Origin of the sequence: Aquimarina sp. TRL1, from assembly GCF_013365535.1 — a bacterium.
GTDB classification, from domain to species: Bacteria; Bacteroidota; Bacteroidia; order Flavobacteriales; family Flavobacteriaceae; genus Aquimarina; species Aquimarina hainanensis.
The window spans coordinates 1,595,243-1,825,928 of the sequence record NZ_CP053590.1 but is presented as its reverse complement, the minus strand read 5'-3'; the positions used below and the strand labels follow the sequence as shown (position 1 = coordinate 1,825,928).

Genomic DNA, 230,686 nt, shown 5'->3' with positions numbered 1-230,686 from the left:
AAGCAAACTGACGAAATCACTAATGAAACTGCGGATGTACTTACTACCTTTTTCTTATCGGTCTCTTTTGTATAAAACCTAAAAAAAGCTGTTTCCATTCCATATGCCAATAAAACATTGAATAAAACAAAATAGGTAAATATAACAGATATTTCCCCGTAAGCCTCTGTTGGAAGAAGCCCTGTGTATAACGGAACCAATATAAAAGACAGCATTCTTGGTAATACCGTTGCTACACCATAAATAAAGGTCTGTTTAAAAAGTTTTTTTAGTATTGCCAATGAATATGAATTATACAGATTTTGCCCTTATTTGTTTTATTGTTTTGCGGATGGGTATGCTATAAAATCTTTTTCTTCCAGATTATTAATTTTAAAAAATCCTTCTTTATTTCCATCTTTATAACTTACTATACACTCATTATATTTTAGGGTAAAAGGACTTTTTTCTTCAATGACAGGGAGTTGATTCCCAAATTCTTTCTTCGGATCGTCACTCATTATCAAATCTTTTCTTGTTTCTGGATATGTATACCGCCCTACATAGATGGTTCCTTCTTTTTGAAGTGCTATTTTTCGCTCTTTAAAATAGGCTGTTTGAAGCACTATTTTTGTTTCTTCTTCTACAGGTATATAAACTGTAAATCCACTCCCTCCCTGGGCTACTCCGGAATACCATTTCTGGAAATACGGCTTCGCAATTTTAACCGGAGGTGTTTTTTCTATTTTAGGAGTACTGCCACATTGCCCAAATAGTATTGTAATAACTATAACCCCTAAATTATATAAATAAGATTTCATCTGTTTCTTTTTAATTAGTAACAATTATGGTATTTTATTTTTACACTGGTCAATACCACACCTTCTTCTTTGCACCAAGTAATCAAATTTAATACCTTTTTTACAACAGACCAGTACTCTTCATCAAATCCCCTGATTATTTATGAGAAAACAAATATAGTCATCGTTTCCATTATTACGGTTCAAAACTAGTTTGACAACATGAAAACTGTATCAGCAATATGTTAATATTATCTCATTCTGTGTTAAACATACACTTAAAAAAAACTTAAATCCATTTTTTTTACAATTTTTAATAGTAACTAGATACATAATGCGACACTCTATAAACTAACAAACTCTTAATTCTTTTACCAATGGAACATATAGTAAAAGGTATTTTCGGGCATCTGGTAACGTTATCTGATTCTGAATGGAAGGAAGTATCTAGTCATTTCAAATTAAAAAAATATCCGAACAAATCGTATCTCTTAAGAGAGGGACAGATCGCTAATGAAACATTTTTTATTATTAAAGGCTGTTGTCGTGCTTTTCATAATTTTGATGGGAAAGAAAAAAACATTTGTTTTAGCAGAGAAAACTGTTGGGAAACAGATGTGGATAGTTTTTTTAACAACAAACCTTCTGCTACCTATATCCAAGCAATAGAAGATATGACCGTATTGAGTCTAACATTAGATAACAAGCTACGTCTTTTTAAATACCATCAACGTTTTGAACGGTATTTCAGAATTCTTGCAGAGCAAATGATCACCTATCTTCTGGATGTACTGATAAAAAGAGATACCCTATGTGCCGAAAAACGATTCCTTGCTCTAAAAAAAAGACAAGCTTGGGTTTTTCAACGTATCCCTCAATACCACATTGCTTCTTTTTTGGGTATCTCTGCTACTTCCTTTAGCCTTATTCAAAAAGATTTATTGTTAAAAAATAGCGTATAAGCTTTTACCCGATATCACTGAACTGTTTCGAAGCTATCCTAAACGGTAAAAGACACACTTAAAATGGGTTTTCTCTTTGCCATTTCTCAGAATGTGGAATAAAAAGCCTTAATATATATAAAAATACTTCCATTGATTATTCGTGTTTATCAATTACAGGTTCATTATAAATTACACTCTTTCCAGATGAATATTTACGCAATTATCTCTGATTAAATCTATTCCTTTCCACTCTCCCCATACTCCTTCTTTTGGAGGGACAATACTTTTAGCTGTTTTGTCCAAAAACAGGGTTACATAGTCTCCTAGTTCATTAAAACTACTACTTGCTTTCATTCCTCTTCTGGGAAAATGCTCCCAAAAAACAACATAATTGTCTGCAACCATTAGAATCGCTCCATCTGATCTCTCGGAAGTGTATGCATCTGCCCATGTCTTTATAGAGGCTAAAAATGCTTCTTCGCTTTGCCCTTCATGTTTATATCCTACTTTATGATATACTGTTCCGTGCATCCAATCGGATTCCTCATCTACCAAATAATAGGGCTGATTAGCTTTTACTATTCCTTTATACTGTTTTACAGCTCGCATGCTGCTGTTTTTTTTACTGTATGTTTGATCGAATAGTAATGTGAACAACCGTTCTACTACTGTATTGGATTTTTCTTTAGAAATATTCTTAGATTCCCAAAAAAGTAATGCTGTCTGATCCGGTATTGCCTTGGGTTTATTTTCAGGATTCGGTAAAGAAGGAATGTATGCATTCAATCCTATTTTAGGTCTAAGGAAAGAGCATACAGGTACAATTATTGACCCTAGAAAATCTACAAATTCGTCGTATGTTTTTTCTTTCGTTTTAAAACCGCTCCACACGGAAACAGCATCCGGAGCTATTGGTTTATATTTTGGTCCACTACCCATTTTTATCTTTCTTTGATTAATAGCCACATACAACACCTCTTCGTTTTGTATGAATTATCGTTCAAAATTAGTGGCTGATAAAAAAATATGAAAGCGTAGTTTTACCTGTTTTTAAAAAATAAAAAAGTCCCGTGAAATGAATCACGGGACTTTGAAATAACTAGTTAACTAGTATTTATCTTTTAACCATTTAATGCTTCTGCACCACCAACAATTTCTAAAATTTCATTGGTAATGGCTGCTTGTCTTGCTTTGTTATAAGAAAGTTTCAGCGAGTCTCTTAGCTCTGTTGCATTATCGGTTGCTTTATGCATTGCTGTCATACGTGCTCCATGCTCAGAAGCAAAAGAATCACGTAGTGCTTTATACAACTGTGTCTTTAATGATTTTGGAATCAGCTCATTTACAATTTCCTCTTTAGAAGGTTCAAAAATATAATCTAAGCTTACATTTGATTCTTCGTTTTGTACCGGAACAATTGGTAAGAACTGCTCTGTAGTTACTATCTGAGAAGCTGCATTTTTGAACTTGTTATACACAATAACAATCTTATCATAAGATTTATTAGTAAACAATTCCATCAACTCTGATGCTATTTCTGCCACATTAGCAAAGGTAAGGTCATCATACACATTACTTTTATTAGCAATAACAGTATGTGTTTTAGAAACAATATCGTCTACTTTTTTTCCAATAGTAACAAAATCTACTTGCTTTCCTTCATATTGATTTTGATACAGATCTTTTACTGCTTTTAAAATACTAGAGTTAAAAGCACCTGCAAGACCACGGTTAGAAGCTATTGCTACTACCAATACTTTGTTTACTTCTCTTTGTTCAGAATAAACACTTGCGCTATCTCCTTCTAAGCTAGCACTAAGACTTTGTAATAGCTCTGTAAGTTTATCTGCATAAGGTCGCATAGCGGTAATGGCTTGCTGTGCCTTATTCAATTTTGCTGCAGATACCATTTTCATGGCACTAGTAATCTGCATAGTTGATGATACAGAGGTAATTCTATTACGTAATTCTTTTAAGTTTGCCATAAACTAAAGTCTTTTATAGTACCTTAGAACGGGTTCTAAGGTACTATAAATTAAAAATTATTTATATTTTGCCGAAATCTCTTTTGAAGCTGATACTAACACATCGATTACTTCGTCTGTTAATTTCCCAGCCTTCAATGTATCTAAACTATCTCTATGCTTTGCATTTAGATACTCCAAGTAATCTTTTTCAAATTCCTTTACTTTATTTACCGGAACTTCACTTAACAAGTTTTTAGAACCAGCATATACAATTGCAATTTGATCTTCTACTGTATATGGATCGTTTTGACCTTGTTTTAAGATCTCCACGTTTCTCTTTCCTTTTTCGATTACATTCAATGTAGCTGCATCTAAGTCAGATCCAAATTTCGCGAATGCTTCTAATTCACGGAATTGTGCCTGATCTAGTTTTAATGTTCCTGCTACTTTCTTCATTGATTTGATCTGTGCAGATCCTCCTACACGAGATACAGAGATTCCCACATTAATTGCCGGACGTACTCCTGAGTTGAACAAGTCAGATGTTAAGAAGATCTGTCCATCTGTAATAGAAATTACGTTTGTAGGAATATAAGCAGATACATCTCCTGCTTGTGTTTCAATAATAGGAAGTGCTGTTAGTGATCCTCCTCCTTTTACTTTATCTTTTAAAGACTCAGGAAGGTCGTTCATGTCTTTAGCAATGCTATCATCAGCAATTACTTTTGCAGCACGCTCTAGTAATCTTGAGTGAAGGTAGAAAACGTCTCCTGGATATGCCTCACGACCTGGTGGACGACGTAATAATAACGATACCTCACGGTATGCTACTGCCTGTTTAGATAGATCATCATATATAATTAATGCTGGTCTACCTGTATCACGGAAATATTCTCCGATTGCAGCTCCTGCAAATGGAGCATATACTTGCATTGGCGCTGGGTCAGATGCGTTAGCTGCTACAATTGTAGTATATGCTAATGCTCCTTTTTCTTCTAATACTTTAGCAATATTTGCTACTGTAGAAGCTTTCTGTCCGATAGCAACATAGATACAGTATACTGGTTCTCCAGCATCATAAAATTCTTTTTGGTTTAGGATCGTATCGATACAAACAGTTGTTTTTCCTGTTTGACGGTCACCAATAACAAGCTCACGCTGACCTCTTCCTACAGGTACCATCGCATCAATCGACTTAATTCCTGTTTGTAGCGGCTCATTTACTGGCTGACGGAATACTACCCCAGGAGCTTTACGCTCTAATGGCATTTCGAAAGTTTCACCTTCGATTGGGCCTTTACCATCTATAGGATTTCCAAGTGTGTCTACAACACGACCTACAATTCCTTCTCCTACTTTAATCGATGCAATACGCTGTGTACGTTTTACTACTGCACCTTCTTTAACCTCTGTAGAAGAACCTAAAAGTACTACCCCAACATTATCTTCTTCCAAGTTCAATACAATACCCTCTAAACCTGATTCGAACTGTACTAATTCTCCGTACTGAGCGTTAGACAATCCGTATACACGAGCGATACCATCTCCTACTTGTAATACTGTACCTACCTCTTCCAATGAAGCGGATGCTTCAAATCCAGATAATTGTTGTTTTAATATTGCTGATACTTCAGCAGGATTCACTTCTGCCATTTTATAGTATTTAAAGTCGAATAAGTAAAACTACTTATTCTCTATTATTAAAATTAAACGTTTTCTTTTTAAAAACGTATTTTGTTAATTACTCAATTCTCTTTTTAAACTAGTAAGTTTATGGGCAATACTAGCATTATATTGTAAATCTCCTACTCTCAGAATAAACCCTCCGATAATACTCTCATCGATAAGGTTCTCTATTGTAGCTTCATTACCTGTTAATTCTTTTACTTTGGCTAACACTTTAGTTCGCAATGCATCATCCAATGGTATTGCTGTGGTAACAGTCGCAACTTGTGTATTGTTTAACTGGTCAAACAATAAGCTGTACTGTCTGGCTACCTGATCTAACTGATCTACTCTTTTATTAGCCAGTAACACATCAAAAAGTTTATGCGTTAACGCTCCTGATCCTTTAAAAACTTCTTTTAATGAAGCGCGTTTTACTTCATTTTTAACCAAAGGACTATTCAAAAGCATTCTTAACTCAGGACTATTTTCTACTGTCTCAGAAATAGTCTTCATATCATTTTGCACATCTTGTGTCGCTTTTTGATCTTGAGCTATACTCAAAACTGCCTTTGCATAACGTATTGCTGCTCTACCCATCTTTACTGATTAGTTTAAAGTAACATCTTCTAACATAGACTCAACCAATTCTAATTGCTGACCCTTATCGTTTAATTGTTTTCTCACTACTTTTTCTGCAATCTGAACAGAAAATTCTGCTACCTGACTCTTAAGGTCTGCGATTGCAACTTTCTTTTCACTAGCAATAGTAGCTTGTGCTTGAGCTACAATTTTATCAGCTTCTTCTTGTGCTTCTGCTTTTGCATCTGCTATCATAGACTCTTTAAGCTCTCTAGCTTCTTTCAACATTGTATCTCTTTCAGCACGAGCTTCATTAAGAATTCTTTCGTTATCTGCTTGTAAATTTTGTAGTTCTTTTCTAGCATTCTCAGCAGAATCCAATGCATCCTTAATTCCCTCTTCTCTGCTGTTTAATGAATCTAAGATCGGTTTCCAAGCAAATTTTCTCATTAAAACAATTAAGATTAATAAGATAATCGCCTGCATAAAGAATAACCCGGGAGAAAAATCATTTAATAACTGATCCATGTTGTTTTATATTTTTTTGTTTAATTTTTTGTCTCGTTCTACCTGTTTAAAACATTTCCTGCAACCAACCGTTGCAGGAAATATCTTTTGTTCTAATTAACCTTTTCCTAAGATTAATGCACCGAATGCTAATCCTTCTAGAAGTGCTCCGATGATAATCATCGCAGTTTGGATTTTACCTGCAGCTTCTGGCTGACGAGCAATACCTTCCATTGCTTTTCCACCGATCTGACCTAATCCGATTCCTCCTCCGATTACGATTAATCCTGCTCCAATTAAATTGTACATACTAATTGATTTATATAATTAAACAAATTCTTATTCTACTTTTATTTTTTTAATGATGATCGTGCTCTTCAACCGCCATCCCGATAAACAATGATGATAACATTGTAAAGATAAATGCCTGCAAAAAGGCTACTAATATTTCTATTACAGAAATAAATAATGCCAATACTAGTGACATTCCTGTAGAGGCTACGGGACCAAATACAGTTTTCATGGTAATCATCAATGCAATCAAACTCATCACTACAAAATGTCCTGCTGTAATATTAGCGAAAAGACGAATTAATAATGAGAATGGTTTCGTCAACATTCCTAATATCTCTATGGGCATTAGGATTATTTTCATAGGTACTGGTACTCCCGGCATCCAGAAAATGTGTTTCCAGTAATCTTTATTTCCACTAAACTGCACAATAAAAAATGTAAATAATGCTAAACAGACTGTAACGGCAATATTTCCTGTTACATTAAATCCTAGTGGTGTCAAGCCTAAAAGGTTCAAGATCCAAATAAAGAAAAACACAGTTAATAAGAATCCCATGAATTTTCTATATTTTTTCTCACCAATATTAGGTTTTGCAATTTCATCTCTTACATAGATTACTAATGGTTCTAATACTCTGGCAAACCCTGTTGGGATTGGTCCTTTTTTATACCCTCTAGCCAAAGCAGAAAACCCTAAGAACATTAATAGTCCAGCTAATAACATCCCCACAACACTCTTAGTTATTGAAAAGTCTAAAGGTTTTGCATTTGTTGGGTGATGCGCTTCATCATAGTTGATAGTTCCGGCTGCATCTGTTTTATAAATTTTTCCGTGGTATAACTTATAATAATTCCCATCTACCTCTGCTACTGTTTCTCCATGATGAAACTTAGAAGACATAAATACTTTCAATCCACCATCCCATAAAATTACTGGCAATGGAAACCCGTAATGCGTCCCTGTTTGCCCGTCGGTATAAAAAATAAAATCGTGGGAATCCTGAAGGTGATGCTTGATATATGCATCGATCTCTTCTTTGGTATCTATTTGATTTCCTTCTGTTTTGTGATCCGTGTCACCAGATTTTGCAAAAGTAGTGATACTTGAAAAAGCAAGCAGAAGCACTACTGAATACTTGATGGTCTTTTGAAATACTTTCATTTCCTAAATTCTAGTCTTTTTTGTACGCTCTGAATTTGGGTGCAAAAGTACATTATTAATTTTCAATAAACATATAGAATTTCGCTTTTTTTATCTTTTTTTGATTTTCGTCATTGTATTTATTCTTTCGATCCGATATTCTTAATAATTTTTGATGACATCAAAACTAATACAAATGAATACATCAGATAAAAAACCAAAAACACTGCTCTCTTATGCATTGTCTCTGAATCATCTAACCAGCCTAACTTATACACAAACATACCTGCTAAAATCATTTTAGCCAGTAAAAGTCCCATCAAAACATAGGCTGCATGTATTGGAGATACTTTGTAAACCACAGCTACCATACCATAAACAAACAATACCAAAAGCGACAAAAACACATGTTGTTCTCGTATGAGCGAATTTGTTCCCAAATCAAGGAAACTTGTTAGCAAAAAAACATGAACTGCGTAAAAAGTAAGGCTACTAACTATTATATATATCATATATATCAATAATTGTTTTATATCTTTTTTTAGATCCATATGCTTATTTCTCAAACTTGTTTTCATGTTGATAAAACCTTTTTTAATCATTCTTAAATCAGCCAAATGATTTTACTATACATTTTATTGCAACATACTATTTTCAATGTTTTTTCAAATCGCAAACTTACTTATTAATATTCTTTGTACCGCAAAAACTTATCGAAAGAAATATTCCTTTTTTATACGATTGTACTTCCTTGAAGGAGGGGATCTTAATTTCTATAAAAACAAAACCTTGATTATACTGGTTATGTATAATCAAGGTTCTCTTTATTGGCACTGCCAGAGGGTATAATACCCAAGACCTGCCTTGAAATTAAAAATTATTTTCTGTTTGATTCTTTAATCACTTGCCACAACACAGATCCAATCGCTAAAAATACTGCAGCTAACCCAACCCATTTCTGATAAACAGGTTCCTGATTAGCAGCTCTCTCATCCAGATATCCTCCGAGGTAGTACCCTCCTATAATAATTGCTAACATTTGGATACCAATAGTGGTATATCTGGCAAAGCTTTTAAGCTGATTTCCCTTGTTGTTTTTGTCCATCTGATTTACTTAGGGATTTTACTCCTCCTTTCATAGAACAAGAAGCATTAAATGTAGCCCCTGGCTCTACCGCTAGTTTCCCGGTAGTTACTTCTCCATCTATAACAGCAGTAGGTTTTAGAGACAATGTCCCGGAAACTAACAGGTTTCCTGAAAATTTCCCTTCAAAATCTGCATCAGAGCACTCTAATGTCCCCTGAATAAACCCTGATTTACCTACTACGACCTTTCCGGTTGTTTTAAAAGTTCCTTCTATAGTTCCTTCTACTCTGAAGCCTCCTTCAGAGATGATATCTCCAACGATTTTAGTTCCTTCAGAAATTTTATTCTGATTTCTTGAAAAATCTGATGCTCCGCTGTCTTTTCCTTTTTTATTGTCTGAAAACATACTATTAGGGGGTTGTTTAATTATTATTTTCTTTTAATTGCAGATAAGCATCTACATTTTTATGTATTTGAATCACTCTATAATTAGGGGAAGCAACTACAAAAAACGGAGCTTCTACTTTTTTATGATATTTCTTTTTTCTCTTCGAATTTGTTTGATCTACCCCCCTGGTATCTTCTACTTTTCCTATACCTAATAGTTCTGCTAATCCCAAGGCGCCCATTTCATTTCTCTTTGTATGCACTACTACAAATTGCTTATCTTTTGTATATACATCAATAGTCACCTTCATTTTATCATATCTCAGCTCTTTTATAATATCGTCTAATACTTGTTTTAGCTCTTCTGCCTGGTGCATTCCATAAATAGAAAACGGAAAGATAAGCTTATGATTTTTATCTTCTTCTACTCCTTCTACAAACTCTTTACTAGCAATTTGAGGAATCGATGTCTGATATAGCAATTGTGCTTTTTTTCCTTCCGGACTCTGCGGATAGTTTAAAGATACGTAATTTAATGCTTCTTTGTACGGTTCAAATCCATGATAACGTCCAACAGCCTGTGCTTTTAACAACTCAAACTTAGCAACAAAATCTTCTCCGCCAAATTTAGTAATCATTTCATCACTTTCTTTAATTACCTCAGCATACTTTTGATCTTTAAACAATTTATACAAACGATTGTATATTGCCTCAGGACTATTCTTATCTCCTTCCAATGCCTCTTCCGGGTTTTGCAGAATTTTTGCATACCGGGAAGCTCCATGATTATTAATAATGTCTTGCTTTACTTCATTCGCCCGCAATGTCTCTTCTTTTGCAGTATATATTTTATAAAGGTTATACTTAGAGGGCACAATCAATCGTTCTTCTGGATTATTATCCAATACACCTCTAAATTTATCTATTGCCAACTCATATTCTCTGAACTTTTCTTTATAAATCACCCCTAGTTGATAATAGGCAAAATTACGTTCTGTATGCAAACTATCAATAATTGCAGGATCTTCTGGAACAGTAGCAATGTATGTCTGAGGGTCAAACACCGGGTCTGTATCAATTGAATATGGTTCCTCTTCTTCCTCTTCTTCTCCTGAAGACAGCTTTGATGGTTCTGATATACTAGACACTCTCCAATTGTCTTTTAACTCTCGATTACCAAATGCTTTTTTAAAGGCTGTTTTTCCATAAGCTACCACTGTCGGGTTATAAAAATAAAACACTCCTCCTGTATTAGGTCCTGAAGGAGCTGTACCACCAGGGGCTCCTGGCTGCACAAAACGTCTCTCTGCCGGCAACTCTGCTTTTATTCTCTCTATCTCAGCAGCTTCTTCTGCTGCTTTTGCTGCTGCCTTTATTTTTTCTGTGTATTCTGAGTAAAATGCAAGTCTTTCTTCCGGCGACATTTTTACCACTGATAGAATACTATCATTTTTTTTGGCGATTCCTTCGTAAAGGATGACATCATCCAGATTTTCTCTCTTTTTTTTCAGAACTCTGTATTTTTTCGAGTTCTCAACCATTCGTTCTAAAGTACTATCATAGTACGCTCCTGCATGCGCGTATTCTTTATGATCAAAACTTATATCTCCTAATGCTTTGTAATTAAATGATTGCAGTTTTCGATCTTCCTGTTTTGTTCTCAAAGATTTATTGTAATACGCTATAGCCAGGTCAATCGAGTCCAATGTTCTAAAATACACTGCTTTTTGATTATAAATACGATCTAAAAACGGGCGATTCTCCCTGTTTTCTTCCATATCTGTAAGCAGTTCGAGGAAAGCTAGTTTGTCTCCCTTTTCATAATCAAAATTTCTCGCCTTGGCCATATAAGCATTGATCATATATCGTCTAGGAGTTCGACGATTCAAGTCAATTACCTGATCATACGCATAATTAGCGCTGTCTTTATAACCTAATTCGTCTAATAATTGTCCTTTTATATACAGATACCGTCCTTTTTCTTCATTATCCTGGGTATGAATAGCCGCCTTATTGATATAAGTGATAGCAGAATCTTTCATTTTCAGGTTGACAAATGCCTGTGCCAACATAGCTGAGGCATCAGCATAGTCCTGAGGCTTCATGTATTCTTCGGCAATCATTTTGGTAAGATCTGCTATTGCTTTTTCATTATTATCCAAACGCATATTGGTCTTTGCTCTCCAGACCTTGGCATGGTTAATTGTATTACTGGTAGGATATTTATACAAGATATAATTAAACGCTTCCAATGCCGGAATGAATCGTTGTTCGAAATATCTTGATTTCCCTAACAAAAGAAAAGATTCGTCTATTTTGGGATTTCGTTCCTTCCCTCCGATCAGCATACTGTGTTTCTGAATCGCCTTTATCGCTTTTTCTTCTGCCTTGTCAAAATTTTGATTTAACACTTCTCCGGGAAGTCGAACGTCTTCACTTACAATCATACGTTCTATTGGCAAAAGCTCCCAAAAATCATCTTTATAGCCTTCGACAATATCCCCTCTTCCTTTGTCAAAAGCAAGCCTTCCATTGTATAGGGTATTGTTTTTTGTGGTGATATTATGCCATGTTCTATTGACAAATTTGTCTTTTTTACGCGAACAACTCACACTCATAAGAAGAGTGACACATATAACGATGATAATTTGCAGTGAATTTCTACTCAAACCTAAATCTTTTATACGCTTGATAACTTAAAATCTTAGTTTTTAGTGTATCAAGAGTTCATAAAAACAATCCGAATTTGGTAAAAATACATTACTTTCTATAAAAAACAGAATATCAAGTAGTTTTTCTCTGTTTATCTTTCTTTTTTACGCAATTCACATCTCTATTCATTTATAATACAACGAGATAGAAATCACACTTCTATTAATAAGTACAACAGAAAAAATTAGCTACCCGTCTCATAAAGCATTTTCTTATATTGATCATTCTCATTCCAAAGTGATTTACGATTTAACTTATCACTACTTATTTTGTACATGGAAAGTAGTTTCTTACTCTTGTGAAAAAATCCCAAAATGACATCCCTATAGCTGTGTTTGCCTCAAAAAAAAGATCTTCACTAACAGCAAGTTGGTCTCAGATTTTTTTCCTCGAGCCTTACTTATTAAATACACTTGGAAACAGGCAAAGATCTCATACTATTTATTAAAGTGTGCTTCTAATTCCTGCAATGTCTCCTCAGAGGTTTTAATATCTCTTACAACTGTCCCTTTATCTAACACCACAATTCGCTCACAAACTTCAGTTACATGCATCAGGTCATGACTGGAAACCAATACGGTTACCTCGGGATTATCTGCCAATTCCTTGATTATTTTTTTTAAACGAATCTGAGTAGTTGGATCTAAATTAGCAAATGGTTCATCTAGTATAATCACCTCTGGGTTTCCTATCAATGTAGCTACAATTCCTACTTTCTTTTGATTTCCTTTAGACAGATCTCTCAAGTATTTCTTTTTGCCCAAAATCTCTCCATGAAAGAAATCTTCATATGTAGCCAATAAAGTATCCACATCAGCTTTATTTCTTCCCCTTAATTCTCCTATAAAATAGAAATACTCTTCGGCGGTCAGGTATCCTATCAAAAAGCTTTCGTCTATAAATGCTGCTGTAAACGACTTCCATTCTTCGCTTTCATCTACCCGAACTTCATTATTAGTAATAAACCCACTAGTCGGTTTTATCAAATCTAATAAGGTACTAAACAGGGTTGTTTTTCCAGCTCCATTATTACCAACTAACCCAAAACTACTCCCTTTTTCTATAGTAAGTTCTTCAATAGAGAGAACTACAGAGTCTACATACTTTTTTGTAAGATTTTGTATTGTTATCATTCCTTTATTTTTTTTGTTTATACGCCCATAAAGTTTTGTACTTTTCTGTTCGGTATATTTTCTCTATAATATCAAACACTTTATTTCTAAAAGCAAACCCTATTATTCCTGTAACAGCCACCAATCCATACCCTGCAGATGGGCTATGTGCATAATGTCCTATAGCATAAAAAATCATTGGCAATGCCATTTTAGGTAATGCTAATAACATTGTCTTCATATTAAATGCTTGTTTATCTCCAAACGGATTTTTATTGCTCGTCAGATCTATCGGGGTTTTTACATAGGCTCCTGCCCACAAAACAACATGAGAATTCACCCCCATATTGTAGATTGCTCCAACTAAAATAGCTACATATGCCTCCCACCCAAAATAGATATACGGAACAGATAATACTGTAGCAATAAGTGTAGCACAAACCATTAGCCACCATTTAGATGATAAGTATTCTTTATATCTTATATTTTGACTCATCATTAGTGGATAATATGAACTATCCCAACTAGGGACAAATTGACCAAAGCTTAACAGAAATCCACCCGAGACAAAGATTCCTGCAAATATCTTCCATACAGGACCTTCATAAGCATCAACCGAGTCTGTAAAAAACAGCAATCCATAAAACAGAAATAATATACTGACAATAACCGTAGAACGTGCCCGCTTATTTCTCTTAATCAGTTTTATATCATTTTTCAAAAAAACGGCGGTTTTACCAAACCTATCTAACCAATCCAGATTTTCTGTTTTTGCCTGCTCTGATTTTTCGGATAGTCCTGCATCGAGATACAGGTTTTTTCTGTACATTATAAATGAGAAGTATATACTAATCAGCATTAAAATTACAGGGATTAACACCCAAAGAATATGAGTATACATTCCTTTAAAAAACGGGGATGAATACTGCGTAATATCAAAATACCCATAATATTGCAACCCTCCGAGAGTTGCCATAACTCCTCCAACAAGAACAACCAGCCAGTCTTTGTTATTGAGAAGAATATTGAGAAAATTATTATGATAGATCACCGCTATTAATCCGATATTCCACAAAAGAACTCCTAATGGATTATACCCATGTGATATCAACAATACGGAAAACGGAATAAAAAAGAAGGCATGAATGTAGTTAAAAAAAGAAAAACCGGTTTTTCCTAAGGCAAAAGAAGCAATTTTCTTTTTAGAAAAAGGCAATAGCAATAAAGGTTTAATATTTACTACTGGCATTTTCTGAAGTGCATATCTAAAAACCAAATCAATAACGACCCAATAGATCAAAAACTGATTTACAAGCTCAAAAGGATCCAACCCCATCTCTTCTTTTATATAGAAAAAGCCTCCAATACTTCCTGCTACCATCATAAACATTAAATAAAACGCCCAAAATCCCATAAATACTTTCATCCATAAACTCGAGGATAACGAAGCGGCTCTCCAGAACGATTTTCGCTGTAATGTCACAAAATGTTTTATCATAATGAGAAGTGTTTTTACACAACCATTAGTGTCCATTTTCATAAAATGTTACAAAAAGCTTACAACTACCACTAAAACAAGACATTATTTTTATCTTGAAATCCTCCTTATTATACTATCAAAAATGGAGCTTTGTATAATTTTCGGCGAAATACCAGCTGCTCTCTTATCCATTTCTTATTTTTGTCTCGATTAACATATGGCGCTTCTGATTTTTAGATCAGGAAAAGATTAGATTTTATTATAAAACATGTCAACATTTCATTCACTGTCGATTAAAGACATTACACGAGAAACCTCAAAAGCAGTTGCTATTACCTTTGATATTCCGACTTCTCTTAAAGAACAATATCAATTCATCCCTGGACAATATCTGACACTAAAAACGACGATCAACGGCAATGAAGTTCGAAGAGCCTATTCTATCTGTAGTGCTCCTGATGATCATTTCATATCTGTAGCTATTAAAGAGATTGAAAACGGTCTTTTTTCTACCTATGCTAATCAACAACTTACCTCTGATGATGTGATAGAAGTACATCCTCCTGAAGGAACCTTTACCCTTGCAACTAGTCCAACAGCCAACAAAACATATTGTGCTTTTGCTGCCGGAAGTGGTATTACCCCTATCATGAGTATGATATATGCTGTTCTTCAAAATGAACCCAATAGTCGTTTCGTATTAGTTTATGGAAATAAAACTCCTGAAGAAACTATTTTTCATACTGCTCTTACAACCCTTCAGGCTAAGTATCCTGACCGGTTCTTTATTGAATTTATATATAGCAGAAGTAACGAGGTAGGAACTCATTTTGGAAGAATTGAGCGTTCAACCATCAACTTTATTGTCAAAAACAAATACAAAGACTATTCTTTTGATAACTTTTTTCTTTGTGGTCCGGAAGTAATGATTTCCACTGCGAAAGAGGTATTACTAGAAAATGCTGTTGCTGAAGATCAAATACATTTTGAATTATTCACATCTAGTAGTTCTACTTCATCTGAGGGAGCAAACCAAGAAGGAAAAACAAATATTACCATTTTAGTTGATGATGAAGAGGTTACCTTTGTCATGGATCGCAAAAAAACAATATTAGAAGCTGCTATTGAAGAAGATATCGATGTTCCTTACTCTTGTCAGGGAGGTGTTTGCAGCTCTTGTATCTGCAAAATAACAGAAGGAACTGCTGTTATGAGTAAAAACGGTATTCTTACTGATAGTGAAATAGAAGAAGGACTTGTCCTTGCCTGCGTTTCTCATGCAACTACGGATACTGTCTTTGTCGATTTTGATGATGTATAAAAACGATCTCTCTCACTATTTAGCAACGTTTATAAGTACATAAGTAAGAAATCTAAAGACCCCCGTATCCTTAATTTCTTATTTATGTGTTTTTTTCTATGGTGTATATCTTTTGAAGAACCTGTTCGGCAGTAATTGAATACATTACTTTTTCATACCCTTCCGGAACTTTATTCCCATAGATGGATGTCGGAATCTGATCATATGTAACTAAGTCTGGGAGCACAGCATTTGACAAGGGTTGACCAAAAGGCAGAAATCCTGCATATGGATGTGTTACTCCCCAAATAGTAATAGTAGGTACCCCGAACATAGCTGCCAGGTGTGCATTCCCGCTATCCATAGAAACCATCATATCAAGGTTAGCGATCAATTTTAATTCTTCTGAGAAACGAAGTTTTCCTGCAATTGACACGGCATTTTTATATTTCTGCCCAAGGTTGTTCAAAATATCCTTTTCCTTCTTACCACCTCCAAAAAGCAATAGCTGAAACCGACTCTCCTTATCCAACGCTGCAATTACTTCCTCTATTCTTTCTAAAGGGTATATTTTGCCTTGATGCTGCGCAAAAGGAGCAATTCCAATCCACTTTTGCCCAGTTTCTGGAAGAATCTCAGATATCTGAGGAGTGAGTTTTATTCTTTCTCTCTTTACTGTTATAGAAAGATCAATTGGAAACCCTAAATATTTAAACACATCTGCATATCGCTGATGGGTAGTTTTTAAGGGTTTAAAATCTTTATTTTTTATTCTTGTCAAGGCTTTTTTCTCTGCTCTTCCCTTATCAATCTGAAAGACTTTAATTCCTGAAAAAGCAAAAAACCGCTTTAATATATTAGATCGCAATACATTATGAAGATCTGCTACTGCATCGATATTCAGTTTCTTTAATTCCAAGAATAAACGATACAAACCTACTACTCCTTTGTGTTTTCCTTTGACATCAGCTGCTACTACTGAGACATTTCTTAACTCAGAAAAAATTGGTGTAAAAAAAGCCCGTGTAAGTACTGTAATTCTAATTTCTGGATATGTTTCAATGAATCGTTCTAACACCGGTACTGTCATGGCTACGTCTCCCATTGCAGAGAGACGTATAACCAAAATATGTTTTATAGGGTGTTTCTGCATATAACAATCGACGGTAAAAAAGAGAAATTACTTTTGCCCTCTAAGAACAGGGTTTAATTCATCATCATTATACATCTTCATTTGTTTGTATACTTTCATATACTTATCTCCATTCTCTATATCTTGCAATAGTGTATCGATTGCCGTAGAAAGATCAACACGTTGCTCCAAAAGAACATTTAGTTTTTTCTGACATGCTTCTCTATGCGCATCTGTCGCATCAGCTCTATTTGCTTCTTCTTCCATATGATACACTTTTAGCGCAAGTATTGATAATCGATCAACTCCCCAAGCTGGGCTTTCTGTATTAATAGTGGCAGAGGGTTTTACTGCTACCGCTTTGTATTTTTCTAAAAAATAACTGTCGATATATTCTACCATATCCGTTCGATCCTGGTTAGAAGCATCAATTTGTCTTTTTAATTTTAGTGCTGCAACCGGATCTATTTGTGGATCCCTAATAATATCCTCATAATGCCATTGTACTGTATCAATCCAGCATTTTCTGTATAGTAAATGTTCTAATACCTCACTTTTGCTATCATATGGATTGGAGAACTCCTGATCAACCGTATTAATGATATGATATTTGTCTATTACTTCTCTGAAAATCTGATTTGCTTTTTCTGTAAACATGTACTCTTATTTAAAACACTACCAAGTAGTTTTCTTTACTAATTTTTAAGGAATATTTATTAATCCACGTATAAACACACAAATGTATTATATTTTCAACGAAGCCAAAACCTCTTTCAGGAGAAAACATGTTTTTTTGCTCGTTAATCAAGATTTAAATACTCCACGGAATATCCAATATCCATTCTTTTTATTCTTACTCCATTGCGGTTTACTGAACTTACAACAAGGATGTATATATCGATCAAGAAATATTTCCAAAAGTTAAAAAAAGAGAAAAACAAAAGGAAGAAGTAAAAAGACCCCAAGATTAATTTCTCTAACCAAGGGACTATATTCTAACTTCATATAAGTGGTCCCCATTACTGACATTGGTCCGATTAAGAATACTAATTCAGTGGTATTCTTTATAGGTGCTATAAAAACTACAAAAACAGCTATTAACACATAAAAGATAATTAATTTTGCTACGGGTCTGTGGTTTACAGGAATTTTTTGGATATTGACTAGAAAAATTCCCATAAAGAAAAGTAAACATATCCCAAAAGATGTCAAGGTAAATAGAAAAGAAACATTTTTATAAGCTTCAAAATTAATAGAAATCGGATCGATATAGGAGTCTAAATCCAAAAAATGATCATATCTAAAAAGCATGTAGCAAGAAACAAATATATAGACGATCCCCAGTCCTGTTAAGGAAATGATCCAGTTTTTATAGCTTTTTGCTGCAAAAAATAACATTCCTATAAAAAGTACTATCATAAAACTAATACTCCAAAAATACAATACTGAAGCCATCCCATAACATATAGATGCTTCTAAAATAGATGATTTTATCGCTTTTTCATTTCTTAGATTACATACTCTTTCTGTTCCTACCACCACAAAAAAACTAGAAATTAACAGTGGTATTGCATTCATAACCTCCGGTGCCATCCCAATTAAAAACACATAGAAAAACACTGAGTAAAGGTTTCGACTAGACAGATTATATTTTCTAACTAGAAAATGAAGTATCAAAATAGAGATCACACTGATAATATATCCGGCACAAAAAGTCATCGCTACAGATGTGGTTTTCTCTTCTAATTTATAGTACCTAAGAAGAAAAAGAGTCAACAGGTATACTTTAATTATTATAAAATTAATAGGTTTCGTTTTGGTAAAAATGCTTGATAACATCGATGGTTTTTTATATTTTTGCCACTCAAATTACATACTTTGTAATTTTTAATTATTAAAGAGATTAAAAATAACCCTTTTTTACATAAGGAAAATATATATAAGCATGAAAGAGTTTTTTGAAGGTATCCAATCTTTATTTGAAAATGTACTATTTCTACCGATGCATTATTTCAGATCTTTGGAATTAGAAAATTGGACCATGGCCAACATTATGAATTGGCTTTTTATGCTAATTGGTTTTGTCGCTTTTATTTACTGGATGAAACAATTGCAGAAATTCAATGACAATAATGAAGAAGATAGAGATCAGACATCTCATTCTTTCTTGGGATAATTAAGAATTTACTCGGCTAGTCGAGATGTAAAATGATCAGAGATTCATTTCTGAATCAAACATTATTTTCTCCTGTATTGATACCGAGGTAATTTAAGTAAAACAAAAAAGCCTGAATTTATAAATTCAGGCTTTTTTGTTGTTGGTATAGGGATTTATAGATCGAAGCCCAAATCCTTTCTATAATACATTTTTTCGAAGTTCAATTTTTCGATATTTGTATATGATTTTTTTAATGCTTCTTTAAAATCCTGATCAAAAGAGGTAACCGCCAGTACTCTTCCTCCGTTTGTAATCACTTTTCCTTCTTCTATTTTTGTTCCGGCATGAAACACTAAAGAATCAGAAATTAAATCAATTCCTTTAATCTCTTTTCCTTTTTCGTAAGCCTCGGGATATCCTCCTGATACTGTCATTACAGTAGTAGCATATCTGCTATCTACTTCTAAACTTACTTCATTTAGTGTTCCTTGAGCTACATGCTGAAATAAGCTTACTAAATCTGTTTGTAACCTCGGTAATACAACCTCGGTTTCCGGATCTCCCATTCTTACATTATACTCAATTACTTTAGGTTCTCCTCCTACCTTTATCAGTCCAATAAAAATAAATCCTTTGTAATCTATCTCTTCTTTAGCTAACCCTTCTACAGTAGGTCTTACTACCTGTTCATCAATTTTAGACATAAATACGCTGTCTGCAAAAGGAACTGGTGAAATAGCTCCCATTCCTCCTGTATTTAGACCAGTATCTCCTTCTCCAATTCTCTTATAGTCTTTTGCCGTAGGAAGTGTCACATAATTCTTTCCATCTGTCAAAACAAAAACACTTAGTTCAATCCCATCCAAAAACTCTTCTACAACGACCTTTCTACTTGCTTCCCCAAATTTTTCGTTTGTAAGCATGTCTTCCAGCTCTTCTTGCGCTCTTTTTAGATCTTCTAAGATCAAAACTCCTTTTCCTGCTGCTAATCCATCTGCTTTTAACACATAAGGAGCTTGTAGTGTTTCTAAAAAACGTTTTCCTTCTGCTACGGTTTCTTTTGTAAAACTCTGATAAGCTGCCGTTGGAATATTATGTCTGAACAAAAACTCTTTTGCATATTCTTTACTCCCTTCCAATTGAGCACCTTCCTTTGACGGACCGATAACTGCTACATCTTTTAATGCTTCATCTGCATCAAAAAAATCTTTAATCCCTCTTACCAAAGGGTCTTCGGGACCGACGACAACCATGGTAATATTTTTTTCTATTACCAAATTCTTAATTGCAGGAAAGTCTGTTACAGCGATTGCAACATTTGTTGCTATTTTTGAAGTTCCCGCATTTCCTGGTGCCACATATAATGTATCACATTGTGGGCTATTCGCTATTTTATAAGCAAAAGTATGTTCTCTTCCTCCAGAACCAAGTACTAAAATGTTCATGTCAGCTATTTTTCTTACAGGCAAAAATAATTTTTTAGCTGTTCTACAGCTAATTTATTTTGAGTTATTCCCTAAAATAGGTTCATTCCTTATAATTCGACTACTCAAAATACTTCTTTTTTTAAGTAATAAGGGGATAATAATAGAAAAAAAGACGATTCCATTGAAACGAACAAGCATGGATTCGAATAATAATGAAATCAACAAAATCAAAAATACAGCTAACTCATTAGGGCTTCTTCTCATTCGCCTACCTAAAATCACAAAAATAGCTGCTAAAACAATGAAACCTAACACACCTGTTTGTAACCAAGTCTGAAAAAATTGATTATGCGCATTATACTTTCTTTTTAAATTGTGCTCATACCCCAAGGTTGCATATTCCCTTAACAATATATCATTTGCATCTCCTGTTCCATATCCTAGAAAAGGAGATTCTCCTATCAGCTTGATACAAGCATCCCAAATCAAAAGTCTCGACTTTTCTGAGGACATCGCTTCATATGATTCGATATTCGTGAAATTACGTACTCTATTATAAAAAACTGACATCCTGGGATTATCTACAAAAACAAGTACGGCTAAGAAGAAAATTACAAACATGGTATATCTTCTATTTCTATCCCCAATATTGAAAATCAAAATCAAGGATATAATTGTCAATGCCAGATACGCCCATTTAGAAGCTAATAAAAATAAGTATGTAAATAGTATAAGTATGATTAACAACTGTAACCTGGAAGCTAACTTTCTTTTTAGATAAAAACTGAGCACCAGCAAAATATAAATTGATACATAATTGGAATTGACTAATCTCGAAAACTCTTCTCTAATAAAGAAATCCCAACCGGTAATTACAGTTTCAAGCAATTCTATAGAATCAATAGTTTCTATAATGATTCCTCTTTTTATTGCTTCTAATGTACTTTGAATCCCTAGTGCTAAATTAATAAAGAATGAAAACAATAAACCGACAAGTAAAAATTCAAAAAGTTTCCTAACAGCTGAAGCATCTTCTTTTACAAACAAAAAAATAATTGGAAATAGCAACAGAGACAATGATCTTTGCAATAACTTGATTCCATCATATATATTATCCGTATATAATAATCCTAATGTAAGAACAACAAAATATAAAGGAAACAGTAATAAAGCCTTATTATCTGTAATAAATTCCTTTTTAGATTTAAAGATATGAAGCACTCCCAACACAATCGCTAACACAAAAAACGGTGTTGGTAATTTAATCCCTAAAGGAAGTAGAAAAAATGCTATGTATAAGCTATTCCAAAATATAGTAAGAATCCAGTTTTTATCTTCATCTCGATAAAAAAAATTACTGATATTGGAAATTAGCTCTTTCATAAACACATTCTCATTTATTTTCTATTGAATGAAGAAAAGTCCTTGTGTTCGCTTTTATATAATTCCTCCTTAGATAAGCTTTTAAAATAATCTAGCGTTAGCAGCATCCCCTGTGCTCTATCTATTTTTGGTTCCCAACCTAAAATTTCTTTTGCTCTCCTTATATCAGGTTGTCTCTGCAATGGATCGTTTACAGGCAATGGTTTATAAATAACTTTTTGGGCAGTTCCTGTTAGCTTAATAATTTCTTCCGCAAAATCTTTAATTGTTATTTCATGTGGATTTCCAATATTAACCGGATGCACGTAATCACTATGTAATAATCGATAAATCCCCTCTACCTGGTCATCTACATAACAGAAGGATCTTGTCTGTAAACCATCTCCAAATACTGTGAGATCTTCTCCTCTTAACGCTTGTCCGATAAACGCAGGAATTACTCTACCATCATTTAATCTCATTCTCGGACCATAGGTATTAAAAATACGGACAATTCTTGTTTCTACTCCATGATACCTATGATAAGCCATCGTAATTGATTCTTGAAACCGTTTAGCTTCATCATATACCCCTCTTGGACCAATCGTATTTACATTTCCATAATAATCTTCTGTCTGTGGATGGACTAAAGGATCTCCATACACCTCACTGGTAGAAGCTATTAAAATTCTTGCGTTTTTCTCTCTTGCTAATCCTAATAAATTATGAGTTCCTAATGACCCGACTTTTAAAGTTTGGATTGGAATTTTTAAATAATCAATAGGACTTGCTGGTGATGCAAAATGTAAAATGTAATCTAAATTCCCAGGAACGTAAACAAATTTTGTAACATCATGGTGATAAAACTCGAAATTAGCGTGTTTAAACAGGTGCTCTATATTTTTTAAATCCCCAGTAATTAAGTTATCCATTCCTATAACATAATAACCATCAGCGATAAACCGATCACATAAATGAGATCCTAAAAAACCTGCTGCTCCAGTGATTAAAATCCTTTTCAATCTAAACAAATTTTAAACCTTACGAAATAAGTAATTATAAATATAATGTCATTTTAAAGAAGTATTAGACTCATCTCCCAATCCTATTTTGTAATATACAAAACCTATTCTTTCCATTTCTTTCTTATCTAAAATACCTCTTCCATCAAATAGAAAAGCTGGTTTATTCATCTGCTGATAAACTTTTTCCCAATCATACTCTTTAAACTCATCCCATTCTGTAAGAATTGCTATCCCATGAGTATTTTCCATCGCTTTATAAGGATCTTCAAAAACTTTCAAATATTTTTTGTTCTCAGAAATTGGTCTAGATTCAAGGTTTTCTATATCAAAGTATATTTGCTTTTCTTTTACTTTTGGATCATATATAGCTAGGTTTGCTTGTTCACTTAATAAATTGTCAGCTACTTTTATTGCTGCAGATTCTCTTGTATCGTTTGTGTTTTTCTTAAATGCCCAACCTAAAAAGGCAATTTTTTTACCTGAAACTGTATTATACAATGTACTCACTATGTTATCCGAAAAACGATTTTTTTGATGGTCATTCATTATAATAACTTGCTCCCAATAATCAGCGACTTCATTTAATCCATAACTTTTCGCAATATAAACCAAGTTCAAAATATCTTTTTGAAAGCAAGACCCTCCAAAACCTACCGAAGCATTCAAAAACTTAGAACCAATTCTCGAATCCATCCCAATAGCCCTAGAGACTTCATAAATATCCGCACCTGTTTTCTCACAGATTTCAGACATAGCATTAATTGATGATACTCTCTGCGCTAAAAAAGCGTTCGCTGTTAATTTAGAAAGCTCAGATGACCATACGTTTGTTGTCAGAATTTTTTCTTTAGGAACCCATTTTCCATATATTTCTACTAAAGCATTAATAGCTTCCTCTCCCTTCTTATTGGAAATATCTCCACCAATTAGTACTCTATCTGGGTTTAATAAATCTTGAATTGCAGTACCTTCGGCTAAAAATTCCGGATTTGATAAAATTTGAAACTGTACCCCATTACCTGTATTATCTAAAATATCTTTAATAGCTGATGCTGTTCTAACAGGTAATGTAGATTTTTCAACTACAATTTTATCCCTTTTGGCAACTTTAGCTATTTGACGAGCACATAATTCAATATATTTTAAATCCGCTGCCATCCCTTTCCCTTTACCGTATGTTTTTGTTGGAGTATTTACAGAAATAAAAATCATATCAGCTTCTTCAATTGCTTTATCAACTTTTGTAGAAAAGAATAAATTTTCACCTCTAACTTCAGCAACAATTTCAGCCAAACCTGGTTCAAAAACAGGAAGGCTATTATAATTTTTATCATTCCAAGCATCTATACGAGCTTCATTGATATCAACTACAGTAACTCGTACTTCCGGACATTTTTTTGCAATTACTGACATTGTCGGCCCACCTACATAACCTGCCCCAATACAACAAATAGATTTAATCTGCATATTCAATTTTGATTATATGTTAAAATAAAAGATACCTCAGTTAAAAATTCATTAAACTCCTCTTGAAAAAAGAATTGTTGTTATTGTTTTGAATAGAATCCTCATATCTAATGTAACGGATCTGTTCTTAATATAATATAAGTCGAACTCCAATTTTCTAATAGAATCATCTAAGTTTTCTCCATATTTATATTTTACTTGTGCCCAACCAGTAATTCCTGGTTTGATAACATGCCTAACCGAATAAAAAGGGTTCATCTTATCTAATTGATCAACAAACACTTTGCGCTCTGGTCTAGGTCCTATAAAACTCATATCTCCCTTAATAACAGAAATAATCTGAGGTAATTCATCAATCCTAAATTTTCGCAAGATCTTACCAAATGGAGTAATTCTACTATCATTATTTGTCGCCATTTTTGCTCCAGACTTCTCAGCATCTACAACCATAGAACGAAATTTATAAATTTTAAACTCTTTCCCTTTTTTCCCCACTCTTTTTTGAGTATAAAAAAGTGGTCCCTTATTTACAAATAAATTAACTATATAAACAAAAGGCAATACCAGAATAAAAACAAGCCCAACAATGATGCATAAAGCAATATCAATTAATAATGCAAAAAGTTTTTGAATATAATGTGAACGTTTATTTTTAAGGTGTAATACCTCATAAAAATTATTCCCTAATAAATTCAATGGCAATGCTTCATATGTAGATTCATAAAAGGATGTAAATGTAAAAACTTCTTTTCCAAAATACATAGCTTTAGTTAAAAATTGCTCAACCTCTTTTGGCATATTTTGATAATCTTTAATCCTAATAACTACAGTATCTATCTTATCAATTATCTTATCTAACCTTTTATTATTTTTAGTAAATACATCACTACAAACGGATAAAGATAATTTTACGTTATATCCGTTCGATTTTTTTATTCCTTGAATATTATTAATGTTATCTTGAGTTTCACTCTTAAACATTCTTTCATAAATATAAACTGTGTTTTTAAGAAATGGTTGAGAAATAAAAAAATTTGAACAAATTAACCTCCAAGCAGTGAGAGAAAATGGCATTAATGTAAGAAATACTAAAAGATATGGTCTACTTACAGTTGTATTTATTACTAAAACAGTAAGAAAAAATATTCCAAAAGAATATACAACTCCAGCTACTAAAGATAATCTAAATATCACAACTGGTCTTGATGCTCTTTCTAAGTTATAAGCATCTATAACATATGATATTATAGAGAAAATTAATACTCCAATTATATAAAGCATTATCCCGTGTCTTTCATAATCAAAAGTACCTTTTAGTGTTTTGTTTACCAACAGGTACAGATAAAACAAGACTATAGTAATATCTCCCAAAAAAAGAAATACCTTTCTTTCTAAAACGTTAAGAGTAAATATTTTTTTCAATGTAGAAAATTTAAGAGCAAAAGTAACATTTAAAATAAAGAGACTTCTAATCTATTTTAAGTAATTTATGTATTATTACTGATAAAAGATAAAAGATACTTTTCAAAAAACTCAGCTTTTCTATCTTTCGATATAATACCCAATGATATTTTATTAAATTAAATTTATTCGATGAAATAGAATCCTCTCTGACACGATATGAAGCCAGTACTTCATTCATTCCAAAGCCTTGAGTCTTTTTTAAAATATTAAGCCACAGTGCATAATCTTGTCTTTTTCTAATTAACGGCATAAATAATTTCCCTAAAGAATTCGTATCATATATTACTGTTAAGCAACCTATTGGATTATACAATAAAGCTTTTTTATAAGTTACTCTTCCTTTACACTTAATTACTTTATTTAAATCTTTTCCTTCTTCATTTATCAACTTATAAGAGGTAAAGCTAAAATCATAATTATTAGACAACATAAAACCTAATTGCTTGTCCAACTTATTAGGAGACCAAGTATCATCACTGTCCAAAAATGCTATAAACCTTCCAGAAGCTATCTCTATCCCCTTATTTCTAGCAACTCCTGCTCCTGAATTTTCCTCTAATTGTATTAGTTTAAACCTATTATCATTTCCAATATAGTTTTCAACTTTACTAAATGAGTCATCTTTCGAACAATCATCAACTAAAATATGTTCCCAATCTAAATACGTCTGTTTTTTAACAGAATCAATACATTGTTCTATATAATCTGAAGAATTATACAAAGGAGTAATAACGCTAACTAATACTTTCATAAACGAAGGATTAAAAAAAATAGATATTATAAATACTCTGAATATAAATTCTTCAATCTGATAATTGTCTCATCCATATTATAACTTGTTACAAGCTCTCTAAGGTTTTCTTCTTTACTTATTAATGATTTATATAATGCTTCTCCTAACTCTTCAGGAATAGGATTACAAGCAAAGCAGTTATTGGTTCTCAATGCAACTTTTTCCAAGTCACTTACCTTTGTACTTACAAATGGTATATTACATGCTAATACTTCTTTCACAACATTTGGCCAACCCTCGTGTGTAGATGTTAAAAGTAAAACATCTGTCCCGTTTATAAAATCACATACTTGAGAATGGGGAATGTTACTCATCGTAATTAATTCAGTATTAGGCATTTTTTTATTTAGATACTTAAAGCTGTCATTTGCTAATTCGAACCTTTTTATCGGATTATCAATATTAACCGAAGCAAACAATACCTTCTTTATTTTAGACTTATTCTTTTTTTCTAAAGGTCTAAATTTATTTAAGTCAATAGGGTCTACAATTACATCTATTTTTATGCCCTTATATTTTCTTTCAACTTGATCTTTCATAGCGTGAGACATAACGATAAGGTGATCAAATCTTTTTATAGAAAACTGACTTAAAAAGCTCCCCAATGAAATTCTTATTTTGTTTAAAGTAGAATTAGAGGGAGCCTTATACCAATCAGATCCTTTTAGAGATAAAATTCTTTTTGTTTTCATTAAGCTTGTTAAAAACCCAACTGCTGACCCATATTGAGCATGTACAATCTTATATTCTTTGGAAAGCTTTTGAAGCTTAAACATATGTTTAAGAAAACTCAAAGGGTTTCTTAAGTCATCTAAATAATAAATGTCTACTTCATCTTTCAAAAATTCGTACTGATTATACATCCAAACTCCACCTGCTCCTGGTAAATTTGGAAAATTATGTAACCATAAAATTCTTTTTTTACTATCTTTTTTATTTTGCACGCCGAAAAATTAAACTAATTATTACAACAAAATACTATTACAAATAATGCTTTATTTGTTTTTTTCAATTATTTCTTTAATATCATATATGTTTTCTTTAACAGAAAACAATTTAATAGATTGCTGATAACATCTCAAACATGTCTTATCAAAATTAGCATCATATATTATATCTTCTAAATACTTCTTCATTAAATCAAAGCTTCCATTACAATATTTTCCTAAATTATTTTCTTGAATTACATTGTTTGGATCAGAGTTTAAAGACAATACAGGTGTTCCGCACATCCAAGACTGAATAAAAGTATTAGAAAAGCCTTCTGAAACCGATGTATTAATCAATAAAGAAGATTTAAGTAAGAATTTATTAATAAAGACGTTATCTTTTAGTCCATGAAACACAACATTATTGCTTTTTTTTAATTGGTTTTTTAACTTATTTCCATACTCATCGTTTCCTATATTTCCAATAACATTAAAAACTATATCTTGGCTTTTAAAGCTTTCTGCCAAATCTAAATAAACCTCTAATTGTTTTACAGGTCTGGCATTACCTACCCAAACCACATTTTTTTTATTTAAAACATCTACTTTATCAACGATTAAAGGATGCATATTAGAAATAATAGATTCAGGAGTGTAATTAAACTCTTTAACTTTATCAAACTGATACTTTGTTTGACAAATTATTAATGGTTTATTTTTTAGTATTTTTTTAAAAAAATACTTTTTTAAAACACCTTTATAGTTATTTGAAAACTCAACTGAATAATTATCTGCAATATGTAAAATAAATGGAATTCTTCTCTTTTTTAGTACTTGAGATAACCTAATTGTAAAAGTGTTTAAAATCCTTTGATAAACAATATCAGGCTTTTCTTTGTTTAAAATTTTTTCCACTTTATCGGATAATTTTTTATAAATAAATAATTTCTCCGTAAAGCTAGCTACAACTTTTAAAGAATAAATTTTATAATTATCAAAAATTAAAACTTCTTCCTTTAATGGGCTTGTTGAGATGTATACTACTTCGTAATTTAATTTAACTAATTCGTTTGCAATAATTTTTGATTGATACTCAGCCCCACCTTTAACAAGGGGATAAAATGGAACAAAAAAACATATTTTTGTTTTTTTCATTTAATTTTCAATTTTTGAAATACGATAAATTTTCTTTGGAATAACTTTATATGTTAAAACTACAAAAGATACTTGAAAAAGATAAAGTATAACATTAAACAATATATATTGAGATGCGGATCTAGAAGATATCAAAACAATATTAAATGATAACAGATATATTATTTTTATAAAAATATTATTTTTCTTTTTATTACTTTCTAAATAAATTATAAAAAATACTGCTATAAAATACACTAAAAAAGCACCCAAATAACCAAAATTCATATATGCCTCTAATAAAGAAGAAAAACCTGTTCCTGCCGTACTACCTTGTTTTTTTCTTTCAGGAAAATAATCATCTCTAAATTCATATATTATACTTTTAGGTTTGTTAGGATAAATATATGTTGGAAAAAAAGCAAATAAAACTTCTGAATATGTTTTCCCTAATTTATACTTATAGTTTTCTGGTTTTCTATCAATAAATATTCTATAATTTAAAGCAGAAGCATAAAACTCAGTATTAGCAGGGTTCATCAACCTAAACAACCTTTCCTTATTCTCATTATAAAACGAAATAGCTCCATTATATTTAACCTCCTTCTCTCTTAACAATGTTAAAACGTTAAATAGTATATATAGTATTGAAACAAAAAATATGTATTTAGTTTTAATACTTTTTATTCTATGATTGATTGAAAACCCTAAAGCAAAAATCACAAATGAAACTAATAATGTTCCTCTTTCTCCTATTATGAGGTTAATAAAAAAAACAAAAAGGATTGATGGTAAATATCTAATTAAATATGTTAGTCTAAAATTCTTTTTTGTGGATGCTAAAAACATCGAAAAAAGAGAAATAGAAATGTAAAAAAAACCTTCATAAGGGATATTTAAAACTAAATCATTTACTGCTCCTTGATAAAAAGCTTTACCATTTGAAACTGTAGAAAACCCACCGGCTCTAATAAAATTTAACAACTCACTACAACTTGCTATATATCCAGAAACTAATGCAAACCTATAGTAGATAATCTTTTTTTCTAAACCATGTATTTGTATATCCATTGTTTTTCTATTAACAAAAAATATGTACAATACTATTATTGCTAATAATGCTAATTGATTAGAAATCAGATATGAAAACAATGTATCATCTACTTTATGCCATGTTTTTAATTTTGCAATTCGATGCCACCCTATGTCAGCTTCAAAAAAAACTGATATTGGCACAGAATAACCATAAAGACCAAATAGAACTATAAGTAAGAACAAAATAGAATTAATTCCCGTTACTCTTAATGTATAATAGCCTAATAACACATAACTCAGTAGAGAAAAGAACAGACCTATGTTAAACCACTTAAAGCACAGGCAAAAAACACTTAATAAACATAAAAGTAGTGCAGATAAAACCTTTAACATTTTCTATTTATAAATAAAAAATAATACTTCAAAACTATGCTTTTATTTATTAATAAAGCAAGTACTATAGCTAATAATAAATTAAGCAACAATAACTCTATCTTATTTGTAAGTGAAAATAATGAAATTAAAAAAGTTAATACAATATAAATGATAAACCTCTCAATTCTTATCTTTAATGTTATAAACTTATTCACATCTATATATCTATAAAACAATAAAACTAAATTACCAATCAAAAAAACTGATGAGGCTCCGTACAGTCCATATTTAGGAATAAAAACAAATCCCAAAACTAATATCACTGCTCCAGAAATCATAGATGTTTTAGACCCCCTAATATTTTTCTTCTCGCATTGATAAATAATTCCAATAACAGAAGCTAAAGACATAAATAATACACCTAAAGACAAAATTGGAATAAAATTCATTGCTGATAAAAACTTATCATCAATTACAATTGGAAGAAAGATTTTTTGCGAAGCAATTAAAAGTATTACTATAGAAAAAAGAATGGCAGAATACTTCCTAAATGTTTCAGAAAAATACCCTTCAAATTCCTTTTTTCCATAGATTTCAAACATTTTATCCTGTAAAGAAAGATAAAATATCCTATTAAGAATTTGAACAACATAAGCTATTTTAAAAGCAATAGCATAGATACCATTAGAACTTAAACTTAAATACAACAATATAATATATTTATTAGCCATTGTATTTGTCCATAAACTGAAAGTGTTAGGTACTAAAGGTATCGAATACGATAATAATTCTTTCATAGTAGATTTCTTAATTTCATAAATACTTAAATACTTATGAAACTTTATAAAAATAAGATAGACTAACAATGATAAGAAAGAATAGAAATAAGCTAATAAAATACCTTTCAACTTATATTCCTTAGCTAGAAAAACTGCAAAAACAAACACAATTACAGTAAAAATCACTTCAGTTATCACATAGTGAAAAGATGAATATACTGATCTTATAACCTGTTTTATAATTATATAAAAAAAGTTTGCTATTAGGTATAAATAAATAAATAAAAACAAATCATGTTTAATAAAAAAAGTAAGGATAAAATAGCATAAAGAAAAAAAACTAATTCCTAAAATAAAGATTAATGAGCTATTCGAAACTATGTGACCAATATTTTCTCTTTCTTTTTTTCCAATCAACCATCTTATTACTGCTGACTCTATATGACCGAAAAACAATGGAGAAATTAATGTTACAGAAGATGCTATTACGTCAAAAAAGCCTAATTCTTCTTGACTCAAAAAAAAAGTATACATTGGAACAAGGAAAAAATTAAGAACTAAAGTTCCTATATTTCCAATACTATATATAAACGAAGCTTTTACTAATCCTTTGCTTTTTGTTCCCATAACAGATTAATTGAGTAAAATAATGAGTTAAAAATCGTAAAGGGCAGTACTCCTAATATCCTTACTAATAAATTTTCTGTGAAAAGACAAATAGTAAAGCTTAAAAGAAAAAAGAAAAAAAATAAATTATTGCTTTTAAAGGCAATTAATAAATTATTAAGCAGTAAGTACACAAATAAAACTAAACATAAAAGACCCCCAGATAACATTAGATGTAAATAATAATTATGGGAATTAATTTGTTTTCCTTTTGATTCAAATTCGTCCACGATATAATTGTTATTGATATAACAGTTATTTAACTCTTTTTGAACATTACCTACTCCATAACCAAAAATAATATTTGATGTTATCAATTTCAAGGAACAATCGTAAATTAATACTCGCTTATCAGTTCCCTGTGAAAATTTTCCATACTTAACATAATCAATTAATTTAAATATAGACTCTGTATTTTTATTATCATAACTAGAAAAAAAGCCCTGTTTTTTTAAAAAGAAAAAAAAGAAAAAAAATGTAACCACATAAACTAACAAATATTTTTTGTTTTTAAAAACAAAAAATGATAAAAGAAATAATGATAACATTAAAGAAAACACTACACTAATAGACTGACTATAAACAATAAAAGAAGAAAAAAGAAAAAAAAGAAAAACTAAAAATATTTTGACAAAAAATTTTCTTGTATGATTAGAAATCAAATTAAAAATTAAAAATATTGCTACAAGAAAATTTAGAGACACATATGTTTTATGTGTTTCATAAAATAATGTCAAGTGTTTATGTGCTTTAGATAATGTAAACTCATAAGGATAACTCCAAAGAACTTGTATTTGATTAAAAAAACTACTTTCCATTAAGTTAGGAAAGCGATCAATTGATAAGCCCTTTAATAGCATATAAGTTATATATATCAATATGATTAAATTAGAAATCAAAAAACCATAAGAAAATTGCTTAATTGTTTTCTGTTCTATTCTTGGAAAGAAATAAATTAAAACAATGGGAAAAATAAGTATTAAAATAGATGATTGTAATCTACCTAATGAAAAGAAAAAGTCATCTGAGTATACCGAAGAAAAAATCAATACTAAGTAAAACCCAGTATTAATGATTAATGGTCTTATTCCATATTTACTATATCTATTCTTTAAATTATTCCAATAAACTACCATTACTAAAACACAAAAAGTTATTATAGTAATTGATGTAATTGCCTCTTTTAAAATTGGATAAAAAGACAATAACACTAATAGAGAAGAAAAAAAACTATATTTTGATATGTTTTTTAACAGATCTGTTATTTTATTCATTTTAAGTGTTGAAATTTAGACAAGCTTAAATCAGTTTTCATCAAAGTCTATCTGTAACTATACTTTTAGGTAAGAAGCTTTTAACGTCATATATTACAGCATTAGAGTTTCCATATGCTGAAATATCTATATTTTTAAACTCATTATGCCCAACTGTTAAGACAATAGTGTCATACTTGTCTTCAATCTTTTCCATTAATCTAATCCCATATTCATCTTTAACTTCCAAAGGACTCGCATAAGGATCAAAAACATCTACAGACATCCCAAATTCTTTAAGTTCATTAATTACATCTATAACTTTTGAATTTCTAATGTCTGGGCAATTTTCTTTAAAAGTAATTCCTAAAACCAATGCCTTGGCATTTTTAACACGATGCCCCTCTTTAACCATAAGTTTCACAACCTTATTTGCTATATGCACACCCATCTCATCATTTATTTTTCGACCTGATAAAATAACTTCTGGATGATATCCTAAACTCTCTGCCTTATGAGTTAGATAAAAAGGGTCTACTCCTATACAATGTCCTCCTACTAAACCAGGTCTAAAAGGCAAAAAGTTCCATTTAGTTCCTGCTGCTTCCAATACTTCTAACGTATCAATATTCATCTTATCAAAGATCAAAGCTAATTCATTAACAAAAGAAATATTTAAATCTCTTTGAGTATTTTCAATAATTTTTGCTGCTTCAGCCACTTTTATAGAAGAAGCTTTATGAGTTCCAGCAACTACAATCGTAGTGTAAAGTTTATCTATTAGCTCTGCAATTTCTTCATTACTTCCAGAAGTGACTTTTACAATATTATGAACTCTTCTTATTTTATCTCCTGGATTTATTCTTTCAGGAGAATACCCACAGAAAAAATCAATATTAAACGTCAAACCACTATTCTGTTCTAGAATTGGCACACACACTTCTTCGGTACACCCTGGGAAAACAGTAGACTCATAAATTACTATATTTCCATTTGATAAATATCTACCAACCAATTCACTTGCCCCTATTAAAGGACCTAAGTCTGGTTTTTTAAATTTATCAATTGGCGTAGGAACAGTAATAATAAAAATGTCTGCAAAACTTAATTCCTCTTCATTAAAAGTATAATGAATTGATTTAACTCTTTTAAGGTCATTTTCAGAGACCTCATTTGTAAAATCAACACCTTTTCTCAACCCTTCTATTCTTGAAGGATTGATGTCATATCCTATAACATTAAAGTTATGTTTTCCAAACTCAATTGCTAGGGGCAAGCCAACATAACCTAATCCAATTACTGCTATTTTATTTTCTTTTATGTTATGAGAAGTCATTTATTAAGCTTTTTAAACTATTTTTCCATTCAACCAAAATTATAGAATAAACATTCATAATCTTTCCTTTTCCTAAAACACTATATTTAGGTCTCTTAGCAAAAGTAGGGTAATTATCTGTTTTTATTAACACTATATTATCAAGTTTTCCTGAAACCTTTATTATTTCTTTTGCGAAATCATACCAGGATGCTTGTCCTTGATTACTATAATGATAAATCCCAAATTCTTTTCTATTTTCTTTTATAATAGCTAAGATGAAATTTGCCAAATCATTTGCATTTGTTGGAGTTCCAATCTCTCCAGTTGTTATAGTCAATTTTTTTTCCGTTTCTGATTTTTTTAATATCGTCTTAAAAAAATTGTGCCCAAATTGAGAGTATAACCAAGAGGTTCGAATGATAAAATACGTATCCATTAATTCTCGAATATATTCTTCTCCTTTTAATTTAGATTTTCCATATTCATTAATGGGATTCGGAATATCATTTTCTAAATATGGTCTTGTTCCTTTACCGCCAAATACATAATCAGTAGATATATGAATCAGTACAATCTTGTTTTTTTTACAGCTTTCAGCAATATTTCTTGTTCCTTCAGCATTTATCAAAAATGCTTTTTCCGGTTCTTTTTCTGCTTGTTCTACATTCGTATAAGCTGCACAGTTTATTACAAAATCAATAGGGTGTTCTTCAAAAAAGTTTACCACTTTTTCCTTATTCGTTATATCTAATTCTTTGGAATTTTTAAATAAAAAATTAAACTTGTATTTATCTGATATTAACCGAATACAATTCCCTAATTGACCTGATGCCCCTGTAACTAGTATTGTTTTGTTCTTCACAAAAACTTAATTTTGATATTGTTTAAGGTATCTATTTAATTCCATTAATAACAAGAAAATTAATATCAACCCTAAACAAGCTAATGGTAAAAGAACCTTCTTTTTTGTAAACCAATCATTAACTAGCACTCCTTTATTCGGAAAATCTGAAATTACATTTATAATATTATCAGTACTTGCTTTTTCATTATTTAGTTCTACCTTATCTTCCTGTAATTCTTCTACTTTTTTCAATAACGCTACTTCCGGTAATTCTCCAGTTTTTGATTGTGCTAAATTGATATTGGTACCTCCAATATCTTTACTTGCCTCTATCATTTTAACTTTTCTATAAAAGCGTTGTAAAGAATCTAATTCTAACAATTGTCTTTCAATAATAGAATCTGATAAAGTAATATTTTGTTCGTTTATTCTCTTTTGTAATCTAAAATACTCATTCTCTTCAATAGAGCGAACAATTTGTTTTCTACATTTTTTAGCTACTCTTGGGTTCGTTGATTTTATATGAATTCTATGAAACTTAGAGTTAATATTATTAAAGTTTTCCAAGTAATCTTCATAATCAACTAACTTTTGGGAAATAGAATCCAACCCTTGAATAAACTCACTAAACTGTGATATTTTCTGAGCCTGATCCGAAAAAGATTCTATTTTAACTTCTCGAATCGATTTTGCATACTTAACTTCAATTTTTAAAGCCCCTGCTAATGCTTCAAATTCTTCTTGCTTCGCTAATTCGTCATAAAACTCTATATTATTATATAATTGCTGCGCACTATTAAAGTTAGGTTCCACAATCATAGAAGATCGATACACTTTTTCAGACTTATAATCCCAATAACTTCCGGCAACAATTCCGATAATTACTGCTATTACAAATTTTAAAAAGTGAGCTCTTATAAATTGAAGAAATAAAATAATAAGATGAAAAGCTCCTTTAAAAATATTTCCTATAAATTGAAAAATCTTACGGAAACCATTTCCTATAAGAGTGAATAGTTGTCCTAAATCTATTTCTTCTGATGAATTTTCCTTAGTACTCATATTTGTATATTGAATAATAAATTGGTTCTGTCAATTTTGCCGCAAAGGTACCTTCTTTTAGAAAACTTTACATATAGTTTTCTGTAAAATCACCCAACAAAGGCAATACCTTATCTTTTTGAGATAATAAAACTTCTGAATCCTTTAATTTCCAGTCGATAGAAAGTTGAGGATCTTTGTACAAAACACCGCTTTCTGATTCCTGGTGATAAAAATTATCGCATTGATAACTAAAAATAGCCCTTTCACTCAAAGTAGAAAAACCATGAGCAAACCCTCTTGGTACAAAGAGCTGATAATTATTTGTTTCGTTTAAAACAATAGAAAAGTGTTCTCCAAATGTCTTGGAATCTCTCCGCAAGTCAACTGCAACATCTAACACCTCTCCAGAGATAACCCGAACCAGTTTTGCTTGTGCAAACTTTCCTTTTTGAAAATGTAATCCTCTCAATACTCCTCTACTCGAAATAGATTGATTATTCTGAACAAAACGTACCGTCTTTCCGGTCAATTTCTCAAACTTTTCTTGATTAAAACTCTCAAAAAAACTTCCCCTTTCATCCATAAAGACTCGAGGTTTTATAATAAAACATCCTTCTAATGGTGTTTTTTCAATTTCCATCCTTTCTGTCTTAGTCTAATTGCAACAAATATTCTCCATATCCACTCTTTATTAATTTATTAGCTATTTCATGGAGTTGTTTTTTGCTAATAAATCCTTTTTTATAGGCTTCTTCTTCTATCGCGCCAATTTTAAGTCCTTGTCGTTCTTCTATCACTTGAACAAACTGCGATGCCTGCATTAGAGAATTAAACGTCCCTGTATCTAACCAGGCTGTTCCCTTGTCTAAAATACTGACCTGTAACTTCCCTTTCTCCAAGTACACATTATTCACATCTGTTATTTCTAACTCTCCTCTATTACTCGGTTTTATAGACTTAGCTATTTGAACAACATCATTATCGTAAAAATAAATACCCGGAACTGCATAATTGGATTTGGGTTTTAACGGTTTCTCTTCAATGGAAATAGCTTTTCCATTCGTATCGAATTCCACCACTCCGTATCGTTCAGGGTCTTGGACATGATACGCATAAATAATACCTCCTTCCGGATCATTATTACTTTCTAACAACCTATCTAATCCTGATCCATAAAAAATGTTATCTCCTAGAATCAACGCTACTTTATCTTTTCCAATAAATTCCTCACCAATTATAAAGGCTTCTGCTAATCCATTTGGCTTTTCTTGTACTTCATACTCAAACCGACAACCATAGGTACTACCATCACCTAACAGTTTCTTAAATAATGGAACATCTTGTGGTGTAGAAATAATTAAAATTTCTCGTATTCCAGCTGATAACAATGTAGCAATAGGATAATAGATCATTGGTTTATCATAAACAGGCATTAACTGCTTACTAATTGCTAATGTTAGCGGATGCAACCTTGTTCCTGCCCCTCCAGCTAAAACTATTCCTTTCATTTTTTCATCTGTTTATATTTATTGTTTTTTTTAATGGTCAGACGGGATCGCCATATCATCATATCGTTAGGCACCCACATAATTGTCATGGCTTATTTCATATCTTTTTTAAACTTCTTATACCGGCTCATTTGGAATAGTATATTTATTTATATACCAATGAATTGTTTTCTCAATACCTGATTCAAAATTTTCTTCCGCATTCCACCCTAACTCTTGTTCAATTTTTGAAGCATCTATAGCATATCTAAAATCATGACCCGGTCTATCAGAAACATACGTAATCAAAGAGGTATATTTCTCTTTATTGATCCTTGGTCGTATCTCATCTAAAAGATCGCATATCTTAGTAGCGATGTAGATATTTTCTCGTTCATTTTTCCCTCCGATATTATATGTCTCTCCAAGTGTTCCTTTTTCTAAGGCTAATTCAATTCCTTTGCAATGATCCAATACATATAACCAGTCTCTAATATTTTTTCCATCTCCATAAATTGGAATTGGTTCCTCCGCCAGTGCTTTTCTGATAATTGTAGGAATGAGTTTTTCATCGTGCTGTCGCGGTCCATAATTATTAGAACAATTCGTTGTTACTACAGGGAGCCCATATGTATGAAAATAACTTCTCACTAACATATCTGAAGAGGCTTTTGAAGCACTATAAGGACTATTGGGCGCATAAGGAGTTGTTTCTGTAAACAGCCCTTCTTTTCCTAAGGTTCCATAAACCTCATCGGTAGAAACATGCAAAAAACGGGCAGTAGCAAATTCTGGTTTATACGTATTTGGTCCCTCCATCCAGTATTCATATGCTGCTTGTAACAAATTAAATGTTCCTACTATATTAGTATCGATAAAAGCTCCCGGGCTATGAATAGAATTATCTACATGAGACTCCGCGGCAAAATGTACTACTTTGTTAATCTTATATGTAGAAAACAACTTTTTGATCAACTCTAAATCACAGATGTCTCCTTCTATAAACACGTAATCTCCACCCTCTACTTCTATATTACGTGTATCAGCTGCGTATGTAAGTTTATCTAAATTAATTAATGTCGCTCCTTCTTTTTTTGCTTTGTAGTTCAAAAAATTGGAACCAATGAATCCTGCTCCTCCGGTAACTAATATTGTTTCTTTCAAAATGAAAAATTTGATGTCTTAGAATAGCTATTAACTATTCTTAAAAATTTGCTCTAAGATTTTCTCTGTAATTACATAGGTTGGTTTTACTCCTGTGGTTCCAAGACCTCCAGAAGCTAAAGTACTACCCGTCTCCAATGGATTATCTGAAGCATAATACGCATATCGAACCTTTACATCATCACGTATACTCCCCCTAAGTTTTGAGGCAGATTGAATTGCTTTTTGATAATGTGCTCCTTCCATTTCCAGACCTATAACACTCCAGGTTGATTCATAAAAAAACTTCAGAACATCTCTGTTTTGTAAAGAAGTTCCTAATACGGTTATCATAGCTCCATCAAATACTTCAATTCCATGCCCTTCCAGATCTTCTTTTTCTAATTCGTTTTTAAATGGATAATTATCTGCTGTTCCTTCAAAAACATGAGCAGAAGGGATCATAATATCTCCTTTACCTCCTTCCAGAATACCTGCTTTTCCCATAATAGAAACAGAATGAACATCTAAATACCCTTTTACTCTTTTACTGGTTATATATGGTTTTAGCAATTCGTCCATTGTTTCATATGCCTGTTCTCCAAAGGCGTAATCCATAACAATAATAACAGGTTTTTTCGCTCCTTCTACTTTTTCCAGTTCTTCATGATAACGACCATTTTTATGCTTTGCCGTATCAAAAATCTGAACATTAATATTCGTACCACTTTGATCTTTTATATAGATCATTCCATTTTGGAGGGCTTCTTTTTTAACCTTTTCTCTCGACTTTTCGTTCCTGTCATCACTTAACAGTTCGTACAATTCGAAAACTGTTTTGTCTTTTTCATTTTTCAGTGCTTTTGGAGCATATAAGGTATTCATTACACTATGCATATTAGCACTAATAACATGAATAGGGCGATCTAATAATCCTTTATCTTCTAATGTTCTTTTAATTGTATTTGCCCAAATTTCGCCATGAATATGATGTCCTAAACGTTCTCTAAGAACCGGACTAAATGTTACAATTCTTTTGTTATCATTTAGCGATTCTTCTATAGCAAGTTTTCCTAGCCAATAAATGATATGCAAGAATCTCGATTTGTTTTCTGGGCAAGAAAACTTATCATAAATAGACAATACTTCTTCAAACGTTCTCCCTAAAATATTAGCCGTATGTGTTAAGGCAATTTCTTTTTCTTGTTTGGTGAGTGTTTTTTTGTTTAATACAGCATTTTCCAGTTTCTTCCAATCACGAGTAAGGTTTCCTTGTTCGGTGATTACTACTCTTCTCATAATCTTATGAGATTCTATAAAAAGGAAGGTCAAATGGGTCAGAATATCATAAATTTCAGAACGCCCCCTGGTCACTTCAATATTCATTTGCTCCTCATCAATTCGATAACAGTTTCTTCTTCTTTTTAGCGGAACAATAACTTTGAAGTGGGATTTTTTATACCCTTCATCACTAGTCAGGTTAATATACTGACACTCTTCTATCCCGAAAGGCAATCTATCAATAACATACAACAACCCATTTAGTTCTACTTTCTCTTCTGCGATGGACCCATAAATCTCTGGGCGTAATGTAAGCAATCCTTCTCTCAGCGTATCTCCAGAAACTCCCATAGGCTTATAAAACCCTCTGTTAAACAGGTGGCGCATGGTGATATACATTCTTTCGATTGCACTCGAGCTTTCTTGTGCCCGGGTTCTTGGTTGTAATTTGCTATTCGTCATATGTTTTTCATAACAAATATAGGGTTTATTTATCTAGTATTGCAGTCAATGCATCTGCGATCTTTCGATCATTAGATAATCTCGGAAGCTTATTCTGTCCTCCTAATTTTCCTATAGATTTCATATACTTGGTAAAACCATCTTTAGGAACGGGTGTAATTTTTAATCTTCTCAGAATATTTCCTTCTATTAAGTCATTATAGTAGGTATTTTGTTTTCTAAGCGCATCATCAATTTTTTCTGCAAATACCTCCAGATCTGATGGTGTCTCATTAAATTCTATAAACCACTGATGATACGGGAGTTCTCCTGAGTCTGTATTCACCTGAGGAGCAACTGTAAATTCATTAATCCTTGCTCCAGTCATTTCTGCTCCTTCTTTCATTGCTTGCTCCACCTCTTTGCCAATTACATGTTCTCCAAATGCAGAAATAAAATGCTTGATTCTTCCTGAAACAATCACTCTGTATGGGGATGTATTTGTAAAAATAACAGTATCTCCTATGTTATAAGACCACAACCCTGCTGTAGTAGAAATCAACATTACATAATTAATACCCTTTTCTACCTCTGCAATTGTTATTCGTTTCGGGTTTTCTTCAAAAAATTCTTCTGCTTTTACAAATTCATAGAATATCCCGGAATCTAATTGCAACAGCATTCCTTTTTCATGTTGAGAATCCTGAAATGCAAAAAAACCTTCAGAGGCCGGATACAATTCTATACTTGGAACACTTCTTCCTATCAAATTTTCGAAAGTTGCCCGATAGGGTTCATAATTAACTCCTCCATAGATGAAGAGTTCAAAATTCTTAAAAAGCGTTCCTATTGATTGGTTCGTTTTTTGATGCAATTTTTCAAAATACATCTGAACCCAGGGGGGGATTCCGCTGATTACAGTCATATCTTCATTCACTGTTTCTTCTATAATAGCGTCTACTTTTTGTTCCCAATCTTCTATACAATTAGTCTCCCAGCTCGGCATTCTATTTTTCTGAAGGTACTTGGGTACATAATGAGCTACGATCCCTGATAAGCGTCCTAACTTTACTCCATTTTTATCCTGTAGCTCCGGACTTCCCTGTAGAAAAATCATTTTACCGTCGACAAAATCTGCTCGACCACTTTCTGCTATATAGCACAATATTGCATTTCTCGCTGCCCGAATATGAGTAGGCATAGATTCTTTGGTCAAAGGAATATATTTTGCGCCACTGGTCGTTCCTGATGTTTTAGCATAATACAATGGTTTTCCTGGCCAGAGTATATCTTTTTCTCCATCGACCATTCTATCTACATAACTTCGTAGCTGTTCATAATCTCTTATGGGAACCTGAAGACGAAAATCTTCATAGGACTTAATTGCATCAAAATTGTGATCTTTTCCAAATACTGTTTTCTTTCCTTTTTTGATCAGGTGATCAAATACTTTCTTCTGTGTTTCTACAGGATTGGAAGACCAGTTATTTATTTTTTTACGAATGCGTTTTGCAAAAACTTTTGCTCCTACAGCTTTTAATGATGCCATATTTATTCAAAGTCAATAAAATTGGATGGATCTGTTGGGAAACCATCCTTCCATAATTCAAAATGTAAGTGAGGTCCTGTACTCAATTCTCCGGTAGAACCCGCTATTGCAATAACTTCTCCTTCCTTTACTTTTTCTCCCTGCTCCTTTATTAAAGATGCATTATGCTTATAAACAGTCAATAAACCATTTCCGTGATCTAAAATTAAAACATGACCTGTTTCAGCAGTCCATTCGGAAAAAATAACTGTTCCAGAAGCTGCTGCTTTTACCGGAGTGTCTTTGGTAACGGCAATATCCACTGCATAATGTTTTTCATTTACATCATAGGCAGCTGTAATTGCTCCTTTTACCGGAGGAAATAATGAAAAATCTACAGTATTTTTATCCGTGTCAAAAACATTGTATTTATCCTCCCTGGAAACTTCTTCTCTCAATTGCATATCTGCTTCTGAAGGGCTTAAATCTACCTTTTCAGGATCCAATTTCTGAGTTAACCGTACTGAGTCTTTATCAAAATCCACCGTTTTAACATCTCCCATAAGCACTTTCTTTATGGAATTAAAGTATTGCTGATTTACATGGATTTCAGATTCTAATGAGTCTACCTTGGCAATAAGCCTAGTCGCTTTCAAGTCCAAAGAAGTTGAAGAATATCCAGGAATATATTCTCTCAATGGAGTGAATGCTATTAAAAAAGTAGTTCCAAAAATCAACAGAATCCCAGTTAGTGTAACCATTACAAAAACATTCAGTCGATTTAACTTAAATGAAATTCGCTCTTCGAATGTATCTTCATTGAGAATTACCAATCGATACTTATTTAAAAGCTTTTTGGTAAATTTCTTTTTTTCTTTAGTGTTTGTTGCCATAAATACTAATCGCAAATATACATATTCTATGTATAAATATTCTTTGTTATCTTCCTCGTAAAAAAGGGATATTTTGTGTTAGTTATACAACTAAATAACTCTTTTTTATCCTTAAAATTACAAAAACCACCTTCTTCTCTTACTGTCAACCCTCTTTTGGATATAAATCAATTGTATTTAACATCTATCTATCACATTAAATTTTTATTGTGTTCTTTTCTTAGTAACTTTGCTTTTTAATTGAATAGATCATGATGTCATTAAATATGTTTCTTGGAATGATTGGGCCATGGCAAATTGCCCTTATCGTTATTATTGTTCTTCTTTTGTTTGGTGGTAAGAAAATCCCTGAATTAATGAAAGGATTGGGAAGTGGGATAAAAGAATTTAAAGAAGCTTCTAAAGAAGATGAAGAAGCTTCTAAAATAGACGATAAGAAATAGTGCTACCTCAATACTAAGGAGTGTGATTTTAAGGTAAGTCTCGAAATCAAAAAAATGGTACAAATAACTACCTTGTTCTTTTTGCTCAGGGCAGTTTATTATAAACTTACAAAGCCTGACAGTTTTTTGTCAGGCTTTATTATTTATTCTTCCTTTCTCAGAAAAATAAACCAATTCTTACCCTCCTCTTTTTACTCAATAATCAGGTTTTAAATAAGCCTAAATCAAAATTCAATTCTTACTATTTTTAAAAACATAAGTTATTTGTTTTTCTAAAAGTAACGAGTTTTAATATGTTTTATATATACAAAACATATAAAATAAATACTACCTAACCATGTTAGTTGGTTTAAAGAGTATAGATAAAACACAGAAATCCCTTGTAAAACAATATTTTACAAGGGATTTATTATTTATAACTGTATGCGTTTCTATTCAATCTCCGCTTAATCAATCAATGACAATTGTATTCTTTTTCTTTCCATATCAATATCGATTACTGTTACTATTAATTGTTGATTTAGTTTCACAATACTATTTACATCACTGATATATTCATTAGCCAGTTTAGAAATATGAATCAATCCGCTTTCTTTAATTCCTATATCTACGAAACATCCAAAATTGGTAATATTATTAACGATCCCTGGGAGTTTCATTCCAATGCTTATATCGGATATTTCCTTGACATTAGGATCAAACTCAAAGACAGAAGCAGTCTTACGAGGATCTACTCCTGGTTTTTCAAGTTCTTTTATAATATCTGTCAATGTGGGCAAACCTACATCATCTGACATATAGTTTTTTAGTTTTATGTCAGCTATTGCCTGTTTATTTCCTATCAAGTCCTTTAGCGGTGTTCCTACATCTTTTGCCATTTTAGAGACCAAAGCATAGCGCTCTGGATGGACTGCAGAGTTATCTAATGGATGCTCCGGATTTGTTATTCTAAGAAAAGCTGCTGCCTGCTCAAAAGCTTTTCCCCCTAATCGGGGAACCTTTTTTAAATCATTTCTGGAAGTCAGCGCTCCATGTTCTGACCTGAAAGCAACAATGTTTTCTGCTAATTTCTCTCCAATACCAGAGACATAACTAAGTAAAGGAGCACTTGCTGTATTCACATTAATTCCTACTTTATTCACGCAACTCATGACAACACTATCCAACTCATTCTTGAGCTTTGTCTGATCCACATCGTGTTGATATTGCCCTACACCAATTGATTTTGGGTCAATCTTTACTAATTCTGCCAGCGGATCTGCCAATCGTCTACCTATAGATACAGAACCTCGTACTGTAACATCATAATCAGGAAATTCTGCTCTGGCTATTTTAGAAGCTGAATATACAGAAGCTCCACTTTCATTAACCATAAAGACTTGGATCGACTTATCAAAAGGAATTTTTTTGATAAAAAACTCCGTTTCTCTGGCAGCGGTACCATTACCTATAGCAATTGCTTCTGTTTTATAAGCATTTACTAAGGATTTTATTTTTTTGATAGCATTCGTAGTCTCTCTCTGGGGAGGATGTGGGTAGATATTCTCATTGTGTAATAAATCTCCATGCTTATCCAGGCAAACGACTTTGCATCCCGATTTAAATCCTGGGTCAATTGCTAAAATTCTTTTTTGGCCCAATGGAGATGCTAATAAAAGCTGTTTTAAATTTTCAGCAAATACACTAATCGCAGCATCATCTGCTCTTGTCTTTGCTTCATTTAAAGCTTCTGTAGCTAATGCAGGAGCTAATAATCTCTTGTAGGCATCTTCTGTAGCTAAAAATATTTGATCTGTACAGGCTTCTACATTTGTTTTTATAACGACATCATCAATACAATCTAAAGCCTCTTCTTCGGGAATTCCAATTTTTACTCGTACTACTTTTTCTTTTTCTGCTCTCAAAATTGCTAAAAGGCGATGAGAAGGGCATTTGTGCAATGGTTCTTCCCAATCAAAATATTGTTTGTATTTCTGAGCGTCTTCTTCCTCTTTTTTGGTTTTAATCACCTTGGCTGTAATGGCTGCTTTTCGCTTATAAATCTTTCTAAGCTTATTTCTGACTACTTCATTTTCATTCACCCATTCTGCAATAATATCTCTTGCTCCCTGTAGTGCTTCTTCTTCTGTAGCAACTTGCTCATTTATATACTTGGAAGCCACAAATACTATTTCTTCTTCTCGTTGCTCCATTAGTATTTTTGCCAATGGTTCTAACCCATTTTCTTTTGCAACAGTTGCTTTTGTTTTTCTTTTCTTTTTATAAGGAAGATATATATCTTCTATCTCTGTCAGAGAAAAAGAAGCACGAATTCTGGTCTCTAAATCAGGAGTTAAGGCTCCTTGTTCGCCGATAGCTCCAATAATACTCTCTTTCCTTTTTTCAATGGTTTCAAAGGACTCTTTTCGCTTTACAATTTCACCAATTGCTACCTCATCCAAATCACCTGTCATTTCTTTTCGGTATCTGGAGATAAAGGGAATCGTAGCCCCTTCTTCTAATAATTTTATGGTATTAGCAATTTGTTTTTCAGCTATTGGTAGCTGTTTAGCGATAAAAGAAACTATATGCATGTATATTACTTTTAATCGATAAAGATAAAAAGGTTTTTCTACATGCTATTCATCCCCTTTTATAAATTGGAGGAATAATATTCTTATGTCTTATCGAAACTTAATCGATTTTATGATCGCTTCTAGTTCAAACATATTATTTCTCTTATAGATAGAAGGAGCAAAGATAAACCCTTCTATTACTAATAAACGATTGTTTTTCTCGTCCTTAATACTATAATTCACAAAAGGACCTGACATGTATTTATTCTTAATTTCCCAGATTCCTTTTGTTTCGAAAGCAAATCTTTTATCCAATTCTGTTTCAAACAAGTAAGGAGCATATGCCATTTCTGTAATAAATTTCCCTCCTTCATCTGTTGGGATTTTACTGGCACCTATAGAGTCTCTCATCTTTATGATATGAGAGATTGTATTCGAATCTTTTTTGACTGTGCTTAACGGCATTTCGTAAATCATGATATTCGCACTTCCGTTTTGGATATCCTTTCGAATCCAGAAAAATTTATCTTCTTCTTTTGCGATTCTATAAGCAGTAGGTATGTCTAATGTAATTCCGAATTTTTCTTTTAAACTTGGTATTTTTTCGAGCGACTTTCGGATTCTTTTTTGTTTTTCTAACGTCTCAGTTTTTTTGAATATTTTAATCACCTCTTCTGCATGTATGCGTATTTGCTCGGCAATCTCATCATCTGTTTTACCAACAAAAACAGCTCCTCGTTGTGGAGTAGCAAACTTATTTTTAAACAAAACAAAATTTGCTTTTCCTCCTTTTTCGATCTTCAGGAATGTTCTGTTTTTAGTAGCAAAGCCTGAAAATGCCTGTGGTGGCATTTGTCGCATTGAGAATAGAGGTTCTTCTTGAGGAAGACCAGGAACTTCTGCTCCAAAATATTTTCTGATAGTATCTCCTAAATTCCCTTTCCAAAGTTCATTATCTATAACTACTGACAGGTTATTGATATTTCCTACAGAACTTGCCATAGCTCCCTGAGTTTCTTTATTTTTCTTCTTTTTTGGTTCTTCTGAACAGCTAAAAACGCAAAAAGAGCAAATAATTGCTACGACAATGTTTCTTATTGATAACGATGAGATCATGATTTAGAAATTTTAAGTTTCATACCTGGTTTAATAGCATTCCCACTAATACCATTCCATTTTTTGATATCGTCAATAGAAACTCCGTTAAATTTTTTAGAAATGCTCCATAAAGTATCTCCAGATTTTACTTCATACACTGAATAATTTTTTAATGCTACTGCTTTTTTAGGAGTCGTTTTAGTAGTTGTTTTTTTCTTAGTGGCAACATTTGTCACTGGTTTTCTGGGATAAATAGTCAATCGCTGCCCTACTCTAAGGTTATTACTCCTCAACCCATTCCATCGTTTAATTTGACTTACTCTCACTCCATACCTTCTGGCTATCTTTCCTAAATAATCTCCACTACGTACTCTATAGCGTATCTTATCATTAGCTTCAAAGAACTTCGGCAACGGTTTCTCTCTTTTATCGAGCTCCGCTTTTGCCAATGTATATATTTCTTTTTCATTTGCTACAAAAGTGCCTACTTTATCTAAAGGCAATCGCAAAACATAATCCTCATCTTTAATATGTGGTATTATATCTAGTTTATATGAAGGATTCAAAAACTGTAATTCTTCCATTTTCACATCGATATACTCTGACACCTGATCTAAAGTGATCATTTGTTTTACTTTTACTGTATCTGTTTCAAAGTATGCCAAGTTTGGTTTTTTAGGTCGAAATCCATGTTCTTCTGCATACTCAAAAATATACATAGTAGCCAAAAAAGCTGGCAGATAACCTGCAGTTTCTCTCGGCAGGTTATTTCTGATATTCCAATAATTGGTATAGCCACCGCTTCTTCTGATCGCTTTATTTACATTCCCTGGTCCCGAATTATAAGATGCCAGCGCCAAATCCCAATCGCCAAAAATTCTATACAGACTCGCTAAATACTTACATGCTGCCTTTGTCGCCATAATAGGATCCATTCGTTCATCTACATAAGAACTAACTTCTAATCCAAACATTTTTCCTGTTCCAAACATAAATTGCCATAAACCAGTAGCACCAACTCTGGATTTTGCCCTTGGTTTTAATGCAGACTCTACAATGGCTAAGTACTTTATCTCTAAAGGGATGTTTTGGTTATCTAATTCTTTTTCGAAAAGAGGAAAATAAAAGTGGCTTAATGACATAAGCCGCTCCAGGTGTTTTCTTCTGTGTTTCAGGTAGCTTTTTATTACACTTTCCAAGGAAGGGTTATACTCTACATTAAAAGGAGTTCGTGCATTTAATCGTTCCAACCTCGCTTTTAATGTATCTGTAGGTAATGCCGCATATTCTACCGGATCGTATTCTAATTCTCTAACGGATTTATAAATAGTATCGAACAAATGAGAATTGTATAATTCTTCTCTCCACATTGCATCTAACTTAGCAATTTCTGGATGATCCGTGGCATGATAAATAATCGTATCTTTTTCTTTTACGGAAGTTAAAGATGCTGTTTTTAGCTCTCCTATTGAATAGGTAACTTCAGTAGTATCGACAATTTTAATTTTCTCCTTTTGTATGGGGTCTTTTTCTTTTAATACGCCTATTTTAGTTTTGGTAGTGTCTTGTCCAGACATAAACGCGTTCCCAGTAAGAAAAAGAAATAATAGCAAGCGGCAGTTTTTCACACGACAAAGTTTAAGTTTATACCAATTTATAACATTATCAATACAATGTTGTTGTTCTTATGTATGGAAATGGCTGTTTTTCCTATTTGATTTTATTCATTTAGGAAATATTTCTACTATAAAAACATGATGGTTCTTGCGAAAATCGCATATTTTTTCTAAAAAGCAAAAAACAAGCCTTCAAAAGCTTTAAAAAAAGCCTTTAAGGCTTAAAAAAAGGAAATCACACGACCTTATGACTACATATACCTGTTTTTTTAGGAGGTATCTAATCATAAGGTCGTATGATTTTTTTAAACTATATTTTACTCGGGTGTCGAGATTGTACCTGTTTCGTCTGTTTTGATAAGGTAATTTACTATTCCTAATTTTCCATAGCCAGAATCCCTGGTAGTTTCTTCCCTTCCAGGCTTTCTAACATTGCTCCTCCTCCTGTAGACACATAGCTCACTTTATCTCCAAATCCGAACTGTTTTACTGCAGCTACTGAATCTCCTCCTCCTACGAGTGAAAAAGCTCCATTTTTAGTAGCTTCGGCAATAGAATTACCCAGGGATATCGTTCCATTTGCAAAGTTTTCCATTTCAAAAACTCCTAAAGGACCATTCCACAAAATAGTTTTAGAATCCATAATTACCTGATGAAACCCTTTTAATGTTTCCGGTCCTACATCCAGTCCCTGCCATCCTGATGGTATTGCATTTACTTCCATGGCTTTAGTGTTTGCCCCATTATCAAAAGCATCAGCTCCAATTACGTCTACTGGTAAATGAATCTGAACCCCTTTTTCCGCTGCTTTTTTTAAGATATCTAATGCCATTTCCTGCTTATCATCCTCACAGATTGAATTTCCTATCTCTCCTCCTTTAGCTTTGATAAATGTGTAGGTCATTCCTCCACCAATAATCAAATGGTCTACCTTATCCAGAATGTTTTCTATGATTGTAATTTTTGAAGATACTTTTGCTCCTCCTAAAACAGCTGTAATAGGTTTCTCTCCTGTTTTCAGCACCTTGTCAATATTTTCAATTTCTTTGGCCAAGAGACTTCCAAAACATTTATTCTCTTCAAAAAACTGAGCGATAATTGCGGTAGAAGCATGTGCTCTGTGTGCTGTTCCAAAAGCATCATTAACATATACATCTCCCATTTTAGACAATGCCTCTGCAAAAGCAGTATCTCCTTTGGTCTCTTCTCCATGAAATCTCAGGTTTTCTAATAAGACAACCTCTCCTGGATTTAACCCGGCAACAACTTCCTCTGCCTCTGCTCCAATACATGCAGGAACAAATTTAACCTGTACTCCAATCACTTCAGAAACAGCTGCTACAATATGCTTAAGAGAAAATTCTTCCTGTATTCCTTTTGGTCTTCCCAGATGAGACATTAATACTGCGCTTCCACCATCTTCCAAAACTTTAATGATTGTCGGCTTAGCAGCACGGATTCGTGTATCGTCCGTTACTTCGAACTGATCATTTAGCGGTACATTAAAATCTACACGAATTAACGCTTTCTTATCTTCAAAATTTATGTCATTAATGGTTTTCATCACAGTAGTATATTATTTTGATCTGTATTTAGATCCCAAAAATAACTAAAACTATGCATTAATGAGTTTCCTTTTCTTTAATAACTTTATTTTTATCAGGTTTATAAAATAAGCTCCGGTATCTCTTAGAACCTTTAAATAAATGGTTGATTTTCTACTTTTTATTGCAGGAACAACTTCTAAAGAGATACAAAAGGCTTTCTTTAAAAAGAAATGAATGTTAACTTGACGACAAGCTGTGGAACATTTACGCCTTAATTATCGACTAAAGACTAACAATTATAGATATTTCCGACACATAAAACGTTCTTCCCCAATACTACTTTTTAATCGCGTTAGTTTCATTTCCTTGTTTCACTAAAAATAGTATTAATACCTGGTTGTGCATATTAGCAAAAAGAAGATTGATCTTTATAAATACGGGGAGAATAAAGTATATTTGCTCATGCTTTTTTCAGAAATATTAGGGCTGGATCATATCAAAAGTTATCTGACCACCAGTGTAGATCGCGGGCGAATTCCTCATGCACAGCTTTTTGTAGGTTCCAACGGTAGTGGGACCTTACCAATGGCAATTGCCTATGCACAGTATATTCTATGCCAGAATCAAGAAGGAGAAAATACGGGAGGAAATGCTTCCTGTAATATAAAATTTGATCATTTGTCACATCCTGATTTACATTTTGCATATCCTGTTGCTACCAATGACAAAGTAAAAAAACACCCTACAGCAGATCATTTTGCCGAAGAATGGCGTGCTTTTATCAAAGAACAATCCTACGGTAGTATTTTTGACTGGTATCAGTCTTTGGGTATAGAAAACAAACAAGGTCAAATCGGAGTTGACGAGGCTCTTGATATTGTAAAAAAATTATCCTTAAAAAGTTATGAGGGTGGCTATAAAGTTATGCTTATCTGGATGGCAGATAAAATGAATATTGCCGCTTCTAATAAATTGCTAAAACTCATTGAAGAACCTCCTGAAAAAACAGTATTTCTTCTTATCACTGAAGAAGAAGAACAATTAATTCAGACCATTAGATCCCGATGTCAGGTGCTTCATTTTCCTCCATTAGGAGAAAAAGTTATTCAGGAAGCTTTGCTTCGTAAAGAAGGAATCACTGAAAAAGAAGCTTTAAAAATTGCTCACCAGGCGAATGGGAACTATAATAAAGCCCTGCATATTCATCATCAGGATGGAGGTGATGAAACCTTTGAAGATTGGTTCATACAGTGGGTACGAACAGCTTTTAGGGCTAAAGGAAACAAGGGTGCTGTAAATGAACTCATCAAATGGAGTGAAACCATTGCTGGAACTGGTAGGGAAACTCAAAAACGGTTTCTATCTTATTGTCTAGACTTCTTCCGACAGGCAATGTTATATAATTACGGGGCTAAAGACTTAGTCTTTTTAGAGCCAAAAACCGCAGGGTTTAAAATTGAAAAATTTGCACCATTTATTCATGGAAGCAATATCATGGATATCAGTACAGAGCTACAAGATGCTATCTATCATATAGAGCGCAATGGAAATGCAAAAATCATTCTGACTGACTTATCTATCAAACTGACAAGACTCTTACATAAGAAATCTGCATAAACTGATCGTACGAATGAATAATTTTATCGTCCATATTGTACCTATCACCATTTTGATTTTTATGCTGATTACTTTTTTTATTTCAGGTATGGAAAAGATTTTTGACTGGAAAGGAAACTGTACTTTTTTGAAAACACATTTCTCTGGTACATTTCTCAGTAAAATGATCCCTTTCTCTCTTATGTTACTTATTATATTAGATGTTGCGATTACAATCGGTTGTCTGATCTCCGGTTATCAGCTGATTCTCTATGGAGAAAAAGAAAGTACTGTCTATACTTTTTTTCTCTGTTGTATCACTTTATTACTCATGCTTATCGGACAGCGAGTTGCAAAGGATTATCCAGGAGCATTAACTATTAGCTGTTATTTTATGGTAGCTATATTTGGACTTTATATTTCCTCTATATAACCTGTATTCTTATTTGAAGAAAAACCAATATAACTTCTCTTATTTCCTCAGAACTATCTCTGAAAGCTGTCTTATAAAAATCAAATTCGAAAAGTGTAGACTTCTTTCGTTTCAGTGTTGTTTTATTGACATTGTGTATCTTTATATCCCTCTCATACCATTTTACACTTTATATCTACTGGAATAAAATGTTCTTTGCCCGTAAATTCAAACTACAAATGGTATCATTAAGAAAGCGTTTCCTAAAGCACCTTAAAAAATGAAAAAAAGCTTCACATATTACCTAACGATATGGGTATTACAATTAAAAGGGGTGAAAAAACTATTTAAGACATCTCCCATCAATTATAAAAAACTTCGAAAAGAAGATGTTTTGGTTCCCAAAACAACCCGATTAACATCACATAAAACGACCCAATTCAAAATTGAAAAAACAATACTTACAGAAATTGCTCCGGCTAAAGTTTCTGATGGTTTGTTATTATTTATACATGGAGGGGCTTTTGTCGCTGGTCCTTCAAAACATCATTGGGACAGTCTTCTTCGAATATGTAAACAAACAGATTTAACACTATGGATGTGTGCTTATCCTAAAGCACCAGAGCATACCATTACCGAGATCTCTCAGAATATTGACGCTGTTTATCAACATGCCATTTCAAAATATCCTTCTTCTTCTATAGTTCTTATGGGAGATTCTGCCGGAGGTACATTAGCTACTGCACTTACACAACGTCTTATTTCGGAAAAAATAGTATTACCAAAAACCTTGATTCTTATTTCCCCTGTTATGGACGCTTCTTTTTCTACCCCTAAAATTGCCGAAGTTGACCATGTCGACCCTATGTTATCCGTTTCCGGGGCATTAAGTGCTAAAAAAATGTGTGCAGAAAATGATGATTTAAAAAACCCAATGCTTTCTCCTGTTCACGGATCTTTTATTGGATTTCCCAGAACAATTCTATTTATAGCAGAACGAGATATCACTTATCCCGATCAATTAATTAGCTTGCAAAAAATAGTTGAAGCTGATGTAGACCATGAGGTAATTACCGGGAAAGACATGCCTCATATCTGGCCATTATTACCTGTAATGAAAGAAGCAAAACAAGCATTACAGCAAATAATCTGTTTTTTGAAATAATTATTTTTTGTAGAGCTGCTTAAATTAAGTCACCATAGCCTACAGTATAATAGCTATTTTAACCTGATAAAAGAGATTTTTCTACAATAAAAAGACAATAACAATCTTATAAAAAAAAGCTGCCTTAAAAGGCAGCTTTTTGCGTTGTTTTTTATTTTTTTAGTATGTACATCCACATTTACTTTGTCTACATCCGAAATCAATTCCTAACGTAATCATATGAGATCCGGCAGCAGAACTCGGCTGATATACCTCATTCACATTGACCTGATATCCATATGCTACATAAAAATTTGCTTTTTTAAGTCCTACCATGGGAGATACAGATAATGGTTTAAAGTCCTGATCAACTAATGACCGAACACTTATTCCTGCCCAATAGTAGTCTGCTCGCTTCATCTTTCTTACTTTAAAATTGAGATCTGCTGTAGAACGTCCATCTCCTGCAAAATTCTGATACAATACAGAAGGTTCTATTTCCAGATCGGCAAAACGATGTTCAAAAGTATATCCTGAATACACATAATAATTCTGAATTGTTGAAGGTTCTGTAGGATTAAAATCGTCTATTTGTTTTTGCAATAAGTTCACTGCATTAGCACTTAAAAAGAAACGTCCTAATCGATACAAAAAACCAATATCAAAATTCGAATTATTAACACTCACATTGGATAACGAAGGGTTAATCGGATTATCCGGATCTCCATTGTTAAACTCAGAAGTATCAATTCCGAATTGGGTAAACTTATAACTCAATCCAAAAGACAAGTACTGATTATTATACTCATTTAATGTCAAATGATGCGCAAAAGAAAGTTGTACCCCCTTCTGACTGGTAAAACCATTTTTGTCATTAAACAATACTGCTCCAATACCTGATCTATCAGAAATACGACCATCAATCGATAGTGATTGTGTCCCTGGTGAGTTCTCTATACTCACCCATTGTTCAAAACCAGTAGCACGGGCTTGCCAACAATCCCCAATACCGGCATAGGCAGAGGATATTAAATATGGGTTATCTGCTATGTACTGGTTCTGCACAGGAGGAAAAAACTCCTGCGCGGTTCCTAAATAACTTATAGTTAAGATCAATAATGGGGCTAAATATTTCTTCATACTAATTATCTATATAATGTAAAGTGACCTGTAAACTCTCTGTTGTCAATATCATTAAGAATAATGGTGAACCAATAGTCTCCTGACGGAAGTTCTTTTCCTTGATATAATCCATCCCATCCTTTTTGGTCTCCTAAAAATTGCTTCAATAATCGTCCGTATCGATCAAATACTTTTACTTCCATATTATCAAAGTAGAAAGGATCATCAGAATTTGGGGTTATCTGTCTTGGATACCAGAATCGTTCTTCCTCTGTAATATTAGGATCATCTGGTGTAAAATAGTTAGGAATACGGATGTTGATATAGGTAATAAACTGATATATCTCCACGCTACATCCTTTAGAATCTTCCACTCTTAGTTTATAATCTCCAGTTTTTCTAACCGTAAAGATATTATCCGTCAGCTCTTGTTCTTCATCTTCGAATGTTACATAGTACGTATATTCTTCTACTCCTCCTGTAACAATAATTTCATATTCGTTAGGATCTTGAGGGTTGTTTGTCATTTGTGCAACTGGGATCGAAAGCGGTGTATATTCTTCTACCTGAATAACTCCTATTACTTGCTGACACCCTGATACCTCATGAAGCATCGTTCCTTCATATTCTCCCGGAGCAACTACAAACTCTCCTGTATAATTATTATTAGGCATTGGATCTGCTGTTCCGTTAACACCTCTCAGACTAAATAATACAGCACGGTTTCCGAAAACATCGAAGAAATCATCTGCTACATTAAACTCTACTCGATATACTTCATCTTGTATTACCTGTGCAGTTTCTTCATCTCTTACTGGACAATCTAATTTATCTTCTAATACTGCACTAAGCTCTACTCCAGGTATAATATCAATATTCAATGCGATCTGACATCCACTGCTATTATTAGAATCTCTTAAAAATAATGTGGTAATTCCTCCCGGAAGATTTGTCAATTCAAGATTAGTAGGATCTGGTACAGGAACAAAACTAGCATCTTCTCCTGTTATACTCCAGAAATATCCAGGCACTCCTCCAGTAATTGACACATTCGCTGTTCCATTCATATCTCCTGCACACTGCTCTGGTGTTGTAGCAATAATATCCGCTGTAATTGCAGCTGGTTCTTCTATTATTAAATCACTTATAGAAAAAGGACATCCTCTAGCATCTGTTACCTCTGCAGTATATGTATCAGCAGGAAGGTCTTCAAAAACATGAATTCCTATCGTTTGATCTATTTCATCACTAACCAATCTATATACAGGTTCTCCGTTACTCGCATATAAGGTATACACATATCCAATTACTTCTCCTGAACCTGAAGAATCCGTCTGATTTCCACCTGTTGCTGTAATTTCAATTCTACCATCTGTTTCTCCATTACAGCTAATATCTTGTGGTACTGCAGTAACTACAAATTCTTCTGGTTGTGTTATGTTAAACGGCAATGTTACCGTTGGACAACCTGGATCTGTCATCACTGTATACGTATAGGTTCCTGCAAGTAACTCTCCAAAGAAACTTTCTGATTGGGGACCAATGTTAACTGTTGCTCCCAGATAATCCGTTCCTGTAATTTCATATTGATAGTCTCCCAGGCTTCCACTTACTTGCGAATCAATAGACCCTGTACGTTCACTAAAACATACAATTGCTGTATTATTTTCATCTAAATTAAGCTGTAAAGGATCTGGTAAGATTACTACTACCTCATTAGAAGGAGGAGCAGCCTCACAACCATTCGTATCTCTTACATAGAATTGATACGTTCCCGGAGCTAAATCTGCAAACGTATGGGTTGTTCCACTTCCTACAAAATTAGTTCCGTCCATACTAAAAGTATACGAACCTGTACCACCAATACCTGTCACAGTCACATCTGGTGCCATATCAGCACATGTAATCTCTGTTACTGCAATCTCTACTTCTACTTCTGCTGGTCCTATAACGGCTCTAGCTTCTGAACTTTCACAAGTAAGATCATCACTAACCAACACCGTATAATTTCCGGCAGGTAAATCAGTAAACACATGTGTATCTGTAGTACTAGTCACCGCATCTGAAATAACACCTCCTGGGAATTCTAATCTAAACAAGTAGGTTCCTGGTCCCTGACCTCCATTTGCTACTGCTGTAATTGTACCATCGGTACCTTCAAAACAGGTAACATCTGTAGAAGAAGTCGTTACACCCGTAGCTACCGGAGCTGGGATGTTAATTGTTTCAGAAGCTTCACATCCATTCCCATCACGTACAAGTACTGTATAATCATTCGCAGCATCCGGATCTAAATCTTCGAATATTCCCGTAGTATTTGTTCCATAAGGAACCAATATATTTCCTGCTGGTTTTTCTAATTGATACTGGAAAGAACCTGCTCCTCCACTAGCAACAGCCTGAATTTTTCCATCACTTCCCGGGTTACAAGTAACTCTGCTACTCTCTAAGGTAACACCTACTGCAGAGTCCGGACTGGTTATAGTAACCGTACTAAATGACTCATCACAGAAAGGATGATCTAATGCTTCTATATCTACTCTAAATACTCCTGAAGGAAGACTTCCTACCAATAAAGGATTAGTAGACGTGTTTCCTGATCCATTGGTAACTGGTGCTCCTGATACCGTATTTACAATAGTATAATTATATGCTCCTGTATAATCAGATACATTTATATTTATAGATCCCGTTGGATCTCCAAAACAACTTACAGGGTCTACCTGAGTCGCTGTTACTGTTATTGTATCAATTAAAGGTACATTATATTCTAGTGTTTCTGTACACCCTGTTCTATTATCTGTGATAATAATAGTATAATCTCCTGGTTCTGCCAAATCAAATTCAGCTACAAACACTAATGCGCCAGGGGTGGCTACATCACCAGTTTCCACAACTTCAAAACGGAAATCACCTGTTCCTAAACCATCATCTGCTACGGCTACTTGTATTCTTTCTGAATTAAAAATTCCAGGTGTATTACTACAAGAAATGTCTGTAAGCTTTGTTATTGTAGGGTTTGTAATAACAGGGAATGTTGGTATAATTTCTTGTAATGGTGTCAAAATACTACATCCATTACTGTCTTTTACTGTAATATCATAGGTTCCGCTAACAGTTGCCTCAAATGAATGAGAAGTTCCTCCTGTATCCGTCGCTTCAATATCAGAAACATTCAACCCTCCCGGTCCTGTATATGAAACATAATACGGAGGTGTTCCATTTGCAATTGTAATAGTAATTGTCGGATAATCCGGTATGTTATCCCCTCCACAAGCATAGTTTGTCTGTGCAGAAGAAGCTGTTACCTGAGAAGGTTCTAATATAGTAATTGGCTGTTCTACTACCTGACACCCTTTAGAAGATGTCACAACTACTCTATATTCTCTAGCTGTAATTGGTGTAGAAGGAGTTCCTGTTATTGCAAACAATGGATTGTCTATCTGGTCTACTCCTACCTGCGTATTAGTTGCTGTTTCGAACAACTGATACGTATACGGTCCTTCTGTTGCTGTTGCAGCATCTAAATTCACTAAAATGCTACCATCATTTCCTCCATTACAACTAACATTAGCAGTTGTTGCCGGAGATAAAGTTGGTTGTACAGGATCATCAATAGTAATTGTATCTGTCTCGGTACAACCGCCTGGCGCAGGTCCTATAACAGCATCAACAACTTCTGCTCTATAATCACCTGGTGGTACATTACTAAAGGTAACCTGAGTTGCTACATTAGGTCCAGGTGTTTGTGTCACTCCCACGGCCGCAGATCCAGTAGCAAGATCAATTAGCGTAAAAGTCCAATTCGCCATTGCAGATCCACCGCTTACCGTAGCTATAATCGTTCCATCTGCTGCGGTACATGTAGGAATAACACCAGGCACTGCATCAATCAATAATTCTGGATGAACTATGATTTGTCCTGTATCCGAACATCCATTCGGATCTCTTACAAAGTAATTATATGTTCCTGGTCCTGTAACGGTAAAAGTAAATGATCCATCATTTGGAGTATCTGTCACAAAAGATGGGGTATCTGTTGTCGCTGGATCTCCATCATCAATCCCATATTCCAGCTGACCTGTTCCAGTAGCCGTTACAGTAAACTCATAACTTCCATCAAAATTACAAGCATCATCTACATGAGTAGGTAATGGTAAATTAAATGCCGGATCAGCTGTGTATGTAATTGTCACATCTTGATGTGCAATGGTACAATTAGACGCGTCCGTCACATAAATATCCCAATCTAAGTCAGCTCCTGCATTTGGATCTAAAACCAATACGTTATCAGCTCCAAAATCAGCTGCAACCGGAGTTACTCCATCTAATACAGCAGCATATTGATATGGAGGTCTCCCCCCTTGTGCTGTCACTACAATTTGCGAATCCTGATTACAATTACCCACAGTCGGTGTTCCTAAACTAAATTGTAATAAAGGAGGTTCTTCTATAGTAAAATCTAACCTTGTACCACAGAATGGTTCTGTAGGGGTAAAAGTGATTACATAATAGTTTCCTTGAGGAATTCCCGTTATTGTATTTGTAAACGGTGCTCCTGCAGAAGAATTCGAACCACTTAATATAGGTACTAATATTCCAGGGTTTCTGTATACTTCCCACTCAATATCAGTTCCTGTGTAATTATTAACTGTATATTCAAACTCTCCATCAGTTAAACCATTACATGTAATATCTCTAGTAGCTACTTCTACTGAAGAAATTGCAGAAGGACCGTTGGTCGGTACTAATCGCTCTTGATATACACATCCTCCATTATCTCTAACTTCTATAATATAGGGAATCGAAAATGTCAGTCCTGTAAATTGGTGTACATTTCCTCCTGGAGTCGCATCTAACACAAATGGTGCAGGTGGTACCGGAGAACTTGGATCTACATTCCCGTTAGTAAGGCTAAACGTACTTAGAATAGGATCCGGGTGGTTTACTATTCGTATTTCATAATCTCTTGCTCCATTAGTAATGAACACATCATACACTGCTCCGTTTGTATTACAATCAGAAGCCACAGCAACTGCTACAAAATCTAAATCATCTGGTGGAGATGATATTTCTTCTAATGGAGATCTAAATTCACATCCATTTTCATCCACTATCTGAATATAATATGAACCAAAATCTAATCCTCCAAAAGTAACTGAAGTAGCTGTAGTTGTGATCGTATTTCCTGGAGTTAATGAAGGATCAGTAACCAAAGCTCCTGAACTATCATGAATCGTATATATATACCCTATTGTAGAAATAGTTCCTCCTGTTACCGCACTTGCAGTGATTGTACCTAATGTTGGTGGTGGTGTTGGATCACATTCCAATGGTGTACTGCTAATGGTGGCACCAATAGCCGCCGGTTCATTTACTGTAATACTAAATGTCTCACTACATCCTTTACCATCTGTTACTACATAATTATAAGGTCCTGCAGCTAATCCTCCATAAGAAGTATTATTACTATTTCCTAAACCATTAAAATTAATCTGATACGGAGGAGTTCCGACAGAAGTGTCAACTGTAATTTCAACTGATCCATTAGATAGTCCATTACAGGTTACGTGATTAGCTGTAGCTGTAGCTACTGGTAACGGATTATCAGTAACAGTTATAATATTAGAAACTGCTGTACATGATTCACTATCTGTTACCTGGAATTGATATGTTCCTGCTGTATCGATACTAAAAGGAGAGGTTCCCCAAGTACCTGGAATTGCCACAAAACCACCAGTTCCGTCAATCTCAACTGTAATCACATTCCCTCCATTTCCTCCTGTAGGAGTAACACTAATAGATGCATTATTATTACCTGGTGTACAGTCTAGGTTTTTATCCAAAGCAGCAGAAATTGCTATTTGTGGTTGAATCGTTTCGGTAATGGTATTTGAGGTACACCCATTAACATCCTTTACTATAATATTCTGAACTCCCGGTGAAAGGTTTGAGATCGTAAATGGGTTCGTCACTGCATTTTGATCACCTCCTCCATTTACTGTATAAGTATATGGAGCTACTCCATTTGTTATTGTAATTTCCAAACTAGCCGGATCAGCACTGGTATAACACCAATCTGCATCTGTCCTTGCTATTGTCGGAGGTGAAGATGTATCTACTGTAGCCTGTTGTGGAACTGCCAAACAAGCTGTTGTATCATTACCATCTCTAACATTAATTGTATAGGTAGCTGCTGCTAAAGGAGAAAATATATTCGACGTAGAAAAGTTTTCTATAACTGTCGTATTAGTAGCATCTCTTAATTCATATTGATACCCTCCTCTTCCTCCTGTAGCTGTCACAGTAATAATTCCATTCGAGGCTCCACAATCTGTATCATCGACATTAAAAGTAAATGTCAAAGGATCTGCCGGTTCATTAATTTCTACAGTTGCTGTCTGGCTACAACTAGTAGAATCATCTGTTACTGTGATAGTATATGTTCCTGCTCCACCTGTAATTGCAGTTGCCGGAGAAGCTGCTGAAGTATTATTTACAGATATTGGTGTAAATGTAGGGGGTCCTGTCACAGTATAACTATAGGTCGTTGCAAAATCGGTAGTCGTAAATGTAAATTCTCCATCAGTATCATCAACACAAGTAACATCCCTTAATTTATTAGCTGTTACGGCTATATTATCTACCGGGTTAATCGTAATCTGTTCTGATCGTATACAATTATCCGAAGTTGTTCTTGCTTCGAAAGTATATGTCCCAACAGGTAATGTATAAATTGTCGTAGCAGCAAAGGCAGTTGCATTTGCTAGCGGTAATGTAATTCTATATTCAAAATCAGCGGCTGTCACTCCATTTGTTCCAGTAGCAGATACCGTTATCGTTCCTTCTTGATTTGTTCCTGTGGTACAATTTATATTATCAATATCAAAATCTATATCTGTTACTTCCTGCAAAGGATCAATTGTCACTGTTGATAATAAAACCGGACAAGCGGTTGTATTTCCATCTCTTATATACACATTATAATCGCCACTCGCCAGCCCTGTAAAAGAACCCGTAGTATTAGTATAATCTGTACCATCTATGCTATAAAAATATGGAGGAGTACCATTAGCCGGGCTTGTAACCGTAATCGTACCCTGTGGCACATCACAAGAGATTTGAGTATGCGCTACTGTTGCTGTTATAGCTGTTGGTTCAGAAATTGTTACCTGATTAGAATCCACCGGACATCCAAAACGGTCTGACATTGTTACCAGATATGTTCCTGTAGCCACATTTACAAACGTATGTGTCGTATTACTGGTAGTTTCAGTTTGCAATACAGTAGTTAGATCTGTTATATTTTTTAATTCATATGTATAGGGAGCTTCGCCTGCTGTTACGGTAATCGCAATAGATCCGGTTTCTCCGGCACATACCGGATTTGTTCCTGCAATAGTTCCTGTTACGGGAACATACGGATTCACGGTAACTTCATTTGTGGTAGCCGTACATCCTGTATCATCATCATAAACAACATAGGTGTAATTTCCTGCAGTTGTCACAACAATAGGGTTTGCTCCGCTAATATTTGTAGGGTCTCCTTCTGGATAATACGTAAAATTTCCTGAGCCACCCGTTATTGTTATTGTAATTTCAGCGATAAACTCTCTATCATCAAAAGGCGGAGCCGTTGGATCATAATTAGGATCCGACGGGTCGTTTAGAGAGGCGTCTGGTTGATAATTCGGATTACATCTAAGGTCACTTGTTACAGCAGCAGTCGCAGTAAAATCAGGTGCTTCTAGTACAGTAATGCTTCTGGTTTCAATACAATCTCCATCATAAGATTCTACTTCTACCTGATAATCATCTGGATTAAGGTTATTAAATGTATGACTCGTATCTGTTACATTTCCAGTGGTGACTGTATAGGTTCCTGCTGTATTCGTAATCGTATATAAATAATTTGCCTGACTATTCGTTACTGTAATCACCACATTTCCCTGATCGGTAGGACAATCCGGACTGTTCACGGTAATTTCTACATCTGATTCTAATTCTTCCATCAATCTGGATGCCGTAAAAATACATGCATTGGCTCCTGTTTTTTGACGGACATTTAATTGGTATGTTCCTTCTTCTGTTAATCCGTTAAACGTAGCAGAATCTTGATACCCAATAGTCGTATTGGTTTCGGGAGTGATTAATTGATATTCATACTGATCTGAAGAATTCTGTACATTTAACGTTCCCGGATTTCCACAAATAATATCTTTTACAATAACTAAATTAGGTTCAAAGCTATTTTTAAATACATTAAAATAGAAGTCAATTTCACAAGTATTATCAAAAGTCACTTTAATTCTATATTCTCCTGCCTCTGTTGCCGTATATGCTTGAGTATTTCCTACATCAGTCCAAAATCCACTACATTCAGAATCTAAAGTAGGACAGTTTGGATCTCTATCTACAGTTGGACAACTAAGCGGATCTAAACGCTGCCACACAATACTGGTAGCTGCGGCAAACCCAGAATCTAAAACAATTTCATCATTGGCTCCACACAGGAACAACTCCGGCATTTCTCGTCCATCCGCTGCACATGTCCTGATATTTCCATTTACTGCAGGGTCATTAGCAATAGCAATTATTGGGTTTACTACATCCGTAAATGAATCTACTGTCCAAGTTTCGAACATATCATTACAATCCGGATTTCCAGTTTTATCAACTCTATATCGTCCTCCTGATGTGATAGTTAATGATTGCGTATTCCCGACAACCGCACCACTATCTAAATTAGTCCAAACATAGGTAGGGAAACCACCTCCGGCAGTTAATGTATGTGTTCCCTGACAAAAGAAGTCTTCAAAATCTCCATTACAATCTCCAGGATTAATCAGGAAATTAGACGCTCCTGCAATATCTGCCTGACAAGAATCTTGTCCAAGGACACTATCTTCCCCTGAATTAGTTGTTCCGGAAATTTCTCCTGTGTAGGTGGCTTTTGCTATATTTTGAATATCCTTGCTACAGGCGTCTCTTAAATCCTGACAAGTATTAACTACATTTACGCCAAATCGAATGGTAAATGAAGGATCAAAACGTTCAACAATGTTATCCGCAATATCAAAACGGATTGACCTATTAACATTATCAATAGTATAAGTTACTCCTGCCGGAACAGTTATAAGCATTTCATTTAAATCAATATTCGCGGGCAATTCATCGTTGATGAAGGCATTGATAATATCTTCATTTCCCTGGTTTTGAATTGTCAGCTCATAGTATAAACTTTGCCCTAATGTTACACCTCCTCCGGTAATATCATTTAAATTTTCATCTAATACTCGTTTAAATACCTTTAGTTCTGGCTCAATAATATCCACACTAAACATATTGAGGAAAATACGATATACATCTCTAGTTGTACTTGCTATAAATTCCACTTCTGTTTGGTTCCAACCAATAGATGAGGGTTCTCCTCCAGGTGCATTTCTAGGGTTTGGGATATCAAAAATATCTGCATCAAACCCCAGGGTATTCTCTGAAGCAGGATTTCTTGCTGTATTGTAATTTCCATCAACTGTAATCGAGCAATTAAAAAAGTTATTACTCACATTTGCAGGGTTAGAAAATAAATTCATAGAAGACCCCCCTAAAGGCTCTCGTAAAATCGATAATCTATCTCCTGGAATTCCATAATCTCCTTCTAGAGTAGCTACTCCAAATCTCGCTCTTACATCATTAGGAGGCGGTAGGGTTTGGAATCCATCATATACAAAACTTCTATTTGCATTGGATATCGCTAAAAACCCATGACGTGTACTAAAATATCGTCTGGGTAAAGTGGGGTCTTCATAAATAATCACCATTGTCCACCCATTAGAAATTCCCGGAGAATCACTATCACCAGTTGCTGATAGAACATTCGCTACAGTATAGGTTCCATTAATACTAGCGCCTGCAGCTTGTAAATTCTGAAATTCTTGTGTAAGATCCGCATAACAAACATAGGTTAAATCAAATTGCGCAGTATTACTTGGGTTTGTCGATGTATTTCTATATCCATCATATATTACCCCTTCATCACCTGCTTCTGCAGTTACATCTACATAGGTAGCAGCTCCTGGAGTTCGCAATTTTATGGTTCTAAAATCATCTCTTGGATCCGGTAACGGTAAATTTGTTGTTATCGGTCTTCCAACACCATTTTTCTGGATAAAATAAGTAGCTGCCCAATACAATCCTACATAAGCAATTTTAGCACATGTAGGGTTTCCACTATCAAAATCTGCACTACTAGAGCTAAAGGTATCATCAACCCCATCTCCATTCTCATCGATAAAGCCATCGATATCAATATAGTCTACATTCAATCGGTCATTCGCCCAATCTAAATGGAAATCATTGTTTGGATTATAGTTTACTCCATTATGAAAACCACTTAGTCCGGTAACCGCATTACCGATCATCTGCATATTTCCTTTAATCGTGATATCACTGGCGTCATTTAGCGGTTTTCTAAAAGCGACCTGCGCTGTAGTAAATTCCATCGTGAAAATGGACACTAGCAACAGTGTTACAGCTATCTTTACGTATATCTTTGTTCTCATAAGCTGTTAGTTTTGGGGTTGAATTTCATTTTTTGTGTGTTAGTTAAGCTACTATTGTACTTTTAAAATATATAGTTCACCGTCATATGTATTATCGACATTAGAGAATAAGCTTTGTTTAGCTTCGTCAAGAGAATCAAACCTCTTAAGATACACATAGATGTAATTATCTTTAGGGTTTCTAAAGTGCTGAGGCTCTAATCCCTGACTTCTTAACTTAGCCATTCCTTGTTCGAAATAATTTTCTCGTTTAAAAATGTTTGTTATTAAATAATATCCATTTTCTATATTATGACCTCCGATAAAGGATAAATTTTCTGTTAATACATTATCTTCTTTTACGGTAGCCTTTATAATTCTTGTTTCTTGTAATAATCGCTTAAATGATTCTACTCTATTTCTAGCAATATTCAGAATCCACATATCTCCTAAATACCTGTTATCAATACTGCTCATGTATTTTTCTATCGCTTCATCTTTACTTCGATATGATTCAATTGCTACATATTGGAAATCATTTTCTGGATTTACAATCACTTGTGTATTATTAAATCCTAAATCGTTTTGTAATGCTGACTTAAATCGTTCTGCATATTCTCCTCCTTTAAATACATTTCCGATCAGGTAGTATCCTTCTGGATATCCTGCAATGTATTTTGTAGCGATTCTCGCTTCCGGTCTGGAAGTTTCAGCAAATTTTACAAATCTATTTTTAGCAACTAATCGCTTAGAACTAATTGGATTTCTTTCTTTTCTTACTTCATCTGCATCCTGGTTCATATTAACAAGAGATTCCAGAAGTTTATTAAATTCACGTTTGTCTACATTTAATCCAGAAGTTAGTAATGAGTCTCTACTCGCAATTAACTTATCAGTAATACGACTACTGTTATCTAATTCTTTTTGGATATCCTGAATATTCTCAGGTTCTTTTTCTTCCTGTCTTTTTCGTTCTTCTTCCGCTAATCGAGCTGCTTCTGCTTCCTGACGTAATCGCTCCTCTTCTGCTTTTTGCTTCGCTTCTTCTTCTAATCTTCTTTGTTCGCGCATTTCCATCTCCAACTGTCGTTGTGCTCTTAAACGTTCTTCTTCTGCTGCTTTTTGTCTTGCTTCCTCTTCCAATCGCTGTTGCTCACGCATTTCCATTTCCAGTTGTCGTTGCGCTCTCAATCGCTCCTCTTCTGCTGCTTTTTCTTCCGCTTCCTGACGTAATCGCTCCTCTTCCGCTAATCGGGCTGCCTCTGCTTCCTGACGTAATCGCTCCTCTTCTGCTAATCGGGCTGCCTCTGCTTCCTGACGTAATCGCTCCTCTTCTGCTAATCGGGCTGCTTCTGCTTCCTGACGTAATCGCTCCTCTTCCGCTAATCGGGCTGCCTCTGCTTCCTGACGTAATCGCTCCTCTTCTGCTAATCGAGCTGCTTCTGCTTCCTGACGTAATCGCTCCTCTTGACGTAATCGAGCTGCTCCTCTTCTGACGTAATCGAGCTGCTAATCGAGCTGCTTCTGCTTCCTGACGTAATCGCTCCTCTTCTGCTAATCGAGCTGCTTCTGCTTCCTGACGTAATCGCTCCTCTTCTGCTAATCGAGCTGCCTCTGCTTCCTGACGTAATCGCTCCTCTTCTGCTAATCGAGCTGCTTCTGCTTCCTGACGTAATCGCTCCTCTTCTGCTAATCGAGCTGCTTCTGCTTCCTGACGTAATCGCTCCTCTTCTGCTAATCGAGCTGCCTCTGCTTCCTGACGTAATCGCTCCTCTTCTGCTAATCGAGCTGCTTCTGCTTCCTGACGTAATCGCTCCTCTTCTGCTAATCGAGCTGCTTCTGCTTCCTGACGTAATCGCTCCTCTTCTGCCGCCTTCTCTTCTTGAAGCTCTTGCTCTCGCATTTCCATCTCTAATTGACGTTTTGCTCTTAATCGTTCCTCTTCTGCTGCCTTTTCCTCCTGAAGCTCTTGCTCTCGCATTTCCATTTCTAGCTGACGCTTAGCTCTTAGACGTTCTTCTTCTTCTTTCTCTTCCTGAAGCTGCTGTTCCTGCATCTCCATTTCTAATTTACGCTGTGCTCTTAGGCGTTCTTCTTCCTCCGCAGCAGCTTTTGCAGCTTCTTCTTGCTTTTTAGTAGCTTCAGCCACACGAGCAGCTTCAGCTTTTGCTTCTTCTTCTTTTTTCTTAGTAGCCTCTGCTTCTTCTTTTTCTCTTTCTATTCTAGCATCTTCTTCCGCTTGTTGTTTTGCTGCAATTGCTTCTCTGGCAGCTTCTTCTTTTTCTATTTCTTTAATTACTTCTTTCTCTTCTTCTGATAAATTTTCTTCTTCTTCCTTAGCTTTTTGTTCAGCAATTTCAATTTCTGTCATTTCTGCTGTTAGCTTTCTACTTGCACGTAATCTTCTTTCCTCTTCTTCTCGTTCTTGCTCTGTCATTTCAGCAGTTAGCTTTCGACTCGCTCTCAATCGCTCTTCTTCTTCAGCAATTTCCTGCTCTGTCATTTCTGCTGTTAGTTTTCTTCTTGCTCTTAATCGCTCCTCTTCCGCTGCTCGCTCCTCAGCTGTCATATCAACAGATAATCGACTTCTGGATCGTAAACGTTCTTCTTCTGCACGTTGCTGTTCGGTCATTTCTCTCTCCAGTTGTGACCTTCTATTGAGCAATTCTACTTCTTCTTTTCTTTGCTCTGCCAATTCTTTTGCTCGTCTTGCTTCTTCCTCTTTGGCTTCCTGAATAGATCTTTCTAACCTACTCATAGCTCTACGCGCTTCGGATAAAGAGTCTCCATTCTTTTCTCTTAATTCCTGAATTAGCTTATTTTGCTGTAATATTTCTTTCTTTAATCTTCTTATTTCTGAATCTCTAGCTTCATATGCTTTTTGAGAGGATGATTTTCTACTTCTTCCTTTTCTATCATCTACATTAAAGTTATATGCTAACCCCACTTCATGAGTTGCACCAAAATTGCTAGTGTCCCCAAAGCCTGTTTCATAGGTATATCCAATAGAAACTTTTGGCGAAATATTAGCTCCTACTCCCAGCGAAGCTCCATAAAAACTATTATATCCTAATTGAGCCCACCCTAATTTTGGTAATTCGACAATTCCATTCGCTCCATATCTCAAATCTCCTTCTGATGGCATACTGGCATATACCATTGCTCTAACTGTTTTATCTGATCTTCTCTCAAGACTAGTCGTATACATCGCATGCCCTGAAATAGTCATATTATCTGTGGCTAATTCACTAGAAGTTAAATTATACGCAACAAGGTTGCTTACCGCAACCCCTACATCAAATTGATCGTAATTAAAATTAATTCCCGGTGATAACAAGAAAACCGAACTCTTCTCATAATTAATAATGAGCGGATCGTTTACTTGTAATCCATTATTAAGAGTAAAGCCATCATCGATGGTTGCCGCATCTATATTTGATTTTATCCCACTTTGAGAAAACCCTAGGTTCATACCAAAAGTAAGATTCATGTCTCTGTCTATTTCTACTCGATATGCATAATTAGCAACCCCTCCAAAATACCGGTAAATTCCTTCGTTTTGTTGGTGCAGACCAATACTTACTCCCATTCTTTCATCAAAATTAGAAGTATAGTTTATCAAAAAAGTCTGCGGATTATCATTGAAAGAAGCCCATTGAACTTTATTGTAAACGTTAATAGATTTCTTATTTTCTCTGACTAAAGAAAAGGTAGGGTTAAAGTAAAAACGATTGTACTTTACCAAATTATGGGTAGGTATATCCGAAGGAAGTACACCAAAATTTGTACTCTCTTCCTGTGCTTTCGTTATATTGAAAACTGTGCAAAACATACCAAACAAAAATAGTTTTCTGATCATAGATTATCTCATTACCGTAATTGAACCTTTTCGTATTACGGAATTGTTTTTTGTTATCACAAAGTAATATATTCCATCTTTAGCAGATGATCCAGAATTTTCTGGCCAATCTCCATTCTGAAAATTGGTTTTCTGTAGATCTACTTTCCCTCTTGAATCATATATCGTTATCTCTACCTCTTGACTGTTCGTTAATTCATCTGGTAAATTCCAAGAATCATTAACCCCATTTCCATCGATCGTTACCACGTTTGGGATAAAACTTGATAACGCTATTTCATTTCTTATTTCTTTTATAGGAGTATCGTATACACATTCTCCAGAAGTTATTCTTACAAAATAATCTCCTGCTTCCTGTACTACTAACTGATTTGTTGTTTCTCCTTCAATACTTGTATTTTCTCCATCCACTACTCTAAACCATTCATAAATATAATTGGCATTTTGTGGTACAGAAAGGGTAACACTTCCATTAAAAGGGATTGTTTCCGGATCAGCTGTTATTTCGATTGAATCTTCTAGAATTTCTATAGTGAGTTCATTAGATACATCCGGTTGAAATCCACCTGATTTTACACTTACTTCTAGTGTATAGACGTCATTTTCATCTATTCCATTTACAGCATAAGTAGTTCCTGTTTCTCCTGTAGTCTGACCTGATTTAAACCATTCAAAAGAGAAGAAATCATATTGCTCAGGTGTTAACGGAACCTCTACATTTCCCGGTGTTATTCCGAATAAGTTTTCTAAGGCAATTGTAGCAACACTGGCATCACAATCAATAACTGATGCAATAACAGGTTTAAAGTCTGTAGGAATAAAAATTTCAGTTTCTGACTGTAATACACTATTACAAACATCATTAGTAGTAACATCTACTCTATATACACCAGGACTTGAGGTCGTTATAGAAAGACCAGTTGCACCTGTGATCGGATTTCCATTTTCAAACCATTGAATGGTACTTCCGTCAGGTGCATTTGTAGTAATAGCGAGTGTTATTATTTCTGTCGGCATCAGGATCATCTCCGGAGGTGGTCTCGTCAAAATATCAGAACCTAAATTAATAACCTCTACAGGGTTTGATATTTCAGTACAAAGATCTGAAGCATCCACTTGTACGGTATAGTTCCCTGCGAAATTGCTGTCTGGCAAGAGATAAATAAAACTATTTGCGCCTTCTATTGCAACACCGTCTAAGAACCATTGATACGTATAGGCATCATCTTTAATATTACAACTCAATAGTTTATCAACCTGTTGCGGACAAAATTCCAAAGGAGGAGTTATTCCTCCGGTATCAATAAAAGCAGTGGTTTTATTTAAATAAAAAACATCTGTACTTGCGGAATCAAAATCATAAAACGGATTACAAGACCCAAAATTAATCTGAACTGAATAATTTCCTTCTTGTGTAACATTTTCTAATGTAGATCCAGTTTCACCTGCTAATATATTTCCATTAAATCTCCATACATATTCAGCAAACCCTTCTGGACGCGCAGTCAATGTAACAGACTCTCCCTGACATATCGCAACATTGTTAGCATCTGGATTAGGCCCTGATAGAGTTACTCCTACACTAGTATCGAAATAATAAATAGGTATGTTTGTATTGATATCACCTATAAATTCAGAACTGTCTGTTTTTACCGCTCTAACACGTAAACTAAAATTTTCACCTCTTAATTCAATTGGAATTGTAAAAGGACCAAAGTCTAATTTGAATGCTGGTGTAATAGGAAATTCAGCCGTAAAGCTTGCTAATTCTGTGGTAGTCGTATCAGAAAAAACACCATCTGCATCAGATAACTCCAGCATAAAACTGGTTCCAATACCAAAAAAACCTGAAGGACCATTGTATTCTGCAACGGCAGATCGATTGGGTGTATTTTGATTAACACAGGCAATTTCTGCTGTGTTTGAAATATCATTAATATAAAACTGAGGTTTAGATATAGTCTGAGCTACCATTTTATATGATAACATACAAAATAGTAGCACGAATGCTAGGGACGACAGGTTAAGTTTTTTTTTCATAACATCACACTTATTAAAAAGGTGAAGGGAATATTACTTCAGCGATTTGGGGCGCTTGTTGATAATATTGTTAATATAATTTTAGTAAAGTCCTAAATTTATAAATTAATTATTTATATCAAACTTTATTTTAATTTTTTTTTGTAATAATATTCCTACTCTATTTATTTATACTAATTTCTTTATACAACTAATTACTTTTAAAGCTTTATAATATACATAAAAAAAAGTAAATCAGTATGTTATAGATAAAAAAAAGAAAAATTATCCTATAATATCGACTATGAATTATAATAATTTTCTTTAAAGAACGTCTAGATGTGCTATAAAAATAGTGCTTTTATCTACACAAATTTTCAATTTCAAATAGCTAAAAACGACAAATTTATACGACAAACTGAAAAAAAATAACGATATAGTAATCTCTTTTTTTTCATTTAAGTGTATAAAAATTATTTTTTTTCTACCTAAAAGTCATTTATTTATCATAAAAAAAAGCCTCATTAATTTTATTTAATGAGGCTGTCAAGTTTTAATCAATTTTATTCTTTAGAATCAGATGTTTTCTCTTCTCCATTAAGTTCTTTCAGGATATCGTCTGTAATATCTAATGCTTCTTTGGCATATAAAATATTAGCCCCTTCTGTATCACCATAAATGTAGGTGTATTGATTCTTCTTTCCATACTCCTTGATAAAACCTTTTACCTTGGTGATAATAGAATCAATTTCTGCCTGACTTCCTTTTTGAATTTCCTGCATCTTCAATTGTTGTTCTTGCTGAAGTTGTTGCTGTTTTGTCATCAGCTCCTGCTCTTTCTTTTGTCTATTCGCAGCAGACATAGACTTCATTATGTTTTGATAACCTTGAACTTCTGTTTGAAATTGCTTTGCTTTAGCTTCTAGCTCAGCTCTTACTTCATCATTCTTTTTTGTCCACTTATCCTGAGCTTCTTTCATTTCTTTGTAATCAGAAACTACTTTTGTGTTATTTACATATCCTGTTTTCTCAGCTGGCTGATTACATGATGCTAACGTAAGAAAAGCAGCTGCAATCCATATACACTTTTTCATTTTAATAAAGATTAATTTCAGCACAAAAATATCAAAGTTAATGTGATGTAATAGCGATTGTCTATCAAATTATTATAATATAATAAAAAACAATAATTAATACTATTTGTATAAATATTAATTATAGATTATTTGTTCTAAAATCATACAACACTAACATTGCATAGATTGTTATTTACTTTTTAGAAAACACATATATATGGGAAGAAAACTCCTGAGAACGTCTTCCTTTTATATTCGAAAGAAAACCAATCCAAAAAGCTCTAAAAAAATTCATTTTTTGATTCTTATATTTCTCTGATAAAAGGGAAACATAATATGCATCAAATTTCATAGGTAAGATTTGTTCCAAAACAAAATCCTGTTCCTCAAAAATATTTTTTATTCCATTTTTTGAAAAATGCCATAAATGTCTTGGAACATCATATGCTGCCCAAAACTCTTTATAAAATTGTGCATCATATGATTTAAAATTCGGTACTGCGATTACTAATTTACCTGTATGAGTAAGCAATCGTTTTAATTCTTTTATTTGTTTTTCTATATCCGGTACATGTTCCAAAACATGCCACATTGTTATTACATCAAAACTATGATCATTATATATACTTGTATTAGTATCTAGATCTATGTTTTTTGATGCTGCTAATTTTCGTGCATTATCATTAGGCTCTACTCCACTTATCTTCCAAGAGTTTTTCTTTGCATGGAATAAAAAATCCCCTGTTCCTGCTCCTATATCCAAAAGGTTTCCAGTTCCCTTATGTAAACTAGTAATAAGGGATACTTTCTTATTAATAGCATATTTCTTTACTACCTGATATATTTTTTCAAAAACAGATCGTTTTGAATCGGTATGAGAAATATAATCTTCACTTTCATAATATTTATCCAATTCCTCTATACAAGATTTGGGTTTGGTTTCTAATATTTCATATTTTTTATAAAAATGTAATTCAAATTCCTCTTTTGTTATGGTATGATCTATACAACGGATATGAAAACTATTTTTATCTATATTACTCATCATTATGTAAAAAATTACTGTATATATTGATATATACAACGAATAAAAAATACTTTTTTGAACAAAAAACTCCTTTTTAAATGCTAAAAACACAAAAAACTATTAAAAATGATAGTTTTTTGTGTTTTTAGTATCAAGTTCCACGTGGAACATCTTTTATTACCTTCCCATATATACTAATAATACCGAAATATCATTAGGAGAGACTCCACTAATTCTCGATGCTTGAGATACCGTTCTAGGTTTAATTTTCGACATTTTTTCTCTCGCTTCAAAAGATAATGACTTCAACTTAGAATAATCAAAATTTTCTGGAATACGAACATCTTCTAAACGATTCAATTTATCTGCATTATTTTTTTCTTTTTCAATATATCCCGCATATTTTACCTGAATCTCTGCTTGTTCTAAAATTTCTTGTTCTAGATTATTTTCATTTATATACTCTTTCACTTTCTCAAAAGTAATCACATCCTCTAAAGTAATTTGTGGTCTGGCAAACAATTTAAAAAGTTTACCACTTTGACTCATCGGAGAAGATCCTTTTTTCTCTAATACAGGATTTGCTTCTTTTGGAGAAATACTTGTTTCTTTAAAAAAGGAAACAAGATTAGAAGATTCTTTTTCTTTTTTCTCCATTCTTTTTAATCGCTGCTCTGTAGCTAATCCTATATCATAAGATTTTGGTGTTAATCTAAAATCAGCATTATCTTGTCGTAGTAATGTTCTATATTCTGCTCTAGAGGTAAACATTCTATAAGGTTCTTCTGTTCCTTTTGTAATTAGATCATCTATCAGTACACCAATATAAGCTTCGCTTCTTTTTAAAATAAAAGGTTCCTTTTCTTTAACTTGTAATGCGGCATTAACTCCAGCTATTAATCCTTGAGAAGCAGCTTCTTCATATCCTGTAGTACCATTAATTTGTCCTGCAAAATATAATCCGTCTATAATTTTAGTCTCAAGTGTATGTTTTAACTGTGTGGGTGGAAAATAATCGTATTCTATTGCATATCCAGGGCGAAAGAATTTTACTTTTTCAAAACCTTCTACAGAACGTAGTGCTTTAAACTGAACATCTTCTGGTAAAGAAGTAGAAAATCCATTAATATACATTTCTACTGTATTCCATCCCTCCGGTTCCACAAAAATCTGATGACGATCTTTATCCGCGAATCTATTAATTTTATCTTCTATCGACGGACAGTATCTTGGTCCTATACTTTTTATTCTTCCATTAAACATAGGAGACCTGTCGAACCCTTCTCTTAATAAGTCATGAACTAAAGGAGATGTATACGTCATATGACAAGACCTTTGTTTTTTCAAAGGGGATGTCATATTCGAATAACTAAATTTTTCGGGTTGTTCATCTCCGGGTTGTTCTATCATTTTAGAAAAGTCCAAAGAACGTCCATCTACACGAGGTGGTGTTCCTGTTTTCATTCTTCCAGATTCAAAACCAAGAGCCACCAATTCTTCTGTTATTCCTGTAGCTGCTTTTTCACCTGCTCTTCCTCCTCCAAATTGTTTTTCTCCAATATGTATTAAACCATTTAAAAAAGTTCCATTAGTCAAAACAACAGACTTACTTTTAATCTCAACACCCAATGATGTTTTCACTCCCTTAATTTTATTTCCTTCTATCACCAATCCTCCTACCATTTCTTGATAAAAATCAAGATTTTCTGTTTGTTCCAAAAGATTTCTCCATTCTTCGGCAAACCTCATACGATCGCTTTGAACTCTTGGACTCCACATTGCAGGTCCTTTTGATTTATTCAACATTTTGAATTGAATAGCCGTTCGGTCACTCACAATTCCACTATATCCACCCAAAGCATCAATCTCTCTTACTATTTGTCCTTTTGCAATTCCACCCATTGCTGGATTACAACTCATCTGAGCAATGTTCTGCAAATTCATTGTGATCAACAATGTTTTGCATCCCATATTCGCAGCAGCTGCCGCAGCTTCACTACCTGCATGCCCTCCTCCTACTACAATAACATCATATTCTCTTTCAAACATAACTTTATATAATCTGTTCCACGTGGAACATCTGTTTTTTTATTCGTTACATGTTCCACGTGGAACACTTAATTTTGATTTATTTTATTTGTTCCACGTGGAACATACTGTATGTTTTACTCAACGTTCCACGTGGAACATTTTAAGTTTTTCGTCTTCTTTCTTTCTCATTAGTTCTTCTTCTTTTGTCGTTTTATCTTTGTATCCACAGAAATGTAACACTCCATGAATCAATACCCGACGCATCTCTTCTTCATTAGATACTTTAAATAATTTAGCATTTTCTTCTACCCTTTCTGTAGATATAAAAATATCTCCACTTAGTTGATTTCCTAAAGAGTTATCAAAACTAATAATATCCGTATACGTATCATGTTCTAAAAAACGTTGATTAATATCTAATAGATATTCATCATTACATAAAATATAAGATATTTCACCAATACTTTTTTCTTCTGATATTATCACATCTTTAATCCATTCTTTCAAACGTTCTTCATTCTCTAGATTATATCTAGTTTCGTAATAAAAATTAATCATTCTTCTCTTTAAAATATTGCTGAACTTTTCCTTTGTATTTTTGCCGCAAAGGTAATACTTGTCTGTTTAAAATTTCAGTAGTATTAAAATATTGTTTTGCATCGTTTAATATACTCGGATTATCTTGATCGAATTCTTTTTTGTTTGTTTCACTTTGTCTTTTAGAATCTTCTCCTTGCTGAAAACTTGCTTCTTTTAATTTAAACAGTTCATGTTTTAAGTTTACCATTCTCTTTAATGTCTCTTTATCGAAACCTTTGTCTAAAAGATCCCTTTCTACTTGTTTCATTCTATTAAGCAAATTTTTAGACTTCTTATTTCCTAAGCCGATCTCTTCAATCTTATCCTGTAATTTATTTCTTAACTCTAATTGTTGTTTATAAATTTCAAACAATTCTCCATCTAATTCTTCTCTTTGCAATTGTTCGTTTCTTTGTTCATCTCCATTTCCTCCTTCATTATTATTACCATCTTTCTTTCCTTTCCCTTTCTTTTTTCCGTTATCATTCTCTCCTTCCTTCTCACCTTCTTTACTTGTATTTTTCTTTTCACCATTTTCTTTTTCTCCTTTACTTCCTTTTCCTTGGCTTTCCCCTTTTTTCATTCCTTCTTCCATCTTTTGATTCAGCTCTCCTTGTTTCTTTATAATATCTGGTAATTGAAATTCATTCTTTCCGCTTTTACCACTTCCACTAGAAGGTGTAGCATTTTGCATTTGTCCTAAAATTCTACTTAATTGATATGCTAAATCATTAGCTCCTTTTACCGTGTATTGCTGATTAGAAGTTGCAGGAAATAATTGATTATCGGATAATTTCTTTAAGGCATTTTCTATATTATATTCTATCTCTGTCAATTTATCGGTTATATCTTCTGTAATTTTAGGTGTTCTCAAAGCTAAGGCATAAATACTATCATCTATATGTAAAAAGTTTTCTCTCAAAACACTTTGATATTTAAGATTACTTGAATATATAGGATTATCAATTTTAATATTTTTAAAATCGTTCATCAGATCTTCTTGCTCTATTGAAAAATCAACGAGGTTATCAAGAATCTGACGCAACATTTCTTCATCTTCCATCATCTCTATTTCTCCATTTGCACTCATCTGCATCTTCATTTTATCACTCATTTCTTTCATCTTTTGAGCAGCAGATTTTTGATTTTTCTTTGCATCAGAAGTTTTCTCTTTTTCTAAATTGTCAGAAGCTTGCTTTTGTTGTTCTTTTATATCTTGCTTATCCTTTTCATTTGCTCCCACATCCATTGGTTTTTTCAAATCTTCATTTTGTTCTTTAAGATCTTTTAGCTCTTTTTCTATTTCATTAAATTCTTTATTTATTTCTTCCTGTTTCTCTTTAGTGTTTTCATCTTCATTTTTAGTAGCCAATTTTTCTTGTTTCTCTGCTAACTTCTGTAGGTCATCTGCTATCTTTTCCTGTTTTTCTTTTACGTAAAACCGTTTTGTAAGCTCTAATAATTGTTCTAAATTTCTTTTTATATTCTTATTTTCCTTAGCAAGATCCTCTAACTTTTCGGTTAGTTTTTCTTTATCTATTTTATCTGATAACTCATTAATCTTTTTTATAAGCTCTTCATTCTTCTTTAACCGTTGTTCATTTCTTTCCAAGCGTTCTTTTAAAGCATCTTTAAAAGGTTCTTCTTTTTTTGATGTATGTTTTTCTAAACTTTCTTTTAATTTTTTAGAAAAATTCATCATCATTTCTTCCTCTTTCTTTTGTCTTTCTAAAAAATTCTCTAATTTTTTCTGATCGTTAAAGTCTAATTTCTTCTTCTCTTTTTGTAATTTACTAAGCTCTTTTAATTCATTCTCCTGGTTTTTGAATTCCTTTAAAGATTTATTTAATCCTGAAATCGCTTTGTTCTGCTCTTGCAATACTTTATTTTTCCTTTCGTCTTCTGTCAATGCACGATAATTAAATACTTTACTCTTTGTTTTCTTATATCCATGCAATACATCATTATCGGAAACCTCAAAGAAAAACTCATAATCTATTCCATCCGTAAGTTCGATATTATAAGGAAATACATAAATGAATTCCTCGTATACATTTTTAGAAATAGGGATCCGTATACGATTTTTACTGTCTGGTTTCTTTGTGTTATAATACACTAAATTTAATTGATGCAATCCATAATCATCATTAAGTGTTCCTTTAAAAAACATTTTCTCAGAACCCAATGAATCTCTTTTTGCTTGTAATTTAATCTCCGGATATTGATCTTTTATTACTTTCAATAAAAAAGATAAATTATCATAATCACTCACATTAGCATTAGAGGTAGAAAGTAAATAGTCAAGATTATTAAACACTCTTGATGTGTATTCAAATTGTTCTCTATTTTGCTTAAAAGATATTACAGTATCTATTGTTTTTAAGTTTACCTTTTCTACATTTCTTGTATTAATCTTCCAAGTTACATTCGTCCCTTCTGGGATCACTGCACTACCTGAACTCTTAATAATCTCGTCTTTCTTTTTTGTGTATGAAGGGTAATCTAATACCATATCAAAACTCAATAACACAGGAACAGGAACTACTTGTAGTTTATATTTTTTAGAATGAATACCATTTGCTTCTATACTAAAAGTGATATCGTTCTTAGGTTTTGTAAACTTATATTCAAAAGAACCTGCGCTTATACTTTTCAAAAAATAACTTTCATCATTAAATTGTATACTAGCATTTTCTGGAATAACATCTCCTACAGTTTTTACTTTTAATACATAATCATGATTTTCTAAAGCATTCAATTCCTCATTAACTACAAAAAATTCGAAAGGTGCCGGAGGTACATAAGCAGTTTGATAATTAACAACTCTAGTATAGCTATCCGAAAACCAATGAATTCCTCCAAAAAAAGATACTAGTAAAAAAAGAGCAAGTGGAATCAATAAATACTTAGCATAAGACACATTTTTCTTAAGATCAACTGCTACTTTAAAAGGAATTGGTTTTAACTCTAAAGATTTTTGTTCTATACTCGCTGCTAATAAATCTGATTTATTACCATCATCATTTAATTGTAATAAATTAATTAGTTTATCATTTACTTCCGGAAAATGATTCCCTATCATCTTTGAAGCATTCAAAAAATTCAGTCCTTTGGTAAGTCTAAATAATCTGAATAATGGTATGATTATAAACTTAACCAGCAATCCTATAGCTACAAGAATAAATAACCAAAACAATAGACTTCTACCAATAGAAGGCAACCACAAAAAATATTCAATCAACAATGTAACGATCAGATATAATACACCAATCGAAACGAATAAAATACTTCCTTTTATTAATTCATTGACATAAAATTTTCTAATAAAAGCTTCTAATTTATTCTTTATAATTTCAAAATTACTCATGTCTACTAGCTATCTATACACTTTAACCTTTAAAACTACCATTTTTATTTTTAATAGAATCCTTATATTTCCTAAAATACACTTCCACAAATTATATAACGATGAAAAAATTTCAATACCTCGCGACCTTTATCGTCCCTGCTACCTTACTTATTGGAATACATAAACTCTCTTATTTTGTATACATAACACCTATATTTAGTTTCATTCTTATACCAGTTCTTGAATTATTTACACATTCCGAAGAACAATCTTCTATGAAAAAAGGATCTATTGATTACAGCAAAGATTCTTTTTTTGATATCTTATTATGGATTAATATCCCACTGATCATATACATTCTATTCTCTGTATTGGAAGCATCGAAAAATAATCTATCCCTTTCAGAAAGTATCGGACTAACCATTTCATTAGGAATTGTATTAAGTTCTAATGCCATTAATGTAGGTCATGAATTAGGTCATAGAAAAGGAACAGAAAAATATTTAGGAAAACTTCTGCTCCTTCCTACCCTATATATGCATTTTTTTATCGAACACAATTACGGGCATCACAACAGGGTCGCTACCAAAGAAGATCCAGTCACTGCACAATACAATCAACCTATCTATCAATTTTGGTTTTCCTCTATTTATGGTCAATACATCAGTGCCTGGCAAATACAAAAAAAACTTCTTCGACAAAAAGGAAAAAAATTTATATCCATACACAATGATATGTTGTGTTATCTATTACTTCAATCTTTATATCTCTTCTTCATTTACTATCGCTATACTATCTCTGGAATACTTGTGGTATTTATTGCAGCAATTATTTCTATTCTACTCTTAGAGACTATCAATTATGTAGAACATTATGCTCTTGTACGTATCAAAAAGAAAAATGGTAGATATGAACGAATACTACCAATTCATTCATGGAATTCGAATCACTTACTAGGTCGTATTATGCTTTATGAAATCACCCGGCATAGTGATCACCATCATCGCACTTCTAAAAAATATCAAGTATTGGAACACCACGATAGTAGTCCACAACTCCCTTATGGATATCCAACCAGTATGCTTATTGCACTAATTCCTCCTTTATGGTTTCATATAATGAACAAACATGTACCGAATTCTATGAAACCTATAGATAAAAAAAACATGGAATAATTAAGAAACCATTTTATTACAATAATTACATTGTATCTTTGATCCTATTTTAATTGTTATAAAAGGCAAAACTAATTACCATGACAAAAAATATTAGGGTTCGATTTGCTCCTAGTCCTACAGGTCCATTACACATTGGTGGTGTACGAACTGCTTTATTTAATTATTTATTCGCTAAACAAAATAATGGAACTTTTATTCTTCGTATAGAAGATACAGATCAAAAAAGATATGTTCCCGGAGCGGAAGATTATATTACAGAATCATTAAACTGGTGTAATATTCCATTTGATGAAGGTCCTGGTAAAGAAGGAAAATATGGTCCATACAGACAAAGTGAAAGAAAACACTTATATAAACAATATGCTGATCAATTGATCAATGAAGGAAAAGCTTATTATGCTTTTGATACAGCTGAGGATCTTGATACATTGAGAAAACAATATGAATCTGAGAAAAAAACTTTTATTTACAATTGGTCAAATAGAGAACAACTTCAAAATTCGCTTTCGTTAACACAAGATCAAATAGATAAAAAACTAGCTTCTGGAGAACCTTATGTTATCAGATTCAAAACTCCTGCAGATGAAATACTATCACTACAGGATGAAATAAGAGGAAGTATCACTATACAAACCAAAACACTAGATGATAAAATTTTGTTCAAAAGTGATGGAATGCCTACTTATCATTTAGCCAATATTGTTGATGATCATCTTATGGAAATAACACATGTAATTCGCGGAGAAGAATGGTTGCCTTCGCTTGCTTTGCATGTATTGCTATATCAATCATTGGGATGGGAAGCTCCAACCTTTGCTCATCTTCCTCTTATCCTAAAACCAATAGGAAAAGGAAAACTCAGCAAACGAGATGGAGATAAATTAGGTTTTCCTGTTTTTCCTTTAGAATGGATTGATCCAAAAAATAGTGAAACTTCTTCTGGATACAAACAAGATGGTTATTTACCAGAAGCCGTTGTAAACATGCTTGCTTTTCTTGGATGGAATCCTGGTACTGAACAAGAAATTTTCTCATTAGAAGAATTAATTCAGCAATTTGATTTAAAGAAAGTAAATAAAGCAGGTGCAAAATTTGATCCTGAAAAAACCAAATGGTTTCAACAACAGCATTTACAAAATCTGAGCCTTCAAGTTTTAACTTCTAATTTCAAAAATCAATTAGAAGATCATGAAATCACTACAAATTTAGATCTTTCACGAATTGTACAAAGTGTAAAAGAAAGAGCTACTTTTAGTACAGATCTTTGGAATCTTTCTGAATTTTACTTCCAGGCTCCTAAAAACTATGATCCTAAAGCGTCTAAAAAAGCATGGAAAGAAGATACTAATAGTCTCATGAGTTCTCTGATTAATGAAATAAATAATATCAAACAATTTGATACAGAAACGGTAACTACCAGTATAAAGCAATGGATTACTTCTTCTGAAATAGGATTTGGAAAAATCATGATGCCACTTCGATTATCCCTGGTTGGATCTCTACAAGGACCCGATGTTTTCGAGATTATTTCTATTTTGGGTAAAGAAGAAACAGTACGACGAATACAACAATTACAAACCGTATTATCTTAATAAAGAAGCCATCAATACTGATGGCTTTCTTTTTATTGTAACAATTCTATATTTATATATACCAATATATAGCCCTCCCCTACTAATTTATATATCAAACTGACAAGTGTCTAATTAAAAATTTGTAAATTTTAATCTAATAATTAAACAAAACTATGGGATCAATCTTATTTTACTTTTTAATATTTTTAGGAGTCATTATACTCTTCACAGGAATATTCACCGTCAAGCAACAAACCGCTATAATCATAGAAAGATTTGGAAAATATTTAAGCACCAGAAATTCTGGTTTACATTTCAAAATTCCATTAATTGATCGAATAGCAGGAAAGATAACTTTAAAGATTCAACAATTAGATGTAATCGTCGAAACCAAAACCAAAGATGATGTTTTTGTACGTTTAAAAATTTCAGTACAATTTCAAGTAATTAAAAATAAAGTATATGATGCATTCTATCGATTAGAGAATCCTCATGATCAGATTACATCTTATGTATTTGATGTCGTTCGTGCAGAAGTACCTAAAATGAAATTAGATGATGTTTTCGAAAGAAAAGATGATATTGCTATCGCTGTAAAAAGTGAATTAAACGAAGCAATGCTTAATTATGGATATGATATAATTAAAACCTTGGTAACTGATATCGATCCTGACCTACAAGTAAAAGAGGCTATGAATAGAATTAATGCAGCAGAAAGAGAAAAAATAGCTGCTGAATACGAAGCAGAAGCAGAAAGGATTAAAATTGTAGCCAAAGCAAGAGCAGAAGCAGAAAGTAAAAGATTACAAGGACAAGGTATTGCTGATCAAAGAAGAGAAATTGCCAGAGGTCTGGAAGAAAGTGTTGATGTATTAAACAATGTCGGAATCAATTCTCAAGAAGCCTCTGCCCTTATAGTAGTAACTCAACATTACGATACATTGCAATCTATCGGAGAAGAAACAAATAGTAATTTAATTTTATTACCTAATTCTCCACAAGCCGGTAGTGATATGCTTAATAATATGATTGCATCTTTTACTGCTTCAAATCAAATTGGAGAGGAAATAAAAAAACAAAATGCTAAAAAAGGAATCATCAACAAAAAAAAGAATGGTGATTCTTCTAATGAATAATAAAATTGTTCCACGTGTATACAAAATCCTGTTTTCTTATGAAACAGGATTTTTTTTACGCCTACTTAATAAAAATCATCAGAAACATATTGTATTTGTATTTAAATTCTATTTACATATAAATACCTTACTTAAAAAAAATAAACGTTTATATCTTATTAAAATAGGTTATAATTAATAAGTAAAATCTATTATAAAACACAAAGTAATAATTAACAATAATAAATACTTAAAATTATTACGTATACTAAAAATAAAGACCTATAATAGCATAAAAAAAATATCAGATATAAATACAAGTATTAAAAATAAAAGCTCCTTAAAATGTTTTAAATTAATTCGATATCAATATATAAAATAAATAAAAAACTTAAATACCATAATTAATATATATTATTATAAAATATTATTAATAAAACTATATCAAAAGTTTTTATTTATTATAACAAAAATTAATTTTAAATAAAACTTAAATAAACAACAGATATAATAATAAAAAACAATTAACTAAAAATAATAATCGATATACTCTATTTTATCTTTTAATAAAATTAAAAAAATAAAAATAAAGACGTTTACAGGATGATGAGCTAGTTAGGCATATAATCATACTATTAAAAAAAATAAATTCCTTAAAACATCTTATTTAGCGCTATTTTTAATAATTTATATAAATAAAAATAAAAAAATAATAGATTTTATATATAATAATTAAAAACAATCAAAAAAAAACATCTATAAATTATATAGATGTTTTTTAGTCTACCTTCTAAAATTAACGAAGTATTAATTATAAAAGTAAAAATTCATTTCGATCCACGAATATATTACTATTTAAAATCTAGAAGCTAATAAAGTTGCTTCCTCTCTTAATAAATCATTTTTATCTTCTTTTGCCTTATTTATAAAATCCCAGGCCAATGCATCTGGTTGTTGATTCGTGTCAAACAAAATCTCACCTAATGCAACCATGACAGCAATTCTTGTACCTGCTTTCTTTACTGCCGTATTATATAGGGGAACCAATTCTTCTATTGGTACTTTTTTAGCAAATTCTTTAATTTTTATTTTAAGCGCTTCTCTCTTCTCTTCAGGTAAATTTGTATACTTCTTACCAGCTCTCTTTATTTCTTCTAAAGGAAGTATCTCTTTTTGCGTTTTAGGGATATTATTAGTTACTGTATTTGAATTTTTAGGCTGTGTTTTAGCCCAAGTATCTTTTAATCCAACTGTTTTATTAAAAACCAATGTATCTTCCGTACTATCTGTGTCGACATTAAAATATCCTAATCGCTGAAATTGAAACTGCTCTAATGCCTTTGCATTTTGCACAGCGGGTTCTATATAACCTGTAAGAACTTTTAAAGAATCAGGATTGATGTAATCCATAAAACTTTTATCCTTATTTCCATCAGGAGCTTCGTGATTGAATAATCTATCATACACGCGTACTTCACATGCAATGGCATGTTTAATCGATACCCAATGTAATGTTCCTTTTACATTCCTTTTAGATGCTTCAGTACCACTACCCGACTTACTTTTTGGATCATAAGTACAGTGTATTTCAATAATATCTCCAGCATCATTTTTGACAACACTTTCTCCTTTAATGATATAAGCATTTTTAAGACGAACTTCTTTTCCTAATGTCAATCTAAAAAACTTTCTACCTGCTTCTTCTTTAAAATCTTCTCTTTCTATATACAATTCTCTAGAGAAAGGAACTTGTCTGCTTCCTGCATTTACATCTTCTGGATTATTCTCTGCTTCTAACCATTCTTCTTCTCCTTCAGGATAATTAGTAATTACCAATTTTACAGGATTTAAAACTCCCATAATACGGTGTGCTGTTTTATTAAGATCTTCCCGAACACAAAACTCCAATAGAGAAACATCAATTACATTTTCCCTCTTAGCAACTCCTACTGTATCCACAAACTTTCTGATAGAATTAGGAGTATATCCTCTTCTTCTCAAACCTGAAATAGTAGGCATTCTTGGATCATCCCACCCAGAAACAATACCTTCATTGACTAATTGTAGCAACTTACGTTTACTCATGATAGTATAACTTAGGTTTAATCTGGCAAATTCCCTTTGTTTAGGTCTTAATAAACTACTATCATAGATTTGATCCAAAAACCAATCATATAATTTTCTATGTGGTTTAAACTCTAATGAGCACAATGAATGTGATATATTTTCTATATAATCACTTTCTCCATGTGTCCAGTCATACATAGGATAAATACACCAATCATTTCCAGTACGATGATGTTCTTTCTTTAGAATTCTATACATCAAAGGGTCTCTCATTAGCATATTGGGGTCTGCCATATCAATTTTAGCTCTCACCACATGTGTTCCTTCTTCATATTTCCCTGCCTTCATATCTTCAAAAAGTTTTAGATTCTCCTCTACAGATCTATCTCTGTAAGGACTATTTGTACCAGGTTCCGTAGTAGTTCCTTTTTGAGCAGCAATCTCTTCAGAAGTTTGAGAATCAACATAAGCTTTTCCTTCCTTTATTAGTGCTACTGTCCAATCATATAATTGCTGAAAATAATCAGACGAGTAACATTCTTTATCCCATTCATAGCCTAACCAAGCAATATCTCTTTTAATAGCATCAACATATTCTTGTTCCTCTTTTGCCGGATTGGTATCATCAAAACGCAGATTAACCGGAGCATCATATTGCAACCCTAATCCAAAGCTGATTCCTATAGCTTTTGTATGTCCAATATGTAAATATCCATTGGGTTCCGGAGGAAATCTAAAGCGCAAATCATCCTTGCTCAAACCATTGGCAAGATCTTCTTCTACAATATGTTCTATAAAATTGAGTGACTTTTTATCTTCTATCATCAGTACGTTTAATAAACTACAAAATTACTAAATTTCTATACGAACTATCCTGCTTTACTATCATTAATACTGTAAGTTTTATCAATGAAATACGATTACTTATAAAAACAAATAATTATGAAAAACAATACAATACATAACAGTCATATTGGTAAAACGTATAAAGCACCAAAATATATAAAAAAGGAAGATTTTTGTCCTAATTGTTGGGGAAATCAAGAATATGAACATACTAGTTTATCTATGACATCTGTACAATGTCATAAAAACAATGTTCAGAAACCACATTTTATTCAACGTTTCGTACAAACGTATATTGATGGTAACAGTAAACTATCTCAGTGTAAACACACAGTAAATAAATGTTAACTCGAGATAATCCGATAGAGATTATTTTTGTGTAGTATGAAGGAAACATTTATTTCAGGAATGTTCTACCTTTGCGTAAAAACAAATCACATTGGGTATAATTACATTACAAAATATCAAGGTCTACGCATACCACGGATGTTTAGTAGAAGAAAAAAAAATAGGATCTGATTACAGAGTAGATCTCAGAATAAAAGCTGATCTCACTAAATCAGCAAAAAGTGATCATCTTGCTGATACTGTAGATTATGTTCACCTCAATCATATTGTCAAAGAAGAAATGGCAATCCGATCAAAATTATTAGAACATGCTGCAGAACGAATTTTAAATCGTATCTTAGAGGAAATACCTCTGGTTAAAAAAGTTACTGTTGATCTTTCTAAAATAAACCCTCCTATTGGGGGAAATGTAGAAATGGTAACAATTACAAGAAGTAAAAAAAGATAATTTTATTTACGAATCGTTCTACAAAAACGTATAATTTTTTTTACATTTGCCAGCGAAACGATCAGGGTGTCGTGGCCGAGTGGCTAGGCAGTGGTCTGCAACACCATCTACAGCGGTTCGAATCCGCTCGACACCTCAAAAAAACCTTTATCAAATGATAAAGGTTTTTTTATTTAATACGCTCTGTATTAATCTTTTCGATTCCTTTTTGGATATCTAATTTATCTTTTGGCAAGAACCCTTTTACGGTCATTATTATTCCACAGAGTATCAATATGAAGCCCAATAATTTCTTTATTTTAAAAATCCTTCTGGGTGTTAATTTTCTCTTTAATTGCTTTGCTAATATTATTTTTAGTAAATCTGTAGCAAAATAAACCCCAATTGTTACTCCAAAAAACAAAAACAACCTATTGGGATCATTATCCAGAGTAGGTCCTACAATAATAATTAAACCCAGCCAAAATACTAAAACACCAATATTTATAAAATTGAGTAAAAATCCTTTAACAAAAAGACTCAGGTAGTTATTCTTTTTTACTTTTAATCGATTAGGATCCAATGCTTCTCTACTCGGTTTTTTCAGATAGGTAATAAGTCCATAAACAACCAGGATCATCCCTCCAAAAACATATAATCCAGGTTGATTACTTAGGTTTTCTAATAACTGAAAACTAGTCAGGTACGCAATTGCAATAAAAACTATATCAGCAAGAATCACTCCGAGATCAAAAGATATTGCTGCCTTTACTCCCTTAATAGCAGCAGTTTCGAGTAAAACGAAAAATACTGGACCTATTAAAAAGGCTAAAAAAAATCCTAATGGAATTGCTGCCTGAATATCTTGAAGCATAGTGCGTACTAAGTTTACTGCAAATTTAGAAAATACGATTTAGTTAACCTCTATTATTTTTCCTCCTAAAACTCTTTTTCCATCAATTTCTCTTGGATTACCATAGATCCGTATGGTTCCACCCGCAGTAGTTTTGGCAATCACAAAATCTGTAGCATAAATACTGGCATTTCCTCCAGCACTAATTCTGACATTGGTTACCTCTGATTGTAAATTTTTGGCTTCAAAACTCCCTCCAGAATTAATCATAATTTCCTGATCTGTGGCAATCCCCTTTAATTTTAAATGACCTCCAGAAATCGCTTTCACTAATAAATCATCTGTACGAATTGCTCCTTTGATAGAAGCTCCTTCCTGTGTTTTTAAAATCAACTTTTTATTGACTAATGTATCTCCTAAAAAAACTCTGGCTCCTTCATTCGCATCTATGATATCTATGTCTGTGTAATATACGGTTACTTTTGTTGTTTTATCACTACTCCAGAGATTATCGAGAGACATTCTTATTTTTAAAGTTCTGTTTTTTTCTACAATCTTAATTTGATCTTTTTGAATTCCTTCGATATCTACCCGATTCCATTGGCTTTTTTTTAGGGTAACAGGAATTTTATCAAATACTTTTAATTCATCGAAACTGTTAATTTCTCTTGTGATCATTCGCTGGGAATAAGAATACATTCCCATCAATAAACAAAGAGTCAACATTGCTTTTTTCATCTATATTTTTTACTAATTCTTACTCGATTATCGAAATATATGTTTCATCTACTAAAGTAGATCACTTGTATCATATGATAGAAAACGAGATTAGAAATGTATTCTTATTCTTCAATTTCTTCTCTGCTTCCCTCTATGGTGAAATCCAAATGCATTTTTACGATATCAGCATTTTTAACTTTTACATATACTTCATCACCTAATTGATATGTTTTTTTAGTTTTTCTTCCCACTACTGCGTATTGTTCCTGATCAAAATCATATTCATCATCTCTCATATCCTTAATTCGCACCATTCCTTCGCATTTATTATCTATAATTTCTACATATATTCCCCATTCGGTAACGCCTGATATTACTCCTAGAAAACGCTCTGTTTCATGATCCTTCATAAACTTAATTTGCATAAATTTAATAGAGTCACGTTCTGCACTAGCTGCGAGATTTTCCATATCACTACTATGATTACATTTTTCATTGTATTCTTCTTCTGATACAGATTTACCGCCATCCAGATAATGTTGTAACAATCTATGTGCCATAACATCTGGGTATCGTCTTATTGGAGATGTAAAATGAGAATAGTAATCAAAGGCCAATCCATAATGCCCAATATTATGGGTTGTATATTCGGCTTTACTCATACTTCGTATTGCAAGGGTATCTACAAGATTCTGTTCTTTCTTTCCTTGTACATCCTTTAATAAAGTATTTAAAGAGCTCGTCGTAGACTTTCTGTCTCTTAGATCAAGCTTATACCCAAATCGTCCTATAATCGTCTGTAAAGAGGCTAATTTTTCATCATTTGGTTCATCGTGTACCCTATATACAAATGTTTTCTTGGGTGATTGTTTCCCTATGAATTCAGAAACTTTTCTATTAGCTAAAAGCATAAACTCTTCGATCAGTTTATTAGCATCTTTGGATGTTTTAAAAAATACACCAGTAGGTTCATTCTTATCATTGAGATGAAACTTAACTTCTACTTTATCAAAAGATATGGCCCCATCCCCCATTCTTTTTCGTCTCATAATCTTAGCCAATTCATCTAATTTCAGAATAGCATCAGCAACAGATTGATCTGCTGAATAGGTTTCTCCTGTCAGAGAAATTGTTGCAGGAATTTCATTTCCTTTAGTTTCTATAATATGCTGTGCCTCTTCATAAGCAAATCTGGCATCTGAATAAGTAACGGTTCTCCCAAACCACGATTGGATAATCTGTGCTTTTTCATTCATTTCAAAAACAGCAGAAAATGTATATTTTTCTTCATGAGGTCTTAAGGAACATGCGTTATTAGATAAAATCTCTGGTAACATCGGTACTACTCTATCTACCAGATAAACAGAAGTAGCTCTTTCATAAGCTTCATCATCCAGGATTGTTCCTGGTTTTACATAATGAGAAACATCAGCAATATGAATTCCTACCTCATAATTTCCATTTTCTAATACCTGAAAAGATAATGCATCATCAAAATCCTTAGCATCTTTAGGGTCTATAGTAAAAGTAAGCGTATCTCTCATATCTCTACGCTTTTTTATTTCTTCTTCTTTGATCGTAGTATCAATAGCATTAGCATATGCTTCTACTTCTTCCGGAAATTCATAAGGCAACCCATATTGAGCGAGAATAGCATGTATTTCGGTATCGTGATCTCCTGGTTTACCCAATGTTTTTAAAACTGTTCCAAATGGAGATTCTGCATTATCCGGCCAATCGTCTAACCGTACTAATACCTTATCCCCATGTTCCGCTTTATGAATCTTATTCTTCGGTATAAAAATATCCGTGTACATTCTTGTATCAGGGATGGATACAAAAGCATAGTTCTTTTGGATTTCTATTACACCGACAAACTCATTTTTCTTTCGTTTAATGATTTTTGCAATCTCTCCTTCTATTTTTCCTTTTCTTCTTCTCTTATATACATAGACTTCTACTTCATCACCATGAAGGGCTTTATTCATTCCATTGGCAGGAATAAAAATATCATTTTCTAACTCCTCTACAATTACATACCCAGTTCCTTTAGAGGTAACATCCAAAATACCTGTATACATATGCACAGAACGAACAACTTTAAATTTTCCACGTTCCACTTCTTCTATTTCTTGCTTTGCAGCTAATTGGCTAAGTTTCTTTATAATTTGATTCCTACTACTTGGGTCATCTACACCAAACTTAGCTGCAAGTTGCTTATAGTTAAATGTTTTATTAGGTTCTGATTTTAATATTTTGAATATTTTACTGCTAAGATTTTCTATTTTGGGTGATTTCTTTCTTCCTCTTCTATTCTTTCTTTTCATTAATATCGTTTATGTTATATTTTATAAATGTAGTGCTTATACGTTAACATTCGCAATTTTAAGTTTAACTTTTACACTCCTTTTGATTATTATTTAATAGTAGCACATTTGGTTTTCTTTTCTCATTCTCCATATGACATTCTATTTCTTCTCAGGAAAAGCGATTTACTTACGATTATTCATAAAAATTTGTTTAATTTTAACATACCAAATTTACTTCTAAACCGTTATTTAATTATCCCTCATGCTCAAAATCAAAAAAATACATAAAATCATCGTATTCTTTATCTTAATTTTTTTATTAGGAGTATATACACTTTCCTTATACATAGAAAATACCATTGATCAAAAGAGTGAAATAAATACACAAAAAGAAATAGATCAAAAGGGAAATACAGATAGAGAAGCAACTAAAGTTAACTAACTATTAGTCTTTTATTTGTATATTTAGAAAATTCATATTCCTAATTAAATTAAATGAACCAACCCTACAGACAGAGCTATTATTACTTCGTTTACAGGTTAGTACATCTGAGCTAAAAACACAATCAAAATAACGGATGAAGGATTACGTAATTATAGCCACCTTTACTTTTCAGCACGAATATACGGTTTTAAAACTTCTTTTAGACAGAGAAGGCATCGATTATTTCTTTGAAAACGAAATTACTAACAGCGTTCTCCCTTTTCACACCAATTTAATCGCCGGAATCAATCTCAAAGTTCACCGGCGAGATCAGGAAAAAGCAGAACAAATAATCAGAGACTTCAATACCAATTCTCATCTACGAATCGTATAACTATTCAATACCATTCTTGTTATTAACATATATTACTATATACTTCTTTTTTTTTCTTTTTTTTAAAATTAAAATGATACTTATTATAGGCTGTTAATAGCGGTATAACTTTTTTAATTTTTTTTTGCTTTTTAAGTTGATTCATTTAGTAAAACAGATATGAACAGGATATACAACTTCTAATCTATTGATAATCTTGAAATAGATATAGGTTATCAACAGCTGTTAATAGCAAATCTATACTTTAAAAATTTAATATTTTGAATAAAAAATGAGCGTTAATAATGTACTTTTTCTACCTGAAAACTTCTCCAAAAAAAAAGGACTTATAATTTTGATTTAATAAAGTGATTGCTGTATTGAAATTTTGAAAAAGTTTTCCAAATAAACTTTATGAATTTTAGTAACTATTTATTCACATTAGCTATTAACAGAAATGATGTTTTATTAACAGGAGAAATGGTGTTTGCTGATTTTATAACAAAATTTTCTCTTTTATAGTATAGAATTAAAAATAAAACATTAATTATTAAATAGTTACGAGGTTATTAACAGGGTGTTGATTTTCTGGGGATCTATGTATTGAGACTTATCTGTTTAATATTACCAGGAACCATTTCTATGTGAATTGTGTAATTTATATTTTTTTACAGGCTAATTTTTAAGCTTTGAAGTATCTTTGCTCCTAATAAACTATATATAGGTATTGTAAATTACATTCCGGGTGTTAATAACCTCAAAAAGGTATAATTATTTGGGTGATTATATGATACTTAACTAATTAATTATTTTAAACAAAATGAAAATAGCGATAGGAAATGACCACGCAGGTACTGCATATAAATTTGCAATTGTTGCTTATTTGGAATCACAGGGTATCGAAGTTGTAAATTATGGTACTGATGAGGAAAGCAGTGTAGATTATCCCGATTTTGTACACCCTGTTGCAAAGGATGTAGATACCAAAGCAGTAGCGCTGGGTATATTAATTTGCGGGAGTGGTAATGGAGTTTCCATGACAGCTAACAAGTATAAAAACGTGCGTGCGGGATTATGCTGGACAAAAGAAATTACCGAGTTAACCAGGTTGCACAATGATGCCAATATTATTAGTATTCCGGCACGATTTACCTCTTTACCTCAAGCTTTAGAGATGGTAAAAACATTTTTAGCTACTGAATTTGAAGGAGGTAGACATCTGAATAGGGTGAATAAAATATCTAATTGTTAATATCTATGAGTGGAATTCATTTCGAAGTAAGAAATTTTGATCAATTATCTACGACTGTACTTTATGATATATTAAGGCTTAGAGCTGAGGTATTTGTAGTAGAGCAGGATTGTGTATATCAAGATTTGGATGGAAAAGATAGAAATGCATTACATGTTATTGGATATAAGGACGAAAAAATTGTTGCTTATACGAGATTATTTGATAGTGGTGCTTATTTTGATGAAGCTACTAGCTTAGGTCGTGTTGTAGTAGCAGAAAACGAACGAAAGCACAAATATGGTCATGATCTTATTATAGCTAGTATCAAAGCTATTGAAGAACATTATCACACGTCTAAAATTAAGATTTCTGCACAGAAATATTTAATTAATTTCTATAAAAAACACGGTTTTAGTGTAGTAGGGGATGAGTATTTAGAAGATGGAATCCCTCATGTGGCAATGATAAGAGATTAAATGCATAATTTCAAAATATAAAAAGCTCGTTATTTACCGAGCTTTTTATATTTTATATCTTTTCTATTATCTACTTAGATAATTTAGATTTAAATGTTTCTTGAGGCTTATAAAAATGGGGAAATCATTTAATTTTTAGAATTTTTTTATAATCAGAAAGGTTGCTAAGAATTTCTTTTCCTTTAGCAATTTCAGGATTGTGATTTACATAGTAAGAATACAATCCTTTTCTATAGAAATAACGTTTTATAATTTCATCTGTTAGTAGGGTAACTATTTCACTTTTATAGGTATCGAGTCCTTTTTCTTTAGATTTCTCAATAGCAGATAGTAAGGAAGTGTATTCCTGAGAGATAGTATTGTATATTTTTTCTTTTTTAGCAACTTCCAATGTTTTCTTCAGGGTACGTTCTGTTTCTGTTTCGAATGTAAATTCGCTTTCTTTTACAAACTTTTTAAAATCTTCGTAATCCTGATTCGTAAATGAAAAATTCTCACTGTTATCTAATTGATGACTATAGTAGTATTTAGTACCATAATCAAAAATGGCATTAGATCTTAATAATGCATTTGTAATATCACTGTATTTAGAGGTTGCTAATTCGATATCTGGCTGAATTCCTCCTCCATCATATACTTTACGACCATTACGGGTAGTAAAGGCTTTAAAATCTTTTTCATTGATGCGTACTGCATTGTTGTTTTTATCTCTGTTCCAGTAATCCAATGCTTGAATACATCTACCACTTGGCGTGTAATATCTGGAGATAGTAATTTTTATTTGGGTTCCGTATGTCAACTTTTTAGGACGTTGTACCAATCCTTTTCCAAAACTTCTAGCACCGATAACAACACCTCTATCTAAGTCCTGAATACTACCGGCAACAATTTCACTGGCAGAAGCACTTCTACCATTAACTAATACTACTAATGGAATTTCTGTATCAACTGCTTTTTTCTTGGTATGATAAACTTTATTATACTTTTTTACAGTGGATTTAGTAGTTGTAATTAATTCTCCTTTAGGGACAAAAATATTAGTAACATTAACAGCTTCACTCAATAAACCTCCTGGATTTCCTCTCAGATCCAGAATGACTTTATTTGCTCCTTGAGCTTTTAGATCTTTTAGCGCTGCTATTGTTTCACTAGAAGCTTTACTATTAAATTTGGATAAGATAATATAAGCGGTATTATCGTCTAATAGTGTATAAAAAGGAACCGCATCTACTTCAATTTCTGATCGGGTAAGAGTCGTTGTTTTCGTTTCTCCCTGACGTTTATATGTGATCTCTACTTTTGTTCCACTTGCTCCTTTAAGCAGTTCTCCTGCATCTTCATTAAAATCAGCTATATTGATATCTCCGATTTTTATAATTTCATCTCCGGCTTTTAATCCAGCTTTATCGGCAGGATAACCTTCATAAGGTTCTACAATTACAATTTTTTTACTAAAAGTTCGTACCGAGGCTCCAATACCAGTATATTCTCCTGCATTTCTTATTTTAGAAGCTTCTACATCTTGTTCATTCCAATATTTAGTATAAGGATCCAGATCACTAAGCATTGCTTTTATGGCTGTATCCATTAATTCTGCAGGATTAGTTTCATCCACATAATTCATGTTTATTTCTTTAAACATAGTGGTGAAAATTTCAATTTGTTTTGCGATTTCAAAAAAATCAGATTTGAAACTGAAACTTGCCGTAAAAAGCAATATAAAAGCAGCGAGTATTGGATATATAATTTTCTTTTTCATAGTAAGGGCGTAATTTTTAATCAAAAAGTCAGAATGATTCTTAATTTTTTCAATGAGACATTTCTTGTTCCACAAACTTGAGTAACACTTTTTTCATTTTGGATTCCAGAAACGCATAATCAGGTATTTCTTTACCAGTGTATAAGAATAAAAAAGAAAAATAATCTGTATTCTTTTCTGTTACAAGATACTTATTTTTTCGGTAAGATTCCCGTAACAAGCGTTTTATATGGTTTCTGTCTACGGCTCTTTTAAAATTTCTTTTTCCGACAGAGACTCCTGCTTTTATAAGGGGAAGATCTTTTTGAGATTTTTTAGAATAAATAAGCCGAATAGGGTAAGCACTTACTGATTTCCCTTCAGAAAATAACAAGGTTATCTCCTTTTTACTTTTTAATTTCTCTTTTTTACCAAACGTTACTGACATATGAGACGAATGTACTAATTAGAATGTTTTTTGAAAAAAAAAAGCTTTTTAATCTACATTTTGAGACGAAATTCTCTTTAAACGATATACTTTATACTTTACTCGATTATAAAGAGGTGTTATATTCTAAGTTTTTTATGAAAAATATCATATCTAATGTGTTACTCTAAGACATTAAAAAAGCCTTTTCTATTATTCAGAAAAGGCTTTTTTAATGTTAATATTTATATAAGATTGACCAATTTTATTGTTTGAAACTATTATTTCCACTATTACTATCTGCCATTTTATTAGAAACATCGATAGTGATAGATTTTATAGTTGATTTTGGTTTTTCTATATCAAAAGAATACGTTGGATGTGCCCAAGTCCAATCGGGTTTTACAGTTCTTTTTAAAGAAGGAAAAGGATTCTCTTTTTCACCTCTCATAATACGCAATGGAATATAAAAAGATTCTTTAGTACCATCTGTATATTCTACATAAATATCCATTGGCATAGGAATTAATCCGATTCTTTCCAGAGTTACTTCCGTTTTGTTATCCTTTTCAGTAACTTCTTTTATTGCATAATCAATTTTACCCGTTGTCTGAGTCCAATCCACCAAATACCAATCTAATTGTATTCCGGATACTTTTTCTGCTATACGCTTAAAATCATTTGGAGTTGGATGTTTGAACTTCCATTCATCGAAGTATCTCTTTAGGGTTTTTGCTAGGTTTTCTTCTCCGATGATATATCCTAACTGTGATAAGAAAACACTTCCTTTGGAATATGCAGAGGCACCATAGGCTACATTTCTGTCATAATGATCTGCATAAGTACTTTGTGGTTGTTCTATTCCTGAATTGGCTAAACTGTAGTATCCTTTATAGATATTTTGTAGCGGATCTGATTTGGTACTGTTAAGAACTTTACTGGTAGCCAGCGTAGAAATATAAGTAGTAAAACCTTCGTCCATCCACTCGTGTTTTGTTTCGTTAGTTGCCAGAATATGCTGAAACCATGCATGTGCTAATTCATGAGCTGTAACACCGACAAGGCTGTTTAATGTACGATTTCCTGTTATTAGTGTACACATAGCATATTCCATTCCACCGTCTCCTCCCTGAATTACCGAATATTGATCATATGGATAGGTACCTATATGTTCATTGAAGTATTTCATTAGTTCTACCGTTTTAGGCTGTAAAACCTTCCAGTTTTCCAGAATTTTTTCATCATTCTTATATAAGAAATGTAGGGTAGGTCCTTCAGGCATGGTTACTACATCATGAATGTATTCCGGATCAGCAGCCCAGGTAAAATCATGTACCTTAGGAGCGATAAAATGCCAGGAAAGTTTTTTTCCTTTTCTCTTAACCTTGGTTCCTTCTTTTTCATACCCATATCCGATTTCCTGAGGGTTTTGAAGGTATCCAGAGGCTCCCAGAATATAATTCTTGTCGATTGTTATTGTTACATCAAAATTACCCCATACGCCGTGAAATTCTCTAGCGATATAAGGATCTGCATGCCAGCCTTCAAAATCGTACTCCGCCATTTTTGGGTACCATTGTGTCATGGATAGTGCAACTCCTTCTTTATTATTACGACCAGAACGACGAATTTGAACAGGAACTTGTCCATCAAACTCCATTGAGAAGGTTGTTTTTTCTCCTGGGAGTATAGGTTCTTTTAAGGTTACTTCCAGTACCGTTCCTTCTGTAGTATGAGAAACTTCTTTTCCATTTTTCTTTAAGGAACTAACTTTCAGATATCCAATTTCTTCTGGAGTAAGTTTACTGATTCTATCCATTACTCTTGGATCCGGATCTGCTATGTTAAGTGATCTGACATCCATTTCACTTCCGGGTTGAAAGGCATTGAAATAAAGATGATAAAACACCTGATATAACGTATCAGGTGAGTTATTGGTGTATGTTAATTCCTGAGTTCCCTTAAACTTATAGGTTTCTACATCCATGTCCACTGCTATTTTATAATCGACATGCTGTTGCCAGTATGTTGTATTATTCTGAGCGAACAGGGTAATAAATCCTAGTAAAAAACCTAAGAATGTTATTCTTTTTGATGTATTCATTACGTATTTTATCTGTTACTTCGACATTTTATCTGCCAGAATCAATGCATTATAAAGATTGACCATTTTCCCTGACTTTGATAATTCTGTAAATTTCCCAGTATTTGCAGGTTCCCCTCCAATTACTACTGTAGCATTTGTACTTAATCCACTATTCATAAGTACTTGTTTTACTTGATTAGCGCTTAATTTTGGGTAATAAGATCTTATTAAAGCAGCTACTCCGGCAACGGCAGGTGCCGCCATAGATGTTCCTTGTAAAAACTCATATGAATTATTAGGAGTGGTTGCCCATATTTTTACTCCTGGAGCAAAGGCATCTACATTGTTTTTTCCATAATTAGAAAAATTAGCAACAAGGCTAGATCCGTACTCATAATTTAATGCTCCAATGGTAATAAAGTTATTTGCTATTTCCGTTGTATTGTCTGTTTGATCATTAGGATATACTCGTTTTTGATCCAAATCTTCTGCTTCGTTACCAGCAGCATTAACAATTAATACATCTTTATCAGCAGCATATTTTATAGCATCCCACACCCATTCAGGATGAGTTGAATAGTATTTTCCAAAGCTGGTATTAATTACTTTTGCTCCATTATCTGCAGCATATCGAATGGCTAATGCAATGTCTTTATCGTATTCATCTCCGTCTGGTACTGCTCGAATGGCCATAATTTCTACATTTTTCGCAATCCCGTTTACTCCTTTACCGTTGTTTCTTTCAGCAGCAATAATTCCTGCTACATGTGTTCCGTGTTTGATATTATCTTTTGTAGGATCAGGTCCCATCACATTATTATTACCATAGGTAACATTAGTGATATCATCTACATTATCGCCAACGGTACTTCTTCCATCGTAATCAAGGTTTAGATTATAATTAAGACTGTTGGTAAAATGTTCGATTCCTTCTTTTAGATTTTTAGAAAAATTAACGATGTTTTCTCCTTTGTCTAAAAACTGAAACATTTGTGATAGAAAACCAACATATTGTTGCATTTCCGGGGTGTCAGCTTTTACAGAAAGTAACTCTTTTTGCGTATAATCTTCTTTTTTTAATATGGCAGAAACGGCTTTATGAGAGGCATTAGTTTGTTGTAAAATTTGCTCGTATCTCTCTTTATTAGAAAGTGCTTCCTGGTATTTTTTTTCATATTCAGCTTTTGCTTCAATATAATTTTGATATTCTTTTTTATCAGAAGAAGCTACCGAAGCCAGGTTTTTTCCCTGGTATTTTGGTTTTAATTTTTTTATAATTCGAACAAACTCCAGGTTTTCATCTTTGGAATCTCCTAAAAAATTCCACCCGTGAATATCATCGATGTATCCATTATTATCATCGTCTTTATTGTTTCCTTTAATTTCTTTGGTGTTAGTCCAAATAACACCATCTAAATCTTCGTGCTCTATATCAACACCGCTGTCAATTACAGCAACAATAACTTTTTTACCGGGTTTGTTTTTGATGATTTCGGTATAGGCTTTATTGACACTCATTCCAGGAATTGTATCTGACACTAAATCAAAAGAATTCCAGTTTTTATATTGTGTTTCTGTTAATGGTGCGTTTTTTAAAGGTATAGAATCTATATTTTCTATTGGAGTGGATACGAGTGTTGGTGCTCCACAACTTACTAATGCAAGTGATGATGAGATTGCAATTAGTTGCTTTTTAGAGATTAGGGTCATAATTGTTATTTGAATATGTCGTTACAGGTAAAAGTTTCTTTTAATCGTACTCCTTTTTCGGTGTGTTGTACTGTTATTATTTCATTATGTGCATCATGACCAAGCATTAGATACCAGTCATTATCAGCTGCATTTTCTAAAAATTGTTTTTTTTCTGGTAGTGTTAACAGAGGTCTGGTATCATATCCCATTACGTAGGGTAATGGAAGGTGACCAGCTGTAGGTAATAAATCAGCCATGTATACAATCGTTTTTCCTTTATAAGATACATGAGGGATCATTTGTTTTTCTGTATGTCCGTCAACAAATAGTATTCCAAAACCTAATTCAGATTCTTGCTGAAAAGGTGTTCCGGATCTTGATACGAAATGTAAATGTCCACTTTCTTGGATAGGAAGGATGTTTTCCTGAAGAAAAGAAGCTTTTTCTCTGGCATTTGGTTCGGTTGCCCATTGCCAATGATTCTCATTACTCCATACTTTTGCATTTTTGAAGGTCATTTCATACCCTGTTTTATCCTGGTTCCATTGAACTACACCTCCGCAATGATCAAAATGTAAGTGAGTAACAAAGACATCTGTGATATCATCTGGATGAAACCCTTTTGCTTTTAAGGATTTTTCCAAAGAGTGATCTCCCCAGAGTGAATAATAGCCAAAAAATTTATCAGATTGTTTATTTCCCATTCCCGTATCAACTAGAATGAGTCGGTTCCCTTCTTCAATTAAAAGGCATCTGGCAGCAATGTCAATCATGTTGTTTTCATCTGCCGGATTTGTTCTGGTCCAAAGTTTTTTAGGGACTACACCAAACATAGCTCCCCCGTCCAGTTTAAAGTTTCCTGCCTCTATAGCATGTAAATTCATTCTATATCGATTTATCGTATTTTAAACTTATCATACCTATCAATTTTGATAGGATATGTAGTGTCTATTCATAAAAAAAGTAAAAAATCTTTGCAAAATAGAAAAAAAGGCAAGGATCATCAGGTTTTTTGTAGACTTTTTAACAATATTTCATCATACGGATAATTTTAATACTTCATTTTATTCAATAGAATTACATTATCTACATAAAGTTTTATACACATATGTAGTTTATTGTGAAATTTATATTGTCAATTTTAGTTATTATAAATTTCTAATAAATAGACAGATAGGGAGTTTACGTGTTTAAGAAGGACTTTTTATAAGTATGAAGAAGAATGTTCTTTTTTATAGGATGTTATAAAGAAAAGAATCAGCTAATTAATTTATAGTATTTTAGCCCGATTGTAATTTATGTAGATACAAAAGTGCTTTAGCATTTTAGAAAAAAGAGATATTTGAGGAAGAAAAAGCACACTATTTTGACGATTTATAAAAAATTACGTTCTTTAAATTATTAAAACCGAATATACAGGAAAGAACATGTTAGAATTATCAGGGATTATTATTTTGGGGATTTTAGCACAATGGGTTGCTTGGAAATTTAAAATCCCGGCTATTTTACCATTGATATTGATAGGCCTTTTAGTAGGACCAATAGCTACATTATATACAGATGATCACACTAAATTAATTCAACCTATCTGGAATGGGAAAGAAGGACTTTTTCCGGGAGAAAGTCTTTTCTATTTTGTGTCATTGGCAATCAGCGTTATTCTCTTTGAAGGAGGGCTTACATTAAGAAGGAATGAAATACTTAATGTTGGTCCTGTAATTTTGAAGTTAATAACAATTGCGGTAGTAGTTACTTTTTTTGGAGCAGGATTAGCCGCTCATTTTATTTTTGATTTAAGTTGGCCAATTTCTTTTCTGTTTTCTTCGTTGATTATTGTTACGGGACCTACGGTAATTACACCTATATTACGAAATATACCTTTAAAAAAAGATATTTCTACAGTTTTGAAGTGGGAGGGAATTTTGATAGACCCGGTAGGAGCATTGATAGCTGTTTTGGTCTTCGAGTTTATTAGTGTAGGGGAGAGCAGAGCTTATACTGTAACTGCGCTCATTGAGTTTGCTAAAATTGTACTTTTCGGACTGACCTTTGGTTTTACATTTGCTCATGGACTCGCTTTTGCTATTAAGAAAAATATTATTCCACATTATTTATTAAATGTTTTTACGCTGGCAGCTGTATTGGGTGTTTTTGTGTTATCTGATGCATTTGCACATGAGTCGGGCTTATTATCTGTAGTGATAATGGGAATGGTTTTGGGAAATATGAATTTACCAAATTTAGAAGAGTTATTGTATTTTAAAGAATCGATGAGTGTTCTACTCATTTCTATTCTTTTTATTCTTCTTGCGGCAAATATTAATATAGAAGATCTGGAGTTGGTTTATAACTGGAAAGCCCTTTTGCTTTTTGCAGTAGTAGTATTTATTGTACGACCATTAGGTGTTTTTTTGAGTTCGATGGGATCCGGATTAAAGACCAATGAAAAACTTTTTATTAGCTGGGTAGGCCCTAGAGGGATCGTAGCTGCTGGTATTGCTTCATTATTTGGTTTAAAGCTTGATAAAATTGGAGAAATCGGTGCTGAATATATAACTCCTTTAGTCTTTATGATTGTATTAGGGACGGTTCTACTGAATGCTACAACAGCTCGAATTTTTGCTAAACTTGTAGGAGTATTTCTTAAAAAATCCGAAGGAACTCTTATTATTGGAGCCTCTAAAATCTCACGACTTATAGCGGTATATTTAAAAAACAATAACCGACATGTCGTTCTGATAGATAGTAATCGTGAAAATGTCAAAAAAGCCAAAAACCTTGGATTAGAAGCTATAGAGGGAAATATTTATAGTGATCAGCTAAAAGATAATATAGAATTAAATGATATAGGTTATTTAATGGCCTTGACAGGGAATAGTGACATTAATAAATATGCAATTGATAAATTCAAAAATCAATTTGGGGAGCATGGTTCGTACAGATTAGTAACTTCAGAAGAAATGAATGATCCTGAAAATAATCCTGAAGCAGGATTGTTTTCCCATACAGATGATTATTACAGATTGATGGAATTGACAGAAAAATATCCTGGAATTTTAGAAATAAAAATAAAGGACAGAACTCATTATGAGACTTTAATCAATATGACCAAAGAAGATGAAAATATCATTCCCCTTTTTATTAGAGATAATGCCAATAAAATACAAATAATACCTTCATATAGCGATGAAGTTAAGAATATAGCAGAAGGAAGTTATTTGGCTTATTTAGGGAAGCCAATTGATATAGAAGTAGTTGATTAACAGCTGTGTATAAAGATGTATAAACGAATAGAATATTAATTTTTTGTTAAAATAATAAATATTCTATTATATTCGTATCCAGATAATTTCGATTTAATTACCCCCACATTATGAAAAAAACACTAATTATTATTGGCTGTTTGGCACTGGGATTTTCTTCTTGCGGAGAAGATGATGTCAAAACAAATCCATGTGAAGCGATTGATTCCGGATTGAGATTACCTGTAGAAGAAGCATTAAATGCATATACAGATGCAACCCCTAAAACAGAAACACTTTGTAAGCTGGTACAAGACGCTATACAAGCGTATAGAGATACTGAATGTGGTGCCGATGATGCTTATGAAACAGAATTAGGAGATGTACTCAAAGAATGCGCTACTATAGGACAATGAGAATTTTACTAAATTAAGCAATAAATAACCCAAATCTAACCTAATTAATCATTGTATGAAAAAAAATGTATTCGCCTTAGCAAGTATGGCAGTGTTACTGCTATCATCCTGTGGGAATGATGATGATGGATCCAACAGTTGTAGAAGTTGTGATGTTTCTTTAATTGGAATATCAACTAAGGTTACTGTATGTGATATTGGCAATAACCAAGTAACAGTAGAAGCCTCTGTAGGAGGAGTAGTTTCTGATAAGCAAACTGTATCCCTACCAGAAGGAAGCTCTTTTGATTCCTACGCCACAGGTGCGTGTAATGGGACTATTGACCCTTTTAACTAATAAACAACGTGTTAATTTATCAATGACCGCTATATGCGGTCATTTTTTATTTGTATGAGTTCAAAGATTTTTTTCTTTTAACAATTATATATTACTTAGTATAATATCCAAATTCACTGAATTTTTTAGTTCGCAAAGTATTTTTAGAAAAATAATCGATTAATTTAGAAATAGCAGGGTTTTTAAGACTCTTTCTGGGATAAGATAATCCAACTTCTCTAAAATAGCGAGGACCATTATAAGGCTTTACCTGGAAACCGTACCATCCATCTATAAAATGTTCAGGTAAAAATGTGACACCTAATCCAGCCATTAAAAATGTAAGGGTTTCTGTTTTAGTGGCACAATTAGCAATAGTTACAGATTTTTTACTGGTATTGCTCAGAATAGACAGACATTGTTTATGTGCCTCACAAGGAGGACAATGAATAAATGATTCATGTTGTAGATCTTCGAGTTCTATAACATCTTTGGATAATAAATGATGACCATCTGGGATGCATAAGACATAATTCTCTTTCCATAGAGGAAGGAAAAGATCTTCTTCGTATTTCCATTCACGTACTAGCAAATTAATTTCACAATCTCTACCAATAGGGCGAACATCCCATTGCAAAGAATCTGATAAATGTGTAGCGGTTCTAAAGAATTGTTGTTTGTGCTCCTGAGGCAAGCTTTCTGCAACGCCAATAGTAATTTTATCTGTAAACTCTCGCTCTTTAAAAATATCAGATAAGGACGTAATTTCTCCTAATAGACGCTTCGCAATAGGGTAGAGATAATGTGCTTCAGTATTGATAATCACCCCTCTTTTATGTCGTATAAAAAGTTGTTTTCCTATTTCTTCTTCTAATTGTTTGATCCCGTTGGAAATATTAGGTTGGGATACAAAACATTGCTCTGCTGCACGGGTTAGGTTTTTTTGTTCATAGACTGCTATAAAGAAACGAAGTAAACGAGTATCCATAATTATTATTTATGATGATGATGCAAAATAGGTATTTTGAACCTGTTTTTATGTGATATACTTTTGTAAAAGTAAATAAAAGCAATCATTAAACATAGTAATCTAATATTATTATTATTTATAGTTATGATAAAAATAAATCTTAAAACAACAATTTGCTGTCTTATTTTAGGGATATCTGCAGTGATGACAGCGCAATCTTTAACCCATACAACTATGAAAACATCTGTAACCACATTTGGAACAATCTTTCATAAAAATTTACAAACAGGAAAAAACAAGGTGAATTTTACCAGTGAAGGAACTCGAATAGCCGGACATCTTTTTATCCCAGAAGGATATTCATCAGAAAAACAACAATCAGCAATTGTTGTCATTACACCAGCTAGTGGAATTAAAGAGCAAACCGCTGGAATTTATGCTGAGAAATTGGCTAAAAAAGGATTTATTACGCTCGCATTCGACCATAGAACTTATGGAGAAAGTGGGGGAGTTCCCAGAGCGATGGAAAATGCTCCAATGAAAGTAGAAGACATTAAAAATGCAGTTAGCTTTATAGGGACAATACCAGGAGTCGCCAAAGATAAAATAGGTGTTCTGGGTATTTGTTCAGGAGCAGGTTATAGTCTTCAATCTGCTTTTTTTGATCAGCGGATTCGATCGGTAGCAACTGTAAGTGGCTTTGTCGATTTTATAGATTATGGAATGGGAGGTGCTACTCAGTATATGAAAGAATTGTCAGGAGATAAAGTTGCTCAATTACAACAGCAGATTTCATGGGGTAATCAAGCAAGACAGCGGTATTATGAGACTGGAGAGGTTGTATTAGTAGAGGGGATCCCTCCGGCGAATAGTGGTCTTGGAAAATTCTGGGATCGGGCAGCTGATTATTATAGAAACCCCAAACGAGGAGGGCAATACCCTACATATAGTCCACTAAGAGCAGCAATGTCATTAGATACACGGTATTTCTTTAACCCTACAGAACACCTAGAATTAATGGCAGACAGACCCTTCTTAGCCATTATAGGAGAAAAAGCTCTATCAGCTTATTTTAGTGAGGTAGCTGTAGAAAGGGCCAAAGGAGATAAAGCGTTAGTAAAGATCAAAGAGGCGAATCATTTTGATCTGTATGACCAGGAACCTTATGTAAATCAGGCCGTAGAAAAATTAGTTCTTTTTTACCAACGAACGTTATAAAACCTCAATAAAAACCAACTTATATTGCACAAAAGAACATCCCTAAAAGGATGTTCTTTTGTATGATAAAATCTCATCTTACATATTGTAGATTATATGAATTAAGGATGAGCGGTATTTTTATGAATATCCCATGTCTGTTTATGAATTGTATACCAGTTGTGAGGAATTCCATCTAAATCAAATGTTTCTATAAGAGACAACCCTGTTTTTATCAATACTTTATTAGACCCTATGTTTGCAATATCAGCTGCTGCAAAAATTTCTTGTACACCAAGTTGTTCGAAACCATACTTAACAGCTTCTTTAGCAGTTTCTGATGCAATTCCTTTTCCCCAATATTTTTTTCGTAATCTGTACCCCAGATCGTAATAGCTTATTCCTTTTCGTAATGTTTGCTCATATTTTATACCTGCCCAGCCTATAAAATCACGTGTTGATTTATCAATGATTGCCCAGCGTCCTATACCATTTTCTTTGTATTGATTTCTGATAAATAAGATTGTTTCTTCTGCTTCTTTTATTGTTTGTATAGGTTTTTTCCCTAAGTACTCATGAACATCAGGATCAGAATCAAGATCAAAAATACCAGGAGCATCGGTCATTTCCAGATCTCGGAGAATAAAACGAGTAGTTTCAATATGAATTTTCATCAGGTCACTTATTTTCTTCTATATACTTAATATTTCCATTAATTGGTGCGATTTTGACAATATCACTTCCTTTAGAAAGATAAAAAATATAAGAACTGTTTTTTCCTACTATTTTTACAGTCTCTTTAGTATCATTTATAAAGGTTAGAGTGTCTTCATAAATGATCTTTTTTTCTTCTATTTTTTTAGAAACTCTAGATCCTGCTCCAACCCCTGTACCAACATAAAAACCAAGTAATCCGATCGAAAGCATAAACAAAGCGGTTTGTAGCAATTGTCTTTTTATTTCTGAAACAGAAGGGTTTTTAGGTTCAAATGTAAAAATTTTTTTAAACCATTGTTTGTCTTTCTTTTTTGCCAGATATAAAGGAATTCTAAAAACAGTGAAAACGACAATAAGGAATATGATGATACGTACCATACTGGAGGTTAGCCTTGCAATCGGGCTAATGAGAATATCCATAATAGAAGCATATTTTAGAATATCTACGCCTATCTGATTATAATAAAAAGTTTCATTTAATATTCCCAGTAATATCAAATAGACATATCCGGCAGATAAATAGCCTTGAGATTCTTTAAAAAAAGAAGTGTTTTTCATTTTTTAATTCCCTTAATTAAAATTATTACTCGATAATCGAGAGGTATATGTTTTGAGTTTTGTTTCGAAATTAACATTTATTTCCTAAATAACACCTTGAATACTGATCTCGAGGTAGTTTACGAACTAAATAAAGATACAGTTTTATAAACTCGTTATCAGTTGTACTTCCAGTTCCATAACTGGCATAAATCGACCTTTGATTGCTGTTTCGATGCGATCAATGATGATAAAACCGAGGTGTTGATAAAAGTTTACAGCATTCGGATCGGAATCTAAATGTATTTTCTGATATCCAGCTTGCTTGATACGACTTATAAAATCCTGCATCAGGAGCGTACCATACCCTTTTCGAATATAGATAGAGTCTATAAAAACATTATCCAATTTTACTATTCTTTTACTTATTGCTAAATATGAATAATACCCAATTAGTTCCTGAGCTATATAGAGCATATAAACTGGATTTTTGAGAATGTATTCCGGAGAAACAGTCAGGTCTTTTCTCCATTTTTTAATTTGTGCAGGTGTATAGTTCCAATAAGATTTAGATCGGATTGTCAAAGTCGTTAATTTTTGATGATATTCATATGTAATTATATATGAGAGATATATAAAAGAGTATAAATATAAAGAAAAGGATCTTTGATACATGGGGTAAGTTTTCTAACAAAAATCTACAGTTGCAGTAAGCTTAATATATTCTTTTGTAGGTTTGTCATGAGCTGATGATAAAGAGGAGAATATTGCACATTAAATAATAGAAATAAGGTATGTTTTTCCTAAAGAAGCTTTTCTAAGATTGTCTCTTCTTTTCTTAGATTTGGAATGAAGAGACAATCTTAGAAAAAGCAGAAATCAATTGTTTTGGCGTTCTCGACGTTTGAATTGTGCTATAATTTCATTTACATGTGCTTCTTTGATCTCTTCTTTAGTATATCCCTGTAGGTTTTTTAGATATCCTGTAAATAAGTGACTTATATATAGGGGAGAGCGATTATTATTATTTCCTGAAGTATTGTGACACGAAAAACAATTCACGAGATTATCTACTGTTTGAGAATGAATAGACGTAGGGGAGAAGCCTACCTGTACATAGGTCTCCATCGTTATATTATACGCAGATACAGAACCTCTTGTAAGGTCTCCTTTTCTGGATTGTGAAAGGTTTCCTCCTAAAGAATCCAGAAGAGCTGTTTGCTGTTCTGTAGTTTCAAACCCTTCTGTATTTATCCAGATAGATCCGTTATAGAAATAGTTTTTCCATATATCTGTTAGTTGATTTTTTACATGCTCATTAATTGAATGAATGTTAGTAAAGTTCTCTGAGCCTTTTTGACTGGTTTCCATATATACCTGAACATTAAAAGATCCTTTCATTTCTTTTTTTACAGGAACCCCAAATTTATAAACAGAAAACACATTTTCATATATTCCATTACCAGAGGTAATATTTTTGACTGTTGCAGTACTGTCTTTATTGAAAAATAGATAATTAGAGGTACTTGTCACAGGAGCATCACTGGTAGGCGTCGCTTTATCCCAATCATATTTTGGTGCTAGTTTATCGTGTTCGAATGTAGCCCAAATAAATTCCGGGTGATTTTCTACAATACCAACAACATGCATCCCTAAAAGAGCGATTTTGGTTTTTTCCCCATTGATAATACCATCTGTAATGTAGTAGGTACTTGTATCTGCCAAAGCAGCGGCAGCTACCCAAGAAATTTTTAATTCTAATGCTCCTACAGGAAAAGAAATACCATTTACTTTTAAAGGATCTTCTTTTGCAATTGGCGCATAAGTTTTCATTGTTTCAAACAGTAACTTATTCACATGAATGGAATAATAAACGGTATCCGTTTTTTTATTAGCATTAACCATCTTATTGGTTTTTAGAATATCCGTTTTAGAACTCGCCTGAGCAATGTCTGTCAGTATAATTCCTTGACGTTGATCTAAAATCTCTCCATGAGAAGTGATCTGAAGAAGATGATCCTGAAAAAAAGGAACTCCATTTGTTTCATTGGTTAACCAAAGAAATTTTTGCCAGGACCATTGATGGAAATCGCAATTAGTAACAGTACTATTATCAGCAAATACGCTAGTCGGTCCTTCATTTGGTGGAGGTGTCTTTCTAATTCCTCCGGTTGTTTGAAACCAGGTACTATCAGCAATACAAGTATTGTCAATTTGTTCTTTATAGGTTGTTTTTTCTGCAGTTATCGTTTCATTATTTATTGTGTTTTTGTCCTTTTTATGATCGTTTTTACACGCCAGTAAAAAGGAGAACATCAAAAGCAGAAGTAGTTTTTTATAGTGCATAATAAATGGATTAGGGTATACCATTTATGCATCAAAATCATATATATAGGCTACTTTATTTTCCTTTAGACTTCAAACTAAAATGGTATAGCTTTTAGTAGACTATAAATTTCTAATCTTGAGGAAACTTAAAAAAGAGTATAAATACCTGAAAATGAGAATTTTTTAATTAATTTTTATTTATTTTAAATAAAAATTAATTAAACTGTTAAAAAATAAACAAATACTTAATAGAATAGATGATATCAATATGTAATTCTAAGCTAAAAAGCATACTTAAACCCTATTCCGGATAATTGTCTGATCTGGAAAGCGGAAGTAGCATTGTCATCATATATTGCCTGAAATGTAGAGTTGGCAGTAAATCGTTTGCTTATCAGCAAATCTAATTTGAATGTATAATCCAAATCGATATTAAAAGGATCTTCTATATAATTAGAATAGAGGTTTAGGGTATTTTCTATTTTTAAATTCTTCGAAATGTTAGTTTTAAAATTAGCAGCAACAGACCCTCCGAATTCGAAGCGAGAACTTTTGTATTTATCAACCCCAAAATAATCTCCATCGGTATAATCTTCTGCACTGGTAAACATATCGTTGACAATGGTAATTCGAGAGGTTAGGGGAGCGATATTGACAGTATATTTTTCTTTCTTTTTCCATAAGATACCAGGTCCGGATTGAAAACTAGCAGGAGAAAAAATACGAGTTTCCTCCGTTCTAATCGTTTCTTCTGTTCCTTCCTCTTTGCTATATGCATATCCTTTGATAAACTGTGTTTTGAAATTAGCGAAAAAAGAATAGTTCCAGGTACTTTCTTTAATTTGCTCACTTAATCGGGTATTGATCTCAATTCGATCATTGGTTTTTCTCAAAAAATTTTCCCCTTTTAAAAACGTCAGTCCAAAATCTCCATCAACTTTATTTTCCCAAATCAGCCCTTTTTTTCTATAAATAAGCTGATACAGGAAAGTGGTATTAGTTGCTACATTAGAGGTTCCTCCGCTCTGCCAATCTGCGTTAAAAGCCGTTTGATTAAACAATAAAGTAAAAGCACCTTTATTTTCCCATCCGATTTTTACCGTTTCTGTCTTCTTAGGGGTTACTTCTTCCAGAAGTTCTTTTAGGATTTTTGAAGACATCTCATCTGATGTTCCTTTTAATACGTTTTTTAGTGATTTCTTTAGTTTTGTTTTTACCGTGTCTTTTGGAGTTTCTTTTTTTTGATCCTGGCTTATTATTTTTTGGAAAGAAACTAACAGTAAGGTCAGTAACAGTACTCTTCTCATGACACTTATATTTGCATTAGGGGTGAAGGCAAATATAACAGAAGTCTGTAAGTTATTCAAAAGACATATTTATAATAAAAAAAGCCCGTTTTTCTTAAAAAACGGGCTTCTGTATAGCTAGATACTTTTTTACAATCCGTAGTTAATTCCAAGACCAAATACTTCTCTGATTTGGAAAGCGCTAACTGCATTATCATCATATATTGCCTGGAAGGTAATATTAGCAGATAAGTACTTATTGATAGTCATTACCAGGTTTGCTGTATAGTCAATATCTACATTCTGAGGATCCTCTAGATAATTAGAATATAGATTAAGGATGTTCTCCATAGATACATTTTCCATTAATTGGAATTTAGCGTATGCATTTACTGCAGCACCAAACTCAAAACGAGTTGTTTCATTCGCTTCTACTCCAAAATAAGGAACGTATGCGTCAAGAGCAGCCTGATCTGTTTCATCTACTTTGGTGAAATCTCCGTCTACAAAAATTAATCTTGCAGTAGCAGGAGCAATATTTACTTTCAGATTATCGCTTTTCTTCCATAACATACCTGGTCCGAATTGTAGATATGCAGGAGAAAAAATATGTGTTGTTTCTGTTCTGATTTCGTTTCCTTGGTCATCCTTTCCATATTCAAATCCTTTATCGAATTGTGTTCTGAAATTAATAAAGAAAGAATAGTACCAATTTGTTTCTTTGATTTGCTTACCTAGTAAAGAGTTAAATTCAAAACGGTCATTTGTCTTTCTGGTAAATTCCTGATCTTTTAATTTTGTAAGACCGTAATCTGCTAAGATTTTGTTATCCCAAGTAAGTTTTCCTTTTCTATAGTTAAAGTCATATGATAATCCCAGGTTTCCTGCAATGTTAGAAGTTCCCCCTCCGGTCCAATCATTGTTGAAAGCTGTTTGGTTAAATAAGAAACTGATGTTTCCTCCTCTTGTCCACCCATCTTTTGGTGGTTCATTTTTTGCATCGTCTTGTGCTAGTAAAATACTTGTACTAACTAAAAATGCCAATGTTAGAAATGTTTTTTTCATCGTTATAAAAAAATAGTTTTAAGTAGTTTTTCTTTGTTACTAATTCACTTTTTTTGTGCTGGCAAAGATACTTGAAGTTAAAACTTTCGATAGAAGAAGGCTACTTATGACGTAGTGTTTTCGACGAAAGAACAATTAATACGACAAAATACGCTTATTTTTTTTTAAACAAAGGAACAGCAGAACAAGCTTCTCCGTACATGATGCTTTTTGCTACAGGTTGTAATTTTTGAAGAATAGCGATATATGCTTCTTCTGGAACAGGTTTATTAGAACATCCTTTTATAATAATCATTTTGTCTTTGTAGGGAGTAGGGTCTATATGCTGTATAATCTCAGTATATAGAATTGTTTCAATGGATTGCAGGGTACCTACAACTACTTTTTTAGCATAGGGTGCCAGTGCACTGGTTACTAAAAGATAAGCCCATCCAGGTATAATTGCTTCTGAGGAACAATGTAATGCTACGTAGGTATCCTGATACGCACTCCAGTCATGAGAAGCGACCTGATCTCTAAAATCGTTCTCTTTTAGAATCAACCCTTCGTACAACCAATCTTTTATATCGAATTGCTGCCGTTTTCCAGTCGGGTAATATTCTTCTAAATCAAAAGTGATTAGTTTTTTATTATTTGCTACTCTATTTATGATTTCGTCTGCCATTTGAAATACCTTATGTGGTGTAATAAAACAATTTTATAACATTCCCAGTTCTAACTTTGCTTCTTCACTCATTAGATCCTGAGACCAGGGTGGGTCAAAAGTCAGTTCTACTTCTACATCTGTGACAGAATCAATTGATTTTGTTTTTTCTCTAACTTCTTCCGGGAGAGATTCGGCAACAGGGCAGTTGGGAGAGGTTAATGTCATCAGAATTTTTACTTCATAATCTTCATTGACAAAAACATCATATATAAGACCCAGTTCATATATATCTACAGGAATTTCTGGGTCATATATTGTTTTTAGAACTCCAACAATTTGTTCTCCCAGTGCATTTGTATCTATAGTATCACTCATTTTTTCTTTTTTTATATAATATTTCAATACTTGTCTCGAGGTTTTTTACTCGATAATCAAGATTTAAAACAGCTTATAGTTAAAACCTGAACTAAAATCACTTAATCCAATTGCGTTTGATAAGCTACTGCATAAAGTTTTAGTTGTTTTAGCATACTTGTCAACCCATTAGCTCTTGTAGGAGAAAGGTGTTCTTTTAATCCGATTTCATCAATAAAATCAGTATTAGCATCAATAATATCTTGTGGGTGCTGTCCAGAAAAAACACGAATTAAAATGGCTATAATACCTTTGGTAATAATAGCATCACTATCTGCTGTAAATTCTATTTTATTATCATTCATCTCAGCATGTACCCAAACTTTACTTTGACAACCTTTAATGATGTTATTTTCTGTTTTATATTTTTCTTCAATCAGCGGAAGTGATTTTCCTAATTCAATCATATATTCATATCGTTGCATCCAATCATCAAACATCCCAAACTCATCGATAATCTCTTCTTGAATTTCTTGTATTGACATATCCCTTTTTTTGACAAAAATACAACAAGTATTATTGCTTTTCAACAGTTTCTCCCAATGACAATATATAGGATACTAATGGAGCTATTTCTTCTGGGGGAGCACCATGATCAAATCCTGAGGAAATATATTCTTTTTCTTTACTAGAAATATAAAGCTGCGCATGGGCAGCCCCATCAAATAATCGGTTTTCTGTAGGAGCTTTTAGTTCTTGTAACTTGTCCAATTGGATCTTTTGGGTTAATAGGATGATGTTGTTCCAGTCTTCTGTTTTACAGGGCTGCTGTTTGCGTTGTTCATGATTTCTGTCAGTAGACACCAATAATACATTTTTATCCAGTTCTATTTGTAGATAAAATCCTCTGGATAATGCTTGATATCTAATTTTTACAATATTGTTTTGATGTTTTTGATCAGTATTGATTGTGGGGTTTGATGCAATATGTATTGTTTTGGTTTCTCTACAAGAAGAGGAGAGTAGTATAAATATTGTAAGATAGAAAATAGATAGCTTCATTTGTTGTTTGTGTGGTGTTAGAAATGCTAAAAGATACCAAAAAAGACGCCTTAATCAGACCTTTTATATAAATTTATGATTGCGTATTTGACTTACATAACAAAAGAACTTCTAAATCCTTCGTATTCGAATAGCACTCTCATTCTTCTCTTTTGACCTTTCGTAAACATATACATGCAGCTATCATTTATATAATCCATATGGTTCATTATCATATCTACACTGTACTGTCGGGTATCTAGCACATCCATGATTACGATCATTAGAGACTGGTGTATCAGCTACTCTGTCATCATAAGGACATCCTCCGTCACCCCAGATATGTTGTAAGTTTAACCAATGAGCTACTTCATGAGTGGTGGTTCTTCCCTTATTAAATGGAGCGCGTACAATTTCTGTTGTTCCAAAAAATGTAGGTCTAACTACTACACCATTCGTAGCATCAGGACCCATTCCAGGAAATTGAGCGTATCCTAATATGTCTCTTGATAAGTTACAAACCCAGATGTTTAAATATTTTTTTGGATTTGCAATATCAATCCCTCCTCTGTTGGAGAGCTTCATATTGTCATAGTCTGGATTCCATGATCTTTTGTTTGTTCTCTTTTTGTTTATTTTTTCTAAACGAAATCGAAAGCCAGCATTTGCAACCAGATCTCTAAACTCTCTTGGTACTAGTGATACGTCACTATTGGTTTTGGAAAATCGTCATTTAATACATTGATTTGTGATTGAACCTGAGCATTACTAATGTTTTATTTATTAGTATTATAGAGAATATGAACAATTACAGGAATTTCAACAACCTCATTAGAAGCTTTTAGTTTTTTTAGAAAAACGTTTAATCTGTTCCTTAATGGTGGTCATTTTTTGGGTCAAATCAGGGTTTTGGGATAATTGTTTTTTCAGTATTTCTGCAGAATGGCATTTTCTTTTGATTACTGCATTTTGTTCTGAATTTTCTGATGCGGCATCAGGAGTTAATGAATTAGCCTCTTTTTCGTAGGAGGTAAACAGAAGACTTAGCGCAAATGCACTGATGATTAGTCTTTTCATAATTAGATATGGTTTTAAGTTTATGTAGTGGCATAAACTTCTTCCTCATCTTAATAGTATCCTGTTTGAGCTGATTAACTAATGATTAACTCCAAAAATTGAGTGTGATAAATTTATGTAAAAACATTATAAATCAAATGATTATGCTTTTTATTCTGCATTTAGTAGAAATATAAACTAGGATAACATCATTTTTGCCTTTTTTACGGCAGCGACTAGTGCATCTATTTCTTCTTTGGTATTATAAAAAGAAAAGGAAGCTCTCACGGTCCCTGGGATTTTATAAAAATCCATAATGGGTTGTGCACAATGATGTCCGGTTCTAACAGCAATTCCTAATTTATCGACAATACTTCCTATATCATATGGATGGATAGTATCAATATTAAAAGAAATTACAGATGTTTTGTTTTTAGACGTTCCATAAATCTTTAATCCTTCTATTTCTGATAGTTTGGCTGTTCCATACGCTAATAGTTCTTGTTCATAGGCTGCGATGGCATCAAAACCAATTTTATTCATATAATCCAATGCTACCCCAAAAGCTATTCCTCCACAGATATTAGGCGTTCCTGCTTCGAATTTATGTGGTAAGCCAGCGTAGGTAGTTTTTTCGAAAGTAACCTGATCAATCATTTCTCCTCCTCCTTGATAGGGGGGGAGTTTGTTCAGCCATGTTTCTTTTCCATATAAGAGACCAACTCCTGTAGGACCGCATAGCTTATGCGCAGAGGCTACATAAAAATCTACGTCGAGTTCTTGTACATCTGGTTTTATATGAGGACAGGATTGTGCTCCATCGACCAATACAGCTGCACCTACTGCATGTGCTTTATCTATGATTTCTTTTATAGGATTTATAGTTCCTAATGCATTTGATATATGGTTGACAAATACCAATTTCGTCTTAGGGGATAAAAGCTGATCATAGATTTGCATAACAAGCTCTCCTTCTTCATTCATTGGGATTACTTTTAATACCGCTCCTGTACGCTCACAAAGCATTTGCCATGGTACAATGTTAGAATGGTGTTCCAGAGCAGAAACAATGATTTCATCTCCTTTAGTCAATAAGCTGGTAAATCCTGTTGCTACAATATTAATACTATGAGTCGTTCCTGCTGTCAGTATTATTTCATGAGCTTTTGCTGCATTGAAATGAGCCTGTACTTTTTTTCTGGCTATTTCATAGGCATCTGTTGCTTCCTGAGATAGGGTATGTACGCCTCTATGAATATTCGCATTATACTCGCTGTAATAAGATACGATTGCATCGATAACCACCTGTGGTGTTTGCGAGGTTGCTGCATTATCGAAATAGACTAAGGGTTTTCCATTTACTTCTCTATTTAGTATTGGGAAATCTTTTCTTATGGCTTGTACATCAAACATATTTTCTTTCTTTTTCAGCGGGACAAAGTTACGGTTTTACTAACAAAAGAAGCCAAATCTATAATGGATTTGGCTTCTTTTTGTATTGTTTTTTTGTAATCACTTAATTTATAAGTCAAAGCCTATATTAACACCTATTTTATTGGCGATAAGCTTATTGATTCTACTCTTTAGCTGAGGTATTTTTACACTTTCTAATACATTGTTGGCAAAAGCATACATCAACAGAGCTCTGGCTTCTCTTTCTCCTATTCCTCTTGACCTCATATAGAAAAGAGCATTTTCATCTAATTGACCAATGGTACAACCATGAGAACATTTTACATCATCAGCAAAAATTTCTAACTGAGGTTTGGAGTTAATAGATGCTTTATCACTTAATAAAATATTGTTATTTGATTGAAACGCATTTGTCTTCTGTGCTTCTTTATTAACAATGACTTGACCATTAAAGACCCCGGTTGATTTTTCATCAAAGATTCCCTTGTAATCCTGATGACTTTCACAATTAGGTTCTATGTGATGTACTAATGTATTGTGATCTACGTGCTGTTTTCCTTCTAGAATAGTGACTCCATTAAGAATAGAATCAATTCCTTCTCCTTTTTGGAAAAAGTTCAGATTGTTTCTGGTAATATTTCCTCCAAAAGAAAAGGTGTGTACAGAAGCAACACTCTGCGCTTGTTGTTCTATAAAAGTGCTGTCTATCAACGAGGCATTTTGATTATCATTTTGTATTTTATAATAATCTACAATGGCTCTTTTATCTGCAAAAATTTCCGTTACAGAATTGGTGAAAACAGGATTATCAGTCAAACTCTGATGTCTCTCTACAATTTGTACATGAGAATTTTCTTCTACTACAATCAAGTTTCTGGGTTGTAGCATTTGTTCTTCTTCTCTTCCTGTAGCAAAGTGTATGATCTGAATAGGTTTATCTGCCAAAACATTTTTTGGAATATAGATATAAGCTCCTTCTTCAGAAAAAGCAGTATTTAGAGATGTTATTCCGTCTTTTTTGGCTATTTTATCAAAATAATTATCGATAACAGGTCTATACTTAGAATTCGTTAGTGCTGATGACATCAGGCAGACATCCATCTTATCATGAGTAGTTTCTGATAAGTGAGAAGAATACTTTCCATCTACAAAAACGATTTTATAAGAATCCAAATCGTTTAAAAAGTACTTCTTAACATCTTTAAACGCTATAGTGTTTTCTTCTTTAGGAAAAATACTGTAGTCACGCTTTAAAATAGAGTTTAAGGACGTATACTTCCATGCTTCCTCCTTTTTTGAAGGAAATCCTTTTTGTTCAAAAACTTTAATGGCTTTGCTTCGAATGTCGTGTATAGGTGATTCTATATCGACATTGTTTTCGAAAACCAGAAAAGAAGATACCAATTTATCTTTCAACTCCATTATGCTTCCTTTATTTCTTCTTTAATCCAGTCATATCCTTTTTCTTCTAGTTCTAAGGCTAGTTCCTTCGTTCCGGATTTTACAATTTTACCGTCATGTAGTACATGTACAAAGTCAGGAACAATATAATCCAACAGACGTTGATAGTGAGTAATGACAATAATTGCATTGTCTTTACTTTTTAATTTATTGACACCATTTGCTACAATACGCAAGGCATCGATATCAAGTCCAGAATCAGTTTCATCAAGTATTGCCAGTTTTGGCTCTAGCATTGCCATTTGAAAAATTTCGTTTCTTTTTTTCTCTCCTCCGGAGAATCCTTCATTAAGGGATCTAGATAGAAATTTTCTATCGATTTCTAATAATTCGGATTTTTCGCGAATCTTTTTCAACATATCTTTTGCTGACATCTCTTCCAGACCTTGTGCTTTTCTGGTTTCATTGATGGCAGTTTTCATAAAGTTAGTTACTGTTACTCCCGGGATTTCTACTGGATACTGAAATGATAGAAAAACACCTTTATGTGAACGTTCTTCCGGTGCAAGTTCTTCTATATCTTCTCCTTCTAAAAAAATATTCCCTTTTGTTATTTCATACTCTTCTTTTCCTGCAATAACACTAGCTAAGGTACTTTTTCCTGCACCATTAGGTCCCATGATTGCATGTACTTCTCCTGCATTAACATTAAGGTTAAGACTCTTTAGAATTTTCTTACCATTAATACTTGCATGTAAATCCTTTATTTCTAACATTTTATACAACTATCTTTAGTCTCCCCACGGAGATAATTATTCTTGTTTATTATTCGTGATTATGGTTTTGATGAGGATCTTCTGAGGATTTTATTTTTGTTGATAATTCAGAAGTTGGCTCACTAACACCAATAATTTCTTTTATTTCTACAATTTTCTCCCATCCTTCATTAGGATTAGGCTTTACTATTCCCTGTACTACAACAGGAACCATATCGTACTCTTCTCTTTGTAATGGTGTTGTCTTTTTGGACAATTCATATGCCATATCATTAATCTCCACTCCATAGACAGAATCCTGTACTTTTATCACTCCTACATCATCTATAAGAATAAACTCTCCTCGTATCAGAGTTGTTTCTCCACTATTGTTATTAGTATTTCCTTGTTTGCAAGAGAATATTACAAGGCTGATCAGAATTAATAAGAATGACTTTTTCATGAATGGTAGATTTGTTAGTTAGACATTTACCCTACAGAACCTTCCAGAGATATCTCCAGAAGCTTTTGAGCTTCTACCGCAAATTCCATGGGGAGTTTGTTCAGTACCTCCTTACTAAAACCATTGACAATAAGTGCTATTGCTTTTTCGGTATCAATACCGCGCTGGTTACAGTAGAATATCTGATCTTCTCCTATCTTGCTGGTAGTTGCTTCATGTTCTATTTGAGCGGTTTTATTTTTAGCTTCTATATAGGGAAACGTATGAGCTCCACATTCATTGCCCATTAATAGCGAATCACACTGAGAAAAATTTCTGGCGTTACTTGCTCTGCTATTAATTTGGACTAATCCTCGGTAACTATTTTGAGATTTTCCGGCTGAAATTCCTTTGGAGATGATTGTACTTTTTGTGTTTTTTCCAAGATGAATCATTTTGGTTCCGGTATCTGCCTGCTGGAAATTATTTGTTACAGCAATAGAATAAAATTCTCCTACAGAATTATCTCCTTTTAGTACACATGAAGGGTATTTCCAGGTTACAGCTGATCCTGTTTCTACTTGGGTCCATGAAATTTTAGCGTTTGTTTCGCAGATTCCTCTTTTGGTTACAAAGTTATAAACCCCTCCTTTTCCTTCAGCGTTTCCAGGATACCAGTTTTGCACGGTAGAGTATTTAATCTCAGCATCGTCTAGGGCTATTAGCTCTACTACTGCAGCATGCAATTGATTTTCATCTCTGGAGGGAGCAGTACAACCTTCCAGGTAACTCACATAGCTTCCTTCATCCGCTACTAACAGTGTACGTTCGAACTGACCTGTTCCTGCCTGATTAATCCTAAAATAAGTCGATAATTCCATTGGACATCGGACACCTTTAGGTATATAACAAAAAGATCCATCACTAAATACAGCAGAATTTAAAGCTGCATAAAAGTTATCTTTTTTAGGAACAACTGTACCGATATATTTTTTTACCAGTTCCGGATGATCCTGAATAGCTTCAGATATTGAACAAAAAATAATTCCTTTTTCTGCTAGCGTCTCTTTAAATGTCGTTGCTACCGATACGGAATCCATAACGATATCTACGGCTACTCCTGCTAGCTTTTTTTGCTCATCCAGTGATATTCCCAGTTTATTAAATGTCTCTAACAACTCTGGATCTACCTCGTCAAGGCTGTTATATTTTGGTTTTTTATTAGGGGCAGAGTAATACGATATATTTTGAAAATCAGGTTTTTCATAGTTTACATTTGCCCAATCTGGTTCTTCCATTTCTTTCCAGATTCGAAATGCATCTAATCGCCACTCTGTCATCCATTCCGGTTCTTCTTTTTTCTTAGATATTGCTCGTACAATATCTTCATTAAGTCCTACCGGAAAAGTTTCAGATTCTATATCCGTATAAAATCCGTATTCGTATTCTTTGTTCTCTAACTCTTTCTTTAAATCGTCTTCTGTATATGCCATCTTTCCCTTCCTGATATGTATTCAGGTTTCTTCTTTAAAATATTATAACGAAAAACTTTCTCCACATCCGCACGTTCTATTGGCGTTTGGATTGTTAAAAACGAAGCCTTTACCATTAAGACCTCCCGAGTATTCTAGTGTTGTTCCTACAAGATATAGGATACTTTTTTTGTCAACTATAATTTTTATACCGTTATCTTCAAAAAGCTTGTCTTCGGCTTCTTGATTTTTATCAAATTTCAAATCATATGACAATCCAGAACACCCCCCGCTTTTTACTCCAACTCGCACATAGTCCGTCGTAGCATCAAATCCGTCGTCATCCATGAGCTGAACTACTTTTTTTCTTGCTGTGTCAGATACTTTGATCATTTTTTAAATAGATTAGTTCTAAAATAGTATGCAAATATACTACATAAGTAGCTTTTATGCACAAAACCTAACATTAATCTATTATATAACTACATAGGGATTCGTTATAATGTGGTGTTTTAGAACTCAGAAAACCTGTCATCAGTGATAAAATCATCATCAGTAAGGGTTTTGAGAAAGGCGATAATTTGTTGTTTTTCCAAAGGGGTCATAGGTATGCCAAGGGTACCGTTTTCCTTTTTAAAAATGGGATCAAGTGTTTCAGAATCTTTTATGCCATCACTGTAATGGTCTAATACGTTTTCTAATGTTTTGAACCGTCCATCATGCATATAAGGAAAGGTTAATTCTATATTCCTTAAGGTAGGAACTTTGAACTTTAGTCGATCTTCATCTAATCCTGTTACCCGAATTCTGCCCTTATCATTATAGATAGTATCTAATGGTAATCCATTATTTCTGTATGATTGATCTGTAAACAATGTTCCCTGATGACAAGAAGCACATTTGTTTTTAAATAAATCAAAACCTAGGGCTTCTTCCTCTGTAAAAACAGAGCCCTCATTTCTTTCTATTTTATCGTATTTGGAATTGGATGAAATCATCATCACAACAAATTGTGACAATGCCTTTAGAATGTTATCGGTATTTATTTTTTGATCTTTAAAAGCTTCTGAAAACAACTGGACATAAGTAGGTTCTTTTTCTAGTTTTTTGATAATATTAGAAAATGTTTCGTTCATTTCTACTTCTGCAGTAATGGGCACAATTGGTTGTAAATCGAGATGTGCTACCGCTCCGTCCCAGGTAAACTCTTTCATAAAAGCCAGATTGTGCAAAGGTTGCGCATTTCTTGTCCCTAATGCTCCATCTACTCCATGACTGACAATATGAGTATGATGTGTAAAAGCAAAATCCTGAATATGGCAGAATCCACATGAAACAACTCCATCTGAAGCGAGTTTTCCATCAAAAAATAGTTTTTTTCCTAATTCAAACCCTTTTTCTGTTGGAGGGTTTTTTGAAATATCGTAGGTAGGTTTAGGGAAATTGGAAGGAATATCAAAAGTTAATTTTGGATTCTCTGGGATAGGTGTATATTGATCTTTATCGGAACTGCATGCAGTTCCGATAAAGATCATACCTATATATAAAAATACTTTCAATTTAATTTTTTTACTCGATAACAGAGGTGTGAATGTTCCGAGATTGCATCCGGAACAAAATGTATTTTAATCAGATACCCGAAGGGTTATTTTGATTCAGCAGTAAACATTTTGCTTACATTTTCTGCTATTTTTGGTGCATTTTCAGGGTCTATCTGTATATCACTTTTTACAGTAAGTGAATGGGTGTTTGTACCATCAAATATTTTGGAAATATCTGCATTTAGTGTTATTGCAGGTGTTGTTCCTTTGTTTATAGTTAATTGTTGCGTCAGGTTCACTGTTACTTCTTTATAATTGTCCAGTGTTGTTCCGTGACTTCCTACATGAATAACAAATTCTTTTTCCGGTCCGTCATTCTCATTATATGTTCCTTCGAATTTAAGGAATTTATATCCTGCAGACCATGACCAAAGCATATTGTTTTCTTCTGCTGTAGGGATAAAGTTATTAACTCCATTTAATGGATAATTTGATTGATCGACTCCAAACCCAAACGAGATTTTGGTATACACGCCGCCTTCAATATCAGACAATGCTATTTTTTTTGATGCGTCAACTTCTTCATTAATTAAAAAATAACTTTTTTCTACGGGATATGCTACTTTGTCGCCATTTTCTTTAATAAGCACGATATTACTTATAATATACTTTAGCTCTGCTATTTTATAGGTTTCATTACTCTTATTTGTATAAGAAGTATTGTTTAGTTCAATGTTTTTTCCATCAATAACATTACTTACATTAATAGTCAGTGCTCCCGGTTCGAGATCGGTTGTACTATCATCATCACTTTTACAGGAGACAATACCTACTGCCAGTAATGCTATTAAAAAAAAGTTTTTCATGAGTTTGTTTTTTTTAGTTTTAAAAAAATAAAATGTGTGTTTGAGTAAAGAAAATAAATTTTGATTTCAGTTATCGTATCAAAATTTATTTTCTATATAAAGCCTCGCTTACTCATGACGAGGTAGTTTATTGGCACCGCCAAAGGGGATATTATTCCCATGACTTGCCTTGCAATTTATTTTTCAATAAATACCTTATGGGCTTACTCCGACGAGGTAATTTATTCTTATTTGTATTTTATAACGACGACATCTTTAACTCCTTTATTTGTAGTGATGTCGAAATCGCTACTTTCTGAATTTCCGACAATAATTATTTTTTTGTCTTTTGTTTCAATACAGCCATTACCGTACTCTGCTTCGGTTCCTCCTACGGTTTGACTCCATTTTACATTTCCATCGGGTCCTATGATCAAATTCCATATATCACTTTGCCCATTGTTTTTTGTCAGATCAACATCTCCACTTCTGGAGTTTCCTGTAATAATGAAATTTCCTTCTTTGGTTTTGTAAATACCTCTTCCTGTATCAAAAGCGGTTCCTCCGATGGATTTTTTCCATTGTATACTTCCTTTATCATCAATCTGTATGATCCATAGATCAGCATTTCCTTTAGGGTTTGAAATATCCCCATCTTCACTTCTAGAGTCCCCTATGATCAGGTATTTTCCATTGCCTGCTGCAGCGATTGCATAGCTAATATCAATCTGAGATCCACCGTATGATTTTTCCCATACTTTCGTTCCTTTGGCATCTACTTTTACAGCCCAAAAATCATAACTTCCTTTGCTGTTAGAGATGTCAAAATCTTCACTTTCTGAGGATCCTATCATGATAAATCCTTGATCTTCTGTTTCTATAACGTCATAACTACGGTCATTATTGGATCCTCCAAAATATCTTCTCCATTGTTTTTCTCCATTGGCATCCAGTTTGATACCCCAGAATTCTCCTACTCCGTGTTTTTCATTTTTGTTTTTGTCATCATTCCCTCCGCCATCACTGGCGGTAACGTCTAAAAATCCGGTAATAAAAAAACCACCATCTTTGGTTTGCAAAGCAGAAAAAGCACGGTCGATTCCGGGAAATCCAAAACTTTTTTCCCATTCTAATGTTCCTGAGCTATCTGTTTTTAACACCCAATAGTCTTGTAATCCGGCATTAACAGACACATCACCATCCGTACTTCTACTATATCCTACCATTACAAAACCACCATCGTTGGTTTGGATTATTTTTTCTGCTCTTTCATCACCGGTTCCGCCATATGTTTTATTCCAGAGAATTTCTCCTGATGGACTTAGTTTTAATAGCCAGAAGTCACTATCGGTGGCTGTTTTTCCTGTTATATCTCCATCAATACTTTGGGTATATCCGGCAACAGCATAACCCCCATCAGTAGTTTCTACTACTGACAGGGCATTATCTTCATTGCTACCTCCATATGTTTTTACCCATTCTATATCCCGTTCAATCTTTTCGTCGACTTTTGGGGGAGTACCTTCATCATCATTACTACATGAGCTTATTGCTGTTAGTGTAATAACAAAGGCAATAGTATAGATAGAAATCTTTGAAGTATTCATTATTTTTCTGTTTTAACAAACTATTTTTTTACAAATCGTTTGGTTACTACTTGATCTTTTGTTTCGAGTTTTAAGAAGTAGTTTCCGGTTCTTAAGTTAGAAATATCGATGCTATTTTTTAAAGCGCCACTTTTTATTTTTTGTCCAATGACATTTCTTATTTCAAAAGTGAAATCTTCATCGCTTCCTGTTACAACGTTTAAGATATTTCCTGTTGCCGGATTTGGATAAATAAATAATGAACCGATTTCTTCTACATCAAATTGTTTTGAAGCAGATCTTCCTGTTCTAATAGAAATATTATCAATAGCAATGTCTGCTTGCCAGGTTCCTCCTGTGGTTCTGTTAAATCTCAGTTTCACTCCTTGTCCCGCATATGAAGACAAATTAACGCTTTGTGTATTCCAGGAATTTCCTTGGTTTCCAGTTTTACTCCAGAGTTCTGACCAGGTTGCCCCATCATCAGTACTGGCTTCTAACTTAATATCTCCCATATCGGAAGAACCGTACATGTGATAAGAGAAAGAGAATGTTGCGGCAGAAACATTGGATAAATCAAAGCAAGGAGAGGTTAAAATTGCTTGTTTATTAGGGAAGCCTGTTCCTTGAAAAGAAGCCTCTACAAAGATATAATAACTACCTTGTGCTGCAGATGATGGCCCGGTATTTCTAGAAGGTGTACCATTTTGATCTACAGTCCAATCCAGATTATCATTTGTTGACTGTGTCCAGGCACCAATACTATTTTCAAAGCTTTCGGAGTATGGAAATGAAGAAATTCCCGTTGTACATCCTGGTTCTCCACCACCACCATTTCCTTTGGTAAGGATAACGGTGTAATCTTCTACTTCTCCATATTGGAAAGATTCACAGGAAGTAGGAATTCCATTATACTTCATAGAAACCCGCATTCTGGTAGCTCCTTCTGCTGCATTAGAAGGAATGGTAAAGCTTCCTGTAACAGGGCTGTTTTTTGTGGCACTTTGTGTCCACACTTGCTCTCCCTGATCAGTAAAGTCTCCATCCTGATTTAGATCAATCCACACGCTATATGCTTCATTGTATACAGTTCCTGTCCAGGTAGGTGTTATCGAAATAGTATGAGTATCTCCTTTTTTTAATTCTGTGGATACCGAAGTGTGATCTCCATAACCTCCTGAAGAAGCTGCTGTCGTATTATTGATATCTCTAAGATTAACATTACTGATGTATTCATCAGAAGTAGTTTTTCCATTAGAGGCACAATAGGTGATCTGTACCTGTTTTGTAGTAAATCGTACTGAACTACTATAGTTTGATGTTTGATTAGAAGAACATTTACTTCGTACTTGTGCTTCATACTCCGTATTTTCGGTAAGACCTGATAAGGTAGTAGAAGTAGCAGAAACAGCATTGGTTGTCCAGGAAGATGTTCCTGTTTTTCTATATCTGATATCATATGTAGCACCAGATACAGCTCCCCAGCTCAGGGATGCAGATGTAGCATTGACATTGGTAGTTGCTAAAGATGTTGGAGTTGTTGCCTGACAAGAAGAGCCACTGCTTTTTTTGACTAAGAAGAAACCTCCCTGAATATCACTAATTACGATATTTCCACTACTGAAATAAGGATACACATTCCATACCCCATCCATTGTAACACTATTGCTAGAAGGATAGGAGTCGAAATAACCAACTTCTGTCATGTTTTTAGACCCGATATTGCTGATATCAATGACCCGTAATCCGGCGCGATAATTCGCTAAGTAGAAGAGATTTCCTTTTACATATCCATTATGATCTGTGGATGCAGTAGGACCAAAATAGTTGAAATGGAATTTAGGGTTGTCTAAATCTTGAAAATCAAAAATGATAGTTTTAGTGTTAAACCCTACACCTTGCTCATCTAATTCATCTCCTAGAATAAAATATCTCATATCATCTGTGAACCATCCTTGATGAGTATATTTTACATCAGAATACTTGATAGTAGAAATTGTTTTAGGGTTTGATTTGTTTGTGATATCTGCAATAACGATTTCTATCTCATTACTTCCGATAAGAATTTCTTTTCCTACATAGTCCTGATCTGGACCATTATACGTTACTACTTGTGCATCATGAGTATAGGCTCTTTGTCCGCCTGATAAAAACCCACCTGCATTTTTAGGATTTTTAGGATCTTGAATATTAATAAAAAGGGGCCCTCCTTTATAAGGTCCCGAATTTCTTTGTGCTCCTACAACATAGGTAAATCCAGTATCTTCGTTAATAACGATATTGTGCGCATTTCCGAATTCTGTATATCTGGTATCTGCGGTAAAGGTACGTGGAGGGTTTGACACGTTTCTTAAACGGGTCAGATCAAAAACCTGCATTCCATGTCCTGATGCTTCACTAACGATAAATGCGTGATCTTTGTATACTTTGATATCTCTCCAAGTACTATTACTGGTAGCGGTTGGTAATTTTCCTAAATAAACAGGGTTAGTTGGGTTGGAAGCATCTATAAATGCAGTTCCGTTATTTAATCCTATAATAGCGTATTCTTTTCCTGTTTGCGGATCTGTCCATCCCCAGCTATCATTACCCATAGAGGCGTTCATTGTTGATAAGGGAATATGTGACATCAGGTCGTAACCTTTACAGGGGTAGTTCCCTGCTTTTCCATTGACACATGGAGTTTGTGCATAGCCAAGAAAGACTGTACACATTAATAATAATGTAGTCTTAAAAGTTTTCATTGAGTTTGTGATTGTGTGTTAGATTTTAAAAATGATTATTTGTGTTTATTTCATAGGCAGGAATTTGTTTTAATTAGTATTCTTTTTAAGTATATTTTATATGTTAATGAAAAATACGTTTTGCAGATTATAGAACGTTTTTACGAATTAAAAAATAAAGGGGTGGAAAAGGAAGGTTTGATTTCATACATTTGGTTTTAAGGGGTATATAATAATTACAAATATATAACTTTTTAATAATCAATGCTTCATATATTAAATTTTTATCATTTTTTGCGTACTAGTATAAAACCTGAATTGATATCACTAATCACAATATTGCCACTTTTGAAAAAGGGATATACATTCCATGCTCCTTTAAAATCAGCAGCATTACTAGTAGGAAAAGTATCAAAAAAGCCGATTTCGGCAATGTTTTTATTTGCGAGATCAGAAATATCAATAACCCGCATTCCTGCCTGATAATTAGCTAGATAAAACAAGTTTCCTTTTACATATCCATTGTGATCAATCGCGGAGGTTGTCCCTGTAAACATCATATGTTCCTGCGGAACATCCAGGTCTTCCATATTAAAAATAATAGTTCTGGTATTAAATCCTTCTCTTGTCTCATCCAGTTCATCTCCAAGTAGAAAATACTTCATATCTTCGGTAAACCACCCTTGGTGTGTATACCCAACCTGAGCGTAACTAATAGTAGATATTGCTATTGGGTTAGATTTATCTGTTATATCTACAATAGCCAATTCGTTTTCATTACTTCCGATTAATATTTCTTTGCCTATATAATCCGGATCAGGTCCGTTATAAGTGATTACCTGCGCATCATGGCTATATGCTTTTTCTGCATATCCTCCTTCATTTTTGGGAACTAGCGGATTTTGTATATTTATAAAAAGAGGTCCTCCATTGTACAAAGCTTGCGAACCATTGAGGTTTTTTGCTCCTACCACATAAGCATATCCCGATAGTGGATTAATAACAATATTATGAGCACTACCAAAATCGGTATAATGTACATCTGCAGTAAAGGTTGTTGCTTCTCCGGCATTTCGCAATTTAGTTAAATCAAATACCTGCATACCATGTCCTTTTGCCTCACTCACTATAAATGCAGTATTATTATATACTTTGACATCTCTCCAGGAACTGGATACGGTAGCGGTTGGTAATTTGCCAATATATCGTGGGCTTTCTGGTATGGATATATCTATAAATGCAGTTCCATTATCGAGACCAATTAGTGCATATTCTTTATTGGTTACAGGATCAGTCCATCCCCAGCTATCATTTCCGGTTTCGGCATTAATTTGTTCCAGTGTAATATGGGAAACAAAATCGTATTCTTTGCAAGGATACTTACCAGCTGCGATTCCATTTTCACAGGGAATTACTCCCTGATTAGTCATTTCTATAATTTGTTCATTACCAGAAGTATCATCTCTACTACAATTACAGAATAATATACAGATGATACTTAGAAGGGGAGATAGTAGGTTTTTTTTCATAAGGTTTGGGACTAAAAAAGAAAGATTCTCACCAGAATATGCAAACAAAAATGTTTTTTTAATTCTTGAAATTATGGTAATAACGTACTTTTATGGTTGTTAAAAATACAAAATATTTGATTATCAATTAAATACGTTTTTTTGTTTTAAATCATTTTTTTATTCAATAATCAAATTTTAAATGCTTTGAGAATGATTCTGAAATTAACATTTGTCTCCTGTATATGGTTTTATATACTTATATCTAGACAGTTTACTCAGAAAAATAAGAAGTGTATTTTTTTGTATTTTCTTTAGTTAAATTTGCTTTCTTGGCTACCTTTGCAGCATGATTGAAGACAAGAACACCCCCCGTACACAATTATCAGAATTAGGAGAGTTTGGATTGATAGAACATTTAACCCAAAACTTTACAATTTCTCAGCCATCTACCTTATATGGTATAGGTGATGATGCTGCTGTTTTGGACTTTAATCAAAAAAAATGTGTGCTTTCTACAGATTTATTAGTAGAAGGAGTTCATTTTGACCTGGCGTATGTACCTTTAAAACATTTAGGGTATAAAGCTGTTATGGTCAATCTTTCTGATATTTACGCCATGAATGCTACGGCGTCTCAAATTACGGTTTCTATTGCTGTTTCTAATCGGTTTACTTTAGAGGCTTTAGAAGAATTATATGAGGGAATATACGCAGCGGCTAAATTATATAACGTGGATGTTATAGGAGGAGATACGACATCGTCTACTTCGGGATTAATTATAAGTATTACCGCGACTGGTTTCGCCGAAGAAGATGCTATCGTGTATAGAAATGGAGCGAAAGACGGAGATTTATTAGTGGTAACAGGAGATCTTGGTGCTGCATATCTGGGATTGCAGGTTTTGGAAAGAGAGAAACAGGTTTTTAAGGTAAACCCAAATGTACAACCAGATTTAGATCAGTATTCTTATTTAATAGAAAGACAATTAAAACCTGAAGCAAGAAAAGACATGCCTGGTTTATTAAAAGCACTAGAGGTACAGCCAACCAGTATGATTGATATTAGTGATGGTCTTTCTTCAGAAGTAATACATCTTTGTACCCGTTCTAAAGTAGGGGTTAATTTATACGAGGATAAAATTCCATTGGATCCTGCAGTTATTTCTACATCAGAAGAGTTTAATCTAAATAGTACAACAGTTGCTTTGAACGGTGGTGAAGATTACGAATTACTATTTACCATTGACCAAAATGATTATCCAAAAATTAAGGCAAACCCTAATCTTACCGTTATAGGTCATATAGTGGATGAGAAAAGTGGTATTGGTTTAGTAACCAGAGCGAATGAGAAAATAGAGCTCAAAGCGCAAGGATGGAATCCTATTAAAGAATAATTAATTAAAAAAAGAAAGCTTATCCTTCTGCACGTTTCAGTTTTTTAGCGTGTACATAAGCGATAGCTTCATTTATTTCTTTTAGTTTTGGTGTCATAATTTCCAGTTTTCCTTTGCTGTTTGTGGTTACTTGCTCTCCACAATGGGCACAGGTATATTCTTTAATATGATGTGTCACTTTTTTGGATAATTTATAACTATGACCAAAAAGGGAACAGTAGATTTTAGAGACGGTAAATGACGAATTTGGGGTTGGGGATTTCATCTATTATTTTGTTAAAAGTTCATTATCAGTACAATAATACTATTTTTTTTTGATTAATGTAGGATTTATGTAGGAAATTTTAAAAAATAAGTCTTTTTTATGTCTTTTTAACGTGAAAACAATGCTTTTTATCCACACAGTTATTAACTATTATACTAAAAATTGCCTTATAGTGATACTTTCACATTTTTAAAAATTGTTGCATGCTCTCCAAAAATTTGGATTGATTTTCCAGATAGGTCATATGTCCTCCTGAGAAACCAATCAGATCTACTTTACACCTGTTGCTTTCTTCTATAGCCTGTTCAAAGGATAAAACAGGATCTTTTTTTCCTGCGAGCATTATTTTTTCTCCTTCGAAAGAAGATAAGATATGTGTTCTGTCTTTTCGTATTTTCATACCTTCGAGAGCAGATATAATTCCTTGTAATGGAGTTTGGGAAGCTGCTTCCTTAATTTTTATAATCTCCTGATAAAGTCGCGCTCTGTTTTCTTTAGCAAATAAATTAGCAATAGCCATGCTTGTATATGCCTGAGGATTATTTTTTACAATTTGTATAGCACGTTCTCTGTTTATTTTTCGTTCTTTACTGTCAGGAAAGGAAGTAGAATTAAGAAGTACAATTCGATCTGTATATAATGGGAATTCTTCTATAAATGCCAAGGCTACATACCCCCCCATAGAGTGACCAATTAATGTTACCTTCTCAACATTAATGATGTCTAATACTGCTTTTAGTGACTTTGCCATTTCTTCCATCGTATGTATATACCCTATACATCCGGATGCTCCATGTCCTAAAAGATCGATAGTAATACATTGGTATTTATTTATAAAGTGTGGAGTAATTTGATTCCACATACTGCTGTTTTCCAAAAAACCATGAAGAAATACAATAGCTTCACCTTCTCCCCTGGTATCATAATTAATTTTTACTCCTTTATAGGTCAAATCCATTTGTATCTTTTATATTTAAGTGCTAAACCTAATTAAATGCAGTTAAATAAAGAAACTTTTGTTACCGGATTTGCACTATTTTCTATGTTCTTTGGAGCAGGAAACTTGATTCTTCCTCCAAACCTTGGTATAAAATCCGGAGACCTATGGTTATGGGTATCTATTGGGTTTATTATTTCGGCAGTTATAATTCCTATTTTAGGAATTATAGCCCATGCGAGACTACAGGGAACTTTATTTGATTTTGGAAAAAAAGTATCTCCGTTATTTAGCTATATATACTGTATTATAATTTATTGTATTTCCATTGTATTACCCTCCCCGCGTACAGCTTCTGTTACACATGAAATGGCAATTGCTCCTTTTCTGGGAACACCTTCCTGGTTAACCAGTAGTATTTATTTTGCGCTTGTTTTGTTTTTTGTTCTCAATAGAAATAAAATAGTAAATGTATTGGGGAAATTTTTAACTCCGATCATTTTCTTAGTCATTCTTTCTATTATTTTTATTGGTATTTTTTCTACTCATACTCCTATGAATCCATCTATATTTGATACACCTTTGGTTAATGGGATTCTGGAAGGCTACCAAACTTTTGATGCTATTGGAGCCGTAGTTGTCGGAGGAGTAATTATTATTTCTGTAAAGACAAAATATGATACAGACTATAACGCTAATAAAAAACTGATTAGATCGGCAGGAATGATTGCCGGTATCGGACTGTTAGTTATTTATACTGGGATGATCTATACCGGAGCACTATATAATTCTTTTTTTGATACTCAGATTAGCAGAACCGAATTACTACAGGGATTAAGCTTTGAGACATTGGGAGCGATCGGGAGAGTAGGGTTAAGTGTTTTAGTCGCTCTGGCTTGTTTTACAACAGCAGTGGGGATTGTTACCGGAACATCTGATTTTATGAAATCTTTTTTTGGAAACTCTCAAAGAGCATATGTTATTACAGCTATAATAGGTTGTTTATTAGGAGTAATCGTGGGTCAATTTGATGTTCATCATATTATTGTAATAGCAATTCCTGCTTTGATGTTTTTATATCCTGTAACAATTGTACTCATTATACTGAATATCTTACCAGAAAGGCTTTCAGCCCCTGTTGTTTTTAGATCTGTCGTATTTATAACCATTCTATTTAGTGCATTGGATTTCTTTGTAGCAATAGGATATGAAGGGTTTGTACAGCCAATTTTGGAAATTCTTCCCTTAGGTTCTTATAATTTTGCTTGGATTTTCCCCGTAATTATTACATTTGCAGTAACTAACATTTTCTTTAAGGGGAAAAATAAATAAAAGTATAAGGGAAAAAACTACTATCTATTTAAGAAAAATACTTATTAAATGACACAATTCATTGTGGTCATAATCATACATTAATGGTGATTGTGATCCAATAGGGCTTAGTGACATAAAATTCGTTTTTAGGAAGTTTATTTTCTAAAAGGAACAATCTTTTGCATTAATTTTTCTGTTGATATAGGCTTATCAAAAATTCCCATTTTTTTTATTACACCAGTTAAAGGCTATCGTTAGTACGATACATGCTCTCATTGTTTTATAAAATTTATTAATCGAAGAGAAAGTGCATGTTGTCGATATCAATCAGTTGATAATCTGATATATACAAGAATAATGAAATCTTGTGTATACCTTTTTAAAACATTATTTATTAGAAAAAATTACTTTGTAAATGAAAAAATGTACCTATTTGATGATGCTTATGGCATTGTTAGTATCTTGTAATGATGATGATTATGATCCGCTGGGTCCTAGTATTGTGGACGATCAGCTGTTAGAAATTCTACAATCGGTTTCTAATAATGAAGGAGTATCCTATTTTATACTTCCTGATAGTGAGGATTTCTCAAAAATACCTCAAGATCCCTTAAACCCACTTACCAAAGAGAAAGTAGAATTAGGTAAATTATTAATTCATGAAACCGCAACAGGAGGGAGTCCCAAATTTTCTAAAATGAAAGGAACCTACTCTTGTGTTTCTTGTCACCATGCTGCTGCAGGTTTTGCTGCAGGGATTAGACAAGGAAAAGGAGAAGGAGGTTCAGGCTTTGGTATACGTGGAGAAGGAAGAGTCATAGCAGAAGGGATGCCTATAGATATGCTCGATATTCAGCCAATAAAATCTCCAACAATATTAAATGTTGCATATCAGGATATTATGTTGTGGAATGGACAATTTGGAGGAACCGGAACCAATGCAGGAACGGAGATTGGCTGGACCAATATCCCTGAGAATAATTTAGGACATCAAGGAGTAGAGGTACAAGCAATCAAAGGACAGGGAGTTCACAGAATAAAAGTAGATGAAGAATTTGTAAACACCTTTGGATATAAAAATTTGTTTGATGCTGCTTTTCCATCAGTAGAAGAAGAAGACAGATATTCTACACACAATGCTGCATTGGCAATTGCAGCATATGAGCGAACTTTACTAGCAAATCAAGCTCCCTGGCAAGAATGGCTAAAAGGGAATTACAAAGCGATGAATGATGCGGAGAAGAGAGGAGCTATTGCCTTTTTTAGTAAAGGAAAGTGTTATGAATGTCATTCCGGACCGGCACTAAATGATGTTGCGTTTTATGCTTTCGGGATGGGAGATTTCGATAATGCTTCAGATGCGATTGTTACAGATATGGAAGGATTTGATAGAGTGAAAAAAGGTAGAGGAGGCTTTACCAAAAATGCAAATGATAATTATAAGTTTAAAACACCCACACTGTATAATATAGCGGATCATGGATTCTATGGTCATGGAGGAACATTTACTTCTGTCAAAGATGTGGTTACTTACAAAAATAAGGGAGTACCTCAGAACAATGAAGTTCCCAAAGAAAGCCTGGCTCCCCAGTTTGGAAATATAGAATTATCCGAAAAAGATATTATAGATATTACTGCTTTTATCGAGTCTGGGCTTAAAGACCCTAATCTTACCAGATATGTTCCGGAAAAAACAGGATCGGGAAATTGTTTCCCTAATAATGATGAGCAGTCAAAAATAGATACAGGATGCGATTAATGTATACTGTTTTTATTGCAAAGTAGTCAGCCACCAGGTGTTGCCGAAAGGATCTAATAATCCGGCAACTCTGGTGTCATCATTTTCTTCCATAGGTGCCATTACTGAAGTTGCTCCCATTTCAATACCCCTATAGTATACCTGATCAGAATCATTGACGTAAATATACATGGAGATTTGCTCTGCGGGATAATTTTTATTCGCTTCAGTAATAATTAATGTACTGGTGCCTATCAGTACCTCTGAGTGTAGTATTTTATGATTTTTATCTACCCTGCGTATCATTTCCTGTGCATTAAACAATCGCTTTATAAATTCTACAAACTCATCTGCTTTTTCTATAACTAAATACGGCATGACTTGTTGATGTCCAGCCATTAGCTTCATACGATTCATAACCCTTTTTTTTATAGATGCAAACGCCTGTTTTTAATAAATATTCTGATATACATCAAAGAAATAAGAGTAGTGATTATAAACAATATTCTGAATAAGATATTTATCTGATTATCGAGCTGATTTACCCGTGAACAAATTGACTAAGTAACTCTCTTAAAAAAAGAAGCATTCGTTGGAAACAAATTTTCGATTTTAAAGCTCGTCTTGGGGTAGCACACCCTTTGGTGTGGTCAATAAAAAAGGGACTGTTTACAGTCCCTTTTTATTTTATATTCGTTCAATAATTTATGAATTCATAAGTTCTTCTATTTCCTCTGCCTCTATAGGAATATTTTCCATCAGATTGAAGGGGGCTCCTGTTTCTTGTATAACAACATCATCTTCTATTCGAACTCCAAATCCTTCTTCGGGTAAATAAATTCCAGGTTCTACTGTAAATACCATATTCGCTTTCATCGGTTCAGTTAAGATCCCATAATCATGCGTATCCAATCCAATATGATGCGAAGTTCCATGCATAAAATATTTTTTATAGGCCGGCCAATCAGGGTTTTCATTTTGTACATCAGCCTTATCCAGTAATCCAAGTCCTAAAAGTTCTGATGTCATTAATTTTCCTACTTCTACATGGTATTCTGCCCACATTGTTCCTGGTACTAATAATTTAGTAGCTTCTTTTTTAACTCGTAATACTGCATCGTATACGGCACGTTGTCTTTCTGTATATTGTCCAGACACAGGAATAGTTCTGCTGAGGTCACTTTTATAATTTGCATATTCTGCAGCAATATCCAGTAAGATGAGATCTCCGGCTTTACACTCTTGATTATTCTCTATATAGTGTAGTACATTGGCATTATTTCCACTAGCAATAATAGGTGTATATGCAAACCCTTTAGATCGGTTGTTTACGAATTCATGTAGCAGCTCTGCTTCCAGATTATATTCCCATACTCCGGGTTTTACATAACCTAATAATCGTCTGAATCCTTTTTCTGTAATATTACAAGCGGTCTGCATCAGATCCAATTCTATCGGATCTTTTACAGATCGTAACCTTTGTAAGATAGGATTACTTTTTGCTACAGAATGAGCAGGATATTTTGCTTTCCACCATTTTGTAAAACGATCTTCTCTGGTTTCAGTTTCTACATTCGAGCGGTAATGTTCATTCGTATTTACATATACTGTATCACACTGTGTCATGATCTCAAAAAATATTTTTTCCAGATCTTGTAACCAATAAACAGTTTTAATACCCGAAGTCTCAAATGCGCGTTCTTTGGTCAGTTTTTCTCCCTCCCAAACAGCAATATGCTCATTTGTTTCTTTTAGAAATAAGATTTCTCTGTGTTTTTCATGCGGAGCATCCGGAAACAAAACCAAAATACTCTCTTCCTGATCCACACCACTTAGGTAAAAAATATCCCTGTGTTGTTCAAATGGCATGGTACTATCAGCACTAATTGGATAAATATCATTACTGTTAAAAACAGCAAGACTATTTGGTTTCATCTGAGACATGAAATTCTTTCTGTTTTTTATAAAAAGATTTCTGTCTATCGGGTGATACTTCATATGTCTGTATTTTTTGTTTACTAATGTCAGATGCACCTATCAGTATACTTCGCCGAAGAAAAACGCAGGATTCTGATAGATTGATGCTTCTTATTGAATTTTTTCAAAAATACTAAAGCTATATCTATGAATTGTTAAACAATATGTAAAAATTTTGACACAATAGTAACAATCCATATTTTCAGGCGATTAATCTTGATTATAAGCTTATTAGCCTATGATCACATCAATTTTAACGAGTTATTTCTTTATTGAAAAAACAATTTTATGAAGTCATTTATACCCTATTTTATGATCGCTTGTTCTGTAAGTGCCACTTTTGCCCAGCAAAAGCCGACTTCTGCAGAAACAATACAACAGTCGCTGATTCAAAAAAAACAGCTTGAAGAACAATCATTGGTTAAAAACATTCCATTTGAAAACATTGGTCCCTCTGTTATGAGTGGAAGAGTAGTGGATTTGGATGTCAATCCCAAAAACCCTTCAGAATTTTATGTAGCCTATGCATCCGGAGGATTGTGGTATACTGCCAATAACGGAACTACTTTTGATCCGGTAATGGATACTGCAGAAACCATAAATATAGGTGATATTGCTGTAGATTGGAAAAAACACACCTTGTGGGTAGGTACAGGAGAGAATAATTCCTCCAGATCTTCTTATGCAGGAACCGGGGTTCTTACTTCTGATGATAAAGGAAAAACCTGGAAAAATGTAGGTCTTACAGACTCTCATCACATAGGAAGAATCCTATTAAATCCAACAAATCCTGATGAGATTGTTATAGGGGTTGCGGGGCATTTATATTCTCCGAATGAAGAAAGAGGGATTTATAAAACCACTGATGGAGGAAAAACCTGGAAAAAAACACTCTTTATAGATAAACACACAGGAATCATTGATGTAGCGTATGCTCCGAATAATTTTAATGTTATGTATGCGGCAGCCTGGCAAAGGGATCGTAAGGCTTGGAATTTTACAGGGAATGGTATTGGATCTGGTATTTATAAAAGTACAGACGGTGGAAATAGTTGGAAGAAAATAACAACTCCTCAAAGTGGTTTTGTTACCGGAGAAGGAGTAGGAAGAATAGGACTCGCTGTTTTTGATGAGGAAACAGTATATGCAATTCACGATAATCAGTTTAGAAGAAAAAAAGAAAAAGAAGCAAAAAAAACAGCAGATCTGACCAAAGATGATTTTAAAACAATGAGTACTGCTGATTTCTTGAAATTAGAAGACAAAAAATTAAATGCATACCTAAAAACATATGGTTTTCAGGAAAAATACAGAGCCAAAAATGTTAAGCAGTTAGTGAAAAATGGTACGGTAAAACCTATCGATTTGGCAAAGTACTTAGAAAATGCAAATTCCTTATTGTTTGACACTCCGGTTGTCGGAGCAGAGGTATACAGAAGTAACGATGGAGGAAATAGCTGGAAAAAAACACATTTAGATTATCTGGATGATATCTATTACAGTTACGGATACTATTTTGGTCAGATACAAGTGAATCCAGCAAACAAAGAACATATTTATATTTCCGGGGTTCCTATTCTAAAATCAAAAGACGGGGGAAAAACATTTACGAGTATTAGCAGAGAGAATGTCCATGCAGATCACCACGCATTGTGGATTAACCCTGTAAATCCAAATCATCTGATCAACGGAAATGATGGAGGAGTGAATATTACTTATGATGATGGAAAAAATTGGATAAAATCCAATCAACCAAGTGTCGGTCAGTTCTATGCAATTAATGTAGACTATGAAAAACCATATAATATTTATGGAGGATTACAGGACAATGGAGTATGGGTAGGTTCTAGTACAGCAAGAGAGAATATGTCCTGGCATCAGAGTGGTCATTATCCATGGGAAAGCTTATTAGGAGGAGATGGAATGCAGGTACAAATAGACAATAGAAATTCAGATATAGTATATACCGGATTTCAATTCGGAAACTATTTTAGAATTGATAGAAGTACAAAAAAGAGAACGTATATACAACCAAAACACGAATTAGGAGAAGCACCTTATCGATTCAATTGGCAGACACCTATTCTGTTATCAGCTCACAACCAGGATATTTTATACCTCGGAGGGAATAAATTAATGCGCTCAATGAACCAGGGAGATGATTGGACAGCTATTTCCAAAGATCTGACCGCTGGAGGAAAGAAAGGAAATGTTGCCTATGGAACATTGACAACCATTGCGGAATCTCCATTTCAGTTTGGGCTTTTATACACGGGTAGTGACGATGGAAAAGTATATGTTTCTAAAAATTCCGGAGGAAGTTGGACAGATATCTCTGGGACATTACCTTCTGATTTATGGGTGAGCAGAGTGGTGGCTTCCAGACATAAGAAAGAACGTGTATACCTAAGCCTAAACGGGTACCGTTTTGATGATTTCACCACCTATTTATATGTTAGTGAAGACTATGGATCCAGCTGGAAAAGTATTGCGTCGAATCTTCCTTCAGCTCCTGTAAATGTAATACAAGAAGATCCCAAAAATGAACATATTCTCTATGTCGGAACGGATAATGGTGCTTATGTATCTTTGGATAGGGGAATATCATGGCAGCTTTTTTCCAATGGAGTTCCCAGTGTAGCAGTGCATGATATTGTAGTGCAATCAGAAGCAAATGATTTATTGTTGGGTACGCATGGAAGAAGTATTTATAAAACAAATATAGCCCCATTACAATCCCTCGAAACATCAAAACTAACGACTCCTCTTAGCGTTTTTGCAACTACTCCGGTACAATGGTCATCCCGATGGGGAACTACCTGGAGTAAGTGGTTCGAACCTTATGAACCGGAAACGATCTTTAAATTTTATACAGCAGCAGCAGCAAAAGCAAATATAAAAATCAAAACAGCTTCTGGAGCAGTAATTCATACAATTACACATACTGCAGATAAAGGGTTTAACTATGTTTCTTATGATTTATCAGTTACTGAAAAAGGGAAGAAAGCTATCGAAAAAGAATTTCCAGATGATAGAGTAGAAAAGAAGAAAAACGAAAAGTATTATTTACCTACCGGAACCTATACCATAGAGGTGACTGCCGGCGGGGTATCCAAGAGTACACCATTTGAAATTAAATAAAGGGAATACTATTAAAAAAGTCAAAAAAACATAATTAATGTAAGAAAAGAAGGGGCATTTACCCCTTCTTTTTTTTAACGATTTCTTTCTGCTTAAATAATAGGTAATAAATTCTTATCTTGTTTGATGATATACTCTTAACCTATTTTTTAATGACGCAAAATGACATTTTTAATGACGCGATTCATAGCTTTAATACTAGTTACTGGGAGCTATGCACACAATCTTACGAAGAAGTTTGGTCCGAGAATTTTTATAAAACACTCGGTTATATAAAGGAAGAACTTCATTTTTCTATAGATTATTTTTTAGATCATTTAATACATGAAGAAGACGCCGATATTTTCAAAGATAACTTCTTTAATTATTGTAAAAATGATGTAGATTTCAAACAACACCTCCAAATTCTTAATAAAAACGGACAATATCAATTATTCAAATGTGTAACGAATAATGAGCTACCCCCAGAGCTCACACCGGAACGACATTATATTTTCTTTTTTGAAATCCTTTTAGACCCGGGACAAGCCATTACCCAGGATAATTTTTATTTTAAAGAAACAGCTCAAATGACTGCTACCGGTAGCTGGTATGTCGATTTTGTAAAAAAACAAAGCTATTGGGATTTCGAAACAAAAAAAATACTGGAATATCCGGATGATTATATCCCTTCATTACGAAACTCTGCTCAGTATTATCCAGAAGATTGTAGAGAACAGGCTGCCAGCCTTTTTTTTAGATGTGCGATGAACGGAACTCCCTTTAATACCGAAATCAAAATGATTACGGCCAACGAAAGGGTTTTTTGGGCAAGAGCCATTGGAAAACCTATTTATAATAAGAAAAAAGAAATTGTAGGAATACGGGGAGTGTTTCAAGACATTGATGAGGTTAAGAGAAAGGAGTTACAATTAAAAAAATCTCTAAATACCATTACCTCTCAGAATTCCAGATTATTGAATTTTGCCCACATTGTATCTCATAACCTGCGATCACATACCAGTAACCTGTCTTTATTAGTTCAGTTAATAGAAGATATAAAAGATCCCGAAGAGAAAAACAGTTTGATACACGAGATTCGAAATATTTCAGAAAGCCTCAATACGACCATTGCTCACCTTAATGAGATTGTAGCGATTCAAAATAATAAACATCAGGAAAAAAAGAAGGTGAACTTTATAGATACCTATGATGTAGTGATGAATGGTATTAAACATTTAATAGCGGAACACAATGCGGAAATCTATACGGATTTTAGCCAATTAGATGGAGTTTCTTTTCTCCCTGCGTATTTAGAAAGTGTTTTTTTGAATTTGATTACAAATGCAATTAAGTACAGACACCCCGATAGGAATCCGGTGATAAAAATCAAAAGTTTTCTCGATGAAGGGAATATGTCATTAGAGTTTACAGATAACGGTAGTGGAATAGACCTGCATAAAGCAGGAGATAAACTTTTCGGGATGTATAAGACCTTTCATGACCATAAAGATGCAGTGGGCATAGGGTTGTTTCTAACCAAAAATCAAATAGAAGCGATGGATGGAAGAATTAATGTAGAAAGTATTGTAGGTAAGGGGACTACATTTATCATAGAATTTTAGTATTATTGAATATGGATAAACAAATAGAATTAGCTTGTATCATTGATGATGATAAAATCTATGTCAATCTGGTAAAACGAATCATAGAAACCAGGCATCTATGTAATAACCTATTGATTTTTAAAGATGGGAAGGATGCGCTAACTTATTTTGAAACCCTACTCAACCATATGGATCAGGATAGTATTCCTGAAATTATTTTTCTGGATCTTAATATGCCTATCATGGATGGATGGGAGTTTTTAGAAGGTTTTACTAAAATTAAAAACAAATTTGGAAAAGTCATAACCCTGTACATTGTAAGTTCTTCTATAGACCCGAATGATATAGAACGTGCCCGGGGGATTCAATCTGTCAAGGATTATCTGGTCAAGCCTGTGACGATAAAAGAATTAGAATCCATCTTTCATGACACGATAAAACAATAGTTATACATTCTATAAAAAGAGTCCTTCCGAATTGAACTCTTTTTTATGAAATATGGACTGCTCTATTGCTTCTCGAAAAACAGATCAGGTCCATCTAAAAAAGAAATACCAATTGTCATGACACTATTTGTAGTATCAAATGACCAGTCAGAATCGTTTATCTTTATATAACAGATATCATTCGTCTCCGTTTTATTGATACAAGAAATACTAATAAAATAAGTATGATCCCCAGCATCGTGCCAGTTACTTTTCTTTTCTAATCGAAGAATACCTTCTTCCATAAAGTGGTAGATGATGTTTTCTTTAGAAAAATCAGTTTCTACGATTTTGCCATCTCCACTGTAATCAAACTGCTTTGATTTCATCAATTTCCATTCTCCTAGAATACCGGTATCAGGAGTGCCGGAGTCATCATCACCTGAGCAGGCAAATAAAACAAAAAGGGATGCGATTAAAAGGATGCTTTTTTTCATCATGGGTTTATGGGATTTTTGCTGTTATACCTATGAGATGAGCAAGCCGGTAAAAGGTTGTTTTATTCAAGTGTTAAAAACACCTTAATACAGCTGTAATATTAACGGATAAAAATGTAATTTATTGTTTTTCAAAGGTTTTGTATAAAGGTGTAATGCCTCAAGACTTGCCCTAAAACTGAAAATTTGTTTCCAAGGAAAACCTTATGGATCTGTCTGAGGTAGTTTACTTGTTTATAGATTTTGTTATAGTGAGGTTATCCAATCTATAGGTAGTCGTCATACCTGAAGCATCCCCTCCAATATATCGAAATCCGATAACGATGTCTCCTTCTATACAGCCAATGGGAATTACTCCACTCGATTGATATGCTCCATATGCAGCATAAGGACCTATGGGAATATTGATATTTTGTAGTTTTTTCCAGGCAGTGGTCAGTGGATCCCCAGAATATTGATGGGTAATGAACACCTCTAGTAGCTGTCCTCTGTCATAACCAGCTGCAATATCAAAAAGCAATTGCGCCTTTTCGATTTCTCTAACAGCTATTTTGGGACTAATTAACCAACTGATGATAGGAGTTTCTCCACTTTTAAACCCGGAAATATCAACCCCTCTTGTTCCTTCTTTTCCATATCGGGAGCTTTTAAACAAAGTAGCACCTCCCAGAATGTTTTTTAATTGATACCCGGCATTCTCCAGATCTTCTTGTTTTTTATAAGTATCAAAATCATCCCGGAACAATACCTCCGTTTCATCCGATACCAAATCGCATATAAATGGTTCTGGGTCACAGCGATTTTCTTCTGTGAATAACATAGCAGTAGGGTCATTAATGATCAGATTAAACCGTTCTCCGTAAAAATCTTTACTTATAACACCATCAATAGCACCTCTTTGTAAAGGAAGGGATACCCCATTAAAATCTGCATATACACTGGTACTTAAAATAGCCAGCAGACCGGTTCTACAACTCTCTATGATGCGCTCTCCATTATAGACATCATAAGGTTCTGCAGCAAATGTTTTCCCTTTTTCTTGTTCATGAAACTGTAATTGAGAAATTCGTACATATCTAAGCAAGGTTTCTTGTCCAAATTTTTCTAAAGGGATCTCAAGAGGAGTAATTTCTTCCTTTTTGTTTATTCGTATCAATACTTCATCTTTTAAAAAAGAAGAAATTTTATCTATTTTGTTTTCGGATAGTTGTCCTAAAGTAGGCACCCCATTTTCTATTCCTATGACTAATCCATCTAATCGAACCAGTATTTTTCTGCCTATTTCATAACTGGTATATAAAGGATTCACATCAATAGAAATGACTATTCCTGCAGTGGGGGCTATTGTCTTATCTTGCAAAACAAGTTTTTTAAAAAAATTACCAGATTTATCGGTAGAAATGACATACCCTTCCATATAATTGTTTGTATCTGTAAAGAGAAGGGTAGCTGTTTCTCCTTGGAGAGATTGCTGTTGTGCAAGCATTCCCAGGACTGCTTTAATAGAAATTATATGTCCATCTATCACTGGTGTCGGTATGCTTGTTTCATCAGGGAGCTGGTATGAATTATCGGTAATACATCCCATCAATAGGATAAAGAACAAATTCCAGAAAAATGGAGGGTTTTTATAGCGTGTCATGCTGATTTGTTTTTTTTAAAAGCGTACATATAGGTTGATATAATAAGAAGTGCCATATCCGTAGTAGTATCGATTTCCGTATACAGGGGTAGTTGTTTCTGACGCTTCCAATAGTTGTCTGTAATTTCCTTTTCTAACTTGTTCGAATCCTCCTGTTTTATATAATGTGTTTAGCACATTGTTTATACTGGCAAAGCAACCTAACGTATATTTTCTTTGCCACTTCCATGATTTTCCTCCTATGATATTAACCAGAAAATAACTGCCTAATGTTTCTTGTTGCAACAGTTCTCTGGCGATAAGCGGGTCGTACTCATTAAAGGGCTGTCCATCGGTGTCCTGAATAAAATTAAGTGTCCTGGTAAAGGGACTGCTATTAATTCTTGCATTTGCAAAATAATTGGCAGAAATCCCAGTCCACCAGAATTGAGGATCCCGATAGGAGATTCCCAATTGTGCTGCAATTTCAGGACCTGTAGGGATATGATACCCTTTTAGGAATGATTTTCCCAATGATAGTGTTCCTCCCTGTTTTCTCAAAAAATCCCCAGTTCCGGTAATCATAAGGTTGGGGTTGTTTGTATAAAGAGCACTTCCTATAGAAGCGGCAGTTTTTAGTTCTAAACCAGAAAGGATCTGGCAAGAGGCTCCTATCTCTACTCCCATACTTTTTTGATCAGCATCTACCAGAACTTCGCGAATAAATTCTTGTGCCGTTCCTGCTAATGCTGTTGTATAAAAAGAAGATACGTTTGATGTATGTTGCAGCGTTGAATAAAAAGCAGTCAATTTTGTAGTAATACGATTTCCTCGGTATAAGTATTCTAGCTCAGTCGATAGTATTTGTTCACTTTTGAGAGGTTTTGAAGTAACTTCTTTTACTTGAATATTACTTTCTCTTGGAGAAATAAAAACCTGTCTCCATCCAGGGGCTTCTGTTCCGTACATTCCTGCTAGCCGAAACGAATGTTTCCCATAGATGTGAAAAGAAATTCCCCCTTTGATACCATAATTGACAAAATGTGCTTTATCGCTTTTACCCAGAGAAGCAACACCTTTAAATTTTCCATTTTCATAGGAACCTTCTCGTTGATGTGCAGTAGTGGAAAGCTGTCCTCCCAGATAAATATCTATTGTCTTGGAATTCCAGGAACACTGAGAAAACCCATTGATCGTTTCTGAAAACATAGTATAGTCGTATTTATAAGTATCTCCTTCTGTGACAAGCCTATTAGGTGTTTTTAGGTTGTTCTGGGCATAATGGATTTTTTCTTCATTAGAAAGTTCACTGTTGCTAACAAAAGCATCTACATCTAAAAATTGAGTTCCTCCCAATAGATCTCCGATTATTGCATAATAACGATTGTGTTCTTTTTTATAATTGACAGCCCCATTAAACTTCAGGTTATCTGTTGGTTTTATACGCCATTGACTCGCTCCATTCCATTGTGTTGCTTTTTCAATATCTTCCCGAATAGCATACGTAGCATTTTTTCCTTCTTGCCGCGTGATACTATTCGCTCGAATCAAATTATCCCAGTTAAGTTGTCCGTTTTCCTGAAATCTTTGAGTAGCTAAAAAGGCATTTTTGTAATTATGTCCTTTAGTTGTTTGTAAGTAATAACTTGGTAAATTTGCGGGATGCATGGGATTAGACCATCTGCTATTACCTCCACCACTTATAAATTGTATATTATCGGATATCTGTATGATATCAGTTCCTCCAATATCGATACTACTGTTTGTAGTTTTACCTGTTTGGAACGCAATATTAGTAAACAGTTGTACCTTATCAGATATTTTCCAATCGTGGGAGATGAATGCAATTGGCTTTTCAGTTTTTCTGACAGCAGCATTTCTAAATATTCCGTTTTGATATCCCCAATACGGATTGTAATATCTTCCTTTTAACCGAAAAACTTCTTCTGTAATAGCTGTATATTTTCCTCTTTTTAGAGGTGTATAGATTCCTGCTAATTGCAAGCTGTGTTTTTTCCATTTTTTTTCAGCTGCCAGAAAAAAAGAAATTCCATTATAATAGGTTCCTTCTATTAAACCTTCTTCCGTTTTTCTTTTGCTTAATGAAATGGTATAAGCTGTGTTTTTTGGAGATAGCCCTGTACTATAAGTCGCCATTAACCTGTTGCCAAATGTTCTGTTGGAATTGGCAAATGATATCTTTCCTCCTTTAGGGAGTGAAGAAGCACTCATGTTTATATTGGTTACTCCTCCCAAACTTCCAAACACGTATTCATTCGCAGTAATTCCGGTAGTAAATTCCTGATGCTTTGTAATATCATTTAACCCACCCCAACTACTCCATTGCGGACGATATGTAGCTAGTGAATGCAGGGATAAACCGTTGAGCAACACCTGTGTTTTTTGACTTCCAACGCGGCGATATCGATGAAATGTAGTACTAAAATCATAAGCTAGTGCACTTAGAAAAGCATCTTTTGTAGCATGTAAAACATCAGGAGCGTCTAAAATATCATAAACAGGAGCTCCTATTTCTTCATCAGAGATGGTGATAGTTCCTATTTCATCATTGTAAAAGACCGCATCATATTCGATAAAAACAATTCCTAATGCAAGTATTTCCTTTGGATGAATAGTAATGGGGTATTTTTTCTTTTTGTACCCTTTTTTATAAAAAATGATGTAATGTTCCCCGATTGGAATCCGGATATTCTTAAGAGAAAAAGCACCCTGATTGTCAGATATGGTTCTGGAGGAAATCCCTTCTATGCTTACTATAACATCTTTTACAGCTTGATGCGTATGTTCATCTCGAACCTGCCCAGAGATACTGGTTACTTGTTGGGCAAATAGCTGTAAGTACATTCCGTATAGCAGCAAAAAAGAAAGTAGCCTTCTTCTAAGCTCAATACAATTCATACTGATATGGTTTTGCTTGAAAAGAAGTCCTTTTCAAGGTTTTAAGAGTCGCTGTTAAAAAGAAATATTCTGGGGAGGTGTACGTTGATATTCGCTATATTTAACTAAAAATCAAGTAAATATAAAAAAATTATGAAAAAACCATATGTTTTTTGCTCTCTTTTTATCATTCCATACTTCTTACTCTGGGGGCAACCCAAAAAAACATATCATATTCATACTCTGGGGTTTTATAATCTCGAGAATTTATTCGATACTATTAATAATCCCAATACGTTTGATGACGATCGTACACCCGATGGAGCAGACCACTGGACCAAGAAACGATATCAAAATAAACTAAAAAATCTATCTAAGGTTATTGCGGATATAGGTATAGACCAGGCTAAAAACACTCCGGTACTTCTGGGAGTAGCTGAAGTTGAAAACCTGTCAGTACTGGAGGAACTTATTGCACAACCTGCTTTGGCAGAAAAAACATACCGCATTATTCATTACGACTCCCCTGATAAAAGGGGAATTGATGTGGGATTATTGTATCAATCACATCATTTCAAACCTACTCATTCGCTTTCTTATGAATTGCTATTATATGAACATACGGACCCTTCGAAACGGGTATATACCAGAGACCAATTAGTAGTAAGTGGGTATCTCGACGGCTCACTTATTTATTTAATAGTCAATCATTGGCCTTCACGAAGAGGAGGTAAAGAAAAAAGTAGTTATAAACGAAAACAGGCAGCATTATTGAATAAACGAATTACTGATTCCATCTATGGAATTGATCCTTATGCCAAAATTATTACAATGGGTGATTTTAATGATGATCCCGATGACGATAGTATAAAGAAGGTATTGGGAGCAGTATCCTCTCCTGATAAAGCTCCTCCCAAGACCTTTTATAACCCTATGGAACAACTTGCTGCCAAAGGAATCGGTTCTCTTGCTTATAGAGATCATTGGAATCTATTTGACCAAATACTTGTTTCTCCATCTTTGAGCAGACCATCTGATGAGGGATTGTTTTTATATAAAGCAGCGGTTTTTATAAAACCTTATTTATTGGTACAAGAAGGGGCTTATAAAGGATACCCTTATAGAACTTATTCCGGAGGGGTGTATACAGGAGGATATAGTGATCATTACCCTGTTTATATTCACCTGCTATATCCTGTAAAAGAATGAGGTATCAGAGTATTATATATTCGATGGTTTATCAAATAAGTTAAAATCAGGTATTTATGCGTAGTGTAGGGTTAGGAGGGTCATTGTATCTTATAGTTGCTACTGACCATAGGAAGTGTTTAGAAAAACAATTCTTATGAGATCTACAGTCAGTATAATAAACACGAACTAAATGATACAACTATGAATGAACATGGAATAAGTACCTATGAAGAAACAGAAACAATTTCTAGAGCAGTAGAACAGGTATCCCAAAAGCGATATAAGTATTTTAATATCAATGTCGGGTGGCTCCCGGAGAGAGGTAGTCCTAGCCTGCAAAAATACCTAAACAAGGTATTGACCAAAAAAAGAACGACATTGGCACCCTGTATCCAGGCATTGGACGATTTTATAGAATCTAATCCGGTAATTAAGTATTTGGTAGACAATGCCTGTAAGGAAAATGCTAATATTCTGGCATCCGGATTACCAGAGGTTACATCAGATAAGGTTCCGAGAATCCGGGATAAGGATGATTTACTCCATACATTTAATGCAATTCTTACAGAAGCACCACAATTTATTGATTACGATCTGGTAGGGCTTCCTTTTTCTGCATATGTGGTGGGGATTGATCCGACTCTGAGTGGAAGCACTTTATTTCGATTACCAATGTTCAATCAATATATGGTCAATATTCTCAATGAATGGAATACGTTTCTTGATTCTCCTGCGTCTAATGTAGGATTCAGGCATGAGAATGAGCAATGGCTTTCTACTACAGCAAAGGAGCAGTATGATTTTCCTATCTGGAAAAAAGACTCAGAAACACTTCCGTATTGGAAGTCCTGGAACTCCTTTTTTACCAGAGAGTTCAAGGACAGAAATAAAGAACGTCCGATTAGTGATCCGATGTCTAATCGTACACTGATATGTCCTAATGATGGATCTATGTACCGCTGGAGAGCTAACATTAAGAAGAAGGATGTATTCTGGTTTAAGGATATGCAATATTCCTTATCTGATATTCTTAGTTCTTCTGTTCCGGAACAGCAAGAGCTGATTGATCAACATGATTTGATCAATATTTTTAGTGGCGGGTACATATTCCAGACCTACCTGAATCCATATAATTTTCACCGATGGTGGTGTCCGGCAAACGCAACGGTTTTGTTTACTCCTTTTGTAGTTCCCGGATGCTTCTTTAATAAACTGGTGCTTCCGGATTTTGGAGGGGCTACCACCGCATCACTACCCTATCTGGCAGAGGTTAATGCCCGGGGGATTATCGTTTTCAAAACCAAAGAATATGGACATATTTGCTGTATACCATTAGGAATGAGTGAAGTTTCAACCATCTCATTTGATTCGAATTTAGTAGCAGGAGCTACAGTAACCAAGGGACAGGAAATGGGAATGTTTAATTATGGAGGATCTTCTTTTGCTGTTATTTATGAACGATTACCGGGTAAAAAATTGATTTTTGAAAACAGCGATGGGGTTCCTTATGATCAGGATCCGGTAGTAGCTAGCGGCAGTTCTGGTACAGGAGGAGAAGTCACTCTAATAGGGGCTAAAATAGGTATGTGGAAAACAGTCATTCTCAACCAATCTCTGGATCTTAGTGTTGCTGCCCCAATTCCTACATCACAGCTTTCTATCGCAGGATATACACATGCACAATATAATGAGACCTACGCTACCTGGGCATTGCTGCATAAGGGAGTCATCGATTTCCAATTGTATGTCGATGAACCGGTCTATTTTAACCTAAAAATGTCGGTCTGTGCAGCATTAGTAGATGGGGTTGCCAATGCCCCTGCGACCGTTCGGGTAAATGGAGTTGTAGTATGTAGGATAGCTCCCAAGGATGGAAACTTTAGCACTGCCACTCAGTTAGTAGCGGATTATTTACTGACAACCGGGCAGAATATTATTGCTATTAGTCTGGATGATCAGGCTACGGGACAGTTGTTTATCAATAACATAACCATAGGTGCATAAATCATATGCCTGACACTTGATCGGTGAACATACCTGGTTCTCAATGATCAGCCTTAGATAGGCAGAAATTATAACAATGGCTTTGATTTCTATAAAGAAGTCAAAGCCTGTTTGGACTATGGTTCGTTATACTCTGTTTTGTAGCTACCGGAGAAACCTTAAAACCAATTACAGAGACAATCATAAAAAAATATGTTTATAAAACGCCCTAATTAGAAAGCAAACCACTTTGGGACTGGTCTGCGAGGCATTCGTGGGAAACAAATTTTCAATTTCAAGGCAAGTCTCGGGGTATTGGTCTTTGACAGTGCCGTTGGAACACAAAAAAATACGGCTTTATTCTTAGTGCTACAGAATAAAGCCGTTTTTACTCCTCCATAGCATATTGCTATAAGAAAAATAAATTTGAAAATAATACCCAATCAACGTAGAACCTATGCAGTTACGTCGAATGCAAATATAACCGCTCTTATCATTCGCCGGATACTGCATAACAACAGGATTTTTATGGGTATTGATCTGAGCGTAGTTTTTACTAATATAAAGAGGCTCACTACCCGGATTTTATACGGTATATTTTTTAATTTTCAGATAAGAAATTCAGTGATAAAAAGTAAAATACCTCGGAGTATAATACCCCAAGGTAGTGTTGATAAAACAGCCCTCAATACCCGAGAGCTGTTTTTTATTCGATAATCAATATTTTCCCGTGGAGGTTATTTATTCTTCTTCTTCGACAAATTCTGGATATAGAAAATTGTTATAAGGAAATCGTGTGACATGAATTTCCCGAACTTCTTTATAGACTCTTTTTCTAAAAGTTTCCATGTTCTGTTTATTAATTGCCGAGATAAACAAGGCATTATCCCCGATACGACTCATCCAGGTTTGTTTCCATTCCTCTAAGGTATAATGAGCAGGAGTTCTTTCTGTGGTCAGATCATCTTCATCAATGGTTTCATGCTGATAGGCATCGATCTTATTAAATACCATAATTGTCGGTTTTCCCATACTCTCGATTTCTTTTAGAATACCATTTACCGACTCGATATGATCTTCGAACTGAGGGTGAGAAATATCTACCACATGAAGAAGGAGGTCCGCCTCTCGTACTTCATCCAGGGTACTTTTAAAACTTTCTACTAATTGGGTAGGCAATTTTCTGATAAACCCTACGGTATCACTAAGTAAAAAAGGAAGATTCCCGATCACCACTTTTCTTACGGTGGTATCCAGGGTAGCAAAGAGTTTATTCTCTGCAAATACCTTACTCTTAGCGATGACATTCATCAGGGTGGATTTCCCTACATTGGTATATCCCACCAGTGCAACACGAACGAGTTTCCCCCGGTTTCCGCGCTGAGTTGCCATTTGTTTATCAATAGTGAGTAATTTCTTTTTTAGCAAAGAGATACGATCCCGAACGATACGACGGTCCGTCTCGATTTCTGTTTCTCCAGGACCACGCATTCCAATTCCTCCACGCTGTCTTTCCAAGTGAGTCCACAGCCCGGTTAATCGGGGTAACAAGTATTGATATTGTGCAAGTTCTACCTGAGTTCTGGCATAACTGGTTTGTGCCCGTTGGGCAAAAATATCCAAAATCAAATTCGTACGATCGATAATTTTCGCTTTGAGAATACGTTCGATATTGCGCTGCTGAGCAGGACTGAGTTCATCATCAAAAACCACTGTACCAATATCGTGTTGCTCTACATATGCTTTTACATCTTCCATTTTCCCCGTACCGATAAATGTCTTGGAATTCGGAACATCCATCTTTTGGGTAAATCGCTTAACAACTTCTCCTCCGGCAGTATAGGTTAGAAACGCCAACTCATCCAAAAACTCATTTAGCTTTTCCTCATCTTGATTCTTTGTTATGATACCTATTAAAATTGCTTTTTCATAGGCAATATCCTTCTTTTCTAACATTGATTAACTTTTGTGCTTTCGATACTACGACAGTATATTTATACTACTTAATGTGCAAATGTACAATATTGTCTGCTCATGAATTTGTACTTTCAGTATTTGCATGTAATTTTACTGCTATGGCAACTAAATATTTTAAGAAGAAAGCAACCAATCTCCACACAGTGGCATTTTATAATCTGGAAAACCTGTTTGATACCATTGATGATACTAAAACTCTGGATGATGATTTTCTACCAGATGCAGAAAAAAGATGGAGCATAAAACGATATGAGAAGAAAATTACCAAATTAGGAACCGCTATTTCGAATATCGGATTTGCTTGTTCTGGAAAAGCACCGGTAATTGTTGGAGTAGCAGAAATTGAAAACAGGAAAGTACTGGAGGATCTTGTGGCGTCAAAACACTTAATGAATAAACACTACGGAATTGTACATTATAATTCTCCGGATGAACGAGGGATTGATGTAGGATTACTCTACCAGAAAGAACATTTCGAGCTGTTGCATTCCGAGAGTATAACTGTACTGGTATATAACGATAATGGTGAACGGGATTATACCCGGGATATCTTATGGGTTACCGGACGACTCCATGGCGAAGAAATACATATTTTGGTCAATCATTGGCCTTCCAGAAGAGACGGAGCAGCATCGACGGCTGATAAAAGGATTGTAGCAGCAGAAAAAAATAGAGAAGTAATTGATCGAATTAGAGAAGGTGATCCGGAAGCAAAAATTATCATCATGGGAGATTTTAATGATGACCCTTCCTGTGAGAGTGTAAAAGAACATCTGGTACAAGAAGATCTCTTTAATCCAATGGAGCAATTACTAACTAAGTACAGTGGAAGCCTTAATTATAGAAATCAATGGAACCTTTTTGATCAGATTATTTTTACACATAATTTTCATCGATACGAAAAAGGAAAACACAGTTTTTCCAAAGCAGCAATTTTTGATGATGATTTTCTAAAAATTTATAAAGGAAGGCATAAAGGAAGACCCTTTAGAACCTACTCAGGAAAACGGTATAAAGGGGGATATAGCGACCATTTTCCAGTCTATTTACAGCTAAAGCTTAATTAATTGCAAAAAAAAGAGAAAAAACTACTATAAAGTAAGATAAATTCAACCCGAAAGAGCAATAAACCTTTGTCTCATTCGGGTTTTTGTTTATATAATAACAAGGGGATCAGGTAATACTAGTATGGCATAGAAGTACAATTAATATTTTTTTTACAAAATATTAACATTTTCTTTCCTTAAAAGGCATACTTTCCACGCCTTAACAATGACACCTGGTATGACCTGAAATTACAAAACAACAAACACAATTTTATCAAATTATAAAAACGATAAAGAAGGAGTTTTTATCAGATTATGGCATGAAATTACTGAGAAAGGGCGGTTTCATACAGGGATTTTAATGCCTGATGATTTGTAGTGATAATTTCTATTCATACGAGGTATAACAAACACAAATCAGATATGATGAAATTAAAATTACTCGTGATGTCTTTGTTTATTTCTCTGTTAATGAGCAATTACAAAGCATACACGCAAGAGGTATTTATTAATGAAATACACTATGACAATGCCAGTACAGATGTACAGGAAGCTATTGAGATTGCCGGACCGGCAGGAACGGATCTGTCAGGATGGAAAATATTGCTATATAACGGGTCTAATGGGACCGTATATAATACAATTACACTGACAGAAACTATAACAGATCAGCAAAACGGCTATGGTACACAGGTACAGATAGTACCAACCAACGGGTTACAAAATGGAGCCCCGGATGGAATAGCGTTAGTAGATAATACGGATCAGGTAATACAGTTTCTTAGTTATGAAGGTGTAATGACAGCCACTGACGGAGCAGCGTCCGGGATGAGTAGTACAGATATAGGAGTATCTGAATCGAGTAGTACTCAGGTCGGTTTCTCTTTGCAATTATCAGGGACAGGTGCTGTGGCAACTGATTTTTCATGGCAGCAAGCCCAGGAACACACCTATGGAGCAATCAATATAGCACAGCAATTTATAGCTCCGATTACGACTCCAAGAATTAACGAGTTTGTCTGCAATCATACAGGCTCAGATACCGATGAGTTTGTAGAGGTTTTGGGATTACCAGCTACAGATCTAAGCAATTACTGGCTATTAGAAATTGAAGGGGATAGTAATGCAGCAGGTACTATTGATGAAGTAATTCAATTAGGAATGACAGATGTGCAGGGGTATTATACAACAGCATTTGGGAGCAATACTTTCGAAAATGGAACATTGACCTTATTGCTGGTTAAAAATTTTACCGGAGCTATGGGTACAGATCTGGATACCAATGACGATGGGGTATTAGATATTACTCCCTGGGAAGCAATTGTCGATGATATAGGAGTGAATGATGGAGGAACAACGGATATCAACTACGCTAGTGTTAGTTTACTAAAATCATATGATGGTATTTCATTTACCGTAGGAGGGGCTTCGAGAATTCCTAATGGGATAGATACCAATACAGTTGCAGATTGGGTGCGAAATGATTTTGATGGAGAAGGACTGCCGAGCTTTCCTACAGCAGAAGCAACCACTGGTGAAGCTTTAAATACTCCGGGGAAAGAAAATAAAGTAGTGACCGGAAGCGATGAGGCACTGGTGTTCATCAATGAGGTAGATGCAGATACAGAAGGAACAGATACACGGGAATTTATAGAGTTATTCGATGGAGGAGTAGGAAACACATCGCTAGATGGGTATGTAATGGTATTGTATAATGGGTCGAATGACGAAAGTTATCAGGTGTATAATCTACAGGGATATACAACTTCTGCTACTGGATATTTTGTTATAGGTAATGCTGCAGTTCCCGGAGTAGGATTGGAAATTCCTAATAATACATTACAGAACGGAGCAGATGCTGTAGCTCTCTATAAGACAACAACTCCGGTTTCTAATGGAGCTGCTATTACAACAGAAGATTTGGTAGATGCAGTTGTATATGATACCAACGATGCAGACGATATTGTCTTGTTGGTATTATTAAACGAAGGACAACCACAGTTAAATGAAGATGACAAAGGAAATAAAAATCAACATTCCGTACAGCGTTTTCCTAATGGAACAGGAGGAACCAGAAATACAAATACCTATACTCAGGCAATTGCCACTCCGGGAACAGCGAATACCAATGCTACTGAAGTGATTAGCCTTGTAATCAATGAATTGGATGCAGATACAGAAGGGACTGATACAAAGGAATTTGTAGAATTATACGATGGAGGAGCAGGAAATACCCCGCTGGATGGGTTTGTTTTGGTGGCGTATAACGGGAATACAGATCTTAGTTATCAGGCATTTGATTTAGATGGTTATAGTACTGATGCCGCTGGATATTTTGTCATTGGCAATGAAGGGGTCTCCAATGTAGATGTAATTATACCATCGAATTCTTTGCAGAACGGAGCAGATGCAATTGCCCTGTACAGGGGAGAGGCCACAGGCTTTCCTACAGGTTCTGAAATAACAACCAATCAGCTGATAGATGCAGTTGTTTATGATACAGATGATAGTGATGATACGGCTTTGTTACTATTGTTAAATGAAGGGCAGCCACAACTAAACGAGAATGAAAATGGTAAAAAGGATCAGGAGTCATTACAGCGAATACCCAATGGGGCTGGCGGCGCTAGAAATACAATAGCATTTGTACTTCAAACACCTACTCCAGGAGTTGACAATGATGCAATTGTACTTCCGGGAGAGTTGATTTCTATTGCAGAAGCAAGAGCTGCTACAGTTGGGAGTGTGGTAAAAATTACAGGAATATTAACTGCCACAGATCAATTTAGAGGTCCCGCTTTTATTCAGGATACAACCGGAGGAATTGCTGTTTTTGACGAGCAATTATATGCTAGTGAAACATTGAAAATAGGAGACTCTATTACAGTAACTGCGACAAGAGCTGTGTTTAATGATCAGATTCAATTAGGAACTGTGACAGAAGTAATATCTCATGGGAGAGCTCAGGAGGAAATTACACCCAAAGAAATCACTTTAGCCACTTTAGAGGCACATGCCGGACAATTAGTAAAAATTGTAAATCCGACATTTCCTAATCCAGGAGATCTCCTGTTTGGGAATGCGAATTACACATTGACAGATACGAGTGGTACCGGAGCCCTGCGAATTGATAATGATGTAGCAACCATTGTAGGTTTGGCACAGCCAAGTTTCTGCACGGAGGTCATTGGAGTAGTCGGTCGCTTTAGAGAATTTTATCAATTGTTACCGAGACAAAAAACAGATATACCTTGTGCAGAAACATATATTCCTCCAGGGGATACTATTGGAATTCCCAAAGAGAGTACTTTTGATGTAGTCACCTGGAATATCGAATGGTTTGGAGATGAAAATAACTCCCCGGTAGGAACCAATCCATTATCAGATCAGATTCAGCGAGATAGTACTGCTTTGGTTTTTAGAAAACTACAGGCAGATGTATATGCTGTACAGGAAATTGCAGATGAGGTTTTACTGGGAGAATTGGTAAGTCAATTACCAGGATATGATTATGTCTTGTCAGATGCAGTATCGTATCCATCTTCTCCTGATGTAAAACAAAAAGTAGGTTTTGTATACAATACAGAAACGGTATCAGTAGTCGAGACCAAAGCGTTATTAAGAACGATACACCCATTATATAATGGAGGGGATTCTTCTGCAATTAGCGATTATCCCGGTGACCCTACCCGCTTTTATGCTAGTGGAAGGCTGCCATTTCTAATGACAGCAGATGTGACAGTAGATGGAGTAACTGAGCGGATTGATTTGATTGCACTTCACGCCCGGGCAAACAGAAGTACTGATGCCCAGAATCGATATGATATGAGAAAGTATGATGTAGAGATACTAAAAGATACACTAGATACGTATTATGCCGATAGAAATGTATTGTTGTTAGGTGATTATAATGATGATGTAGATGAAACAGTGGCAGATATTTCGTCTCCGCTTTCTAGTTTTGATGCCTATGTAAAAGACACTACTAACTATACAATCGTTTCTGCAGCATTGAGTGAAGCAGGACTTCGCTCATATGTTTTTAGAGAAAATATGATTGATCATATTATGATGACTAATGAGTTGGTCGATGCATATGTGGATACCTCCGTATCTGTACATTATGAAGTGTATGATAACGATTATGCCAGAAATACTTCGGACCACCTGCCGGTATCTGCAAGGTTCTTACTAGAACCTGCTATTGTAGATAATAATTGTTTAGGAGGAAACATTGCTGCCTTTAAACAAGGAAGAAGAAAAGATGGACGTCGTGTTCCCCGATATAGAAGTAACCCCAAAAAAGCTTTGGGAAAACCAAGGGAGAACAGATACTTTAATTTTGTGAGTCTCGGATTTGGAGGAGAAATCACTATAGAGTTGACCAATGAAATTTATGATAATAAAGATGCTAATGAATTTGCGGTATATGAATCGACAGGCTTTTTTGGTAATGTACCGTGTCAATATTTTCCAGAAAAAGCAGAGGTATTTGCTTCTGTAGACGGAGATCATTTCGTATCTCTTGGAACAACCTGTCAGGATGGAGAGTTTGATCTGGCAGCAGGAAAACTGCGATCTGCTAAGTTTATCAAAGTAGTTGATATAAGTGACAAGTCCTTGTTTCCATGGTTTGCAGATGGGTATGATCTGGATGCAATTGCATGCCTGGATACTGTACCGGCAAAAAGTAAAGCTGCTCCAATGACACAAACAAAGTCGGAATCATTATTTGCCAGTGAATTGCTGACAGAAGAAATCGCCTTAGAAGAAACGAATGTCACAATCGCTCCGAACCCTGTACAGCATCAGTTGACTCTTTCTTTTAAAACGATAACACAAGCAACAGTAATGGTAGTGATTTCTGACCTTACTGGCAAAGTAATCTACAGCAAAGAAGAGGTGTTGACAAAAGGAACAACAAAGGTGCAGCTTGATACACAAGCGTATGCAACAGGTACCTACATTGTTTCTGTAGTTGATGATAAAAACATATTCTCATATAAAGAGAAATTAATCAAGCGTTAATTTAATTCACGCGATAAAGAGAAAAGGAGAAGCGATATTCGCTTCTCCTTTTTTTTGTAAATTATAAAAATAAGTATAGAACTTCTTTCTTATATCAAAGAAACTCGCAGGGTGTTTACCATCCCTTTTTCCGAGATAGGCATGGCTACTAAATTAATAAGCATATCTCCTTTTTGTACAAACCCTTTTTCTTTAGCCAGATTATTTACGTCTTCTACAGTTTCATCTGTAGTTACATATTTATCATAATAGAAAACCTTTACTCCCCATAACAAGCTGAGCTGAGAAAGGATTCTCTTATTACTGGTAAAAACGAGAATCTCTGCATCGGGTCTCCAGGCAGAAATCTGAAAAGCAGTATATCCACTATTGGTCAATGTAGAAATAGCTTTAGCTTCGATATCATTCGCCATATGAGCTGCATGATAGCAGATCGATTTGGTAATAAAACGATTGGTTCTGATATGTGGTGGATTTTGAGGCACCTGAATAAGAGAAGAATTCTCTACACTTCGGATAACCTTAGACATTGTTTCTATTACCTGTACAGGATATTTTCCTACAGAGGTTTCTCCGGATAACATGACAGCATCCGCCCCGTCCATAACAGAGTTAGCGACATCGTTTACCTCGGCTCTGGTAGGCGTTAGGCTATCGATCATCGTTTCCATCATCTGAGTAGCAATTATTACAGGAATTCGGGCTGTTTTTGCTTTAAGAACCAATTTCTTTTGGATTAATGGAACCTCTTCGGCAGGAATTTCTACTCCCAGATCTCCTCGGGCAACCATTAAGCCATCACAGTATGCTACAATTTTATCTATGTTTTCTACTCCCTCAGGTTTCTCGATTTTAGCAATAATCGGAATTTTATAATCTGATTCTTTAGCAATAAGATCCTGAAGTTCCATCAGATCTTGTGCATGTCTTACAAATGATAAAGCGATCCAGTCAACTTCCTGCTTACAAGCAAAAGTGGCATCTTTTACATCTTTTTCGGTTAGTGCTGGCAATGATATATTCGTATTGGGGAGATTAACTCCTTTTTTGGAACGAAGCGGTCCTCCTTGTAATACTTTTGCGGTAACAGTATCTTTTTTATTGGTAGATACAACTTCAAAGATTAGTTTTCCGTCATCCAAGAGAATACGTTCCCCTGTTTTGACATCTTTAGGAAAACTCTCATAATTCATATAGACCTTATCTGCGGTTCCTTCAAAAGGAGTACCGGTTACAAAATCTATAACATCTCCGTTATTGACAATAATATCCCCTTTCATAACACCGACCCGTAGTTTCGGACCTTGTAAATCTCCTAGAATAGCTGCATTGTACCCAAATTTTTCATTGAGTTCACGGATCATTTTTATGCGTTCTTTGATGTCATCATAATTAGCATGAGAAAAGTTTATCCTGAATACATTTACCCCGGCATCCAACATCTGTTTTAAGATCTTCTTACTGCTGGTAGCAGGACCTAGGGTAGCAACTATTTTGGTTCTTTTATGTTTTGACATTATTCGAATATTAAATTGTTCTTTGATTTTAGTTGGGAGTAATCTACTGTATAAGCTGTGATTACCTGTGGTATTTGTATGAGAGATGCAATGATGGATTTTGTAGAAAAACTCAAATCCTCAGTCTCTATTTTTAAGAAAAAATCTACCTTCTTTAATTCGGGAATTAATCGTTTTGTGACATAGGTTTCTTCAGTAGTAACAAATAATCCTTCTTGTATCGGAGGTTGTGATATTGTTTTTGTCTTATAGGTGTTACCTAATAAACTATAGGTGCTGTATTGAAAGTGATCTTCGTATTGATACCAGGGAAAACTGGCGGTAATTTTTTCGTATTCGAAGATGATGTCTTCTTTTTTTCTATGCAGCCTGATATTCAGTGTTTTGTTGAGTAAAAAGGCTAAGCGATAAGGAGCAATAGAAGAGTGAATGGCGATTAATTCATAATCCTCATCCTCTATTGTATCTAAAACTAATCGCTGAACAGCCACGTGTCACTTGTTTTCTGAATTAATCCGAAATATACAAAATAAATCTCGCTGCTAACTTTAAATAAATATAAAGTCTTACACGAAAACGATTGAGTTAATATCTTTACTTTTTCGATTATTTATTGAAGAAGAACCGCTTTTTTCAGGAGGATAAAATGCAAGTTATTTTTGAGAGTTAATTTTGGATTGAAGGGCAAAGTATGCTCTTTTAGAGGCTTTTTCTTCTGCTTTCTTTTTAGAGGTTGCCCTTGCTTTGGCAACTACTTTTTCATCAATCCACAGTTTAACTGCAAAATGTCGGATTTCGTCTTTTCCGGTATCTTCGTAAATTTCGTAATTAAAATTATTTTTTTCTTTCTGACACCATTCGATAAGTAAGCTTTTATAGCTGATAATTTGCCCTTCCAGACTTTCGATATCTACATACGGATTAATTACGGATTCTTGTATAAATCGCTCACAATACACAAATCCTCTATCCAGATAGATTGCACCGATTAAAGCTTCGAATAAGTTCCCGTGTATGTTAATTCCAAATTGTGATTTGGGGATATTGGTACGGACAAGCTCGATGAGTTTTAGATCCTTTCCTAATTCATTGAGGTGTTTTCTACTAACTACTTTTGCCCGCATTTTTGTGAGGTACCCTTCGTTTCCTTCGGGAACTTCCTTGAACAGATGTGCAGCGATAACGCTACTGAGCATTGCGTCTCCTAAAAATTCAAGCCGTTCATAATTTATAGCATTTCCCTTTTTGTCTTTTAGATTCAGAGAACGATGTGTAAATGCTTTTTCGTAATTCGCAATGTTTTTAGGCTTGAATCCCAGTATTTTTTGAATTCTGATAAAAAAATTCCCGTTCTTTTCAGAGCGGGAATTTAATATGTTTCGAATAATATTCATGTATTACTCGTCTAGTTTCTTTAATAATACACAAGCATTATGACCACCAAAGCCAAAAGTATTACTCATAGCATACTTAATTTCGCGGTTTTGTGCTTTGTTTAAGGTCAGGTTTAACGAAGAATCTATGTTCTCATCTGCAGTAGTGTGATTGATGGTTGGCGGTACAACCCCGTGTTCCATCGCCAGAATAGAAGCAATTGCTTCAATAGCTCCGGCAGCACCAAGCAGGTGACCTGTCATAGATTTCGTAGAATTGATATTGATGTTCGGAGCGTGATCTCCAAAAACTTTAGTAATTGCTTTTAACTCGGCAACATCTCCTAAAGGAGTTGAAGTTCCGTGAGTGTTAATAGCATCTACTTGTTCTGGGGATACTCCGGCATCTCTTAAACAGTTAAGCATTACGCGTTCAACTCCGATACCTTCGGGATGAGGGGCTGTCATATGATGAGCATCACTAGACATACCACCACCGACCACTTCGGCATAGATTTTAGCGCCACGTGCTTTAGCGTGTTCGTATTCTTCAAGAATAAGTGCTCCACTACCTTCTCCTAGTACAAAACCATCTCTGGTAGCGTCAAAAGGTCTGGAGGCAGTTTCTGGACTGTCATTTCTTGTGGATAGAGCATGCATAGCATTAAACCCTCCCATACCAGCAATGGTTACAGCTGCTTCACTTCCTCCGGTAACAATGATATCACAATGTCCTAAACGAATGTAGTTTAAGGCATCGATTAATGCATTAGCCGAAGAAGCACAAGCTGAAACAGTAGTATAGTTAGGTCCCATAAAACCATTTCTGATAGAAATATGTCCTGGTGCAATATCGGCGATCATCTTAGGGATGAAGAAAGGATTAAAACGCGGTGTTCCATCTCCTTTTGCGTAACCAAGAACTTCTTCCTGAAAAGTTTCTAATCCTCCGATTCCAGCTCCCCAGATCACACCTACTCTAAATTTGTCAACTTTATCCAAGTCGATTGCAGCATCCTGTATTGCTTCTTGAGAAGAAACAATAGCATATTGTGCAAATCTATCTAGTTTACGTGCTTCTTTTCTGTCAAAATAATCTGTTGGGATATAATTTTTGACTTCGCAAGCAAATTTAGTCTTGAATTTTTCGGTATCAAAATAAGTGATAGGAGCGCACCCGCTCTTACCTTCTTTTAAAGCATTCCAATACTCATTAATATTGTTACCGATAGGTGTTAATGCACCTAGTCCTGTGACTACAACTCGCTTAAGATTCATATTCTGTTGTGAGGTTATTATTTTTTTGCGTCTTCAATATAAGATATTGCTTGACCAACTGTTGCAATATTTTCAGCTTGATCGTCTGGAATCTGGATATCAAATTCTTTTTCGAATTCCATAATCAGTTCTACAGTGTCTAATGAATCAGCGCCTAAATCGTTTGTGAAGCTAGCCTCGTTCACTACTTCGTTTTCGTCTACTCCTAGTTTGTCAACGATTATCGCTTTTACTCTTGATGCAATGTCTGACATAATGTTTGATTTTAATTTTTTAATTTGAGTGGCAAAAATAAAAAACTTTATTTTAAAACCCCACAATCGTATAAAAATGTGTTGTATTTTATCAAATATAGGAAAGTATTGCGTTTTTGCTAGTGATTGAATGAATAATAATTATTTTTTTTGTATTTTTTAAATCAATATCATCAACTACTATATGAAGCGTATTATCATTTTTGCTTCCGGATCGGGTTCTAATGCCGAGAATATCATCAAATACTTTGCAAAGAAGAAAAACGCAGAGGTTACTCATGTGTTTTCTAATAACCAACGAGCCAAAGTACTTCAAAGAGCGCACAGGCTTGGCGTAAAAGCCCTGCACTTTGATAGAGATTCATTTTATAACTCCAATGAAGTACTGCGAATCCTGAATGATGCTAAACCTGATATGATTGTTTTAGCCGGGTTTTTATGGATTTTTCCTAAGAATATTATTGATGCTTTTACTAATAAAGTGATTAATATTCATCCTGCGCTCTTGCCTAAATATGGAGGAAAAGGAATGTATGGAAGTCATGTACATAAAGCTGTAGTAGATAATAAGGAGCAGGAAACTGGAATTACCATTCATTATGTCAATGAGTTTTATGACGAAGGAGCAATTATATTTCAGGCAACAACCCCGGTACAAGAGGGGGACACTCCAGAAGATGTAGCGATGTCAGTACATCAATTAGAATACAAACATTTTCCCGAAGTGATAGAGAATCTTCTTTTCTCAGTAGAAGCATAAAACAAAATGGCTAAAAAAAAAGAAAAGTTTTATGTGGTCTGGGAAGGGCACCGTCCAGGTATTTATATGACATGGGATGATTGCAAAGCCATGATCAATGGATATGCAAATGCCAAGTATAAATCGTTTGAGTCTTTTGATTTGGCAAAAGAAGCTTATAAAGGTGTTTATGAGGATTATAAAGGAACCAAGACTAAAAAGGTGCTTTCTCAGGATCTTATAGACCGTATAGGAGAACCTGATTTATATTCTATTGCTGTGGATGCAGCGTCTAGTGGCAATCCGGGTAAGATGGAATATAGAGGAGTGGATACACAAACAAAAGAACAGCTTTTTCATCAGGGACCTTTTAATGAGGGGACTAATAATATAGGAGAGTTTCTTGCATTGGTACATGGGCTGGCGTATCTGAAAAAGAAAGGAAGTGATCGTATCTTATATACAGATTCTAAAATAGCAATGGGCTGGGTACGAAAAAAACAATGCAAAACAAGCCTGAAAAGAACATCGAGAAACCAAGAGATGTTTACTTTGGTGGATAGAGCAATTCAATGGTTAAAGACGAATACCTATACAACTACGATTGTAAAATGGGAAACAAAAGTCTGGGGAGAAATTCCGGCAGATTTTGGACGAAAATAACTAGTTGATTTCTGACGTACAATAAAGATAGAAATAAAAAGCTCCGGTGATATGCCGGAGCTTTTTTTATGAATAATAAGATTTTTTAATCTGGCGTATTAAAATAATCCAGATACATGAATGCTTTTTATTAGCTACCACATGCACCAAGGTTATTCCATCCACTAACTGTTCTTTGGTATAGTGTTCCTCTATAGGTTACTTTATCACCTACATTGTATGATCTGTTTCCGTTATACTCTTCTACACCTGCACAAGGATCATTACTCACAGTTCCACATTGACCAAGATTATTCCATCCGCTACTTGTTCTTTGATATAGTGTTCCTCTATAGGTTACTTTATCACCTACATTGTAAGATCTGTTTCCGTTATACTCTTCTACACCATCGCAAATATCTCCTCCAGTATCAGGAAATGGGTATATGCTACCGATAAATGCTTTGTCTGTTTGTGATAGACGAGTATTAGAACCTACGGCTACTCTGTCCAAAGTGTGTTCAGCAGGAATAGGGTAATGCATAATAGATAAAGGATCGTACTGACTATAGTTACTAATATTTGCTTCATAACGTCTGAAAAGGTTATGATCAACTTGTGCTCTTGACCAGTTGTTTGGTGGTCCCGCATAGTAAGCATATACAGCTTCTTTATCCCAGTTGATTCCTGCAACAGGGTTTTGGTGTTCGTGGATTAATCCAAGTGCATGTCCAAATTCATGAATAGTAGTTCGTCTAAATTCTGTATCAGAAGTAGAGTCATTAAACCATCCAAAATGCATACTGTGCGCATGATCATTAGAGTCAGTTCCTAAATAAGACCAAGAACCGGTTTCGTTAGCAAATTGCCCTTCTCTAAAACCAATTTTAATGTTCGCACTACTATTAGAAGAAACCCATTGAAACTTTAGGTTGGCATATTTCTCCCATTCTACGGCATATTGTCGTACTTTGGACTGAACATAATTGCTTCCATTTAAGAACTTTACACGAATAGTTTGACCAGGTTGCCATTGTTTTGCTTTTACACTGGCTGCTTTCCCGTTTCCAGGAGCATCCCATTTAGCAATACAAACATGAGCATTTTTAGAGCTGTCAATAGAATTATCTTCAAATACAGCTTCTGTATCCTTTTCACAGTTAAAGAATAAAATAGACAGGGAAGTAACTAAAGCTAGTTTAGTTAATTTTAATTTTTTCATAATTATTGAAAGTTTGTGTTCCTACAAATAACGTAAAAATTTTATGAAAAATTTAAGAAAAAAGCATTTTTTTCGTTCAAAAATTAACATTTATGCTTGTTTTTGTCTGATTCTTGTAAGAATTAAATAAGGTAAAACCCTTATAAAACAATGCTTTTAGGGTAAAAAGAAGTTTTAAATTATTTTTTGACTCAAAAAATATATAAAGCGGGAATTTTTGACAAAAAAACTACTTTCGATGCAAGTGTCGAAGAAATTTCAGGTTGATTATTGAGTAGAAAAACTATTCGAAAAGAAAAGAATAATGTCTTTTTTAAAGTAGAATGATTAAAAATAATATAGCATCAGACATCTGAATAGTACACTAAAATGCTAGAGTTGATATTGGTTGATTTTCAAGGGAGGTAAGCTTGTAAGCAAATCGCTTTCCTACTGAAAAGTAAAACGTATATTTGCAAAAAAAATAACGGCTGTTTTTATGAGTAAATTACTTATCGTAGGAAGTGTAGCTTTTGACGCTATCGAAACACCTTTTGGTAAAACCGATAAAATTTTAGGAGGAGCAGGGACTTATATAGGATTGTCTGCCTCTTATTTTAATACTTCTTCTGCAATTGTATCTGTAGTAGGAGAAGACTTTCCAAGTGAATATATAGAGATGTTTCAGAAAAAAGATATTGACACCTCTGCTATTGAAGTAGTAAAAGGGGGAAAAACTTTTTTCTGGAGAGGAAAATATCATAATGATTTAAATTCCAGAGATACGCTGGAAACCCAATTGAATGTATTAGCAGATTTTAATCCGGTTGTTCCTGATACATATAAAGATTCGGAAATTGTCATGTTAGGTAATCTACACCCGTTGGTTCAGTTAAGTGTTTTAGATCAGCTTACTGCAAAGCCAAAGTTAGCGATACTGGACACAATGAATTTTTGGATGGATAATGCATTGGAAGACTTAAAAAAAGTAATTGCCCGAGTTGATGTAATTACAATCAATGATGAAGAAGCGAGACAGTTGAGTGGAGAATATTCTTTAGTAAGAGCAGCAAGAGTAATTGCAGAAATGGGTCCTAAGTATATCGTAATTAAAAAAGGAGAGCATGGAGCATTATTATTCCATAAGGAACAGGTGTTCTTCGCACCGGCATTACCATTAGAAGAAGTGTTTGATCCAACAGGAGCAGGAGATACATTTGCAGGAGGGTTCTCAGGATATTTAGCCAAAACAGAAGATGTTTCTTTTGATAATATGAAAAAAGCAGTGATACACGGATCAAATTTAGCTTCGTTTTGTGTAGAGAAATTCGGAACAGAAAGAATTCAAAACCTCGATAAGGTAGAAGTTTATCAAAGATTGCAGCAATTTAGAGAATTGACGCAGTTCGAAATAGAATTAGCATAATCCCTTATAGAAAGTAAGGAGCAATATAACAAACACAACAACTAGAAATAGGAATACAATGAGTGATGCTTTAAAACACGAATGCGGAATTGCATTAGTTAGACTTCTAAAGCCGTTAGAATACTACAAAGAAAAGTATGGTAGTGCATTTTATGGAGTAAATAAAATGTACCTGATGATGGAAAAACAACATAACCGTGGTCAGGATGGAGCCGGTTTAGCGAGTATCAAATTGGATATGTCCCCGGGAGAGCGCTATATAAGCAGAGTTCGTTCTTGTCAATCAATGCCTATACAGGATATTTTTTCTCAGGTTAATGAACGAATAAACAAAGAGCTTACAGCAAATCCCGAATATACAAATGATGTAGCGCTGCAAAAAAAGAACATTCCATATATAGGAGAAGTGTTTCTTGGACATGTACGATATGGAACTTTTGGGAAAAATAGTGTAGAAAGTGTACACCCGTTTCTGAGGCAGAATAACTGGATGCATAGAAACCTTATTGTAGCCGGGAATTTTAATATGACGAATAATCATGAGCTGTTTAAGAACCTGGTTCGATTAGGTCAGCATCCCAAAGATCATGTGGATACTGTAACGGTGATGGAGAAAATAGGACACTTCCTGGATTCTGAAGTTGCAAAACTATATAAGAAATTAAAGAAAGAAGGATTTAGCAAAGTAGATGCTTCCCCACAGATAGTAGAGCGTCTTAATGTAGCAAAGATTCTGAAGAAATCTTCCAAAGACTGGGATGGTGGATATGCAATGGCCGGTATGCTTGGGCATGGAGATGCTTTTGTACTAAGAGATCCTTCTGGAATTAGACCAGCATACTATTATAAGGATGATGAAGTGGTAGTAGTCGCTTCAGAACGCCCTGTAATACAGACTGTTTTTAATGTGCCGTTTGAAAAAGTAATAGAGCTGGATCCGGGAAAAGCAATTATTATAAAGAAAAGCGGAGAAACTTCTATAAAGAAGATTATAGAGCCTAGAGAACGAAAAGCCTGTTCCTTTGAGCGAATTTATTTTTCGAGAGGAAGTGATGCCGAAATATATGAAGAGCGTAAAAAACTAGGGAAATTATTGATGCCTCAGGTGTTAAAAGAGATAAATCACGATACGCTTAATACCGTGTTCTCTTTTATCCCTAATACAGCAGAAACTTCTTTTTACGGATTAGTAGAAGCAGCGCAGGATGAATTGAATAAGCAAAAGAACGAGACGATCCTTAAAGAAAAAGAAGGGTTGACGAATGAACGACTCAAAGAAATTCTATCTCATCGACTGAGAACAGAAAAAATAGCAATAAAAGACGCGAAACTCAGAACATTTATTACAGAAGACAGCAGCAGAGATGATCTGGTAGCTCATGTATACGATGTTACCTATGGAGTAGTAAAGTCAGAAGATAATCTGGTAGTTATCGATGATAGTATTGTTAGAGGGACTACACTAAAGAAGAGTATTATTAAGATGCTCGACAGGCTAAATCCAAAAAAAATAATTATTGTTTCTTCTGCTCCACAAATTCGTTATCCGGATTGCTATGGAATTGATATGGCAAGAATGGAAGGGCTGATAGCTTTTAAGGCAGCTATCGAATTATTAAAAGAAAACGGAAACTACGATTTAGTTGAGCAGGTATATGAACAATGTAAAGAGCAGGAGAACTTACCAGATGAAGAAGTGAAGAATCACGTGACTAAGATTTACAATTCATTTTCGGATCAGGAAATAAGTGATAAAATCGCTGAAATGTTAAGTGATAGTACGGTAAAAGCCGAAGTAAAGATAATTTTTCAGACGGTAGAGAAGCTTCACGAGGCATGTCCTAAGAATTTAGGAGACTGGTATTTTACCGGAGATTATCCAACCCCAGGAGGAAATAGAGTTGTAAATAAGGCTTTTATAAACTTTTATGAAGGTAAAAATGAAAGAGCTTATTAAAAAAATATAAGTTGATTTGCGCTTAAATTACATAAAATTGTGTAGTTCAACAAGTATTTTAGCCGTTTGTCTAAAATATTTTTTAAGTAGGAAATAACGCTCTATATTAGCAGAGCCATAGCATAAGTAGGTTAAGTTCATGGTAGATTTGGGGCAAAAAAAGGTGGTTCATCCACCTTTTTTTATTTTACAGCGATTTCAAAAAAATAGATATAAAAAAAGAGGAGTATTGCACTCCTCTTTTTTGCTTTATAATATTCAGATATTACTTGTTCTGAGCAAATCTTTTTGATACTTCATTCCAGTCAATTACATTAAAAAATGCAGCGATATAATCTGGTCTTTTATTTTGGTAGTTAAGGTAGTATGCATGTTCCCAAACATCAAGGCCTAAAATAGGAGTTCCGCTGCACCCAACATTAGGCATTAATGGATTGTCCTGATTAGGAGTTCCGCAAACTTCTAATTCTCCACCTTCTCTGACACATAACCAAGCCCATCCAGAACCAAATTGTCCTGCAGCAGCTGAAGAGAAAGCATCTTTAAAAGCTTCAAATGAACCAAAAGACTTGTTGATAGCTTCTTCTAACTCACCACTTGGTTTTCCTCCTCCGTTTGGAGACATAATTTTCCAGAATAAACTATGATTGTAATATCCTCCTCCGTTATTTCTTACGGCTCCATTAGACAGGTCTAAATTGATAAGAATGTTTTCAATAGTTTTTCCCTCTAGGTCTGTTCCAGATATAGCAGCGTTTAATTTATTAGTATACCCTGCGTGATGTTTATCATGGTGAATTTCCATCGTACGTGCATCTATATGAGGTTCTAACGCATCAAAAGCGTAGTCTAATTTTGGTAATTCGAATGACATAGTCTATCTTTTTTAGTTAATAAAATGAAAAATGATCCCAAATTTAGGAATTAGCAAGGTTAATAAAAACAAATTGGCGTTATAAATTAATTAAAAGTACTAGATATATATAAATAAGTTTTATTTATAGCTAAAACACTAGATTTGGTGGCGAAACTTTTTTTGTTATACGTTTTAAAAACACAGATACGTGAATAACCGATATCCTTTTGTAATATATAATGCTGCTGCCGGTGCCGGAAAGACATATACATTGGTAAAAGCGTACTTAATGACATTACTTACCGGAGCATTCAATGATGGTTACAGAAATATTTTAGCGATTACTTTTACGAATAAGGCGGTTGCAGAAATGAAAACCAGAGTATTGGAAAGTTTAATAGGAATTAGTGAACCTACTCCTTCTTCTGATTATCAGTTGCTTTTGGAAGATATAGCAAAAGAAATAAGCAGTTCCCCTAATACCTTGAAGAAAAAAGCACGAAAAATACTAGAGAGTATTCTTCATAATTATGCAGCTTTTGATATTGTAACCATAGATACATTTACACATAGAGTTATCAGAACCTTCTCTCATGATTTGGGAATTCCTATGAATTTTGAAATAGAAATGGATACAGAGGTGTTGATAGAAGAAGCTGTTGATGCTGTAGTTGCTAAAGTAGGGGAAGATAAAGAGTTGACAAAAGTAATAGTAGAGTTTGCTTTTGGGAAAATGGAGGAAGATAAAAGCTGGGATGTAACACTGGAACTAAACAAAATAGCAAGACTGTTATTTTCAGAAAATGATAGAAAACATCTGCAAAAACTATCTCAAAAGAGTGCTTCGGATTTTGATACGTATAAAAAGGAATTACAAAAAAAATACCTGGAATATAAAGAAGTAATTATTTCGCAGGCAAAAAAAATAAATACCCGTATACAAGACATCGGTTTAGATCAGAAAGATTTTTTAAGAGGATCGGTACCTAAATATTTTGAAAAACTTGCCGCAGGGGATATCTCGCCGGATTTTAATGCTTCCTGGAAACAAACGATAGACACAACTCCTTTTTATGGGGCAAAATTAGATGCGGTAAAAAAAGACTTGATCGATGAGATAAGACCAGAGATAGAACAGTGCTTTTTAGAGACTAAGAATATGATTATTAAAGCAAGTTTGTTTGATAAAATCATAAAAAACCTAACCCCATTATCCGTGTTGAATGCAATTCATAAGGAACTGCAGGAAATAAAAAAAGAAAGACGAATCCTTCTTATTTCAGAATTTAATACTATCATTAGTGAAGCAATTCAGGATCAGCCGGCACCATTTATATATGAACGCCTGGGAGAGCGATATCGGGACTATTTTATAGATGAGTTTCAGGATACTTCAGAAATGCAATGGAACAATCTGATTCCCTTAATCGATAATGCGCTATCTTCAGAAACCCTAGATGGTAAAAGAGGAAGTCTTACAGTGGTAGGGGATGCAAAACAAGCTATATATAGATGGAGAGGAGGGAAAGCAGAACAGTTTATAGAGCTATCTTTGGAGAAGAACCCTTTTTCTATAGAAGAAAAGGAGGTGATGAACCTTCCCAGGAACTACAGAAGTCATAAAGAGGTCATTCTGTTTAATAATAACTTGTTTACCTTCTTGTCAAATGATTTTAGCAACCTGAAGCATAAAGAATTGTATCTAACAGGAAATCAACAAGAAGTAAACACAAAAAAAGGAGGGTATGTTAATGTTTCTTTTGTCGAAGCAAAAAATATAGAAGAAGAACATATTGCCTATGCAGAAAGAACATATGCTATCGTAAGTGAACTTGTAGAAAAGGGGTATTCATTAAATGATATTTGTATTTTGACCAGAAGGCAAAAAGAAGGAGTGTCTATAGCAGATTACCTGACCGAAAAAGATATTCCTATCATTTCTTCAGAAACCCTTCTTATTAATAAAGCTACCGAAGTACAGTTTATTGTAAACTTGTTAATATGGTATGTATATCCAAAGGATTTTATAACCAAAACAAAGATCCTTCACTTTATCATATCAGCATATGGGGTATCAAATACACATGCATTTTTAGAAAAACATGTTTTTTCTGATCGTATAAGCTTTAGTAAGGAGCTACAGGGTTTGGGAATTTATTTTGATTTTGAATATATAGGAATAAAACCCCTGTATGAAGCTGTTGAATATATAATAAGGTGTTTCTCGCTAGGAAATAATGCACCGGCATATGTTCAGTTTTTTCTGGATATAGTCTTTAGTTTTACTCAAAAAAATACAGAAGGATTGCTTGGTTTTTTAACCTATTGGGAAGTAAAAAAAGATACAATTAGTATCATAGCTCCAGAGGGAGAAGAAGCTGTAACAATTATGACGATTCATAAATCCAAAGGATTGGAGTTTCCCTGTGTTATCTACCCGTTTGCAAATACAGATTTTTATAGAGAAATAGAGCCTAAAACATGGTTCCCGGTAGAAAAAGAACAAACAGGAGATTTTGATGAGGTGTTGATTAACTATAATAAGGATATTGAAATATATGGAACCACAGGAAAAGAAATAGTGGAAGAAAGAAAATCTCAGCTAGAACTGGATGCATTTAATGTCTTTTATGTAGCGATGACAAGAGCTGAGCAACAATTATATGTCGTTTCCAAACTAGAGCTAAACACAAAAGGAATGCACAATCCCAATAAAATTTCGGGAAAGTTAATTGCCTATTTACAGCATATTGGAGAATGGAATGAAGCACGATTAGAATATGGATTTGGTGTTTTTGAGAAAACAGCATCCAAAGAAGAAGAAAAAACCGATACAGAAAAAGTGACGCTACACGGTTTTGACCCTGTTTTTAAAAAGCATGAAATCTCTATAGTTACCAATGCAGGAAAATTATGGGATACCAGCCAGAAAGAAGCCCAGGAAAAAGGAACGTTATTACATGAATTGATGTCCAGAATACAAACCAAAGAAGATGTAGAAGACGTCATAACGAAAGCATATTTACATGGAGAGATCGGAGAAAAGGAAAAATCAATTATACAGGATGAATTGATAAGGATAATAATGCATCCCGGAGTCTTACCTTATTTCCAAAAAGGAAATACAGTATTAAACGAACGGAGTATTATGTCTGGAGGAAGAGAGTATCGACCCGATAGAGTAGTAATTGATGCGAACAACCGAGCGACAATTATCGATTATAAAACCGGAGGGTTTTATAGTACGCACGCAGAACAAGTATATGAATATGGACAGCTTATAGAAGAATTAGGATACTTTTTATATGAAAGAGTATTGATATATGTTAATGAGTCAATCACCCTAAAATATGTATAAACAACGATTATTTGGGTAATTCCTGGTAGAAAATTAGGTGTAAAAGAGAATTTTGTCTTATAATTGTAGGATTATTAACAAGGATAATAACGATTGGTTTTATCTCTTGGAGCTAAAATTATCAAGTTTACAGGGGTTTAAAAAAACAAATTACCGATATAAAAAAACCTGTAAGCATTGATGAATACTGATATGTTAGGAAAAAATTATTAGTTTTGTCTTTGACAATAGTTTTTAACATATTACATTTGCTCTAATTAACACGTAAAAATTAAATTATTGAATATGAAACATCTTAGCAGATTTTTAGTGGCTTCGTTGTTAGTACTTGGCTTAAGTACAACGAATGCACAAGATCAAAACAACCCTTGGGCAGTATCGATTGGCGTTAATGCTGTCGACATCTTTCCTACAGGAGGAGATTTACCTGTACAAGGTGAAATCTTTGACGAATATTTTAATGCTAATGACCACTGGAATATTCTTCCATCAGTGTCTAAATTATCCGTAGGAAGATACATAGGAAGTGGTTTTAGTTTTACTGCTGAAGGATCAGTTAATAAAATTAGCAACTGGGGAGAACTTAATGGAGAAGATCAAAGTGTAGATGATTTATCTTACTATGCATTAGATGGTAGATTCTCTTATAGCTTCAAAGATGCTTTAAAAGCTAAGTGGTTCGATCCTTACTTAGGTGTAGGTGGTGGATACACTTGGATAGATGAAATAGGAGTAGGAACTGTAAACGGATCTTTAGGGATCAACTTCTGGTTAACAGAAAATTTAGCATTAAACGTACAGTCTACTTATAAGCACGTATTAGAAGACTATGAGGTAAGCAACTATCCTCCTACACACTTCCAGCACTCTGCAGGTCTTACTTTCGCATTCGGAGGTAAAGATACTGATGGTGACGGAGTATATGACAAAGATGATGAGTGTCCAGAAGTTCCTGGTTTAGCTGAGTTCAACGGATGTCCTGATACTGACGGTGACGGAATCGTTGATGGAAAAGATGACTGTCCAGATGTTGCTGGTACAGCTGAGTTCAACGGATGTCCTGATACTGACGGTGACGGAGTTCCAGATCCTAAAGATGACTGTCCTACAGTTTCTGGTTTAGCTAGCCTTAACGGATGTCCTGATGCTGACGGTGATGGAATCACTGATGGTAAAGATGGTTGTCCAAACGAAGCAGGTCCTGCTGCAAACAACGGATGTCCTTACCAAGATAAAGATAATGACGGAGTATTAGATAAAGATGATAACTGTCCTGATGTTCCTGGAACTGTTGCAAACAACGGATGTCCAGAAGTAACTGAAGAAGTACAGGCTACTCTTAACGAATACGCTAAGACTATCTTATTCGATACTGGAAAATCAAGTATCAAGTCTGAGTCTTTCAATGTTCTTCAAGATATCATCAAGATCCTTAAAGAATACCCAAGTGCAAACTTCTCTATCGAAGGACACACTGATTCTCAAGGTAGAGCTACTACAAACCAAAGATTATCTGAGTCTAGAGCAAATTCTGTAAAAGATTTCTTAGTAAACAACGGAATCGATCAGTCTAGATTATCAGCTAAAGGGTATGGAGAAGAAAAGCCAATCGCTACTAACGCGACAAGAGCTGGTAGAAAACAAAACAGACGTGTTGAAATCAACTTAGTAAAATAAGGAGATTCAATAACTGAAAATTATAAGCGAAAACGCTCCGATCTAATCGGAGCGTTTTTTATTTTTATAAAGTGAAAAGTTTTTTAGAAGAAGTATTACTGGATATAAAGGATACAGAAAAAGATATAAGCGAAGTGTCTTTTATTGTACCAAGTAAGCGAGCGGGATTGTTCTTGAAAAAAGAACTTTTAGCATTGTATAAAGACAAAACAGTATTTGCGCCTGAGATTATTAGTATAGAAGAATTTATAGAGGAATTATCAGGATTGAGACAAATCGACAATACAGAAACACTCTTCGAATTCTATGATGCATATTTGCATACACATACTACGTTAGAAAAAGAAAACCTGGATACTTTTTGTGGTTGGGCACAAACATTAATCTATGATTTTAATGAGATTGATAGATACTGTGTAGATTATGTTAGCTTTTTTTCTTACCTGTCGGGAATACAGGATATTAATCATTGGTATTTACAAGAAGAAAAAACACAGTTAATAAAAAACTACATCAGTTTTTGGGAGTGTTTATTAGACTATTATATAGCATTTAGAGATGCGTTAATTCGCAAAGGAGTAGGGTATCAGGGATTATTGTATAGAAGAGCTTCTGAAAATATTCAAACCTATAAAAGCACAACAGAAAGGAACCATGTTTTTGTAGGGTTTAATGCATTAAATAATGCAGAGCAAACAATTATTCAAGAACTTTTAGAAAGTGAGAAAGCACGAGTATTCTGGGATGCAGACTGTTTCTTTATGGAAAATAAATATCATGAAGCATCTTTGTTCTTACGTGGATATCAGAAAAATTGGAGTTTTTATAAAGAAGCACCTTTTGAATGGATTACTGATAAATTTTCGAAGGAAAAAAACATAAAAATAATTGGTGCTCCCAAAAATGTAGGGCAGGCAAAATACGTAGGAGAACTACTGACGACAATTCCAGTAGAGGAGATGGAGAATACCGCGGTTGTTTTAGCGGATGAAAGTTTGCTGTTACCGGTTCTTAATGCATTGCCGGAAACAATTAACTCTTTGAATATTACAATGGGGATGCCTCTAAAAGAAACTCCTATTGCTTCTTTTTTCGAATTGTTGTTTGCAATTCATAAAGTATCCAACCCACAAGGAGTTTATTATAAATCCTTATTAGAACTCCTGAATAATCCCGCTTCCTATTGGTTGTTGGGAGATACAGCCAGCAAGGTTATAGAAGTGGTTTCTAAAGAGAATATGGTATTTGTTGCCTATGATCAAATAGAGGATAAAATAGAGCAAGAAAAAAAAACAGCTTTAAAACTATTGTATTCCGGTTGGAAAGATACTCGATCGGCTTTGTTGATTTGTCAACAATTAATAAAACAGTTAAAACAAAATTTAGACAGAGAGCGAAATGCATTAGAGCTCGAATACATTTATCATTTCTATACAATCTTTAATAAGTTAACTATTCTGAATGATTCATATACATATCTAAATACCATACAGTCTCTTCATCAGTTTTATAAAGATATACTGACGACAGATACGCTGGATTTTAGAGGAGAACCTTTTAGAGGATTGCAGTTAATGGGGATGTTGGAGTCCAGATGCCTGGATTTTGAAACAGTGATTATTACATCTGTAAATGAAGGGGTGCTACCGGCAGGTAAAAGTACTAATTCATTTATACCTTATGATTTAAAAAAAGCATTTGATTTACCTACCTATAAAGAAAAGGATGCTATTTATACGTATCATTTTTATCGGTTAATACAAAGAGCTAAAAATATTTATCTGTTATATAATACAGAAAATGATGGTGTTGGCGGAGGAGAAAAAAGTAGGTTTTTAAGACAGCTTGATAAAGACAGAAGACCAGCACATCATATAAAAAAGCAACTGATTTCTTCAGAAGTTCCAAAGATACAAACAGCATTACTAACGGTAGAAAAAACAGAAACAGTGATAGGCAGATTACAAAAACTTGCCTCGTATGGATTATCTCCATCTGCTCTGACATCCTACATTCGAAATCCAATAGATTTTTATTACAAATATGTTTTAGGAATTAAAGAAAAGGAAGAAGTAGAAGAGACAATTGCAGCTAATACCCTAGGAACAGTCATTCATAATACATTAGAGAATTTTTACAAACCCTTTGAAGGAAAATTTCTTACAGTTACTGATGTCAAAAAAATGATGGATATAATCGATCAGGAAGTTACTTCTGAGTTTAAAAAAGTATATTCCAGTCTGGATATAAAAAGAGGAAAGAACTTTTTAATCTATCAGGTAGCTAAGCGGTATGTATATAATTTCCTGCAATCAGAGAAGAAAATGCTGGAACAAGGAAGAAAGCTTAAAATTTGTCATATCGAGAGTAACTTAAAAGCAAAAGTCGAAATAGATGAACTGGATTTTCCTGTGTTTATCAAGGGAAAGGTGGATCGAATTGATGAGTTGGATGGGATGTTGCGTATTATTGATTACAAGACAGGTAAAGTTGTCAAGAATGACGTTGTTTTATTAGATTGGGAGGTCTTGACGGAAGACTTTAAGAATAGTAAAATAATTCAGGTACTAGCTTATGCGTATATGTATTTTAAAGAAATGGGGAGTGTAGAAACAATGCAGGGAGGAATTATTTCTTTTAAAAACCTGAAAGAAGGCTTTTTGTCATTTGGAAAAAAAGAAACACCAAGAGGAAAAGCAAATATAGAGATCACAGAGGATACGTTTCTCGCATATTTGACTCAATTAAAAAAATTAATCGTAGAAATTTTTGATACGAAACGACCTTTTATAGAAAAAGAAGTATGATACACCAGAATAAAAATATAGTACTGCCTGGAAAACATGGAAGACCCATTGTGGCAGATGTCTGTTTTTCTACATCCGAAATTCAAAAACCAGTAGTAATATTTTGCCATGGCTACAAAGGATTTAAGGATTGGGGGGCATGGAATTTAGTAGGAGAAGCTTTTGCTAATCGAGGTTTTTTCTTTATAAAATTTAATTTCTCATTCAATGGAGGTACTATTGATCAGCCTGTCGATTTTCCTGATTTAAAGGCTTTTGGGGATAATAATTATACCAAGGAAATGGATGATTTGGATCAGGTGCTAAATTGGGTTGTTTCTAAGGAGTTTGAATATAAGGAACATGTAATGACGGATAATATTACGGTTATAGGTCATTCGAGAGGAGGAGGAATTGCAGCGTTGACAGCAGCTGTAGACAGAAGAGTTTCAAGGTTGGTTACCTGGGCTGGGGTTTCGGATTATGAAAAACGATTTCCAATAGGAGCTCAGCTTTCTGATTGGGAGAAAGAAGGAGTTATGTATATAGAAAATGGTCGAACCAGGCAAAAAATGCCACATTTTTATCAGTTTTATACAAATTTTGTAGAAAACAAAGAGCGGTTAGACATCGCAAAAGCAGTTAAAAAACTCGAAGTGCCTTATTTGATCATCCACGGAGACTCGGATACGACTGTTGCAGTTCAGGAAGCAGCGTTCTTACATTCATTAAATTCGAAAAGTAATTTATACATATTAGAAGGTGCTAATCATGTTTTTGGAGCACAGCACCCCTGGACGGATCGGGAGTTGCCAAAAGACATGAAAACAGTAGTACAAAAAACTATTGATTTTTGCAATTAACCGAGGAGTAATTATTATAAATAGTTAAAAAACTAATATTTTTTTTGTTTATTTGCCACCATGAATGTACATAAACATATCATAACCTCCCTATTGTTATTGCTGTTCGGAGCGATGCAACTTGGGGAATTACACGTCTTGGATCATGCGAGTGATGATTCGGATTGTATGGTATGTGAATATGTTTCCGGGCAAAATCATAATGATTTTTTTGTTTTAGTAGAAGAAGTATCTGTACCAGAAACAATAGATATTCCTGCAGAGTCAGCAGTATATATATCGTTAAATACTACTGTTAAAACAATTACATTCAGTAAACTACACAATAAAGCGCCGCCTGTAGCGTAATCATTTAGAGCATTTATTTTTCTTGGTGTTTTTTATAAAACACACTGATACTTATTATTTTATAATGAAAAGATACACTTGGATACTTGTGTTTCTTTTAGGGATTGGGCAATTAATAGCTCAGGATTGTAATAAATCAATTACCGGATATGTAATTGACTTTCACGATGGGGAAGCCTTAAAAGGAGCAATAATACGATTTAATGATCGCTCAATTCAAACGGATGAAACGGGGCAGTATACGATAGAAGGACTATGCGAAGTTTCTTATGCTTTTACTGTATCTCATGAAAAATGTGAAACAAAGGTGGTGACACTGGATGTTTCGGAAATAGCTTCACATACTTTTTATTTGGAGCACCACCTTAATGAATTAGATGAAGTAGAAATAACAGGAGAAAAAAAGAAAACAAATTCGTCACAGGAGGAAACGCTTGGTTCTTCAGTTCTCGAAGAAAATAGTAGTGGAGCTTTAGGAGACGCCTTGCGAAAGATTACAGGGGTTTCTTCTTTAAATACAGGATCTACAATTGTTAAGCCCGTAATACAAGGACTTAATGGAAGTAGAGTATTGCTGATGAATAACGGCGTGCGAATGCAGGATATGGAATGGGGAGATGAACATGCTCCCAATGTGGATGTTAATACAGCAGGTAAAATAACAGTGGTAAAAGGAGCTTCTGCACTTCAATATGGAGGAGATGCAATAGGAGGTGTCATTATCGTAGAACCGGAAAAAGTAGCTTCAAAAGATACATTGTATGGAAAAACAATTGCTACCGGTGCAACTAATGGAAGAGGAGGTTCGTTATCTACTAAGATGATAAAAGGTTATGAAAGTGGATTTTTTATTAAGGCGCAGGGAACCCTAAAAAGATTTGGAGATGTCGAAGCTCCAGACTATATACTATCAAATACAGGCGTTTTTGAAAAAGGAGGCTCTCTGTCGATAGGAATGAATAAATTTTCTTATGGATGGGATGCTTTTTATTCATTTTATAATAATGAAATTGGGGTGCTGGCCAGTTCACATATTGGAAATGTAGACGATCTTATTGATGCGATTAATAGCAGGGAACCATCTATAATAAGAGATTTTACCTATGATATAAAAAACCCAAAACAAGATGTAACACATCATTTGGGGAGGTTGCGATTTTTTAAACGGTACGAAGAATTAGGAAAGTGGACCATGCAATATGATTTTCAAAAAAATCATCGTATGGAATTTGATATTCGACGCTCTGACGATCTTGATGAAATACCGAGTATTGATCTGGAATTGACAACTCATACAATTACTTCTGATTTTAAATACGATGCAAAATATGATTACTCATGGAATGCAGGGGTATTATTGAGGTATCAGGAAAACTTTGCAGACCCTTCTACACAGGTAAGAAGGTTAATCCCGGACTATGAAAAATACGATGCAGGAATATTTTTTACAGGAGAATACGATATTAGTAGTGAAGCGATCATTGATGCCGGGGTTCGATATGATTTTAATAGGATAGATGCCAAGAAGTTTTATTTAAAAAGCAGATGGGAAGAACGTGGATATGATCGTGATTTCTCAGATATTGTTTTAGAAGACTTTGGAACACAGATTCTAACAAATCCGGTTTTTGATTATCATAGTATTTCTGCAACAGTTGGGGTGCAATACACCTATAAAGATGCATATGAGTTACGATTTAATTATGCGTTAGGGCAACGAGCTCCTAACCCATCAGAGTTGTTTAGTGATGGATTACATCACTCGGCAGCAAGAATAGAATTGGGAGATTTGAGAATGGATCAGGAAATGGCACATAAATTTTCTTTGTCGATAGAAAGAGATTATAAAAATTGGGGATGGGAAATTGCTCCTTATGCGAACTATATTAATAATTATATACTACTGGAGCCAGAAGGAGTAGAGCTTACGATTAGGGGAGCTTTCCCGGTATGGGGGTATAGACAGGCAGACGCCAGGCTATTAGGGGTAGATGCTAAGATATATGCCAATTGGCATCAGAACTGGCAGACAACACATAATTTTTCTTTAGTAAAAGGAAAAGAAACAAAAAATGATGTTCCTCTGATTAATATGCCGGCACCAAATATTAATAATGCAATTATTTATCAAAATAAAAAGTGGAAAGGGTTTAAAGCTTCTTTAGAAAGTCAATATTTTTTCGAACAGAATGAATATCCGGCAAATATTGAGGTCTATTCTTTGAGGCAAAATGAAAATGTCGAATTAGAAATTAACACCCCTCCTCCTGCGTATCACCTATTACAGGCCGATATGGAAATGGAATTTCCTCTAGGGGAACACAATTTATTAAAAATGGGACTTACAGTTAATAATGTCCTTAATACGAATTATAGAAATTACATGAATCGGCAACGGTACTTTTCGGACGATTTAGGACGAAATTTCCTGTTGCGCCTTATTATCAATTATTAAATATTTATCAAAATGAACACACGTAAATTTTTATCAGCAATGGCAATTGGATCAATTTTACTAACATCTTGCTCTAATGATGATGACAATCCAGCGCCAATTAATGAAGAAGAAGTAATTACTACCATGACAATAACATTGCAAAATGGTCCAGAGACTGTTACTCTGCAAGTAAAAGATGAAGATGGAGGAGACGGACCTAAGGAGCCGGTAATAACAGTATCTGGAGATCTTAAAGCAAATACAGAATATGCTGGTACAGTAGTTCTGCTAAATGAGACAGAAACTCCTGCAGAAAATATTAATGAAGAAATCGAAGAAGAAGCAGATGCACATCAATTCTTTTACGAGGTTGAGGACAAGTTAGGAATAACGGTAACTTATAATGATAAAGAATCAGATTATATTACTAACGGAGGAGAAGACCCTGTAGGATTAAAATTTGTAGTTAAGACAACTGCAGCCGCAGAAGGAACATTTACGGCTACATTAAAACATGAGCCAAAAAAGCCTAACAATGGGACAGTTACAGACGCAGGTGGAGAAACTGATATAGCGCAAGCTTTTAGTATCAAAGTAGTAGAATAATACAAAAAAGATAGTCTTTTATTACTGACTATTGTCATAAGAATTTAAAAAGTCGTGCTATATATTTGTGTGAAATTAAAAAACACGAATATTGGCACGATTTTTGTTTGTTAGTATTTTCAAATATAGGTTATACAATGCATTAAGGGAGGGGCGTTATATATATGAGTTATAACCGTATTATAAGAACAAAAAGGCAATATTTAGTCTTTTTTAAGAGCTTTAAAGGATTGTTCTTTAGTATTTTATATTTTTTTTGTTTATTTAATGTTATAGTGGTGTTAAATGTTAAAATTTCTATAGGAGATAGATAGATAATAGAATAATAGCTCTTATATTTGGGGCATATTTAGAAAAAAGGAAAAACAAAGATATAGCAAAGTTGAAACGTTCATAATTATATATAAGTTGAGTTTGTGTTAAATATAATTAAGTTTCAATTCAGACCCTCAGGAGTAGTTAACCTGAGGGTTGTTTTTTTATATACCTACAAAATAGGAATCTCCGTTTCGATAATTAAAATTATATGTTCTTCTTTTTTGACCTCTTTTTATCTTATAAGTATTTAAAGTCTTTTTTATTCAATCTATAATTGAAAGGTGTGAATTGGAAAATTCTATAGTTGCAGTAAAAAAGGTTATTATTGAGCTTTTCTAAAGTACTTAAATAGTAATTTCGTTCAAAACAAAATTACTTTTATGAAATTCTATTTAAAACGAAAAGCGCCTAAAATGTTTAGGAATGTTGATCTTGAAAAAGAAATGTATTCACCTATTATAGATGATATTTCATGTTTTTTGAAAGAAGAGTTAAGTATTGATGAATTTCCAGAGAATCTACTATTTAAAACCATCCCGAATATTAGTAAAGAGTGGATAGCTTTAGGAGATTTTACATTTTATAATGGTTTGTTTTTGGATGAGTTTTATACTAGGTGATTTATGAAAAAAAGTATTTTCCTTGTAGCTTCCTTTTTTTGTTTTTTTCAGATTTATAGTCAGTCGTTTATAGGGAAATGGGTGCTCATTGTAGATGATGATACATACACAATACCCGTGTGTTCAATGATTCATCTTACAGAAAAGAAATTGAAAACGTATAGTTTTGATAGCTTATATAGTGAACATACAATAAGAGTGGATACGGTTAATCGGATGATTAAACAAGGAATAGGAAAAAAGGAAATACGTTATAATTACCTTGTGAAGGATAGTTTAACACTGGAGTTTTATTACACAGTTTTTGATGAAGAAAAATCAGAAAATAAAATGGTAACGTGGAGGTATAAAAAACTAATACCAACACAAATTAATTATTCTGTGGCGAAATTCAGAAAAAAGCGATTTCATCATTTTTATTCTTCCTCATTTACTAGACCATCTAATGAAATAAAGTTAAGTGGGTTAATGTGTTCGAGTGAAGTTGAAAAAATTAGAGGAAAAGAAAGCTGTAAACGCTACAGGTTAGAAAAAATAGACAAAACTTATTTTGTTGTTTATTATTGGAAAGAAAATAACAAACAATGGATGTTTCCAGTTGCAGAAATAAACGAAGATCATATGTTAATTTATGGGGTTCCAGAAAAAAAAGAATTTGTTAGATTAAATGAAATAAAATAAAGGACAAACAGGTAGTTAATTTTTTCCTTGTTATAAAAGGATGCTATATAGCTAGTAAAATGCCAAATAAACAACCCTCTTCTATATCCTAAATAGAAGAGGGTTGTTAAGTGGAGCATATCGGAGTCGAACCGATGACCTCTACGCTGCCAGCGTAGCGCTCTAGCCAGCTGAGCTAATGCCCCAGAATAAGCATCAAAAATACTATTTTTTTAATTTAGAAAAAAGAAAGAGCCCGAATAGGATTCGTCCCAATGTATTTTTTACTTCTTCCATAATATAAAGAAAGTCTATCAAAACTGTTTGTAAGGAAAGAAAATAAAGTTGTTATTTTGTGCTGCTATATACAATACAAAGAAAAAACATTAATACCCTTACATATTTAAGTGTTTGCTCGTGAATACAGAAATTAGTTTCCGGAAAATAAATCAATTAGCAATTCCTGCTATTATAGCTGGTATTGCAGAACCTTTATTATCAATAACAGATACGGCAATTGTAGGGAATATTCCGGTTCATGGAAAAGAGTCTTTGGCTGCAGTTGGTATTGTGGGATCTTTTTTATCAGCTTTGATTTGGGTTTTAGGGCAAACAAGAAGTGCCATATCTGCAATTATTTCTCAGTATTTGGGAGCTGGAAAAATTAAAGAAGTAGAAACCCTTCCTGCTCAGGCGATCTTTTTTAATGTGAGTTTGAGCTTGATCGTATTGCTATCTACTGTGTTTTTTGTAGAAGAGATTTTCGAGCTATATAATGCTACTGGTTTAGTGTTGGAATACAGTGTAACGTATTATAATATTCGGGTGTGGGGGTTTCCTTTAACCCTTTTTACATTTGCTATTTTTGGAATCTTCAGAGGACTTCAAAATACCTTTTGGCCTATGGTAATTGCTATTACTGGAGCAGTCACTAATATTGTGCTGGATTTTATTCTTGTATATGGAATAGATGGTATTCTTGAGCCAATGTTATTAAGAGGAGCAGCATGGGCAAGTCTTATATCTCAGATTCTGATGGCTGTTATGGCATTCTTTTTTCTGTTGTTTAAAACAGATGTGAGTCTGCGATTGCGTTTCCCATTAAACAAAGAATTGAAACGACTGATTTCTATGAGTTTGAATCTTTTTGTGAGATCCATAGCATTAAATACAGCAATTTATTTTGCAAATGCCAGAGCTACTAGCTACGGAGATGAATATATAGCCGCGTTTACAATTTCTATGAATATCTGGTTGTTTACAGCATTTTTTATTGATGGGTATGGAGCTGCAGGGAATATTTTGAGTGGAAAACTTTTAGGAGCAAAACAATATGCTTCTTTAGTAGCCTTAAGTAAGAAAGTTACACTATACGGGGTAGGAGTAAGTATTTTTCTCGCGATTTTAGGAGGGCTTTTCTATAGTAAAATAGGGGAATTATTTATTAGTGAAGAAGATGTTTTGTTGATTTTCAACAGTATCTTTTTTATTGTATTAATTACACAACCAATTGGAGGGATCGCTTTTGTTTTTGATGGTATGTTCAAAGGACTTGGTGAAATGAAATATCTGAGAAATGTATTATTTGGAGCTACTTTTTTTGCTTTTTTGCCAACATTATATATATGTGATCGTTTAGATTTTAAGCTTTATGGTGTTTGGATCGCATTTATTGTTTGGGTGTTATTCAGAGCAATAGCCTTAGTTATTAAATTCCGGAAGAAGTTTCTTCCTCTTGCATAAAAAGAGTACTTTTAACAAAACCTAATAGATTATGACAACCAACAGAAAAGACGGTAGTTTATATACAAAAATAGAAGGAAAGATCGCGCATATAGAATTTGGCCACCCAAGCAGTAATTCTTTTCCTTCAGTTTTATTAGATCGATTAGAGCGTGCGATAAACGAACTGTCAGTAAACGAAGAAGTCTCTGTAATTGTACTGAAATCCGAAGGAGAAAAAGCATTTTGTGCCGGGGCGTCATTTGATGAGTTATTAGCCATAAAAAATATAGAAGAAGGAACTGTTTTTTTCTCAGGCTTCGCTAAGGTGTTAAATGCTATGAGAAAATGCTCTAAGCTCATTATAGGAAGAGTACAAGGAAAAGTTGTAGGAGGAGGAGTAGGACTTGTGGCTGCATGTGATTATTCATTGGCAACAGAAGCAGCATCTATTAAACTGAGTGAACTGGCGATTGGTATTGGTCCTTTTGTAATTGAACCGGCAGTTTCCAGAAAAATTGGAACAACAGCATTTGGAGAATTAGCGTTGGACCCTACTCAGTGGAAAAATGCGTACTGGGCAAAAGAACAAGGGTTGTATGCAAGAGTTTTTGAAAATATAAGCGAATTAGATAAGGAGTTAGAATTGTTTACAGAAAAAATGGCAAATTATAACCCGGCGAGTATAAAAGAAATAAAAAAAATCCTTTGGAAAGGAACAGAGGAATGGGATGATTTATTAGTAGAAAGAGCAGCAATTTCAGGAGAATTGGTATTGTCAGCATTCACTAAAAATGCATTGCAAAAATTTAAAAAGAATTGATGGAAATATTGAATTTTTTAGGAGGTAACGGACTGTTTTTAATCTTAGGAATTGCACTAGTTGTGATTTACATAGTAAATCGTAAAAAGAGAAGATAATCTTCATTAACTTTGCAAAAAAGTAGTTAGGAATAATATATGAGTAAGATTCGAATTACCAAACAATTTTCTTTTGAGACAGGTCATGCACTGTATGGGTATGACGGAAAATGTAAAAATGTACATGGACACAGTTATAAATTAAGTGTTACTGTGATTGGGAGCCCAATTACAGATAAAACACATACAAAACTGGGAATGGTAATTGACTTTGGAGATTTAAAGAAAATAGTAAAGGAAGAAATTGAAGATGTTTTTGATCATGCGACTGTTTTTAATAAAAATACGCCGCATTTAGAATTGGCAAATGAACTAAAAACTCGTGGTCATAATGTAATTTTAGTAGATTATCAACCTACCAGTGAAAATATGGTAATTGATTTTGCAAAAAAAATAAAGACCAGATTGCCAAAAGGAATTTCATTACATTCATTGAAACTTAAAGAAACAGAAACCTCTTATGCAGAGTGGTTTGCCAGTGATAATGTATAGATTCTCTATATAGTTGCTAAAGAAATGTTATAGTGATAGGTATAAAGATGACTTTTTAATGTTAAAAAAGTGTGGTTTTTGTACTGTTTTCGGGCTTTTATGTTATTTTTTTATAAAAAAAAGATAAAATAAAACTAATTAAAATGATTCTAAGCAACTGATAAGTAGTGGTTTATGTGTTGTAATCCATTACTATGACGTTTGATAATATGAATACCCCCTAAAAAAATGATAATGATTTCTTATCCTCTCATATAAAAATAGTGTTAGTACGGTTTTGTATCTTTTCTTTTACAGCTTAGATTTGTTTTGTAGCGACTTATGTATAACACAAATCACTAACCATGGAAAATTACGATGAGAAATTAACATTGCTAAATGAAGAATTGTATTCTTATGAAGAAACAGTAGTTAAGCTTTTTTCTGCACAAGGAATAAAAGTAAACAAGAACTACGACTCATTTTCTTTTAAAGAAGAATAACCAAAAAAGTACAGACCACTTGTAGTACTTACATTTTATTACACACGACGAGAAACATCTCTTTTTTCTAATTAAGCAAAATATTCATGTCGAACAAATACATACTTGTATTTGGATTTTTGTTTAGTTCAAAAAGAGATGTTTTGTTTTTTTCTGAAAACACTTTTATGAAGAAGGGAATATACTGCCAATAGTGAGATTAACCTTAGAATTATTTATATCTTTACCCCAATAAATAGGTACTATGAATCTTCCTGAAGGGAAAAAAGTTTATTTCGCTAGTGATAACCACTTAGGGGCTCCGACCAATAAGAAAAGTTTTCCAAGAGAACAGAAATTTGTCAGATGGTTAGACCAGGTAAAGGAAGATGCTGCAGCTATTTTTTTACTGGGAGACTTATTCGATTTTTGGTTTGAATATAAAACGGTAGTACCTAAGGGATTCACAAGAACTTTAGGGAAATTAGCCGAAATAACAGACGCAGGAATTCCTGTGTACTTCTTTGTAGGAAATCACGACCTTTGGATGGACGATTATTTCGAACAAGAATTAAACATTCCAGTATATCATTCTCCTAAGGAATTCACGTTTAACAATAGTACATTTTTAGTAGGACATGGAGATGGTCTAGGCCCAGGAGATCTCGGGTATAAAAGAATGAAAAAAGTTTTTACAAATTCGTTTTCCAAATGGCTTTTTAGATGGCTTCATCCGGATATTGGAGTTCGTTTGGGACAATATTTATCTGTAAAAAATAAATTGATATCAGGAGATGAAGATGTCGTATTTTTGGGAGAAGAAAACGAGTGGTTAGTACAGTATTGCAAACGAAAGCTAGAAACAAAACACAGGGATCATTTTGTATTTGGTCACCGGCATTTGCCTATGGAAATAGCACTGAACGAAACTTCAAAATATACAAATCTAGGGGATTGGATCCATTATTATACCTATGGAGTTTTTGATGGGAAAGAAATGATCTTAAAGACCTTCGAAAAAGAATAACCCCCTCTTACCATATCTCTATATAAAAGGGGGAGTGAGTTGTGTTAAAAAAATTATATGGGATATTATATGCTTCTGTAATATTTATCTCTTTTCATAAATTTTCTGGTCTCTTCAGGAGAGACTTCTCTTCCCTGTGCAGGAAATAGTTTTATCGTTATTTCATCATCGTATCTTTTGTGGTTTTTTAATACTCTGGTTCTTTTTTTATAGTATTTCATTTTGTGTATATTAAATAAGTGATTAATACTCTTTTTAGGAAGTAAGTTTATTTAGGAGTATACACGTATTCTAATGTTTCCTAATGCATTATTAGATAAACATTATATAAAATAGTAACTTGTTATGGGGTATAAGTTCTTTTAATTAAGTGAAAAAGAAGTACATATAAGTAGCGCTGTTTTTTTGGCAAAGGAAGCGCTGACGAATATAGATAAGAAACTTTCACTATATGTGTAATTGAGTTTTGTTTTCTTTTTATGAAATTCAAAACATAGAATATTACAAATAATAGAAAGAATGGTTTTAAGAGTTACTTTCATTATTACGTGATTTTAATTTAGAGAGTCGTATAAATAATTTTAATTTTTTTCTGTTTTTTTCAGAATTGGAAAGTAAAATTCTTAATAAATAGTCAGAAAAATCTTTAACTAGTTAAAGAAATATATAAAAGTATTGTATTAATTAATATTACGGGAATACAACAGTGCAAGAGATTGTCGAGGGAATACACTTTTGAATTGTTTTAAAAAAGAAATGAGGAGTTTAAGTAGCTGCTCTGGATAAAAGAAGATCCTCAGGGATTGTAATGTATATTTTTTCTCCAGGAGGAAGAAAGGTATGGTGCTCTATAAATAAAATAGAAGTGCCATTTAATACAGATTCTATAAGGAAGTGATTGCCTTTGAAATAAGATTTTCTCACCAGAACACTAATAGAGGATTTAGAAACTATTGTTATTTCGTGGGGGTATACTAATGCAGATGAATGATCAGCTGAAGTGATAAGGTCAGAAATTACAATGTTGTTAATCTCTCCAAAAAGTGATGCTATGTATAGATTTTTTGGATGTCGGTATAGTTCAATTGTGTTTTTATGAGCGATGACCTCTCCTTTTTGTATTACAATAGTCTCATCTGTAAAAGAAAGAATATCTGTTTTATCATGGGTGGCTGTAATACTGGTAATTTTATTTCTTTTCAGATAATTAAATAGGTTTCTGCGCAGAGAGCTTCTTCTGAAATTGTCGATATTCCCAAAAGGCTCATCCAGTAATAATAATTCAGGTTTTTTAGCTAAGGCTCTAGCCAATGCGACACGTTGTTTTTGTCCTCCGCTTAAGTTTTCTACTTTTGTTGCTGCAAATTCCTCTAATTCTACAATTTCTAATAATTCTTTAACACGTCCTTTTTTTAATTCAGGTTCAAAATTTGAGAGGTATTGTCCGATGTTTTCTGATACTGTCCGATATGCAGTTAGTTCAAATCCCTGTGAGAGATATTTCATATATTCCTCTCCCGGAACCAGATGATAGTTAGGGCCTAAAATTTCATTATCGTCCCAGTATAACCTCCCCTCAGTAACCTGAAGAAGGCCATAAATAATTTTGAGTAGAGTACTCTTCCCACATCCACTTGCCCCAACCAAAGCAATATGTTGTCCTTTGTTGATGGTAAAACTAACATTCTTGATAACAGGAGCCGTTTGATACGCGAAAGAAATATTCTGGACTTTTAGCATATTCAAAGATATTGAACTTGTCTTTTTTTTTGAAAAATAAGGGTAAAAAAAATCCGCTTTTTTAATAAGCGGATTTTTTATGATAAAGTTAAGGTGTTTACCCTTTTACTTCTTTAGTAACTTTTTCTGGAAGTACATTATACCCCATGTTGTATAGTGTAAAACCAAAGATATCGGCATATTGCTCGATAGTTTTAGAAACCGGAGTTCCTGCTCCGTGCCCTGCATTGGTTTCGATTCTGATCAAGGTTGGGTTGCTTCCCGTTTGCTTGTCTTGTAGTTCTGCAGCAAACTTAAAAGAGTGTGCAGGAACAACTCTGTCATCATGATCCCCTGTCGTAACCAGTGTAGCAGGATATTCTACTCCTTCTTTTACATTATGCACTGGAGAATATTTTTTTAAGTATTCAAACATTTCCTTGTTGTCCTCAGCAGTACCATAATCATATGCCCATCCTGCTCCGGCAGTGAATGTGTGATAACGCAACATATCTAGAACTCCTACGGCAGGAAGTGCTACTTTCATTAGATCCGGGCGCTGTGTCATAGTCGCCCCTACTAATAATCCTCCATTAGAACCTCCTCGGATTGCTAAGTAATCACTTGAGGTGTATTTATTGTTAATCAGGTATTCAGCAGCAGCAATGAAATCATCAAATACATTTTGTTTTTGCTTCTTAGTCCCTGCATCATGCCATTTTTTTCCGTACTCTCCTCCTCCTCTGAGGTTTGGTACAGCGTATATACCTCCTTGCTCCATCCATACTGCATTAGCAATATTAAAAGAAGGAGTCAGACTGACGTTAAATCCACCATACCCATATAATATTGTCGGGTTTTTACCATTTAGCTCTAGTCCTTTTTTATGGGTGATAATCATCGGAACCTTTGTCCCGTCTTTAGAAGTATAAAAAACCTGCTTACTTTCGTAGTTATCAGAAGCGAAATCTATCTTAGGTTTTTTATAAAGTTCAGAAGTCCCATCTTCAATAGTGTATTTATAGATGCTTCCTGGGGTTACATAGTTAGTAAAAGAATAGTACAATTCTTTTTCTTCTTTTTTAGCTCCAAAACCACCGGCACTTCCTATTCCAGGAAGTTTGATCTCCCGAACTAACTTTCCGTTGTAGTCGTATTGTTGTACTTTGGAGACAGCATCAACCATATATTCAGCAAAGAAGTATCCTCCACCAGTACTTGAGGATAATACATTTTCTGTTTCAGGAATAAAATCTTTCCAGGTATCAGGAGTAGGCTTGCTGGCATCAGTAGTGACGATTTTTTTGTTAGGAGCGTCAAGGTTAGTAACGATAAATAATTTTGATTTATCATTTTCAATAACAAAACTGTCACTGTCAGTATGATCTAAGATCGTAATTAACTTGCTGTCTTTTTTAGATAGATCTTTTAAGAATAGTTTGTTTCCAGAAGTAGAAACTTTAGCGTAAATAATTAGATAGCGATCATCATCTGTTACATTTCCACCTACATATCGATGTTTTTCTTCTGGAGTTCCTCCGTAAATTAACTCGTCATCTTTTTGAGCAGTCCCCAATTTATGGTAGTAAAGTTTATGCTGATCGGTCTTGGCAGAAAGCTCACTTCCTTTAGGTTTGTCATAACTGGAATAGTAAAATCCTTCATTTCCTTTCCATGAAAGCCCTGAAAACTTAATATCGATAAGAGTGTCTTCTATTATTTCTTTGGTTTCTACATTTTTGATAATTACTTTTCTCCAGTCACTTCCTCCTTCAGAGATAGAATAGGCTAATATTTTTCCATTTTTAGAAAAACTAAGCCCCCCGAGAGAAGTAGTTCCATCTTCACTAAATTTATTAGGATCTAAGAAGACTTCCGGTTCATCCCCTTCTTTTTTGAAACGGTATAAAACACTTTGATTTTGTAAGCCGTCATTTTTATAGAAATACGTGTATTCTCCTTCTTTGAAAGGTGCACTTACTTTTTCATAATTCCATAAAGAAGACAAACGATCTTTTAATTCGTTTTTAAAAGGGATACTGTCTAAATAAGAGAAGGTTACCTTGTTTTGTGACTTTACCCAGTCTTCTGTTTCTTTGCTTCGATCATCTTCTAGCCATCTGTAGGGGTCTTTTACCGCTACACCGAAGTATGTGTCTACTGTATCTGCTTTTTTAGTTTCGGGATAGTTCAATGTACGTTGAATTTTAGCAGTTTCTTGTTTTGTTTCATTTTTGCATCCTATCATGAGAGTAACGATAGATAATGCGAAAACAGCTTTTTTCATAAGAAAATTTGTTTTTCGTTTGACACAAATCTATTAAAAGTAGGAAGATGATTTCATAAAATAATTATAAAAAAAGAAAGCTCTCTTTAATGAATTAATAAGAAAATGAGCTTCTTATCATGTTACTTTGGGGTTTAGTAACCGTTATTTTCATCAAATGAGAGCTATCAGGTTTTTATGAGGATTGTATTAGAACAACCCTTTGTAATGGTCCCATTTTCTGTAAATTAAATAAGCATTAAGAGCAAACACAACAATAGCTGGTGCAATATTAGCAGGGTCTAGTGTGATATGAAATAAAACAATATTAATAGAGATAGGAACTATAAGAAGTAGCGCAAAAGGAACAGATTTATTGATCAGTAATAAAATTCCAGCGATGATCTCTGTTAGTGCTACTGTTTTTAGTACATAACTATTGGCTAATGCTCCAAAAAAAACTCCTGCTTCTGGGTTAGCAAATTCAAAATTGGGAAGAAACCCAATGAATTTATTACTACCGAATACAAGGAGTAATATTCCTAATAAAATTCTTAAACCTAAAGTTATTTTGATATTCATTACATTGTGATTTTATGATTAATATACTGTATTAGAGTGTATAAACATAAAAACCTTACAAGGAAGAGTGTTCGTAAAAAAAGAAAACCTCTTCCTGTTTTCAAATAGGAAGAGGTCAATATAATAGTAAATTATTTTTTCTAAAAAAGGATAAGGAATTATCCGATTAGTTTTTCCTGTACCAGATATTCTCCGATCTGTACAGCATTTGTAGCAGCTCCTTTTCTTAGGTTGTCAGCTACAATCCACATGTTTAATGCATTCTCTCTGGAATGATCTCTTCGTATTCTTCCTACAAAAACGTCATTCTTCCCTTCTGCATAAATAGGCATAGGGTAGGTATTGGTATCCGGGTTGTCTTGAACCGTTACCCCCGAGGTGTCACTTAGAATTTTTCTAACATCTGTTTCTGTGTATTCTTTTTCGAATTCTAGGTTAACACTTTCACTATGACCTCCAACTACAGGAATTCTAATAGCAGTAGCAGTAACGGCAATAGTTCGATCATCAAGGATTTTCTGCGTTTCATTAACCAATTTCATTTCTTCTTTGGTATATCCGTTTGCTTCAAAAACATCGCAATGTGGAATGGCATTTCTATGGATAGGATATGGATATGCCATTTCTCCTTTTTCTCCAACATATTCGTTTTCTAATTGTTGAACCGCTTTTACTCCAGTTCCTGTAATAGATTGATATGTAGAAACAATAACACGCTTGATTTTATATTGCTCGTGTAGTGGACCAAGTGCGAGAACCATCTGAATTGTTGAGCAATTTGGGTTGGCGATAATTTTGTCTTCTTTTGTTAGGGAAGTAGCATTGATCTCCGGAACTACAAGTTTTTTAGTAGGATCCATTCTCCATGCAGAAGAATTATCTACAACTGTTGTTCCTGCTTCTGCGAATTTTGGAGCCCATTCTAAAGAAGTACTTCCTCCGGCAGAAAATAACGCTAAGTCCGGTTTCATTTCTACTGCTGTTTCAAGACCTACAACACTATACTCTGTCCCTTTGTAAGAAAGTTTTTTTCCTACTGATCTCTCTGAAGCGACAGGAATCAATTCTGTTATAGGAAAGTTTCTCTCTGCTAGGACTTCTAGCATTACTGTTCCGACTAAGCCAGTGGCTCCTACTACAGCTACTCTCATAATATATTATTTTATAAATTTCAAAGGAATTCATTGTTGGTTTCTGAATCCCTAAAGGTTATTGTCATTGATTTCCATACAAATGTCTGGAATATTTCTAATTATCCAAGTGATTCTTCGTAAAATATCAAAATTTATATAATCTGTTATATATATAACAAGTTGTAAAAAAGAACCGCTCTGATAAAAGAGCGGTTTAATGGTTAGAATATATAGTATAGCGGTAGCTATAATGTATTTCTTGTTACAAAAAGAACTTATTATTTTTTAAGCAAATCTCTGATTTCTGTCAATAATTCTTCTTGTGTAGGTCCTGCAGGAGCAGCTGGTGCTTCCTCTTCTTTCTTTTTAGATTTTTCATATGCTTTTAAGACAAGAAAAATAAAAAGACCTACAATAATAAAGTTAATAATTGCCTGGATCAGATTTCCATAAGTGATAATTGCAGCGCCAGCTTCTTTAGCGGCAGCCAGATTTTCATAATCATTACCATCCAGTGCTATGAATTTTTGTGTAAAGTCCGTTCCTCCGGAAAGAACTCCTACAATTGGCATGATCACATCTGCTACAGCTGAACCTACAATTTTATTAAAGGCTCCTCCAATAACTACAGCAGTGGCAAGATTTACGATATCACCTTTCAATAAGAAAGATTTAAAATCTTTAAAAAATCCCATTTTTTTTAATTTTAGAAGTTAGTGAAGCTCTAATATACAGAAAAAAGATGGGCTTAAAATCATTAAAAATTAAAAAAAGGGGTTTTCAAATCGATGAAAATCAAATTTCATCGATGACTTTACGTTTTACCCGTGGTGCAATTGCGGTAAGTAGCTCGTAAGAAATAGTGCCAGCATGCTCAGCCATATTATTGGCTCCGGTATGTGCATCAAAAAAAATCACCTCATCTCCTTCTTTACAGGGGATGTCGGTAATATCAATCATTAGCATATCCATACACACATTTCCGGTAATATAGGCACGTTTTCCATGCACCAGAACAAATCCTTTTCTCATACCATATTGTCTGCTGATACCATCTGCATGCCCAATAGGAATGGTTGCAGTAATTGTTTTTTTTGTCGCTTTAAAAGCTCTGTTATAACCAAGTGTTTCTCCGGGAGCTAATTCATGTATTTGAGAGATAACCGATTTGAGTGTGGCTACAGGTTTGAGATTGACGTCATAAGTGGTATCATTTCCGTATCCATATAAACCAATTCCTGATCTGACCATTGAGAAATGAGCATCAGGATAATTTAGAATACCAGATGTATTGCATTGGTGTACGATAGGAGTATACCCAAGTGTAGCAGAAAAGGTAGCAGTTATTTTTTTGAATAGCTCAATTTGTTGTCGCGTGAAATCCCGTTCTTTATGATCTTCACTAGCTGCTAAATGAGATAAAATAGATTGTACAGAAAGAACCTTATGAGTGTTCAGTTGTTGTACGATATACGCTATGTCATCAGCAATAAATCCAAGGCGATTAAGCCCGGTGTTGAATTTTATATGAATTGGATATTCCTGTACATTATGTGAGTGCGCAGCTTCGGTAAAGCACTCAAGGATTCTTTTGCTATAGATATTGGGTTCTAATCGGTATTCTATACAGGCAGCAAAATTTACAGGTTGCGGGTGTAATACCAAGATAGGAGTGGTTATCCCTGCATTTCTCAGGACAATTCCTTCTGATACATATGCTACAGCAAAATAATCCGTACCGAGTTTCTCCAGGTGTTTAGCCAATGGAACAACATCACTACCATATCCAGAAGCTTTCACTACAGAAAGGAATTTGACTTCGGGGTGTAATTTACTTTTTAAATACTTAAAATTATGAGAAAGATGAGCTAGATTAATTTCTAGTACGGTCTCTTTGAAGTTACTCATCAGTTTTATCTTCTTTTTTGGATACTATTTTGGGGTCGTTAACGGGCATTTCATGCACCTTGTCTTTAAGCATCGCTTTGTAATAAGCGGCCCTGCTCAAAGGTTCATATTCTTCGGTTTCTCCAAGGACGACTAAATCATCTTTTTTAGATTTTCGATAGCTATATTGAGCAAGATTTCCGGTACGGGTACATACAGCATGTACTTTTGTTACATATTCTGCAGTAGCCATTAATGCAGGCATAGGACCAAAGGGATTGCCTTTAAAATCCATATCTAGACCTGCAACAATTACCCGAATTCCTTTATTAGCCAGGTCATTACATACGGAGATGATTTCATCGTCAAAGAATTGTGCCTCATCAATACCGATAACATCGCAAGTATCAGCCAGAATACGAATATTGGCAGCAGCAGGTACAGGAGTAGAACGAATTTCATTAGCATCATGAGAAACTACCATTTCATCATCATATCTGCGATCTACAGATGGTTTGAAAATTTCTACTTTTTGTTTTGCAAACTGGGCACGTTTTAGCCTGCGGATAAGTTCTTCTGTCTTACCAGAGAACATTGAACCACAGATAACTTCAATCCACCCAAATTGCTCTTTATGATTTACTGTATTTTCAAGAAACATTTTGTATTTTTCAGCGTCAATTAGAGAAATCCCTTTCTTTGTTTTAAAGACGAGGTAAATTTATTAAAAATCAACTAGGATTAGCAGTATTCTATAGAAAGTTATGAAACACTTCCAAATTATACAAGAGAGGAGTGTGAGAATACAATCAATAAAAATAGGGGCGTTAAAAATGAATAGTCAAGGATGAAAAAGAAATTGGAAGCAGAATTAATAAGTATCGCACATCGGGTATTGCAATTAAAAGGAAAGTCGGATTTGATTCAGCTTCAGGAAGAAGCAAGACAATTGTACGAGAAATTGACCATATTGTCCTTTGCAGAGCATCATTTTTCCGGTCCACAACCAACCATAGGACAGATACGGGAGGTACTGGCTGAAAAAAGCATTGAACAGACAATAACAGAAGAAAAAATTGTAGAAGAGAAACCTCCGCTACAGACACCAATCCTGACTATCGAAGAAGAAGAAGAAAAAGAAGAGGAGAAGGCAGAAACATTATTCGAATTGGAAGATGTATCTCCTATTGAAAAGCCTGATCTCCCTCAAAAAGAGGAAGAAATCGTTAATGAGGTAAAAGACGAGAGACCAGAGATTGTAATTGAGAAAATAAATGCCAGAGTTACAGAAGATCTTTTTGTTCCCGTTTCAGATAAGCAGGAAGAAGTTATTTCTTTGGAAGAAAAAGAGGATGACTATAAAAAAAATGACAAGGCATTTACAACTCCTGATCTGGAATCAGTAGCAGCTGTAGCTCCCGATGAAGACAAACAACCCTCATTAAACGATCAATTAAAAAGGGGAATTCATATAGGGTTAAATGATCGACTGGCTTTTATAAAGCATCTTTTTGAAGGAAGTTCTACAGATTATAACAGAGTACTATCTCAATTAAATACACTACATACAAAAAACGGTGCAAGACAATTTATCGATAATATGGTGAAACCCGATTATAATAATTGGGAAGGGAAAGAAGAATATGAACAGCGATTTATGGAGATAGTTACCAGTAGGTACGAATATTAAACAATGGCATGCATAAAAACAGTACATATCTAAAAATCATTTACTGGATTGCGACACTGCTTCTGAGTGGTATTATGTTATTTTCTGCTCAGATGTATTTTAGAAAGACAGAGATGGTAGAAGGTTTTTTTAGAAGCTTTCACTACCCGGATTATTTGGTAATCCCTCTGGCGATTTTAAAAATTACAGGTGTTGCAGTGATTCTAATCAATAAAATAAAGTGGTTAAAAGAATGGGCGTATGCAGGAATCTTCTTGGATTTAGTACTGGCAAGTGTAGCACATCACAAAGCAGCGCATCCTATAGGATTGTCAGTATACGCACTTGTTATTTTTGTAGTTTCCTATGTGACAGGAAAAAAAGTTAGACCGTAAATTATGTCAAAATTATATCTTGTGCCGACTCCGATAGGAAATCTGGAGGATATGACCTTTCGGGCAATTCGCATATTAAAAGAAGTAGACTTAATTCTGGCAGAAGACACCAGAACGAGTGGGAAATTATTAAAACATTTCGAAATTGTGACTCCGATGCAGAGTCACCATATGCATAATGAACATAAAACAGTAGATGCAATTATAAACAAGCTTCAGAAGGGAGAGACGATAGCGTTAATTAGCGATGCGGGAACTCCTGCAATTAGTGATCCTGGTTTTTTATTGAGCAGAGCCTGTATTAATCATGATATACCAGTAGAATGTTTACCTGGAGCTACGGCCTTTGTGCCGGCATTAGTTAATAGCGGACTCCCTAATGATAAGTTTGTCTTTGAAGGCTTCCTGCCTGTAAAAAAAGGAAGGCAAACTCGTTTAAAATTATTGGCAGAAGAAACCAGAACTATGATTTTCTACGAATCCCCACATAAACTAGTTAAGACATTATCACATTTTCAGGAGTACTTTGGAGAAGATCGTCGTGTATCAGTTTCCCGGGAGTTGACAAAGATGTATGAAGAAACGATTCGGGGAACTGTAGAAGAGGTTGTTAAGCATTATGAAAATAAGCCGCCAAAGGGAGAGATTGTTATTATTGTAGAAGGAAAAAAATAAACATAAAAAAGAAACGATGGAGTTAACATCATTTATAGAAAAACTAAAAACCTCACCTGAGAAAATTACTTTTCAGGAAACGATGGATGTAGTAGAAGCTTATTATACATTTGAACCGACTGCTTTTACCAATGGAAGTGTACACAATGAACAAGGACAAAATTCTGGATCGTGTAAATTGTTCGCATTTGCAAAAGAGAATGAGTTTTCAGAAGAAGAAACACTTTCTTGTTTTGGAGCTTATTATAGAGATGATGTATTACAACATCCGGAAGGGGATGATCATCAGAATATTCGGAATTTTATTAAAACAGGCTGGGAAGGTGTGAAATTTGAGCAACAAGCCCTTCAAAAAAAATAATTCATAAAAAACACTTCTAATTATATAATTTTACTGACGGCCGTTATTGCTTATGCATTATGGCAGCTTCCGTACTTTGGTTGGATACAGTACCCGTTTCTGTTATTAGGAACCTGGTTTCACGAAATGGGACACGGATTGACTGCGGTATTAATTGGTGGGGATTTTCAGTATTTAGAGATTTTTGAAAGTGGAGGAGGTGTTGCTTATTTCAGTCTGGAAGACAGCTACCTGCCATATAAAACAGGATTGGCATTAACTGCTGCCGGGGGATTGTTAGGTCCCGCAATATCGGGAGCCGTACTGATTGCTTCGGCAAAAAAACAACGAAGTGCAGCAATTATGCTGAGAATATTAATCGGCATGATGATCTTGTCAGTATTCATTTGGATTCGTTCTTTTTGGGGATTGGTGGTGATGACTGCTTTTATTGTTTTTTTATTAGTTATTGTCTGGCTTAAAAACAGAAAACTAGAAGTAATTACTACTTTGTTCTTAGGAATACAGTGTGTCCTTAGTACATATCTACAATTAGACTATTTGTTTACCAAAGAATTCGAACGAGACCGGGATCTACAGATATCAGACACCGAAATGATTGCTCAAAATACTTTTGGAACTTATTGGTTTTGGGCTATTCTGATTATAATTATTACTGTATTTCTTTTCTATAAAAGCTATAGGTATTATATAAAAAAATAGATAAAAAGAATAAAAACGAATAGATATGCCACATTTTGTTATCGATTGTTCAAAAAATATATTGAAGAGTCAGGAAGAAGAAACTGTTTTGAAAGAAGTATATCAGGTGACAAAGGATTCTGGTTTATTTGATGCGAATGATATCAAAGTAAGAATGCGACCTTTTGATACCTTTTCCGTTGGAGGAACCAATACAGATTTTATCCATGTTTTTGCGGATATTATGGAAGGAAGATCAACGGAACAAAAAGCAGCGCTTTCTAAAGCCGTGGTCAAAAAACTAAAACAATTGTTTCCTGAAGTTTCTTTTATTGCAATGAATATAAGGGATTTTGAAAAAGCAACCTATTGCAATTTGGGGATGATTTAATAAAAAAACGGTTTGGAAAAAAATAGCCCAAACCGTTTTTTATCTTTTAGATGTGTTTTCCTTTTTCCCATCCGTGTTTTCCCAGATATTTTTCTCCGGACTCTACAGCACCATCTTCAATGCTTGTTCCCATTGAATCATTCCATCGGTTTAGATAACCAAATAAAGAAATTACTCCCAGCATCTCTACAATTTCTCCTTCATCCCAATATTTGTGAAGTTCTTCTTTTATTTTTTGATCAACAGCGTTAGGAACAATAGAAGCAGCTAAAGAGAAATCCAGTGCTGCTCTTTCAGCATCGCTAAATGCAGGATGTGTTTTGTAATCCCAGATATTATCCAGTTGCTCCTGCTCTGCTCCGTAGCGTTCAGCTGCTCGGATAGCATGTGCCTGACAATATCGGCATCCAGTCGCATTACTACTTACCCAAGCAATCATTCGCTTTAAGGCAGAAGTAACCCTCCCTTCATTCGCCATAACTGCTTTGTTGAGGTTGATAAAAGCTTTGGATATAGCAGGTCTTCTTTGCATTGTCAATACAGAATTTGGACAGAACCCCAAGGTTTCGTTAAAAAATTCGGCAAGTTCTTTTGTTTCTATATCATGATCTGGTGATAATGGTGTTACTAATGGCATTTTGGTTATATTTTAATAAAGAGTTTTATAAATTTTTTAAAAGTACCTAATTTATAAAAGTCTGCCGATATAGACGGTATAAGAGATGATTTTTTGTACTTTGTGTCTCTGTAATAGCTCGAATTCACGCAATACATGAGATGGACAATCGCTCCGGCACCTGATAGAGAAAAAGTTACCGAACTGGCACATGCTTTGAATGTTAGTTCAGTTATAGCATCCTTACTGGTGCAACGAGGAATTGATTCCTTTGAAAAAGCAAAACAATTTTTCAGACCTTCTTTAGAAGACCTTCATGATCCTTTTTTAATGAAGGATATGGAATTAGCTGTTCACAGAATAGAAAAAGCAATTGAGGAAGGAGAAAATATATTGGTATATGGAGATTATGATGTAGATGGAACAACATCTGTAGCCTTAATGTCTTCGTACTTAGAAACCGTGTCTGATCGGATAGCGACCTATATTCCGGATCGCTATTCAGAAGGGTATGGAGTTTCTTATCAGGGAATTGATTATGCTTCGGATAATGATATAAGCCTTATTATCGCGTTGGACTGCGGTATAAAAGCAATTGATAAAATTGCCTATGCTAATGAAAAAGGAATTGATTTTATCATTTGTGATCATCATAGACCCGGGCATGAAATACCAGAGGCAGTAGCTGTTTTAGATCCCAAAAGAGAAGATTGTAATTATCCTTATAAAGAACTCTGTGGTTGCGGAGTCGGGTTTAAATTAATTCAGGCATTGTCGGTAAGAAGAGGAGCTTCTATAGAGACTGTAACTCCTTATCTGGATTTAGTTGCTACGGCTATTGGAGCTGATATTGTTCCTATTACAGGGGAGAACAGGATTTTGGCATTTTATGGACTTCAGGTAATTAACACGGCGCCAAGAGCTGGGTTTAGAGCAATGTTATCTCAGGTAAAAAAAGAAACCTTAACCATTACAGATGTAGTATTTACACTAGCTCCTAGGATTAATGCGGCAGGAAGAATGAAACATGGGCTGTATGCAGTGTATTTACTAAAGGAAAAAGAATATGATACCGCATTGCAGTTTGCATCAGAAATAGAAGTTTACAATAGTGAACGAAAAGCGACAGATCATTCCATTACAGAAGAAGCACTTCTTCAAATTGATAAGAATTCAGAAAAAGATCGATTTACCACTGTTGTCTATGATGAGCACTGGCATAAGGGAGTAATTGGAATTGTAGCTTCCAGATTAATTGAAACTTATTACAGACCTACATTGGTTTTTACCAAAAGTGGAGAGAAGCTTGCGGCATCTGCCAGATCTGTAAAAGGGTTTGATGTTTATAATGCTTTGGAAAATTGTACAGATCATATTGAGCAATTCGGAGGTCATAAATACGCAGCAGGTCTGACACTAAAGGAAGAAAAATACGAAGCTTTTAAAGCAAAATTTGAAGAAGTAGTTGCTACTACCATTGATAAGCAATTGCTAATCCCGGAAGTATCGATCGATATGCCATTGGATATAGAAGAAATAACCCCAAAAATGTATCGTATTCTAAGACAGTTTGCTCCTTTTGGTCCAGGTAATATGGCACCGGTTTTTATGACTAATGATGTGATAGATACCGGGTATGGAAAGCCAGTTGGCGCAGATGAAAAACACCTCAAATGTACTATTGCTAAAAATGGCAAACAATTTGGAGCTATTGGTTTTGGACTAGGAAAGCATCATGAAATTATTAAAAATAGACAACGATTTAAAGTGGCTTATACATTGGATAAGAATGAATGGAATGGCAATGTATCGCTACAATTAAAGCTGAAGGATATAAAATAATTTGTTTTTATTTAGATTTATTATAAATAGTTGTTATTTTTGGTTCAAAATTTATGAATTGGAATGAGCGCGATTGATAAGATATACAGTAACAATTTTGGAATGTCTTTTTATTGGAAAAAAGAAATGGAAACATCAATACCCAAAATTCAATTGATATTCAGGGATATAGGTTTTCTTCTTACGCTCAATGAATTAAAAGACTTCTCTCATTTTTGCGAAAAAACAGTAGCCTCTCATTGTTGTAGTCAGTGTCCGGGGCAGGAACATTGCAGATCTTTATTACTTAGAACACCTTCTAATAAAATAGATTTAGCTGTTAGTAAATCTGAAATTCATCAAATTCATGAATTAATCAATGGAACTATTTTTAGAGTAGAGCTCAAAACCTGGGTAAAAAACCTGAGCCTTAATTAAAAGCTCTATAGTTGATTTGCCCTCAGAAAACGTGTGATTGCTACACTGATTTTTTCAGCTTTTGTCTCCTGAATAAAATGCTTTTCATTGAGTAACTTAATATTTTCCGGGGCAACCTTCAGATGATTTATGATCTTTTCCTTTTGTGGTTCCCATTGTAGCATGGAATCATTTTTACCCCAAATAACAGCCACGGGGATAGAAATTTTTTGAAAAACAGCTGTATAATCAGGCAGGTCATTGCAGGTTTTTGAAAAGAAATAGTACATTCCTTTTGTTTTTCCTTCTAATAAGGGAGTTTTGTACCCTTCAATATCTTTTTTGGTTAAGGTATTGTTTTCAATTCCAGCTTTGAATAAACCGTTGAGTAGCATATTAGTGGTAATACCATTGCGATAAGACCACATCGCGGTTTTAGCCAGGAAACCGGGTTTCATCCGTATAGGAGGAGTGAACCCTTCTTCAAAAACGATCGTATTCAGTAAAATTAATCTATTAATGCGTTGTGGAGCTTGCGCTAAAAGCTCCCAGGTCCACAACCCTCCTGCATCATGCATGACATGTGCCCAGTTATCAATTTTCAGAAAATCCATAAGTGCTAGTAATCGCTGACTGTGATGCTTACTGCTATAAAGTTCATAACCTGTTGGAGAATCACTAGCCCCAAAGCCCAGCATATCCGGGACGATTACTCTATATCCATTCTTCACTAATGGAGTAATCATTTTTCGATATAACCACCCCGAAGAAGGAACTCCGTGAAGAAGTAAAATAACCGGACCACTACCTTGATCAATATATTTAATAAGACCGTCTGCAGAGGGATAGGATTTTTGTAGTTGTCTAAAAGAAGAATAGGTCATTGGCTGTGTTGTTGTTTTCGTAGTACTACTATAAGGTTTACAACTGATGATCAGAATTCCTATAAGAAGGAAAAAGAAGCTGTTTTTCATAATATGAGTTGCTTTTTTATATACAAGATACGATACATCAACTGTATATCTTTGATTTTCTGTCGTGTAAAAAACAGCAACATTACTTTTTAGCATTGTTTTTGACTTCGATCAGCATTTGATCCAGCTTTTTTCTATCAAGTCAGGTTTCTTGAGGTACAACTGTATGAATTATTAGATACCCCCAATCTCTACTAAAGCTTTTGTTATAAAGGATGATAAAAAGCTAATTTTTTTTCATTTATAATAAAAGGTCACAGGGTTTTTGTAATTGTGATTGTTTTTTGATTAAAGGTAATCAGGTCTCCGGCCTGTTTTCCGATAAGTAATTTTCCAATAGGCGTATCAGGAGCAATTGCATAAAACTGCTCATTTTCTAATTGTAGGACTCCGGCAGATATACTGATATAATAATTAGCCTGCGTTGTATACACAACACTTCCAAGACGAATATTCACGGTGTCAGAAGTGGTACTTACTTTTGCTAGGATCTGTTGTAGTTTTTGTATTTCGGCAAGTTGATGACCCGCTTTTTCCCGTTCTAACTGGAGCATAGCTCTCCCGGTTTCGTGTTTATCTCCAGCAGTACTTTTTGTTTCGGAAGTGAGAGATTCCTGAATGTCAGCTATTTTATTTTTTATACGAGAGACTCTTTCATCAATATATTGCTGACAACGAGCCAGTAGCTCTTTTTTAATAGATTCAGGTATCATATTTATTCATTTGGTAATACGAAGGTACCATAATTAGCCATCTGCCGGGCAATCCATTGTTGTCTTTTTTGGATGTAGGGAGAAGCGGGAAATGCAATGTACTTTCTTGGATTAGGGAGAATGGCTGCAATGGCAGTAGCTTCTTTTTTAGATAGTGCTGATGCCGGTTTGTTAAACCAAAATAAAGCAGCAGCTTGTGCTCCATATACCTCATTTCCCATTTCAATACTATTTAGGTATACTTCCAGAATGCGTTCTTTATCCCATAGGAGTTCGATCAGGAAAGTAAAATAAGTTTCTAACCCCTTTCGAATCCAGCTTCGATCAGACCATAAAAATACATTTTTGGCGGTTTGCTGTGAAATGGTACTGGCACCTCTCATTCTTTTTTTGCCCTGATTATTTTCGATTACTTTTCGTATTGCAGCGGTATCAAAACCTGTATGGGATATAAATTTTTGATCCTCACTACAGATTACTGCTAATTGTAGGTTTTTAGAAATTTTATCCAGCGGTACCCATTGGTGTCGTATCGTTTTGCTGTCAGAGTTGATATATCGGATTATCATTAGTGGGGTTATAGGGACAGCAACCCATTTATATAAAGAAACCCAAGCAACACTAAGAACAAGGAAGTAAAAAAGAATGCGATATATAAAACCTGCAATTTTTTTCAAGGTGGAGTATGGTTTATTGGCGTCGCCAAAGAGGATGATACCTCAAGGCTTGCCTTGAAATTGAAAATTTGTTTCTAACGAATGCCTCGTGGATTTGCCTCAAGGTATTTTACTAAATCGGAAAATTACATAATTATTTGATGAGATTCATTCCCCGTTTATGCGAATGTAAGTTTTTATATCAGGTCTGCTAACTCTTTTCCTACCAAACTACCGATAGCAACTCCCATTCCTCCCAGACGGACACCGCAGTACACTCGATCAGATAAAGGGTGTACTATTGACTTTTTTTGATCTCCAACCCCCATAATACCACTCCAGGAATGTGCTATTTCTGTAGTATATTCTGGTAAGATAGTATGGTGTAGTAATTCGGAAAGTGCATTGATAATAGTAGATGTAACCTCCATATTGGTAGTCTCTTCTCCCTTAAAATCGAGATTTCTTCCTCCTCCTAGAAGGATTCGATTATCTATATTTCTAAAGTAGTAATATCCTTTATCCAAATGAAAGGTCCCTTTAATCTTTAGATTGGGAATAGGTTTGCTGATAATAACTTGCGCTCTGGCGGGCTTTACATTCGGAATGTCGAATGACGAAGCAAATCCATTTGTAGCAATACACAGTTTTTTTGTTTTGAATTCAAAATTGGGGGTATAGACAGAAACATGTTCTTGCGATTCCTGATAATGAGATACGGAAGAAGATGTGAGCAGTAAGATATGAGCTTCATGGGCTTTTTTTAGCAAGGCTCTCATCATGCTGCCTGTATTGATCTGTCCTTCAAATTTATTATAGATATAGGATGGTTGAATGTTTTTAAAACCAAAAACATTATCAGTAACAGAAAAAACATCTTCTTTAAAAATTTCCTTTAAGAGCGTGTTTATATATGATAGTTTGGATTGGCACTCTTCATACAAAGACTCATCATTATGGGTAAAGAGTTCATAGCCTCCATAGGAGCGGTATTCTATAGCAGTATCCCCCAGGGTATTCCTCAAAATTTGTAATCCGTGATTTCTTTTGTAAACCAATTGAAGTACTTCTTCTTCTGAATGTGTTTTGAGATCATCTAAGAGTTCAGAAATACTTCCAAAGCAGGCAAAACCGGCATTTTTAGTACTGGCGCCATTTGGCAGCACTCCTTTTTCTAATACGAGAATTTTGGCTGTCGGGTATTTTTCTCTCAGTTGAAGGGCGCAATTTAACCCTACAATCCCACTTCCTATAATGGTATAATCAATATCAGTTAACCATGTTTTTGTCTCCCAATAACTTAGTTGCATTCTTTTTTAAAAGTTGTGTAAGTGCATTTATTTCTTTGTTATTAAAAGTAATCATTCCATCGATATAGAGGCGATTATCGCTCACTTTTTTTCCTATAAGATGGATTTTTTCTATAGATGCTCCATAGGATTGTACTGGGTTTGGTAATTCATGGATCAATGGAGGAAGATGGATATATAATTTCAGGAATGCTGTAGATGCAATTCTTTTATCAATGGGTTTTTTGAAGGTTTTTGTGGTGCTAATGACAAAATCTTTTTCTGTTTGCTGCGCATAGAAATGATACATGGGGGCATCTGCAATACGATGATCCTTAGTGAGGAGCTGTTGATTTTTTAGATATGATAGCACGTTACTATTGTTTTTTATAGGGATATCTATCTGCAGGGAAGGAACTTTTTTTTCCTGTAGGCTAACCTTTGCTGTTTTTTCAAAATTATCATTGTATTCGTAGCGAATGATACTATCTTGTTGTGTAGTGAAGCCATGCATTCTCAGAAATAAGTGATGCTGTAATGAGGTGAGCAGAGAATCTTGTGAAACAAGGTGGTTCTTCCAGGAAATTTGAGTGTCTTTTTCCTTTTTTTTAAGGTGTGCAGCCAGAAATAATTGTATTGGAGTGGTCCTGTCAAATTCGGGGATTTCGGTAGTGGTACTATATTCAATATCCGGATGCGGAGGGAAAGTACCATTTAGTGCTATTTGCCCTTTGGTAGCATCCAGCGAAAAATATCCGCCTGCCAGGGATGCGAATTGGAGATGATGTTCTTTTTCTTTTAGTTTTTTAAATAAGGGAGCATTGGGAGTTAGGTAATGTCCTTCAGTAAGAATCTGACTGAATATGGAAGTGATATCTTCTTTTTGAAAAGAGTATGCTAGTACTATGGTATTGTGTAAATAAGCCATGGATATGGTTCTTTTCTCATTGGTTTTTAGGAAAAAAGAAGTCGATTCAGACTGAATATTTACTTGTAGTTTTTGACTTAAAAAAGAAACAGCCTCTTCGATATTAACAGCTTTTAAGGTGCAAAAAATCGTTTTTGGAGCTTTGGGAACTGTATAAAAAAAGATATTTGCAGGAATTCGTAGTCCATTGGATGTAGTACTTATTCTAATGGTGTTACCTTCTTCAGTATCTTTTTTGGAGTATTGTACATCATCTATTAGCAATGTTTTTGCGACTTCGCAAACATCTACTTTGACAATCCTATTGGCATCGGCATGTACAACAAATTTATAGGATCTCGATTGCCAGTTTTTATACAAGATAACAAACACTACTCCAAGAAGGAGTAGTGCAATAAAAAGGTGTGTTTTATATCTTTTCACAGAGATTTAACTTACTGTTGATTAAAATATTGTGTGATATAAGTTGTTTGTTGGTATTCTTTTTAAGGAATCAATATTTGGTCATTTCCTCCAGAAACCTGAACAAATATTGCAGACCGTTTTTGTCTGCTTTAGGGACCGTTGTTTTGAGCTCTAGTGTTACAGCATTATTACGAATTTTTGATGAGGTAAGAATAAGGTTTTCGACGTTGTCATACAGGTATTGATACTTCTTTTTTCTTTGCTCGTTGTTTTCAATGCTACTCATTAGGTTTATCATTTTTTTGCTATCAACGAAAACAGAGAGATTATTGTTTTTTAATATTTTTTTATGCGTATTCGATATTGAAACTGTCGTAGGAAGTACTCTTTCTAGTGAGCTTCCAACAGCGATGACCCCGTTTTTGATCGTTACATAGATATCGAATGGAAGTTTTTTATTCTTGATGATGTATGCTCCATTTTTATAGGTTACATACTCTTTCTTTTTTCCTAAGTCTAATAATTTGTGAAGTAGCTTTGTGTCTTCTGAAGAAAAAAGAAATTGAAAATCAGGAACTTGTTCGGATCGTTTTTTTACAGTTTCTATTCGATTAAAATTATCATCATACTCATACGAAGTATGATCAACTTGTTTTTCTAATGTATCATATAATACTAAAAGGATATCGCCTTTAATGACTTTGTCAATGGCTTCTTCGTCTAATACAAGGGAAATTAGTTCTATAAAAAAGGACATTTCTTGTAAATAAGAACCTAAGAGAGGTCGATTAATGATTTTAGGGTACTCTTTTAGTACTGCTTGAGTGTTAATTGCATAGGATAAATATGCAGTCATCTCTTGTTCGTTTATGTACTTAAAAAAACGACTGTTGATTTTTCGATTACTCATTTTTTTAAAACTTTTCCCCATTTCGTCTCCCATATGAGTTGTAGCTGTAATTTTTATTTCTGAATCCTCTAGGTATAAATTTGCAGCGAAACTTTGTCTATCATAAACAGAAAAGCTCAATTGTTTCAATAATATATCGTAATGAGACCTGGGCGCATCTTTAAGTATATGTGATTGATACAGGTTTTGGTAATCAGAAACCCATACAGATACTTCTGCTTTTTTAATGTAATTTTTCTGATATTCTTTGTTGGCTACAATGGATTTTTCCAGGCTATTATTAGAAAAGATGGTTTTTGCCTTATTGAGAATAAAAGCATATTCGATTTCTTTCTTATGATCATAATTCTTAAAAGGATAGTAAACACGGTCTTTGTAATGATACTCTTCTTTTGGTTTAGTTAATAAACCATTTCGTTCTTTGACAGCCTGTTGATCGAAGTATTTGTTAGTTAATTTCCCTTCAATATATAATACCATGGAGTCGTCCCAAAGAAATACTGGTTTTTCAAATTTATACCATGCATGTAGGTTTCCAATTTTTTTTACTTTTTGTGGATTAGTAAAATGTGCTTCGAATTTTTTGACATCCTTTAATGGGATTAAAGAACAATGATATGTAATACTATCAGTTACCTGATAGAAATAATAAGCACTAGCAGTAAAATCGATTCCTAATTCTGAGATGGAAGATGTCTGTAATTTACTTTTTCTAGAAATCTCTTTTAGTAGTTTTTTTCCAGGTTTCGTATTGTCTAATTCATGGATGCTTAGGAGGTCTGTTATGTTTTTTCCTTTTATAGTGGCAACAATATTTGCAGTTTTAGGGATTTTAGTAGCCAAGTCCTGTGCTTGTATCCCTAAAAAAACAAGACAAAGGATAAAAGTGATATAGTAATTATTCATCAGAAAAAATAAATTAGAGTTGTATAGTGTTGTTTATTATGGCAGTTCCGTTGATCAGTTCTGTTATGGTATTTCGCAACATAATCGCTTTGCCTGTTTTGGATACCCGAGCTTTTTTATTCGTAAAAGAGGTAATCTTTTTTGGAAACCGATAAATCGAAGTATAGATGGCACCTGTAAATACTTCCTGGTTATCCTGAGATAATTTTTTGTATTGATTGTGTATTTCCGGGTCGTAGGTAAATTTTTTTGTAAACCGATTGTCACTAGAGGAATATGCGTATGTTAAGTTGACATTGGAGATCGTTTTTTGTTTTTTTAATGCCTCTCTGGTGATAGTACTGATGGTCGCAATATTGTCAAAAGAACAATGTATGGAGAATATGTAATTGTCGAAATCTTCTTTTTTCCGGACATTGGTAATACCGGGAGTTTTTTTGATGTATGTCTCAATTTCTGAAATACCTTTTTGAATATCGGACTTAGAAGGAACTTTATAACTATTGATACTGTCCAATAGCATTATGGAAGTTATTTTAGTTTTGCTCTGACTTAGATTTACGGTTAGGGTGTATTCTCCTGTACCATCTTCATGGATGTTGGCTTCTTCCAGAACTTCAAAACAAGAAGTTAGGGTTAATAACAGACATAATAGCCCCGTATAATATATTCTTTGTCGCATCGATAGAGGGTGTTTGTGATGAGATTCGGAAGGTGTGCTTCTTACCGAGAAATCATCGGTACAAATTTCTGAGGAAAAAAATGTACAAGGAACACGTTTTATGGTATTTCCACACCCCCTGTTTTCAGGGAATTTTATCGGAAGGGAAAGAAGTAAAGAAAAGAGAGAAATAAAAAAGGTTGATCAGTATGATCAACCTTTTATTTAGTTTTATGAAGCTTCCATTTCAAAATCTTCCATAAACTTGGTGGTATAGTTCCCTGCTACATAATCAGGGTTCTCCATTAGTTGTCTATGGAAAGGAATGGTAGTTTTAATTCCTTCGATGATAAATTCATCTAAGGCACGTTTCATTTTATTAATTGCTTCTTCTCTTGTTTGAGCAGTTGTAATTAATTTAGCAATCATCGAGTCGTAGTTTGGTGGGATAATATAACCACTATATACATGTGTATCTACTCGTACTCCATGACCTCCCGGAATGTGCAGGTTTGTTATTTTCCCTGGTGACGGGCGAAAATCTTTATGAGGATCTTCGGCATTAATTCTACATTCTATTGAGTGCAATTGAGGATAGTAATTCTTTCCAGAAATCGGCACTCCTGCAGCAACGAGAATTTGCTCACGGATTAAATCGTAATCTACTACTTGCTCAGTAATAGGATGTTCTACCTGAATACGGGTATTCATCTCCATAAAGTAGAAATTACGATGTTTGTCTACCAAGAACTCTACGGTTCCTGCACCTTCGTATTTAATATATTCAGCAGCTTTTACCGCAGCTTCCCCCATTTGATCTCTTAATTCATTTGTCATGAATGGAGAAGGGGTTTCTTCTGTAAGCTTTTGATGTCTTCGTTGCACAGAGCAATCTCTTTCGGATAGATGACATGCTTTTCCGTTGCTGTCTCCTACAACCTGGATCTCTATATGTCTTGGTTCTTCAATGAGTTTTTCCATGTACATGCCGTCGTTACCAAAGGCAGCTCCGGCTTCTTGTCGGGCACTATCCCAAGATTTTTTCAAATCTTCTTTAGCCCATACGGCACGCATTCCTTTTCCACCACCTCCGGCAGTAGCTTTTAGCATTACAGGATATCCCATTTCATCAGCGAGTTTTTCTGTCTCTTCATAAGAGTCCAGAATCCCTTCACTTCCTGGAATGGTAGGTACTCCAGCAGCTTTCATTGTTGCTTTGGCAGAAGCTTTGTCTCCCATTCGGTCGATCATTTCTGCACTGGCACCAATAAATTTTATGTCGTGTTCCTGGCAAATTTTAGAAAACTTAGCGTTTTCTGATAAAAACCCGTATCCTGGGTGAATAGCATCAGCATTTGTGATTTCTGCTGCGGCTATGATATTTGCCATTTTTAGGTAAGATTCATTACTGGGAGCAGGTCCGATACAAACCGCTTCATCAGCAAAACGTACATGAAGACTATCCTTGTCTGCAGTAGAGTATACCGCTACAGTTTTGATCCCCATTTCTTTGCAGGTTCGAATGACACGCATGGCAATCTCACCTCTGTTTGCAATTAGAATTTTTTTAAACATAACTTTTGAAAATTACAACATCCAAAAAACAAATTCAGATACCAGGACGAAACAAGGTATCGATTTGGGATTTGAAATTTTAATATTAATTATGATGGATCAATTAAGAATAATGGTTGATCGAATTCTACTGGTGAAGAATCATCTGCTAATACTTTAACGATTTTTCCAGATACTTCACTCTCTATTTCATTGAATAACTTCATAGCCTCAATGATACAAAGTACATCTCCTTCTTTTATTGTGTCTCCTACTTCTACAAATGTAGGTTTGTCTGGAGAAGGTTTTCTGTATAAAGTACCAATGATTGGAGACTTTATAGTAATGTACTTAGAATCATCCTCTGCAGTTTCTTCTTTAGCTGCTGCTGGTGCAGCCGCAGGAGTACTTGGTGCAGCAGGAGTTGCTGGTTGTGCATGTGGTAATGGTTGAGCGGCCAATTGTCCTCCTACAGGAAGGTGTTGTACAATGGTTGTCTCTTTAGCATCTTCTGATCCTGTTTTGATGGTGATTTTAACATCGTCCATCTCTAGCTTTACTTCACTAGCTCCTGATTTAGCAACGAATTTTATTAAATTCTGAATTTCTTTTAAATCCATAATACTGGGTATTGTGTTTTTAGTTGTTTAGTTAGGAATTATAGGCCCATTTAAGATAAATAGCACCCCATGTAAAACCTCCACCAAATGAGGCGAATATTAGGTTGTCTCCTTTTTTTAATTGTTTTTCGAAATCACTTAATAATAATGGTAATGTCGCTGAAGTCGTATTACCATACTTATGTATGTTTACGAGAACTTTGTCCTCATTTAGTCCCATTCTTTTGGCAGTAGCATCAATTATGCGCTTATTTGCTTGATGCGCTATTAACCAATTTACGTCATCCCCGGTAAGGTTATTACGTTTTAAGATCTCCTCACCAGCGCCAGCCATATTGGATACAGCATATTTAAATACTGTTTTCCCGTCCTGCTTTACGAAGTGTTGTCTGTTTTTTATCGTTTCTTCAGAAGGAGGAAGGATAGACCCTCCGGCTTCTATTTTAAGAAATTCTCTACCGATACCATCTGATCGTAGGTATTCATCCTGTAATCCTAAATTCTCTTCATTAGGTTCAAAAAGAGCAGCTCCTCCTCCGTCTCCAAAAATAATACAGGTTGCGCGATCCGTATAATCTATAATGGAAGACATTTTATCGGCTCCGATGAGAAGAACCTTTTTGTATCTTCCGGATTCGATATAGCGACTGGCAGTAGACATTCCATAAAGGAAGCTAGAACAAGCGGCTTGTAAGTCATAAGAGAAGGCGTTGGTTGCGCCGATTTGAGAAGCTACATAAGCAGCTGTCGATGCTACAGGAAGGTCGGGAGTGGCAGTAGCTACGATTACCATATCAATCTCTTTTGGATCAAGATTCTTTTTATTGATAAGGTCTTCAGCAGCTTTAATTGCTAAAAAAGAAGTTCCTTGTTCTTCTTCTTTTAGGATTCTGCGTTCTTTTATACCTGTACGAGTGGTAATCCATTCGTCGTTGGTGTCAACCATTGTTTCCAAGATCTGATTGGTTAACACATATTCAGGTGCAAAGGCACCTACAGCTGTGATAGCGGCTGTGATTTTACTCATATCTTAATTTTAGTTCCACAAAACTAAAGCATTGCATGCTTAAAAAGTCGTTGAAATTACTAAATTGTATTGTAAATATGGCGCAAAATAAATGGATTTTGACACATATTCAACTAAAAACAAAAAAACTCTCACATTTGTGAGAGCTTTAATTGATTTTTTAACAGTCTACATTACGCCACTGCCTCTTCAGTATTATCAATAATCACCTGTCCTCGGTAATATAATTTACCTTCAAACCAGTGAGCTCTGTGGTATAAGTGTGCTTCTCCTGTTGTAGGATCAGTAGCAATTTGTGGTACAGTAGCTTTATAGTGCGTTCTTCTTTTATCTCTTCTTGTTTTGGAGATTTTTCTCTTAGGATGTGCCATTGCTTAGCTATTATTTATCGTTTAATAAGTTTTTTAATTTATCCCAACGAGGATCTATCTCCTCATTATCTTTTTTTAATGTCTCTTTTTTTGGACTTAATTCTTCTAATTTATCAAGTATGTCAGAATCTAATGTTCCGTCTTCAACTCCTGGATGTACCCTTTTTTGAGGTAATCCTAATACAACTAATTCATATATGTATTGCTGAACATTTACTTCGTATTCTCCATGTGGGAGAATCAGTAATTCTTCATTTTCGTCATTGTATGCTGTGCCAAATTTGATTACTAAGAATAAATCATTTTCTATTGGTAGATCAAAAGGCTCATTTGTGACGTCGCAATTTATATTAACTGTTCCTCTAGCATAAAACTTAAGTTCGAATAATGTACTTTTTTTATTGAACTCTAATTGTATGCTAATGTTTGAACTGTTAAATTCGTCATAATCAAAATGTTCGAAGAACGTATTGTCTATCTCATACTCGAACTGATGTATTCCTAGCTTCAGTCCAACAAAAGGAATATTAAACTCTTTTAGTTGTTTCGTATTCATAATTCAGTTTCGAAAGCCTTCATATCCAATAAGGCGGGTGCAAAGATAAAAAAAAATAGTTATAAACACTTTTTTGTGAACAAAATTATGAGTATCAAAAAATAAAAACTCGCTTTTTCTTTAAAAAGCTGGTGTTCTGAGTGTTTGTCTATTGGTTAAAAAAGAGAGCACTCCACTTGCTTTATTCCTCTTCGTTGCTTCTTTGTTTTATAAAAGGTGCTTTTTTTTCTTTTTGAGCATCCGGATGATTGGATTCCTGTTTGTTTTTTTGTTGTGGTTTTCTAGGTTGTTTTTTTAATGGGTTTTTAGTGAGTTCTTTATATTCTTTTCTGTTCTTATATATTTTTAGAGCTGCAAAAACGGCTTCTTTAAACGAGCTGTGATCTGCTTTATTTTTACCTGCAATTTCAAAGGCAGTACCGTGATCCGGAGAGGTTCTTATTTTATCGAGCCCTGCGGTATAGTTTACACCCATACCAAAGGAAAGGGTTTTAAAAGGAATTAATCCCTGATCATGGTAGGAAGCAATAATCGCATCAAAAGATTTGTAATTGTTTGATCCAAAGAAACTATCAGCTGCATAAGGACCATACACTAACATCCCCTGATCATTAATTTTCTTGATCGTTGGTTTTAGAACATTTTCATCTTCCATACCAATAACTCCATTGTCTCCGCTATGAGGATTAATTCCCAGAACAGCTATTTTGGGTTTGGAGACACCAAAATCCTGTTTGAGAGTATGATGGATTGTCTGTATTTTTTGAGTGACTAATTCAGGAGTAATTGTCTCCGCAATGTCTTTAATAGCTACATGGTCAGTTAGTAAACCTACTTTGAGTTCATCTGTAACCATAAACATTAGACTGTTCCCTCTTAGTTCTTTATTCAAATAATCAGTATGTCCAGGGAAGTTAAACTCTTTGGATTGGATACTATGTTTGTTGATAGGAGCTGTTACCAGAACATCTACTTCATTATTCTTTAAAGCATGTGTAGCTGCTTTTAGTGATTTTATGGCATACTGACCAATCTTACTGTCTTCTTTTCCGAAATTGATATCTACCGGTTCTTTCCAGGTGTTGAGTACATTGACTTTCCCGTCGGTAATCTGGGAGGCTTCATCAATTCCATGCAGGTTAATGTTTGTTTTGTGATATTTTTTTAGATACGAAACAATTTTTATGGATGCAAAGATAACCGGAGTGCAAAAATCAAGCATTCTGCCATCTTCGAATGTTTTGAGGATCACCTCACTACCTATTCCATTGAGATCCCCTATCGAAATTCCTAATCTTATTTTTTCCGCTTTCTTCATTTATAACCTACTTTATGAGTATTTTTGAAGTATAAAAATACTTCCGAATTAAAGGACACAAATTTAACTAAATAATTCGCATTTATGTTTACAGGCATCATTGAAGAGCAAGGAAAGGTCATTTCATTAAAAAAAGACAGAGATAATTTGGATATTGTTATGCAGGCTGATTTTACACCAGAATTAAAGATAGACCAGAGTGTTGCGCATAATGGAGTATGTCTTACGGTCGTTGCTATTGATGGAGATACGTATAGAGTCACTGCTATCAAGGAAAGCCTGGATAAAACGAATTTAAATAACCTTTCAGAAGGAGATGTGGTTAATCTGGAACGTGGAATGAAATTAGGAGATCGATTGGATGGTCATATCGTTCAGGGGCATGTAGATCAAACAGCAATTTGTACTGGTATTGTAGCGGAAGAAGGGAGCTGGCGCTATACGTTTTCCTATGATCCTTCTTTAAATAATATAACCATCGAAAAAGGTTCTGTAACAGTTAATGGAGTAAGTCTTACAGTGGTGGATTCTGAAAAACAAGCCTTTAGTGTAGCGATAATTCCATTTACACATGAACATACAAATTTTAATACATTCTCTGTAGGGACGGTTGTTAATTTAGAATTTGATGTTATAGGAAAGTATGTGAAAAGAATTACTGAATTACAATAGTTATTATAAAAGTATTCATTTCGATAGTGAGGTTTATTCGAGGAAAATATCTTCTGAGTGGATGTAGAGAATAAACTGACGATATATATTATTTCTCAAGGGGTTCATTATTAGAAAGATAATTTTGATGAAGTCATTTGGTATGTTTTTTGTTATTGTCTAACCAGGGAGACATAGTTAGAAAAGAAGATTTTAAAAATCCAAAAAAAATTTCTGCTTTAATTTCTGTATTATTGTAATACCCTATATAAGATTTGCAATTAATTAATGAAGACGAGTTATGATAGCAATTTTCAAGAATCTGTTTGGTAATCAATCAATAGCATCGGCTACTGCGTATCCTAAAATTTATACCAGGTGTAAAAAACTGGTAGAAGACTACACGGAAGAGCAATTAATTAGAATGTACGGAAAAGAAAAAACGGCTTTTATTCAGAATAATCCTGAGGAGTGGGTTTAGTATAGTTTTTTTGTGCAATTTAGAACGCTGATATTTATTGTGTTAGGAGCTAACACAATAATTCAGTATTGCTTTTTGACTCGAAAGGGGTTGTGCTCTTGTGAGTGATTATTATTATTTTCTAAAACAGTATAAAAGCCTGAATTTATATTGTTATTTCTTCCTAGATAAGCTTTTTGATATATCTGCTTCCTTGCAGGTGTTATAGAGTGACTACTTCCTGTTTTTTGGGGAGAGCTTTCCGATTTTTTTTCTTTTAGTGTTGTATAAAGTGTTAAGTTAATTCTTGTGATTTGAAGCTGTATTATAGTAATGAATGTTAATGTTTTGTTACAAATAAATAAGTAAAACTATCAAGTTTGATAGTTTTGTTTATATAAGTTTCAGTATAGTAGCAGGTTGTTGTATTCTTTGATTAAGGTTTTAGGGGGAGAGGCTGTTGGTAGGTGATAAAGGATATTAAAATATCGAATATCTTTATAAGGGAATATGTCTGTAATATATTAATGAGGAGGTTTTATGTTTTTAGGATGTAAAAAAACATATTTTTTAGGAGCGTTTTGTTTTAGGAATAACAAAATAACACATAAGTATATGGAACAATTAAGAATAGGTGTTATATTTTGGTTTTTGTCGCTTTCAGTTATTGGACAAACCACTTATCTGATAAATGATTTTTCTGATGTTTATAAAGGGAAGCTGATTATTGATCAGGGATATGAAGAAGAAGTGTTTAAAAAAGGAACAGTGATCATTCTAGAAAAACTATCCGAAAAGGAGGTGGTTGCAATATCTTCAGAAGAACTTACTTTTTCGCTGAATGAAGAGGGAGAGGTTGAAACAGGGGTGGTGTCATTGCCGTATGGGGAACAAAGTATCATTATTAGTGAAGATGTTAATTTTGATGGAGTCAAAGATATAGTGGTTATGGATGGGCAATATAGTTGTTATCATGGTCCTTCTTATCAGGTATATCTTCATAGAGAAGGACAGTTGATTCACAGTCCTTCATTTACCAGGTTGGCTCAGGAGTATTGTGGGATGTTTCAAACGAACAATGAGACCAAGACAATTGAAACAATGACTAAGAGTGGCTGTTGCTGGCATCAGTTTTCTCAATTTGAGGTAGTGAATAATGTTCCTGTACCGATAGAAGTGGTTGAAGAAGAGTATCAATATTTATATCATATCACACGAACTAAGACCTGGAGAGGAGGGCGAGCCATTGAAAAAACAGAACGCCGAATGAATAAGGAGGGGGTAGCGATAGAGGTTTTGATGAGTTTTCGTTTATCTAAAAATCAGAAAAAGGTTTTGCTTTTCACTTCGGAAGGGCGATTGAATTATGTATTGTTGAAATCAGAGGGAGAACTAGTGGAATTTTCTTTTCCTGCTGATAATCTGATAGATGCAGGTAGGTTTGCAATAGATACTTCAAAAAGTAAATTAATTTTTAAAAATAAAGAAGCTATTTATGAAATCTATGAAAAACGAAAACAAGATAAAGTTATGGCTGTGGGGATTTATGTATATGTTAATGGGAAAAAATACCACTTATCTGGGGATTTGAGTACATTACAAGGGGCAATGCAAGGTATTAGTAGTGAGAAGCTTGTTAATGTAGATGGATAAACGATATAGTATTTTTAATAATAAATTATAGCTATAAAAATATGAAGTTTGGATATGTGATTCTGTATGTAGAACAGGTGGTAGATAGCCTGACGTTTTATACCAAAGCATTTGGATTTCCACGGCGAATGATTACTCCGGAGAAAGATTATGGAGAGTTGCAGTCAGGAGAAACTGTTATTGCTTTTGCTTCGATAACTCTGGGAGATATGAATTTTAAAAAAGGATTTCAAGCAAGTACATTGACAGAACACCCATATGGAATGACGTTAACATTTGTTACTGAATCTATACGGGAAGATTTTGAAAAAGCCATTGCCGCAGGAGCCAAACAAGAAGTAGCGTTAGCGGAAAAACCTTGGGGGCAAACGGTCGGGTATTTGAGAGATCCGAATGGATTTTTAATCGAAATATGTACTCCGATACCTAATACAACAGTATGAAACGAGTAATTCATCCGCAACGATTATTTTTATTAGATGCAGCTGGAGCTTTGTGTACTGCTTTTATGCTTGGATTTGTATTGATTCGTTTTGAAGAGTATATTAGGTTGCCATCAGATATATTGGTCAATTTAGCTGCAATTGCAGGGAGTTATGCTGTGTATTCATTCGTAAATGGTCTGTTGTTTGCTCAGCATTCTTTTTGGCGTTTAGCGATGCGATTTTTAGCAGTGCTGAATTTTGGATATTGTTGTGTGACATCTGGGATAATACTTTATTATTGTAAAATGATGACACCTTTGGGGATAGGGTATTTTCTTCTGGAGATTTTGGTAATTCTTGTGTTGGTAGTTATGGAGTGGCGTGCTGTGGCTTTGTATGATAAGTAAAAAAGGCTTTGCAGTTGATAAAAATGTGTTAACCTCTGATTAGGAGTATAGAGTAAGATGCCAAACAATGCATATGATAAAATTAAGCGTATTTTTACAGCGTCTGTAAATTTAAAATAACAATTTGGAGCGGAGTAAAATAAAATGGATAAAGCGAATTAAAAGAATCTTGATTCTTTTTCTTTGTTTGATGTTGATCCCGGTGTTGTATTTGCTGATTTCATTGATTTGCACGGCTATTACAGTAAATAAGACTCCTGATGAAAGTGAAAAGACAGCCACGATCTACCTAAGTACTAATGGGGTTCATCTGGATGTTATTTTTGAAAAAAAGACGATGGATTCTACCTTGCTGAAAGGGATACCTAATCTGGAAAGAACTCGTTATCTTTCTTTTGGGTGGGGAGATGAGAGTTTTTATAAAGATACACCGACCTGGGGAGACCTGACATTTCAGAACGCATTTTCTGCACTGTTTTTACAAAGTACTACATTATTGCATGTGACACGCTATCAACAGAGGCAAGTATCTTGGGTGCCTGTTAAAGCATCTGTATCAAGAATAATACAATTGCAAAAATACATACTGCAGACCTTTGAGTTGGATGAATATAAAGAAAAACAACTACTTCCAGGAATAGGGTATACTGATACAGATGATTTTTTTAAGGCAAAAGGAAGTTATTCTTGCTTTAAAACCTGTAATTCCTGGGTGAATACGGGTTTTAAGGATAGTGGATTAAGGGCATGTTATTGGACTCCTTTTGATTTTGGGCTTCTGAACAAGTACACAAGAATAAGAGAAAAGGAAGAGAAAGCTGGTGTTGATTAAAAATAAAAAAAAGCCTCATCGTAACAGATAAGGCTTTTAAGTTTTATAAGGTGGTCCCACTTGGGCTCGAACCAAGGACCCCCTGATTATGAGTTGTTTTTTTTGTGTTTGATTGTTTTTGAGATATAAGTTTAAGGCGTATACCATATTCTTTTATCCAATAGAAGAAAAAATATTTGTAGTACGTATTCTAAGAAACAATATAAGTTTTATAAAACACTTAAAACCTAAAAATAATCTTCCTATCCATTAGGTTTGTAACCAGGACAATTTCATTTAAAAAATCATAATTGTTTTTGACAGATGTTCTGAAAATAATTGTAAGATTTTTATGTAAAAATTAACCTCAAAAGCGATTTTGCTCGAGCATTTTGTCAATAACATTGATTTTTTGCACACAAAGTAGAGGTAATTGGACTATAAAAAGTCAAATGAAATTGCCCTGGTTTGTAACTCTGTTTATAAAGTTTATTGTATTTTTTTATTATAGTACTGCTGCTTTTATCCAAATTTTAAATACCAAATATTTTTCTTTTTAGCTTGGTAAGGTATTTAAAATTCGTTTAGTGAACGAATCTTCAAAAGTTAATGCTTCAAGAAACATTTGAGGAATAAGTTTATTTTCTATATTTTCATGTGAATAATTAGAAATAAAAGCATTCCAGTCACTATTGTTTTTAAGTGACCTTAATCCAATTTCGTACCATTTAATAATATTAGATTGCCAAGCAGTTTGCATAAATACTGGACAAGAAGAGGGTATATTCCAGTTATCTCCTCTTCCTAAATGAACAGAAGTTGCTGAATTCCTTTGAGATGCCATAAATGTTGCGCAAGGAAAACAAGAAGATACTTTTGTGGTATTTTCGCTACAAGCTATTTCAAAAAGAAAAGAATTCTTGTCGATAGAACTTGCATATTTACTCATAGCTACAATCATTCCATGGAAGCTTTTAAATACTTGTCCACTACTAAAATTACTTGTAACTTTAGGATTGATATCTTTTACAGAGATTCTTACACCTCCTATTACTACACCTCCAGAAATTGATTTATTATAGTCATTTAATAAATCTATTACTTTATTTGAATACTCTTTTGCATTATCAAATGCTTTTTTTACATTACTATCATCAGCTCCTCTAAATTTAGGAGTATATAATTCTAAATCTGATGCTCCTACTAGCTCTATTTTACTTGGGTCTGAATATCCTCCTATATATGCACCATACAAGGGACCCAAATTCATTTTGGTTAATCTAGCATCTAATTGTTTTGCAAGCTTGGTTTCAGTCTCTGCTGTTAACATTGCTTGCTCAGTACTACTAATTCTACTATTTTTTGCAACTATTAGCGGAAATTTTGCTTTTGGTATAGACTGACTTATATCAATTGTCACATACTGCTTTAATCTATCTTGAACCTTTTGATGTGTTGCAAAATCTTTAGGCGACTCGTATTGAAATATCGCATTTTTGCCTGTAGATGATAAAATATCTTTTGCATACCCTATGACTACCATTGTAGCGAGTGCATCTGCCGCTTCTTTTGTCATCACTTTATGAAGCTTGTTTTTAGTGAGATGTTCCCCTTCTTTTTGTTCAATGGTAGCGTGTTCATGGGAATGATTTGTCTCACTTTCAAAACCTTCTTTATCACAACTTATAAAAAACGTGGAGATAAGAAGAAATGTTATTAATCTGTAAAATTTAAAAATTGTTGTCATATAATATTAATATAAATTGGTTAAATACTCCCGCAAAACTAATTAACGTGAATCGGAACAGGTATTAATTTTATGTTATAAGAATTAATTTTACGTTAAACAATAAAACACTTATGTTTAGAATCATTTAATGTGCATATTTTCAGGATTTTATGTTTGTTTTAAAACATTCAGTCGTATTACCTGTTCATATCTAAAGAGGTTGTAGATCGGGTTAATTAGTTGGATTATAGCTGTTACTTTTCTTACTATTTCCTAATGGGACAATTTTTTTATTTTCCATGAGGCACTGAACAAAATATCGGAGGTATATTTTTTTGTGAACCCATACCAGTCTTTTTTTTATCAATTCTCTGGTTGAAAAATTTGACTTTTCCTTCATTCGTTAAGTCGTCAAAGACTTCCTTGATTTCATGTTTTCAGGTTATAAAATATCTGGAGTTAGTAGTTTAGTGCGGTTAATGTAAAGGAGTGATGATTTCCTGTTGCAAGAGGTTGCTTATTGGATTTAGTAGCTATTTTAGATTCTTTTTCATCTGGTTCTGCATAAAATGAAGTACGCATTAATTTTTGTACGTGTGGTTTTACTTTGTTTGAAATGAGAACATCATCATATTGAAGTAAAATAAGCTCTATAAATTCTCTGAATTCTTCTGTGTTTTTTTAGGTTATATCAAAAGGATAATCTAAAAAAACTTTGAGGTGTTTTAAGTCAGTATCATATTGACGGAGCTTTAAAGCGAACCAATAATCGAAATCAGGATTTTCCATTTCAATAATAATAGTTTGACCATATTGGTATAAATCATCTCTGGAAGCAAAATAATCTAGAGAAATCAGTGCTTCCAGATAAGCAGTAGCATTAAGAAACTTCCTGGTTTTTTTGTAGTAGCGACTCATGTCTGTGGAATGTAATGATCCTTTATAAGTAGCAAAAGGTCTTCCTTTTTCAATAGTGGTGGTTTGAATTTTTTCTAAAGAGGGTTCTAGTAATTTATCATTGCTTTTGTGTTAAAAAGCGATCAGCTTTTAAAATTCCATATATCTCGTACATCAATAAGGAAATAGCAAAAACCACGCTTAGTTATATCTAAAATACAAATTAATTGAAGGTAGATAATCAAGTAGGGGAGTATCAATAAAAATAAAAATCAAAGAATCATCCTTGAAATTCTTTGTGAAAATACTGTTAACAGATATACAAACTGTATGCAAATAAAAAAGCCTCATCGTAACAGATAAGGCTTTTAAGTTTTATAAGGTGGTCCCACTTGGGCTCGAACCAAGGACCCCCTGATTATGAGTCAGGTGCTCTAACCAGCTGAGCTATGGGACCTAAAACGGTTGGCAAATTTAAGTAAATGAAACAAACACACCAAACATTTTTTTACTATTTTTTAGGCTTCAGCTGTTTGTAAGAGATAAGTTGCTTACCGTGAGTGTTTTTTATTCCTTGGTGCGTTCCTGGCAGAGTTCCACGAGAACCCCATTGGTCGTTTTAGGATGAATAAAAGCAACTAGTTTATTGTCTGCTCCGGGTTTTGGGGTTTTATTGATGAGCTGAAATCCTTCTTTTTCTAATCGTGTGAGCTCAGCTTCTATATCATCAACATCAAATGCAACATGATGAATTCCTTCTCCTTTTTTAGCGATAAATTTTCCGATAGGTCCCTCTTCATTTGTACTGGCTAAAAGTTCTATTTTACTCTCTCCTACCTTAAAGAAAGATGTGATAACGGATTCGCTACTGACTTCCTCTTGCTTATAAGGAGGCACGCCAAGAAGCTTTTCGTATAGAGCATTCGCCTGTTTGATATCTTTGACAGCAATACCTAAATGTTCTATTTTTTTGATGTGATCCATGTTGTTTGTTTTAATATGGATAAAAATACATACTTCTGTCTTGTAATAACCTGTTGAGATTCATTTTTTGGAGAAACAGGTGGAGAAATAGGGTTTTTGGACGGTAAATGGGGCTTAGCTTTCTTATGGAAACTTGCCGGAAATGTGTATTTTTGCAGCCATGGAAACAAATAGACAGAAAAAGATAGCAGGAGTATTACAGCGAGATATCGCTGATATTGTGCAGCAGGCATTAAGGGAAGCAGGAGTGCAGGGGATTTTAGTTTCTGTAACCAAAGTAAGTGTAACTACAGATTTGTCACAGGCAAAAGTGTATCTGAGTGTTTTTCCTAGTAAAGAAGGAGAAAACGTACTAAAAGAAATTCAGGCAGTAAAATCCCAGATTAAACATCAAGTAGCTCAACGAACGAAACATCAGTTACGTCGAACCCCCGAATTGCTATTTTTTATTGATGATTCTCTGGAGTATATTGCTTCCATAGAACGAGCAGTTAAGGGGTTGGATAATCCATTGGAAAACCCAGAGCAGTTAGAGCGAAGACAAAAGAAATAAATCCTGTTATTTTCTATACTTTATTAGAAAATAACAAGTCATTTCTTATCTTAGTCACATATAAAGCAAATTAAAGGGGGCTCCCTTTTTTAATTCTACATGAGATTTGAACTTTCCCTTCTACATCGCAAAACGATATTTGTTTTCATCAGGAAGTAGTAATGCCATTAATATTATTACAGGCATTGCAGCAGCTGGGGTGATTATTGGTGCTATGTCCTTATTCATTGTGCTTTCTGGTTTTGCAGGACTCAAGGATTTTAGTTTGCAATTTTCTACTTTTTTTGATCCGGATCTTACCCTCTTTCCCGGAAAGGGAAAAAGCATCGAATTAACAGCAGAGAAGAAAGAAGCACTTGTAGCTATGGAAGATATTGCTGTTTTTTCTGAAGTAGTAGAAGAAAGGGTATATCTGGAATATGATAATAAGCGAAAAATGGCTTATATAAAAGGAGTAGGGGCTAATTATGACCAGATTATAGAAACCGATAAAATCCTTATCGAGGGGGAGTGGCTGACTGGAAATGATTATCAGGTGGTGGTTGGAGAAAGAATTCGGGCAGAACTAGGAATGTGGACAGGGAATGCTTATGCTAAATTGCTAAGTATGTACGTCCCGAAACCAGGAAAAGGAATTTCCAGAGATTTATCCAAATCTTTTAGAAAAGAGACTGGAGTGCATATAGGAACCTATAGTGTTAATGAAGAGTTGAATAAAAAGTATGTTTTTAGTACGGTGGGGTTGGCCAGGAAATTATTGGGTTTAGAAAAAGAGGAAGTAACAAATATTGAAATAAAGCTTGTTCCTGATGCGGATGAGGCAGTAGTAATAAAGAAGCTGAAAGGAATATTTGGCGATCAAATAGAAATTAAAAACAGAACACAGCTTAATGATACGCTGTATAAGATGCTAAATACAGAAAACCTGGTCTCCTATCTGGTAATTACATTAATAGCTGTTATAGCATTGTTTAATGTGGCAGGGGCTATTATTATGATGATTATTGATAAAAAAGGAAATATCAAAACCTTGTTTAATATGGGGGCTACACTGGGAGATATCCGGAATATATTTCTTATGCAGGGTGCTTTGATGACGGTTTTAGGAACGCTATTAGGATTGTTTTTAGGCTTTGTGCTGATTGTATTACAACAACAGTTTGGATTCCTGATGATCACTCCTACGATGCAATATCCAACCCGCATTACTGGAATGAGTTTTCTGATTGTATTTTTTACAATTACAATAATAGGGACTATTGCAGCCCTTTTGGCATCGAGTAGGATTAACCCAAAGTTAGTTGCTTAGTTTGTTTGATAAGAAATGTAATTCTAGGTAAACTGAAATCCGGAAAACTTCTCTTGTACTTCTTCGAATACAGCAAACACATCTTCAGAATGATCACTGGTCACCATTTTGGTCCTGTATTCTTTGAAGTGAGGAATACCTTTAAAATAGTTAGTGTAATGTCTTCGAGTTTCGAATACTCCTAGTTTTTCTCCTTTCCAGTCAATTGCCATTCGCAAATGTCTTCTGGCAGCCTCTACACGTTCTTCCAGTGTAGGAGGAGGAAGGTGAGTTCCTGTTTTGAAAAAATGCTTAACCTCTCTAAAAAACCAAGGATGCCCAATAGTAGCACGTCCGATCATAGCACCGTCCAAGCCATAGACATCTCTCATTTCTACAGCTCTTTCCGGGGAGTTGACATCACCATTTCCAAAAACAGGGATATGCATTCTGGGGTTGTTTTTTACTTCGGCAATAGGGCGCCAGTCAGCATTCCCTTTATACATTTGAGCTCGGGTTCTACCGTGAATGGCAATGGCTTTGGCTCCTACATCCTGTAGTCGTTCAGCAACTTCTACAATTCGTATAGATTCGTGATCCCATCCCAATCGTGTTTTGACAGTAACCGGAAGTTTGGTGTGCTTAACCATCGCTTCGGTAAGAGAGACCATTAGATCGATGTCTTTCAGAATTCCTGCTCCAGCCCCTTTACTAACGACTTTTTTTACAGGACAACCAAAGTTTATATCGATAATATCAGGATTTGAAGCCTCTACAATTTCGATGGATTTTAGCATAGAATCCAGGTTAGCTCCAAATATCTGAATACCTACCGGACGTTCTTTTTCATAGATGTCCAGTTTGATAACACTTTTTGCAGCATCTCTTATGAGCCCTTCACTGGAAATAAATTCAGTGTATACTACATCTGCTCCTTGTTCCTTGCACAGTGCCCTGAATGGGGGGTCACTTACATCTTCCATTGGGGCTAGTAACAATGGAAATTCCCCTACATCAATGTCTCCTATTTTTGCCAAAGCGTACTTTTTTGTGCAAAAATACAAATTATACCTCTTATGATCTGAAATTACAGAAATAGAAAATGGTCTAGCCGTTGTAACTTAGAATTTAGTAGATGAATAAAAATATTAGGATGGATTCTATAAACCTTTTAAATTCGCCTATATTTGCAAGTCATTATAGTAGTGAAAATTGAAGAACACTATAATGTAACCAGAGGAGTATAGATATGCAGAAAAGCATTGTATTATCTTCATTCTTACAGGGAGTTGCTTTTGAGCAAAAACAGCTTGTTTCTGGAAAAGAAGGTTGTTTCTTGTTATAAAGTATTTTAAAAATGAGCAAATGCAGGTGATTTGATAAGAGGCACCGTATAAATTTTAGGAGTATGAAACGAATCTTGGCAAGAATTTATAATATTGTTAAGCACGTGTCATGCGACGTCTAAAAACAGTATTATAGACACATGAAACACATTAGGAATTTCTGTATTATTGCGCATATTGACCATGGAAAAAGTACCTTGGCAGATCGCTTATTGGACTTTACAGGGTCTGTAACTGCCCGAGAAGCGCAGGCGCAATTACTGGATAATATGGACCTGGAAAGAGAACGAGGGATTACAATTAAGAGTCATGCAATCCAGATGGAGTATACATATAAAGGAGAAGAATACATTCTGAACCTTATTGATACGCCAGGACACGTAGATTTCTCTTATGAAGTATCTCGTTCTATTGCAGCATGTGAAGGTGCATTACTTGTAGTAGATGCTGCACAGAGTATACAAGCACAGACAATTTCTAATTTATACCTGGCGCTGGAAAATGATCTGGAAATTATTCCGGTATTAAACAAAGTAGATCTGCCTAGTGCAAATCCAGAAGAGGTGACGGATGATATTGTAGATCTGTTAGGTTGTACAGCAGAAGAGGTAATTCCTGCAAGTGCTAAAACAGGAATAGGAATAGAAGAAATTTTAGAAGCTATTATAGAACGAGTACCGGCTCCAGAAGGAAACCCGGAAGAGCCGTTACAGGCATTAGTGTTTGATTCGGTATATAATCCGTTTAGAGGAGTAGAAACCTATTTTAGAATTATCAATGGCGAGATTACGAAAGGACAGCAAATTAAATTCGTAGCAACAGGTAAGAATTATTTTGCAGATGAAATTGGAACTCTAAAACTAAATCAAGTACCTAAAAAAGTAATCAAAACAGGGGATGTTGGCTACCTGATTACTGGAATTAAAGATGCTAGAGAAGTAAAAGTAGGAGATACGATAACAGATGCGAAACATCCTACAGAAAATGCAATTGAAGGATTCGAAGATGTAAAACCAATGGTATTTGCAGGGATTTATCCGGTAGATACCGAAGATTATGAAGAGCTGAGAGCATCGATGGAGAAATTACAGTTAAATGATGCTTCTCTTGTCTTTGTGCCAGAGAGTTCGGCTGCTCTAGGTTTTGGATTCCGATGTGGATTCCTGGGGATGTTGCATATGGAGATCATTCAAGAGCGTTTGGAACGTGAATTTAACATGACGGTTATTACTACGGTACCTAACGTATCTTACCATGCATTTACAAATAAGGAGCCAGATACTGTTATTATTGTTAATAATCCGTCTGATTTGCCGGATCCATCAACGATGAATAGAGTAGAGGAACCGTTTATCAAAGCATCTATCATTACAAAAGCAGATTTTGTAGGACCAGTTATGTCATTGTGTATAGAAAAAAGAGGGCAGATTACCAATCAGACCTATTTGACACCCGAGCGGGTGGAGCTTAATTTTGATATGCCATTAGCGGAGATTGTTTTTGATTTTTATGATCGATTAAAAACAGTATCCAAAGGATATGCTTCTTTCGATTATGCGCCTATAGGAATGCGTTCTTCTAACCTGGTAAAGGTGGATGTACTACTTAATGGGAACACAGTAGATGCTCTCTCTGCACTATTGCATAAGGATAATGCTTATGACATCGGAAAGAAAATGTGCGAGAAGTTGAAAGAGCTTATTCCTCGTCAGCAATTCGATATTCCTATACAGGCAGCTATAGGAGCCAAGATTATTGCCAGAGAAACAGTAAAAGCATTGCGTAAGGATGTAACGGCGAAATGTTATGGAGGAGATATCTCTCGTAAGCGTAAGCTATTGGAAAAACAGAAAAAAGGAAAGAAAAGAATGCGACAAGTAGGAAATGTAGAAATTCCTCAAGAAGCATTTATGGCTGTGTTAAAGCTTAATGATTAAAATATTAAAAAACCTCGGAGCAACATCCGAGGTTTTTTCTATAATATAGTTTACAGAAGTACTTTCTGTTTAGCCTCGATGACTTTTTCCAGGATGTATTCAACCCCTTGCTCATCATTGCTTTTGGTCATGTATTTTGCCGTTGATTTTACAGAAGGAAGCGCATTTTTCATGGCGAAACTATACTGTGCGCTTTTCAGCATTTCCAGGTCATTATTGTAATCCCCAAAAACTAAAGTTTCTTCTGGTAGAATGTTTAGCTTTTTTTGTAATTGCTCAATGGCATGCCCTTTATGCGCCAGTGGATGTGATAAATCCAGCCAGATATCACCGGATACTTTTACTTTTAACCTGTCTTCGAGGTGCTTTAAAGCAGGGTATAAATGTGCTTCAGCTCCTTCTTGATGGCAGATAGCAATTTTTAGAAACTCATCATCTGTGATGGTTGCTAAATCTTCGACAATTTCATATTTACCATAATATTCCTGAAGCATAGAGGTGAATTCATCTCCGTAATCTTCTATATATCCTTTTTTTCTTCCGCATAGAATTACCTGAGAACCGGGAAGTTTTTTAGTGATATCAAGTAATTCCAGATAGGTGTCCTGATCGATAGGGGTACTTTGAAGTTCTTCCTCTCGCTGCACTGTTAAGGCTCCATTTTCTGCGACAACAATAATATCGTCTTTTATCGGGGATAATTTATGAATAATGCTATAGTATTGTCGACCACTGGCAGCGACAAAAGTGATCCCTAATTGTTTTAAGGAATCGAATAATTGATAAAAATGACGACTGACCTCCCCTTTGGAGTTAAGAAGTGTTCCGTCCATATCTGTAGCGATAAGTTTTATTTGAGATAAGTCCATAATCAGATGCTATTAAATAACAAAGGTATGGGAGTTCTGGAATAACACTAAAGAATATGTTGTAAATTTTGTATTAAATTATATCATTGGATAAATAAAGGTGATCTTTACAGGCTTACAGTTTATAGGCGTCTAAATGTTTAAAAAGAAATAGAAACACATGAAATTTTATCAAAAAGAAATTATTTTGAGACCATTTCCCAGAGGGTTTCATTTAGTAACGGCAGAAATTTTGGAGCTTTTCCCGGAAATTAAGGAAATGTCAAAGGGATTTTTGCAGTTGTTTATTAAGCACACTTCTGCTAGTTTGACGATTAATGAAAATGCAGACCCAACAGTAAGGAAGGATTTTGAACGACATATGAATGTAATGGTACCGGAAAATCAACCATATTATACACATACCTATGAGGGGACCGATGATATGCCGGCACATATTAAATCTTCATTAATGGGAAGTAATCTTCAGATTCCCGTTACAGAAGGGAAGTTGAATATGGGAACCTGGCAGGGAATTTATCTTTGTGAGCATAGGGATTATGGAGGGGGAAGAAAAATAGTCCTTACAGCATATGGGGTGTAATGATAAAAAATAAAAAAGCCTTTTTTAGGAAGGTAAAAAAGGCTTTTGAAGAAAAAGAATAATACGATCCTAAAACCAGTTGCTCCATGGAATCATATATAACATGGCTAAAAATGCAATAGCATAAAAAATAGCCAGTGTTTTGAATTTAGGAGTTGAGGTTAATTTCTTTTTGTGTTTAGAGTATCCGATGGTAATCAGGGTGATGACCAGAATCATAGTAAAAGGATGCTCTACATTGTATAATCGCAGCATAGGATCTTTCATGATTTCTCCTACTTTATGGGTTCCTGAGAACCAAACAACAAGTGGAGAGACGAAAAAAGTAATGATTCCTAATACCAATTGTAGGTGTGTTACGATTAAGGCAAATAAAGAAATTCTAAAATCTTTTGGTTGATACTCTCTTTTGCTAAAAAAACCAGAGAGCGCATTTATAGTTGCTAGTGTTACGATAATAACTACTAGGTATGCCCAGTAAGAATGGGCACTTTGAATTACGCCGTACATATTTTATAATTTATAGTAAAATAAGTATCAAAGATAGGTATTATACATAAAACAAGCCCCACTTCTATCAGAAGTGAGGCTTGTTTATTTTTATTCTTTATTAGAATTAAAACTTATATTTCAAAGAACCGTTAAAAGTAACACCGTTCGTGTTAATGAAACCAAAATTGTCGGTTTGCTGAATTCTAACTTCGTCAAATACGTTGTAAACATTTCCGCGGAAAGTCAATTGACTATTATCGAAATTAAAGTCATATGTCAATCCTAGATCTGTTAGAGAAAATGGCTTTATTTTTCCAATATTTTCTGTCTGTAAATTAGCGTCATTGAAATCAATGTCATTCATATAATGCTCTGCATAATAGTTGATATTTGCATCAAAAGACATTCCTTTAACTAGCTTAATTTTTGTTCCAAGTCCTGCAGTAAACTGAGGAGCGGTAGTAACTTTTACTCCTGTAATATCAACATCAGATTGTGTAGATATCAATTCGTTTGTATCGTCATTGTACATATCTCTGGTTACTTTTCCATCAAATTTCCAAGATGCTCCGGAGATGTATCCTCTTAGGTTCATCCAGCTGGTAGCTTTGTAATTAAGGTCTACCTCTACTCCGGAGTGTATCTGTGTGATTCCTCTATCAAAGAAGTTTACGTTCACATCATCAGAGTTGTTATCAGGAGTGTTGTTAGGATCGATAGTACCACTAGAGAGAATTACTCGATTATCCCATTTTGTGTAGTATGCATTGAAGTTGATCTGTAAGTTTGCTACTTTTATTTTATATCCAGATTCGATTCCAATGATATCTTCGTTATCTACTTCTGGTTGTACTAAATCATTAGACCTTCTGATGTTTTGGAAAACATTGTCTAAGAAAGGTTGTCTAGAGTAGAAACCAGTATTAAGGTAGATAGTATGTCCATCGACAATGCTGTATCCAAGTCCTCCTTTAAGGTTATATCCGATTTTGTTTAAACCTTCAGAATTCCCAACAGCTGTAAATCTACCTTCTCTTTTGTATGATTGATTAGATACAGATGCTTGTAAGAAAGAGCTGAACTTATCTCCTGCATATTCTATTTGAGAGAATAATCCTTGGTAATTGATGTTTTCAGAATAGTCGTAATCGATTCTTTGGTCTTCTTTGGCAAAATTAAATAAGGCTGCCCATGGGTCTGCTTTGTATGTTTCTGTTACTACAGCACCATCAGGGCGGTCGTTACCCCATCCATTTAATCCATATAAGTCTACTACCTGACGGAAGTGATCTCCTCTGTATAATCTGAAGTCTACTCCGACATTCCAAGAAACTTTATCAGATAGGTCAGTAGTAAAGTTAGAGATTAACCCATACCATTGGTGATTGTTTACAGAAGCTCTTCTGATATAGTTTCCTTCTTCTTCTCCTCCGTCTAAGATAAAATAATCACCAGAGTTTCCGATTCCATCAGGGTCTAATGCATTTTGTTGCTCGATTGCATAGTAATTTAATTGACCAGCATCTGTTCTGACTCTTCCGTCTCCTCTTGGACCAGTTCCTCCTCCTCTACCCCAAGAAGCATATAGTACAGAAGATAAAGAGGAATTGTCAGTAATGTTCCAATCCCAACTTAAGTTTGTTACAGGTTTGTGGTAGAAGTTTCTTCTTTCAGAATCAATATTAGAAGAATACTCATTGTTAGCAAGTCCTTCTGTGAATCCCCAGTGCTGGTTAAACTTTGGATTTTCTTCTAGTGTACTTCTTCGCTGAGACCATCTTTGTCCGTGAGCTTGTGGAGCTCCTGTGATTAAGAAGTTGAATGAGTGGTTGTCATTTGGTTTGTATC

The 230,686-nt window shown here is 34.1% G+C and carries 195 protein-coding genes and 3 tRNA genes (2 of these 198 cut by a window edge); 66 read left to right on the top strand and 132 right to left on the bottom strand.

Annotated features, from left to right (window positions below):
• Positions 1 to 281 carry the 5' end (the start) of an oligosaccharide flippase family protein gene (locus tag HN014_RS07380; protein ID WP_176028240.1) on the bottom strand. It extends 1,174 nt beyond the left edge of the window, so 281 of the gene's 1,455 nt are visible here — the first part of the coding sequence; its start codon is at positions 279 to 281; its stop codon lies beyond the left edge, outside the window.
• A 36-nt stretch (positions 282 to 317) separates the two neighbouring features.
• Entirely contained in the window at positions 318 to 800 is a 483-nt protein-coding gene (locus HN014_RS07375; protein WP_176028239.1) for a hypothetical protein, read from the bottom strand.
• Positions 801 to 1,156: 356 nt separating this feature from the next.
• On the opposite strand from HN014_RS07375, the gene HN014_RS07370 reads away from it, so the two are divergent.
• Complete coding sequence (locus tag HN014_RS07370) at positions 1,157 to 1,741, top strand: Crp/Fnr family transcriptional regulator (protein WP_176028238.1); 585 nt, start codon at positions 1,157 to 1,159, stop codon at positions 1,739 to 1,741.
• Between the two features lie 171 nt (positions 1,742 to 1,912).
• Here the strand turns inward: HN014_RS07370 and HN014_RS07365 are convergent, their stop codons facing one another.
• The 13 genes from HN014_RS07365 to HN014_RS07305 all read right to left on the bottom strand — a co-directional run bounded on the left by HN014_RS07365 (position 1,913) and on the right by HN014_RS07305 (position 14,675).
• The gene (locus HN014_RS07365; protein WP_176028237.1) at positions 1,913 to 2,689 is read right to left on the bottom strand and encodes a hypothetical protein; all 777 of its coding nucleotides are present in this window, start codon (positions 2,687 to 2,689) and stop codon (positions 1,913 to 1,915) included.
• Positions 2,690 to 2,844: 155 nt separating this feature from the next.
• Positions 2,845 to 3,708 carry an ATP synthase F1 subunit gamma gene (gene atpG / locus HN014_RS07360; RefSeq protein WP_176028236.1) on the bottom strand — a complete coding sequence of 288 codons (864 nt, stop codon included), beginning with the start codon at positions 3,706 to 3,708 and terminating at the stop codon, positions 2,845 to 2,847.
• A 57-nt stretch (positions 3,709 to 3,765) separates the two neighbouring features.
• On the bottom strand, positions 3,766 to 5,343 hold the full coding sequence (gene atpA, locus HN014_RS07355) for a F0F1 ATP synthase subunit alpha (protein ID WP_176028235.1): 1,578 nt from the start codon (positions 5,341 to 5,343) through the stop codon (positions 3,766 to 3,768).
• 84 nt (positions 5,344 to 5,427) lie between these two features.
• The gene (atpH, locus tag HN014_RS07350; protein ID WP_176028234.1) at positions 5,428 to 5,955 is read right to left on the bottom strand and encodes an ATP synthase F1 subunit delta; all 528 of its coding nucleotides are present in this window, start codon (positions 5,953 to 5,955) and stop codon (positions 5,428 to 5,430) included.
• 9 nt (positions 5,956 to 5,964) lie between these two features.
• The gene (locus HN014_RS07345) at positions 5,965 to 6,465 is read right to left on the bottom strand and encodes a F0F1 ATP synthase subunit B (protein ID WP_176028233.1); all 501 of its coding nucleotides are present in this window, start codon (positions 6,463 to 6,465) and stop codon (positions 5,965 to 5,967) included.
• 96 nt (positions 6,466 to 6,561) lie between these two features.
• Positions 6,562 to 6,753 carry an ATP synthase F0 subunit C gene (gene atpE, locus HN014_RS07340; protein WP_176028232.1) on the bottom strand — a complete coding sequence of 64 codons (192 nt, stop codon included), beginning with the start codon at positions 6,751 to 6,753 and terminating at the stop codon, positions 6,562 to 6,564.
• Positions 6,754 to 6,802: 49 nt separating this feature from the next.
• On the bottom strand, positions 6,803 to 7,900 hold the full coding sequence (atpB, locus tag HN014_RS07335) for a F0F1 ATP synthase subunit A (protein WP_176028231.1): 1,098 nt from the start codon (positions 7,898 to 7,900) through the stop codon (positions 6,803 to 6,805).
• A gap of 119 nt (positions 7,901 to 8,019) precedes the next feature.
• Positions 8,020 to 8,496, bottom strand: a complete 477-nt coding sequence (locus HN014_RS07330; protein WP_176028230.1) for a hypothetical protein — start codon at positions 8,494 to 8,496, stop codon at positions 8,020 to 8,022.
• Between the two features lie 260 nt (positions 8,497 to 8,756).
• On the bottom strand, positions 8,757 to 8,984 hold the full coding sequence (locus tag HN014_RS07325; RefSeq protein ID WP_176028229.1) for an AtpZ/AtpI family protein: 228 nt from the start codon (positions 8,982 to 8,984) through the stop codon (positions 8,757 to 8,759).
• The gene (locus HN014_RS07320) at positions 8,953 to 9,372 is read right to left on the bottom strand and encodes a polymer-forming cytoskeletal protein (RefSeq protein ID WP_176028228.1); all 420 of its coding nucleotides are present in this window, start codon (positions 9,370 to 9,372) and stop codon (positions 8,953 to 8,955) included. Before HN014_RS07320 ends, HN014_RS07325 begins: the two co-directional genes overlap by 32 nt.
• Before the next feature lie 16 nt (positions 9,373 to 9,388).
• The gene (locus HN014_RS07315) at positions 9,389 to 12,022 is read right to left on the bottom strand and encodes a hypothetical protein (protein ID WP_368660071.1); all 2,634 of its coding nucleotides are present in this window, start codon (positions 12,020 to 12,022) and stop codon (positions 9,389 to 9,391) included.
• A gap of 480 nt (positions 12,023 to 12,502) precedes the next feature.
• Positions 12,503 to 13,198 carry an ABC transporter ATP-binding protein gene (locus HN014_RS07310; RefSeq protein ID WP_176028227.1) on the bottom strand — a complete coding sequence of 232 codons (696 nt, stop codon included), beginning with the start codon at positions 13,196 to 13,198 and terminating at the stop codon, positions 12,503 to 12,505.
• Between the two features lie 4 nt (positions 13,199 to 13,202).
• Positions 13,203 to 14,675, bottom strand: coding sequence for a DUF5687 family protein (locus tag HN014_RS07305; protein ID WP_176028226.1), 1,473 nt, complete (start codon positions 14,673 to 14,675; stop codon positions 13,203 to 13,205).
• 250 nt (positions 14,676 to 14,925) lie between these two features.
• Between HN014_RS07305 and HN014_RS07300 the strand changes: the two genes are divergently transcribed.
• A complete protein-coding gene (locus tag HN014_RS07300; protein ID WP_176028225.1) occupies positions 14,926 to 15,978 on the top strand; it encodes a ferredoxin--NADP reductase in 1,053 nt (350 codons plus the stop codon).
• 82 nt (positions 15,979 to 16,060) lie between these two features.
• Here the strand turns inward: HN014_RS07300 and HN014_RS07295 are convergent, their stop codons facing one another.
• The 3 genes from HN014_RS07295 to HN014_RS07285 all read right to left on the bottom strand — a co-directional run bounded on the left by HN014_RS07295 (position 16,061) and on the right by HN014_RS07285 (position 18,928).
• The gene (locus tag HN014_RS07295; RefSeq protein WP_254884113.1) at positions 16,061 to 17,110 is read right to left on the bottom strand and encodes a glycosyltransferase family 9 protein; all 1,050 of its coding nucleotides are present in this window, start codon (positions 17,108 to 17,110) and stop codon (positions 16,061 to 16,063) included.
• A 27-nt stretch (positions 17,111 to 17,137) separates the two neighbouring features.
• Positions 17,138 to 17,746 (bottom strand): DUF4254 domain-containing protein, encoded by a 609-nt coding sequence (locus HN014_RS07290; protein WP_176028224.1) that lies wholly within the window; start codon positions 17,744 to 17,746, stop codon positions 17,138 to 17,140.
• 264 nt (positions 17,747 to 18,010) lie between these two features.
• A complete protein-coding gene (locus tag HN014_RS07285) occupies positions 18,011 to 18,928 on the bottom strand; it encodes a DUF6427 family protein (RefSeq protein ID WP_176028223.1) in 918 nt (305 codons plus the stop codon).
• A 106-nt stretch (positions 18,929 to 19,034) separates the two neighbouring features.
• On the opposite strand from HN014_RS07285, the gene HN014_RS07280 reads away from it, so the two are divergent.
• Positions 19,035 to 19,265, top strand: a complete 231-nt coding sequence (locus HN014_RS07280; protein ID WP_176028222.1) for a uracil phosphoribosyltransferase — start codon at positions 19,035 to 19,037, stop codon at positions 19,263 to 19,265.
• A 155-nt stretch (positions 19,266 to 19,420) separates the two neighbouring features.
• On the opposite strand, the gene purD is transcribed toward HN014_RS07280, so the two are convergent.
• The 20 genes from purD to HN014_RS07180 all read right to left on the bottom strand — a co-directional run bounded on the left by purD (position 19,421) and on the right by HN014_RS07180 (position 42,935).
• On the bottom strand, positions 19,421 to 20,692 hold the full coding sequence (gene purD, locus HN014_RS07275; RefSeq protein ID WP_176028221.1) for a phosphoribosylamine--glycine ligase: 1,272 nt from the start codon (positions 20,690 to 20,692) through the stop codon (positions 19,421 to 19,423).
• 54 nt (positions 20,693 to 20,746) lie between these two features.
• Positions 20,747 to 22,057, bottom strand: coding sequence for an O-antigen ligase (locus tag HN014_RS07270; protein ID WP_176028220.1), 1,311 nt, complete (start codon positions 22,055 to 22,057; stop codon positions 20,747 to 20,749).
• 14 nt (positions 22,058 to 22,071) lie between these two features.
• Positions 22,072 to 23,058, bottom strand: coding sequence for a UDP-glucuronic acid decarboxylase family protein (locus HN014_RS07265; RefSeq protein ID WP_176028219.1), 987 nt, complete (start codon positions 23,056 to 23,058; stop codon positions 22,072 to 22,074).
• A gap of 48 nt (positions 23,059 to 23,106) precedes the next feature.
• Positions 23,107 to 24,528 (bottom strand): nucleotide sugar dehydrogenase, encoded by a 1,422-nt coding sequence (locus HN014_RS07260; protein WP_176028218.1) that lies wholly within the window; start codon positions 24,526 to 24,528, stop codon positions 23,107 to 23,109.
• A gap of 51 nt (positions 24,529 to 24,579) precedes the next feature.
• Positions 24,580 to 25,950: an exopolysaccharide biosynthesis polyprenyl glycosylphosphotransferase gene (locus HN014_RS07255; RefSeq protein WP_176028217.1), complete on the bottom strand. Its 1,371-nt coding sequence runs from the start codon at positions 25,948 to 25,950 to the stop codon at positions 24,580 to 24,582.
• Between the two features lie 46 nt (positions 25,951 to 25,996).
• Positions 25,997 to 26,743: a glycosyltransferase family 2 protein gene (locus HN014_RS07250; RefSeq protein WP_176028216.1), complete on the bottom strand. Its 747-nt coding sequence runs from the start codon at positions 26,741 to 26,743 to the stop codon at positions 25,997 to 25,999.
• Positions 26,744 to 26,769: 26 nt separating this feature from the next.
• On the bottom strand, positions 26,770 to 27,729 hold the full coding sequence (locus HN014_RS07245; RefSeq protein ID WP_176028215.1) for a glycosyltransferase: 960 nt from the start codon (positions 27,727 to 27,729) through the stop codon (positions 26,770 to 26,772).
• Positions 27,730 to 27,780: 51 nt separating this feature from the next.
• Positions 27,781 to 28,869: a glycosyltransferase gene (locus HN014_RS07240; protein WP_176028214.1), complete on the bottom strand. Its 1,089-nt coding sequence runs from the start codon at positions 28,867 to 28,869 to the stop codon at positions 27,781 to 27,783.
• Positions 28,870 to 30,276, bottom strand: a complete 1,407-nt coding sequence (locus HN014_RS07235; protein WP_176028213.1) for an O-antigen polymerase — start codon at positions 30,274 to 30,276, stop codon at positions 28,870 to 28,872.
• Complete coding sequence (locus HN014_RS07230) at positions 30,270 to 31,664, bottom strand: lipopolysaccharide biosynthesis protein (RefSeq protein ID WP_176028212.1); 1,395 nt, start codon at positions 31,662 to 31,664, stop codon at positions 30,270 to 30,272. The genes HN014_RS07235 and HN014_RS07230 overlap by 7 nt, the downstream gene beginning before the upstream one ends.
• Positions 31,640 to 32,977, bottom strand: coding sequence for an O-antigen ligase family protein (locus HN014_RS07225; protein WP_176028211.1), 1,338 nt, complete (start codon positions 32,975 to 32,977; stop codon positions 31,640 to 31,642). The genes HN014_RS07230 and HN014_RS07225 overlap by 25 nt, the downstream gene beginning before the upstream one ends.
• A gap of 40 nt (positions 32,978 to 33,017) precedes the next feature.
• Positions 33,018 to 34,292: a nucleotide sugar dehydrogenase gene (locus HN014_RS07220; RefSeq protein ID WP_176028210.1), complete on the bottom strand. Its 1,275-nt coding sequence runs from the start codon at positions 34,290 to 34,292 to the stop codon at positions 33,018 to 33,020.
• A complete protein-coding gene (gene rfbD / locus HN014_RS07215; RefSeq protein WP_176028209.1) occupies positions 34,279 to 35,136 on the bottom strand; it encodes a dTDP-4-dehydrorhamnose reductase in 858 nt (285 codons plus the stop codon). The genes HN014_RS07220 and rfbD overlap by 14 nt, the downstream gene beginning before the upstream one ends.
• Before the next feature lie 6 nt (positions 35,137 to 35,142).
• A complete protein-coding gene (locus HN014_RS07210) occupies positions 35,143 to 36,180 on the bottom strand; it encodes a hypothetical protein (RefSeq protein WP_176028208.1) in 1,038 nt (345 codons plus the stop codon).
• Between the two features lie 67 nt (positions 36,181 to 36,247).
• Positions 36,248 to 36,802 (bottom strand): dTDP-4-dehydrorhamnose 3,5-epimerase, encoded by a 555-nt coding sequence (gene rfbC, locus HN014_RS07205; protein ID WP_176028207.1) that lies wholly within the window; start codon positions 36,800 to 36,802, stop codon positions 36,248 to 36,250.
• 10 nt (positions 36,803 to 36,812) lie between these two features.
• Positions 36,813 to 37,670: a glucose-1-phosphate thymidylyltransferase RfbA gene (gene rfbA / locus HN014_RS07200; RefSeq protein WP_176028206.1), complete on the bottom strand. Its 858-nt coding sequence runs from the start codon at positions 37,668 to 37,670 to the stop codon at positions 36,813 to 36,815.
• A gap of 117 nt (positions 37,671 to 37,787) precedes the next feature.
• Positions 37,788 to 38,816, bottom strand: a complete 1,029-nt coding sequence (gene rfbB / locus HN014_RS07195) for a dTDP-glucose 4,6-dehydratase (protein ID WP_176031056.1) — start codon at positions 38,814 to 38,816, stop codon at positions 37,788 to 37,790.
• 27 nt (positions 38,817 to 38,843) lie between these two features.
• Positions 38,844 to 40,535: a hypothetical protein gene (locus HN014_RS07190; protein WP_176028205.1), complete on the bottom strand. Its 1,692-nt coding sequence runs from the start codon at positions 40,533 to 40,535 to the stop codon at positions 38,844 to 38,846.
• Positions 40,536 to 40,560: 25 nt separating this feature from the next.
• Entirely contained in the window at positions 40,561 to 42,063 is a 1,503-nt protein-coding gene (locus tag HN014_RS07185) for a GH3 auxin-responsive promoter family protein (RefSeq protein ID WP_176028204.1), read from the bottom strand.
• A 2-nt stretch (positions 42,064 to 42,065) separates the two neighbouring features.
• Entirely contained in the window at positions 42,066 to 42,935 is an 870-nt protein-coding gene (locus tag HN014_RS07180; RefSeq protein WP_176028203.1) for a M23 family metallopeptidase, read from the bottom strand.
• Between the two features lie 251 nt (positions 42,936 to 43,186).
• On the opposite strand from HN014_RS07180, the gene HN014_RS07175 reads away from it, so the two are divergent.
• Positions 43,187 to 43,378: a twin-arginine translocase TatA/TatE family subunit gene (locus HN014_RS07175; protein WP_176028202.1), complete on the top strand. Its 192-nt coding sequence runs from the start codon at positions 43,187 to 43,189 to the stop codon at positions 43,376 to 43,378.
• A gap of 446 nt (positions 43,379 to 43,824) precedes the next feature.
• Here HN014_RS07175 and HN014_RS07170 read toward each other — a convergent pair whose 3' ends face one another.
• From HN014_RS07170 to pgk, 4 genes are all read right to left on the bottom strand, one after another.
• On the bottom strand, positions 43,825 to 45,951 hold the full coding sequence (locus HN014_RS07170) for a Tex family protein (protein WP_176028201.1): 2,127 nt from the start codon (positions 45,949 to 45,951) through the stop codon (positions 43,825 to 43,827).
• Positions 45,952 to 46,041: 90 nt separating this feature from the next.
• Complete coding sequence (locus HN014_RS07165; protein WP_176028200.1) at positions 46,042 to 47,049, bottom strand: DUF4837 family protein; 1,008 nt, start codon at positions 47,047 to 47,049, stop codon at positions 46,042 to 46,044.
• Positions 47,046 to 48,608, bottom strand: coding sequence for a LysM peptidoglycan-binding domain-containing protein (locus tag HN014_RS07160; RefSeq protein ID WP_176028199.1), 1,563 nt, complete (start codon positions 48,606 to 48,608; stop codon positions 47,046 to 47,048). Before HN014_RS07160 ends, HN014_RS07165 begins: the two co-directional genes overlap by 4 nt.
• Positions 48,609 to 49,023: 415 nt before the next feature.
• The gene (gene pgk, locus HN014_RS07155) at positions 49,024 to 50,211 is read right to left on the bottom strand and encodes a phosphoglycerate kinase (RefSeq protein ID WP_176028198.1); all 1,188 of its coding nucleotides are present in this window, start codon (positions 50,209 to 50,211) and stop codon (positions 49,024 to 49,026) included.
• 445 nt (positions 50,212 to 50,656) lie between these two features.
• Here pgk and HN014_RS07150 point away from each other — a divergent pair, with 445 nt between their 5' ends.
• The 3 genes from HN014_RS07150 (at position 50,657) to HN014_RS07140 (ending at position 53,367) form a co-directional block, all read left to right on the top strand.
• Positions 50,657 to 51,811, top strand: coding sequence for a DNA polymerase III subunit (locus HN014_RS07150; protein ID WP_176028197.1), 1,155 nt, complete (start codon positions 50,657 to 50,659; stop codon positions 51,809 to 51,811).
• A 13-nt stretch (positions 51,812 to 51,824) separates the two neighbouring features.
• Positions 51,825 to 52,223, top strand: a complete 399-nt coding sequence (locus HN014_RS07145) for a DoxX family protein (protein WP_176028196.1) — start codon at positions 51,825 to 51,827, stop codon at positions 52,221 to 52,223.
• A 259-nt stretch (positions 52,224 to 52,482) separates the two neighbouring features.
• Positions 52,483 to 53,367 (top strand): alpha/beta hydrolase, encoded by an 885-nt coding sequence (locus HN014_RS07140; protein WP_176028195.1) that lies wholly within the window; start codon positions 52,483 to 52,485, stop codon positions 53,365 to 53,367.
• Positions 53,368 to 53,526: 159 nt separating this feature from the next.
• Here HN014_RS07140 and HN014_RS07135 read toward each other — a convergent pair whose 3' ends face one another.
• The 10 genes from HN014_RS07135 to HN014_RS07090 form a co-directional block, all read right to left on the bottom strand.
• Positions 53,527 to 54,486 (bottom strand): type IX secretion system membrane protein PorP/SprF, encoded by a 960-nt coding sequence (locus HN014_RS07135; protein ID WP_176028194.1) that lies wholly within the window; start codon positions 54,484 to 54,486, stop codon positions 53,527 to 53,529.
• A 5-nt stretch (positions 54,487 to 54,491) separates the two neighbouring features.
• Positions 54,492 to 65,030, bottom strand: coding sequence for a T9SS type B sorting domain-containing protein (locus HN014_RS07130; RefSeq protein WP_176028193.1), 10,539 nt, complete (start codon positions 65,028 to 65,030; stop codon positions 54,492 to 54,494).
• A 51-nt stretch (positions 65,031 to 65,081) separates the two neighbouring features.
• Positions 65,082 to 66,200 (bottom strand): hypothetical protein, encoded by a 1,119-nt coding sequence (locus tag HN014_RS07125; RefSeq protein ID WP_176028192.1) that lies wholly within the window; start codon positions 66,198 to 66,200, stop codon positions 65,082 to 65,084.
• Positions 66,163 to 68,841, bottom strand: a complete 2,679-nt coding sequence (locus HN014_RS07120; RefSeq protein ID WP_176028191.1) for a PorP/SprF family type IX secretion system membrane protein — start codon at positions 68,839 to 68,841, stop codon at positions 66,163 to 66,165. The genes HN014_RS07125 and HN014_RS07120 overlap by 38 nt, the downstream gene beginning before the upstream one ends.
• Positions 68,842 to 68,871: 30 nt before the next feature.
• Positions 68,872 to 70,908: a gliding motility-associated C-terminal domain-containing protein gene (locus HN014_RS07115; RefSeq protein ID WP_176028190.1), complete on the bottom strand. Its 2,037-nt coding sequence runs from the start codon at positions 70,906 to 70,908 to the stop codon at positions 68,872 to 68,874.
• A 542-nt stretch (positions 70,909 to 71,450) separates the two neighbouring features.
• Positions 71,451 to 71,981: an OmpH family outer membrane protein gene (locus HN014_RS07110; protein WP_176028189.1), complete on the bottom strand. Its 531-nt coding sequence runs from the start codon at positions 71,979 to 71,981 to the stop codon at positions 71,451 to 71,453.
• Between the two features lie 175 nt (positions 71,982 to 72,156).
• Positions 72,157 to 73,011 (bottom strand): class I SAM-dependent methyltransferase, encoded by an 855-nt coding sequence (locus tag HN014_RS07105; protein ID WP_368660070.1) that lies wholly within the window; start codon positions 73,009 to 73,011, stop codon positions 72,157 to 72,159.
• Positions 73,012 to 73,167: 156 nt separating this feature from the next.
• Positions 73,168 to 75,039 carry a tRNA uridine-5-carboxymethylaminomethyl(34) synthesis enzyme MnmG gene (gene mnmG / locus HN014_RS07100; protein WP_176028188.1) on the bottom strand — a complete coding sequence of 624 codons (1,872 nt, stop codon included), beginning with the start codon at positions 75,037 to 75,039 and terminating at the stop codon, positions 73,168 to 73,170.
• A 120-nt stretch (positions 75,040 to 75,159) separates the two neighbouring features.
• Positions 75,160 to 75,579, bottom strand: a complete 420-nt coding sequence (gene ybeY, locus HN014_RS07095; protein WP_176028187.1) for an rRNA maturation RNase YbeY — start codon at positions 75,577 to 75,579, stop codon at positions 75,160 to 75,162.
• Positions 75,572 to 78,967, bottom strand: coding sequence for a DUF4175 family protein (locus tag HN014_RS07090; protein WP_176028186.1), 3,396 nt, complete (start codon positions 78,965 to 78,967; stop codon positions 75,572 to 75,574). Before HN014_RS07090 ends, ybeY begins: the two co-directional genes overlap by 8 nt.
• 101 nt (positions 78,968 to 79,068) lie before the next feature.
• On the opposite strand from HN014_RS07090, the gene HN014_RS07085 reads away from it, so the two are divergent.
• The 3 genes from HN014_RS07085 to HN014_RS07075 all read left to right on the top strand — a co-directional run bounded on the left by HN014_RS07085 (position 79,069) and on the right by HN014_RS07075 (position 82,837).
• Complete coding sequence (locus tag HN014_RS07085) at positions 79,069 to 80,124, top strand: alkane 1-monooxygenase (protein ID WP_176028185.1); 1,056 nt, start codon at positions 79,069 to 79,071, stop codon at positions 80,122 to 80,124.
• 80 nt (positions 80,125 to 80,204) lie between these two features.
• Positions 80,205 to 81,719 (top strand): glutamate--tRNA ligase, encoded by a 1,515-nt coding sequence (gene gltX, locus HN014_RS07080; protein ID WP_176028184.1) that lies wholly within the window; start codon positions 80,205 to 80,207, stop codon positions 81,717 to 81,719.
• Between the two features lie 155 nt (positions 81,720 to 81,874).
• Positions 81,875 to 82,837, top strand: a complete 963-nt coding sequence (locus HN014_RS07075; RefSeq protein WP_176028183.1) for an SPFH domain-containing protein — start codon at positions 81,875 to 81,877, stop codon at positions 82,835 to 82,837.
• Between the two features lie 834 nt (positions 82,838 to 83,671).
• Here HN014_RS07075 and HN014_RS07070 read toward each other — a convergent pair.
• Positions 83,672 to 85,708, bottom strand: a complete 2,037-nt coding sequence (locus tag HN014_RS07070; RefSeq protein WP_176028182.1) for a glutamine--tRNA ligase/YqeY domain fusion protein — start codon at positions 85,706 to 85,708, stop codon at positions 83,672 to 83,674.
• Between the two features lie 460 nt (positions 85,709 to 86,168).
• Between HN014_RS07070 and folB the strand changes: the two genes are divergently transcribed.
• Both folB and HN014_RS07060 read left to right on the top strand, forming a co-directional pair.
• On the top strand, positions 86,169 to 86,525 hold the full coding sequence (gene folB / locus HN014_RS07065; RefSeq protein WP_176028181.1) for a dihydroneopterin aldolase: 357 nt from the start codon (positions 86,169 to 86,171) through the stop codon (positions 86,523 to 86,525).
• Between the two features lie 65 nt (positions 86,526 to 86,590).
• Positions 86,591 to 86,661 (top strand) — tRNA-Cys (locus HN014_RS07060).
• Positions 86,662 to 86,694: 33 nt separating this feature from the next.
• Here the strand turns inward: HN014_RS07060 and HN014_RS07055 are convergent.
• From HN014_RS07055 to rnr, 3 genes are all read right to left on the bottom strand, one after another.
• On the bottom strand, positions 86,695 to 87,378 hold the full coding sequence (locus HN014_RS07055; protein WP_176028180.1) for a LysE family translocator: 684 nt from the start codon (positions 87,376 to 87,378) through the stop codon (positions 86,695 to 86,697).
• Between the two features lie 39 nt (positions 87,379 to 87,417).
• Positions 87,418 to 88,095 (bottom strand): head GIN domain-containing protein, encoded by a 678-nt coding sequence (locus tag HN014_RS07050; RefSeq protein ID WP_176028179.1) that lies wholly within the window; start codon positions 88,093 to 88,095, stop codon positions 87,418 to 87,420.
• Between the two features lie 104 nt (positions 88,096 to 88,199).
• Entirely contained in the window at positions 88,200 to 90,404 is a 2,205-nt protein-coding gene (rnr, locus tag HN014_RS07045) for a ribonuclease R (protein WP_176028178.1), read from the bottom strand.
• A 244-nt stretch (positions 90,405 to 90,648) separates the two neighbouring features.
• On the opposite strand from rnr, the gene HN014_RS07040 reads away from it, so the two are divergent.
• The 4 genes from HN014_RS07040 to HN014_RS07025 all read left to right on the top strand — a co-directional run bounded on the left by HN014_RS07040 (position 90,649) and on the right by HN014_RS07025 (position 92,893).
• Positions 90,649 to 90,828, top strand: coding sequence for a hypothetical protein (locus HN014_RS07040; protein WP_176028177.1), 180 nt, complete (start codon positions 90,649 to 90,651; stop codon positions 90,826 to 90,828).
• A gap of 136 nt (positions 90,829 to 90,964) precedes the next feature.
• The gene (locus tag HN014_RS07035; RefSeq protein ID WP_176028176.1) at positions 90,965 to 91,204 is read left to right on the top strand and encodes a DUF2007 domain-containing protein; all 240 of its coding nucleotides are present in this window, start codon (positions 90,965 to 90,967) and stop codon (positions 91,202 to 91,204) included.
• A gap of 799 nt (positions 91,205 to 92,003) precedes the next feature.
• On the top strand, positions 92,004 to 92,435 hold the full coding sequence (gene rpiB / locus HN014_RS07030; protein WP_176028175.1) for a ribose 5-phosphate isomerase B: 432 nt from the start codon (positions 92,004 to 92,006) through the stop codon (positions 92,433 to 92,435).
• A 5-nt stretch (positions 92,436 to 92,440) separates the two neighbouring features.
• Positions 92,441 to 92,893: a GNAT family N-acetyltransferase gene (locus HN014_RS07025; RefSeq protein WP_176028174.1), complete on the top strand. Its 453-nt coding sequence runs from the start codon at positions 92,441 to 92,443 to the stop codon at positions 92,891 to 92,893.
• Positions 92,894 to 93,017: 124 nt separating this feature from the next.
• Here HN014_RS07025 and HN014_RS07020 read toward each other — a convergent pair whose 3' ends face one another.
• The 5 genes from HN014_RS07020 to HN014_RS07000 form a co-directional block, all read right to left on the bottom strand.
• A complete protein-coding gene (locus HN014_RS07020; RefSeq protein WP_176028173.1) occupies positions 93,018 to 94,652 on the bottom strand; it encodes a S41 family peptidase in 1,635 nt (544 codons plus the stop codon).
• Between the two features lie 49 nt (positions 94,653 to 94,701).
• Entirely contained in the window at positions 94,702 to 95,079 is a 378-nt protein-coding gene (rnpA, locus tag HN014_RS07015; protein WP_176028172.1) for a ribonuclease P protein component, read from the bottom strand.
• A 244-nt stretch (positions 95,080 to 95,323) separates the two neighbouring features.
• Entirely contained in the window at positions 95,324 to 97,162 is a 1,839-nt protein-coding gene (locus HN014_RS07010) for a M1 family metallopeptidase (protein WP_176028171.1), read from the bottom strand.
• A gap of 15 nt (positions 97,163 to 97,177) precedes the next feature.
• Positions 97,178 to 98,854, bottom strand: coding sequence for a S8 family peptidase (locus tag HN014_RS07005; protein WP_176028170.1), 1,677 nt, complete (start codon positions 98,852 to 98,854; stop codon positions 97,178 to 97,180).
• A gap of 5 nt (positions 98,855 to 98,859) precedes the next feature.
• Entirely contained in the window at positions 98,860 to 99,720 is an 861-nt protein-coding gene (locus tag HN014_RS07000) for an MBL fold metallo-hydrolase (protein ID WP_176028169.1), read from the bottom strand.
• Between the two features lie 543 nt (positions 99,721 to 100,263).
• Between HN014_RS07000 and HN014_RS06995 the strand changes: the two genes are divergently transcribed.
• The 3 genes from HN014_RS06995 to HN014_RS06985 all read left to right on the top strand — a co-directional run bounded on the left by HN014_RS06995 (position 100,264) and on the right by HN014_RS06985 (position 102,831).
• Positions 100,264 to 102,099, top strand: a complete 1,836-nt coding sequence (locus tag HN014_RS06995; protein ID WP_176028168.1) for a sodium:proton antiporter — start codon at positions 100,264 to 100,266, stop codon at positions 102,097 to 102,099.
• 110 nt (positions 102,100 to 102,209) lie between these two features.
• Positions 102,210 to 102,494: a hypothetical protein gene (locus tag HN014_RS06990; protein ID WP_176028167.1), complete on the top strand. Its 285-nt coding sequence runs from the start codon at positions 102,210 to 102,212 to the stop codon at positions 102,492 to 102,494.
• Between the two features lie 55 nt (positions 102,495 to 102,549).
• The gene (locus HN014_RS06985) at positions 102,550 to 102,831 is read left to right on the top strand and encodes a hypothetical protein (protein WP_176028166.1); all 282 of its coding nucleotides are present in this window, start codon (positions 102,550 to 102,552) and stop codon (positions 102,829 to 102,831) included.
• A 91-nt stretch (positions 102,832 to 102,922) separates the two neighbouring features.
• Here HN014_RS06985 and HN014_RS06980 read toward each other — a convergent pair whose 3' ends face one another.
• Positions 102,923 to 103,798: a LysR family transcriptional regulator gene (locus HN014_RS06980; protein WP_176028165.1), complete on the bottom strand. Its 876-nt coding sequence runs from the start codon at positions 103,796 to 103,798 to the stop codon at positions 102,923 to 102,925.
• A 216-nt stretch (positions 103,799 to 104,014) separates the two neighbouring features.
• Here HN014_RS06980 and HN014_RS06975 point away from each other — a divergent pair, with 216 nt between their 5' ends.
• The gene (locus tag HN014_RS06975) at positions 104,015 to 104,998 is read left to right on the top strand and encodes an alpha/beta hydrolase (RefSeq protein ID WP_217704365.1); all 984 of its coding nucleotides are present in this window, start codon (positions 104,015 to 104,017) and stop codon (positions 104,996 to 104,998) included.
• 101 nt (positions 104,999 to 105,099) lie between these two features.
• Here the strand turns inward: HN014_RS06975 and HN014_RS06970 are convergent, their stop codons facing one another.
• The 23 genes from HN014_RS06970 to HN014_RS06860 all read right to left on the bottom strand — a co-directional run bounded on the left by HN014_RS06970 (position 105,100) and on the right by HN014_RS06860 (position 127,714).
• A complete protein-coding gene (locus HN014_RS06970; protein ID WP_176028164.1) occupies positions 105,100 to 105,651 on the bottom strand; it encodes a GNAT family N-acetyltransferase in 552 nt (183 codons plus the stop codon).
• A 4-nt stretch (positions 105,652 to 105,655) separates the two neighbouring features.
• Positions 105,656 to 106,252: a hypothetical protein gene (locus HN014_RS06965; protein WP_176028163.1), complete on the bottom strand. Its 597-nt coding sequence runs from the start codon at positions 106,250 to 106,252 to the stop codon at positions 105,656 to 105,658.
• A 144-nt stretch (positions 106,253 to 106,396) separates the two neighbouring features.
• Positions 106,397 to 106,816 carry a GNAT family N-acetyltransferase gene (locus tag HN014_RS06960; protein WP_176028162.1) on the bottom strand — a complete coding sequence of 140 codons (420 nt, stop codon included), beginning with the start codon at positions 106,814 to 106,816 and terminating at the stop codon, positions 106,397 to 106,399.
• Positions 106,817 to 107,110: 294 nt separating this feature from the next.
• A complete protein-coding gene (locus tag HN014_RS06955) occupies positions 107,111 to 108,577 on the bottom strand; it encodes a hypothetical protein (protein WP_176028161.1) in 1,467 nt (488 codons plus the stop codon).
• A 263-nt stretch (positions 108,578 to 108,840) separates the two neighbouring features.
• Entirely contained in the window at positions 108,841 to 109,866 is a 1,026-nt protein-coding gene (locus HN014_RS06950; protein WP_176028160.1) for a DUF3078 domain-containing protein, read from the bottom strand.
• 129 nt (positions 109,867 to 109,995) lie between these two features.
• Complete coding sequence (locus HN014_RS06945) at positions 109,996 to 110,910, bottom strand: DUF3078 domain-containing protein (RefSeq protein WP_176028159.1); 915 nt, start codon at positions 110,908 to 110,910, stop codon at positions 109,996 to 109,998.
• A 154-nt stretch (positions 110,911 to 111,064) separates the two neighbouring features.
• Positions 111,065 to 111,574 (bottom strand): DUF2480 family protein, encoded by a 510-nt coding sequence (locus HN014_RS06940; protein ID WP_176028158.1) that lies wholly within the window; start codon positions 111,572 to 111,574, stop codon positions 111,065 to 111,067.
• A gap of 33 nt (positions 111,575 to 111,607) precedes the next feature.
• Positions 111,608 to 111,931, bottom strand: a complete 324-nt coding sequence (locus HN014_RS06935) for an SUF system Fe-S cluster assembly protein (protein ID WP_176028157.1) — start codon at positions 111,929 to 111,931, stop codon at positions 111,608 to 111,610.
• 101 nt (positions 111,932 to 112,032) lie between these two features.
• Positions 112,033 to 112,455: a SufE family protein gene (locus tag HN014_RS06930; protein WP_176028156.1), complete on the bottom strand. Its 423-nt coding sequence runs from the start codon at positions 112,453 to 112,455 to the stop codon at positions 112,033 to 112,035.
• A gap of 31 nt (positions 112,456 to 112,486) precedes the next feature.
• The gene (locus HN014_RS06925; protein WP_176028155.1) at positions 112,487 to 112,972 is read right to left on the bottom strand and encodes a hypothetical protein; all 486 of its coding nucleotides are present in this window, start codon (positions 112,970 to 112,972) and stop codon (positions 112,487 to 112,489) included.
• A gap of 183 nt (positions 112,973 to 113,155) precedes the next feature.
• Positions 113,156 to 113,536, bottom strand: coding sequence for a M43 family zinc metalloprotease (locus HN014_RS06920; RefSeq protein ID WP_176028154.1), 381 nt, complete (start codon positions 113,534 to 113,536; stop codon positions 113,156 to 113,158).
• 246 nt (positions 113,537 to 113,782) lie between these two features.
• Complete coding sequence (locus HN014_RS06915; RefSeq protein WP_176028153.1) at positions 113,783 to 114,028, bottom strand: hypothetical protein; 246 nt, start codon at positions 114,026 to 114,028, stop codon at positions 113,783 to 113,785.
• 177 nt (positions 114,029 to 114,205) lie between these two features.
• Entirely contained in the window at positions 114,206 to 115,420 is a 1,215-nt protein-coding gene (locus tag HN014_RS06910; RefSeq protein WP_176028152.1) for an aminotransferase class V-fold PLP-dependent enzyme, read from the bottom strand.
• A gap of 108 nt (positions 115,421 to 115,528) precedes the next feature.
• Positions 115,529 to 116,842, bottom strand: a complete 1,314-nt coding sequence (gene sufD / locus HN014_RS06905; RefSeq protein ID WP_176028151.1) for a Fe-S cluster assembly protein SufD — start codon at positions 116,840 to 116,842, stop codon at positions 115,529 to 115,531.
• Positions 116,842 to 117,597 carry a Fe-S cluster assembly ATPase SufC gene (gene sufC, locus HN014_RS06900; protein WP_176028150.1) on the bottom strand — a complete coding sequence of 252 codons (756 nt, stop codon included), beginning with the start codon at positions 117,595 to 117,597 and terminating at the stop codon, positions 116,842 to 116,844. Before sufC ends, sufD begins: the two co-directional genes overlap by 1 nt.
• 49 nt (positions 117,598 to 117,646) lie before the next feature.
• Positions 117,647 to 118,039: a hypothetical protein gene (locus HN014_RS06895; protein WP_176028149.1), complete on the bottom strand. Its 393-nt coding sequence runs from the start codon at positions 118,037 to 118,039 to the stop codon at positions 117,647 to 117,649.
• A 26-nt stretch (positions 118,040 to 118,065) separates the two neighbouring features.
• Positions 118,066 to 119,511, bottom strand: a complete 1,446-nt coding sequence (sufB, locus tag HN014_RS06890; protein WP_176028148.1) for a Fe-S cluster assembly protein SufB — start codon at positions 119,509 to 119,511, stop codon at positions 118,066 to 118,068.
• A gap of 42 nt (positions 119,512 to 119,553) precedes the next feature.
• A complete protein-coding gene (locus HN014_RS06885) occupies positions 119,554 to 119,883 on the bottom strand; it encodes an iron-sulfur cluster assembly accessory protein (RefSeq protein ID WP_176028147.1) in 330 nt (109 codons plus the stop codon).
• 119 nt (positions 119,884 to 120,002) lie between these two features.
• Positions 120,003 to 121,049 (bottom strand): cytochrome-c peroxidase, encoded by a 1,047-nt coding sequence (locus tag HN014_RS06880; RefSeq protein WP_254884112.1) that lies wholly within the window; start codon positions 121,047 to 121,049, stop codon positions 120,003 to 120,005.
• Between the two features lie 86 nt (positions 121,050 to 121,135).
• Entirely contained in the window at positions 121,136 to 121,897 is a 762-nt protein-coding gene (locus HN014_RS06875) for an MbnP family protein (RefSeq protein ID WP_176028146.1), read from the bottom strand.
• A gap of 227 nt (positions 121,898 to 122,124) precedes the next feature.
• Complete coding sequence (locus tag HN014_RS06870; protein ID WP_176028145.1) at positions 122,125 to 123,483, bottom strand: hypothetical protein; 1,359 nt, start codon at positions 123,481 to 123,483, stop codon at positions 122,125 to 122,127.
• A 20-nt stretch (positions 123,484 to 123,503) separates the two neighbouring features.
• Complete coding sequence (locus HN014_RS22780) at positions 123,504 to 126,206, bottom strand: choice-of-anchor B family protein (RefSeq protein ID WP_176028144.1); 2,703 nt, start codon at positions 126,204 to 126,206, stop codon at positions 123,504 to 123,506.
• Between the two features lie 266 nt (positions 126,207 to 126,472).
• The gene (locus HN014_RS06860) at positions 126,473 to 127,714 is read right to left on the bottom strand and encodes a choice-of-anchor B family protein (protein ID WP_176028143.1); all 1,242 of its coding nucleotides are present in this window, start codon (positions 127,712 to 127,714) and stop codon (positions 126,473 to 126,475) included.
• A 328-nt stretch (positions 127,715 to 128,042) separates the two neighbouring features.
• Between HN014_RS06860 and thiL the strand changes: the two genes are divergently transcribed.
• Positions 128,043 to 129,089 (top strand): thiamine-phosphate kinase, encoded by a 1,047-nt coding sequence (gene thiL / locus HN014_RS06855; RefSeq protein WP_176028142.1) that lies wholly within the window; start codon positions 128,043 to 128,045, stop codon positions 129,087 to 129,089.
• 19 nt (positions 129,090 to 129,108) lie between these two features.
• On the opposite strand, the gene HN014_RS06850 is transcribed toward thiL, so the two are convergent.
• Both HN014_RS06850 and HN014_RS06845 read right to left on the bottom strand, forming a co-directional pair.
• Positions 129,109 to 129,354, bottom strand: coding sequence for a hypothetical protein (locus HN014_RS06850; protein WP_176028141.1), 246 nt, complete (start codon positions 129,352 to 129,354; stop codon positions 129,109 to 129,111).
• Positions 129,355 to 129,535: 181 nt separating this feature from the next.
• Positions 129,536 to 130,312, bottom strand: coding sequence for an alpha/beta fold hydrolase (locus tag HN014_RS06845; RefSeq protein ID WP_176028140.1), 777 nt, complete (start codon positions 130,310 to 130,312; stop codon positions 129,536 to 129,538).
• Between the two features lie 36 nt (positions 130,313 to 130,348).
• Between HN014_RS06845 and brnQ the strand changes: the two genes are divergently transcribed.
• Both brnQ and HN014_RS06835 read left to right on the top strand, forming a co-directional pair.
• Positions 130,349 to 131,623 (top strand): branched-chain amino acid transport system II carrier protein, encoded by a 1,275-nt coding sequence (brnQ, locus tag HN014_RS06840; RefSeq protein WP_176028139.1) that lies wholly within the window; start codon positions 130,349 to 130,351, stop codon positions 131,621 to 131,623.
• A gap of 397 nt (positions 131,624 to 132,020) precedes the next feature.
• Positions 132,021 to 133,364, top strand: coding sequence for a cytochrome-c peroxidase (locus HN014_RS06835; RefSeq protein WP_176028138.1), 1,344 nt, complete (start codon positions 132,021 to 132,023; stop codon positions 133,362 to 133,364).
• Positions 133,365 to 133,376: 12 nt separating this feature from the next.
• On the opposite strand, the gene HN014_RS06830 is transcribed toward HN014_RS06835, so the two are convergent.
• On the bottom strand, positions 133,377 to 133,760 hold the full coding sequence (locus tag HN014_RS06830; RefSeq protein WP_176028137.1) for a hypothetical protein: 384 nt from the start codon (positions 133,758 to 133,760) through the stop codon (positions 133,377 to 133,379).
• A 288-nt stretch (positions 133,761 to 134,048) separates the two neighbouring features.
• A complete protein-coding gene (locus HN014_RS06825) occupies positions 134,049 to 135,341 on the bottom strand; it encodes an aminopeptidase P family protein (protein ID WP_176028136.1) in 1,293 nt (430 codons plus the stop codon).
• 267 nt (positions 135,342 to 135,608) lie between these two features.
• Between HN014_RS06825 and HN014_RS06820 the strand changes: the two genes are divergently transcribed.
• From HN014_RS06820 to HN014_RS06810, 3 genes are all read left to right on the top strand, one after another.
• Entirely contained in the window at positions 135,609 to 138,461 is a 2,853-nt protein-coding gene (locus HN014_RS06820) for a glycosyl hydrolase (protein ID WP_176028135.1), read from the top strand.
• A gap of 152 nt (positions 138,462 to 138,613) precedes the next feature.
• Entirely contained in the window at positions 138,614 to 140,065 is a 1,452-nt protein-coding gene (locus HN014_RS06815) for a PAS domain-containing sensor histidine kinase (protein WP_176028134.1), read from the top strand.
• An 11-nt stretch (positions 140,066 to 140,076) separates the two neighbouring features.
• A complete protein-coding gene (locus HN014_RS06810) occupies positions 140,077 to 140,493 on the top strand; it encodes a response regulator (RefSeq protein WP_176028133.1) in 417 nt (138 codons plus the stop codon).
• 62 nt (positions 140,494 to 140,555) lie between these two features.
• On the opposite strand, the gene HN014_RS06805 is transcribed toward HN014_RS06810, so the two are convergent.
• From HN014_RS06805 to HN014_RS06795, 3 genes are all read right to left on the bottom strand, one after another.
• The gene (locus tag HN014_RS06805; RefSeq protein WP_176028132.1) at positions 140,556 to 140,972 is read right to left on the bottom strand and encodes a hypothetical protein; all 417 of its coding nucleotides are present in this window, start codon (positions 140,970 to 140,972) and stop codon (positions 140,556 to 140,558) included.
• A gap of 223 nt (positions 140,973 to 141,195) precedes the next feature.
• Positions 141,196 to 142,611 carry a DUF5689 domain-containing protein gene (locus tag HN014_RS06800; protein ID WP_176028131.1) on the bottom strand — a complete coding sequence of 472 codons (1,416 nt, stop codon included), beginning with the start codon at positions 142,609 to 142,611 and terminating at the stop codon, positions 141,196 to 141,198.
• Positions 142,612 to 142,626: 15 nt separating this feature from the next.
• The gene (locus HN014_RS06795; RefSeq protein WP_176028130.1) at positions 142,627 to 145,509 is read right to left on the bottom strand and encodes a TonB-dependent receptor; all 2,883 of its coding nucleotides are present in this window, start codon (positions 145,507 to 145,509) and stop codon (positions 142,627 to 142,629) included.
• A 132-nt stretch (positions 145,510 to 145,641) separates the two neighbouring features.
• Between HN014_RS06795 and HN014_RS06790 the strand changes: the two genes are divergently transcribed.
• Both HN014_RS06790 and HN014_RS06785 read left to right on the top strand, forming a co-directional pair.
• Entirely contained in the window at positions 145,642 to 146,697 is a 1,056-nt protein-coding gene (locus HN014_RS06790; protein ID WP_176028129.1) for an endonuclease/exonuclease/phosphatase family protein, read from the top strand.
• Positions 146,698 to 146,880: 183 nt separating this feature from the next.
• Positions 146,881 to 148,683, top strand: coding sequence for a phosphatidylserine decarboxylase family protein (locus tag HN014_RS06785; RefSeq protein WP_176028128.1), 1,803 nt, complete (start codon positions 146,881 to 146,883; stop codon positions 148,681 to 148,683).
• Between the two features lie 720 nt (positions 148,684 to 149,403).
• Here HN014_RS06785 and hflX read toward each other — a convergent pair.
• Positions 149,404 to 150,618, bottom strand: a complete 1,215-nt coding sequence (gene hflX / locus HN014_RS06780) for a GTPase HflX (RefSeq protein ID WP_176028127.1) — start codon at positions 150,616 to 150,618, stop codon at positions 149,404 to 149,406.
• Positions 150,619 to 150,737: 119 nt separating this feature from the next.
• Here hflX and HN014_RS06775 point away from each other — a divergent pair, with 119 nt between their 5' ends.
• The gene (locus tag HN014_RS06775) at positions 150,738 to 151,706 is read left to right on the top strand and encodes an endonuclease (protein ID WP_176028126.1); all 969 of its coding nucleotides are present in this window, start codon (positions 150,738 to 150,740) and stop codon (positions 151,704 to 151,706) included.
• A 402-nt stretch (positions 151,707 to 152,108) separates the two neighbouring features.
• Positions 152,109 to 156,713 carry a DUF5689 domain-containing protein gene (locus HN014_RS06770; protein WP_176028125.1) on the top strand — a complete coding sequence of 1,535 codons (4,605 nt, stop codon included), beginning with the start codon at positions 152,109 to 152,111 and terminating at the stop codon, positions 156,711 to 156,713.
• Positions 156,714 to 156,802: 89 nt separating this feature from the next.
• Here HN014_RS06770 and pyk read toward each other — a convergent pair whose 3' ends face one another.
• The 5 genes from pyk to HN014_RS06745 form a co-directional block, all read right to left on the bottom strand.
• On the bottom strand, positions 156,803 to 158,230 hold the full coding sequence (pyk, locus tag HN014_RS06765; protein ID WP_176028124.1) for a pyruvate kinase: 1,428 nt from the start codon (positions 158,228 to 158,230) through the stop codon (positions 156,803 to 156,805).
• Complete coding sequence (locus tag HN014_RS06760; protein WP_176028123.1) at positions 158,230 to 158,721, bottom strand: IPExxxVDY family protein; 492 nt, start codon at positions 158,719 to 158,721, stop codon at positions 158,230 to 158,232. Before HN014_RS06760 ends, pyk begins: the two co-directional genes overlap by 1 nt.
• A 162-nt stretch (positions 158,722 to 158,883) precedes the next feature.
• Positions 158,884 to 159,624 carry a ribonuclease III gene (rnc, locus tag HN014_RS06755; RefSeq protein ID WP_176028122.1) on the bottom strand — a complete coding sequence of 247 codons (741 nt, stop codon included), beginning with the start codon at positions 159,622 to 159,624 and terminating at the stop codon, positions 158,884 to 158,886.
• A 3-nt stretch (positions 159,625 to 159,627) separates the two neighbouring features.
• Complete coding sequence (gene fabF, locus HN014_RS06750; protein ID WP_176028121.1) at positions 159,628 to 160,881, bottom strand: beta-ketoacyl-ACP synthase II; 1,254 nt, start codon at positions 160,879 to 160,881, stop codon at positions 159,628 to 159,630.
• Positions 160,882 to 160,898: 17 nt separating this feature from the next.
• Complete coding sequence (locus tag HN014_RS06745; protein ID WP_013069791.1) at positions 160,899 to 161,135, bottom strand: acyl carrier protein; 237 nt, start codon at positions 161,133 to 161,135, stop codon at positions 160,899 to 160,901.
• 184 nt (positions 161,136 to 161,319) lie between these two features.
• On the opposite strand from HN014_RS06745, the gene purN reads away from it, so the two are divergent.
• The gene (gene purN, locus HN014_RS06740) at positions 161,320 to 161,895 is read left to right on the top strand and encodes a phosphoribosylglycinamide formyltransferase (protein WP_176028120.1); all 576 of its coding nucleotides are present in this window, start codon (positions 161,320 to 161,322) and stop codon (positions 161,893 to 161,895) included.
• Between the two features lie 6 nt (positions 161,896 to 161,901).
• A complete protein-coding gene (locus HN014_RS06735) occupies positions 161,902 to 162,537 on the top strand; it encodes a viroplasmin family protein (RefSeq protein ID WP_176028119.1) in 636 nt (211 codons plus the stop codon).
• A gap of 130 nt (positions 162,538 to 162,667) precedes the next feature.
• Here HN014_RS06735 and HN014_RS06730 read toward each other — a convergent pair whose 3' ends face one another.
• Positions 162,668 to 163,738, bottom strand: a complete 1,071-nt coding sequence (locus HN014_RS06730; protein WP_176028118.1) for a matrixin family metalloprotease — start codon at positions 163,736 to 163,738, stop codon at positions 162,668 to 162,670.
• A 478-nt stretch (positions 163,739 to 164,216) separates the two neighbouring features.
• Here HN014_RS06730 and HN014_RS06725 point away from each other — a divergent pair, with 478 nt between their 5' ends.
• Positions 164,217 to 165,143, top strand: a complete 927-nt coding sequence (locus HN014_RS06725) for a PfkB family carbohydrate kinase (RefSeq protein WP_176028117.1) — start codon at positions 164,217 to 164,219, stop codon at positions 165,141 to 165,143.
• A 58-nt stretch (positions 165,144 to 165,201) separates the two neighbouring features.
• Positions 165,202 to 167,100: an amidophosphoribosyltransferase gene (locus tag HN014_RS06720; RefSeq protein WP_176028116.1), complete on the top strand. Its 1,899-nt coding sequence runs from the start codon at positions 165,202 to 165,204 to the stop codon at positions 167,098 to 167,100.
• Positions 167,101 to 167,365: 265 nt separating this feature from the next.
• On the opposite strand, the gene HN014_RS06715 is transcribed toward HN014_RS06720, so the two are convergent.
• Positions 167,366 to 167,974 carry a superoxide dismutase gene (locus HN014_RS06715; protein ID WP_176028115.1) on the bottom strand — a complete coding sequence of 203 codons (609 nt, stop codon included), beginning with the start codon at positions 167,972 to 167,974 and terminating at the stop codon, positions 167,366 to 167,368.
• Between the two features lie 190 nt (positions 167,975 to 168,164).
• Here HN014_RS06715 and HN014_RS06710 point away from each other — a divergent pair, with 190 nt between their 5' ends.
• The 9 genes from HN014_RS06710 to HN014_RS06670 all read left to right on the top strand — a co-directional run bounded on the left by HN014_RS06710 (position 168,165) and on the right by HN014_RS06670 (position 181,650).
• Positions 168,165 to 171,314 carry an exodeoxyribonuclease V subunit beta gene (locus HN014_RS06710; protein ID WP_176028114.1) on the top strand — a complete coding sequence of 1,050 codons (3,150 nt, stop codon included), beginning with the start codon at positions 168,165 to 168,167 and terminating at the stop codon, positions 171,312 to 171,314.
• Between the two features lie 285 nt (positions 171,315 to 171,599).
• Positions 171,600 to 172,991 carry an OmpA family protein gene (locus HN014_RS06705; RefSeq protein ID WP_176028113.1) on the top strand — a complete coding sequence of 464 codons (1,392 nt, stop codon included), beginning with the start codon at positions 171,600 to 171,602 and terminating at the stop codon, positions 172,989 to 172,991.
• A 71-nt stretch (positions 172,992 to 173,062) separates the two neighbouring features.
• Positions 173,063 to 175,798, top strand: coding sequence for a PD-(D/E)XK nuclease family protein (locus HN014_RS06700; RefSeq protein ID WP_176028112.1), 2,736 nt, complete (start codon positions 173,063 to 173,065; stop codon positions 175,796 to 175,798).
• Positions 175,795 to 176,640 carry a S9 family peptidase gene (locus tag HN014_RS06695; RefSeq protein ID WP_176028111.1) on the top strand — a complete coding sequence of 282 codons (846 nt, stop codon included), beginning with the start codon at positions 175,795 to 175,797 and terminating at the stop codon, positions 176,638 to 176,640. Before HN014_RS06700 ends, HN014_RS06695 begins: the two co-directional genes overlap by 4 nt.
• A 60-nt stretch (positions 176,641 to 176,700) precedes the next feature.
• Positions 176,701 to 176,988 (top strand): hypothetical protein, encoded by a 288-nt coding sequence (locus tag HN014_RS06690; RefSeq protein WP_176028110.1) that lies wholly within the window; start codon positions 176,701 to 176,703, stop codon positions 176,986 to 176,988.
• Positions 176,989 to 177,052: 64 nt separating this feature from the next.
• Positions 177,053 to 179,443: a TonB-dependent receptor gene (locus tag HN014_RS06685; RefSeq protein ID WP_176028109.1), complete on the top strand. Its 2,391-nt coding sequence runs from the start codon at positions 177,053 to 177,055 to the stop codon at positions 179,441 to 179,443.
• A 12-nt stretch (positions 179,444 to 179,455) separates the two neighbouring features.
• Entirely contained in the window at positions 179,456 to 180,031 is a 576-nt protein-coding gene (locus tag HN014_RS06680) for a type 1 periplasmic binding fold superfamily protein (protein ID WP_176028108.1), read from the top strand.
• A gap of 698 nt (positions 180,032 to 180,729) precedes the next feature.
• Positions 180,730 to 180,969 (top strand): hypothetical protein, encoded by a 240-nt coding sequence (locus tag HN014_RS06675; RefSeq protein ID WP_176028107.1) that lies wholly within the window; start codon positions 180,730 to 180,732, stop codon positions 180,967 to 180,969.
• Positions 180,970 to 181,095: 126 nt separating this feature from the next.
• Positions 181,096 to 181,650 carry a hypothetical protein gene (locus HN014_RS06670; RefSeq protein ID WP_176028106.1) on the top strand — a complete coding sequence of 185 codons (555 nt, stop codon included), beginning with the start codon at positions 181,096 to 181,098 and terminating at the stop codon, positions 181,648 to 181,650.
• 111 nt (positions 181,651 to 181,761) lie between these two features.
• Here HN014_RS06670 and HN014_RS06665 read toward each other — a convergent pair.
• Positions 181,762 to 181,835 (bottom strand) — tRNA-Ala (locus HN014_RS06665).
• 211 nt (positions 181,836 to 182,046) lie between these two features.
• On the opposite strand from HN014_RS06665, the gene HN014_RS06660 reads away from it, so the two are divergent.
• The 5 genes from HN014_RS06660 to HN014_RS06640 all read left to right on the top strand — a co-directional run bounded on the left by HN014_RS06660 (position 182,047) and on the right by HN014_RS06640 (position 186,252).
• Positions 182,047 to 183,372: an MATE family efflux transporter gene (locus tag HN014_RS06660; protein ID WP_176028105.1), complete on the top strand. Its 1,326-nt coding sequence runs from the start codon at positions 182,047 to 182,049 to the stop codon at positions 183,370 to 183,372.
• A gap of 31 nt (positions 183,373 to 183,403) precedes the next feature.
• Positions 183,404 to 184,174, top strand: a complete 771-nt coding sequence (locus tag HN014_RS06655; RefSeq protein ID WP_176028104.1) for an enoyl-CoA hydratase/isomerase family protein — start codon at positions 183,404 to 183,406, stop codon at positions 184,172 to 184,174.
• Positions 184,175 to 184,311: 137 nt separating this feature from the next.
• Complete coding sequence (locus HN014_RS06650; protein ID WP_176028103.1) at positions 184,312 to 184,764, top strand: 6-carboxytetrahydropterin synthase; 453 nt, start codon at positions 184,312 to 184,314, stop codon at positions 184,762 to 184,764.
• A gap of 344 nt (positions 184,765 to 185,108) precedes the next feature.
• Positions 185,109 to 185,246 carry a hypothetical protein gene (locus HN014_RS06645; RefSeq protein WP_176028102.1) on the top strand — a complete coding sequence of 46 codons (138 nt, stop codon included), beginning with the start codon at positions 185,109 to 185,111 and terminating at the stop codon, positions 185,244 to 185,246.
• Positions 185,247 to 185,490: 244 nt separating this feature from the next.
• Complete coding sequence (locus tag HN014_RS06640; protein ID WP_176028101.1) at positions 185,491 to 186,252, top strand: UDP-2,3-diacylglucosamine diphosphatase; 762 nt, start codon at positions 185,491 to 185,493, stop codon at positions 186,250 to 186,252.
• A 65-nt stretch (positions 186,253 to 186,317) separates the two neighbouring features.
• On the opposite strand, the gene HN014_RS06635 is transcribed toward HN014_RS06640, so the two are convergent.
• From HN014_RS06635 to HN014_RS06600, 8 genes are all read right to left on the bottom strand, one after another.
• Entirely contained in the window at positions 186,318 to 186,473 is a 156-nt protein-coding gene (locus HN014_RS06635; RefSeq protein WP_176028100.1) for a hypothetical protein, read from the bottom strand.
• A gap of 544 nt (positions 186,474 to 187,017) precedes the next feature.
• Positions 187,018 to 187,992, bottom strand: coding sequence for an ABC transporter ATP-binding protein (locus HN014_RS06630; protein ID WP_176028099.1), 975 nt, complete (start codon positions 187,990 to 187,992; stop codon positions 187,018 to 187,020).
• 97 nt (positions 187,993 to 188,089) lie between these two features.
• Positions 188,090 to 190,258 (bottom strand): prolyl oligopeptidase family protein, encoded by a 2,169-nt coding sequence (locus tag HN014_RS06625; protein ID WP_176028098.1) that lies wholly within the window; start codon positions 190,256 to 190,258, stop codon positions 188,090 to 188,092.
• A 189-nt stretch (positions 190,259 to 190,447) separates the two neighbouring features.
• Positions 190,448 to 190,819 carry a DoxX family membrane protein gene (locus tag HN014_RS06620; RefSeq protein WP_176028097.1) on the bottom strand — a complete coding sequence of 124 codons (372 nt, stop codon included), beginning with the start codon at positions 190,817 to 190,819 and terminating at the stop codon, positions 190,448 to 190,450.
• A gap of 158 nt (positions 190,820 to 190,977) precedes the next feature.
• Positions 190,978 to 191,970 (bottom strand): aspartate-semialdehyde dehydrogenase, encoded by a 993-nt coding sequence (locus tag HN014_RS06615; RefSeq protein ID WP_176028096.1) that lies wholly within the window; start codon positions 191,968 to 191,970, stop codon positions 190,978 to 190,980.
• A gap of 260 nt (positions 191,971 to 192,230) precedes the next feature.
• The gene (gene mscL, locus HN014_RS06610) at positions 192,231 to 192,647 is read right to left on the bottom strand and encodes a large conductance mechanosensitive channel protein MscL (RefSeq protein WP_176028095.1); all 417 of its coding nucleotides are present in this window, start codon (positions 192,645 to 192,647) and stop codon (positions 192,231 to 192,233) included.
• Between the two features lie 100 nt (positions 192,648 to 192,747).
• Positions 192,748 to 193,860, bottom strand: a complete 1,113-nt coding sequence (gene alr, locus HN014_RS06605) for an alanine racemase (protein ID WP_176028094.1) — start codon at positions 193,858 to 193,860, stop codon at positions 192,748 to 192,750.
• Positions 193,853 to 194,500 carry a thymidine kinase gene (locus HN014_RS06600; protein ID WP_176028093.1) on the bottom strand — a complete coding sequence of 216 codons (648 nt, stop codon included), beginning with the start codon at positions 194,498 to 194,500 and terminating at the stop codon, positions 193,853 to 193,855. Before HN014_RS06600 ends, alr begins: the two co-directional genes overlap by 8 nt.
• A 186-nt stretch (positions 194,501 to 194,686) precedes the next feature.
• Between HN014_RS06600 and HN014_RS06595 the strand changes: the two genes are divergently transcribed.
• From HN014_RS06595 to HN014_RS06570, 6 genes are read left to right on the top strand one after another with little or no spacing between them, the layout of a single operon-like run.
• A complete protein-coding gene (locus tag HN014_RS06595) occupies positions 194,687 to 195,529 on the top strand; it encodes a hypothetical protein (protein WP_176028092.1) in 843 nt (280 codons plus the stop codon).
• An 8-nt stretch (positions 195,530 to 195,537) separates the two neighbouring features.
• A complete protein-coding gene (locus HN014_RS06590) occupies positions 195,538 to 195,903 on the top strand; it encodes a DoxX family protein (protein ID WP_176028091.1) in 366 nt (121 codons plus the stop codon).
• 3 nt (positions 195,904 to 195,906) lie between these two features.
• Entirely contained in the window at positions 195,907 to 196,578 is a 672-nt protein-coding gene (gene rsmI / locus HN014_RS06585; RefSeq protein ID WP_176028090.1) for a 16S rRNA (cytidine(1402)-2'-O)-methyltransferase, read from the top strand.
• Between the two features lie 16 nt (positions 196,579 to 196,594).
• Positions 196,595 to 196,939 (top strand): HopJ type III effector protein, encoded by a 345-nt coding sequence (locus tag HN014_RS06580; RefSeq protein WP_176028089.1) that lies wholly within the window; start codon positions 196,595 to 196,597, stop codon positions 196,937 to 196,939.
• Between the two features lie 3 nt (positions 196,940 to 196,942).
• Complete coding sequence (locus tag HN014_RS06575) at positions 196,943 to 197,641, top strand: M50 family metallopeptidase (RefSeq protein WP_176031052.1); 699 nt, start codon at positions 196,943 to 196,945, stop codon at positions 197,639 to 197,641.
• A gap of 25 nt (positions 197,642 to 197,666) precedes the next feature.
• Positions 197,667 to 198,011, top strand: a complete 345-nt coding sequence (locus tag HN014_RS06570) for a 5-carboxymethyl-2-hydroxymuconate Delta-isomerase (protein ID WP_176028088.1) — start codon at positions 197,667 to 197,669, stop codon at positions 198,009 to 198,011.
• 46 nt (positions 198,012 to 198,057) lie between these two features.
• Here HN014_RS06570 and HN014_RS06565 read toward each other — a convergent pair whose 3' ends face one another.
• Complete coding sequence (locus tag HN014_RS06565; RefSeq protein ID WP_176028087.1) at positions 198,058 to 198,648, bottom strand: carboxymuconolactone decarboxylase family protein; 591 nt, start codon at positions 198,646 to 198,648, stop codon at positions 198,058 to 198,060.
• A gap of 135 nt (positions 198,649 to 198,783) precedes the next feature.
• Between HN014_RS06565 and recJ the strand changes: the two genes are divergently transcribed.
• Both recJ and HN014_RS06555 read left to right on the top strand, forming a co-directional pair.
• Entirely contained in the window at positions 198,784 to 200,469 is a 1,686-nt protein-coding gene (gene recJ, locus HN014_RS06560) for a single-stranded-DNA-specific exonuclease RecJ (protein WP_176028086.1), read from the top strand.
• 63 nt (positions 200,470 to 200,532) lie between these two features.
• Positions 200,533 to 200,886 carry a hypothetical protein gene (locus HN014_RS06555; RefSeq protein ID WP_176028085.1) on the top strand — a complete coding sequence of 118 codons (354 nt, stop codon included), beginning with the start codon at positions 200,533 to 200,535 and terminating at the stop codon, positions 200,884 to 200,886.
• 5 nt (positions 200,887 to 200,891) lie between these two features.
• Here the strand turns inward: HN014_RS06555 and HN014_RS06550 are convergent, their stop codons facing one another.
• The 13 genes from HN014_RS06550 to pdxA all read right to left on the bottom strand — a co-directional run bounded on the left by HN014_RS06550 (position 200,892) and on the right by pdxA (position 213,753).
• On the bottom strand, positions 200,892 to 201,935 hold the full coding sequence (locus HN014_RS06550; RefSeq protein WP_254884111.1) for an alpha/beta fold hydrolase: 1,044 nt from the start codon (positions 201,933 to 201,935) through the stop codon (positions 200,892 to 200,894).
• Between the two features lie 158 nt (positions 201,936 to 202,093).
• Positions 202,094 to 202,552, bottom strand: coding sequence for a 3-oxoacyl-ACP synthase (locus tag HN014_RS06545; protein ID WP_176028084.1), 459 nt, complete (start codon positions 202,550 to 202,552; stop codon positions 202,094 to 202,096).
• Positions 202,553 to 202,554: 2 nt separating this feature from the next.
• Positions 202,555 to 203,229: a monofunctional biosynthetic peptidoglycan transglycosylase gene (gene mtgA / locus HN014_RS06540; protein ID WP_176028083.1), complete on the bottom strand. Its 675-nt coding sequence runs from the start codon at positions 203,227 to 203,229 to the stop codon at positions 202,555 to 202,557.
• A gap of 176 nt (positions 203,230 to 203,405) precedes the next feature.
• Positions 203,406 to 204,518, bottom strand: a complete 1,113-nt coding sequence (locus HN014_RS06535) for an FAD-binding oxidoreductase (RefSeq protein WP_176028082.1) — start codon at positions 204,516 to 204,518, stop codon at positions 203,406 to 203,408.
• Positions 204,478 to 205,848: a hypothetical protein gene (locus HN014_RS06530; RefSeq protein WP_176028081.1), complete on the bottom strand. Its 1,371-nt coding sequence runs from the start codon at positions 205,846 to 205,848 to the stop codon at positions 204,478 to 204,480. Before HN014_RS06530 ends, HN014_RS06535 begins: the two co-directional genes overlap by 41 nt.
• A gap of 70 nt (positions 205,849 to 205,918) precedes the next feature.
• Positions 205,919 to 207,646, bottom strand: a complete 1,728-nt coding sequence (locus HN014_RS06525; protein ID WP_176028080.1) for a hypothetical protein — start codon at positions 207,644 to 207,646, stop codon at positions 205,919 to 205,921.
• A 13-nt stretch (positions 207,647 to 207,659) separates the two neighbouring features.
• Complete coding sequence (locus tag HN014_RS06520; protein ID WP_176028079.1) at positions 207,660 to 208,328, bottom strand: hypothetical protein; 669 nt, start codon at positions 208,326 to 208,328, stop codon at positions 207,660 to 207,662.
• Positions 208,329 to 208,538: 210 nt separating this feature from the next.
• Positions 208,539 to 209,882, bottom strand: coding sequence for an acetyl-CoA carboxylase biotin carboxylase subunit (gene accC, locus HN014_RS06515; RefSeq protein WP_176028078.1), 1,344 nt, complete (start codon positions 209,880 to 209,882; stop codon positions 208,539 to 208,541).
• Positions 209,883 to 209,971: 89 nt separating this feature from the next.
• Positions 209,972 to 210,481: an acetyl-CoA carboxylase biotin carboxyl carrier protein gene (gene accB, locus HN014_RS06510; protein ID WP_176028077.1), complete on the bottom strand. Its 510-nt coding sequence runs from the start codon at positions 210,479 to 210,481 to the stop codon at positions 209,972 to 209,974.
• A gap of 31 nt (positions 210,482 to 210,512) precedes the next feature.
• Positions 210,513 to 211,508, bottom strand: coding sequence for a beta-ketoacyl-ACP synthase III (locus HN014_RS06505; RefSeq protein WP_176028076.1), 996 nt, complete (start codon positions 211,506 to 211,508; stop codon positions 210,513 to 210,515).
• 173 nt (positions 211,509 to 211,681) lie between these two features.
• Positions 211,682 to 211,879, bottom strand: coding sequence for a 50S ribosomal protein L32 (gene rpmF / locus HN014_RS06500; protein ID WP_176028075.1), 198 nt, complete (start codon positions 211,877 to 211,879; stop codon positions 211,682 to 211,684).
• A gap of 10 nt (positions 211,880 to 211,889) precedes the next feature.
• Complete coding sequence (locus tag HN014_RS06495) at positions 211,890 to 212,435, bottom strand: DUF177 domain-containing protein (protein ID WP_176028074.1); 546 nt, start codon at positions 212,433 to 212,435, stop codon at positions 211,890 to 211,892.
• Between the two features lie 181 nt (positions 212,436 to 212,616).
• The gene (gene pdxA, locus HN014_RS06490) at positions 212,617 to 213,753 is read right to left on the bottom strand and encodes a 4-hydroxythreonine-4-phosphate dehydrogenase PdxA (protein ID WP_176028073.1); all 1,137 of its coding nucleotides are present in this window, start codon (positions 213,751 to 213,753) and stop codon (positions 212,617 to 212,619) included.
• Between the two features lie 84 nt (positions 213,754 to 213,837).
• Here pdxA and HN014_RS06485 point away from each other — a divergent pair, with 84 nt between their 5' ends.
• The 6 genes from HN014_RS06485 to HN014_RS06460 all read left to right on the top strand — a co-directional run bounded on the left by HN014_RS06485 (position 213,838) and on the right by HN014_RS06460 (position 218,181).
• On the top strand, positions 213,838 to 214,425 hold the full coding sequence (locus HN014_RS06485) for a riboflavin synthase (protein WP_176028072.1): 588 nt from the start codon (positions 213,838 to 213,840) through the stop codon (positions 214,423 to 214,425).
• Positions 214,426 to 214,705: 280 nt separating this feature from the next.
• Positions 214,706 to 214,885 (top strand): hypothetical protein, encoded by a 180-nt coding sequence (locus HN014_RS06480; RefSeq protein WP_176028071.1) that lies wholly within the window; start codon positions 214,706 to 214,708, stop codon positions 214,883 to 214,885.
• A gap of 594 nt (positions 214,886 to 215,479) precedes the next feature.
• Positions 215,480 to 216,517: a hypothetical protein gene (locus HN014_RS06475; RefSeq protein WP_176028070.1), complete on the top strand. Its 1,038-nt coding sequence runs from the start codon at positions 215,480 to 215,482 to the stop codon at positions 216,515 to 216,517.
• 41 nt (positions 216,518 to 216,558) lie between these two features.
• On the top strand, positions 216,559 to 216,960 hold the full coding sequence (locus HN014_RS06470; RefSeq protein WP_176028069.1) for a VOC family protein: 402 nt from the start codon (positions 216,559 to 216,561) through the stop codon (positions 216,958 to 216,960).
• Positions 216,957 to 217,349, top strand: coding sequence for a hypothetical protein (locus HN014_RS06465; RefSeq protein WP_176028068.1), 393 nt, complete (start codon positions 216,957 to 216,959; stop codon positions 217,347 to 217,349). Before HN014_RS06470 ends, HN014_RS06465 begins: the two co-directional genes overlap by 4 nt.
• A gap of 124 nt (positions 217,350 to 217,473) precedes the next feature.
• A complete protein-coding gene (locus HN014_RS06460; RefSeq protein ID WP_254884110.1) occupies positions 217,474 to 218,181 on the top strand; it encodes a DUF2459 domain-containing protein in 708 nt (235 codons plus the stop codon).
• Between the two features lie 535 nt (positions 218,182 to 218,716).
• On the opposite strand, the gene HN014_RS06455 is transcribed toward HN014_RS06460, so the two are convergent.
• From HN014_RS06455 to mce, 5 genes are all read right to left on the bottom strand, one after another.
• On the bottom strand, positions 218,717 to 219,907 hold the full coding sequence (locus HN014_RS06455) for a hypothetical protein (protein ID WP_176028067.1): 1,191 nt from the start codon (positions 219,905 to 219,907) through the stop codon (positions 218,717 to 218,719).
• A gap of 441 nt (positions 219,908 to 220,348) precedes the next feature.
• Positions 220,349 to 220,471: a hypothetical protein gene (locus tag HN014_RS22720; protein WP_303246389.1), complete on the bottom strand. Its 123-nt coding sequence runs from the start codon at positions 220,469 to 220,471 to the stop codon at positions 220,349 to 220,351.
• 99 nt (positions 220,472 to 220,570) lie between these two features.
• On the bottom strand, positions 220,571 to 220,807 hold the full coding sequence (locus HN014_RS06450; RefSeq protein ID WP_176028066.1) for a hypothetical protein: 237 nt from the start codon (positions 220,805 to 220,807) through the stop codon (positions 220,571 to 220,573).
• 362 nt (positions 220,808 to 221,169) lie between these two features.
• Positions 221,170 to 221,243: transfer RNA gene (locus HN014_RS06445), tRNA-Ile, on the bottom strand.
• Between the two features lie 110 nt (positions 221,244 to 221,353).
• The gene (gene mce / locus HN014_RS06440; RefSeq protein ID WP_176031049.1) at positions 221,354 to 221,761 is read right to left on the bottom strand and encodes a methylmalonyl-CoA epimerase; all 408 of its coding nucleotides are present in this window, start codon (positions 221,759 to 221,761) and stop codon (positions 221,354 to 221,356) included.
• 169 nt (positions 221,762 to 221,930) lie between these two features.
• On the opposite strand from mce, the gene rbfA reads away from it, so the two are divergent.
• Both rbfA and HN014_RS06430 read left to right on the top strand, forming a co-directional pair.
• Entirely contained in the window at positions 221,931 to 222,323 is a 393-nt protein-coding gene (rbfA, locus tag HN014_RS06435) for a 30S ribosome-binding factor RbfA (RefSeq protein WP_176031048.1), read from the top strand.
• A gap of 106 nt (positions 222,324 to 222,429) precedes the next feature.
• Positions 222,430 to 223,632 (top strand): FtsX-like permease family protein, encoded by a 1,203-nt coding sequence (locus HN014_RS06430; RefSeq protein WP_176028065.1) that lies wholly within the window; start codon positions 222,430 to 222,432, stop codon positions 223,630 to 223,632.
• A gap of 23 nt (positions 223,633 to 223,655) precedes the next feature.
• Here HN014_RS06430 and dusB read toward each other — a convergent pair whose 3' ends face one another.
• Positions 223,656 to 224,648, bottom strand: a complete 993-nt coding sequence (gene dusB / locus HN014_RS06425; protein ID WP_176028064.1) for a tRNA dihydrouridine synthase DusB — start codon at positions 224,646 to 224,648, stop codon at positions 223,656 to 223,658.
• Between the two features lie 449 nt (positions 224,649 to 225,097).
• On the opposite strand from dusB, the gene lepA reads away from it, so the two are divergent.
• Positions 225,098 to 226,894, top strand: a complete 1,797-nt coding sequence (lepA, locus tag HN014_RS06420; RefSeq protein ID WP_176028063.1) for a translation elongation factor 4 — start codon at positions 225,098 to 225,100, stop codon at positions 226,892 to 226,894.
• 50 nt (positions 226,895 to 226,944) lie between these two features.
• Here the strand turns inward: lepA and HN014_RS06415 are convergent, their stop codons facing one another.
• Positions 226,945 to 227,763, bottom strand: a complete 819-nt coding sequence (locus tag HN014_RS06415; RefSeq protein WP_176028062.1) for a Cof-type HAD-IIB family hydrolase — start codon at positions 227,761 to 227,763, stop codon at positions 226,945 to 226,947.
• 160 nt (positions 227,764 to 227,923) lie between these two features.
• Here HN014_RS06415 and HN014_RS06410 point away from each other — a divergent pair, with 160 nt between their 5' ends.
• Positions 227,924 to 228,346, top strand: a complete 423-nt coding sequence (locus tag HN014_RS06410) for a secondary thiamine-phosphate synthase enzyme YjbQ (protein WP_176028061.1) — start codon at positions 227,924 to 227,926, stop codon at positions 228,344 to 228,346.
• A gap of 69 nt (positions 228,347 to 228,415) precedes the next feature.
• Here the strand turns inward: HN014_RS06410 and HN014_RS06405 are convergent, their stop codons facing one another.
• Together HN014_RS06405 and HN014_RS06400 are read right to left on the bottom strand one after the other, a co-directional pair.
• Positions 228,416 to 228,856: a hypothetical protein gene (locus HN014_RS06405; protein ID WP_176028060.1), complete on the bottom strand. Its 441-nt coding sequence runs from the start codon at positions 228,854 to 228,856 to the stop codon at positions 228,416 to 228,418.
• A gap of 106 nt (positions 228,857 to 228,962) precedes the next feature.
• A protein-coding gene (locus HN014_RS06400; RefSeq protein WP_176028059.1) for a TonB-dependent receptor crosses the window boundary here: on the bottom strand, positions 228,963 to 230,686 show its 3' portion. Its footprint extends 904 nt past the window's final position; 1,724 of the gene's 2,628 nt are visible here — the last part of the coding sequence; its start codon lies off the right edge, out of view; the stop codon is at positions 228,963 to 228,965.

Excerpts from the sequence above, each read along its gene's own strand:
- rbfA (WP_176031048.1), top strand. The coding sequence starts at position 221,931 with ATGGAAACAAATAGACAGAAAAAGATAGCAGGAGTATTACAGCGAGAT.
- HN014_RS07090 (WP_176028186.1), bottom strand. The coding sequence starts at position 78,967 with ATGAGTAATTTTGAAATTATAAAGAATAAATTAGAAGCTTTTATTAGA.
- HN014_RS06485 (WP_176028072.1), top strand. The coding sequence starts at position 213,838 with ATGTTTACAGGCATCATTGAAGAGCAAGGAAAGGTCATTTCATTAAAA.
- HN014_RS07210 (WP_176028208.1), bottom strand. The coding sequence starts at position 36,180 with ATGAGTACTAAGGAAAATTCATCAGAAGAAATAGATTTAGGACAACTA.
- HN014_RS06475 (WP_176028070.1), top strand. The coding sequence starts at position 215,480 with ATGGAACAATTAAGAATAGGTGTTATATTTTGGTTTTTGTCGCTTTCA.
- HN014_RS07250 (WP_176028216.1), bottom strand. The coding sequence starts at position 26,743 with ATGAAAGTATTAGTTAGCGTTATTACTCCTTTGTATAATTCTTCAGAT.
- accC (WP_176028078.1), bottom strand. The coding sequence starts at position 209,882 with ATGTTTAAAAAAATTCTAATTGCAAACAGAGGTGAGATTGCCATGCGT.
- atpH (WP_176028234.1), bottom strand. The coding sequence starts at position 5,955 with ATGGGTAGAGCAGCAATACGTTATGCAAAGGCAGTTTTGAGTATAGCT.
- HN014_RS06465 (WP_176028068.1), top strand. The coding sequence starts at position 216,957 with ATGAAACGAGTAATTCATCCGCAACGATTATTTTTATTAGATGCAGCT.
- HN014_RS06805 (WP_176028132.1), bottom strand. The coding sequence starts at position 140,972 with ATGATGAAAAAAAGCATCCTTTTAATCGCATCCCTTTTTGTTTTATTT.
- HN014_RS07295 (WP_254884113.1), bottom strand. The coding sequence starts at position 17,110 with ATGCAGAAACACCCTATAAAACATATTTTGGTTATACGTCTCTCTGCA.
- HN014_RS07115 (WP_176028190.1), bottom strand. The coding sequence starts at position 70,908 with ATGAAAAAAAAACTTAACCTGTCGTCCCTAGCATTCGTGCTACTATTT.
- HN014_RS06810 (WP_176028133.1), top strand. The coding sequence starts at position 140,077 with ATGGATAAACAAATAGAATTAGCTTGTATCATTGATGATGATAAAATC.
- HN014_RS07020 (WP_176028173.1), bottom strand. The coding sequence starts at position 94,652 with ATGAAAAAGAAAATTATATATCCAATACTCGCTGCTTTTATATTGCTT.
- HN014_RS07270 (WP_176028220.1), bottom strand. The coding sequence starts at position 22,057 with ATGAAAGAGCTAATTTCCAATATCAGTAATTTTTTTTATCGAGATGAA.
- HN014_RS07235 (WP_176028213.1), bottom strand. The coding sequence starts at position 30,276 with ATGTTAAAGGTTTTATCTGCACTACTTTTATGTTTATTAAGTGTTTTT.
- HN014_RS06650 (WP_176028103.1), top strand. The coding sequence starts at position 184,312 with ATGAGTAAGATTCGAATTACCAAACAATTTTCTTTTGAGACAGGTCAT.
- hflX (WP_176028127.1), bottom strand. The coding sequence starts at position 150,618 with ATGTTAGAAAAGAAGGATATTGCCTATGAAAAAGCAATTTTAATAGGT.
- HN014_RS06695 (WP_176028111.1), top strand. The coding sequence starts at position 175,795 with ATGATACACCAGAATAAAAATATAGTACTGCCTGGAAAACATGGAAGA.
- mscL (WP_176028095.1), bottom strand. The coding sequence starts at position 192,647 with ATGGGATTTTTTAAAGATTTTAAATCTTTCTTATTGAAAGGTGATATC.
- HN014_RS07190 (WP_176028205.1), bottom strand. The coding sequence starts at position 40,535 with ATGACGAATAGCAAATTACAACCAAGAACCCGGGCACAAGAAAGCTCG.
- rfbC (WP_176028207.1), bottom strand. The coding sequence starts at position 36,802 with ATGGAAATTGAAAAAACACCATTAGAAGGATGTTTTATTATAAAACCT.
- HN014_RS06935 (WP_176028157.1), bottom strand. The coding sequence starts at position 111,931 with ATGAGTGATACTATAGATACAAATGCACTGGGAGAACAAATTGTTGGA.
- HN014_RS06735 (WP_176028119.1), top strand. The coding sequence starts at position 161,902 with ATGGCTAAAAAAAAAGAAAAGTTTTATGTGGTCTGGGAAGGGCACCGT.
- HN014_RS06495 (WP_176028074.1), bottom strand. The coding sequence starts at position 212,435 with ATGAATACGAAACAACTAAAAGAGTTTAATATTCCTTTTGTTGGACTG.
- rpiB (WP_176028175.1), top strand. The coding sequence starts at position 92,004 with ATGAAAATAGCGATAGGAAATGACCACGCAGGTACTGCATATAAATTT.
- HN014_RS06965 (WP_176028163.1), bottom strand. The coding sequence starts at position 106,252 with ATGAAAAACACTTCTTTTTTTAAAGAATCTCAAGGCTATTTATCTGCC.
- HN014_RS06715 (WP_176028115.1), bottom strand. The coding sequence starts at position 167,974 with ATGTCATTCGAATTACCAAAATTAGACTACGCTTTTGATGCGTTAGAA.
- HN014_RS06985 (WP_176028166.1), top strand. The coding sequence starts at position 102,550 with ATGAAAAAAAATGTATTCGCCTTAGCAAGTATGGCAGTGTTACTGCTA.
- HN014_RS06830 (WP_176028137.1), bottom strand. The coding sequence starts at position 133,760 with ATGAATCGTATGAAGCTAATGGCTGGACATCAACAAGTCATGCCGTAT.
- HN014_RS06470 (WP_176028069.1), top strand. The coding sequence starts at position 216,559 with ATGAAGTTTGGATATGTGATTCTGTATGTAGAACAGGTGGTAGATAGC.
- HN014_RS06705 (WP_176028113.1), top strand. The coding sequence starts at position 171,600 with ATGAAACATCTTAGCAGATTTTTAGTGGCTTCGTTGTTAGTACTTGGC.
- atpE (WP_176028232.1), bottom strand. The coding sequence starts at position 6,753 with ATGTACAATTTAATTGGAGCAGGATTAATCGTAATCGGAGGAGGAATC.
- HN014_RS07170 (WP_176028201.1), bottom strand. The coding sequence starts at position 45,951 with ATGCATATAGTTTCTTTTATCGCTAAACAGCTACCAATAGCTGAAAAA.
- HN014_RS06595 (WP_176028092.1), top strand. The coding sequence starts at position 194,687 with ATGAAAAAGAAATTGGAAGCAGAATTAATAAGTATCGCACATCGGGTA.
- HN014_RS06850 (WP_176028141.1), bottom strand. The coding sequence starts at position 129,354 with ATGAAATCCCCAACCCCAAATTCGTCATTTACCGTCTCTAAAATCTAC.
- HN014_RS06690 (WP_176028110.1), top strand. The coding sequence starts at position 176,701 with ATGAATGTACATAAACATATCATAACCTCCCTATTGTTATTGCTGTTC.
- HN014_RS06565 (WP_176028087.1), bottom strand. The coding sequence starts at position 198,648 with ATGCCATTAGTAACACCATTATCACCAGATCATGATATAGAAACAAAA.
- HN014_RS07375 (WP_176028239.1), bottom strand. The coding sequence starts at position 800 with ATGAAATCTTATTTATATAATTTAGGGGTTATAGTTATTACAATACTA.
- atpG (WP_176028236.1), bottom strand. The coding sequence starts at position 3,708 with ATGGCAAACTTAAAAGAATTACGTAATAGAATTACCTCTGTATCATCA.
- HN014_RS06875 (WP_176028146.1), bottom strand. The coding sequence starts at position 121,897 with ATGAAAAACTTTTTTTTAATAGCATTACTGGCAGTAGGTATTGTCTCC.
- HN014_RS07105 (WP_368660070.1), bottom strand. The coding sequence starts at position 73,011 with ATGATGAGTAATATAGATAAAAATAGTTTTCATATCCGTTGTATAGAT.
- HN014_RS06885 (WP_176028147.1), bottom strand. The coding sequence starts at position 119,883 with ATGATCAAAGTATCTGACACAGCAAGAAAAAAAGTAGTTCAGCTCATG.
- HN014_RS06600 (WP_176028093.1), bottom strand. The coding sequence starts at position 194,500 with ATGTTTCTTGAAAATACAGTAAATCATAAAGAGCAATTTGGGTGGATT.
- HN014_RS06545 (WP_176028084.1), bottom strand. The coding sequence starts at position 202,552 with ATGATACCTGAATCTATTAAAAAAGAGCTACTGGCTCGTTGTCAGCAA.
- HN014_RS06975 (WP_217704365.1), top strand. The coding sequence starts at position 104,015 with ATGAAAACATCTGTAACCACATTTGGAACAATCTTTCATAAAAATTTA.
- HN014_RS07225 (WP_176028211.1), bottom strand. The coding sequence starts at position 32,977 with ATGAATAAAATAACAGATCTGTTAAAAAACATATCAAAATATAGTTTT.
- HN014_RS07075 (WP_176028183.1), top strand. The coding sequence starts at position 81,875 with ATGGGATCAATCTTATTTTACTTTTTAATATTTTTAGGAGTCATTATA.
- HN014_RS07280 (WP_176028222.1), top strand. The coding sequence starts at position 19,035 with ATGAAAGAGTTTTTTGAAGGTATCCAATCTTTATTTGAAAATGTACTA.
- HN014_RS07345 (WP_176028233.1), bottom strand. The coding sequence starts at position 6,465 with ATGGATCAGTTATTAAATGATTTTTCTCCCGGGTTATTCTTTATGCAG.
- HN014_RS07085 (WP_176028185.1), top strand. The coding sequence starts at position 79,069 with ATGAAAAAATTTCAATACCTCGCGACCTTTATCGTCCCTGCTACCTTA.
- HN014_RS07040 (WP_176028177.1), top strand. The coding sequence starts at position 90,649 with ATGCTCAAAATCAAAAAAATACATAAAATCATCGTATTCTTTATCTTA.
- HN014_RS07160 (WP_176028199.1), bottom strand. The coding sequence starts at position 48,608 with ATGTCTGGACAAGACACTACCAAAACTAAAATAGGCGTATTAAAAGAA.
- HN014_RS07300 (WP_176028225.1), top strand. The coding sequence starts at position 14,926 with ATGTCAACATTTCATTCACTGTCGATTAAAGACATTACACGAGAAACC.
- HN014_RS06680 (WP_176028108.1), top strand. The coding sequence starts at position 179,456 with ATGAACACACGTAAATTTTTATCAGCAATGGCAATTGGATCAATTTTA.
- HN014_RS06990 (WP_176028167.1), top strand. The coding sequence starts at position 102,210 with ATGAAAAAAACACTAATTATTATTGGCTGTTTGGCACTGGGATTTTCT.
- HN014_RS07180 (WP_176028203.1), bottom strand. The coding sequence starts at position 42,935 with ATGGCAACAAACACTAAAGAAAAAAAGAAATTTACCAAAAAGCTTTTA.
- rfbA (WP_176028206.1), bottom strand. The coding sequence starts at position 37,670 with ATGAAAGGAATAGTTTTAGCTGGAGGGGCAGGAACAAGGTTGCATCCG.
- HN014_RS06635 (WP_176028100.1), bottom strand. The coding sequence starts at position 186,473 with ATGAAATACTATAAAAAAAGAACCAGAGTATTAAAAAACCACAAAAGA.
- HN014_RS06970 (WP_176028164.1), bottom strand. The coding sequence starts at position 105,651 with ATGAAAATTCATATTGAAACTACTCGTTTTATTCTCCGAGATCTGGAA.
- ybeY (WP_176028187.1), bottom strand. The coding sequence starts at position 75,579 with ATGATTAATTTTTATTACGAAACTAGATATAATCTAGAGAATGAAGAA.
- HN014_RS06620 (WP_176028097.1), bottom strand. The coding sequence starts at position 190,819 with ATGAATATCAAAATAACTTTAGGTTTAAGAATTTTATTAGGAATATTA.
- sufD (WP_176028151.1), bottom strand. The coding sequence starts at position 116,842 with ATGGAGTTGAAAGATAAATTGGTATCTTCTTTTCTGGTTTTCGAAAAC.
- brnQ (WP_176028139.1), top strand. The coding sequence starts at position 130,349 with ATGCAGTTAAATAAAGAAACTTTTGTTACCGGATTTGCACTATTTTCT.
- HN014_RS06825 (WP_176028136.1), bottom strand. The coding sequence starts at position 135,341 with ATGAAGTATCACCCGATAGACAGAAATCTTTTTATAAAAAACAGAAAG.
- HN014_RS06795 (WP_176028130.1), bottom strand. The coding sequence starts at position 145,509 with ATGAATTGTATTGAGCTTAGAAGAAGGCTACTTTCTTTTTTGCTGCTA.
- HN014_RS07185 (WP_176028204.1), bottom strand. The coding sequence starts at position 42,063 with ATGGCATCATTAAAAGCTGTAGGAGCAAAAGTTTTTGCAAAACGCATT.
- HN014_RS07290 (WP_176028224.1), bottom strand. The coding sequence starts at position 17,746 with ATGTTTACAGAAAAAGCAAATCAGATTTTCAGAGAAGTAATAGACAAA.
- HN014_RS07150 (WP_176028197.1), top strand. The coding sequence starts at position 50,657 with ATGCTTTTTTCAGAAATATTAGGGCTGGATCATATCAAAAGTTATCTG.
- HN014_RS07285 (WP_176028223.1), bottom strand. The coding sequence starts at position 18,928 with ATGTTATCAAGCATTTTTACCAAAACGAAACCTATTAATTTTATAATA.
- HN014_RS06415 (WP_176028062.1), bottom strand. The coding sequence starts at position 227,763 with ATGGACTTATCTCAAATAAAACTTATCGCTACAGATATGGACGGAACA.
- HN014_RS07000 (WP_176028169.1), bottom strand. The coding sequence starts at position 99,720 with ATGAATTTACATGCTATAGAGGCAGGAAACTTTAAACTGGACGGGGGA.
- HN014_RS07305 (WP_176028226.1), bottom strand. The coding sequence starts at position 14,675 with ATGATAAAACATTTTGTGACATTACAGCGAAAATCGTTCTGGAGAGCC.
- HN014_RS06505 (WP_176028076.1), bottom strand. The coding sequence starts at position 211,508 with ATGAGTAAAATCACAGCCGCTATCACAGCTGTAGGTGCCTTTGCACCT.
- HN014_RS07070 (WP_176028182.1), bottom strand. The coding sequence starts at position 85,708 with ATGATAGAAGATAAAAAGTCACTCAATTTTATAGAACATATTGTAGAA.
- atpA (WP_176028235.1), bottom strand. The coding sequence starts at position 5,343 with ATGGCAGAAGTGAATCCTGCTGAAGTATCAGCAATATTAAAACAACAA.
- HN014_RS07145 (WP_176028196.1), top strand. The coding sequence starts at position 51,825 with ATGAATAATTTTATCGTCCATATTGTACCTATCACCATTTTGATTTTT.
- HN014_RS07010 (WP_176028171.1), bottom strand. The coding sequence starts at position 97,162 with ATGAATACATCAAAAAGAATAACATTCTTAGGTTTTTTACTAGGATTT.
- rnr (WP_176028178.1), bottom strand. The coding sequence starts at position 90,404 with ATGAAAAGAAAGAATAGAAGAGGAAGAAAGAAATCACCCAAAATAGAA.
- HN014_RS06770 (WP_176028125.1), top strand. The coding sequence starts at position 152,109 with ATGATGAAATTAAAATTACTCGTGATGTCTTTGTTTATTTCTCTGTTA.
- accB (WP_176028077.1), bottom strand. The coding sequence starts at position 210,481 with ATGGATTTAAAAGAAATTCAGAATTTAATAAAATTCGTTGCTAAATCA.
- HN014_RS07140 (WP_176028195.1), top strand. The coding sequence starts at position 52,483 with ATGAAAAAAAGCTTCACATATTACCTAACGATATGGGTATTACAATTA.
- HN014_RS06925 (WP_176028155.1), bottom strand. The coding sequence starts at position 112,972 with ATGAAGCTATCTATTTTCTATCTTACAATATTTATACTACTCTCCTCT.
- HN014_RS07175 (WP_176028202.1), top strand. The coding sequence starts at position 43,187 with ATGATGTCATTAAATATGTTTCTTGGAATGATTGGGCCATGGCAAATT.
- HN014_RS06670 (WP_176028106.1), top strand. The coding sequence starts at position 181,096 with ATGATTCATCTTACAGAAAAGAAATTGAAAACGTATAGTTTTGATAGC.
- HN014_RS06730 (WP_176028118.1), bottom strand. The coding sequence starts at position 163,738 with ATGAAAAAATTAAAATTAACTAAACTAGCTTTAGTTACTTCCCTGTCT.
- HN014_RS06720 (WP_176028116.1), top strand. The coding sequence starts at position 165,202 with ATGAGTGATGCTTTAAAACACGAATGCGGAATTGCATTAGTTAGACTT.
- HN014_RS06520 (WP_176028079.1), bottom strand. The coding sequence starts at position 208,328 with ATGCGACAAAGAATATATTATACGGGGCTATTATGTCTGTTATTAACC.
- HN014_RS06820 (WP_176028135.1), top strand. The coding sequence starts at position 135,609 with ATGAAGTCATTTATACCCTATTTTATGATCGCTTGTTCTGTAAGTGCC.
- HN014_RS07260 (WP_176028218.1), bottom strand. The coding sequence starts at position 24,528 with ATGCAGATTAAATCTATTTGTTGTATTGGGGCAGGTTATGTAGGTGGG.
- HN014_RS22780 (WP_176028144.1), bottom strand. The coding sequence starts at position 126,206 with ATGAAAACTTTTAAGACTACATTATTATTAATGTGTACAGTCTTTCTT.
- HN014_RS07050 (WP_176028179.1), bottom strand. The coding sequence starts at position 88,095 with ATGAAAAAAGCAATGTTGACTCTTTGTTTATTGATGGGAATGTATTCT.
- HN014_RS06945 (WP_176028159.1), bottom strand. The coding sequence starts at position 110,910 with ATGAAAAAAACATTTCTAACATTGGCATTTTTAGTTAGTACAAGTATT.
- HN014_RS06550 (WP_254884111.1), bottom strand. The coding sequence starts at position 201,935 with ATGCTAAAAAGTAATGTTGCTGTTTTTTACACGACAGAAAATCAAAGA.
- HN014_RS06920 (WP_176028154.1), bottom strand. The coding sequence starts at position 113,536 with ATGAAGCTCTCCAACAGAGGAGGGATTGATATTGCAAATCCAAAAAAA.
- rpmF (WP_176028075.1), bottom strand. The coding sequence starts at position 211,879 with ATGGCACATCCTAAGAGAAAAATCTCCAAAACAAGAAGAGATAAAAGA.
- alr (WP_176028094.1), bottom strand. The coding sequence starts at position 193,860 with ATGAGTAACTTCAAAGAGACCGTACTAGAAATTAATCTAGCTCATCTT.
- HN014_RS07240 (WP_176028214.1), bottom strand. The coding sequence starts at position 28,869 with ATGAAAAAAACAAAAATATGTTTTTTTGTTCCATTTTATCCCCTTGTT.
- HN014_RS06630 (WP_176028099.1), bottom strand. The coding sequence starts at position 187,992 with ATGCTAAAAGTCCAGAATATTTCTTTCGCGTATCAAACGGCTCCTGTT.
- HN014_RS06815 (WP_176028134.1), top strand. The coding sequence starts at position 138,614 with ATGACGCAAAATGACATTTTTAATGACGCGATTCATAGCTTTAATACT.
- HN014_RS06655 (WP_176028104.1), top strand. The coding sequence starts at position 183,404 with ATGACAACCAACAGAAAAGACGGTAGTTTATATACAAAAATAGAAGGA.
- HN014_RS06570 (WP_176028088.1), top strand. The coding sequence starts at position 197,667 with ATGCCACATTTTGTTATCGATTGTTCAAAAAATATATTGAAGAGTCAG.
- pdxA (WP_176028073.1), bottom strand. The coding sequence starts at position 213,753 with ATGAAGAAAGCGGAAAAAATAAGATTAGGAATTTCGATAGGGGATCTC.
- HN014_RS06895 (WP_176028149.1), bottom strand. The coding sequence starts at position 118,039 with ATGAAAAAGTCATTCTTATTAATTCTGATCAGCCTTGTAATATTCTCT.
- HN014_RS06580 (WP_176028089.1), top strand. The coding sequence starts at position 196,595 with ATGGAGTTAACATCATTTATAGAAAAACTAAAAACCTCACCTGAGAAA.
- HN014_RS06685 (WP_176028109.1), top strand. The coding sequence starts at position 177,053 with ATGAAAAGATACACTTGGATACTTGTGTTTCTTTTAGGGATTGGGCAA.
- HN014_RS06590 (WP_176028091.1), top strand. The coding sequence starts at position 195,538 with ATGCATAAAAACAGTACATATCTAAAAATCATTTACTGGATTGCGACA.
- rnc (WP_176028122.1), bottom strand. The coding sequence starts at position 159,624 with ATGAATATTATTCGAAACATATTAAATTCCCGCTCTGAAAAGAACGGG.
- HN014_RS06405 (WP_176028060.1), bottom strand. The coding sequence starts at position 228,856 with ATGTACGGCGTAATTCAAAGTGCCCATTCTTACTGGGCATACCTAGTA.
- HN014_RS06775 (WP_176028126.1), top strand. The coding sequence starts at position 150,738 with ATGGCAACTAAATATTTTAAGAAGAAAGCAACCAATCTCCACACAGTG.
- HN014_RS07325 (WP_176028229.1), bottom strand. The coding sequence starts at position 8,984 with ATGGACAAAAACAACAAGGGAAATCAGCTTAAAAGCTTTGCCAGATAT.
- HN014_RS07230 (WP_176028212.1), bottom strand. The coding sequence starts at position 31,664 with ATGGGAACAAAAAGCAAAGGATTAGTAAAAGCTTCGTTTATATATAGT.
- purD (WP_176028221.1), bottom strand. The coding sequence starts at position 20,692 with ATGAACATTTTAGTACTTGGTTCTGGAGGAAGAGAACATACTTTTGCT.
- rsmI (WP_176028090.1), top strand. The coding sequence starts at position 195,907 with ATGTCAAAATTATATCTTGTGCCGACTCCGATAGGAAATCTGGAGGAT.
- HN014_RS06800 (WP_176028131.1), bottom strand. The coding sequence starts at position 142,611 with ATGACACGCTATAAAAACCCTCCATTTTTCTGGAATTTGTTCTTTATC.
- HN014_RS06480 (WP_176028071.1), top strand. The coding sequence starts at position 214,706 with ATGATAGCAATTTTCAAGAATCTGTTTGGTAATCAATCAATAGCATCG.
- sufC (WP_176028150.1), bottom strand. The coding sequence starts at position 117,597 with ATGTTAGAAATAAAGGATTTACATGCAAGTATTAATGGTAAGAAAATT.
- HN014_RS06835 (WP_176028138.1), top strand. The coding sequence starts at position 132,021 with ATGAAAAAATGTACCTATTTGATGATGCTTATGGCATTGTTAGTATCT.
- HN014_RS06955 (WP_176028161.1), bottom strand. The coding sequence starts at position 108,577 with ATGCACTATAAAAAACTACTTCTGCTTTTGATGTTCTCCTTTTTACTG.
- HN014_RS07035 (WP_176028176.1), top strand. The coding sequence starts at position 90,965 with ATGAAGGATTACGTAATTATAGCCACCTTTACTTTTCAGCACGAATAT.
- HN014_RS06940 (WP_176028158.1), bottom strand. The coding sequence starts at position 111,574 with ATGGCAGACGAAATCATAAATAGAGTAGCAAATAATAAAAAACTAATC.
- recJ (WP_176028086.1), top strand. The coding sequence starts at position 198,784 with ATGAGATGGACAATCGCTCCGGCACCTGATAGAGAAAAAGTTACCGAA.
- HN014_RS06455 (WP_176028067.1), bottom strand. The coding sequence starts at position 219,907 with ATGACAACAATTTTTAAATTTTACAGATTAATAACATTTCTTCTTATC.
- HN014_RS07025 (WP_176028174.1), top strand. The coding sequence starts at position 92,441 with ATGAGTGGAATTCATTTCGAAGTAAGAAATTTTGATCAATTATCTACG.
- HN014_RS06450 (WP_176028066.1), bottom strand. The coding sequence starts at position 220,807 with ATGAGTCGCTACTACAAAAAAACCAGGAAGTTTCTTAATGCTACTGCT.
- HN014_RS06845 (WP_176028140.1), bottom strand. The coding sequence starts at position 130,312 with ATGGATTTGACCTATAAAGGAGTAAAAATTAATTATGATACCAGGGGA.
- HN014_RS07135 (WP_176028194.1), bottom strand. The coding sequence starts at position 54,486 with ATGAAGAAATATTTAGCCCCATTATTGATCTTAACTATAAGTTATTTA.
- fabF (WP_176028121.1), bottom strand. The coding sequence starts at position 160,881 with ATGAATCTTAAGCGAGTTGTAGTCACAGGACTAGGTGCATTAACACCT.
- HN014_RS06625 (WP_176028098.1), bottom strand. The coding sequence starts at position 190,258 with ATGAAAAAAGCTGTTTTCGCATTATCTATCGTTACTCTCATGATAGGA.
- thiL (WP_176028142.1), top strand. The coding sequence starts at position 128,043 with ATGATTGAAGACAAGAACACCCCCCGTACACAATTATCAGAATTAGGA.
- HN014_RS06675 (WP_176028107.1), top strand. The coding sequence starts at position 180,730 with ATGAAATTCTATTTAAAACGAAAAGCGCCTAAAATGTTTAGGAATGTT.
- HN014_RS06995 (WP_176028168.1), top strand. The coding sequence starts at position 100,264 with ATGTTAGAATTATCAGGGATTATTATTTTGGGGATTTTAGCACAATGG.
- mnmG (WP_176028188.1), bottom strand. The coding sequence starts at position 75,039 with ATGTTTGAAAGAGAATATGATGTTATTGTAGTAGGAGGAGGGCATGCA.
- sufB (WP_176028148.1), bottom strand. The coding sequence starts at position 119,511 with ATGGCATATACAGAAGACGATTTAAAGAAAGAGTTAGAGAACAAAGAA.
- HN014_RS07005 (WP_176028170.1), bottom strand. The coding sequence starts at position 98,854 with ATGACCCTAATCTCTAAAAAGCAACTAATTGCAATCTCATCATCACTT.
- HN014_RS06790 (WP_176028129.1), top strand. The coding sequence starts at position 145,642 with ATGAAAAAACCATATGTTTTTTGCTCTCTTTTTATCATTCCATACTTC.
- HN014_RS06645 (WP_176028102.1), top strand. The coding sequence starts at position 185,109 with ATGGAAAATTACGATGAGAAATTAACATTGCTAAATGAAGAATTGTAT.
- HN014_RS07320 (WP_176028228.1), bottom strand. The coding sequence starts at position 9,372 with ATGTTTTCAGACAATAAAAAAGGAAAAGACAGCGGAGCATCAGATTTT.
- HN014_RS22720 (WP_303246389.1), bottom strand. The coding sequence starts at position 220,471 with ATGCGTACTTCATTTTATGCAGAACCAGATGAAAAAGAATCTAAAATA.
- HN014_RS06980 (WP_176028165.1), bottom strand. The coding sequence starts at position 103,798 with ATGGATACTCGTTTACTTCGTTTCTTTATAGCAGTCTATGAACAAAAA.
- pyk (WP_176028124.1), bottom strand. The coding sequence starts at position 158,230 with ATGTCAAAACATAAAAGAACCAAAATAGTTGCTACCCTAGGTCCTGCT.
- atpB (WP_176028231.1), bottom strand. The coding sequence starts at position 7,900 with ATGAAAGTATTTCAAAAGACCATCAAGTATTCAGTAGTGCTTCTGCTT.
- pgk (WP_176028198.1), bottom strand. The coding sequence starts at position 50,211 with ATGAAAACCATTAATGACATAAATTTTGAAGATAAGAAAGCGTTAATT.
- rnpA (WP_176028172.1), bottom strand. The coding sequence starts at position 95,079 with ATGTCAGTAACGTTTGGTAAAAAAGAGAAATTAAAAAGTAAAAAGGAG.
- HN014_RS06535 (WP_176028082.1), bottom strand. The coding sequence starts at position 204,518 with ATGCAACTAAGTTATTGGGAGACAAAAACATGGTTAACTGATATTGAT.
- HN014_RS06725 (WP_176028117.1), top strand. The coding sequence starts at position 164,217 with ATGAGTAAATTACTTATCGTAGGAAGTGTAGCTTTTGACGCTATCGAA.
- HN014_RS06930 (WP_176028156.1), bottom strand. The coding sequence starts at position 112,455 with ATGTCAATACAAGAAATTCAAGAAGAGATTATCGATGAGTTTGGGATG.
- HN014_RS06745 (WP_013069791.1), bottom strand. The coding sequence starts at position 161,135 with ATGTCAGACATTGCATCAAGAGTAAAAGCGATAATCGTTGACAAACTA.
- HN014_RS07165 (WP_176028200.1), bottom strand. The coding sequence starts at position 47,049 with ATGATCTCATCGTTATCAATAAGAAACATTGTCGTAGCAATTATTTGC.
- HN014_RS06785 (WP_176028128.1), top strand. The coding sequence starts at position 146,881 with ATGAATGAACATGGAATAAGTACCTATGAAGAAACAGAAACAATTTCT.
- HN014_RS07055 (WP_176028180.1), bottom strand. The coding sequence starts at position 87,378 with ATGCTTCAAGATATTCAGGCAGCAATTCCATTAGGATTTTTTTTAGCC.
- HN014_RS07370 (WP_176028238.1), top strand. The coding sequence starts at position 1,157 with ATGGAACATATAGTAAAAGGTATTTTCGGGCATCTGGTAACGTTATCT.
- HN014_RS06525 (WP_176028080.1), bottom strand. The coding sequence starts at position 207,646 with ATGAATAATTACTATATCACTTTTATCCTTTGTCTTGTTTTTTTAGGG.
- HN014_RS07110 (WP_176028189.1), bottom strand. The coding sequence starts at position 71,981 with ATGAAAAAGTGTATATGGATTGCAGCTGCTTTTCTTACGTTAGCATCA.
- HN014_RS07120 (WP_176028191.1), bottom strand. The coding sequence starts at position 68,841 with ATGTTTTGCACAGTTTTCAATATAACGAAAGCACAGGAAGAGAGTACA.
- HN014_RS06860 (WP_176028143.1), bottom strand. The coding sequence starts at position 127,714 with ATGAAAAAAAACCTACTATCTCCCCTTCTAAGTATCATCTGTATATTA.
- HN014_RS06555 (WP_176028085.1), top strand. The coding sequence starts at position 200,533 with ATGAGCGCGATTGATAAGATATACAGTAACAATTTTGGAATGTCTTTT.
- HN014_RS06915 (WP_176028153.1), bottom strand. The coding sequence starts at position 114,028 with ATGAAAAGACTAATCATCAGTGCATTTGCGCTAAGTCTTCTGTTTACC.
- HN014_RS07130 (WP_176028193.1), bottom strand. The coding sequence starts at position 65,030 with ATGAGAACAAAGATATACGTAAAGATAGCTGTAACACTGTTGCTAGTG.
- HN014_RS06870 (WP_176028145.1), bottom strand. The coding sequence starts at position 123,483 with ATGAATACTTCAAAGATTTCTATCTATACTATTGCCTTTGTTATTACA.
- gltX (WP_176028184.1), top strand. The coding sequence starts at position 80,205 with ATGACAAAAAATATTAGGGTTCGATTTGCTCCTAGTCCTACAGGTCCA.
- HN014_RS07310 (WP_176028227.1), bottom strand. The coding sequence starts at position 13,198 with ATGATAACAATACAAAATCTTACAAAAAAGTATGTAGACTCTGTAGTT.
- HN014_RS07220 (WP_176028210.1), bottom strand. The coding sequence starts at position 34,292 with ATGACTTCTCATAACATAAAAGAAAATAAAATAGCAGTAATTGGATTA.
- purN (WP_176028120.1), top strand. The coding sequence starts at position 161,320 with ATGAAGCGTATTATCATTTTTGCTTCCGGATCGGGTTCTAATGCCGAG.
- HN014_RS06615 (WP_176028096.1), bottom strand. The coding sequence starts at position 191,970 with ATGAGAGTAGCTGTAGTAGGAGCCACTGGCTTAGTCGGAACAGTAATG.
- HN014_RS06950 (WP_176028160.1), bottom strand. The coding sequence starts at position 109,866 with ATGAGAAGAGTACTGTTACTGACCTTACTGTTAGTTTCTTTCCAAAAA.
- lepA (WP_176028063.1), top strand. The coding sequence starts at position 225,098 with ATGAAACACATTAGGAATTTCTGTATTATTGCGCATATTGACCATGGA.
- HN014_RS06640 (WP_176028101.1), top strand. The coding sequence starts at position 185,491 with ATGAATCTTCCTGAAGGGAAAAAAGTTTATTTCGCTAGTGATAACCAC.
- HN014_RS06410 (WP_176028061.1), top strand. The coding sequence starts at position 227,924 with ATGAAATTTTATCAAAAAGAAATTATTTTGAGACCATTTCCCAGAGGG.
- HN014_RS06910 (WP_176028152.1), bottom strand. The coding sequence starts at position 115,420 with ATGTTTGATGTACAAGCCATAAGAAAAGATTTCCCAATACTAAATAGA.